This window comes from Roseibium marinum, from assembly GCF_002906165.1.
GTDB classification, from domain to species: Bacteria; Pseudomonadota; Alphaproteobacteria; order Rhizobiales; family Stappiaceae; genus Roseibium; species Roseibium marinum.
The window spans coordinates 1-230686 of record NZ_PPCN01000009.1; the positions used below are offsets into that span (position 1 = coordinate 1).

The 230686-nt window shown below is 59.2% G+C and carries 201 protein-coding genes, 5 tRNA genes, 1 pseudogene and 1 riboswitch; of the genes and pseudogenes, 120 read left to right on the forward strand and 87 right to left on the reverse strand.

Features of this window, described 5'->3' with window-relative positions; translation table 11 throughout:
* Both CLV41_RS18520 and fghA read left to right on the forward strand, forming a co-directional pair.
* A pseudogene (locus CLV41_RS18520) lies at positions 1–159 on the forward strand (S-(hydroxymethyl)glutathione dehydrogenase); the annotation flags it as partial.
* 159 nt (positions 160–318) lie between these two features.
* Complete coding sequence (gene fghA / locus CLV41_RS18525) at positions 319–1152, forward strand: S-formylglutathione hydrolase (protein WP_103223925.1); 834 nt, start codon at positions 319–321, stop codon at positions 1150–1152.
* Between the two features lie 10 nt (positions 1153–1162).
* On the opposite strand, the gene CLV41_RS18530 is transcribed toward fghA, so the two are convergent.
* From CLV41_RS18530 to CLV41_RS18550, 5 genes are all read right to left on the reverse strand, one after another.
* Positions 1163–2239 (reverse strand): lysophospholipid acyltransferase family protein, encoded by a 1077-nt coding sequence (locus CLV41_RS18530; RefSeq protein ID WP_103223926.1) that lies wholly within the window; start codon positions 2237–2239, stop codon positions 1163–1165.
* Positions 2236–3537 carry a cytochrome P450 gene (locus CLV41_RS18535; protein WP_208987594.1) on the reverse strand — a complete coding sequence of 434 codons (1302 nt, stop codon included), beginning with the start codon at positions 3535–3537 and terminating at the stop codon, positions 2236–2238. Before CLV41_RS18535 ends, CLV41_RS18530 begins: the two co-directional genes overlap by 4 nt.
* Positions 3538–3830: 293 nt before the next feature.
* Complete coding sequence (locus tag CLV41_RS18540; protein WP_103223928.1) at positions 3831–4241, reverse strand: DUF423 domain-containing protein; 411 nt, start codon at positions 4239–4241, stop codon at positions 3831–3833.
* A gap of 11 nt (positions 4242–4252) precedes the next feature.
* Positions 4253–6292, reverse strand: coding sequence for a M3 family metallopeptidase (locus CLV41_RS18545; RefSeq protein ID WP_103223929.1), 2040 nt, complete (start codon positions 6290–6292; stop codon positions 4253–4255).
* Between the two features lie 135 nt (positions 6293–6427).
* Entirely contained in the window at positions 6428–7036 is a 609-nt protein-coding gene (locus tag CLV41_RS18550; protein WP_103223930.1) for a pyridoxamine 5'-phosphate oxidase family protein, read from the reverse strand.
* A 477-nt stretch (positions 7037–7513) separates the two neighbouring features.
* Here CLV41_RS18550 and CLV41_RS18555 point away from each other — a divergent pair, with 477 nt between their 5' ends.
* The 7 genes from CLV41_RS18555 to lhpI all read left to right on the forward strand — a co-directional run bounded on the left by CLV41_RS18555 (position 7514) and on the right by lhpI (position 15274).
* Positions 7514–8857 (forward strand): substrate-binding protein, encoded by a 1344-nt coding sequence (locus tag CLV41_RS18555; RefSeq protein WP_208987595.1) that lies wholly within the window; start codon positions 7514–7516, stop codon positions 8855–8857.
* A 214-nt stretch (positions 8858–9071) separates the two neighbouring features.
* Positions 9072–10100: a branched-chain amino acid ABC transporter permease gene (locus tag CLV41_RS18560; RefSeq protein ID WP_103223931.1), complete on the forward strand. Its 1029-nt coding sequence runs from the start codon at positions 9072–9074 to the stop codon at positions 10098–10100.
* A gap of 4 nt (positions 10101–10104) precedes the next feature.
* The gene (locus tag CLV41_RS18565) at positions 10105–11241 is read left to right on the forward strand and encodes a branched-chain amino acid ABC transporter permease (protein WP_103223932.1); all 1137 of its coding nucleotides are present in this window, start codon (positions 10105–10107) and stop codon (positions 11239–11241) included.
* 11 nt (positions 11242–11252) lie between these two features.
* Positions 11253–12008, forward strand: coding sequence for an ABC transporter ATP-binding protein (locus tag CLV41_RS18570; RefSeq protein ID WP_103223933.1), 756 nt, complete (start codon positions 11253–11255; stop codon positions 12006–12008).
* Positions 12005–12784 carry an ABC transporter ATP-binding protein gene (locus CLV41_RS18575; RefSeq protein WP_103223934.1) on the forward strand — a complete coding sequence of 260 codons (780 nt, stop codon included), beginning with the start codon at positions 12005–12007 and terminating at the stop codon, positions 12782–12784. Before CLV41_RS18570 ends, CLV41_RS18575 begins: the two co-directional genes overlap by 4 nt.
* A gap of 265 nt (positions 12785–13049) precedes the next feature.
* Positions 13050–14165: a calcium:proton antiporter gene (locus tag CLV41_RS18580; RefSeq protein ID WP_235867181.1), complete on the forward strand. Its 1116-nt coding sequence runs from the start codon at positions 13050–13052 to the stop codon at positions 14163–14165.
* Between the two features lie 164 nt (positions 14166–14329).
* The gene (gene lhpI, locus CLV41_RS18585) at positions 14330–15274 is read left to right on the forward strand and encodes a bifunctional Delta(1)-pyrroline-2-carboxylate/Delta(1)-piperideine-2-carboxylate reductase (RefSeq protein WP_103223935.1); all 945 of its coding nucleotides are present in this window, start codon (positions 14330–14332) and stop codon (positions 15272–15274) included.
* 6 nt (positions 15275–15280) lie between these two features.
* On the opposite strand, the gene CLV41_RS18590 is transcribed toward lhpI, so the two are convergent.
* The gene (locus tag CLV41_RS18590) at positions 15281–16132 is read right to left on the reverse strand and encodes a GNAT family N-acetyltransferase (protein ID WP_103223936.1); all 852 of its coding nucleotides are present in this window, start codon (positions 16130–16132) and stop codon (positions 15281–15283) included.
* 340 nt (positions 16133–16472) lie between these two features.
* On the opposite strand from CLV41_RS18590, the gene CLV41_RS18595 reads away from it, so the two are divergent.
* The 5 genes from CLV41_RS18595 to CLV41_RS18615 all read left to right on the forward strand — a co-directional run bounded on the left by CLV41_RS18595 (position 16473) and on the right by CLV41_RS18615 (position 26141).
* Positions 16473–19187, forward strand: coding sequence for a caspase family protein (locus tag CLV41_RS18595; protein ID WP_103223937.1), 2715 nt, complete (start codon positions 16473–16475; stop codon positions 19185–19187).
* Positions 19188–19496: 309 nt separating this feature from the next.
* Positions 19497–21119 carry a caspase family protein gene (locus CLV41_RS18600; protein ID WP_103223938.1) on the forward strand — a complete coding sequence of 541 codons (1623 nt, stop codon included), beginning with the start codon at positions 19497–19499 and terminating at the stop codon, positions 21117–21119.
* 193 nt (positions 21120–21312) lie between these two features.
* Positions 21313–21999: a hypothetical protein gene (locus tag CLV41_RS18605; protein WP_208987596.1), complete on the forward strand. Its 687-nt coding sequence runs from the start codon at positions 21313–21315 to the stop codon at positions 21997–21999.
* Positions 21996–23930, forward strand: coding sequence for an adenylate/guanylate cyclase domain-containing protein (locus tag CLV41_RS18610; protein ID WP_103223939.1), 1935 nt, complete (start codon positions 21996–21998; stop codon positions 23928–23930). The genes CLV41_RS18605 and CLV41_RS18610 overlap by 4 nt, the downstream gene beginning before the upstream one ends.
* A 213-nt stretch (positions 23931–24143) precedes the next feature.
* Positions 24144–26141 carry a M23 family metallopeptidase gene (locus tag CLV41_RS18615; protein WP_103223940.1) on the forward strand — a complete coding sequence of 666 codons (1998 nt, stop codon included), beginning with the start codon at positions 24144–24146 and terminating at the stop codon, positions 26139–26141.
* Positions 26142–26231: 90 nt separating this feature from the next.
* Here CLV41_RS18615 and tssH read toward each other — a convergent pair whose 3' ends face one another.
* From tssH to CLV41_RS18660, 9 genes are all read right to left on the reverse strand, one after another.
* On the reverse strand, positions 26232–29048 hold the full coding sequence (gene tssH, locus CLV41_RS18620; protein WP_103223941.1) for a type VI secretion system ATPase TssH: 2817 nt from the start codon (positions 29046–29048) through the stop codon (positions 26232–26234).
* A gap of 25 nt (positions 29049–29073) precedes the next feature.
* Positions 29074–30639, reverse strand: a complete 1566-nt coding sequence (gene tssG / locus CLV41_RS18625) for a type VI secretion system baseplate subunit TssG (protein WP_170107253.1) — start codon at positions 30637–30639, stop codon at positions 29074–29076.
* A complete protein-coding gene (tssF, locus tag CLV41_RS18630; protein ID WP_103223943.1) occupies positions 30636–32633 on the reverse strand; it encodes a type VI secretion system baseplate subunit TssF in 1998 nt (665 codons plus the stop codon). The genes tssG and tssF overlap by 4 nt, the downstream gene beginning before the upstream one ends.
* Positions 32630–33181: a type VI secretion system baseplate subunit TssE gene (gene tssE, locus CLV41_RS18635; protein WP_103223944.1), complete on the reverse strand. Its 552-nt coding sequence runs from the start codon at positions 33179–33181 to the stop codon at positions 32630–32632. Before tssE ends, tssF begins: the two co-directional genes overlap by 4 nt.
* 160 nt (positions 33182–33341) lie before the next feature.
* Entirely contained in the window at positions 33342–33827 is a 486-nt protein-coding gene (locus CLV41_RS18640; RefSeq protein ID WP_103223945.1) for an Hcp family type VI secretion system effector, read from the reverse strand.
* A 206-nt stretch (positions 33828–34033) separates the two neighbouring features.
* A complete protein-coding gene (gene tssC, locus CLV41_RS18645) occupies positions 34034–35557 on the reverse strand; it encodes a type VI secretion system contractile sheath large subunit (protein WP_103223946.1) in 1524 nt (507 codons plus the stop codon).
* The gene (tssB, locus tag CLV41_RS18650) at positions 35558–36112 is read right to left on the reverse strand and encodes a type VI secretion system contractile sheath small subunit (RefSeq protein ID WP_103223947.1); all 555 of its coding nucleotides are present in this window, start codon (positions 36110–36112) and stop codon (positions 35558–35560) included.
* Positions 36113–36370: 258 nt separating this feature from the next.
* Entirely contained in the window at positions 36371–37654 is a 1284-nt protein-coding gene (locus CLV41_RS18655; RefSeq protein WP_103223948.1) for a type VI secretion system protein TssA, read from the reverse strand.
* Positions 37655–37725: 71 nt separating this feature from the next.
* Complete coding sequence (locus CLV41_RS18660; RefSeq protein ID WP_170107254.1) at positions 37726–38424, reverse strand: OmpA family protein; 699 nt, start codon at positions 38422–38424, stop codon at positions 37726–37728.
* A 390-nt stretch (positions 38425–38814) separates the two neighbouring features.
* On the opposite strand from CLV41_RS18660, the gene CLV41_RS18665 reads away from it, so the two are divergent.
* From CLV41_RS18665 to CLV41_RS18715, 11 genes are all read left to right on the forward strand, one after another.
* Positions 38815–40644, forward strand: a complete 1830-nt coding sequence (locus CLV41_RS18665) for a type VI secretion system Vgr family protein (protein ID WP_235867183.1) — start codon at positions 38815–38817, stop codon at positions 40642–40644.
* A 63-nt stretch (positions 40645–40707) separates the two neighbouring features.
* Entirely contained in the window at positions 40708–41304 is a 597-nt protein-coding gene (locus CLV41_RS18670; protein WP_103223951.1) for a DUF6931 family protein, read from the forward strand.
* Between the two features lie 22 nt (positions 41305–41326).
* Positions 41327–43105: a type VI secretion system-associated FHA domain protein TagH gene (gene tagH, locus CLV41_RS28300; protein ID WP_103223952.1), complete on the forward strand. Its 1779-nt coding sequence runs from the start codon at positions 41327–41329 to the stop codon at positions 43103–43105.
* A gap of 60 nt (positions 43106–43165) precedes the next feature.
* Complete coding sequence (gene tssK, locus CLV41_RS18680) at positions 43166–44500, forward strand: type VI secretion system baseplate subunit TssK (protein ID WP_103223953.1); 1335 nt, start codon at positions 43166–43168, stop codon at positions 44498–44500.
* Positions 44500–46089: a type IVB secretion system protein IcmH/DotU gene (gene icmH / locus CLV41_RS18685; RefSeq protein WP_103223954.1), complete on the forward strand. Its 1590-nt coding sequence runs from the start codon at positions 44500–44502 to the stop codon at positions 46087–46089. Before tssK ends, icmH begins: the two co-directional genes overlap by 1 nt.
* Before the next feature lie 38 nt (positions 46090–46127).
* Positions 46128–49781 (forward strand): type VI secretion system membrane subunit TssM, encoded by a 3654-nt coding sequence (tssM, locus tag CLV41_RS18690; RefSeq protein WP_103223955.1) that lies wholly within the window; start codon positions 46128–46130, stop codon positions 49779–49781.
* Between the two features lie 429 nt (positions 49782–50210).
* The gene (tagF, locus tag CLV41_RS18695) at positions 50211–50906 is read left to right on the forward strand and encodes a type VI secretion system-associated protein TagF (protein ID WP_103223956.1); all 696 of its coding nucleotides are present in this window, start codon (positions 50211–50213) and stop codon (positions 50904–50906) included.
* Complete coding sequence (locus tag CLV41_RS18700; RefSeq protein ID WP_103223957.1) at positions 50903–51670, forward strand: PP2C family protein-serine/threonine phosphatase; 768 nt, start codon at positions 50903–50905, stop codon at positions 51668–51670. The genes tagF and CLV41_RS18700 overlap by 4 nt, the downstream gene beginning before the upstream one ends.
* On the forward strand, positions 51667–53592 hold the full coding sequence (locus tag CLV41_RS18705; protein WP_103223958.1) for a serine/threonine protein kinase: 1926 nt from the start codon (positions 51667–51669) through the stop codon (positions 53590–53592). Before CLV41_RS18700 ends, CLV41_RS18705 begins: the two co-directional genes overlap by 4 nt.
* 33 nt (positions 53593–53625) lie before the next feature.
* The gene (locus CLV41_RS18710) at positions 53626–54048 is read left to right on the forward strand and encodes an ExbD/TolR family protein (protein WP_103223959.1); all 423 of its coding nucleotides are present in this window, start codon (positions 53626–53628) and stop codon (positions 54046–54048) included.
* The gene (locus tag CLV41_RS18715) at positions 54045–55673 is read left to right on the forward strand and encodes a hypothetical protein (protein ID WP_103223960.1); all 1629 of its coding nucleotides are present in this window, start codon (positions 54045–54047) and stop codon (positions 55671–55673) included. The genes CLV41_RS18710 and CLV41_RS18715 overlap by 4 nt, the downstream gene beginning before the upstream one ends.
* Before the next feature lie 11 nt (positions 55674–55684).
* Here the strand turns inward: CLV41_RS18715 and CLV41_RS18720 are convergent, their stop codons facing one another.
* The 3 genes from CLV41_RS18720 to CLV41_RS18730 all read right to left on the reverse strand — a co-directional run bounded on the left by CLV41_RS18720 (position 55685) and on the right by CLV41_RS18730 (position 57374).
* Positions 55685–56368 (reverse strand): MotA/TolQ/ExbB proton channel family protein, encoded by a 684-nt coding sequence (locus CLV41_RS18720; RefSeq protein ID WP_103223961.1) that lies wholly within the window; start codon positions 56366–56368, stop codon positions 55685–55687.
* 51 nt (positions 56369–56419) lie between these two features.
* Complete coding sequence (locus CLV41_RS18725; protein WP_103223962.1) at positions 56420–56851, reverse strand: hypothetical protein; 432 nt, start codon at positions 56849–56851, stop codon at positions 56420–56422.
* Positions 56852–56921: 70 nt separating this feature from the next.
* A complete protein-coding gene (locus tag CLV41_RS18730; protein ID WP_103223963.1) occupies positions 56922–57374 on the reverse strand; it encodes a DUF1036 domain-containing protein in 453 nt (150 codons plus the stop codon).
* Positions 57375–57562: 188 nt separating this feature from the next.
* Between CLV41_RS18730 and CLV41_RS18735 the strand changes: the two genes are divergently transcribed.
* Positions 57563–57985, forward strand: coding sequence for an ExbD/TolR family protein (locus tag CLV41_RS18735; protein ID WP_103224152.1), 423 nt, complete (start codon positions 57563–57565; stop codon positions 57983–57985).
* A gap of 270 nt (positions 57986–58255) precedes the next feature.
* Here CLV41_RS18735 and CLV41_RS18740 read toward each other — a convergent pair whose 3' ends face one another.
* Positions 58256–59794 carry a caspase family protein gene (locus CLV41_RS18740; RefSeq protein ID WP_103223964.1) on the reverse strand — a complete coding sequence of 513 codons (1539 nt, stop codon included), beginning with the start codon at positions 59792–59794 and terminating at the stop codon, positions 58256–58258.
* Between the two features lie 489 nt (positions 59795–60283).
* Here CLV41_RS18740 and CLV41_RS18745 point away from each other — a divergent pair, with 489 nt between their 5' ends.
* Positions 60284–61138, forward strand: a complete 855-nt coding sequence (locus CLV41_RS18745; protein ID WP_103223965.1) for a hypothetical protein — start codon at positions 60284–60286, stop codon at positions 61136–61138.
* 50 nt (positions 61139–61188) lie between these two features.
* Here the strand turns inward: CLV41_RS18745 and CLV41_RS18750 are convergent.
* Positions 61189–61264 (reverse strand) — tRNA-Glu (locus CLV41_RS18750).
* A 125-nt stretch (positions 61265–61389) separates the two neighbouring features.
* Complete coding sequence (locus CLV41_RS18755) at positions 61390–61830, reverse strand: VOC family protein (protein ID WP_103223966.1); 441 nt, start codon at positions 61828–61830, stop codon at positions 61390–61392.
* A gap of 53 nt (positions 61831–61883) precedes the next feature.
* Between CLV41_RS18755 and CLV41_RS18760 the strand changes: the two genes are divergently transcribed.
* The 4 genes from CLV41_RS18760 (at position 61884) to CLV41_RS18775 (ending at position 64378) form a co-directional block, all read left to right on the forward strand.
* Positions 61884–62678 carry an SIR2 family NAD-dependent protein deacylase gene (locus tag CLV41_RS18760; protein WP_103223967.1) on the forward strand — a complete coding sequence of 265 codons (795 nt, stop codon included), beginning with the start codon at positions 61884–61886 and terminating at the stop codon, positions 62676–62678.
* Positions 62679–62800: 122 nt separating this feature from the next.
* On the forward strand, positions 62801–63382 hold the full coding sequence (locus tag CLV41_RS18765) for a cold-shock protein (protein ID WP_103223968.1): 582 nt from the start codon (positions 62801–62803) through the stop codon (positions 63380–63382).
* A 288-nt stretch (positions 63383–63670) separates the two neighbouring features.
* Positions 63671–64156, forward strand: a complete 486-nt coding sequence (locus CLV41_RS18770) for a DUF192 domain-containing protein (protein ID WP_103224153.1) — start codon at positions 63671–63673, stop codon at positions 64154–64156.
* A gap of 145 nt (positions 64157–64301) precedes the next feature.
* Positions 64302–64378, forward strand: a tRNA-Pro gene (locus tag CLV41_RS18775).
* 656 nt (positions 64379–65034) lie between these two features.
* Here the strand turns inward: CLV41_RS18775 and CLV41_RS18780 are convergent.
* Positions 65035–65268, reverse strand: coding sequence for a hypothetical protein (locus CLV41_RS18780; protein WP_103223969.1), 234 nt, complete (start codon positions 65266–65268; stop codon positions 65035–65037).
* A 438-nt stretch (positions 65269–65706) separates the two neighbouring features.
* On the opposite strand from CLV41_RS18780, the gene CLV41_RS18785 reads away from it, so the two are divergent.
* Together CLV41_RS18785 and CLV41_RS18790 are read left to right on the forward strand one after the other, a co-directional pair.
* Entirely contained in the window at positions 65707–66012 is a 306-nt protein-coding gene (locus CLV41_RS18785) for an ETC complex I subunit (protein ID WP_103223970.1), read from the forward strand.
* 148 nt (positions 66013–66160) lie between these two features.
* Positions 66161–66237: transfer RNA gene (locus CLV41_RS18790), tRNA-Arg, on the forward strand.
* 177 nt (positions 66238–66414) lie between these two features.
* Here the strand turns inward: CLV41_RS18790 and CLV41_RS18795 are convergent.
* Entirely contained in the window at positions 66415–66735 is a 321-nt protein-coding gene (locus CLV41_RS18795) for a hypothetical protein (protein ID WP_208987597.1), read from the reverse strand.
* A 113-nt stretch (positions 66736–66848) separates the two neighbouring features.
* Here CLV41_RS18795 and CLV41_RS18800 point away from each other — a divergent pair, with 113 nt between their 5' ends.
* Positions 66849–68843, forward strand: coding sequence for a BTAD domain-containing putative transcriptional regulator (locus CLV41_RS18800; protein ID WP_103223972.1), 1995 nt, complete (start codon positions 66849–66851; stop codon positions 68841–68843).
* Here CLV41_RS18800 and CLV41_RS18805 read toward each other — a convergent pair.
* Together CLV41_RS18805 and CLV41_RS18810 are read right to left on the reverse strand one after the other, a co-directional pair.
* Complete coding sequence (locus CLV41_RS18805) at positions 68835–69122, reverse strand: hypothetical protein (protein WP_146048603.1); 288 nt, start codon at positions 69120–69122, stop codon at positions 68835–68837. The genes CLV41_RS18800 and CLV41_RS18805 overlap by 9 nt on opposite strands.
* Before the next feature lie 74 nt (positions 69123–69196).
* Entirely contained in the window at positions 69197–69487 is a 291-nt protein-coding gene (locus CLV41_RS18810; RefSeq protein ID WP_103223974.1) for a hypothetical protein, read from the reverse strand.
* 271 nt (positions 69488–69758) lie between these two features.
* Here CLV41_RS18810 and CLV41_RS18815 point away from each other — a divergent pair, with 271 nt between their 5' ends.
* A complete protein-coding gene (locus tag CLV41_RS18815) occupies positions 69759–71153 on the forward strand; it encodes a YcaO-like family protein (protein ID WP_103223975.1) in 1395 nt (464 codons plus the stop codon).
* A 449-nt stretch (positions 71154–71602) separates the two neighbouring features.
* Here the strand turns inward: CLV41_RS18815 and CLV41_RS18820 are convergent, their stop codons facing one another.
* Positions 71603–72151 carry a CAP domain-containing protein gene (locus CLV41_RS18820; RefSeq protein ID WP_103223976.1) on the reverse strand — a complete coding sequence of 183 codons (549 nt, stop codon included), beginning with the start codon at positions 72149–72151 and terminating at the stop codon, positions 71603–71605.
* Entirely contained in the window at positions 72151–72987 is an 837-nt protein-coding gene (locus CLV41_RS18825) for a phosphodiesterase (RefSeq protein WP_170107256.1), read from the reverse strand. Before CLV41_RS18825 ends, CLV41_RS18820 begins: the two co-directional genes overlap by 1 nt.
* Positions 72988–73165: 178 nt before the next feature.
* On the opposite strand from CLV41_RS18825, the gene CLV41_RS18830 reads away from it, so the two are divergent.
* The 4 genes from CLV41_RS18830 (at position 73166) to CLV41_RS18845 (ending at position 77071) form a co-directional block, all read left to right on the forward strand.
* Entirely contained in the window at positions 73166–75025 is a 1860-nt protein-coding gene (locus CLV41_RS18830; protein ID WP_208987598.1) for an ArnT family glycosyltransferase, read from the forward strand.
* A gap of 25 nt (positions 75026–75050) precedes the next feature.
* A complete protein-coding gene (locus CLV41_RS18835) occupies positions 75051–75920 on the forward strand; it encodes a phosphatase PAP2 family protein (RefSeq protein ID WP_208987599.1) in 870 nt (289 codons plus the stop codon).
* A complete protein-coding gene (locus CLV41_RS18840) occupies positions 75917–76678 on the forward strand; it encodes a glycosyltransferase family 2 protein (protein WP_103223978.1) in 762 nt (253 codons plus the stop codon). The genes CLV41_RS18835 and CLV41_RS18840 overlap by 4 nt, the downstream gene beginning before the upstream one ends.
* Before the next feature lie 78 nt (positions 76679–76756).
* Positions 76757–77071, forward strand: coding sequence for a lipid-A-disaccharide synthase N-terminal domain-containing protein (locus tag CLV41_RS18845; protein WP_103223979.1), 315 nt, complete (start codon positions 76757–76759; stop codon positions 77069–77071).
* Between the two features lie 21 nt (positions 77072–77092).
* Here CLV41_RS18845 and metC read toward each other — a convergent pair whose 3' ends face one another.
* Complete coding sequence (metC, locus tag CLV41_RS18850) at positions 77093–78292, reverse strand: cystathionine beta-lyase (protein ID WP_235867184.1); 1200 nt, start codon at positions 78290–78292, stop codon at positions 77093–77095.
* 561 nt (positions 78293–78853) lie between these two features.
* On the opposite strand from metC, the gene CLV41_RS18855 reads away from it, so the two are divergent.
* The 5 genes from CLV41_RS18855 (at position 78854) to CLV41_RS18875 (ending at position 85084) form a co-directional block, all read left to right on the forward strand.
* On the forward strand, positions 78854–79873 hold the full coding sequence (locus CLV41_RS18855; RefSeq protein ID WP_103223981.1) for an amino acid ABC transporter substrate-binding protein: 1020 nt from the start codon (positions 78854–78856) through the stop codon (positions 79871–79873).
* Between the two features lie 232 nt (positions 79874–80105).
* A complete protein-coding gene (locus tag CLV41_RS18860) occupies positions 80106–81311 on the forward strand; it encodes an amino acid ABC transporter permease (RefSeq protein ID WP_103223982.1) in 1206 nt (401 codons plus the stop codon).
* Positions 81312–81325: 14 nt separating this feature from the next.
* Positions 81326–82477, forward strand: a complete 1152-nt coding sequence (locus tag CLV41_RS18865) for an amino acid ABC transporter permease (RefSeq protein ID WP_103223983.1) — start codon at positions 81326–81328, stop codon at positions 82475–82477.
* 68 nt (positions 82478–82545) lie between these two features.
* Complete coding sequence (locus tag CLV41_RS18870) at positions 82546–83349, forward strand: amino acid ABC transporter ATP-binding protein (RefSeq protein WP_103223984.1); 804 nt, start codon at positions 82546–82548, stop codon at positions 83347–83349.
* 394 nt (positions 83350–83743) lie between these two features.
* Complete coding sequence (locus tag CLV41_RS18875) at positions 83744–85084, forward strand: globin-coupled sensor protein (RefSeq protein WP_103223985.1); 1341 nt, start codon at positions 83744–83746, stop codon at positions 85082–85084.
* A 10-nt stretch (positions 85085–85094) separates the two neighbouring features.
* On the opposite strand, the gene sseA is transcribed toward CLV41_RS18875, so the two are convergent.
* The 6 genes from sseA to CLV41_RS18905 all read right to left on the reverse strand — a co-directional run bounded on the left by sseA (position 85095) and on the right by CLV41_RS18905 (position 91319).
* Positions 85095–85940, reverse strand: a complete 846-nt coding sequence (gene sseA / locus CLV41_RS18880; RefSeq protein WP_103223986.1) for a 3-mercaptopyruvate sulfurtransferase — start codon at positions 85938–85940, stop codon at positions 85095–85097.
* Between the two features lie 9 nt (positions 85941–85949).
* Entirely contained in the window at positions 85950–86498 is a 549-nt protein-coding gene (locus CLV41_RS18885) for a GFA family protein (RefSeq protein WP_408014084.1), read from the reverse strand.
* A gap of 43 nt (positions 86499–86541) precedes the next feature.
* Entirely contained in the window at positions 86542–87258 is a 717-nt protein-coding gene (locus CLV41_RS18890; protein WP_103223988.1) for an alanyl-tRNA editing protein, read from the reverse strand.
* A 386-nt stretch (positions 87259–87644) separates the two neighbouring features.
* A complete protein-coding gene (locus CLV41_RS18895) occupies positions 87645–88541 on the reverse strand; it encodes an NAD(P)/FAD-dependent oxidoreductase (RefSeq protein WP_170107258.1) in 897 nt (298 codons plus the stop codon).
* Between the two features lie 207 nt (positions 88542–88748).
* The gene (cls, locus tag CLV41_RS18900; protein ID WP_103223990.1) at positions 88749–90263 is read right to left on the reverse strand and encodes a cardiolipin synthase; all 1515 of its coding nucleotides are present in this window, start codon (positions 90261–90263) and stop codon (positions 88749–88751) included.
* 21 nt (positions 90264–90284) lie between these two features.
* On the reverse strand, positions 90285–91319 hold the full coding sequence (locus CLV41_RS18905) for a cysteine synthase A (RefSeq protein ID WP_103223991.1): 1035 nt from the start codon (positions 91317–91319) through the stop codon (positions 90285–90287).
* A 313-nt stretch (positions 91320–91632) separates the two neighbouring features.
* On the opposite strand from CLV41_RS18905, the gene CLV41_RS18910 reads away from it, so the two are divergent.
* On the forward strand, positions 91633–92304 hold the full coding sequence (locus CLV41_RS18910; protein ID WP_103223992.1) for a ChrR family anti-sigma-E factor: 672 nt from the start codon (positions 91633–91635) through the stop codon (positions 92302–92304).
* A 119-nt stretch (positions 92305–92423) separates the two neighbouring features.
* Complete coding sequence (locus CLV41_RS18915; protein WP_103224156.1) at positions 92424–93233, forward strand: SDR family NAD(P)-dependent oxidoreductase; 810 nt, start codon at positions 92424–92426, stop codon at positions 93231–93233.
* Between the two features lie 90 nt (positions 93234–93323).
* Here the strand turns inward: CLV41_RS18915 and CLV41_RS18920 are convergent, their stop codons facing one another.
* The 9 genes from CLV41_RS18920 to CLV41_RS18960 form a co-directional block, all read right to left on the reverse strand.
* Positions 93324–94553, reverse strand: coding sequence for an SAM-dependent methyltransferase (locus tag CLV41_RS18920; RefSeq protein WP_103223993.1), 1230 nt, complete (start codon positions 94551–94553; stop codon positions 93324–93326).
* Between the two features lie 19 nt (positions 94554–94572).
* Positions 94573–95418 (reverse strand): DUF1365 domain-containing protein, encoded by an 846-nt coding sequence (locus CLV41_RS18925; RefSeq protein WP_103223994.1) that lies wholly within the window; start codon positions 95416–95418, stop codon positions 94573–94575.
* Positions 95415–96713: an NAD(P)/FAD-dependent oxidoreductase gene (locus CLV41_RS18930; protein WP_103224157.1), complete on the reverse strand. Its 1299-nt coding sequence runs from the start codon at positions 96711–96713 to the stop codon at positions 95415–95417. Before CLV41_RS18930 ends, CLV41_RS18925 begins: the two co-directional genes overlap by 4 nt.
* 260 nt (positions 96714–96973) lie before the next feature.
* Positions 96974–97573, reverse strand: coding sequence for a hypothetical protein (locus CLV41_RS18935; protein WP_170107259.1), 600 nt, complete (start codon positions 97571–97573; stop codon positions 96974–96976).
* A 469-nt stretch (positions 97574–98042) separates the two neighbouring features.
* Positions 98043–99479 carry a M81 family metallopeptidase gene (locus CLV41_RS18940; RefSeq protein WP_103223995.1) on the reverse strand — a complete coding sequence of 479 codons (1437 nt, stop codon included), beginning with the start codon at positions 99477–99479 and terminating at the stop codon, positions 98043–98045.
* Between the two features lie 19 nt (positions 99480–99498).
* Positions 99499–101409, reverse strand: a complete 1911-nt coding sequence (locus CLV41_RS18945; protein ID WP_103223996.1) for a beta-N-acetylhexosaminidase — start codon at positions 101407–101409, stop codon at positions 99499–99501.
* Positions 101410–101412: 3 nt separating this feature from the next.
* Positions 101413–102216 carry an SDR family oxidoreductase gene (locus CLV41_RS18950; protein WP_408014087.1) on the reverse strand — a complete coding sequence of 268 codons (804 nt, stop codon included), beginning with the start codon at positions 102214–102216 and terminating at the stop codon, positions 101413–101415.
* Entirely contained in the window at positions 102206–103072 is an 867-nt protein-coding gene (locus CLV41_RS18955; protein WP_103223998.1) for a MurR/RpiR family transcriptional regulator, read from the reverse strand. The genes CLV41_RS18950 and CLV41_RS18955 overlap by 11 nt, the downstream gene beginning before the upstream one ends.
* Positions 103073–103076: 4 nt before the next feature.
* The gene (locus tag CLV41_RS18960; RefSeq protein ID WP_103223999.1) at positions 103077–103463 is read right to left on the reverse strand and encodes a RidA family protein; all 387 of its coding nucleotides are present in this window, start codon (positions 103461–103463) and stop codon (positions 103077–103079) included.
* A gap of 105 nt (positions 103464–103568) precedes the next feature.
* Between CLV41_RS18960 and CLV41_RS18965 the strand changes: the two genes are divergently transcribed.
* The 3 genes from CLV41_RS18965 to CLV41_RS18975 are packed head-to-tail and all read left to right on the forward strand — an operon-like array spanning position 103569 to position 106636.
* Positions 103569–104072, forward strand: a complete 504-nt coding sequence (locus CLV41_RS18965) for a hypothetical protein (protein ID WP_103224000.1) — start codon at positions 103569–103571, stop codon at positions 104070–104072.
* 2 nt (positions 104073–104074) lie between these two features.
* Positions 104075–105565 carry a M81 family metallopeptidase gene (locus tag CLV41_RS18970; RefSeq protein ID WP_103224001.1) on the forward strand — a complete coding sequence of 497 codons (1491 nt, stop codon included), beginning with the start codon at positions 104075–104077 and terminating at the stop codon, positions 105563–105565.
* A gap of 3 nt (positions 105566–105568) precedes the next feature.
* On the forward strand, positions 105569–106636 hold the full coding sequence (locus CLV41_RS18975) for a D-TA family PLP-dependent enzyme (RefSeq protein ID WP_103224002.1): 1068 nt from the start codon (positions 105569–105571) through the stop codon (positions 106634–106636).
* Positions 106637–106692: 56 nt separating this feature from the next.
* Here CLV41_RS18975 and CLV41_RS18980 read toward each other — a convergent pair whose 3' ends face one another.
* The 9 genes from CLV41_RS18980 to CLV41_RS19025 all read right to left on the reverse strand — a co-directional run bounded on the left by CLV41_RS18980 (position 106693) and on the right by CLV41_RS19025 (position 116437).
* The gene (locus CLV41_RS18980; RefSeq protein WP_103224003.1) at positions 106693–107940 is read right to left on the reverse strand and encodes a GAF domain-containing sensor histidine kinase; all 1248 of its coding nucleotides are present in this window, start codon (positions 107938–107940) and stop codon (positions 106693–106695) included.
* Positions 107941–108305: 365 nt separating this feature from the next.
* Positions 108306–109433 carry an ABC transporter ATP-binding protein gene (locus CLV41_RS18990; protein ID WP_103224159.1) on the reverse strand — a complete coding sequence of 376 codons (1128 nt, stop codon included), beginning with the start codon at positions 109431–109433 and terminating at the stop codon, positions 108306–108308.
* A gap of 82 nt (positions 109434–109515) precedes the next feature.
* Positions 109516–110727 carry an ABC transporter substrate-binding protein gene (locus tag CLV41_RS18995; protein ID WP_103224005.1) on the reverse strand — a complete coding sequence of 404 codons (1212 nt, stop codon included), beginning with the start codon at positions 110725–110727 and terminating at the stop codon, positions 109516–109518.
* Positions 110728–110763: 36 nt separating this feature from the next.
* Complete coding sequence (locus CLV41_RS19000; protein ID WP_103224006.1) at positions 110764–111606, reverse strand: carbohydrate ABC transporter permease; 843 nt, start codon at positions 111604–111606, stop codon at positions 110764–110766.
* Positions 111596–112492, reverse strand: a complete 897-nt coding sequence (locus tag CLV41_RS19005; RefSeq protein WP_103224007.1) for a carbohydrate ABC transporter permease — start codon at positions 112490–112492, stop codon at positions 111596–111598. Before CLV41_RS19005 ends, CLV41_RS19000 begins: the two co-directional genes overlap by 11 nt.
* A gap of 8 nt (positions 112493–112500) precedes the next feature.
* A complete protein-coding gene (locus CLV41_RS19010) occupies positions 112501–113670 on the reverse strand; it encodes a Gfo/Idh/MocA family protein (RefSeq protein ID WP_103224008.1) in 1170 nt (389 codons plus the stop codon).
* Positions 113667–114413 (reverse strand): copper homeostasis protein CutC, encoded by a 747-nt coding sequence (locus CLV41_RS19015; RefSeq protein ID WP_103224009.1) that lies wholly within the window; start codon positions 114411–114413, stop codon positions 113667–113669. Before CLV41_RS19015 ends, CLV41_RS19010 begins: the two co-directional genes overlap by 4 nt.
* Positions 114410–115321: an ROK family protein gene (locus CLV41_RS19020; RefSeq protein ID WP_103224010.1), complete on the reverse strand. Its 912-nt coding sequence runs from the start codon at positions 115319–115321 to the stop codon at positions 114410–114412. The genes CLV41_RS19015 and CLV41_RS19020 overlap by 4 nt, the downstream gene beginning before the upstream one ends.
* 234 nt (positions 115322–115555) lie before the next feature.
* The gene (locus CLV41_RS19025; protein ID WP_103224011.1) at positions 115556–116437 is read right to left on the reverse strand and encodes an N-acetylmuramic acid 6-phosphate etherase; all 882 of its coding nucleotides are present in this window, start codon (positions 116435–116437) and stop codon (positions 115556–115558) included.
* Between the two features lie 201 nt (positions 116438–116638).
* On the opposite strand from CLV41_RS19025, the gene CLV41_RS19030 reads away from it, so the two are divergent.
* Genes CLV41_RS19030 through nagA form a run of 3 tightly spaced genes read left to right on the forward strand, consistent with a single transcriptional unit; the run spans position 116639 to position 119587 of the window.
* Complete coding sequence (locus CLV41_RS19030) at positions 116639–117400, forward strand: GntR family transcriptional regulator (protein ID WP_103224012.1); 762 nt, start codon at positions 116639–116641, stop codon at positions 117398–117400.
* Positions 117401–117404: 4 nt separating this feature from the next.
* On the forward strand, positions 117405–118445 hold the full coding sequence (locus CLV41_RS19035; protein ID WP_103224013.1) for an SIS domain-containing protein: 1041 nt from the start codon (positions 117405–117407) through the stop codon (positions 118443–118445).
* Positions 118442–119587, forward strand: a complete 1146-nt coding sequence (gene nagA, locus CLV41_RS19040; protein WP_103224014.1) for an N-acetylglucosamine-6-phosphate deacetylase — start codon at positions 118442–118444, stop codon at positions 119585–119587. The genes CLV41_RS19035 and nagA overlap by 4 nt, the downstream gene beginning before the upstream one ends.
* 59 nt (positions 119588–119646) lie before the next feature.
* Here nagA and galE read toward each other — a convergent pair whose 3' ends face one another.
* The gene (gene galE / locus CLV41_RS19045) at positions 119647–120678 is read right to left on the reverse strand and encodes a UDP-glucose 4-epimerase GalE (RefSeq protein ID WP_103224015.1); all 1032 of its coding nucleotides are present in this window, start codon (positions 120676–120678) and stop codon (positions 119647–119649) included.
* 181 nt (positions 120679–120859) lie between these two features.
* Entirely contained in the window at positions 120860–121768 is a 909-nt protein-coding gene (locus tag CLV41_RS19050; RefSeq protein WP_235867185.1) for an ABC transporter substrate-binding protein, read from the reverse strand.
* A gap of 97 nt (positions 121769–121865) precedes the next feature.
* Between CLV41_RS19050 and CLV41_RS19055 the strand changes: the two genes are divergently transcribed.
* Genes CLV41_RS19055 through CLV41_RS19065 form a run of 3 tightly spaced genes read left to right on the forward strand, consistent with a single transcriptional unit; the run spans position 121866 to position 124661 of the window.
* Positions 121866–122855 (forward strand): FecCD family ABC transporter permease, encoded by a 990-nt coding sequence (locus tag CLV41_RS19055; protein WP_103224016.1) that lies wholly within the window; start codon positions 121866–121868, stop codon positions 122853–122855.
* Positions 122852–123874, forward strand: a complete 1023-nt coding sequence (locus CLV41_RS19060; protein WP_103224017.1) for a FecCD family ABC transporter permease — start codon at positions 122852–122854, stop codon at positions 123872–123874. The genes CLV41_RS19055 and CLV41_RS19060 overlap by 4 nt, the downstream gene beginning before the upstream one ends.
* On the forward strand, positions 123867–124661 hold the full coding sequence (locus CLV41_RS19065; RefSeq protein WP_103224018.1) for an ABC transporter ATP-binding protein: 795 nt from the start codon (positions 123867–123869) through the stop codon (positions 124659–124661). Before CLV41_RS19060 ends, CLV41_RS19065 begins: the two co-directional genes overlap by 8 nt.
* Before the next feature lie 42 nt (positions 124662–124703).
* On the opposite strand, the gene CLV41_RS19070 is transcribed toward CLV41_RS19065, so the two are convergent.
* Together CLV41_RS19070 and CLV41_RS19075 are read right to left on the reverse strand one after the other, a co-directional pair.
* Entirely contained in the window at positions 124704–125051 is a 348-nt protein-coding gene (locus CLV41_RS19070; RefSeq protein WP_103224019.1) for an SMR family transporter, read from the reverse strand.
* A 184-nt stretch (positions 125052–125235) separates the two neighbouring features.
* Positions 125236–125311, reverse strand: a tRNA-Asn gene (locus CLV41_RS19075).
* Between the two features lie 267 nt (positions 125312–125578).
* Positions 125579–125790, forward strand: a riboswitch (cobalamin riboswitch).
* A gap of 33 nt (positions 125791–125823) precedes the next feature.
* On the opposite strand from CLV41_RS19075, the gene cobU reads away from it, so the two are divergent.
* The 7 genes from cobU to CLV41_RS19110 are packed head-to-tail and all read left to right on the forward strand — an operon-like array spanning position 125824 to position 134194.
* Entirely contained in the window at positions 125824–126375 is a 552-nt protein-coding gene (gene cobU, locus CLV41_RS19080; protein WP_103224020.1) for a bifunctional adenosylcobinamide kinase/adenosylcobinamide-phosphate guanylyltransferase, read from the forward strand.
* Positions 126372–127490 carry a cobalamin biosynthesis protein CobW gene (cobW, locus tag CLV41_RS19085; protein WP_103224021.1) on the forward strand — a complete coding sequence of 373 codons (1119 nt, stop codon included), beginning with the start codon at positions 126372–126374 and terminating at the stop codon, positions 127488–127490. The genes cobU and cobW overlap by 4 nt, the downstream gene beginning before the upstream one ends.
* Before the next feature lie 42 nt (positions 127491–127532).
* Entirely contained in the window at positions 127533–131291 is a 3759-nt protein-coding gene (gene cobN, locus CLV41_RS19090) for a cobaltochelatase subunit CobN (RefSeq protein WP_103224022.1), read from the forward strand.
* Entirely contained in the window at positions 131288–131926 is a 639-nt protein-coding gene (cobO, locus tag CLV41_RS19095) for a cob(I)yrinic acid a,c-diamide adenosyltransferase (protein WP_103224023.1), read from the forward strand. The genes cobN and cobO overlap by 4 nt, the downstream gene beginning before the upstream one ends.
* A gap of 18 nt (positions 131927–131944) precedes the next feature.
* Positions 131945–132412 (forward strand): GNAT family N-acetyltransferase, encoded by a 468-nt coding sequence (locus tag CLV41_RS19100; protein WP_103224024.1) that lies wholly within the window; start codon positions 131945–131947, stop codon positions 132410–132412.
* Between the two features lie 2 nt (positions 132413–132414).
* Entirely contained in the window at positions 132415–132732 is a 318-nt protein-coding gene (locus tag CLV41_RS19105; RefSeq protein WP_103224025.1) for a YrhK family protein, read from the forward strand.
* Positions 132725–134194 carry a cobyric acid synthase gene (locus CLV41_RS19110; RefSeq protein ID WP_103224026.1) on the forward strand — a complete coding sequence of 490 codons (1470 nt, stop codon included), beginning with the start codon at positions 132725–132727 and terminating at the stop codon, positions 134192–134194. Before CLV41_RS19105 ends, CLV41_RS19110 begins: the two co-directional genes overlap by 8 nt.
* A gap of 1 nt (position 134195) precedes the next feature.
* Here CLV41_RS19110 and cbiB read toward each other — a convergent pair whose 3' ends face one another.
* Positions 134196–135173, reverse strand: coding sequence for an adenosylcobinamide-phosphate synthase CbiB (gene cbiB / locus CLV41_RS19115; protein ID WP_103224027.1), 978 nt, complete (start codon positions 135171–135173; stop codon positions 134196–134198).
* Between the two features lie 9 nt (positions 135174–135182).
* A complete protein-coding gene (gene cobD, locus CLV41_RS19120; RefSeq protein ID WP_103224028.1) occupies positions 135183–136184 on the reverse strand; it encodes a threonine-phosphate decarboxylase CobD in 1002 nt (333 codons plus the stop codon).
* 190 nt (positions 136185–136374) lie between these two features.
* Here cobD and CLV41_RS19125 point away from each other — a divergent pair, with 190 nt between their 5' ends.
* Positions 136375–136614, forward strand: coding sequence for a hypothetical protein (locus CLV41_RS19125; protein WP_103224029.1), 240 nt, complete (start codon positions 136375–136377; stop codon positions 136612–136614).
* A gap of 31 nt (positions 136615–136645) precedes the next feature.
* Here CLV41_RS19125 and CLV41_RS19130 read toward each other — a convergent pair whose 3' ends face one another.
* Both CLV41_RS19130 and CLV41_RS19135 read right to left on the reverse strand, forming a co-directional pair.
* Positions 136646–137776, reverse strand: a complete 1131-nt coding sequence (locus CLV41_RS19130) for a carboxylate-amine ligase (protein WP_103224030.1) — start codon at positions 137774–137776, stop codon at positions 136646–136648.
* 195 nt (positions 137777–137971) lie between these two features.
* Positions 137972–138045, reverse strand: a tRNA-Cys gene (locus CLV41_RS19135).
* A gap of 249 nt (positions 138046–138294) precedes the next feature.
* Here CLV41_RS19135 and CLV41_RS19140 point away from each other — a divergent pair.
* The 3 genes from CLV41_RS19140 to CLV41_RS19150 all read left to right on the forward strand — a co-directional run bounded on the left by CLV41_RS19140 (position 138295) and on the right by CLV41_RS19150 (position 141710).
* Complete coding sequence (locus CLV41_RS19140) at positions 138295–138957, forward strand: protein-L-isoaspartate O-methyltransferase family protein (protein WP_103224161.1); 663 nt, start codon at positions 138295–138297, stop codon at positions 138955–138957.
* Positions 138958–139271: 314 nt separating this feature from the next.
* Entirely contained in the window at positions 139272–140663 is a 1392-nt protein-coding gene (locus CLV41_RS19145; RefSeq protein ID WP_235867187.1) for a TolC family outer membrane protein, read from the forward strand.
* Between the two features lie 285 nt (positions 140664–140948).
* On the forward strand, positions 140949–141710 hold the full coding sequence (locus CLV41_RS19150) for a PopZ family protein (protein WP_103224032.1): 762 nt from the start codon (positions 140949–140951) through the stop codon (positions 141708–141710).
* A gap of 111 nt (positions 141711–141821) precedes the next feature.
* Here CLV41_RS19150 and CLV41_RS19155 read toward each other — a convergent pair whose 3' ends face one another.
* Positions 141822–142247: a DUF1284 domain-containing protein gene (locus CLV41_RS19155; protein WP_103224033.1), complete on the reverse strand. Its 426-nt coding sequence runs from the start codon at positions 142245–142247 to the stop codon at positions 141822–141824.
* 259 nt (positions 142248–142506) lie between these two features.
* Between CLV41_RS19155 and CLV41_RS19160 the strand changes: the two genes are divergently transcribed.
* Both CLV41_RS19160 and CLV41_RS19165 read left to right on the forward strand, forming a co-directional pair.
* Complete coding sequence (locus tag CLV41_RS19160; protein WP_103224034.1) at positions 142507–145338, forward strand: valine--tRNA ligase; 2832 nt, start codon at positions 142507–142509, stop codon at positions 145336–145338.
* A gap of 104 nt (positions 145339–145442) precedes the next feature.
* Positions 145443–145991 (forward strand): DUF2155 domain-containing protein, encoded by a 549-nt coding sequence (locus CLV41_RS19165; RefSeq protein ID WP_408014097.1) that lies wholly within the window; start codon positions 145443–145445, stop codon positions 145989–145991.
* Positions 145992–146110: 119 nt separating this feature from the next.
* On the opposite strand, the gene CLV41_RS19170 is transcribed toward CLV41_RS19165, so the two are convergent.
* On the reverse strand, positions 146111–146779 hold the full coding sequence (locus tag CLV41_RS19170) for an alpha/beta hydrolase (RefSeq protein WP_103224036.1): 669 nt from the start codon (positions 146777–146779) through the stop codon (positions 146111–146113).
* 298 nt (positions 146780–147077) lie between these two features.
* Between CLV41_RS19170 and CLV41_RS19175 the strand changes: the two genes are divergently transcribed.
* From CLV41_RS19175 to tenA, 9 genes are all read left to right on the forward strand, one after another.
* On the forward strand, positions 147078–148247 hold the full coding sequence (locus CLV41_RS19175) for a cysteine desulfurase family protein (RefSeq protein ID WP_103224037.1): 1170 nt from the start codon (positions 147078–147080) through the stop codon (positions 148245–148247).
* Positions 148248–148358: 111 nt separating this feature from the next.
* Positions 148359–149831, forward strand: coding sequence for a Fe-S cluster assembly protein SufB (gene sufB, locus CLV41_RS19180; protein WP_103224038.1), 1473 nt, complete (start codon positions 148359–148361; stop codon positions 149829–149831).
* Entirely contained in the window at positions 149831–150307 is a 477-nt protein-coding gene (locus CLV41_RS19185) for a hypothetical protein (RefSeq protein WP_103224039.1), read from the forward strand. Before sufB ends, CLV41_RS19185 begins: the two co-directional genes overlap by 1 nt.
* Before the next feature lie 14 nt (positions 150308–150321).
* Positions 150322–151077, forward strand: a complete 756-nt coding sequence (sufC, locus tag CLV41_RS19190; RefSeq protein WP_103224040.1) for a Fe-S cluster assembly ATPase SufC — start codon at positions 150322–150324, stop codon at positions 151075–151077.
* Positions 151078–151091: 14 nt separating this feature from the next.
* Positions 151092–152411 carry a SufB/SufD family protein gene (locus CLV41_RS19195; RefSeq protein ID WP_103224041.1) on the forward strand — a complete coding sequence of 440 codons (1320 nt, stop codon included), beginning with the start codon at positions 151092–151094 and terminating at the stop codon, positions 152409–152411.
* Between the two features lie 150 nt (positions 152412–152561).
* The gene (locus CLV41_RS19200; protein ID WP_103224042.1) at positions 152562–153818 is read left to right on the forward strand and encodes a cysteine desulfurase; all 1257 of its coding nucleotides are present in this window, start codon (positions 152562–152564) and stop codon (positions 153816–153818) included.
* A 13-nt stretch (positions 153819–153831) separates the two neighbouring features.
* On the forward strand, positions 153832–154227 hold the full coding sequence (locus CLV41_RS19205; RefSeq protein WP_103224043.1) for an SUF system Fe-S cluster assembly protein: 396 nt from the start codon (positions 153832–153834) through the stop codon (positions 154225–154227).
* Positions 154228–154327: 100 nt separating this feature from the next.
* Positions 154328–154663, forward strand: a complete 336-nt coding sequence (gene sufA, locus CLV41_RS19210; RefSeq protein ID WP_235867188.1) for a Fe-S cluster assembly scaffold SufA — start codon at positions 154328–154330, stop codon at positions 154661–154663.
* A 47-nt stretch (positions 154664–154710) separates the two neighbouring features.
* Positions 154711–155376 carry a thiaminase II gene (gene tenA / locus CLV41_RS19215; protein WP_103224045.1) on the forward strand — a complete coding sequence of 222 codons (666 nt, stop codon included), beginning with the start codon at positions 154711–154713 and terminating at the stop codon, positions 155374–155376.
* 235 nt (positions 155377–155611) lie between these two features.
* On the opposite strand, the gene CLV41_RS19220 is transcribed toward tenA, so the two are convergent.
* From CLV41_RS19220 to parE, 4 genes are all read right to left on the reverse strand, one after another.
* Positions 155612–156673 (reverse strand): GGDEF domain-containing protein, encoded by a 1062-nt coding sequence (locus tag CLV41_RS19220; RefSeq protein WP_103224046.1) that lies wholly within the window; start codon positions 156671–156673, stop codon positions 155612–155614.
* Between the two features lie 123 nt (positions 156674–156796).
* A complete protein-coding gene (locus CLV41_RS19225) occupies positions 156797–158242 on the reverse strand; it encodes a DEAD/DEAH box helicase (protein ID WP_103224047.1) in 1446 nt (481 codons plus the stop codon).
* A gap of 344 nt (positions 158243–158586) precedes the next feature.
* Positions 158587–159318 (reverse strand): sulfotransferase family 2 domain-containing protein, encoded by a 732-nt coding sequence (locus CLV41_RS19230; protein ID WP_146048604.1) that lies wholly within the window; start codon positions 159316–159318, stop codon positions 158587–158589.
* A gap of 103 nt (positions 159319–159421) precedes the next feature.
* Positions 159422–161467 (reverse strand): DNA topoisomerase IV subunit B, encoded by a 2046-nt coding sequence (gene parE / locus CLV41_RS19235; RefSeq protein ID WP_103224049.1) that lies wholly within the window; start codon positions 161465–161467, stop codon positions 159422–159424.
* Positions 161468–162175: 708 nt separating this feature from the next.
* On the opposite strand from parE, the gene CLV41_RS19240 reads away from it, so the two are divergent.
* Positions 162176–163018, forward strand: coding sequence for a tetratricopeptide repeat protein (locus CLV41_RS19240; RefSeq protein WP_208987602.1), 843 nt, complete (start codon positions 162176–162178; stop codon positions 163016–163018).
* Between the two features lie 596 nt (positions 163019–163614).
* On the opposite strand, the gene xth is transcribed toward CLV41_RS19240, so the two are convergent.
* Positions 163615–164397 carry an exodeoxyribonuclease III gene (gene xth / locus CLV41_RS19250; protein ID WP_103224051.1) on the reverse strand — a complete coding sequence of 261 codons (783 nt, stop codon included), beginning with the start codon at positions 164395–164397 and terminating at the stop codon, positions 163615–163617.
* A gap of 65 nt (positions 164398–164462) precedes the next feature.
* Positions 164463–164804 carry an iron-sulfur cluster insertion protein ErpA gene (gene erpA, locus CLV41_RS19255; RefSeq protein ID WP_103224052.1) on the reverse strand — a complete coding sequence of 114 codons (342 nt, stop codon included), beginning with the start codon at positions 164802–164804 and terminating at the stop codon, positions 164463–164465.
* A 420-nt stretch (positions 164805–165224) separates the two neighbouring features.
* Between erpA and CLV41_RS19260 the strand changes: the two genes are divergently transcribed.
* The 3 genes from CLV41_RS19260 (at position 165225) to CLV41_RS19270 (ending at position 170807) form a co-directional block, all read left to right on the forward strand.
* Positions 165225–166442 (forward strand): deoxyguanosinetriphosphate triphosphohydrolase, encoded by a 1218-nt coding sequence (locus tag CLV41_RS19260; RefSeq protein ID WP_103224053.1) that lies wholly within the window; start codon positions 165225–165227, stop codon positions 166440–166442.
* A gap of 103 nt (positions 166443–166545) precedes the next feature.
* Positions 166546–168315, forward strand: a complete 1770-nt coding sequence (gene argS / locus CLV41_RS19265) for an arginine--tRNA ligase (protein ID WP_103224054.1) — start codon at positions 166546–166548, stop codon at positions 168313–168315.
* A gap of 110 nt (positions 168316–168425) precedes the next feature.
* Positions 168426–170807: an SPOR domain-containing protein gene (locus CLV41_RS19270; RefSeq protein WP_146048605.1), complete on the forward strand. Its 2382-nt coding sequence runs from the start codon at positions 168426–168428 to the stop codon at positions 170805–170807.
* Positions 170808–170981: 174 nt separating this feature from the next.
* Here CLV41_RS19270 and CLV41_RS19275 read toward each other — a convergent pair whose 3' ends face one another.
* Complete coding sequence (locus tag CLV41_RS19275; RefSeq protein ID WP_103224056.1) at positions 170982–171899, reverse strand: LysR family transcriptional regulator; 918 nt, start codon at positions 171897–171899, stop codon at positions 170982–170984.
* 200 nt (positions 171900–172099) lie between these two features.
* Between CLV41_RS19275 and CLV41_RS19280 the strand changes: the two genes are divergently transcribed.
* Positions 172100–173122 carry a DMT family transporter gene (locus CLV41_RS19280; RefSeq protein ID WP_170107260.1) on the forward strand — a complete coding sequence of 341 codons (1023 nt, stop codon included), beginning with the start codon at positions 172100–172102 and terminating at the stop codon, positions 173120–173122.
* Here CLV41_RS19280 and CLV41_RS19285 read toward each other — a convergent pair.
* Entirely contained in the window at positions 173046–174059 is a 1014-nt protein-coding gene (locus CLV41_RS19285) for an alpha/beta hydrolase (RefSeq protein ID WP_103224058.1), read from the reverse strand. The two genes, CLV41_RS19280 and CLV41_RS19285, sit on opposite strands and share 77 nt — an antisense overlap.
* A gap of 117 nt (positions 174060–174176) precedes the next feature.
* Here CLV41_RS19285 and nagZ point away from each other — a divergent pair, with 117 nt between their 5' ends.
* From nagZ to CLV41_RS19340, 11 genes are all read left to right on the forward strand, one after another.
* A complete protein-coding gene (nagZ, locus tag CLV41_RS19290) occupies positions 174177–175196 on the forward strand; it encodes a beta-N-acetylhexosaminidase (RefSeq protein ID WP_103224059.1) in 1020 nt (339 codons plus the stop codon).
* Positions 175197–175313: 117 nt separating this feature from the next.
* Positions 175314–176153 (forward strand): segregation and condensation protein A, encoded by an 840-nt coding sequence (locus tag CLV41_RS19295; RefSeq protein WP_103224164.1) that lies wholly within the window; start codon positions 175314–175316, stop codon positions 176151–176153.
* The gene (gene scpB / locus CLV41_RS19300; RefSeq protein WP_208987615.1) at positions 176146–176853 is read left to right on the forward strand and encodes an SMC-Scp complex subunit ScpB; all 708 of its coding nucleotides are present in this window, start codon (positions 176146–176148) and stop codon (positions 176851–176853) included. Before CLV41_RS19295 ends, scpB begins: the two co-directional genes overlap by 8 nt.
* Complete coding sequence (locus tag CLV41_RS19305) at positions 176853–177992, forward strand: ABC transporter ATP-binding protein (RefSeq protein ID WP_103224060.1); 1140 nt, start codon at positions 176853–176855, stop codon at positions 177990–177992. Before scpB ends, CLV41_RS19305 begins: the two co-directional genes overlap by 1 nt.
* Before the next feature lie 158 nt (positions 177993–178150).
* The gene (locus CLV41_RS19310; protein WP_103224061.1) at positions 178151–178378 is read left to right on the forward strand and encodes a twin-arginine translocase TatA/TatE family subunit; all 228 of its coding nucleotides are present in this window, start codon (positions 178151–178153) and stop codon (positions 178376–178378) included.
* Between the two features lie 41 nt (positions 178379–178419).
* The gene (tatB, locus tag CLV41_RS19315; RefSeq protein ID WP_103224062.1) at positions 178420–178887 is read left to right on the forward strand and encodes a Sec-independent protein translocase protein TatB; all 468 of its coding nucleotides are present in this window, start codon (positions 178420–178422) and stop codon (positions 178885–178887) included.
* Positions 178884–179699, forward strand: coding sequence for a twin-arginine translocase subunit TatC (gene tatC / locus CLV41_RS19320; protein WP_103224063.1), 816 nt, complete (start codon positions 178884–178886; stop codon positions 179697–179699). Before tatB ends, tatC begins: the two co-directional genes overlap by 4 nt.
* A gap of 177 nt (positions 179700–179876) precedes the next feature.
* Positions 179877–181157: a serine--tRNA ligase gene (gene serS / locus CLV41_RS19325; protein WP_103224064.1), complete on the forward strand. Its 1281-nt coding sequence runs from the start codon at positions 179877–179879 to the stop codon at positions 181155–181157.
* Positions 181158–181266: 109 nt separating this feature from the next.
* A complete protein-coding gene (gene surE / locus CLV41_RS19330) occupies positions 181267–182025 on the forward strand; it encodes a 5'/3'-nucleotidase SurE (RefSeq protein ID WP_103224065.1) in 759 nt (252 codons plus the stop codon).
* Positions 182026–182045: 20 nt separating this feature from the next.
* Positions 182046–182741, forward strand: coding sequence for a protein-L-isoaspartate(D-aspartate) O-methyltransferase (locus CLV41_RS19335; protein ID WP_103224066.1), 696 nt, complete (start codon positions 182046–182048; stop codon positions 182739–182741).
* A 239-nt stretch (positions 182742–182980) separates the two neighbouring features.
* Positions 182981–184390, forward strand: coding sequence for a peptidoglycan DD-metalloendopeptidase family protein (locus CLV41_RS19340; RefSeq protein WP_208987603.1), 1410 nt, complete (start codon positions 182981–182983; stop codon positions 184388–184390).
* Between the two features lie 118 nt (positions 184391–184508).
* On the opposite strand, the gene CLV41_RS19345 is transcribed toward CLV41_RS19340, so the two are convergent.
* Positions 184509–185381, reverse strand: coding sequence for an ATP-binding protein (locus tag CLV41_RS19345; RefSeq protein ID WP_103224067.1), 873 nt, complete (start codon positions 185379–185381; stop codon positions 184509–184511).
* A gap of 241 nt (positions 185382–185622) precedes the next feature.
* Between CLV41_RS19345 and yajC the strand changes: the two genes are divergently transcribed.
* The 5 genes from yajC (at position 185623) to CLV41_RS19370 (ending at position 189875) form a co-directional block, all read left to right on the forward strand.
* Positions 185623–185955 (forward strand): preprotein translocase subunit YajC, encoded by a 333-nt coding sequence (yajC, locus tag CLV41_RS19350; protein ID WP_103224068.1) that lies wholly within the window; start codon positions 185623–185625, stop codon positions 185953–185955.
* Between the two features lie 73 nt (positions 185956–186028).
* Positions 186029–187639, forward strand: a complete 1611-nt coding sequence (gene secD, locus CLV41_RS28165; RefSeq protein ID WP_103224069.1) for a protein translocase subunit SecD — start codon at positions 186029–186031, stop codon at positions 187637–187639.
* Positions 187640–187655: 16 nt separating this feature from the next.
* A complete protein-coding gene (gene secF, locus CLV41_RS28170) occupies positions 187656–188606 on the forward strand; it encodes a protein translocase subunit SecF (protein WP_103224070.1) in 951 nt (316 codons plus the stop codon).
* A 12-nt stretch (positions 188607–188618) separates the two neighbouring features.
* Positions 188619–188996, forward strand: coding sequence for an Mth938-like domain-containing protein (locus tag CLV41_RS19365; RefSeq protein ID WP_103224071.1), 378 nt, complete (start codon positions 188619–188621; stop codon positions 188994–188996).
* 27 nt (positions 188997–189023) lie between these two features.
* On the forward strand, positions 189024–189875 hold the full coding sequence (locus CLV41_RS19370) for a phytoene/squalene synthase family protein (protein WP_103224072.1): 852 nt from the start codon (positions 189024–189026) through the stop codon (positions 189873–189875).
* Between the two features lie 32 nt (positions 189876–189907).
* On the opposite strand, the gene trmFO is transcribed toward CLV41_RS19370, so the two are convergent.
* The 4 genes from trmFO to uvrA all read right to left on the reverse strand — a co-directional run bounded on the left by trmFO (position 189908) and on the right by uvrA (position 195552).
* Positions 189908–191326 (reverse strand): methylenetetrahydrofolate--tRNA-(uracil(54)-C(5))-methyltransferase (FADH(2)-oxidizing) TrmFO, encoded by a 1419-nt coding sequence (gene trmFO / locus CLV41_RS19375; protein WP_103224073.1) that lies wholly within the window; start codon positions 191324–191326, stop codon positions 189908–189910.
* Between the two features lie 367 nt (positions 191327–191693).
* Positions 191694–191843, reverse strand: a complete 150-nt coding sequence (locus CLV41_RS19380; protein WP_103224074.1) for a DUF1127 domain-containing protein — start codon at positions 191841–191843, stop codon at positions 191694–191696.
* Positions 191844–192275: 432 nt separating this feature from the next.
* The gene (locus CLV41_RS19385) at positions 192276–192428 is read right to left on the reverse strand and encodes a DUF1127 domain-containing protein (RefSeq protein WP_103224075.1); all 153 of its coding nucleotides are present in this window, start codon (positions 192426–192428) and stop codon (positions 192276–192278) included.
* A gap of 235 nt (positions 192429–192663) precedes the next feature.
* A complete protein-coding gene (gene uvrA / locus CLV41_RS19390; protein WP_103224076.1) occupies positions 192664–195552 on the reverse strand; it encodes an excinuclease ABC subunit UvrA in 2889 nt (962 codons plus the stop codon).
* A 361-nt stretch (positions 195553–195913) separates the two neighbouring features.
* On the opposite strand from uvrA, the gene CLV41_RS19395 reads away from it, so the two are divergent.
* From CLV41_RS19395 to CLV41_RS19405, 3 genes are all read left to right on the forward strand, one after another.
* Positions 195914–196711 (forward strand): phosphatase PAP2 family protein, encoded by a 798-nt coding sequence (locus CLV41_RS19395; RefSeq protein WP_103224077.1) that lies wholly within the window; start codon positions 195914–195916, stop codon positions 196709–196711.
* Positions 196708–197493: a DUF1206 domain-containing protein gene (locus CLV41_RS19400; protein WP_103224078.1), complete on the forward strand. Its 786-nt coding sequence runs from the start codon at positions 196708–196710 to the stop codon at positions 197491–197493. The genes CLV41_RS19395 and CLV41_RS19400 overlap by 4 nt, the downstream gene beginning before the upstream one ends.
* Positions 197494–197714: 221 nt before the next feature.
* Entirely contained in the window at positions 197715–198239 is a 525-nt protein-coding gene (locus CLV41_RS19405) for a single-stranded DNA-binding protein (RefSeq protein ID WP_103224079.1), read from the forward strand.
* 54 nt (positions 198240–198293) lie between these two features.
* Here the strand turns inward: CLV41_RS19405 and CLV41_RS19410 are convergent, their stop codons facing one another.
* On the reverse strand, positions 198294–198770 hold the full coding sequence (locus CLV41_RS19410; protein ID WP_103224080.1) for a hypothetical protein: 477 nt from the start codon (positions 198768–198770) through the stop codon (positions 198294–198296).
* Positions 198771–199268: 498 nt separating this feature from the next.
* On the opposite strand from CLV41_RS19410, the gene CLV41_RS19415 reads away from it, so the two are divergent.
* Entirely contained in the window at positions 199269–201266 is a 1998-nt protein-coding gene (locus tag CLV41_RS19415) for a L,D-transpeptidase family protein (protein ID WP_208987604.1), read from the forward strand.
* A 57-nt stretch (positions 201267–201323) separates the two neighbouring features.
* On the opposite strand, the gene CLV41_RS19420 is transcribed toward CLV41_RS19415, so the two are convergent.
* A complete protein-coding gene (locus tag CLV41_RS19420) occupies positions 201324–202397 on the reverse strand; it encodes a zinc ABC transporter substrate-binding protein (protein WP_103224082.1) in 1074 nt (357 codons plus the stop codon).
* Positions 202398–202557: 160 nt separating this feature from the next.
* On the opposite strand from CLV41_RS19420, the gene CLV41_RS19425 reads away from it, so the two are divergent.
* The 9 genes from CLV41_RS19425 (at position 202558) to CLV41_RS19465 (ending at position 210254) form a co-directional block, all read left to right on the forward strand.
* Positions 202558–203436: a PaaX family transcriptional regulator C-terminal domain-containing protein gene (locus tag CLV41_RS19425; RefSeq protein WP_103224083.1), complete on the forward strand. Its 879-nt coding sequence runs from the start codon at positions 202558–202560 to the stop codon at positions 203434–203436.
* 111 nt (positions 203437–203547) lie between these two features.
* A complete protein-coding gene (paaA, locus tag CLV41_RS19430) occupies positions 203548–204540 on the forward strand; it encodes a 1,2-phenylacetyl-CoA epoxidase subunit PaaA (RefSeq protein WP_103224084.1) in 993 nt (330 codons plus the stop codon).
* A 6-nt stretch (positions 204541–204546) separates the two neighbouring features.
* Complete coding sequence (locus tag CLV41_RS19435) at positions 204547–205026, forward strand: DUF3291 domain-containing protein (RefSeq protein WP_103224085.1); 480 nt, start codon at positions 204547–204549, stop codon at positions 205024–205026.
* 23 nt (positions 205027–205049) lie between these two features.
* Complete coding sequence (gene paaB, locus CLV41_RS19440) at positions 205050–205334, forward strand: 1,2-phenylacetyl-CoA epoxidase subunit PaaB (protein WP_103224086.1); 285 nt, start codon at positions 205050–205052, stop codon at positions 205332–205334.
* The gene (gene paaC, locus CLV41_RS19445) at positions 205334–206110 is read left to right on the forward strand and encodes a 1,2-phenylacetyl-CoA epoxidase subunit PaaC (protein WP_103224087.1); all 777 of its coding nucleotides are present in this window, start codon (positions 205334–205336) and stop codon (positions 206108–206110) included. Before paaB ends, paaC begins: the two co-directional genes overlap by 1 nt.
* 4 nt (positions 206111–206114) lie before the next feature.
* On the forward strand, positions 206115–206630 hold the full coding sequence (gene paaD / locus CLV41_RS19450; RefSeq protein WP_103224088.1) for a 1,2-phenylacetyl-CoA epoxidase subunit PaaD: 516 nt from the start codon (positions 206115–206117) through the stop codon (positions 206628–206630).
* Between the two features lie 34 nt (positions 206631–206664).
* Complete coding sequence (locus CLV41_RS19455) at positions 206665–207738, forward strand: ferredoxin--NADP reductase (RefSeq protein ID WP_103224089.1); 1074 nt, start codon at positions 206665–206667, stop codon at positions 207736–207738.
* A gap of 58 nt (positions 207739–207796) precedes the next feature.
* Positions 207797–209851 carry a phenylacetic acid degradation bifunctional protein PaaZ gene (gene paaZ, locus CLV41_RS19460; protein ID WP_103224090.1) on the forward strand — a complete coding sequence of 685 codons (2055 nt, stop codon included), beginning with the start codon at positions 207797–207799 and terminating at the stop codon, positions 209849–209851.
* A 79-nt stretch (positions 209852–209930) separates the two neighbouring features.
* The gene (locus CLV41_RS19465; RefSeq protein WP_103224091.1) at positions 209931–210254 is read left to right on the forward strand and encodes a hypothetical protein; all 324 of its coding nucleotides are present in this window, start codon (positions 209931–209933) and stop codon (positions 210252–210254) included.
* Here the strand turns inward: CLV41_RS19465 and paaK are convergent, their stop codons facing one another.
* The 7 genes from paaK to eutB form a co-directional block, all read right to left on the reverse strand.
* Complete coding sequence (gene paaK, locus CLV41_RS19470; protein WP_103224092.1) at positions 210255–211565, reverse strand: phenylacetate--CoA ligase PaaK; 1311 nt, start codon at positions 211563–211565, stop codon at positions 210255–210257.
* A gap of 39 nt (positions 211566–211604) precedes the next feature.
* The gene (paaI, locus tag CLV41_RS19475; RefSeq protein WP_103224093.1) at positions 211605–212030 is read right to left on the reverse strand and encodes a hydroxyphenylacetyl-CoA thioesterase PaaI; all 426 of its coding nucleotides are present in this window, start codon (positions 212028–212030) and stop codon (positions 211605–211607) included.
* A 20-nt stretch (positions 212031–212050) separates the two neighbouring features.
* Positions 212051–212845, reverse strand: a complete 795-nt coding sequence (gene paaG / locus CLV41_RS19480) for a 2-(1,2-epoxy-1,2-dihydrophenyl)acetyl-CoA isomerase PaaG (RefSeq protein ID WP_103224094.1) — start codon at positions 212843–212845, stop codon at positions 212051–212053.
* Between the two features lie 120 nt (positions 212846–212965).
* Positions 212966–213733 carry an SDR family oxidoreductase gene (locus tag CLV41_RS19485; protein ID WP_103224095.1) on the reverse strand — a complete coding sequence of 256 codons (768 nt, stop codon included), beginning with the start codon at positions 213731–213733 and terminating at the stop codon, positions 212966–212968.
* Positions 213734–213961: 228 nt separating this feature from the next.
* Positions 213962–215329, reverse strand: a complete 1368-nt coding sequence (locus CLV41_RS19490; RefSeq protein ID WP_103224096.1) for an aspartate aminotransferase family protein — start codon at positions 215327–215329, stop codon at positions 213962–213964.
* A gap of 41 nt (positions 215330–215370) precedes the next feature.
* Complete coding sequence (locus CLV41_RS19495; protein ID WP_103224097.1) at positions 215371–216366, reverse strand: cyclodeaminase; 996 nt, start codon at positions 216364–216366, stop codon at positions 215371–215373.
* A complete protein-coding gene (eutB, locus tag CLV41_RS19500) occupies positions 216356–217363 on the reverse strand; it encodes a hydroxyectoine utilization dehydratase EutB (protein WP_103224098.1) in 1008 nt (335 codons plus the stop codon). Before eutB ends, CLV41_RS19495 begins: the two co-directional genes overlap by 11 nt.
* Positions 217364–217538: 175 nt before the next feature.
* Between eutB and CLV41_RS19505 the strand changes: the two genes are divergently transcribed.
* The 3 genes from CLV41_RS19505 to CLV41_RS19515 are packed head-to-tail and all read left to right on the forward strand — an operon-like array spanning position 217539 to position 220625.
* Positions 217539–218723 carry a M24 family metallopeptidase gene (locus CLV41_RS19505; protein WP_103224099.1) on the forward strand — a complete coding sequence of 395 codons (1185 nt, stop codon included), beginning with the start codon at positions 217539–217541 and terminating at the stop codon, positions 218721–218723.
* 13 nt (positions 218724–218736) lie between these two features.
* Positions 218737–219906: an acetylornithine deacetylase gene (gene argE, locus CLV41_RS19510; protein ID WP_328590047.1), complete on the forward strand. Its 1170-nt coding sequence runs from the start codon at positions 218737–218739 to the stop codon at positions 219904–219906.
* Positions 219903–220625 carry a GntR family transcriptional regulator gene (locus CLV41_RS19515; protein WP_103224100.1) on the forward strand — a complete coding sequence of 241 codons (723 nt, stop codon included), beginning with the start codon at positions 219903–219905 and terminating at the stop codon, positions 220623–220625. The genes argE and CLV41_RS19515 overlap by 4 nt, the downstream gene beginning before the upstream one ends.
* Positions 220626–220663: 38 nt before the next feature.
* Here CLV41_RS19515 and CLV41_RS19520 read toward each other — a convergent pair whose 3' ends face one another.
* Both CLV41_RS19520 and CLV41_RS19525 read right to left on the reverse strand, forming a co-directional pair.
* Positions 220664–221485 (reverse strand): hypothetical protein, encoded by an 822-nt coding sequence (locus CLV41_RS19520; protein ID WP_103224101.1) that lies wholly within the window; start codon positions 221483–221485, stop codon positions 220664–220666.
* A gap of 95 nt (positions 221486–221580) precedes the next feature.
* Positions 221581–222666: an endonuclease/exonuclease/phosphatase family protein gene (locus CLV41_RS19525; RefSeq protein ID WP_103224102.1), complete on the reverse strand. Its 1086-nt coding sequence runs from the start codon at positions 222664–222666 to the stop codon at positions 221581–221583.
* A gap of 262 nt (positions 222667–222928) precedes the next feature.
* On the opposite strand from CLV41_RS19525, the gene CLV41_RS19530 reads away from it, so the two are divergent.
* The 4 genes from CLV41_RS19530 to CLV41_RS19545 all read left to right on the forward strand — a co-directional run bounded on the left by CLV41_RS19530 (position 222929) and on the right by CLV41_RS19545 (position 226880).
* The gene (locus CLV41_RS19530; RefSeq protein ID WP_103224103.1) at positions 222929–225037 is read left to right on the forward strand and encodes a catalase; all 2109 of its coding nucleotides are present in this window, start codon (positions 222929–222931) and stop codon (positions 225035–225037) included.
* 108 nt (positions 225038–225145) lie between these two features.
* Complete coding sequence (locus CLV41_RS19535; RefSeq protein WP_103224104.1) at positions 225146–225424, forward strand: hypothetical protein; 279 nt, start codon at positions 225146–225148, stop codon at positions 225422–225424.
* A 205-nt stretch (positions 225425–225629) separates the two neighbouring features.
* Positions 225630–226295, forward strand: coding sequence for a guanitoxin biosynthesis heme-dependent pre-guanitoxin N-hydroxylase GntA (gntA, locus tag CLV41_RS19540; RefSeq protein WP_103224167.1), 666 nt, complete (start codon positions 225630–225632; stop codon positions 226293–226295).
* Positions 226296–226880 carry a DUF1989 domain-containing protein gene (locus tag CLV41_RS19545; RefSeq protein ID WP_103224105.1) on the forward strand — a complete coding sequence of 195 codons (585 nt, stop codon included), beginning with the start codon at positions 226296–226298 and terminating at the stop codon, positions 226878–226880. It begins immediately after the preceding gene.
* A gap of 394 nt (positions 226881–227274) precedes the next feature.
* On the opposite strand, the gene CLV41_RS19550 is transcribed toward CLV41_RS19545, so the two are convergent.
* Positions 227275–227532 carry a hypothetical protein gene (locus CLV41_RS19550; RefSeq protein ID WP_146048606.1) on the reverse strand — a complete coding sequence of 86 codons (258 nt, stop codon included), beginning with the start codon at positions 227530–227532 and terminating at the stop codon, positions 227275–227277.
* Positions 227533–227710: 178 nt separating this feature from the next.
* Between CLV41_RS19550 and CLV41_RS19555 the strand changes: the two genes are divergently transcribed.
* The gene (locus tag CLV41_RS19555) at positions 227711–229033 is read left to right on the forward strand and encodes a hypothetical protein (protein WP_146048607.1); all 1323 of its coding nucleotides are present in this window, start codon (positions 227711–227713) and stop codon (positions 229031–229033) included.
* Positions 229034–230258: 1225 nt separating this feature from the next.
* Positions 230259–230585, forward strand: coding sequence for a hypothetical protein (locus tag CLV41_RS19560; RefSeq protein ID WP_208987605.1), 327 nt, complete (start codon positions 230259–230261; stop codon positions 230583–230585).
* The last annotated feature ends 101 nt before the right edge of the window (positions 230586–230686 follow it).

A 230686-nucleotide genomic window follows, 5' to 3' on the forward strand; every position in this document is an offset into this window, starting at 1 on the left:
CGGGGCCGCACCGACGTGCCCAGGATCGTCGACTGGTACATGGACGGCAAGATCGAGATCGATCCGATGATCACCCATACGATGCCCCTGGAGGACATCAACAAGGGCTTCGACCTGATGCATGCCGGCGAGTCAATTCGTTCGGTTGTGCTTTACTGACCATCCGGCCTTGGCGGCCTTGGTTACAGGTCAGGCCGGTCACGCGGCGGTTGAGGATCGGGGCCGGAATTCCGGCAAGGTCGAAACCTGGCTGAATTCCTTTCGTTCGAAGGGAAGGCCGTCTCCGTTAAATTGTTCGAAAGATGGAAATACAGGACCATGAAAACAATATCCGAAAACAAGGTCTACGGGGGCATTCAAGGCGTTTACAGCCACATGTCGGATGCCTGTAACTGTGAAATGACTTTTGCCGTCTACATGCCGCCACAGGCCAGCAATGGGCCGGTGCCGTGCCTGTGGTATCTCTCGGGCCTCACCTGTACCCACGACAACGCGATGACCAAGGCAGGCCTTCAGGCTCACGCCGCCGAATTCGGCATTGCCATTGTCTTTCCGGACACCAGCCCGCGCGGCGAGGGCGTGGCCGATGACGAAGCCTATGATCTGGGGCAGGGGGCCGGTTTCTACGTCAATGCCACTGAGTCCCCCTGGAAACCCCATTTCCAGATGGAAACCTACATCGCCAGCGAATTGCGCGATCTCGTGACCGAGAAATTCGAAGTCTCGGTCCATCACGGTATTACGGGGCATTCGATGGGCGGTCACGGAGCCCTGACCCTGGCGATGAAATATCCGGGTCACTACCAGTCTCTTTCCGCCTTCGCGCCGATAGCCAATCCAAGCGGGTCGGATTGGGGCCGCAAGCAGCTGGGAGCCTATCTTGGCGGCGACGAGAGCATCTGGGCTGCTCACGACGCCTCGATACTGTTGAAAGACAAGGGTTGGAGCGGCGACATCCTCATCGATCAGGGGGCGGACGACCAGTTCTATGATCTCCTGAAACCGGCTTCGCTCGTCACGGTGCTGGTGGACACAAAGACCACTCATGAATACCGGCTCCAGCAGGGCTACGACCATTCCTATTATTTTGTCTCGACCTTCGCGCGGGACCATGTCGCCTGGCATGCGGAGCGGCTGAAGAGCAGGTCTTGAGGTAGATACCTCAGCTTTGCAGCTTTTCGGCGTTCTTGCGCGCAAGCTGTTTCGCGTAGGGGGTTTTGTGAAAACTTTGCGGCAGCCGCAATTCGCCGAGCATGTACCATTCCTCGATATGATCGAGGACGACCGGCTCGAAGATCCGGTTGAGTTCCTTGATCGTGTCCGGAATTTCATAGGCTAATTGGGGGCCGGGCCGCTCGATGCCGGGAAGAATGACCAGTTTGAACCGGGCCGGGCCTGTCCGGGCAAGGTAGGTCGGAACGAGTGTGCCACCGCAGGTATTTGCAAGCTTGACGGCGACGACGGCATTGCCTTTGTCCGGTAGCTTTCTTCCAAAGAGCGGCAGGTGAACCTGCTTGTCGCGAACCTCGTCGATGAAGATGGTCATGGAATATTGTCCGGTCGCCATCAACCGGCGAAGAAGGTAGGCGCTGCGTTGACCGGGCGGGAAGAGATACTGATTTCTTTCCTTGCGGATTGCATGGACGATCCGGTTCTTGAAACGGTTCGGCTCTGGTTGAAAAGGTCCGATACTGGGACCGGCAAGGCCTTCATGAATGGCGACGAACAACGCTTCCCATGTACCCAGATGCATGGATGTGAAAATCAGCGGTCCACCGGCGTTCCGCGCGGCCTCGAGATTCTCGAGCCCTTCAATCTCTATGTGAGAGTTCTTCCATAACCTGTTGACAATGCTAAATTCAGAAATGCTCCGACCGACATTCTGCCACCAACTGTGAAGTCCGGCTTCTTCTTCCGTCTCGCTCCGCCAGCCACCCTGCGTCAATTCGGAAAAATTGCGTTTGATACGGTTCGGGAAGAGTTTGTTGCGGTAGGACCAGCGCACCAACGGCGTGATCGCCTTGCCGAAGCCGGAGACGAATTCCGCGGGACAGCGTTTCAGCCCCGAATGGAAGATCGTGTTGAGAACGCCATCCTTGCTATGCCGGAGCCAGTAGAGCCTGGCCCTGTCGCGCCGCTTCTGATCGTTTGACAGCAATTCGCGCAAAGGTGGCGCGTCAGGTTCCTCGGCGAGTGTTTGCCGAAAGGGAATGTCTTCCAGCCGGGCCGGTTTTTTCATGCCCGACGGGGATGCAGGGTCATGGGCAGACAGTCGCCGGGGCGCAATGTCAGCCGGGCGACCGGCTGGACATCCGTGCCTTCCTTCAGCTTCAGGTCAAAACTCTGCGCCAGTATGGCAAGACTGAGAATGGCTTCCGTCATGCCGAATTGCAGCCCGGCACAGATGCGCGGTCCGATGCTGAAAGGCACATACCCGTATTTGTTGGGCTTTTTGGCCTTGGGATCGAGAAACCTTTGCGGATCGAACACATCTGGTTTCGACCAGAGCTTCGGATTGCGATGCATCAGCCAGGGTACCACCATGACCAGGGAGCCCTTGGCGAACCGCTTGCCGCCGATTGTAGTGTCGGCCATGGCTTCGCGCGCAAGGATCGGCACCGGCGGATAAAGCCGCAGTGTCTCCTCCACAACGGCCTTTGTATAACGCAGGCTGGCCACATCCTTGAAGGTCGGCGTTCTCCCGGCGAGCACGGTGTCGAGTTCGTCTTGCAGTTTCTTGCGTGCCCGGCCGCACTGGGAGAGGAGGAACCAGGCCCAGGCAAGCGTGTTGGCAGTCGTTTCGTGCCCGGCCATGAAGATCACCGCGGCTTCACTGCGGATTGCATCCCGGCTTAGCGGATTGCCGTCGTCGTCGCGGGCCTCAAGAAGACCACCGATGACCGAGGCTTCACCCTTCTGTTTTTGCGCGTCATAGCTGTCGATGATTTCATCCAGCACCGTCATGATGCGCTTGACGGGCTTCTTGACGGATCTGCCGCGGATGCGCGGCAGCCATTCGGGCAGGCCGAAGAGGGAAAACAGGTCGATCTGGTCGATGTGGCGCTGATATTCGGAAAAGCCCTGAACCACCTCTGCGGCGTAGTCCTTGCCGAGCTGGCGCCCGAAAATCGTCCGGCTGATGATTTCCGCGGTCAGATGGGCCATTTCCGCAAGCGCATCGATCTGCGCGCCGTCTCCCAGTTTTGCCCAGTCGGCGCGTTTTTCGTCGATCGTGTCGATCATGATCGGCGCGAAGCCCTTGACGCGCGAGCCGTGAATGATCGGCGCGACGATCTTGCGGCGCTTCGCCCAGGTTTCCGTGTCGCTGATGAACAGGCCGTCACCCAGCAGCGGTGCCAGCGCATGCCGCATCTGCGGGCTTTTGCGCTGCAGGACTTCGTGATTTGTCTGGAACGCCTCGCGTACGACATCCGGCCGGTTACAGATCACCAGGTCGCGGGTAAAGATCTTCTTGTTCCTGAGACGGCTTTGAAAATCATCGAGGCCCCAGATCGACAGGAAGTTCCGTTTCGCCAAGCCGATAAGAGTCCACACCGGAGGCATCTGCTCATACCGGAACGGATAGGGGGGTACAAATTCACTGGCCGGGGAGGCCGCGGGTTTCCCGACCTTTTGAGCACCGTCAGGTTTGGGCACAATCACAGTCACAAATAAATTCCAGATTTACAGGTCATGGCCGGATCAAACTGCTTTCATGTGGACTTTCATGGAAGCGAAAAAGTCGACCGAACTTAAAGTGTATGAGCACCTGGTCTGCGTTCGTTCGAACCGTGAATGCTCCGCGAAATAATCCGTCCGCCCGCTTTTACTCACTTGGGTCTGACACGTAAAGCGCTGAGCGCGAGCACCAGCCAGCCCAGGATCACCAACATGCCGCCGATCGGTGCGGACATGGAGAACAGTCTCTGCTCCAGGATGATGCGTGAGAACATGTCTCCGCAAAAAAGGGTCAGCCCCGCAGTCATTAGAAGGACGACCAGGGGCAGAAACAGCACCTTGCGTATCTGGGCGAGAACACCGAGCCCGAGAAACACCGGCGCATGCAGCAAAAGCATCTGTGCCGCGGTTTCCAGGAGCGCCGATGCCGCCGCATGCGCCGACAGCGCCAGACTTGCTACGCCGAGCGCACCGGAAAGGCCGGACAGGACAAGGCCGAGCCGCAGGAGGACTACTGTCGGTCCCTCCGGATTGGACTGGCTTTCGTAACGCAACGCTTTCATCGGTGCTCCCCTCAGGCGGCAAAGCCGCGTTTTTCCAAAAGGGCGTCGATTTTCGGCGCGCGTCCCCGGAAGGCCACATAGGCTTCTTCGGGGTCCTGCCGCCCACCCGCCGAATAGATGTGGGTCAGAAGCTTTTCAGCCATCTGCGGATCGAACGCGTCCCCTTTTTCCCTGAAGGCCTCAAAGGCGTCGGCGTCCATCACCTCGGACCACATGTAGCTGTAATAGCCCGCGGAATATCCGTCGCCGGAAAACACATGCTGAAAGTGGGGGATACGGTGGCGCATCGTGATTGCCCTGGGCATGCCGATCGTGTCGAGTTCCCGGCGTTCGAATTCAGCGACATCGAGCCCTGACGGATCGTCCAGCAGGTGCATTTCAAGATCGACCAGCGCGGACGAGATATATTCGACCGTCTCGAAACCCTTGTTGAAATTGGAGGCGGCCAGCAGCTTGTCGAGCAGCGCCTTCGGCATCGGTTCTCCGGTCCTGTAGTGAACCGCGAATTTGGACAGGATTTCCGGTTCCGACAGCCAGTGTTCGTAAAGCTGCGAAGGAAGTTCGACGAAGTCGCGCGCGACGCTTGTCCCGGAAATGAACGGATAGGTCACGTTCGACAGCAGGCCGTGCAGACCGTGGCCGAACTCGTGGAACAACGTGCGCGCGTCATCGAAGGTCAGCAGGGTTGCTTCCCCCGGTGCGCCTTTGGAGAAATTCATCACATTGACGATGATGGGCGTAACGTCCCCGTCCAGCTTGTGCTGGGAGCGGAAAGCGCTCATCCAGGCTCCGGACCGCTTCGACGACCGCGCGAAATAATCGCCCAGGAAAAGCCCGACATGCTTTCCGTCTCTCTTCACCTCGAAGACGCGAACGTCGGGATGATAGACGGGGAGGCCTTCGATCTCCTCAAAGGTAAGGCCGAAGAGGCGGGTTGCGGTGTCGAAGGCTGCCTGAATGATATTGTCGAGTTGCAGGTACGGCTTTATTTCCGACTCGTCCAGATCGTGGTCGGCATTGCGAACCTTTTCGGAATAAAAGCGCCAGTCCCACGCTTCGATATTGTGGTTTTCGCCGTGGTTTTGAGCCATTTGGGAAAGTTTGGCCTCTTCCTCGCGCGCCTGGGAAACGGCGGGCGCCCAGACCCTGGTCAGCAAGTCCCGCACATTGGCGGGTTTTTTTGCCATTGTGTCGTCGAGTTTGTAGGCGGCGAAGTTTTCAAAGCCGAGGAGCCTTGCCTTCTCCGCCCTCAGCGAAAGCGTTTCGTTGATAATCTGCCTGTTGTCGGTTTCGCCGCCCTTTTCACCGCGCGCTGTCCACGCCTGGAAAGCCTCTTCGCGCAAGCTCCTGTTGGTGGAAAATTGCAGGAAGGGCTCTATGGACGACCGGGAGAGGGTGATGACATGCTTGCCTTCCAGGCCGCGTTCTTTCGCGGCCTCCGCAGCCGCGCCGAGCAGGAAATCGGGCAGTCCGGCCCGGTCCTGATCTGTTTCCAGGACGAGCTGATAGTCGGACTCATCCTTCAGGATGTTTTGTGAAAACTGCGTGCCCAGGGTCGCAAGGCGCTGGGAAATTTCCGCCATCCGGGTTTTGCCCGCCGCGTCAAGACCGGCTCCTGCCCTCTGAAACATCTTCAGGTAACGCTCCAGGACCCGCATCCCCTCATCATCCAGCTTCAGGGTTTCGCGCTTTTCCCAGAGTGCCATGACCCTGTTGTAGAGCTTTGCGTTCAGGAGCATGTCCGAGGAATGTCTGGCCAGCTTCGGCGAGATATCGCGTTCTATCTTCTGAAAGGCAGCGCTGGTATGGGCTCCGGTGAGATTGAAGAAGGTCCGCGCGACGCGAGAGAGCTGCTCGCCGGATTTTTCCAGGGCGGCGATCGTGTTTGCGAAGGTTGGCTCGGCTTCCTGATTGGCGATCTCCTCGATCTCCTTGCGGGCATCCGCCATCGAGACATCGAAGGCCTCTTCGAAATGGGCCGGTTCGATCTCACCGAACGGCGGCAGTTCGAATGGAGTGGTCCAGTCGGCAAGCATCGGATTTGCGGTCATGAAGGTCCTCTGGGAAGGGTTTAGGCTCGGTACTTCAGATATGGTGCGGGATGAGAAGTTTCACAGGCTGTCCGCGGAAAGACTCCGAAGTCATATTGGCGCCGGCGCAACGCGCCATTCGGATTGTCGCAGGTTTTACCACATGCTTTTTGCCGCGCGTCCGGGCCAGGCTTCATCATATGTCTTGCCGTCAAAACTGTCGCTGATTTCCTGCATTATCGACCCCGGGGTAGGCAAATCCCTTTTGGACACCTGAACGGCCGGATCCCACAGGCGCGCCCGCATGATCGCCCGGGCGCATTGAAAATAGGCCGTATCTATCGTGATGACGATCACCGACCGGGGCTGCTTGCCCTCCTTTTCAAAGGATGCCAGCAGTTCCTGACCGACGGAAACCACCGCCGTGCCGTTGATGCGCAATACATTGTTCCAGCCGGGGATCATGAACATCAGCGAGACGCGGGGATCGCGGACGATGTTGCGCAGGGAATCGATCCTGTTGTTTCCCCTCCGGTCCGGCATCAGCAGGGTCTTCTCGTCCTTGATGCGGACAACAGCTTCGTCGTCGCCTCTGGGTGAGCAATCCAGGCCCTCGGGACCGCACGTTGTCAGGGAGCAGAAGGGCGAGGCTTCGACGATTGTCCGGTAGGCGGCACTGAGATGGCCGATTTCCTTTATGATCGAAGCTTCAACAGGTTCACCGTAATGCGCGTGAAGCTCGTCGAGAGACGTCAGAATAGTCATGAGCGAGGCTGCCTCTTGCCGGGAAATCCTGTGGAAGGTGTGATGGAAGCGACCATATCTTTCAGCTGGTGCCAGCGTCAATTTCCCTGAGCGTAGCAAAATCGCCAGCGATGCCTAGGACTTTCGTCTAAGCCGGCGTGTGCCGCCGGAATTATCTCGGTCCGGGCAGGAGATTTCGCAGCGCCAAAAGTATTTCAACTAAGTGTATGTATAAAATAGAGAATATCAATGCTGCATTGCAATATAATTACGCGGTGATTAGCCGTATTTACTTCGAAAGTCTAATAAGCTTGTAGCGGATGCGCGCCGATAGTCGTATTGCTGAATTGCAGTTCATTTTTTTACAGTCCCCGCAGCTTGCAATTTTGGCACGGAGGAGCCGGGGTTCCGGACGGGGAACAGCCAGGATTGCTTGCGGCTGAACAGCCACAGCAGGCGTGTCCGAGGTGGACCGCCGTGCCTTTCTGGGAGGAAAGTATGAGCTTGATTCGTAAACCCCTAAACCGCCGTTCAATCCTGCGCGCCGGTGCGATGGGTGGTGCTGCCCTGGCAACACCGACCATTTTCACGAGCGGTGCCTGGTCCGCGGGCTATCTGAACGAGCCGACAGGGGCCGAAGTCGTCCTCGGCTTCAACGTTCCGCAGACCGGCGCCTATGCCGATGAGGGTGCCGACGAACTGCGCGCTTATCAGCTCGCCGTGAAGCACCTGAACGGTGAGGGAGACGGCGGTCTTTTGAACACGTTTTCGTCCAAGGAACTTAAGGGCGGTGTGAACGGCAAGAAGGTCGCTTATGTGACCGGTGACACGCAGACCAAATCCGATGCCGCCCGGGCATCCGCAAAGCGGATGATCGAGAAGGACGGCGCGGTCATGATCACGGGCGGTTCGTCCTCCGGTGTGGCTATTGCCGTGCAGTCGCTGTGCCAGGAAGCCGGCGTCATCTTCATGGCGGGCCTGACCCACTCCAACGACACCACGGGCAAGGACAAGCGCAAGAACGGTTTCCGTCACTTCTTCAACACGGAAATGTCCGGCGCGGCTCTCGCACCGGTGCTGAAGAACAACTACGGCACCGACCGCAAGGCCTATCACCTGACCGCCGACTATACCTGGGGCTGGTCGCAGGAAGAATCGATCAAGAAATACACCGAAGGCATGGGCTGGGAGACGGTTGCTGCCGTTCGCACTCCGCTCGGCGCTGGTGACTTCTCGCAGTACATCACTCCGGTTCTGAACTCCGGCGCCGATGTTCTGGTCCTGAACCACTACGGCAAGGACATGGTGAACTCCCTGACCCAGGCGGTCCAGTTCGGTCTGCGCGACAAGCAGGTCAACGGCAAGGACTTCGTCATCGTCGTTCCGCTTTACTCCCGCCTGATGGCGCAGGGTGCGGGCGAGAACGTCAAGGGCATCTTCGGGTCCACCAACTGGCACTGGTCGCTGCAGGATGAAGGTTCGAAAGCCTTCGTGAAATCCTTCGGCCAGGAATACGGCTTCCCGCCGAGCCAGGCGGCACACACCTGCTACGTTCAGACTCTGCTTTATGCCGATGCCGCACAGCGGGCCGGAACCTTCGACCCCTGCGCGATCGCGGCGGCTCTGGAAGGCTTCGAGTTCGACGGCATGGGCAACGGCCCGACCCTCTACCGTGCCGATGATCACCAGTGCTTCAAGGACGTTCTGGTCGTGAAGGGTAAGGAAAACCCGACCTCGCAGTTCGACATTCTTGAAGTTGTCGAAGTGACGCCGCGCTCGCAGGTTGAGTATCCTGCGGAAATGCTCGGTGGCGAACTGGGCACCTGCAACAACGGGGCCTGATACTTTAAAAATGGCAGCCGCCGGCGCCTTACAGCCGGCGGCTGCCGTTCTTTTTGGGGCATTCCGTTTGAGTTCTGTGAACGCAGGCTGCTCCAAATCAACCCGCTTTCGTGTAGAATCATATAAAAGCGGAACAGTTGATCGACTCCCAAAGTGTTGAAGCAACCTGCGTTCATCTGAACGCAGGTTGCTTCAGGCAAAAAGCGGCAAAACAATGGATGTGATTCTTCTACAATTGCTCAATGGGCTGGACAAGGGCGGCGCCTATGCGCTCATCGCTCTGGGTCTGACCCTTATCTTCGGAACCCTCGGAGTGGTGAACTTCGCCCATGGAGCGTTGTTCATGCTGGGCGCGTTCTGCGCGGTCACCTTCAACAAGTTGCTCAGTCTGGAGGTGGTGACCACGGATCCGACCAAAACCACTGCCTGGGGGTCTCCGCTGGAAATCCGCACACCCTATGTAGAGGCGTACCTTGGGGATTTCGGGAGCTGGATGCTCAATTACTCCGTGCCCATGTCCATACTTCTTGCCGTGCCGGTGATGCTGCTGATCGGCTTCGTCATGGAACGGGGCCTGATCAAGCATTTCTACAAACGGCCGCACGCGGATCAGATTCTGGTTACCTTCGGTCTGGCGATCGTGCTTCAGGAGATCATCAAGGCGATCTACGGCGCCAACCCGATCCCGCAGTCAGCACCTGAATTGGTGCGCGGCGCGGCTGATATCGGGTCTATCTTTGGTTTCGATCCCGGCGTTATCGTCTACCCCTACTGGCGAATGGTTTATTTGGGCTTTGCCGGTGTCGTGATTGCCGCGGTTTTCGCCTTTCTGCGATTCACCACCTTCGGAATGGTCGTACGCGCCGGAATGGCGGATCGCGATACGGTCGGTCTTCTCGGTATCAATATCGAGCGGCGCTTCACGGTTGTCTTTGCAATCGCAGCCGTCGTTGCGGGACTGGCCGGGGTCATGTACACGCCGATCCTGCCGCCGGACTATCACATGGGCATGGACTTCCTGGTTCTCAGCTTTGTTGTCGTTGTGGTCGGCGGAATGGGCTCGCTGCCGGGTGCCGTCGCGGCCGGCTTCCTGCTTGGCATCCTGCAATCCTTCGCTTCGATGAACGAAGTGAAGGCGATCCTGCCGGGCATCGATCAGATCATCATATATCTTGTTGCAGTGGTCATTCTTCTCGTGCGTCCGCGCGGGCTGTTTGGCCGCAAAGGCGTCATGGAGAACTAGAAACATGACAACCAAAACTTCTCCCATGCGCGACATGATCTTTTTCTTCGTCTTTGCCGTCGCTGTTCTCACCATGCCGGTCTGGCTGGCGCCGATCGGTGCCGGCTATCCGGACCTGCTGCAGAAATTCGCGATCTACGGTCTGTTCGCAACGGGCTTCAACCTGCTCTTCGGCCTGACAGGATACCTCTCCTTCGGACACGCCGCGTTCCTCGGGGTTGGCTCCTACTCGGCTGTCTGGGCTTTCAAGCTACTTGGCATGAACCCGCTACCCGCGGCGATCATGGCCGTGATCACGTCCGGGCTCTTCGCCCTGGCAATCGGCTATATTTCTCTGCGCCGGTCAGGGATCTACTTCTCGATCCTGACGCTCGCTTTCGCGCAGATGTCCTACAACCTGGCCTATTCCGTGCTGACGCCGATCACCAACGGGGAGACCGGCCTGCGGGTATTGCGGTCCGATCCGCGTCTGTTCGATTCCTCAAGCGCGGTGGATGGCCCGCTGATCGCCAACCTGTTCGGTATCGAGATGACCGGCTATGCGGGGTTCTATTTCTGCGCGGTCGTTCTGCTGATTGCCTTCTTCATCGCCCAGCGAATCTTCCGCTCGCCCTTCGGCATCATGCTGCGGGCGGTGAAGACCAACCAGAACCGTATGAACTACACCGGACTCAATCCGCGCCCCTATACCCTGGCAGCCTTTGTGATCTCCGGCATGTATGCCGGTCTGGCCGGTGCCCTTCTGTGCATCACCGATCCGCTGGCCGGCGCGGAGCGCATGCAGTGGACAGCTTCGGGCGAGGTGGTCCTGATGACCATTCTCGGTGGCGCCGGAACCTTGCTCGGCCCGATTTTCGGCGCGGCGCTGATCAAGTATTTCGAAAACATCTTCTCCGCTTTCAACGAACAGACCCTGCATGAGATTTTCGGGTTCCTGCCCGATTTTCTCGAGGGGCCGGTCGTCTCGGTGACCGGTCTGTTCGTCGGTGAAGGCTGGCACCTGACCCTTGGGGTCCTGTTCATGCTGATTGTGATCTTCCTGCCGGGCGGGCTGATGGAAGGCTTTTCCCGGATCGGGCGCCTGTTCAAGCGCTCTTCCGGAAAGTCGGGACCAGGCAGTGCCACCGCGCCAGCCGAGTAAGGAACTCATTGATGGAAATTCTCAAAGTCTCGGGCGTGAACAAGGCCTTCGGCGGCCTCAAGGCCCTCAACAACGTGAACCTGGCTGTCGAGGAGGGCACGGTTCACGCCATCATCGGGCCCAACGGCGCAGGAAAGTCGACACTGCTGAACTGTTTCGTCGGCCGTCTGATCCCCGATACCGGTACGGTCATGTTCGGCGATACTTCGCTGATCGGACTCAAGGCGCACAAGATCAATCAGGCAGGCGTCTCGCGGGTGTTTCAGACGCCCGAAATCTTCAGCGATCTTACGCTCCTGGAAAATGTCATGATTCCAACCATGGCGAAGCGGGACGGCGAGTTCGCCCTCCATGCCTTCAAACGCCTTGATCGGGATGCCGAGATTCACGACAAGGCCATGCACATGCTTGAGGATGTCGGCCTTGCCGAAAAGAAGGACATCGTCGCCGCTTCCCTGTCACGCGGCGACAAGCGCCGCCTGGAACTTGCCATGTGTCTGGTTCAGGATCCGAAGCTGCTTCTGCTGGACGAACCGACCGCGGGCATGTCGCGCGCCGACACCAACAACACGATCGACCTCCTGAAACGCATTGGCGATCGCGGGATCACCAAGGTGGTGATCGAACACGATATGCACGTGGTTTTCTCGCTTGCCGACAAGGTCAGTGTGTTGGCGCAAGGCACTGTGATCTGCGAAGGCAAGCCGCAGGAGATCAAGGGTGATCCGCGCGTTCAGGAAGCTTATCTGGGAGGAGCACACCTGTGACCATCACTGAAGACCAGTTCTCGGGCAAATCCGCGCCAGGCGTGCAGCCGCGCAGGGCGCAGGGAGCCGCGCCGGCGTTCTTTTCGGCCTGGAACGTTCACGCCTATTATGGTGAAAGCTATATCGTCCAGGGGGTGAATTTCGACGTTCGGGAAGGCGAGATTCTGGCCCTGCTCGGCCGCAACGGTGCGGGAAAGACGTCCACTCTGCGGACAATCGCCCGCATGGACAATCCCAATCTGACCCAAGGCGAAATCTGGCTTGATCACCAGCCGCTGCACGAAATGAAGAGTTACCAGGCGGCAAGGTTGGGCGTGGGACTTGTGCCGGAAGACCGTTGTATTATTTCCGGTCTGACTGTTGAGGAAAACCTCCAGCTGTCCCAGATCGCCGAACCGAAGGGCTGGTCGATCGAGCGGATCTACGACCATTTTCCACGCCTTGCGGAGCGCCGGGGGCAGGACGCCGTGACCATGTCCGGTGGCGAGCAGCAGATGCTGGCTGTCGCGCGCATCCTGGCACGCGACATCAAGCTGCTTCTTCTGGATGAGCCCTACGAAGGCCTGGCGCCTGTGATCGTGCAGGAGATCGAGCGTATCCTGGAAGGCGTCAAGGAACTGGGCATAACCACCATCATCGTCGAGCAAAACGCGATTGCGGCCCTTCATCTGGCCGACCGCGCGGTGATTCTGGACATGGGCGAGGTGGTTTTCGACGGTGCGGCACAGGAAGTGCTCGATAATGCCCAACTGCGGCAGGAGTATCTTGCCATCTAGGTCAAACGGCTTTTGCGTCACTTCTCGCGAAATGGGAAAAGACGAACCGAAACAATGCGTAACATGAGTTGTAGGCATCCGGAAACTGGATATCCCGAACCATAGTCGCACCTCGGACCAAAAGGCCGGCGCATTCCGCGCCGGTCTTTTTTTGTGGACAGTTTTGTCAATAGTGGGTGTGCTGTATCCGCCTGTTGCGAGGAAAAGCGGCGGCGGCCTATAGTCCGATCGCCGAATTTTGGAATTCACCAACCGGGGATGGCCCGTGACCGTCTTTAGAACCGAATTGCCCAGCCTGGTAGGCTTTCTTGTGTTCGCCGCCTTTACGCTGGCAGGTGACAGCCTGAAACCTGAAATGGTTGGCGTCGGCGTGTCGCTCGTCCTTTTGGGCGTGATTTTCGCGGCCGTCTTGTGGTGCGCCTTTTCGGTGGTCCGGCATGCGGGCTGCCTTGCTTCGATCTTCGGTGAACCGTTCGGCACCCTGATACTGACCCTGGCCGTGATCGGCATCGAGGTCGCCCTGATCGTTGCGATCATGTTGTCTGGCGACGCCACGCCGACGCTGGCCCGCGAAACAATGTTTTCCGTGGTGATGATCGTGCTGAACGGACTGGTCGGGTTGTGTCTTCTTCTGGGCGGTTTGCGTCACAAGAACCTGACCTACAATCTGCAGGGCGCGAACGCGTTCCTGTCGGTTCTGGTGCCGCTGGCGGTCTTCGCCCTTGTCCTGCCGAGATTGACGCAATCCGCTCCGGGAGGCGAACTTTCAAAACTTCAGACCGGCTTCGAATTGGTCATGTCAGTTCTGCTTTATGGTGTCTTCCTGGCCATGCAGACCGTTACCCACGCCAAATTCTTCCGTCAGCCGGATGTTACCGAGGGGAAAGTCGAAGAAGAAGACCATGGACATCACGGCGGCGAAGTCCGGTCCATACCTTTCCACATCGTGGGGCTTTTCGGCGCGCTGTTGCCGATCATTCTGCTTTCCAAGAAACTCGCGCTTTATGTGGATTTCGGCATGGATGGACTGGGTGCTCCCCTGGCGTTGAGCGGCTTCATTGTCGCCAGCCTCGTTCTCATGCCGGAAGGCCTGAGCGCCTTGCAGGCTGCGGTCGCAAACAGGCTTCAGCGGGCGGTCAATATCTGCCTCGGCTCCGCTGTGGCAACCATCAGCCTCACGGTTCCGGCAGTGTTGCTTGTTGCGTGGGTAATGGATCTTGAAGTTGAACTGGGGCTCGACACGCCGGAAATCATTCTCCTGCTCCTGACGCTTGTCGTGAGCATGCTGACCTTCGGCGCCCGGACAACCAATTATCTGCAGGGCGCGGTTCACCTGGCGCTGTTCGCGGCCTATGTGATGATGATTTTCGATCTGGCCTGACCCGGGTGTGCTGTCGTTTGAACGAACACACGATGCTCTAACTCTTTTGGATCGATCAACTTTTGGATGCTCAATCGATGCCGATGGAACATCCGTTGATCCAGACCTGGCGCGGCTGAATATGATTTTCAGCCGGCCATGTGACCGATACAGATTGGCCCTTGATGCTGCTCCTGTCTGAAGACCAAACCCGGGACGCCTTGCCTTTTCCGGATCTGATCGATGCGCTGGCGGAAATGTTCCGTACCGGCTGCGAAATGCCGACGCGCCATCATCACGATATGGAAGTTCCCGGAGAGCCGGACGGAACAATGCTTTTGATGCCCGCCTGGCTGCCGGGGGGCTTTGCCGGCGTAAAGGTCGTCAATGTCATGCCGGGCAACTCGAAGCGCGATCTGCCGGCCGTCGCCGCGCAATATCTTCTGTCCGATGCGCGGACCGGCGCCATGCTGGCCCTGGTTGACGGCGGCGAACTGACTGCCCGCCGCACCGCCGCAGCATCCGCCCTTGCTGCCCGTTATCTGGCGCGTTCCGACGCCCGGCATTTGCTGGTGGTGGGAACCGGCCGTCTGGCGGCCAATCTGGTGGCTGCCCATATGGCGGTCCGGCCGATTGAGGAAGTCACCATCTGGGGACGTTCCCTGGAAAAGGCCGAAGCGCTCGCACGGGACCTCAGGGTGCGGTTTCCGGTGGCAATCCAGGCTGCCGCGAGCCTGGAGGATGCGCTCGGCAATGCGGACATCGTCAGCGCGGCGACACTGTCAACCGAACCTCTTATCTGCGGCAAAGCCGTGAAACCGGGCACCCATGTGGATCTGGTCGGCGCGTTCAAGCCCACCATGCGCGAAAGCGACGATGACCTCATTCGGCGCGCGCGGATTTTTGTCGACACGCGTGAGGGGTGCCTCTCCGAGGGAGGCGACATTGTTCAACCGCTTAACTCCGGAGTTATTTCGAAGGCCGACGTAAAGGCGGATCTTTTCGAGCTTTGCAGGAAAGAACATCCCGGCCGTCAGTCCGGCGAGGAGATTACCCTGTTCAAATCTGTCGGCGCGGCCCTGGAAGACCTGGCCGGCGCGATCCTTGCCTACCGCAATGCGGAGCGGTGATCGCGTTCAGCCGAGCTCAAAGGTCGTGATGCCGAACATCTGATCTATCGGCAGGTCCGGAGCCGCGCCGCGATACATGCGAAAGGTCTCGAATTCCGGCGAGAGCTCGTATTTTTCCGCAAGCAGCAGCGCGGCCGCGTTGGGTTCCGGCGTATCCAGAACGATCGTCTGGCCCTTGACCTGCCCGGCGAGCGCGCGGAAGAGCGTATCGGCGATTTCAGGGGTGTCGGCGAAGAGCGGCCCGATCTTGAAACCTTCATCGCACTGGCGAATGACACCAAACCCTTTCACCACGCCATCTTCGGCGAAGGCGAAGCCGCGGCGGGTTTCAAGCATCGGCGCCGTCCAGAGTTTCAGGAACTCAACCCGTGGGCCTGGAAAGAACCGTTGGTCGTAATCCAGGATCGCCGGGAAAATTCCCTGGCCGAGTGGTGCTATTCGTGGATCCATCGGTGTGTCGCACAGGGAAATGCCGGCTTGGCGGATATTGCGGTAAACCGGCTTGAAGCCATGTTCGGCATAACTGGCGGTCTGTTCCTTGACCGCATCGAGGCCCAAAAGCCTGGGTCCGAGATAGTCCAGGGCTTGCTGCCAGATCCGATGGCCGTAGCCTTTCTGGCGGTGGCCGGGCCTGCAGATGTAAAAACCGATAAAGCCGAAATCGTCGCCGTACCGCACGGCGGAGATGACGGCGACGAGTTCGCCTGAAATCTCGCCGGCGAGAAAGCCGTTCGGATCGGCCGCATAAAATGCCGGGCCGTCCTCTAGTCCGGGATTCCAGCCTTCTTCCCGCGCCATCTCCAGGGCGATCTGCATTTCGTCCACCCGCAGGCGACGGATCTCAAGTGTGTCGGACATATGCTCTCCGGGCTTCCGGTTTTCTGCTTGGGCCGCGTCAGAGTAAAATGACTCGCATGGATTTGAAAACCGCCGGAAGCCTGCAAACCGCAGTCGGAAAAGATAAAAGCCGACTTTCAGAGGGAACCCGACTTGCGTCCAGCCAGCAAGTGTGCATCACTTTACCAAAGGTAATGCTCTCATCCATTTCAGCTAATTCAGAGAATTATCTCGGGCATCAATCAATTTCGGGGGCATCGGCGGCAATCGGGCCGGACCGGAACCGGTGTGCGGTTCGTCACAGACCGGGGATGGCTCGAGGGTCTAAAAGAGAAGTACGGATTTCAGCGCTGAGGACGTCATGACGAAACGGTACAATCTGTCTCTCGATACTCAATCACCCACCCACGTGGTTTCGAAGCCCGCCGCCCGCTTGCGGCGCGCCGTGCGGTTCGGACTGCTCAGTCTTCCGCTCGGACTGGCGCTGGCAGGGTCGTCTGCACTCGCGGCCACTCCACAGGAAGCAGGCCGCAGGGTCGCGCTCGTGATCGGCAATCAGGACTACGAGCATGTGGAACCCCTGGTAAATCCGCTGAACGACACCAAGGAAATTTCGCGGATCCTGCAGGAAGCCGATTTTGACGTCACTCTCGGGATGAATCTCGACAAGAAGGAAATGGAGGAGGTCGTTCGCAAGTTCCTTCGCGAACTCAATGATGGCGACACGGCGCTTTTTTACTATTCGGGCCATGCCCTTCAGGTCGGCGAAGCGAACTTCATTCTGCCTGTCGATGCGAAACTGGCGTCGCAATACGACCTTGAATTCGAAAGCCTCAAGGTCTCCCACCTGCTCGACTACATGAAAGCCGCCTCCAGCCTGCAGATCGTGATGCTGGATGCCTGCCGTGACAATCCCTTCGAGATCGCAAGCCTGTTCTGGGGGGAACAGGAATATGCGCTCGGGAAGACAAGAGGTCTTCGCCGGATCCCCAACAAGCTTGGAACCTTCATTTCCTATGCCACCCGTCCGGGCCAGGTCGCCTATGACGGGGATGGTCCGATGAGCCCGTTCACATCCTCCGTTGTCGGCAACGCCCTCGATCCGAAGCTCGAGATCAAGGACCTGATGACCAGGGTTCGGGACGAGGTTGTCCGCAAGACCGGGGGACAGCAGATCCCCTATGAAGACTCAACGCTCGTCACCAACTTCTATTTCGTCCCGCCCAAGCCGCAGCCGATCGTTACAGCGCATCACCGCGTCAGTGTTCCGGTTGGCGACACAGCGGTCGCGCTCAACATTCCGGAACCGGTTCAACCGGAAGGCGGAACGCTTGAAGCCAAGCTGACGTTGTCACCGGAAAAGGGAGAACTGCGGCTTCCGGACGGCAAATCCGTCGCCGAAGGCGATGTTCTCAAGGCTAAAGAACTTGCCGCTCTTCAATTTGTTCCAACCGGCGCCGATGCCGGCAATGTCGAACTGATCGGCTACGAAGTCACGGACCAGTGGGGCAGCAGTATCTCTGCCATTGCCTCGATCACGGTCGCACAGGCGTCCACTCCCGTGGTGGAAGACGATCTGCAGGAAGACCGGAAGGCACGTCTGGCGACGCTGCTGGCCTGGCTGACGGAAAGATCGGCCGCAGGAGCTGTCGAGGCGGAAATCGGTGTTGGACCGGTTGAGATCTTTCCCGAAGCGCCGGTGGAGGGACTTCCGGCAACGAGCGACTGGCTGAAAGTCGCCTCCGTCGATGCCGATCTGCAGCTTTCGTCCGAAGGCCGTCTGCTGCAGTCCGGCGACCGCTTTCCCGTCTCGGCGCTGGCGTCCCTTACGGTCCGCCCCCAGATTGGCAGCGAGCGGGAAGCGCGAAAATTCGCGCTTGACCTCCCCGACGAAGCCGACGGCACGTTCAAGACCGTCACCCAGATTGTTCAGCCGCGCGTGGACCGCTGCGATCAACTGGCAACGCAGCCGTTTGATCTTCAGGCCGTCACGGAAGGGCGTTTGGCGAACGACCTCGATCCCCAGGCGATCGATACGGCTTGCGCCGATGCAATGAAAGCCTATCCGGAAATCGGCCGCTTCGTGTTTCAGCGCGGGCGCGGCGCTTTCGCGGCCGGCGATCTCGATCAGGCGATAGCCTATTTCGAGCGTGCCTATCAGATGGGTCATGTGCGAGCCGGTCAGGTGCTCGGGCGTATGTATTTCCTCGGCGCCGGAATCGACCGGGATCGGGAAAAGGCCGTGGAACTGTACCGCAAGGCGGCCGAACGCGGCGACGCCTATGCGCTGCATTCGCTCGGACTGGCCGAGATCAGGGGAGACGGGACGGCCCAGAATGAAAAGGACGGACTGGAAAAACTGCTGCAATCCGTCGAGGCCGGGCACACGTTTTCCTACAACGCCATCGGCGGTTTCTATCTGAACGGCGAACACGTGGCCGAGAACCTCGACAGGGCCGTTTATTATTACAACAGATCCGCCGGGCGAAACGACATTTACGGCTTCTTGAACATGGGAACGCTTTTCCGCGATGGCAAAGGCGTGCCGCAGGATTATGAGGCCGCGCTCGGTTGGTTTAAAAAGGCCCACGAAGGCGGACATCCCGCTGCGGGCACCGCCATTGGACTGCTTTATTTCAACGGCCAGGGCGTGGAGAAGAATGTCGGTGAAGCGACCAGATGGTTCCGCGAAAGCGCCATGCGCGGCGACGCCTGGGGTGCCTTCAACACCGCGTTCATGCTCGCCCGGCAATCGGGAGAAGCGGCCGGTCGCGACCGGATCAGAATGCTGGCCATGACCGTTGCGGTGGATCCGTCCTCACAGGCGGCCGGGCAGGGCGAGGAGGCACTCGGCAAGGCGGACCGGACGCTCAAGGCCAAGGTGTTGCAGCAGGCTCTGACGGATCTCGGCTACGAACCCGGGCCGGTGGATGGCCGGCCGGGAGGGAAAACCCGGGATGCCCTCACAAGTTTCTTCAAGGCTTCCGGACGGCAGCCTGTTCAGGGCGACGAAGCATTGATCGCTTTGGTCAAGCATCAGTGGGAACTGAACCGTCCGCGCTACGATTTATTTTAAGGAGAAGTATAATGAAATTATCACTGCATTTGCTGCCCATGGCAGGACTATCCGTTTTGATGCTTGCCGGGTGTCAGACACAGCAAGGCGCGACACCGCAAGCGGTCAGCGCGCAGCCGGCGCGCGCTCAAGCTCAACGAGCACCAGCAAGGGTTCAGCCCGCGACCACCCCTGCTCGGGTTCAGCCCGCGACCACTCCTGTCTGCGACTCGTTCAGCAACTCGCCACTTTGCAGTGGCGGTGACAGCCCCGGCGGTGGCGGCGGCGGTTCCTGGGGCTGACCCGCACACTTATTGAAGAGACCATCCCATGGGTATTCCGTTTCATTTAAGAGCGGGGCAATTGCTGGTGCAATGTGGCCTCGGCCTCCTGTGCTTTCTGCCGCTCGCCGTCCCCTCAGTGGCGGGCGAATGGCGGGCTCTTGTCATTGGCGTCGATGCCTACGAGCACGTCTCGCCGCTGAAAGGCGCGGTCAACGATGCGCGCGATATTGCCGAGACGCTCGAATCGGCCGGTGTGCGTGACCTTACGGCGCTCTATGACGGCGAGGCGTCCCGTGCCGCGGTGCTGTCTTCCTGGCAGGCACTGATCTCCCGTGCCGGTCCGGACGATGTCCTTGTTTTGTCCTATGCGGGACATGGCGCCCAGGAGCCTGAATGGCTGGCGGGTTCGGAAGAGGACGGGTTCGACGAAGTCTTCCTTCTGGCCGGGTTCGATGTGAGCGCACCCGGGAACGGCGAGCGTTTGCGCGATGACGACGTGGCCGCCATGCTGCGTGCCGCCGGGGGACGCAGCGTTCTGGTTCTGGCCGACAGCTGTCATTCCGGGACCATGACGAGATCGATCGATCCGCGCATCAAGCGGCTCGGAACGCGGCTGGTCGGACTGCCGCCGTTTAAAGACGATGTATTGAGATCCACACCCTTGCCGCCGGACCTGGCGCGTGCGGGCACCCCCGGTGAAGATCTCGAAGACCTCGACAATGTTATTTATGTCGGCGCGACTGTCGATGGCCAGGTGATCCCGGAACTGCTCATTGGCGGCAAACCGCGCGGCGCGCTGAGCTGGGCCTTCGCACGCGGGGTGGAGGGAAGAGCGGATCTGGACCGCGACGGCGGCATCTCCATGGCTGAACTCAGCCGGTTCCTGAAGGAAACCGTGCGTGTGGCAACGGAGGGCCGTCAATCCCCGAGCCTCAGCATCGGCGGCGAAACCCGCGCGGCGGTGCTGCCCAGGGTAGATGGCGCTATTTTTGACCGGAACACAAACGGCCTGACGCTTGCCGCGAGCACAGAAACCGCCAATCCCCTGCTTGAAAGCCTGTCCTTGCAGTATGAGGGCCGCGTGAAGGTCATTGGCGAGGGAAGCGCGGATCTCTTCTGGGATGTGGAAGAAGGCGATGTGCTGACCAAATTCGGCGATGTGGTTCTGCAGGGTGGGGCCGGGAATGCCGACCGCTTTTCCGAGGTGGTGAACAAATGGGTCTTTCTCACCGATCTTTATGCCTTGTCCAGGGACCTGCAGCCGATTGAAGGCACGTTGCAGCCCGCCGTCGGCCATATCCCCGAAGGTTCGCCCTTCAAGGTTGGTCTGACGTCGGAGCAAAATGGATATATGGCCGTCTTCGCGCTTGAGGCGGACGGGACGCTGCGCCTGCTGGCCCCGGACAGCATCGCGGATCCTCTCGGCAGGGATACATCCGTTGAGGCGGACAAACCCTATGTCCTCAATCTGCGCGCGGCCCTTCCGTTCGGAGCCGATCATATCGTCATGGTGCGCTCGTCCAGTCCCATGCCCCGGCTCGTCGGCGTTCTGTCCGCGCTGGACGGACGGCCGCTCAATGCCGAACTGCTTCCCCAGATGCTGAAACTGATTGGCGAAACCGCCGATGGCATCGGCATTGCGGCTGTTTATACGGAGCCCGCCGGGTAGCGCGGAGATGGAAGCGATAGACGCGTATCCCGTTGTTGCCTAAAACCCTTTTATGTGACCGTAGCCACACTTGTACCGCCATTCCTCTGTTATAACGGAGCACATGAACAGCGCTGGACTCGACAGGAGCACAGGCTGCCATTTGACAAAAGACGTGGACCAGAGACTTGGACCAAAGACTTGGGAGACAGTCATGACGCATTCGCTAATACGCGCCCGTGTCCGGAAAAGCCTTTACGCCACCGGACTGGCGGCGGCTTTCACATTCGGGATTGCCGGCATGGTGGGTCCGGCACTTGCTGACCCCATCGCATTGATCCTCGATAAATCCGAAGCGGTTCAGGTTTCGGCCTTTACGGAACTGATGCCTGGAGATGTGGTCGAGCTGGGCGCCGACGGTTATATCGACCTTCTCGACTACGCCGCCTGTCAGGAAGTGCGCGTCAAATCGGGTAAAATCTCCGTTTCTTCTTCGGGATATGCCCTGGATGGCGGACAGCAGGAGGTTCTGCGCGCCGGCAATTGTCTCCAGGCCGATAGCGGCTCCGGGTCCGAAACCGCGGACAAGGGATTGACCGTCACGCTGCGCGGTCTGGCGCTTGAGAACAAGAAGGCGGCTTCGCTGATGCTGCGCTTCGACGACAGGCTGCGCGACCAGTACGACACGGTCTTCGTTTCCTTCGCAGGCGGACAGCCCAAGCGGTTCGATGTTCTGGACAACATCATGACCGAAATGCCGGACAGGGACGCCGAAAATGAAGCCGTTGATGTCGAGCTGTTCCTGCAAGGCAAGGCTCCGGACTATGGTGTGGTCATGCGTAAATTCACGATTGATCCGGCGCAGGTCGGGCGGAAAACCGCTGTTGTCATCGTGAAATGACATCGGGCGGCCGGATTGCGGACGCAACCCTTGGCCGGAAGACGCTTTTTGCCGTCATCGCCCTTGCAGCGGTATGTACGGGCATCGCCATCGGTTTAACCGCCAAAAGGGCAATCTGGGAAGGTTGGGTCACGGACCGGCTTTTCCAGATCCGCGCCATGCTGACGTCAGGGCAGGAAACCGCCCCCGCGCCCGTGGTGGTGGTCGGCCTGGACCAGATTGCGCTTAACTCCGAACGGCTCGCTCCGATCCCGCGTGTCCTGATGACCCCGGTCATGGCCGAGGCGGGGCAAGCGGTCCTCGACGCCGGAGCTCTCGCGCTGGGCTATGATTTCGTTTTCGCCTACAGCGCCGATGCCTTTACGGACCTTGAGACCGGCGAAGCGCGCCTGAAAGGGTTTGACCAGCCGTTCCAGAGATTTCTCTACCGGAACAGGGGCAGGGTCTTTATCGCGCATACCGAAATTGGCGTACCGCATCGTTCCTTTTCCGCTGCCGCCGGCGCGGGCGGCGTGCGCTCAGTGACCGTCTCGGCTGAAAATGACGGTGTCGTGCGCAGGCATTCTCCCAATCTCCCGTTATCGGAATCGTCCTCTCTCATTGACGCCTTGATAAGCGCGGCCGGTGTCGAGGTTCCGGAGGCCTACACTGCCATTCCGTCCGCGAAACTTGCAGCTTCCACGCCGTATCTGTCCATGCTCGATATCTTGACGATGCAGGAAACCGAAGCCGGCAGGGAGGATCTGAAGCGGTTCGTTGACGGCAGGATTGTCCTGTTCGGCGGTTTGCTGCCCTATGAGGACGAGCATCTTTATTCTGACCGCTTCCTGCCGCAAACACCGGCTGATCTTTCGCAAACCGGGGCAAGCGGACGTCCGCGGGTGCAGTCCTATACCGCCGGGGTTTTCATCCTGGCGGACCTGATCGGCGCGGCGTTGTCGGACCGCATGGCGGTCGCGCCTTCCGCCGGCACGCTTCCGGCCCTGGCTCTGGTTTTTTCTGTCGCCGGCGCCGCCACCGGTCTGCTCCTGCCGCTGGTTACTCTGCCATTCATGGCGCTCGGCGGTGTTCTTGCCGGTCTGGGGGTCAGTCTGGCGGGCCTGGAGATTGATGTGCTGCTGTCTCCGGGCGTGGCGCCCGTGGCCTGTGTCAGCGCGATGATCGTCGCCGGTATCGGCAAGGTCGGTATCCTGCAGCGCCGACAACGTTCGCTTGTGCGGCTTTTCGGTCATTACCTGGCGCCGGACGTCATCAAGCAGATGGCGCAGTCGGAACAGTTGCCGGAGCTCGGCGGCGATACGCGCAACGTGGTTGTCGCGTTCATCGACATTGTCGGCTTCACCAAGATGTCCGAGAAACTCGCCGACAGAGATGTGGTCCGGGTGGTCAATTCATGTTTCGACGCGATCGGCCAGGTGATCACCTCGCATCAGGGATATATCGACAAATATATCGGAGACGCGATCATGGCGGTATGGAACGCACCCAATATCGTTGAAAATCCGGAAAAGGCCGCGGTCGATGCCGCCCGTGACATTATCGGCAAGCTGGATCATATCCGGGAAATCACCGGGCAGCCGCCGCTGGATCTGCGTATCGCGCTCAATTCCGGACCTGTCCTGGTCGGCGACATCGGCGGCGAGCACCGCCGCTCCTTCACGGTCATGGGCACAACCGTCAACACCGCGAGCCGGATCGAAGCCGTCGCCAAGGACAAAAAGGTTCGCCTTGCCGTCAGCCAGTCAGTTGCCGAAAAGCTTCCCGGCTCTTATCCCGTGGCGGAAATCTGGTCGGGCCAGTTGCGCGGCCTCAGCAGTGACATATCGGTGTTCACACTGGATATACCCGAAATGTATATGGAAAAATCAGGCGATGGTTCTGTTGGCAAAGATGGGAAGAACCGCAGCAAGCTGCTGAATTTTCCCCGTTGATCGTTCTTTAAATGTTAGAGCATCGTGCGTTCGGATGAACGCACGATGCTCTAACAGTCCCTTGAATAGAGGATCTTCCGGTTTTGCATCCTGGTGTTTCCTCCGGCATGATTATTCGGACGCAAGCTGAGTTCTATGGAATATCCTGCGTTCGCGTGAGCGCCGACAAGATACTTCGGCACTTCAAGTTCATCTCAAGACGTTGGTCCCGGTATGGCTCAATGGCCTGACAATCAAAATCCCGGAGCGCATCGCCCCGAATTCGACCGGACGATCATCCGTCCGTCCGGCAAGGGCTTTGCGACGCCCGAGGCCGAACAGACCCGTCCGGAACAACCCGCCCGCCCGAACCAACCGGCCCGTCCAGCACCGAAGCGGTCTTCGAAACTGATGTATGCCGCCATGGCCATAGGGTTTCTGGTTGTGGGCGCGGGCGCGGGCGGTCTGGCACATCTTTTCACCTCCGGTGCGATTTCATTCTCGCCGCCTGAGGAAACAGCCGCCTCTGATAAACCGGTGAGTACCGCGGAACCGGCAGCGCCCGGTCCGCTCGTGGACGCTTCATCCTCCACGGCCGAAGCCGGACAGGGGGAAAGCGCCTCTCTGCAGGAAGAGAACCCACCGGAGCGCCTCAACGAAGAAGATCTGGATATTCCCGCCGATCCCTTTTTCGACATGGCCATGTCCGCCGTCATTCCGCTCGCCGGAGATCCGGTGCTGCTCAGCCGGGGCTCCGCCGCGCAGCGGATCGAATTGACGGAGCGCCCGGTCCCGGCAAGCGCGTCGCCGGATGACGCCGCTTTTGTGCCAGCGGCCAGCGCCTTTTTCCTGGACAGCCAGATGCTGGACGAGGACGGCAATCTGGTCATCAGTGCGCCGGGCAGTGAAACGGATTTCCAGTTCGGTAATTTCGGTGGTGGCGACGATTCCGAAGGGATCGTGGTTGAGGAAAGCGGCAGCCAGGCGAAGGATCAGTCAACGGATCTGCCGGTTTTTCTGAAACCGCCGACGGACACGTTGAACCTGTTTCTGTCGGAACGTCCGATCGGGCAGGGGCCGAGCCGCATCGAAATCCGTACCGAAATTCCCGAAGCGGTGGCGCTTGGCGATTTTCTGAAGGAAAACAGCTTTGACGAAGATATCAGCAAGCTTCTAGTGGAATTCGCCGCGAGCGAGTTTCAGAAGGGAGATTTGATCGCGGGCGATAGAATCGCGGTGCGCGGTGTCAGGATGCCCAACAAGCTCGGACGCATCGGCGACTATTACCGGCCGGTTCAGGTCTCCTTTTACGGTCAGGACGGTTATCTCGGTACGGCCGCTTTTTCATCCTCCCGGGACGGCGACGCCTATGTTCACGGTGCCGATCCCTGGTTCGGCAAACCGATCGTCGAGGAGAAGGCCGCTCCCGACAAAGTCGCGGGCGCTACAAAAAAACATCGTCTCATAGACGGGCTTTATGCGACGGCAGTGCGAAACGCCGTCCCGGCCTCCATCGTCGGCGAAGCAATTGCCTATCTGGCGCCGACGACGGATCTCAAACGCACGATTGAACCGGATGAACGCTTCACGCTGGTGTTCACCGATATGCCGAGGGACGAAAAACGCGGCGGTGGCCGTGTCCTATTCGCGGGCGTACGCCGGGGAGATGACTGGTCGGTGCGCTGCTATGTCCTCAAAGCTCCGGGAAATCGCGGCTTCGCTTGTGTCAACGAAGGAGGCAAAGTCAGTCTGTCCGGCGCCATGCTGGTACCGGTCAAGGGCGTTCTGACGTCGAAATTCGGATTACGCTTTCACCCGATCAAGAAAACGGAGCGCCTTCATGCCGGCGTCGACTGGGCGGCACCGACCGGGACGCCGATCCGGGCAGCCTTTTCCGGCAAGATCACCTATCGCGCTGTCCGCGGCGGCTACGGCAATTTCATCGAGCTGACCCACAAGGACGGCATCACCAGCCGATACGCGCATATGCACGAATTCGCGGATGGTATTGAATTGGGGTCGGTCGTTCAGGCCGGCGACCTGATCGGCTATGTCGGCACGACAGGATTGTCGACCGGGCCTCATCTGCATTTCGAAATCCGCCAACGCGGCGAGCCGGCCGATCCCCTGGCTTTTGAAATGGAAACCGGCGCCGATGCACCTCAATCGGTGGCGAGCAACGACCTCAAGAACTATCGCGTCGCGATAGGCGATATCCTGAGCGTCCAGTAGCGGATCGACCCGCTCTCACAGAGTGATCCGTGAAAGCGGTAAAGCCGGTTGACCTGAAGATGCCGGTAGGGCGCATGGGTGCTTCTGAGTTTACCCGGCAACCTCCGGATGAATTTCCAGACCCTCGTCACCAGCCTTGATCGCGACCTTTGAAATCGTCTCGCCATTCATCTGCGCCGTCAGGAAGGCGCGTGAGAGTTTGGGCAGCAGATCGTTGGTCAGGATGTTGTCGATCATCCGTCCGCCGCTGTCCGGGTCGCGGCAGAGCGAGACGATATGGGCAACCACATCCTCGCCATAGGCAAGTTCCGCCTCCCGGTTTTCCCGGACTCGCTTGACGATGCGGTTGAGCTGCAGGCGAACGATAAAGCCGAGCATGGACGGTGACAGCGGATAATAGGGGATGGTGACGATACGCCCGAGCAGGGCGGGCGGGAACACATCGAGCAGGGCCGGTCGCAAGGCTTCTGCCAGTTGTTCCACATCGGGAGCATTGGGATCGGTGGCCGCAAGTTCCGGATCGCTGGAAACCGGAGCGTCCAGCATGTGGCTGGCCGCGCGCATGATGATCTCCGTGCCGACATTCGAGGTCAGGAGGATCAGCGTGTTGCGGAAATCGATCTTCCGGCCCATGCCGTCTTCCATCCAGCCCTTGTCGAACACCTGGAAGAAGATCTCATGCACATCCGGATGGGCTTTTTCCACCTCGTCGAGAAGCACGACGGAGTAGGGTTTGCGCCGCACCGCTTCCGTCAGGCGTCCGCCCTCGCCATAGCCGACATAGCCGGGAGGCGCGCCCTTCAGACCTGAAACCGAATGGGCTTCCTGGAATTCGGACATGTTGATGGTGATCATGCTCTCTTCGCCGCCATAAAGCGTTTCGGCGAGCGCGAGGGCCGTTTCTGTCTTGCCGACACCGGAGGGGCCGCACAACATGAAGACACCGATCGGCTTGTCGGGATTGCCGAGCTGCGCGCGGCTGGTCTCGATCCGCTTGGCGATCATGCCAAGACCGTGCGCCTGGCCGATCACCCGCTTGGTGAGGCTTTCGGTGAGGTTGAGGATCGTCTGCATCTCATCCTGAACCATCCGGCCTACGGGGATGCCGGTCCAGTCGGATATGATGCTGGCAACGGCCTCGTCGTCCACATAGGCATAGACCATGCGGTCGTCTTCCGGGATTTTCGACAGTTCCGCCCGCTTGTCGTGGAGGGCGGTCCGGATGGCCCCCTCATCTTCCAGATCGACGTCAAGATCCAGTTCGATTTCGTCGATGCCAACCAGCGCGGGGCGTTCGTGTTCCGGATCCTCGATATCCGCGCTTTCCGGATGAGGAGCCGGTTTGCCGCCCTTCAATGCAATCAGCGCGGCGTTCAGACGCCGGATTTCAGCGACCAGTTTACGCTCGCGTTCCCATTCGCCGCGAAGGGTTTCAATAGCGGTTTCGGTATCCTCAATGGCGGTGCCGAGCGCATCGAGGCTCTCCTGGTGCTCCATGCCCAGCTCGGCATCGTTGGCCAGCGCCTGCCGTTCCGTTTCCAGAAAGCCCTTCTTTGCGACCAGGTCCGACAGTTTCGCCGGCTGTGCGGCCTGGGAGATATTCACCCGCGCCGAGGCCGTGTCGAGAACGCTGACCGCCTTGTCCGGCAGCTGGCGCGCCGGGATATAGCGGTGCGACAGAGACACGGCGGATTTCACCGCGCTGTCGAGAATGCGCACCTGGTGGTGGTCTTCCATCGGCCCCAGCAGGCCGCGCACCATGGCAAAGCATTTCTCTTCATCGGGCTCGTCCACTTGCACGGGCTGGAAGCGGCGGGTCAGGGCGGGATCTTTCTCGAAATGCTGGCGGTATTCGGACCAGGTGGTGGCCGCGACCGTGCGCAAGGTTCCGCGCGCGAGAGCCGGTTTCAAGAGGTTGGCCGCGTCGCCGGTCCCGGCCGCGCCGCCAGCGCCGACCAGCGTGTGGGCTTCGTCGATGAACAGGATCGTCGGAACAATGGAGCCATGGACCGCGTCAATGACGGCGCGCAGGCGTTTTTCAAATTCCCCTTTCATCGAGGCGCCGGCCTGAAGGAGGCCGAGATCAAGCGCGCAAAGGCGCGTGCCGAGCAGGGCCGGTGGAACGTCCCCGGAAACGATCTTCTGGGCGAAGCCTTCCACGATGGCGGTTTTGCCGACGCCCGCTTCACCTGTCAGGATCGGATTGTTCTGACGGCGGCGCATCAGCACGTCGATGACCTGGCGGATTTCTTCGTCGCGGCCGACTATCGGATCGAATTCGTTCGCCCGGGCCCGGGCGGTGAAGTCCACCGTAAACTGGGAAAGCGCATCCTCGCCTGCACCGCTGCCCGGGGCAGCCTGAGCACTGTCTGCGGCCGCGCCTGGCGCCGCGGCCCTCGGTCCGGAACCGTCCACCGGACGCGCACCGGTTTCACCGGAGGCCCCGGCTATCTTGTCCAGATCGCGCACAAGGATATCGCGGTTGAGCGTTTCCAGGGCGGATGAGTAGCCACGCAGTTCGTTCCAGGTGGTCCTGTCGCCCATCATGGCGATCAGTACATAGGCGGACCGGATCTTGTAGTCGCCGTATCTCAGGGTGCCTTCGAACCATGCCCGCTCGAGCGCTTCCTGAAAGGGGGCCGCCATGGAGGGCAGTTCGGTCTGGTTGATTTTCAGTTTCGCGATGGCCTGCTGCAAATCGCCATTCACCGTCCCGGCATCTATGCCGAAGTGGCGCAGGATGTGGACGAAATCCGTGGTCTCGTCGCGCGCGAGATAATAGAGCCAGTGCAGGACCTCCAGATGCCGGTGGCCGGAGCTTTTTGTCAGCCGCATGGCCTTTTCCAGGCATTCGTAGCTTACAGTGGTAAGTTTGTTGGCAATGGTTTCAACCAGAATGTCACTCATGGTACCGGCCTTTCAAATTGGAGACCTATTGATAAACGGTGGTGTGGCGGCGCACGGGCCTGAAACGGGTGTCGGTCAGCATGTCCTCGTCCTCTTCTTCGATGTCCGCTTCTTCCGCGGCCTTTGCGGCGGGCGGTTTCAGCCAGCCGATATGTCCAAGTGTCGCCGAGTTGCTCCGGTTCATGTGCACCGATGAGGCGCAGCGTCTGGGGAGGGCGAGTTCAATTTCGTATTCGATCTCGAGACCCAGGTAAAAATCGATGAGATCGAACAGTTTTTCGGTCCACGGATTGGGCTTTGTCCGTGTTGGCGGCAGAAACTTGCGGTATTCGTCGAGCGAGCGGGTGAAGATGCGAATGCGGATCTTGTCGCTGACGCTGTAGACCCTGGCGCCGACGATCGTGTCCGCCCCCAACCGGCCGCCGCCACCGGGACCCAGGCCGCCAAGGCTGAGCTGGTCGTCCCTGTCCAGATGCAGCCAGGTTCCGACACACTGGTCGATTTCCACCTTGACCCCGAAGACACCGGTGATCAGGCCTTTCAGGCGTGCCGCGCTTTTGGTCTTGGGGGACATCAGGCCCGTGTAGAGCAGCTTCAGCCGGTCGTCGATCCGGTCCAGATCGCGGTAGATGGGGGCGCCAAGTCCGATCGATGAGCCGATATAGGCCAGGAACCGGTCGTCATCCGGCCGGTCATGCTGAACGATCGGCCTTGCGTCCGCCCAGGCGCGATAAAACAACTGGATGAAACGGTTGTTGAAGATATCCAGAAACCGGGGAAATTCGTCATTTCCGCGCAGTCCCCACATGATGGCTTCATCGGTATAGGGGCCGGGCAGGGCGCCTTGCGGACCGAGCAGTCCCAGAAACCGTTCCAGCAATACCAGACCGCCCGACCCGTCACGGGTGGCGCGCTCGATGGTTGATGTCGCGAATTCGCTGGACGGATCCTGGCCGAAGCGGACGATGTCCTCCATGAGGCGGCGGCTCTTGCCGATCCGGGGCGGGGCGGGTTCTTCCATCTTCCTGGGGCCGTCCAGTCCCGGAGCTTTCGCTCCCGGAGCGGTCTGCCCCTCCAGCATGCGCAGGACAGCCAGAAGGTCGTGCCCACCGGGGTGTTCTTCGATCCGGGTGCTCAGGGCCGCCAGCAACGAGGCATATTGCTGCTGGACGGGAACCTCAATCCTCGGCTCGGCTGGAGGGGGCGTTTCATCGCTCGCCTCCGGGCTGTCCGCTAATGGACGATCAGGACCGGCCGCCGAATTTTCAGGCTGAGTTTGTGCGTCTTCTGATGCGGGCACCTGCGCTGGCACGGGGTCTTCAGAAGGGTTCTCGGGAAAGGCTTCTATCGTTTGCGACTGGATCGCGCCGCCGGTTTCCGGGGCGGGTTCGGTTTCCGGCGGGACATCGGCTTGTGTATCGGTTTGCGTTACTACCGGTTCCGCGCCAGAAGCCTCATTTGAATCCGCCTCTTCATCCGGTGAGACGGCAGGCGTCCCGCTGCCGAACCGCAGCACCGTCTTGTCCCGCGCCGAGGCCCTGTCCGGAAAATCAGGTTTCTGTTCCAGGTCCTTGTCGTCCGCTCCGCTCATAGGATCCCTTTTGCCCCGATCCTTGGCGGCCATTTCATGATCGTTCCCCGCTCCGTGGTGGCGATCACGCATTGGGTGAAGTGGTTGAGGGAGGCATATTCGGCGATGAACCGGTCCAGCACCGCGCCCATCAGGAAGGCGCTGGCGCCTTCAAAGGCCTTGTCGTCGAGCGTTATGGTGACCTCAAGGCCCCTGGCGACGCCTGTTCCCGATTTCTGCTGCAGCCTGCGGACCACCGGACGGGTCGAGACGGCGCGCACGGACTGAGCCTGCCGGTCCGCCGAATTGTCGGCAAGCGGAGCGAACACGCTTAAAATGTCACGGAAGGACCGGCCGTCCTCACCGGCGGCATCGTGAACCAGGCCGGTATGGTTGAGGGCGAGAATATTGATCAGCCGCCATGCGATAGCCCCTGTATGGCCATCCTCGCCAAGCCTTTCATTGTAGGACAGGAGCGGTGGTCTCGGCGCGGTGGGCCCGGCGACGCAGTCCACCTTGAGGCCGATATCTTCAAGAACGCGGAAATCGCCGATATCGGACTTGTCCGGATTGCTGCCGACCGGAAGGTCGGCCGCCAGGGCCCGGTTGGAGGCCATCACCTTCAAGGAGAGTTCCGCAAGCCGTTTGTCACCGCTCTGGAGCAGGGCGGCGGCCTGGGCGCCACTGGAGATCGAGACAAAGCTTTCCGTTCCGATATAGGAGCTAGGCTGCATGCGCCGCAGTTCCGAGGAGGATTGACGGCGCGGCATGCGGCGAATGGTAAAGAACCATTCATGCCCGGCTTTTTCCGTATCCGGTGCGACGCTGTAGAGCGGTTCGACGGCTCTTTTTTCACCGCCGGAAAAATGCGCGTTGACCTCTGTAACGGAATGAATTTCGTAATCGAGCGGACGGGTGCGGTCGGCGATCACCGCGAATTCGTGCTGCCCCTTCTTGATCGGCACCCTGTCGGTCTGGCGTTCGAACAGATTGACCGCCGGCGCCGAATGCAAGGCGAAAATCTTGTGCTCGACATGCGCCGGCAACCGGGTCTCGGTTTCGTCGAACACAAACACCAGGTCGAAAGATTTCGCCTTGACCCGGTCGAGGTAACGGCGGAGGCCCGTCAGGCGGAACCCCAGGAAGCTGCGGGGAAAATTGAAATAATCCCGCAGATAGTCAAAGCCGGTGAACATCCTGCGGTCGTTGCGAAGCAGGGCGTCTTCCTCGTCGAAACCGAGTTGCCTGATGGCATCGACAGCCATGCGCTGAAGGGAGACCTGCCCGTAGGCGTCCTCGGTCCTGAGATAAAGGGCGATTGTGTGACCGAAGATCTGTTCATAGACCTTGGCCGCCAGGTCGACAGGGCCGATCAGCCTGACGGGAAGTTCATCGATCCGGCAGCCGGCCACCTGGTATTCAGGCTTTTTGAGCGCGTCTTCCGCCGAGACCTCGTTTTCGGGATCTTCGGACATCCGGTGAGTGAGGGTAATCGATAACCCCGCTCTTGCCCGTCTGTCTTCGGCCATTTCCGCACCGAGCCCGGAGATCTGCGCCGCCGAGCTCAGATAGCGGGCGGCCGTCAGCTCCAGCGGCGTCAGGGTGATCGGTGCGGCAAGCGTGAAGCGGCAGCGCACTTCGCCGCGGCGTTCGCGAAAGACGGCTTCCATGGGCGCGTGACGGCTGATCTTGATGCCGTTGCGCAAATTCGCATCGCCGTATTTAGGCGTGATCCGGGCAAGCACCATGGACGGAATAGGCGCCAGGGCGGAGGGATAAAGCTGTTCGAAAAGATTGGACGTGAATTCGGAAAATTCATGTTTCATCTTCAGCTGGACCCGTGCCGCCAGGAAGGCCGCGCCTTCCAGCAGGCCGGACAGCATTGGGTCGGACCGGTCTTCCAGGAGGCCGCCAAGGCGCTCGGCCACAGCGGGATAGGACTCGGCAAACGCCGAACCCTGCTCACGTAGATAGGTAAGCTCCTGGTTGTAAAGATCCAGAAATTCCCGGTTCATCCTGTCGCCCCGATTATCTTGATGCGGCCGAGGGCGGGATCGACATCGGCAACGAATTCACTTCCGATCCTCACCGGATCGCAGCGGATCTCCGCCTTGATCAGAAAGCGTACCTTGAACGTTTCGCCGCTGCCTTCTTGGTCCCGTATGACCTGCAGCGTGCGCGGGTCCATGCGCGGCTCAAAGCGGATCAGGGCTTCGCGAATGTCGTCCGCAAGCCTGTCGATCCGGACCGTGTCGACGATATGCACGGACAGGTCGGGCAGCCCGTAGTTGAGAAAGGAAGTGGTAACTTCCGGAAACTCGGTCAGATCCTGGGTGGAATTGAGGTTCACGGTGTTCAAAAGCGACTGCAGGTCGCGCCGGACTTCAGAGACAAGAGTGTGTTCGGTGACCCCGTAAGACCGTGAGAGACGGCGGCCGGATCTGATTTTCTGTCCGTCCGCGGGACTTTTCTGGCGGGCCTGGGCGGCCTTGTAGTCCGGGTCGTCCATGGCCCGGAATGCCCACATCAGCGGGGCATGTATCTTCACACTTGATTTAGCCATTGGCCACGCCCACGCTGACTGCTGCCTTTTGATTGACTTGTAACAAGCTGACGGTTCCTGCCCGGCCCCGGCAACCCGCCATTTATCGCCTTACGCACTAAATTAAAAAAGGAATTGGCTGCCGCAACGTTGCGCGGCAGCCAATCCAGGCAAAAATGCCTTATTTCTTTTCGTTCGCCGCGATATCCCAGGCGAACTCCGGAGCAGCACCCTTCGAGCCGTCCGGCTTCTGTTCGGTGTAGATGTACTTGTACTCACCGAAGTTCAGCGTGACGCTTTCCGTGATGCGGTCGTCAGACCCGCTGCCACCGGTCGAAACGTTGGTGACGATAATGTCTTTCATCTCGATCTTGATGTATTCCAGCGGGGTGTCACCAGCGGCTTTGCGCACGAAGAGCGTGCCCTTGGTGATGTGCTTGCCGGTGGACACATGCTGGAGCAGCACCGGAGTCGATTTGTCGACAAATTTGGTGATGCTCAGGTCCTGGAAATGAGCCTTGCCGGAGCCGGAACCGCCGCCCATATGCGTGGTTCCGGACTGGGAAGCACCCCAGGACCAGGACAGGACGTCAATCTTGTCCTTGTGGGCTTTGTCCTGTGCTTCGCCTTTGATGCCTTCAAGTTCGAGAAAAAAATCGACAGCCATGATAATAGATCCTCTTGGGTGTTGACGGCCAGGAAATTCGCCTGGCGCAAAGTCTGTTATTTAGTGACAACTACCTCGGACCTTACGGTCCAAACCCCTAAGCCGTATGTGGCCCGTTTGCACCTCCACCCGGTGAAATGACCGGATTGCATCCGCGAGGGATGCTTGCCAGCGGGCGAGCTACCGCCCGCTGGCAATTTCTTGAATCAGCTTCCGTCCTGCGGAATACGGGAGGCCAGGCTCATGCCGATATCCATGCCTTCCAGCTGATAATGGGGACGCAGGAAGAACTGGGCTCTGTAGTAGCCGGGGTTCTCCTCGTCCGGGATGATGGTGACCTTGGCTTCCCGAAGCGGCTTGCGGGCCTTGGTTTCCTCGGTCGAATTGTCCGGGTCGCCATCGACGTAGTCCATGATCCAGTCGTTGAGCCACCGCTGAAGCTGCGCCGATTCCTTGGTGGAGCCGATCTTGTTACGCACCATCACCTTAAGGTAATGGGCGAAACGGGTGGTCGCGAACATGTAAGGCAGACGGGCGGACAGATTGTCGGACGCGGTCGCGTCCTTGCCGTCCGGACCGGAAAACTGCCTTGGTTTGAAGACCGACTGGGCACCCAGGAAGGCAGCTTGGTCGGTGTTCTTGCGATGGATCAGCGGGATCAGGCCCAGGCGGGAAATTTCATGCTCCCGCCGGTCGGAAACAGCGATTTCCGCAGGGCATTTCTGATCGACGCCACCATCGTCGGTTTCGAAGACGTGGGTCGGCAGTTCCTCGACCAGCCCGCCGCTTTCCACGCCGCGGATGCGGACCGTCCAGCCGAATTCCTTGTAGGCCTTGTTGATATTCGAGGCCATGGCATAGGCGGAATTCATCCAGGAGTAATTGCTGTGACTGTCCTCGCCGAATTCTTCTTCGAAAGCGAATTCCTCGACCGGATCGGACTTGGCGCCGTAAGGCTGGCGGGCGAGCACGCGCGGCATGGTCAGACCCAGATACCGGGCGTCTTCCGATTCCCTCAGGGTCCGCCACTGTGCGTGGAGTTCCGTATCGAAGATCTTTGACAGGTCACGCTTGGCCGGAAGTTCCGTCCAGCTGTCCATCTGCATGAGCTGCGGATCGGCGGCTGCAAGGAACGGGGCATGCGCCGCCGATGCGATCTTCGCCATTCCGCGCAGGATGGTGATGTCCTGTGCTTCGTGGGAGAATTCGTAGTCGCCGACAAGGCAACCGTAAGGCTGGCCGCCGAGCTGGCCGAATTCGGCCTCGTAGATCTGCTTGAACAGCGGGCTCTGGTCCCACTTCGCGCCGCGGTAGCTCTTGAGGACGCCGGCCAGCTCTTTCTTCGAGATATTGAGAAACCTGAGTTTCAAGGAGGCATCGGTTTCCGACTGGTGGACAAGATAGTCCAGCCCCCGCCAGGCGCTTTCCAGCTTCTGGAATTCCTCGGCGTGAATGATCTCGTTCACCTGGGAGGTGAGCTTCTCGTCAAGCTTGGCGATCATCTCGTCGATGGTGTCGTAGACATCGTCCTTGATGAGAGCCTGATCGGACAGGGCCTCCGCAAGGAACGTGGACATCGCGTTGTCGACGAGCGCGTTGGCCGTATCGTTTTCGCTCTTGATGCGGAAGTTCTGCTTCAAGATGGAGGCGAATTCCTCGGGGCTTTTTTCACCCGTGGCTTCGCCGGCGGCTGCACCGCTTGTCTGGGCACTGGTTTCCGTGTTGCTCATTTAAGCCTCCTCTGTCCCGCTGCCGTCTTTCGCTTTGCCATCGGGCTGCGCTTTTTCGGCATCGATCTGCTGAGCAAGAGCCGCCATCAGGGCCGGATCCCGGGTCAGTTCTTCAAGCTGGCTGATGGCTTGCACGCGCCCGTCCATCATGGTGCGCAAGGCTGCAAGACTGCGGCGCGCATCAAGGAGCTTTTTCAGGGCCGGAACCTGCTCGGCGACTTTACCTGGTGTGAAATCGTCCATGCTCTTGAACCGGAGCTGTACGCTCAGCTTGGAATTGTCCTCGCCGGAAAGCTTGTCCTTCACCGTGAAGGAGGTGCCGGGTTCGATGGCTTCCATCCGCTTGGTGAAATTGTCCATGTCGATATCGAGAAGCTTGCGATCATCGATATCCTGCTTTTCGACGCCGGGGTTGTCGCCGGAAAGATCGGCCATGACGCCCATGACGAAGGGCAGCTCGACTTTCTTCTCCGCGTCGAACGGATCCTCATAGAAAATGTGAACGCGAGGGGGTCTGTTGCGCTTGATAAAGCTTTGCCCGCTATTCGATGCCATTGTATTTGCCTTTCGTTTCGTTGACCCGTTTTAAGTGCGGTCAAATTTATTTAGAATCGGCGTTTTGTCTCGTTGGTCACTATGTAATTCGATTGTTGGTCGCGGGGGTGTGATGACAGTCACAGCATCGCCGCTTTAAAATTTTTTTTAAATTTAGTGGACCCGAATATTGAGGACCCGTTGGCTCTGTGTGTCAAGAAAGAAGCACTGAAACGCTAGGGAAGCGGGCCGTGGTCGTGTTTTCTCCTTTTCTCGTGCTCATTCTTCTTCCGGTCTGAGGAACAGGTTGAGCAGGCCCGTGAAGGAGCCGGAGCTCATGTTCTGCGCCTCGTCCAGAAGCAGCGGGATGGGGCTTGTGGGTTCGTTGGCGGAATAATAGCCCTTGACGGCGGCGATGCCCTTCATCGCGTCGGTCCGGTTTTCGATAACCATGACCGTAAAGCCGTCAATATCGCCAGGTTCCTGATCTTCGCCTTCATTGAGATCTATCAGCCTGCCGTTGGACAGCTGAAGGCCGCTTGTCCCAAGAACCAGTGCCACATCGTCAAACCTGCGCGGCATGAGAATCTTCAGCGCGTCAAGATAGGATTTTCCCACGAGCCCACGTGCTTCACGCACGAGAAAGAGTGCCGGATGAGACGGTTCGCGGGAGGCGAAATAGTCTTCGACCGCGTCCAGGATCAGTTTTGCCTGGGCCGCATTCCGGATCTCCGATTCCGGAGCCTCTTGCACAGCTGCATTACCTGCATCTTCCTGGCCGGCCTCATCGGCAGCCGCGTCTCCGGCGTCGGACGACACGCGACCGAGACGGGTGTTCAGTTCCCTGTTCATCTCCCGCAGAAGCGTGGCTATTTCTTCAAAGTCCGGCGGTGCGGCCTTGGCGCCGCTTTGCTGGAGTTTTTCCGAGCATATGTCGGTGATCGCCTGAAATTCGTTGGGGAGTTCGGCAAGATCCTTGAGAACCTCGTCGATTTCCTCCTGCTCGAGTTCGCCGGAGGTCAGGGCGGCTTCGATCGCACCGAGGGAGACCGTATGTTCGTCAGGTCTGGCGGTGGCGGTTCCGGCCGCGATCTGCATCGTGCGATAGCTGATCGGCCCGGCTCTTCGGGTTCTGATCAGCGGCGCTGAGTCGAGAGGCAGCATGACGGTCGGCCGGTTGTTGAGCGCTTCGAGCGCGCCCATCCGCTCCATATGACCGAAATCGGCGTCGGAGGGGTGAACATCCTCCCAATGATTTTCCAGCAGCCGGCGAATGATTCGCACCGCATTGGCAAACAGGTGGATCTGGCCATTGAGAAGAGCGAACTGGGCGAGGAGGACAAGCAGCCTCACGTCCCTGGATTGCTTTAAAAAGCCATCCATCTGTTTGAAAAGATCAGTGAATTCGATTTCGGAACGGTCAAATTCGCTGAACCGCTCCGGAAGCATTTCCTCGCATGAATCCAGGAGCGCGGCAAAAGCGGGCTCGGAGTCATAAAGATCCGGTCCGCAGCCTGCGCCGGGCGAAACTTCCGTTCCGTAGGTATCGGGATCAAAACTCATGCACCCTCCCGGCGCGAACCGAATTGCTCCAGCCAGCCCAAGGCTGGCTGGAGACAAACTGACAAATGGCCTTATTCAAGCACCAGCTTGCTTTCCACGCGGCGGTTGGACGGGTCATTGACGTCGGCCACCTTCGGCCGGGTCTTTCCGTAGCCAACGGTCTTGAGACGGTCCCGGCCGACGCCGAGCGATACGAGAAACTCCGTAACCGCCGAGGCCCGGTCTTCCGACAGGCGCTGGTTGTAGGGGGCGGATCCGATGCCGTCGGTGTGGCCTTCGATGACGAAGACGGCGCTTGAAAGGTCCGGATCGGCGATGCCTTTGGCAAATTCACGCAGGTTCACCCTTGCCGAGGGGCTGAGCCGCGCGGAAGCGTATTCAAAGGACACCAGCAGATTGAACCCTTCACCGATTGCCTTGGTTTCCGGATCCGCGACGAGCGCTTCCGCGTTCTGTTGCGTGTTGCCGTTTGCCGAGGTTTCCGGAGTTACGGCGACCTGGCCGCCTTCCGTCTTGGCGGCATCGGGATTGCACTCGTCCCGTGTCCCGATACACAGCGCCCGGGTCCCCCCGGTTGGCTTCAGGGAACGGGTTTTGAGCTGTTTGAAGTGACGCGTCACGTCATCGGCGGAATAGGTCGCGTCCTGCGCGGACGCGTAACCTGCTGCAAGGCCGGTGAGTGCGAATGAAAGCGCTGCCGCCAGCAGAATGCGGCCTGGCTTGAGGTGACGGGACGCGGTCCGGTCATGCGTAATCAGGGGTTTGGTCACGATATCAATCCTCCTTGTGGAGCGTTCGAATGCATTGTGGCAATGGGTTCAGAAATGCATCGTGCCAGATTTCAAAAAATAATGGTGTGGCGAAAGTCACTAAAGTACGGTTTGATAGCAGTATGTCCTATTGCGCACAATTAGCAAGTGGGGCCTTTTGTGTGACATTATCGAGGTGGTTAAATAACTTAAGGCGCGCCAGTCTGAATTTCATGGACAATTGCGTAGGGCGTATTACAACATTCAAACAGACAAGAGTTGGCGTTTAAATCATTTGCAACAATTGTGTTATTGAGCACATTATTTTTATCGGAAACGCCTTAGGAACTGACTGAAAGCGGCTGAAATGCCGGCAATGTCAGGAACCACAGTATTTCCGAGGAGAACTTCGTGGCCCAGGGACAACTCAAACAAGCAAACCGGATGGCCGAGCTGACTTCGGTCTACGGCAAGGATGAGCTCTCGGTAATCACCATCGAGTGCGACGAGGGCATGAGCGAGGATTTCGAAATCCGCCTGGAGGTTCTGAGCCAGCAGGAAGATCTGGATTTCGACAAGGCCATCGCCACCCACATGACGGTCAAGGTGGTCACCAACAACGGCGACACACGGTATTTCGACGGTCTTCTCACAGATGCCAAGTGGTTGGGGCACCGTGACGCCTACTATGTCTACAGGCTGACGTTGCGACCCTGGTTTTGGCTGCTGACCAAAAACGCTAACTGTCGGATCTTCAAGGATAAAACCGCCCCGGACATTATTTCGGAGGTTCTTGGGAGGCATGATTTCGCCGATTTCCAGGACAAGCTGACGGAAAGTTACGACACGATCCACTATTGCGTTCAGTATCGGGAGTCCGATTACGATTTCTGCTGCCGCCTGATGGAGGAATTCGGAATTTCCTATTTCTTCGAGCATCTGGACGGCAAGCACAAAATGATCCTTGCGGATGCCAAGTCATCCTTCAGTCCGATTGTCGGCGATTCCACCATTCCCTTTATCGCGCTTGGCGGTGACAGCCAGCGGGATGAGGAGCATATCTATCACTGGATTCCGAGCCGGAAATTCCGGACCGGAAAATTCGCTGTCAACGACTACGATTTTGAAAAGCCGAGTGCCTCGCTGGAAGCGGAACGCGAAGCCGGATCCAAGTACCGGGCCGGTTCGCTGGAGAGTTACGATTATCCGGGCCGTTACACCGAGAAGGACAAGGGTACGAAATACAGCAATATCCGCCTGGAAGCGGAGCAGGCTGCGGACAAGCGCATTCAGACGGCCGGTGAGGTTCCGCGTTTTTACGCCGGTGGCCTGTTTACGCTGAAGGATCATCCGCACGGACCGCAAAACCGGGAATACCTGGTGATCCGGGCGAGCCATCAGATCATTTCCGAACAGTACCGGAGCGGCGGCAGCGGCGGCGCCCAGGGGGAGGCCTATACCGGGACCTACGACGTCCTTGCTTCCGATACCCCCTTCAAGACCCCGGCAACGACCCGCAAGCCGCGCATTCCCGGCCCCCAGACGGCCAAGGTCGTCGGGCAGGGGGAAATCGATGTGGACGAGTATGGCCAGATCATGGTCGAATTCCACTGGGACCGCGACAAGACCCAGTCCCGCCGGGTGCGTGTAGCTCAGGTCTGGTCCGGCAAGAACTGGGGCGGCATTTACATCCCACGCGTCGGCCAGGAAGTAATCGTCCAGTTTCTGGAAGGCGATCCGGACAAGCCGATTGTCATCGGAACGGTCTACAACGCGGAAAACATGCCGCCTTACGACCTGCCTGGCGAAAAGAACAAGGCCGGTATCAAGTCCGACTCCACGCAGGGCGGCGGCGGCTACAATGAATTCGTTCTGGACGATTCCAAGGGGCAGGAGCTCATCGGAGTGCACGCCGAGAAGGACATGGAGACTGTCGTCGAACATGACGACAGCCTGCATGTCAAGAACTGCCGAGACACCAAGATCGGCGTAAACCGGACGGAAAATGTCGGCAACAACACGACGGAAAAGATCGGCAAGGACTGGAAGGTGACGGCCGGGACCAAGATCGAATTTATCTGCGGTGCCAGCAAGATCGTCATGACGCCGGCGTCGATTAAGATAGAGTCGCCCATGATCGATGTGAAAGCGTCTGGCAAGCTGACCGCAAAGGGCACGTTCACCGATGTGAATGCCAGCGCGATATTGACGCTGAAAGGCGGACTTGTTCTGATCAACTAGAAGCGGCCTTTGAAAATGCGGCATTCGGAACAAACGTCAACGGGAAGAAACGGAGTAGAGCAGATGGGATCACGTATCCGCTTTACCAAGGCGAAACAGGTTTTCGAAACCTATCCTGAACTGTCGGAGACGGTGAAAAAGCCGTCTTCCGACATCGCACCGCAAGACTATGCGCTGGAGCTTCAGGGTGGCGATGCACCGCTCACCGCGCTTGCCTATTTCGCGCATGTCCTGCCGAAACGGGAATCCGTGTGGTGGGGAATGAAATGCGTTTCCGGACTGGATGCATCCGGAACGGCGGATGACCGTCAGGTTCTGGTGCTGAGCGAAACCTGGGTGCGGGAGGGAGACGAGGAAGCCCGAGCGGCCGTCCATGCGGCGGCGGAAGCCGCCAGCACGGAAAGTGCCGCTGTGTGGATCGGTCTGGCGGCCGGCTGGTCGGGCGGATCCTTGTCTCCGAATCCGGAACACCGGGTCGAGATGCCCGATGATCTGACCGCGAAAGCGGTAAATACCGCCTTGCTGATCGCGCTCGGCACGGTGGAGCCCGCTCAACGCGACGAAGCGCTTAAATCTTGCCTTTCCGCGGGGTTGTCCTTCGCTGAAGGCGGTTCGATGCCGATGATCAGCCTCAAGGGGCAGGCTCCGGCCAATTCGTAAGCAATCCGAGGGATGTGCTGGAATGCGTATCACGCTGCAGATCGAGAATGTCGATCGGCTTGAAACCGGCGGTCAGGTGTCCTACAGCTGCGCCGACCGGGGGTTCGATATCGGTCGCCACGAGCATCTCGACTGGAGTCTGCCCGATCCGCACAGGGTGATTTCCGGCAAGCACTGCGAAGTACGCTTCGAGGGCGGACAGTTCGTCCTTCATGACATCTCCACAAACGGCACCTTCCTGAACGGCAGCCCCAATCGCATGGACAGGGCCCATGCGCTGCGGTCCGGCGACCGTCTGATGATCGGCGATTACGTAATCACCGTTGCGCTGGAAGAAGGCGAAAGCGTCGGGGGAGGGATGCCGGCCAGTTCACCCGCAATGCCACATGGTGAAGCACCACGCTGGTCCGCGCCGCAATCCGCCGCCCCGTCCGCCCCGGACCCCGCATGGCCGTCATCCCCTTCCGCGCCGGAGCAGGCTCCCTATCCGGTTCAGGACACCGGCGGTGGTCCGTGGGGTGGGCCATCTGCCGGCATGGAGGGGCGACATGCACCGCCATCTTCTGCGCCTGGTGTCGGCACGCCGGCTGACGACGTGTGGAGCCAGCAGGGACACGGATGGGGCAGCGCCGATCCCGCGCTCTACGATCCGCAGGCGCAATTTGCCGAGCGGGAAGCCGCAAGACCCGCTCAGGCGGATCCGTTGGATCACCTTGCGGCGCAGCCGGATCTCTCACCGGCTGAACCGGCACCGGCTCAAGTACAGCCCGCGGTGAGCTCCGCCTCGCCGTTTCCGCCGTTGTCCGGTGCGTCCGCCGAACCGGAACAACCTCTGTTCGGCATGCCGGATCTTGGTGCGTCCGGGGAACAGGAACAGAGTGTCCCACCGCCGCATCCGCAGACGGTTAGCCCTGAAACCGGCACAGCGTCGCCGTTCCCCGAAGCATCTTCATGGATAGATCCTGAAACGGCGGCACCCGCTCCGGCTGCCGAGCCGGGGATCCCGGCAGCGCCGACGAACAAGACAGAGGTTCCGCCAGCAGGAGCCGCACCGGTTCCGGCCCCGGCCCAACCACCGGTACCCGCCCCGGCACCAGTTCCGGCATCGGCCCAACCATTGGCAGTGGCACCCGCTGAAGCCGCGCCTGTACCTGACCGCGCAGACGTCTCCGCCGCGCCCCGGCCACCAGAGGCCGGCACGGACTTCATCAAGGCATTTGCGCAAGGCGCGGGCATTCCGGAAACTGTCCTTCAGGGGCGCGATCCGGAGGAATTCGCACGTGAAATCGGATCGATCCTGCAAGGCGTCACCGGCGATCTGATGGGCCTGCTGCAGGCCCGCAGCCAGGTCAAGGCGATGACGCGCAACGCGAACCGGACCCTGATCAGCCGCAGCGGCAACAACGCCCTGAAATTTTCGCCAACCCCGCAAATGGCCTTGCAGACCATGTTTTCCCAGGGAGCGGAAGACAATGGATATCTGCCGATGGACAAGGCGATGCACGCCGCTTTCAAGGATATTCAGAAACATCACGTCTGGACGTATTCGGCCATGCAGAAGGCGGCGGCGCGATTTGATGATACGCTGTCTCCCAAGGCGATAGAACGGGAGGGACAGGCCGCGAAAAGCCCGTTTGGCGGTCAGAAAGCCAAGCTCTGGGAACGGATGCAGGAGCGCTGGACATCCCTGTCCGGCGCTTATGACGATGGTCTTGTGGGTGTATTCACCCAGTATTTTACGGAAAGCTACGAAGAATTGACTAGCGAAGACCCGGAGCAGCAATCCGGGTTGATTGACTAATAATGTATTTCAAGTCCGAAGAGCGCTACGGCGTTCCGTATGTCAAGGAGCAGTGCCTGAATGTCGTGGTATAGCAAGGTCGCATGGACCGAAGGACTGTTTTTGAGGCCGCACCACCTCCAGCAGAGCGACCGCTATGCGGAGCATCTGCTCGACGAGCGGGTCAGGCTTGCTTCGTCCTATCCCTGGGGCTTCGCCGATTTCGAGATCGATCAGGATGTCGGCCAGCAATGCCGCTTTGCGCTGCGTCACGGCCGGGGCATCTTTCCGGACGGCACGGTTTTCAACTTCCCGGCGGACGGCACGCCGCCGCCTGCGATCGATGTTCCCGAGGACGCCGCCGGCCAGATCGTCTGGCTCGGCATACCCGAGACGACGGTCAACGCGGTGGAAGTGTCGAACGGGCGCGAGGACGCGGCAACCCGCTATATTCAGGGCCGCGAGACCATCATCGATTCCACCTCCGCAATCCGTCAGGAAGAGGAAATCGATGTCGCCCATCCGCGGCTTATGTATTCCATCCGCGCGACACCGCACCCCGGACAGGTCTGCCTGCCGGTTGCCCGGATTACCGAAATCAAGGACCGTATCATCATCACGGATGGCGCTTTCGCTCCGCCGGTCCTGGCGTGCCACGTGCATCCCGTTGTAACCGGCTGGGTCGATTCCGTGATTGGCTGGGTCGAACGCAAACTCAGCGAACTGGCCCGCTATGCGGCCGATACCTCCGCCGGCGGCGGCTTGCAGAACTTCGATTACCTGACGCTGCAATTGCTCAACCGGACCCATCCGCTGCTGATGCATCTGCGCAAGTCCGCCTATGTGCATCCCGAGCGCGTCTATTCGGAGTTTCTGCAGCTCGCCGGAGAACTGGCCACCTTCGCCACGGATGAACGCCGCGCGCGCAATTATCCGGTCTACGATCACGACAAGCTGCATGACATCTTCAAGCCGGTGCTGGCGGATATCCAGGCGTTCCTGTCCGCGGGATACGACCGCCGCGCGATCCGCCTGCCGCTGGAGCAACTGGCGCCGAACGCCTTCAAGTCGACGATCGTCGACCGCAATCTGTTCTCGCAGGCAGGTTTCGTGATCGAGGTGGCCGCCCGCCGTCCGCTGAGCGAAATTCAGACCGAATTCCCCCGGCTCTTCAAGGTCGGTCCTTTCGGGCAGATGCGCCAGATCGTCTATTCAAACCTGCCGGGCATTCCCCTGATCCATATGCCGGTGCCGCCGGCGCAGATCCGCGCCCTGACGGACAGGGTCTATTTCAGGCTCGACAAGACAACGCCGCTGTGGCGCGAATTCAGTCAGGATTCGGCGATCGGGCTTCAGTTCTCAGGCAACTGGCCGGAACTGCAGCTTGAATTCTACGCCATCCGGGAGGGACGCTGATGCCGGACAATGACGATCCCTTTGGCGTTTCCAAGCGCAAGGGCAAAACCATCGTCCGGCCAAACCCCGGCGGTCGGTGGAGTGAAACGCAGCCCGGCGCGACCCCGCCCCAGGCACCGGTGCCGCCACAGGGCGCGCCGGGACATCCGCCGCAGCCGCAGCGCCCGGCCAGCGCACCGGACCCGTGGCAGGGTGGCCCCGGAACCGGGGCGGATCCCTATGCGCCGACGCCTGCCGGCTACGAATACGGCCAGCAGCAGGCGCCCGACCTCAGGACGCCGCCGCCCGGTCCGCAATCACCGCCACCCCCGCACGGCGCCGGAGCGCCCGGGCCGTCCGCGCCGCAGGGGGCCGGGCAACTGGCCCAGACGCCGGACATCAATCAGATCCGCGTCGCCAACCGCAATCCGATTTCCCGTGCCGCGGCGCCGTTGCTTTTGCTGCTGGGGCGCTTGCACCTGACCATGACGGACGCGCAGTTCGATGCCCTGATGCGCGATGTCTACAGCTCCATCAAGACCTTCGAGAAGGACCTGCGCAGCGCCGGCATCACAGACGATCAGATCCGCTCGGCCGCCTACGCGCTTTGCGCCACGTCGGACGATATCGTTCAGAACATGCCTTCGGCCGGCCGGCATCAATGGACGCAATATTCCATGCTGACGCAGTTCTTCGGGCAGGCAACCGGCGGCGTCGAGTTCTTCCAGCTTCTGGAAAAGGCAAAGCAGGATCCGGGCCGGAACTTCGGCGTTCTGGAGGTGATGCATGCCTGTCTGTCGCTTGGGTTTTACGGCAAATACAGGGCCATTCAGGGCGGACAGCAAGGGCTCGAGCGCGAACGGCGGGACCTGCACGAAATTCTCAGGCGTGTCCGTCCCCGGCCGGGAGACGATCTGTCTCCCCATTGGCGCGGCCTGGAACTCCTGCAGAGGCGGACCGGTTTTTCCGTTCCGATCTGGTCGGTTGCGGCTGTCGCGGGCGCCTTGCTGCTCGGCGGTTACGTGACGTTGATGCTGCTGTTGTCCAGTGGCAGCGAAGTCCTGGCAAGCCGGGCCGCAGCCCTTTATCCGAACGGACCGGTCGAAATGGCGCGCGAAGGCTATCAGCCCAAGCCGCCACCGCCGCCGGCACCGCCCGAAGATGCCGCGATCGACACGGTTTCGCAAAGGCTCGCGGGTCTGGACGGGCTTGAAATCTCGCAGGCGGGTCCTGCTATCATGCTACGCATGCGGGCCCAGTTCGACGTTGCTGCGGCCACTTTGAGGCCGGAATTCCAGCTTCTTGTCGAACAGGTGGCGCAGACTCTCGGTGACGTGAACGGGGAAATTCTCGTCGTCGGTCATACCGACAGCGATCCGATCCGCAACAATCCGCGCTTTCCAAGTAACTGGCACCTGTCCGTCGAGCGGGCGAAGTCCGTGGCGGCCGTGATGGACGCCATCCTCCAGGCACCTGGCCGGGTACAGGTGGAAGGGCGCGGTGCGGATGAGCCGATCGCGGCCAATACCAGCCGGGAAGGCAAGGCGCTCAACCGCCGTGTCGAAGTCTTCCTGAAGCCGCCGACACAAGGGCTGGTGATCAACAACTAAAGGTCAACGCCGGTCAACCGCAGAACAAGGCACTATCGATGAAATTCTGGCTTGGAATATCGGCAATTCTGATTGGCATTCTCGCCCTCATTGCCTTGATCTGGTTCGGCGGACCGTTCCTGGCGATTGCCGGCGTGCGCCCGTTTGAGCCGCTTTGGGTGCGGCTGCTTCTGTCATTGTTCATTCTTCTGACGATCGGCGGCTGGGCCGGCTACCGAATCTACAGACGCATTGCCGCCAACCGGGCGCTCGAGCAGGAAATCCTGCAGCCGAAAGCCAGCGACGAGGATAAGGAGATCCTGTCCGAGCGCATGAAGGATGCGCTGAAGACCCTGAAAACCGCGAGCGGTGGCGGCCGGACCTATCTCTATGATCTTCCCTGGTATCTGATGATCGGACCGCCGGGGGCCGGAAAGACGACCGCCCTGGTCCATTCGGGGCTGAAATTCGCCAATTCTCGCGGCAAGGGCGAGGCGCAGAAACTGGAAGGGCTCGGCGGCACCCGCTATTGCGACTGGTGGTTCGCGGAAAATGCGGTTCTGATCGATACGGCGGGACGCTACACCACTCAGGATTCCGATGCAGAGCATGACCGGGAAGGCTGGCTGGGGTTCCTCAAGATGCTGCGCAAGGCGCGGCCGCGCCAGCCGGTGAACGGCGTCATGGTGTCGATCAGCCTTGAAGACCTCATGACCCTATCCGAAGAGGAACTGAAGCTTCATACGGACGCCATCAGGTCCCGGCTGATCGAACTCTACAAAACCCTGAAGATCGATTTTCCGGTCTATGTGATCTTCACCAAGGCGGACACGGTCGCCGGTTTCATGGAGTTTTTCGGCTCCTATCCGGAGAGCCGGCGCAATCTGGTGTGGGGCGCAACCTTCCAGACGCGGGAAAAGACCAAGAACATGGTCTCCGAAGTGCCCGCGGAATTCGATCTTCTCATCGAACGGCTGAATGAGGAGATGGCCGACAGGCTGCAGGAGGAGCCGGACCCGCGGGCGCGTTTGATGCTCTACGGCTTTCCCACGCAGGTAGCCGCGCTCAGGGACCGGATGACCGGTTTCCTGAACGCCATTTTCGAGCCAAGCCGCTACTACCCGAATGCGGTCCTGCGCGGATTTTATTTCACCTCCGGCACGCAGACAGGAACGGCGATCGACCGGGTCATCGGCTCCATGAGCCAGGCCTTCGGGACCGCCTATCAGGCGGCCGCCTTGTCCGGACAGGGAAAGAGCTATTTTCTCCGCGATCTGCTGACCAAGGTGATCATCGGGGAAGCGGGCTGGGTCACCCACAACCGCCAGGCGGTGCGAATGGCAACGGCCGCGCGGATCGGCGCTTATGCGGCGATCGCGCTTGTCACGCTTGGCCTGGGCACTCTGTGGACGGTCAGCTATCTCAACAACCGGGCCCTGATCGATGAAACCGCCAAGGCGGTGGCCGCCGTGCGCGCCGAAGGCGAGGGAGTTCTGGACCAGCGCGTGGTGCGTGACGACAACTTGCGTGACACCACTTATATCCTCTCGTTGCTGCGCGCGCTGCCTGCCGGGTATGACAGCCGCAACAATCCGACCCCATTCATGGAGCAATTCGGTCTCAGCCAGCGCGAACGCCTCGAGGCGGCGGGCGTGACGTCCTACCGCAGCGGACTGGAGCGTCTGCTGCGCCCGCGTCTGCTTCTCAGGATTGAAGAGCAGATGACCGACGTGCTCGACAACCGGACGGGGCCGGGCGGTCAGGACATCGACGATCTCTACAACCTGACCAAGCTCTACCGCATGGTCGCCGGCGATGCGCCGGAGATCGACAAGGTCCAGATCAAGAACTCCTTCCGGGCGGATTTCCTCCAGAGTTTCCCCGGGCCCCAGGGAGAAGTCCTGCGCAACGAGCTCAATTCCCATGTCGAGGCCATGCTGGACCTGGATTTCGGCGGCAACGTTCTGACAAGCCAGCTCGACGGAGTTCTGGTCGCCGAAGTGCAGCGCGAACTCGCCCGGGTCAGCGTTGCGGAGCGCGGTTACGCCCTGCTGAAATCCCGGGCCAAAGGCCTGGCGAGCGAGGACTGGATTGCCGAACAGCGCGGCGGTCCGGATATGGAAACCGTCTTCGAGACCGAAAACGGCGATACTCTGGATACGGTTGCCGTAGACAAATTCTATACCTATCCGGGCTTCCATCTGACTGTCCTGCCGAACCTCGCCGGTATCAGGGAAGAACTTCAACGCGACAACTGGGTTTTCGGCGATATCGGCGAAGCCGACGCCTTTGCCGATCAGTACCAGACATTGCCGGGGGAAATCCTGACCCTCTATACGAGGGACTTCAACGCAGCCTGGGAAGAGGCGCTCGGCAACCTCAAGTTCAAATCGATGCGGGATGACAAGCCGCTCTATACGGCGCTGCAGGCGGTTTCCGCTCCGACATCGCCTGTCGTCCAGATTCTGGAAAGCATCCGCCGGGAAACGCTGCTCACACAGGATCTGTCGAGTGACGGCATTGCCGGGATTGCCTCGGGAGGTAGCGCTCAGGACGCCGGTAGCGAAGCGGCTCAGAAGGTCTTCCAGCGCTATGTGCTCGATTCCTCCGGTGGACTGAAACGCATCGGCCTTGAGGCCGGGATCAAGGCGCTGGCGCCGAACGGTGTTTCCGGTGCACTCGGCGCGGTGTCGGGCGGCGGCGGACCGGAGATCATCCCAGGCAAGGCGATCGAGGATCATTTCCGCCCCTATCACGTGCTGGTGGAAGGTGAAAACAGCCGCAAGATCGACGCGCTGCTGGTCAACTTCAAGAACATCCTCGACAATCTCCTGGTGGTTGCCAACAACCCGCTGCAGAGCGAGACGGCAAACTCCAACGTCCAGATCCAGGCTTCCCTCCTCAGGAGCAACGCCACGCGGTTTCCCAATCCTTTCGACAAGCTGGTCCTGCAGGCGGCCAAGGAATTCGACGAGGAATTCAAGGAGACTTCGATCACGCAGCTCAATGAAAAGCTGAAGTCGCAGGTCGTGGGGCAATGCCAGGGCATCGTCGGCCGGAACTTTCCCTTCACCAACGGGCGGTCCGAAGTTCCGATGACGGAATTCGCCAAGCTGTTCTCGCCTGGCGGCATCATGCAGCGGTTCTTCGACGAAAACCTGAAACCCCTGGTCGATACCTCGGCGAAACCCTGGACGTGGAAGCCTGAAGTCTCGCAGTCGGACCGGCTGTCCAACGCCACCCTGCGCCAGTTCGAGCGCGCGGACCTGATCAAGCAGGCATTCTTTCCAACCGGAAACGCCTTTCCCTCCGTCGGTCTTCAGGTGGTCCCGCGCGCCTTGTCGCAACAGGCGGATGCCGCGAGCCTGGAAGTGAACGGCAACCTGGTTCTGGTCACGCGCGGACCCGGCTTCAACGCGGAGATCGAACCGCTTCCCGCGAGTTTCGACTGGCCGAGCAACACTGCGACGCCGAGGGTCGTTCTGGTGATTCAGCCGGAAGTTCCCGGATACAGGTCGCGGCAGGAAATCCACGGCGACTGGGCCTTCTACCGCTTCATCAAGTCAAATCGGGTGAGCTCCGATCCGAACAAATTCGTTGTCCGCGAAACGCTTGGCGGCCGGCAGGTTGCATTCACGATCACGCTGCGGTCGAAACCCAATCCGTTCTTCCTGTCGGCTGTCGGGGATTTCAGCTGTCCGACGAGTTTCTAGGGTCTGTGGACAATAAGGATTTGGTCGAGGTTTGGATGCAAAACGCCCAGTTCAAGAAGCAAGGTCGCAGGAAGGGTGTTCCCTTTCAAGACATTGGGACGCCGAAATGGGCGTTTTGCATCCAAATCTCTTCGAGATGCGGCGGATTTCGGTCCCGACTGCGTCGGAAAGTCCTTGTGGTGGGGGGCACCACTGCGGACTTTCCTCCTGTTCGGACACCGAAATCCGGCTCGCGCCGCGACCCAAACCTAATTGTCCACAGACCCTAGAGCGCTTTTGAGAAACACGGAGCATTTGATGGAGTTAACTCAGCTTATCACCAAGGCGCGGCGCGCAGTGCGATGCGGCGCATCGGACAAACGTCGCAACGACGGAGATGGGCTGATTTGGCCCACCGAAGGCGCTTGTTTCCTAAAAGTGCTCTAGGCCATGGCATGCGGATCGGGTGGCAGCGGTTATTTTGGCAAATTGCCGGCGCGGGCGGACTTTGTGACCGGCGCGTGCCCGACCGGATTTTTGAAGCTGTGGGAGCCGTTTCTGATCAAGGGGCTCGCGCAGTCGCGGCTGGACCTGAAGGATACCTGGGAGGAGGCCTACATGACCATGCCGGTATGGCAATTCTGGATGAAACCTGCAAACGGCGGCAAATTTGAGGGCGCGGTGGCAGGTGCGGTCATGCCGAGCGTGGACCGGGTCGGTCGAAAATTTCCCCTGACGGTGGTCGCTCCGGTCAGCTCCGCGGGGGGCAACGGAGTGCGCCCGGCCGGTGACTGGTACGAGACAGTTGAAGCGATCCTGCTGCAAACGCTGCGGGAAGATGCCGATCTGGGCGGTTTCCAGGAGGCGGTGGCCGATCTCGAGCTTCCTGTGCCCGCTCTGATGGACGGCACGCCCGACGGGACACCCGACCTTGCTGCGATGGAGGAAACCGGGGCCTGGGTCAGTTCCGGTTTCCGTTGCCGGGCGGGGGACCGCGAATATGCGTTCACCTGTTCCGGCCTTCCGCACGCAAATGCCTTCCGCTGGCTTATCCTGCCGGAAGCCTATGGCGGCGGGGCCGCTGAAGAACAGGAAGGGGCAGCGACATCTCGTGGGCTGTATCATCCGGAGGACAGTCGGACATGATCGGGAAAATACAGGAAGCCCTTCGCGGATATGCGGTCGGGATCACACACACCGGACGGGTGCGGGAAGAAAACCAGGACACCTATTTCGTTGATGAAAGCAAAGGCATTTTTGCGGTCATGGACGGGGCGGGGGGGCTCAGCGGTGGGGCAATTGCTTCCGGACTGGTCAAACAGGCGCTTTTCAACGTCACCCTGCCGCGCAGCGCCGAGGATCTGCTGGAACAATTCGAGAGCCGCGTGATCGTCGCAAAGGACCGGATAGAAAGTGCGGTCGCCAAGGCGGAAGGCGGTCAGATGGGGACGACTATAGCCGCACTTTTGACCTACGATTCCAATTTCGCCTGTATCTGGGCGGGTGACAGCCGGGTTTACCGGTTCCGCAACGGCCAACTGGAGCAGTTGACGACGGATCATACCGAAGCCCAGGAGCTGGTGGATCAGAACGTTCTGACCGAGGAGGAGGCGAAGACATTCGCGCGGCGTCATGTCATAACCCGGGCGATCGGTTCCGGTCTGGATCTGGAGCTGGAAATGGTGTCCGGCAATCTCCTGCCGGGTGACCGGTTTTTGTTATGTTCGGATGGATTGACCGGACATCTGGACGATACCGTGATCGGCACTTTCCTGATGAACGGCGCGCCGAACGCGGCAGCGCAATGCCTGATAAAAGGGGCGCTCGATGGCGGCGGTTCGGACAACGTGACCGTGGTGATCGTGGATATTGACCGCATTTCCGCGGCTGAAGGAGCTACCGACAGATGAGCCCTGCTCAAAATTTGCTGCCGAAAGGAACGAGGCTCAACAATCTCTACGAGATTGAAGAGCATATCGCCGACGGTGGCATTGGAACTGTGTACCGGGCAAGGGATGTGGAAAGCGGCGACCCTGTCGCCATCAAGGTGCTTTTGGGGAGTTTCGCCAGAGACCCCATGATCCTCGATCTTTTCAAGCGCGAAGCCAAGATCCTGCGGAAGCTGAAGCATGATGCGCTGACCCAGTATTTTGTCTTTGCCAAGGAGCCGACGCTCGGCATCTATTATCTGGCCATGGAATTCGTCGGCGGTCCGTCGCTGAGCAAACGGATCGAAGCCGGCCCCCTGGAACCGGAGGCCGTTTACCGTCTCCTCCACAGGGTCGCGTCCGCGCTTCAGGCCGTTCACGACCGGGAAGTCATCCACCGCGACCTTTCGCCGGACAATATTATTCTTCAGAACGGCGACGTCGGTCAGGCCAAGATCATCGATTTCGGTATTTCCAGGGCAAATACCGGCGGCCCGACGATCATCGGCGATGGTTTCGCCGGCAAGGTGAATTACGTTTCCCCCGAGCAGGTCGGTATCTTCGACGGCAAGGTCACGCCACGCAGCGATATCTATTCGCTCGGTCTCGTTCTCGCCGAGGCGCTGACAGGCAAACACATCGACATGGGCGGCACCCAGGTGCAGATCGTCGAAAAACGCCGGCAATTGCCCGCGCTGGACGGGATCGACACGCGTTTCCGGCCGCTGCTGGAGGCGATGCTGCAACCCGATCCCGCCAACCGGCCCGCATCCATGGCTGAAGTCGCCGAATGGACGCTGGGTGCGCCGATGACGCGGCGCGTTCAGGAAGCGACAATTATCCGGCCTTCCGGACCGCCGCCGGAACAATCCACACTCGACCAGACACCCCCGCCGGTCAGATGGGGGCGCCGCATCCTCGTTGCCGTATCTCTCCTGGGCTTTGCGGGGCTGGGCGCCGGGGGCGTCTATTTTCTAGCCGGCCAGTCGGTGCCGGACCTGGAAGACAGACCGGTTCTGGTGGCAGCCCCGCGCGAAAACGCTCCGGCAGCTCCGGTTCAGCCGGGCAGCCAGTCAGCCGCGGCGGACCAGGAGCAGACCGGTACGGAAAATACCGGCTTACCCGATATCCCCGCCAAACTGGTTTCCAAAGAACCGGCAACCGGAGATCCGTCAATTGGGCTTTCGGGATTAGCAGGCAACGAGCAGCCGCAGGAACCCGGCGAGCAGGTAACCAATATCGCGCCGCCGGCACCTCTTGCTAAGGAGGAACCGCTGGAGGTCGTGAAACCGGAAGATCGTATCCGGAACTTCGTCCGCGGCTATCAGGCCGGTGACTGCATGTATCTGCAGCCGGTGGAGATCGCCAGCCGGTCCGCGGAAATCGAGGGATTTGCCTCGCGTACGCCGCCGTTCATCAGTTTCGACAGCGATTTCACCCAAAGTCAGGGGTTCGAGGCGAAGATCCAGGTCAATCTGGTCAGCGATGCGCAATGTCCGGCGATCGCTTTCCTGAGAGCGACCCCTCAGGGGGGCGCGAAGACCAAACTTTACCTGGATATGCAGCGCACCGTCATTCCGAACGGCGAAAACATGGCCGGGCGGATCTCCGGATATGATCCGGCGACCGGCGATCTCGGTCTGCTCTATATTTCCAGCAATGGAGAAGTCGCCAATCTGTCTCCCTATATTCAGACCGACGATGGCGGCGCGGGTTTCGTGGTTCCGCTCAGCCTCACGGCCTCGTCGGAGGAAACCGGACTGGTCATTGCAATGGTGGGACCGGATATCGCTTCGATACTTCGAAACCGGAGCGAGAAACAGGCAAAGCCGTTCTTTGAAAGCCTGTCTCAGGATGTTCCTGTCTTGCGGGCGACGGCAACGACGATAAAAGTCGTGCCGTGAACAGGGGACGGGTGATCGTGATACGGTCGTGAAATGAAGCGGTATACGAAACCCATCCATTTGCCCCAGGCCATGGCGCACAGGTCAGCCGACAGCTCGCTGGCGCTGATCAATGTGGTTTTTCTGCTGCTGGTGTTTCTTCTGGTCGCCGGAACCTTGAAACCTACGCTGCCGGAGGACTTCGCCTGGGCGGAAACCTCGTCCGGCTCGGGAACCGGCAGCATTCAGGGCAGCCTCGTTCTGGCTCGGACCGGGGAGGTGTGGTTTGAGGGAGAGCGCCTGGACACCGCGCAACTTGAGACATTTTTGGCAGATGTCTCTGAAAAGACGGACAAATTGGCGGTCCAGGTCGACAAGCGCGCGAAAATGGAAGCGGTCGCGGCCCTCGCGGACACGCTCAGGGCGAACGGCATCACACATCTTACGCTGGTAACGGTCGAGGCGGATCGGCGGTGAGCGCGGCGCTTTACAATGAGGACGGTCAGTGGGGAATCCCGGGTTTCTTGTGGCCGGCGGTTCTCGGCATCTCGGTCGCCATCCATATTTCGGTCCTGATCTATGGTTTGCCCGATATGTCCTTCGGGCCGGACGAGCCGACGCCGCCACATGAGACCGAAGTCATCATCGAGAGCGGCGGACTGACGTTCGCGCCTGTGCAGGCGATCGAGAGCGCGCCTTCGCAATCGGCGGTTCCCTCCGTGGCGCCAGTCGTTTCTCCTTCAGAACCGCCGCAACCGGTTTCTTCGCAAACAGTTGTTACCGCCCGGCCGGTGCAGGGACAAACCTTGCGGCTGGCGAACGCAGAAGCGTCCAGGCCCGATATTCCACGACCTTCCACGGTTCAGGTTTCGCAGGCTGCCGATGCCGCGAAGACCCAGGAAATACCGGTGATCGCAGCGCCGGTCACGCCGGCAAAGCAGCCACAAAATCTTGCGGTTCGTCCGGTCGAACCGGTAACGGCTTCCGCTCAACAGGTGAAAAACCTGGAGCCGAGCCTCGTCGTGAGCGCTGTTCAGGCTCCATCCGGCGGTCTGATCGCTCAGCCAACCGTTTCGACGGTTACGCCTGCCGTGTCACTTATCACTCCGGTAGCGGGTCCGGAGTCCGGAGCGGTTGCCGTGACACAGATTACGAATGTGGTGGTATCACCACCCCAGACGGTCGCATCGTCGGCTGTCCCTGGAACAGATGAGACATCCGTCAGTAAAGCCGGTGCTCCTTCCGCCGTTGTTCAGGTTGAAAGCGGAACGGCTCAGGCCGTCAAACCTGTGGAACAGCAAATCGCGGCGCTCCGCCCGGCCGAGGAGGAGGTGACGGCCATAGCACCGTCCCGACCCGAAACGTCCACTGTGCCGGCAGCGTCGCAGGCATCGGATCCGGCCCAGGGTGTTGCGCCGGTCGAAGTCGCGAGCATCGATCCCCTGGCAAAGGTCTCCGGCTATGTCGCCAGCTACGACCCGGGTGAATGCTCCCATCTGACGGTCACGTCGGCCGGTGCGCACAGTGCGGCAGTGACCGCCTATGGCGCGGGTATTGCCCCGTTTGCCGTGTTCGATCAGCGTTTTGCCGCCGATCAGGGTTATGAGGCGAAAATCGAGGTTCGGCTGGTGACCCGCCAGCAATGCGCCCTCCTGGATGCGCTTGGTCTGTCGGAAGGGATTGAGGCGGCCGGGCTTGTGGAACTGGACAGGACCATCGTTCTCAGCGGAACGAATGTATCCGGGGTTGTTCAGAGGGACTTGCCGCTGGACCGGATCGCCGCGGCGCAAGCGGCAGGCGTTCCCTTGAGTGGGATTGGCTCGCCGGAACTCTACCTGATTGACGATGGCGGGCAGATCCACGACGGCCGGGGTTATATCCTGCCGGCATCCAATGCTGTGACGGCGGGCGGATGGCGTTTTTCGGTGCCTGTCACGCTTTTGTCCAAACAGGAAAGCGAGACCGCGCTGGTGCTCGCCATCTGGAACCGGCCGGAGGCCAGCCAGCCTGCCCGGTTCGCAAATCTTCCCGCGGGACGGATCGCCGAGGTCCTCGCGGCGCCGGGGGTCTATTCCCTGACGGCTTTCAAGGTATCGCGTTAAACAGAAATTCGTCAGGAAGCTGCGGGGTTCGGGTTTAGCGCGCTTCCTGATCCGGCGGTGAATACGCCTGTCAGCAGCACTTCGATCGCGGCCCGTTCCTTTTCCAGCCGGGTTTCGAACCAGGTCACGGCCACGGAAACCGGTATGGCGACGGCAAGACCGCAGGCGGTCGTGAGCAGCGCGACCCAGATGCCGCCCGCCAGAGTGGCGGGATTGGCCGCGGCGCCGGACTCCTGCAATGTCTGAAATGTCTCGATCATGCCCAGAACGGTACCGAAAAGGCCAAGCAACGGCGAGATCTGGGTGACCAGATCAAGGGCCTTCAACCAGCTCGCCAGACCGAACAGCCGGTCTGCCGCCCGCGCGGAAATTTCTTCTCTCAGACGTTCTTCGCGGATGTCCCTCTCCTGGGAAGACAAGGCCTGCTGGTCCAGCATTTGAATGGCGTCCATGGCGTTTCGCACCAGAGCGGCGGACAGCGAGCGGTCCTTGAGCAGGTTCTGGGAGGCTTTGCTCCTCTCGCCCGTACGCCACTGGGCGACGGCGCGCCGGACCTGGCCGTGACGCCCGACACGGGCGTTTGAAAACTGGAACACCTTGGCAAAGATCACCGCGAGCGCGGCCACGGATATTCCCAGAAGCACGAGGACAACCGGGCCTCCAAGTTCCAGCAAAGAAGAAGATGTCTCAACCATGCAACCGATGTTTCCTTATTCGCCCGGACGCGGGATGTTCAATTCCCGGGTTCAGTCCCCGAATTCAATCGGCGTTCGGTTCTTCAGATCGAGAAGATCGGGACAATAAACATCGGTTATGGCTGGCGGGACGCAATTCAGGACATCGTTGATGTGGAGACGGGAAAGGCTTTCACAGGATTTTCCGGCGAGATCGAACTGCAGAACCTTGGTTTTACCGGCGGAAATCCGTGAGAAATCAAGACGCAGGAACTGGTCCACCAGACCATCGGTATTGAAGGCGACCATTTCCAGGCCAAGTTGGTCGATCGGCCGTTGCAGACCGTTCGTGGCAATGATCGACAGGCGGCAACCGCCGTCCTGGGTCGCCTGGACGTGATTGAGCTCAAGCCCGATCTTGCCGGTTACTTCCTGGGCCTGGGCGGATGCCGCGAACGCGGCGGACAAAAATCCAACCAGAACAAATCGTATTGAAAAATGCATTTATTTCCCCCGAATATATGCTTTGAACAGAATAAATACCCCGGCGAAAGCCGGCTTCTGGCAATCTGTATCAGTCATATGACAGCAGCACCGTCCAGTCTTGCGCTCCTTCGGTCTCGATCTGGAAAAAATCCGCTTCGATCAGCCCCCGCTGCCAGCACTGGTCACCGTCATACAAAACGAATTTTTCTTCCCGAATGCAAAGGGTAATGTCTCCGCCAAGACGGCTTTCGCTAAATCCGTCAGCGACATGAAGATAGTAGCGCCTGCTTGTGAGCGCTTCCTGGAGAATCTGGCTGCAGGCATTGGAAGTGATGGTCCACCAGCCTTCGGTCCGCACGCCTTCATCTGTTTCGTAACCGATGGCGACATTCACCAGGTCAACGGACCCGTTGCAGACCCGCAGGCCGGCTTCAGCAACGCTCGGGAAGGCCAGAAAGGCGCATACGGCCAAAATCCCGGCTGTGGTGTTCCGCCGGGTTCGCTGATCCTTGTTGCGTTTTTTCAAAAGCGGTGCCCGCATTCTCAAGCTGACCTGATTTTCTTCCTGTGAAACACGCTAAGGAAATGAAATCCCCCGGTCAATTTCCCATTGCGGTATCCCGCCTTCATCAGGAAGCGGATAAGTTGACGTGGAGATTGCAGCAAGGGCAAACTGCGTGACAGTGGGGTGAAACGGCCTTGCGGACATGCATCTCAAAGGTCGAGCTGATGATTTCAATCCGGACACCGCTTGGAAAACGCAGACGCATTCCGCTGACGCCGCTGATCGACGTGATCTTCATTCTGGTGATGTTTTTTCTTCTCTCATCGAGTTTTGGCATATGGCGGCCATTGGAGGTTTCACTCGGCGGCGAGAGGGCGGGCGAAAGCGTCTCCCAGCCGCCTGAAGCCGCGCCATCGATCCTGATTCTTGCACGTCCGCATCAGGAATCGGGCGTACTGAGGCTTACCGTGAACGGTTTGGAGCTGGAACTGGATGAACTGGCCGATGAGCTGGACAGACTGGCCGGCCTTGGCGCGGTGGGAGCGATCCTTATACCGGCGGGCGGAACGGGCTTTCAGGAGGTCGTGCGCATTTTGGACGAAGCAAGGTCCTCGCGAATAAAAAGGGTAAGCCTGAAACTGGACTGACAGACGCCGGGCAGGCGCTGCTTAGAGTGTGTTGCGTTTAAGCGGATTAATGGATTCAGGAAGACGCCCGAGGCAGCGTTTGCTTTGCAAATGCGTTCGGGCGATTTCCTGAATTCAATTTAACGCAACATGCTTGTCTTATGATTTTTTCGGCTCGCAAGCGCAATGTGAGCCTGTGCCGGCCACTCTAATTTTTGAAAAAGCCTGCCTCGTGAAACTGAAAAAGCCCGGCGGTATGCCGGGCTTTTTAGTATTAGTTTCCGGTTCGCCTCAGCGTCCGATGGCACCACCGATAATGCCGCCGACGACACCGCCGAGAAAGGCGGCGCCGGCCGGGTTCATTGACCCGCCGTTGTTTTTCGCGCGGCTCTTGGTGGTTGAAGTCTTGCGCGTGCTCGCGGCGCTGCGGGAGGCCGCGGCTGCCTGTTGCTTGCGTTGCAGTTCAGCCGCATAGGCTGTGTACTGGACTGCGGTCTGGGTGGTCAGAAACGCATATTGCGCAGCCGTGAAATAGCCCGTTGGGACGATGCCGTTCTGGGTTTGCCAGGCGGCGACACCGGCACGGGTCTTCGGACCGAAGGCCCCGTCCGGATTCCCGACATTGTGACCCGAGAGGTTCAGCCGGGCCTGGACTTCCCGCCGAGCGGTCCGGTTCCAGCCAAGGCTGTCTTCGGTCGCCTGGGTGCCCGGAATCGCCTTTTGCGGATCCGGCAGGGTGGCAACTATTCCGGTCCCGGTCTGCGGAGCAGTCCCCGCCGGGTTCAAGGAAGCAACCTGCGACTGGGATTCAAGACGCTTGATCGAGTTACGTGCAAACCCGGCAAACGTGCCGTTCGGATAGGTTTCCAGATAGGACTTGTAATCGGCAACGTTGTTGCTGTCTTTCACCGTTTCCCAGACCAGCTTTTCCCGTTCCCAGGAGATAGTGTTCTGAGTGGCCGTATTGACCGCCGCCTGATTGACGGCGGGAGCCTGCGGGGTCGTGGTCGCAGTGTTCCCGAGAGAGGCGACTTCGGTCGTCGGCGCGGCGGCTACTGCCTGCTTGTTCAGAAAGACCTCGCCGATCAGGGACGCATTCACCCAGGGGCGCTGGCGTTTTTCCGTTTCGTCAAAGACGTCGCCGGTCACGCGGGTCATCACGGTCTGGATCGAGACGTTCGGTGTGTCGATATGCCGGATGAGGGCGGATGTGAACGGCGAATTGGCACCTTCGCCGTCAAGAGCGACGTCGCCGGGGCTTGTCGCGAAAGCAATAACGGAGCCTTCGCCGCCGGTTTCCTGCACCTTGATTTCAGCAAGGCCAGCTCCGACGTTGCCCGAACGGCTGGGTCCCATGCGGCGGGCCAGTGTCCGTGCCAGCGGATTGTCGCGGCAGGCATCCAGGAACACCATCTGCACTTTCACGTCCTTGGACATCTGGCGCAGGATGAAGTCGACGGAGATCGTTTCGAAATCGAGCGACGTTTCGTCTTCGATTTTGGCGTCGATCGGAACCAGCAGGTTCTGGCCGCCGATCTGCATGCCGTGTCCGGCATAAAACAGAAGGGCGATTTCGGCGCCGTAGGCTTTCTTGGCGAATTCCATGACGGTCCGGCGCATATCGCTGTAGGTCTGGTCCTGACCTGCAACGACATCAAATCCGAGGCCGCGCAACTTGGTCGCCATCAGTTCGGCGTCGTTGGCCGGATTGGGAAGTTGTACCGTATGCTCGTAGGCGCCGTTGCCGATAACCAGGGCAATGCGCTTGGCCAGTGCCGGGGCCGTTCCTGCAATCACGATTGCCAGCACGGCGATCATTCGTATGAACATGTCCTGTCCTCTCGTCGATCAATGTTGCCAGTCGGTTCGACCGATCTTCACTCGAGGCCTTTAGTCCTCTTGGGAAAAGGATATACCCCGGGCGGCGTAATGTTTCTGTAATACGCGTCACAGGAACCTGAATCTGCGAAACCTGCCCCAATGACCAAATAAAAACGGCCCGGTGCGAGCCAGTTGGTTGTTAAAATTCAAAGCTACGAGCACATTATATCCAATTGATCACGGGAATGCCACAATTGACGTCGCGTTTCAGGTTTCTTTTCGCCTTTGATTAAAGGGTGCCTGCGTAGTTTCACTGAATTCAGGGTGAATTTGCAGGTTCTGCGAAACTTTTACGATGTGGTGGCAGCAAGCCGGGGCGGGGCGTGTGATCGAAATCACATCCTGATACCGCAAGAACCTGCTAAATTCACGCCATTCACGCGAAGACATTTTAACGCGGATTTTAAATCAACCTGCTTTCAAACGAGGAGGCTTTCCATGGCTGGGAAAGCGGATATTCTCAAACATATGCGGTCGGGACACATTGGTGTGTTTCAGTCCGCGTCAAGACTTTACAATGTTGCAATTCTTGTCCGGCGCACGAACACCGCGTCCCTTCAGCATATCGGGGAAAGTCATGCGGTGCCCAAGAGGCTCGACTGCAAGGCCAAGACGGCGGATTTCGATGTCGTTCCCAGGGGAAGCAGGGTGCCGGCGGCCCGAAGGGGATGTCTCGCCGGTCTGGTGGTCGATCCGGGACTGGTTGGAGAGGGCGCCTATTCCGGTGGAAAATACGTCAAGGCACTGGAGGCCTGGCGTCTCTTTTCAAATCTCTTGCGGCCTGAAATGGCCTCTTGCGAAAAGCAGAAACAATTCACTTATGTTCCGGGCGGCGGACAGTATTTCGTCGAACGCGATCCGGAGGACCCCTATTACGGCTGCGTGAAATTCACCTCAAGTTCGCTGATCACCGCCGGAAAATGCATTCACGGCGATTTCGACCTTTATGGGATCGTCGATATGGACGCGCCGGACCGGATCGTTCGCGTCAGGGAGGAAAGGCTTGGCGAGACCCATGCGCGTTCGCCGAAGTTTCTCGATGTTCAGAATTTCGTCAACAGCCGGATAGGTGCCGCCATGGTTTTGCACGGATCCCAGGAGACTTACGCTTGCGGACATGAAGACGATGATCTGGATGTGTTCTTTCCGGACGGCCGGGTGGAATATGCCGGTCCGACAGCCGCGAAGATCGCCGCATTCTATCAGCGCGAATTTCCGGGCCGGACATTGTTCCGCAAGGACGATCCCGCACAAAAGATCATCGGCCGCTACGTTTCGCCAGCCACCGGCTGAATTCCGCAAAGACCGGCTTGAGTTTCGGATGGTTGATTTTTTCGGGGAATTGGTACGCCCAACGGGACTCGAACCCGTGTTTCCGCCGTGAAAGGGCAGCGTCCTAGACCGCTAGACGATGGGCGCGCGGCCGACGCGGTTGCGTCGTGGGGAGGCTTATAGGCGGGAAATTAGTTGCCCGCAAGAGCCAATGCGACAATTTTTTGCAAGCCCGGATATCCGGACTTGCCACTGTTGAAAACCGCCTGGTTTCACCACTCGCCGGTATTCGGCATGGATGCCCAGGGTTCTTTGATTTCAAGTGCTTCGCCTTTTTGAAGCAGCTCGAAGGAAATGTTGTCCGGCGAACGAACGAACGCCATGCGGCCTTCGCGCGGCGGGCGGTTGATCGTCACCCCCTGGTTCTGCAGTTTTTCGCAGAACTCATAGATATTATCGACTTCATAGGCGAGATGCCCGAAATTGCGGCCGCCGGAATATTCCTCCGGATCCCAGTTATAGGTCAGTTCAAGCAGGGGAGCCGAGTTGGCTTTGCCCGCGTCCACATCGTCGGAGCCGGCCAGGAAGATCAGGGTAAAGCGGCCCTTTTCGCTCTCGTGGCGGCGGATTTCCTGCATGCCCATCTTGTTGCAATAAAAATCCAGGGAATCTTCAATGTTGGTTACACGAACCATGGTGTGCAAATAACGCATGTCCTATCCTTTTCCTCGATCGAGGGAATTTGCGGAGCCTGCCTGACCTGACCATGACTTTCATCACCAGCCTGCCGGAAGCCCGGCACTTTGTGGCACAATTTCATGGAGGTGCCTACCGGCAGATTGTGGCTTTGACCGGAGCGGGCATTTCGACGGAATCCGGGATACCGGATTTCCGTTCGCCGGGTGGCATATGGTCCACACGACATCCGGTTCAATACCAGGACTTTTTGGCATTCGAGGAGAGCCGCCTGGAGGATTGGGAACGGCGGTTCGAGATGATGGATTTCTTCTCCAGGGCAGTCCCGAATGCAGCGCACATGGCGCTTGTCGTTCTGGCTCGTTCCGGCTTTCTGAAACGCCTCGTCACACAGAATGTCGACGGATTGCATCAGGCCTCGGGATTTCCGCAGGACTGTCTGACCGAGATACACGGTAATTCGACTTATGCCACATGCCTGTCCTGCGGCGGGAGGGCGGAGCTGGAGGCGCAAAGGCCGTGTGTGGAGGCCGGCCGCAGCCCGGTCTGCGACCGTTGCGGCGGCTATCTGAAGGCAGCCGTGATCAGTTTCGGCCAGGAGATGCCGGAAAGAGAACTGCGCGTGGCCGCCGTGGCAACGCAGGACTGCGACCTGTTTCTGGTGCTCGGCTCTTCCCTTGTCGTCCAACCTGCGGCCTGTCTGCCCGCTCTGGCCGTTCAGAACGGAGCTGAACTTGTGATTCTGAACGCTCAGGAAACGCCGCTCGATTCGCTGGCGTCAACTGTCATTCGCACGCCTCTGGCTCAAACGTTTGTGAATTTTGGCGAAGAATTGGCGCAAATGACGCAAATGGTCTGTGGTTAGTCCCACAATTTCTCTTCTCGCAATAATACGCAATGTTATCCTTTTGCCAGAAATAGGCTGAAGGGTGAGTCGTTAATTGCCTACCAGCCAGTTGATGCGGACCAAAGACGGGACAAATGGCTATGGGGGTTAAAACCGCAAGCGAACCCCGCGAACTCGATGCCTTGGCGGAAGATGTCGCCCTGGACGTATTCGAGATCGCCGGAACGATAAAATGGTTCGATGTCGGTAAGGGCTACGGCTTTATCGTACCGGACAGCGGTGAGAACGACATTCTTTTGCATGTGACATGCCTGAGGCGCGACGGCTTTCAGACCGCCTATGAAGGGGCGCGGGTCGTTTGCGAGGTGCTGGACCGGCCGCGTGGGCTGCAGGCGTTTCGCATCCTGTCGATGGACGAGACCTCGGCAACCCATCCCTCGCAACTGCCGCCGTCTCGAACCCATGTTCAGGTTGTCCCTGAGGGTGGTTTCGAAAAAGCGACGGTGAAATGGTTCAATCGGGTCAAGGGATTCGGTTTTCTCACCCAGGGCGAGGAAACGGAGGATATCTTCATCCATATGGAAACGCTGCGCCGCTTCGGTATCACGGAGCTGCGGCCCGGACAGGATGTCATGGTGCGATTTGGCCTGGGCCCGAAAGGCCGGATGGCCGCCGAAATCCGGCCGGTGGGAGCAGGGACCCATATTCCCGCGTCCCATTGATCGGGAAGCACGAATTTCACACGCTGCGTATCAGGCCGGACATGTTCCGGCCTTTTTGTTTTTCGAGCATGGGCTCGCTCCAGCGGGTTCATTCGTCTTCGGAGCATCAACAATTGCCTGATTGCTCACTCTGGCTGCCCGGATCGGTGTGGCTGTCAATCTGGAACATCGCAGGCTTCCAATGGGAAGCGATTTGAGGTCTCTTGATTGATTTTAAAGTGGTAGAGGAGGTTGTCCGCGCTCAACGAACGCACAATGCTCCTATTCCGACAGATCATGGATTTCACGATGATTTCACGCCTTCTCCGCTTGGCGGCTTTCGGTTTCACGCTAGGCGTGTCTTTTTTCACAGCGTCCCTTGCCACAAACGCCGGCGACGACCAGACGCAGCTGCGGACGGAAAGCCTGGTGGTTCGGTCCGGCGACCGTGAACACCGTTTTGAGGTGGAAGTCGCCGAAAACGACCGCGAAAGGGCAAGAGGCCTTATGTTCCGGCAGGAAATGGCTGCCGGCCACGGCATGCTGTTCATCTTCGAAGGGGAGGGCGATCGCTATTTCTGGATGAAGAACACGCCGCTGCCGCTCGATATCATCTATATCAGCGCCGCCGGCCGGATCGTCAGCATTGCCGCGGACACGACACCCTTCTCTGAGGCTGCGATACCTTCCGGAAAACCTGCCAGATACGTTCTGGAGCTCAATGCCGGGACGTCCGCCCGGCTTGAAATTAATACCGGAGACGTGGTGTCGAGCCCCTCGATGGCGGCCGAATAAGGGGGGGCCATGATACCGGTCCAGAGGTGGACCGGACCCGGAAACAGGTGGAGACACAATGCTTTCCACAGCAGCTGGATTGCATGGGCATCGCGCCCACTTGACGCAAGCACCGATCACGGATAAACCCCACAAATCAACGGATCGGGGCATAGCGCAGCCTGGTAGCGCATCTGGTTTGGGACCAGAGGGTCGCAAGTTCGAATCTTGCTGCCCCGACCAATTTTCCCCCAATTGTTCAGACCCTTCGGCAGGATGTTTTGATCGACCGAGGTTTATCCCCGCCGATTGCGGGGGAAGCAGGTAGAAACTCTGTCGGCACGGCTTGGCCGGGTTTTCAGTGCCTGCGAGGGAAAATATACAGGCGGGATAAATATTCGATCCAAAAGTGTTAGGCCGTCCTGACTGCATTTGAATGAATGCAGTCAGGACGGCCTAAGCTTGATCTAGAGCATTTTCCAATCATATTGAACCATTTGATGGTTTGAAACGGCTCACTCGGCGAGGCGCGTCGTGAAGCGCGATGCGGTGCATCGTGCAAGCGGCGCAACGCTGCCGATGGGCCGTTTCAAGCCACCCGACGCAAGCAGAAGTAGTTGAAAAATAGCTGTTTGGGTCGAACAAAATTGGTTCCTGGCATCGTTGGATTGTGCTTGAGGTGGGCAACACCGCTACGCACAATCCGCCTCGCCAGGAACCAATTTTGTCTCGATCAAATGATTCAATATGATCGGAAAATGCTCTAGAGCGTGTTGCGTTTAAGCGGATTCATGGTTTCAGGAAGACGCCTGAGGCAGCGTTTGCTTTGCAGATGCGTTCGGGCGATTTCCTGAATTCAATTTAACGCAACATGCTCTAAAATCGCCGGGTTGCGAAAATTACCGGTCGAACGCCTTCAAAAGCAGTGACATGACATTCAGAAATTCGTCGCGCTTGTCAGCCGTCAGGTCCGCAGGATCAGACGCCGCATAGTCCAGAGTCAGAATCATTTCCCACATTTCGGTGAGGTTGGCAGCATCGATTGCTGCTTTCAGGTCGTCCGGCTCCACAGCGGTTGGCTGAACGTGTTCCGGAACATAGGCGCCTAAGCCCTTTATGGATCCATAGTGCATGAGCGTGTCTTGTCTTTGTGGTTCCGGAAACCTTCGGGATTTAACATCAGATAAATCCGTCAGCCTTGTCGTTCTAGATCAACCGTATAGTGTTGACGCATCTTAATCGGCGTCCATTGAACACAGCTTAAGATACGTCAGTCATTCGCGCACGCAAAAGACCCATCCCCACTGGCCGGCGAGCCGCCACTGGACTGTCGGGTAAATAACGATCGCAAGCTAATAGCATAGGTTGCAATTCGGCGCTATATCGAAGGCGGGTCTTTAAACCAACACCGGCAAACACCGTTAACGCAAACTTTTTTTATTTGTTGCATGCCGAACAGACCCGCTGGGGATCGCACGGGCAAGAACGGTGTTGACTTCCGCTGAAAAGGCGGGAAAAAGCACTGGGATACGTTGTGAATCTCCGGGACCTTGAATGAAGGGCACAGAAATATGGTTGCGCGCATTTACCGTCCGGCAAAAACCGCCATGCAATCGGGCAAGGCACAGACCCACCGCTGGGTACTGGATTACGAGCCGGAGATGGCGAAATCCGTCGAACCTTTGATGGGCTATACCTCATCCGCCGACATGAAACAGCAGATCCGGCTGTTCTTCGAAACCCAGGAAGAAGCGGTCGCCTATGTACGCCGGCACGGCATCCCCTACAGGGTGGAAAAGGCTCAGGAGCGCAAGGTGCGTGGATCGGCCTATGCGGACAACTTCAAGTTCAACAGGGTAGCCCCCTGGACTCATTGAACAAAGACAATCGGATGCACACTGTTTGTTGGTTCCGGCGGTTGCCGGAATTGACTGTTGAAACCCTGATTCTCGGATCGACACGGACACTTTTCCTGGCGCATTAAATGATCGCGACGAGGAACGATTGTATCCACGATTGAAACGGGGCCCCGTAGCTCAGCTGGATAGAGCGCTCGCCTTCTAAGCGAATGGTCACAGGTTCGAATCCTGTCGGGGTCACCAATTTTCATTTCCAGACATTATTTTGCCAGAGAGGCTGCTGGACTTCCAACGGCTCCTGAAACCATGAATCCGCTTAAACGCGACACGCTTTAGCTTAGTCAAGCAAAAGCCGGCCCTTCGGAACTGAAGGGCCGGCTGGTTTGAAAGATGAAATTTGCAGAGAATCAAACGACGTTGTCAGGCGGAATCCGACTTCGAGGATATGTTCTGCTGGCCGACCATGAGCGGAGTGATTTTGGTCTTCAGGATCATGTCAAGATCCTCTGTTCCGTCTTCCAGGGACTGAAGCGCCATGTCGAGGAAGTAGGAACAGAAAGTACGGCCGTCCTTGTCCGATTCTTTCCTTGTATAGCGAATCATCCGCTTGATAGCTTCGATTGCCGGTTCTTGCAGAGATTCCGCAGAGTTCGGTTTGTCAACTGTCTTAGACATAATACTACCCACCAGTAATAGTTTACCGATTGCAGCAACGCTGCTGTGACCATCCGCAAAAATCATGCTATTGCGGCGTGAAAGGAGCGTGATAAGGTGCTGTTGTGTTTTCGGTTTCGTAATATTCGCGGTTGCGATATCACGTTAGCGAAAATGTGCAATTCAATTGCGGGGAATTGATGGCAAACGTGTTCTGCTTCGCTTGCCTGGGGCGGCCTTTGCTTTTGGGCAAAAGCCGGGAACCCGTCGCGGTAAAAACCCGTAAGGCACTTGCTATATTAGGCTATTTGAGCCGAATGGGGGCAATGTCCGCACAAAGGGAAGCCCTTGCCGACCTGTTGTGGAGCGGTGCCGACCGCCACAAGGCCATGCAGTCCCTGCGCCAGGCGTTGCGTCAGCTGAAAACGGCGGAAGAAGAAGCCGGAATCGACATTGTCATTTCGTCGCCTGGTCATATTCAACTCGATACGACGCAGTTTTTCTCGGATCTGATCAGGTTGAAGGAACTGCTGGACCGTGGCAACGCGTCCGATTTCCAGGAGGCGAAGGAGCTGTGGCGCGGCGATTTCCTCAGCGGGTTCGAGGACATCGATCCGGATTTCTCCGACTGGCTGACAGTGGAACGTGAACGTGTCCGCTCGGAAGTGATCAGCGCCGCCTTCCGGCATCTCAACCAGATTTCGGTTGAGGATGGCGGGCAACAGGTGGAGGCCGGCGGTCGCTTCCTTCTGAAGATCGATCCGGCTTTCGAATCGGCACACCGTGTGCTTATCCGGCTTTATCTGAAACTGGGTCAGCGAGACCGGGCCGAGCAGCAACTGCGAGCCTGTGAACGCGAAATGCGGTTGCACCTGGATGCCGAGCCGGAGGAAGAGACCAGAGCACTTCTAACAGAAGAGAATGTTAATGATTTTTCGCCTGCTGTATTCATGCGTGTTGGAGATGTCGGTTCGGCACGTGGAGGACTTTCGAATAACGACGAAGTTGTCAGCCTTCCCGAAATCTCTATAGTTTCCTCGTCACTTGGAAAAAAAGGCCCGAATGACGCTGTTCATTTGAGAGAAGAAATCGTTTCGGGTCTTTCTTCCTTTCGGTCTTTTGATCTCTACGAGTCAGAATATTTCGGCGGTGAAAACTTCCCGAAAGCAACACTCGTCAATGGCAATGAACTTGGCAGTTACCTTCTTCGTTTCCGTCACGATGAACGGTCTAATAAAATCGTTGTCCAATTTGAAGATCGCAGCAACGGCCAGATTGTTTTCAATGAGATTGTTGATCTCAATATGTGGAATGGGATCTCTCCCATTGCCAGCCAAATTGTTAGCCGTATTAACATGCATTCTATCGGCAAACTCCGTAATCCCGCAAATACCGCAGTCTTTGCGCGCTGGTGCCAGGCAGATGCTTTGCTTTGGGATTTTACCCCTAAATCAGATGAAAAAGCCTTGCGGATACTTGATGAAATTGAACGCCAGAATAGTTCATTCTCAATGATTTATTCTGGCAGAGCATCCATTATAATGAAGCGAGCGCTTCATTTTCCACTTCTTGAGGGGCAGCTGTCAGAAGGCATGAATAATCTTCTCAGCTTGGCTGAAAGATCTATCATGCTGGATCCTTGGCAGGCCGTGAACCAGCGCATTTACGGATGGACGCTCATTTTATCTAACATGCCCGATGAGGCTAAACGAGCATTCCAGAATGCTGGCCGCTTGAGTTCGGCAGATCCGGCCAACTTGATGTCTGTAGCAGAAGGGCTAGCTTTTTCTGGCGATGTGAAAGAGGCGATCGCGACTGCTGAAAGGGCCTTTTCGCTCGCCGCGTTTGTTCCCCGAGTTTTTTATGAGTATCTGGCGAACATCTTTTTTGCGGCTGAGGATTATGAAAGCGCGATTACTCATATCGAAAGAGGTTCCGGTGTCGGGGTGAGCGGTCTCACAACCCGGGTAGCCGCGTTGCTGTGTGCAGGCCGAAAAGATGAAGCTCTTCAAACACTGCATAGATACAGCGAACATCGTCATTCATTGCTGAAGAGCTCACCAGATATCACCTCCGATCCGGAGAGCTGGAGAAAAAAAATAAACTTCTTCCAGACCAGCAAGGCGCGGCAAGACTTCGATAAAGGAGCCGCTTTGGTGCAACGGTTTTTGTTTGAAGGTTCCGGATCAGTTTAAACTGAACATTTTCGATATTTCGAAAAGATACGCTTCGTTCGCGGAATTGATTTTATTTTGGTTCAGACGAAACGGCAGTGCAACTGCGTTCGGGTTTTCCTTGCCGTCTACAACCTTGAACTCGATGAGTTCCGTTGTCTGCTGAGGGAGGCCAACTCCGGCCAATTCCATTGACGGATTTTCTTGAAGAGCCTTGCGAAAATTTTCGTCCAGGGCTGCTCTTGCAATGAGCTTACCTAGCTCTTTCACGTTTTTTTTGTAATAGGGAAATCGGGCCATTCTCAACACCTTCATGTCGATTGCCCGAGTCTTCGGCACGAAGACTCGGGCAATTGGTCGTGTACTAACGCTTGTTATTCGGGAACATCTTCATAGTAGCAGTTGCCGAGAGCGGCTTTGCCGAGCTCTTCAAAATAGGCTTCGTCGCCCGCAGCGATACGATCCGCGTCGACTTTGGCCGGCACAACCAGATGAACCATGTCCGCCGTATCGGCGAAGATCGCAATGTCGGCAGAAACACCGACATCGGCCAGGACTTCAGTCGGATTCTCGATCAGTTGCGTACGGCTGCCGGAATCCTGGATGATTGCTCCAAGTTTCGCGCCGATTTCCAGGTCTCTGTCGAAAGTCTTTTGAACGTGCATTTTAAGCCTCCAGAAGTTAAAGTTGCACCGTGACTTAGCTGGTGGTGGGATGGTCACCTAACTAAACAGAAATGAGCCAAACTTTAGTAAAGTTTATACACATTTGATGTAATTACTATTGTTTGACAGCTTTCACACCTAATGTAAGGTCGATCGACGAACTTTCTCAATAGTAGCTCGCTGAATCTATAGGGGATGCAATTGCAGGGTGAACGTGAGTATTTTATGGTTACTTTCTTAAGGTTGCCGTGTGGCGCGTGAGGGGCAGTCGTTGCCGAAGGGGAACGAAAAAAGCAAAGTCAATCTACCCGGCCATGTCGTAGCGGAGCTGTTCGGGGCCGGACTGCTGGTCGCCGAAAAAGGAACGGATCAGCTGCGTATGGCCGACCCGAGCCTGTCCGTCTTTTTGCCTCTGCTGACTTCTTTTGATGTGAAAATTGTTCCAGTTTCGATCGACGCCTGTCCGGTTCGTTTTTGTTCCGGAATTTTAAAAACACCCTCCGGTTTTCCGCAGTCCGAAGGCGGATTGATGACAACAATTCCGGCGGGAGGGCAGGGAAAAACATCCGAAGATGCTACCATAAGTTGTTTGGGTGAGCTCGCGGAGCGCATAAGCCTTTACTCCCAAGGAAAAAGAGACACTCGAGTTTTTGCCAGTAAGGCACATCAACCAGAAGTTGGGTTGGCTCGAATGCTCGGGTTGAGCAGTGCCCAGGAACGGCAGTTGGCTCGCGGGGGTGTCACTGAAGGGAAGTCGGCGCACGAGAGCGCCCCGGATTGGCTGGAAATGTCGGATCGCAGGGTTGAGATCAGCCGCCTGGGCGGCCCAGTGTGTGACCCCGCCAGCGCCCAGTTTCCCAGTATTGGAGTTTTGTTCGATGAATTGGAATGGGCCGCCGGCGGGCGAATGTCGCTTGCCTCCAGTTCAGGATGCGCGGTCTGGAGTGACCTGAAGGGTGCGCGTGAAAGGGCGCTGCTTGAATTGGTCGAGCGCGATGCGGTCGCCCAGGCGTGGTACAACCGCCTGGGGATAACTGTGTTCGATGATGGGTGCTTGAGTGAAATACTCCCTGGATCCTTGTCCGCTTTTTTGTCAGGGCGTCACCGTCACTGGAGCCTCTGCGCCGTGGACACGGATCTGGATGCCTTCGTGGTGATGGCCGTCTCCCATGATGTTGACGGCCGCCGCGCGGCTTTCGGGTCCTCAGCCGGCTGGGATCTTGCCTCGGCCTGCGAAAGCGCGATCCAGGAAATGCTTCAGTCGGAATATTCGTTGGAGCTCATGGAAAAGGCGTATGCCGCTGCCGCTGAGCCCAACAGAGTTTCCGCCACCTTGCCGCGGCAGCTGGTATTTGCCAGAGAGAAGTCAATCTTCGAGGAAATACCTTTGAAAGATGCGTGCGCGACCGCTCCGGAGGGCCTCGGAAAGTCTTTTACCTATGAAGGTCTGCTTCAAGGCTGCCTGGAAAAAGGGTTTGAGATCTGGGAGTTCGACGCAACGCGTTCGGATTTGAATATTCCCTGCATCAAACTCCTGTCACCGGATTTGTGCAGTTGGGAACCGCGTTTCGGCAAGCGCAGGCTGTTTGAAGGTGTTGTGAAGCGCGGTCTTCGCGCAATACCTGCGACAGAAGCGGAATTCGCGGCCCGCCCGTTTCCATTCTGAAACTCTTCAAACCCATTTCCGCATCGCCCGATGTTGAACATGTTCTGCATGCCCTGCCGCCGCGCTTCTTTAAATGGGCGAATTTCCCCGTGGTGTGCTGCCAACCGCTAATTTGTCGCGACAGCCATGCAGGTCATGAGGGCGACTGGCTTTCAAACCACGTCCTTAAATCCTGCGACAGGATTCTTGCGCGATGTAACCAGCCTTGGAACGGCCTCGACGATCGGCCTTGGTCAATCATCTCCATCTGATTGCGAAAACAGGCACATGGGCTTTGAGCAATGCTCATTTGTATTCGGCGTTTGACGGGGAAGCAGACGGACGTTAGGAAAACTTGATATTTGTACTCATGTATTCGAGTGCCGGGCGTCCGGATGATGCCGGGTCATCCGATCTCCGGAAATGACTTTCGGGCGGGGGAAACCCCGCTCTTTTTGTGGTCTCATTCTTCACCGCAGCGTGGGACGACCGTCCGCGTAGGGACGGGCAAGTGTCATTACCCAGAAATTCCGCCATTTTCCGGTATTGCGGTTGGTTCGCGCGATGCCGACCCGGGTCACGTAGGGGTTGAGCAGATTCTTGTTGTGGCCTTCCGATCCCTGCCAGCCGCGAAAGGCGGCAGGGAGGTCGGCGTAGCCCGCACCGAGATTTTCCGCCCCCGCGTAGTTGGCGTATCCGGACTTGTCGAGACGCTGTGACAGGCCGAAGACACTGTGGGCCCATGTGTCCATGCTGTCGCGTTCGGCAATGTGGCGCGCCATCTTCTGAGACACAGTGTCCAGTTCCGGATCGTGCCGGAGAACCGGGAGACCGTGTTTCTGCCGGTAGGAATTGATCATCGACAGCATCTGCGCCTTGTCGACCGGCTGATCTGTCAGAATTGTCTTGTCTTCCAACTCCCCGCCGCCCGGCAAGGCGCCGCATGCGGCAAGTATCAGGGCGAGCAGTCCGAAAAGCAGCGCCGCCGGGAAGAATTTCGGCAAGGCGGGCACCGGCATCAGGGTTCATCTCCAGGCCAGACAACGCCTTGGTCGGCAAAAAAATCATGGGGTCCGGGAAAATTCTCCACATAGGACATGTGGGAAACAACACCTGTGTTTTGGGAATGATAGTGGAGAAAATAGGCGGCCGGTTCAAAGTTGAACTGGGCGGGGCTGTTCTCCGTCAGATCCAGAACCACCTGATGACCGGTGCTTGGAGAAAGGGTCATGATCTTGCCTGCGAATCCGGCAATGATCGGCCGGTGCAAATGGCCGCAGAGCAGCCTCTCCACGTGATTGAAGGGCGCGATGACCTCAGCAAGGGCGGCGGCATCGATCAGCCCGATCCTGTCCATATGGGCAATGCCGGAAAGCGCCGGCGGGTGGTGAAGGGCGACAAGCGCCGGTTTTGCGCAATCGCGCAAGGTCGCATCCAGCCAGGAGAGCTGTTCCGGGCCAAGTTCGCCTTCAGGTTTTCCGGGTAGATGGGTATCGAGAGCGATCAGCTGAACGTCGCCTATATCCACCTTGTAGAAGATCTTGCCGTCGCGGCTTTCCGAAATCCCCGGATAATCGTGCAGTTCCCTGCGCATGTCCGCACTGCCGTCATGATTGCCCGGGATCACATAGACCGGCATGTCCACCCGGGACAGCATCTCGCGCGCGACCGCGTATTCGCGCGGATCGCTCCGGTCTGTCAGGTCGCCGGTGATGACCAGCGCATCTGGGCGGGAACTCAGGGCTTTGAGCGAGCGGATCGCGCGTTCCGCGAACATGTTGGTATCGGAAACCCGGTAGCACGCGAGGCCTCTGGGGCGCAGGTGCAGATCCGTCATATGGGCAATCAAAGTCATTGGCAAAGTCATTGGAAAATCTCAGGTGTCATCGGGTGGTTCAAGTCTGCGGACGATAGCCGAGCGGGCCGGCATGGCAAGCGGTTGTTTCCCTTTTTGCAAAGCTCATGTAGGAGATGTCCTGGAATGCCGGGACTGGCGGGGACAGGCTCAGGGCAGGTATCGGAAACTGAAATTGATGGCTGACAAAAGCGACGATCACAAGATGAGCGCACAGGACGAGGCGGCCGGGACCGCGAATTCCGGTTCGGCCGCTGGCTCTGCCGGAACAGGACAAACAACAGGGCAGCCGGCCCGGGGTGCCGGGTCTGCGAAGGCGCTTCGCAAGCCGGTCTGGCTCCGCATATTCGGTCATGACGTCACCGCTCCCTTTCTGCTGCTTTTGCTGTCCCTCTTTCTGTTCGTTCCAGGACAGTGGACCGTGCCACCGCTGGATCGGGATGAACCCCGTTTCACCCAGGCGACCAAACAGATGCTGGAAACGGGCGATTACATCGATATCCGCTTCCAGGAAGAGGCGCGTCACAAGAAACCGGTCGGTATATACTGGCTGCAGGCCGCCGCGGCGAAACTGACCGGGCAGGGCGCGAAGGCTCCGCTGTGGGTATACCGGCTACCGTCGGCGATCGGTGCCGCGGTCAGTGTGCTGGCAGCTTTCTGGATGGCGCGCGCCTTCATGGGGCCGGCCGGCGCCCTGTTGGTTGGCGGGTTCGTAGCCATGGCGATTATCGTTGGTGTCGAGGCCCGCCTGGCAAAGACCGACGCGGTGCTGCTCGCGACAATCATCATAGCGCAGGGCGCATTGGCGCGGATATGGCTGAAAGACCCCGGCAGGCGGTTATGGGGACTGAGCTTTCTCTTCTGGACGGCTCTTGCCGCAAGCGTGCTCGTCAAGGGCCCGGTCGGTCCGATGGTCGTCGGCCTGACCGTTATGGGGCTGATGATTGCGCGCCGAAACGTCAGGTGGTTCAAGGCTGCCTCTCCGTTTGCCGGAATTGTCTGGATGCTGCTCCTGGTCTCGCCCTGGTTCGTGGCCATATGGATCGCGACCGACGGCAGCTTTTTTACCGAAGCGATCGGCAAGGACCTGCTCGGAAAGGTCGGGCAGGGGCAGGAAGGGCACGGCGCGCCGCCGCTGACGCATTTCGGGGCGATGTTCGGCGTCTTCTGGCCCCTGCCGGCGTTCCTTCTGATGGCTCTGCCGCTGATCTGGCGTGAGCGGACAAGCCCCCTGGTGATATTCTCCGTTGCCTGGTTCGTTCCAGGCTGGATTGTATTCGAACTGGTTTCGACCAAGCTGCCGCACTACACCATGCCGCTGCTGCCGGCTCTCGCGCTTCCCGTGGCCGCGGCAATGCTCGACGGGGCGGGCACATATACCAAAACCTGGGTCCGCTGGATCGCGGCAGTGCTGCTGGCGCTTCCCGTGGTGGGGCTCGCCGCCGCCGCCTTCGCCGGGCCTTTCGCGCTTGGCATTTGGCCGTCGCCGCCCGGGGCCGTTCTCGTGGCAATCGGCGCGGTGTTCATCGTTGCCGCGGCCACGCGCCTCTTGCGCGGTCCGGCGCTATATGCGCTTCCGGCGGTATCGATGGCGGCGATATGCGTTGCTGTCGGGATCTGGGGTTTCGTGGGACCGGCGCTGTCACCGGTATGGGTCAGTCCGCGCCTTGTTGAGGCTCTTGACGGGATACCGGGCTGCGTCCTGCGGGAAAACCGGCAGGTGGTCACTTCCGGCTTCCATGAACCGAGCTTCATCTTTCTGGAAGGAACGGGCACCCGCATCGTCTCTCCGAAAGGCGCGGCGGAATTTCTGGCGCGATCGGGAGACGATGCGCAAGGCGTTTGCCGCGTTGCGGCGATAGAAAGCCGGGAGGAACCGGCCTTTTTGGCGGCTGCCAAAGAGATTGGTCTTGTGCCGGAGGTTCGAAAAAGGGTAGACGGCCTCAACATCAACGGCGGCGATAAAGTCGATATCGCGCTTTATCAGAACGCCGGTTCGGTCACGGGTACACAGGACGGCAATGACGAGCAGCGGTAAATTTGTCTGGCGGATACACGCGCGTATGCGCGGGAATGTAAGGCGGGCCGCAATTCTGTTTGCCGGGCGCAAGGAACGCTCTCGCCACAACAGGGATCCGCTGCCTCCCGGCCAAAGGCCGCAGGACATTCTCGCAGTCCTGCTGCTGACCGTCGGCATTGCGGTTGTCGCGTTCGACGTTCCGACCTTTCCCTGGCTGCAGTCTTTGCCTGGCGAATACCGCTCCGCCTTCCGGATTTTCACCGACCTCGGCAAATCGGACTGGATCCTCGGGACGACCGGTATCGTCTGCCTTGCCTTGCTGGCGATCGACGCCGGCCGCTATGCGTTTCGGCTGCGCATGGCTATCGGCGCTGTCTTCACCTATGCGGCCTTTATCTTCTACACGGTCGCCGCGACGGGGTTGCTGGCGATTGTCTTCAAATGGTCGCTTGGCCGCGCCCGGCCGAAACTCTACGAGGAAGTCGGCCCGGTCCATTTTGACTTCCTGGCTTTCGACGGCAGCTACACGAGCTTTCCCTCAGGCCATTCGACGACCGTCGCGGCCCTTGCCACCGCACTTGCCTTTATCTTTCCCGCCTACCGCTGGCTGATCGTTGTCGCCGCCTTCTGGCTGGCCTTCAGCCGGGTCATGGTCGGCGCGCATTATCCAAGCGACGTCATCGCCGGTACCTTGCTGGGCATGACCTTCACCTTCTTTTCAGTCCGGGCAATGGCACGCCGGCGGATCGGTTTTCACTTATCCGCTTCGGGAAAGATCGAGCCCAATATGAATCTGCTGTCCGCAGCGGCGTGCCTGCGCGCTGTCTGGCAGGTCATCCGCGGGCAGCGCGGCGCGGACCGGGTTTTACCGGAAGTACAAATGGCGGAAGAAGCAGAACGGACAAGCTCATGACCCAAAGCTATCTGGAAGGGCTGGCGGCAAGCAAGGGATCGCTCGCCGTTACCGTAATCGTGCCCGCCAAGGATGAAGCGGAAAACCTGCCGATCCTTCTCGACGAGATCGAAACGGCCCTGGACGGCCGGCGTTTCGAAGTCATCGTCGTCGATGACGGGTCGTCCGACGGAACGGACATCGTCCTGCAGGATTACGCGGCAAGCCATGACTGGCTGCGTCCGATCCGGCATGAAAGTTCTTGCGGCCAGAGCTGCGCGGTGCGCACCGGCCTGCAGCATGCCCGTGGCGATGTGGTCGCTACGATAGACGGCGACGGGGAAAACAATCCGGCCTATATTCCCGACCTGCTCGATGCGCTGGAAGCCGCGGGACCCGCGGTCGCGCTCGCCGCCGGACAAAGGCTCGGCCGCAAGGCCAGTCTTGCCAAACGATATGCTTCGAAATTCGCCAACAAGATCCGGGGAGCAATCCTGCGGGACAACACCCGCGACAGCGGCTGCGGTCTCAAAGCCCTGCGCCGGGAAATATTTCTGCAGTTGCCCTATTTCGACAGCTGGCACCGCTTCCTGCCGGCGCTTGTCATCCGTGAGGGTTACGGCGTAACCCATATAGACGTGCAGGACCGTCAGCGGCGGCACGGCACCTCGAAATACGGCATCTTCGACCGGGCACTTGTCGGAATACTCGATCTTGCCGGTGTCTGGTGGCTGCGCCGGCGCCGCAAGAAAATTCCCGAAGTCCGGCCGCTGACCTGATTTATCGCCTTGCGCTCTTGAAGCCCCGATCCCGTAAGAAAAACCGCCGAAAGACCGAAACCACCGACTGGACCTGACATGAACGCACTTTTTGACTGGCTACACGCGGTATTCGTAGAGCAATTCGATCTCTGGATTATCCTCGGCTTCATCGCCCAGGGGATGTTCATGATGCGGTTCGTCATTCAGTGGATCGCATCGGAGCGGGTCGGCCGCTCCATCGTTCCGGTCGCCTTCTGGTTCTTTTCCATTGCCGGCGGTTTTCTTTTGCTGGTCTATTCCATACAGCGTCAGGATCCGGTGTTCATCGCGGGGCAGGGGCTGGGCCTGTTGATCTATTTCCGGAACCTGTGGCTGATCTTCAAGGAAAAGCGGCACGATCCGGCGATGTGATCGTGCCACCGGAAACTGCGGTCACCCGAAGGTCTGCTTCAACGCCTGGTCGAGATCGTTGATCAGATCCTCCGGATCTTCCAGCCCGATATGCAGGCGGACGGACTGCAGGTCCTCGTCAAGCAGGGTTGCGGTGCGCATCCCCTTCAGCCGGACCGGGATTGCCAGGCTCTCAAAGCCGCCCCAGGAAAATCCAAGCCCGAACAGTGCGAGAGCGTTCAGGAAGGAATATGCCTCTTCCCTGGCGGTGCCTGCCTGGAAGTCGAACGCGCACAGACCTGAGCTGCCGGTAAAGTCCCGTTTCCAGATCTCATGACCCGGATCGGACTCAAGAGCCGGATACCGTATTCTGCCGATCCCGGGCTGGTCCTTCAGCCAGTCGAGCACCGCCAGTGTGTTCCGCTGATGTCTTTCAAGACGCACGGACAAGGTCCGCAGGCCGCGGAGCCCGAGGTAAACGTCGTCGGGAGCCACGTGGCAGCCCATGGCGCCGTAGAGTGTGTCCAGTTTCTCCCAGGCCCGTTCACTCGCGGCTAAAGTTCCAAGCATGACATCGGAATGGCCGACGATATATTTCGTGCCCGCCTGGATGGAAAGATCGACCCCGAGAGAGAGCGGCTGGCAGTAAAGCGGGCTGGCCCAGGTGTTGTCCATCAGGACCGTTGCGCCGATTTCATGCGCGGCCGCGGCAATTGCAGGAACGTCCTGCATTTCGAACGTGAGAGACCCCGGTGCTTCCGTGAAGACGGCGGCGGTTTCCGGTCGGAACAGCGATCTGATGCCGTCTCCGATGCGCGGATCGTAGTATTCCACCTCGACACCGTTGCCGGGGAGCACCGTGTCGGCGAAATGCCGGGTCGGTCCATAGGCCGTATCGGCAATCAGCAGATGATCGCCTGATTTCACGCAGGACAATATGGCGAGCGCAATCGCGTTCAGACCGGAATTCGCCAGCTTGGCTCCGGCCGCGCCTTCCATCTCCGTCAGCGCCTCCTCAAGGGAATCCGTGGTCGGATTTCCGCGCCGTCCGTAGGAATAGGTCTGCTTCCCGGTGACCATTGTCTCGACGTCTGGATAAAGAACGGTCGAGGCATGAACGACGGGCGGATTCACGAAGCCGTGAAATTTTCGCGGGTGCCGGCCGGCGTGTGTGACAACCGTGTCGATCTTGTTTTGCGCGTCAGTGGAGTTGTTGTTCATGGTGTCCTGCTTGGATGGCATTGCCTTGCTGCTTAAGAGCGAAATATCAAGGTGTTAGTCAACATTAGTCAAACGGGCGATATCTTCAACCCGGGTTGGCAATTCGCCGTGTGGCGAATGGTGGAGTGGCGCTTTCCCGCGGCAGGGTCGACCGCGCAACCGCGTCCCGGTTGTCAGGTTTGCCGGCCGGAATTTAACGTGGACGGGAAACTGCCTGGCTGGCATTCCGTGCTTGTGTTCCGGCCCCGGTTCTGGCGACCGGGCGCGGGGTGTGGCTTCAGGTCGGCACCGCATGCTGATTGCATCTTGGGCAGCCAATGCGGAGAAAGTGATCATGTTCGCGTTTTGTGCATCCGCGGGGAGCAAATTGGTTGTTCGGTCAAGAAATTTAACGAGAATGCGACACCAAGTACTTGACCCGAACGGCCAAATGCAATCGTATGGAAGTGTTGGGTGGGACGTAAGACGTCTGGAGGAAGTGGCCGGAAAGGCCGCAATCGTCCTCAACGAATGACGATGAGGATGTCTTTCTGTCTGGCCCGATAGTATAAAGTATGGGTAACAAATAAAGGCTGCATATCCATGTCGAAAAAAATCCTTCCGCTCGTACTCGGCGCTGCTATGGGAGTCGCCGCAACGACGGCTGCCGGTGCAACGACGCTGGAAGACGTCAAGGCTAAAGGTTTCATTCAGTGTGGCGTGAGCCAGGGCCTGCCGGGTTTTTCCAATCCGGACGCACAAGGCAACTGGACCGGACTGGACGTTGACCTCTGCCGCGCGATGGCTGCCGCAGTATTCGGCGATGCCTCCGCTGTGAAATTCACTCCGCTGTCTGCAAAGGAGCGTTTCACCGCTCTGCAGTCCGGCGAAGTTGACGTACTGTCACGCAACACCACCTGGACCATGTCCCGCGACACCCAGTTGGGCCTTAACTTTGCTGGTGTGAACTACTATGACGGTCAGGGCTTCATGGTCCGCAAGGATCTTGGTGTCACGTCCGCACTGGAACTTTCCGGCGCATCCGTCTGCACCAACACCGGTACCACCACCGAGCTGAACGTTGCCGATTTCTTCCGGGCAAACAATATGCCGTACGAAATCGTTGCTTTCGAAAAAGCCGACGAAGTTGTTGGTGCATATGATGCAGGTCGCTGCGACGTCTACACCACGGATGCTTCCGGCCTGTATGCTCAGCGTCTGAAGCTCACCAACCCGGGCGATCACATCGTTCTGTCGGAAATCATTTCCAAAGAGCCGCTGGGTCCGGTCGTGCGTCAGGGTGACGACGAGTGGTTCAACGTCGCCAAGTGGACTTTGAACGCAATGATCAACGCTGAAGAACTCGGCGTGACCTCTGCGAATGTCGATGAAATGAAGTCTTCCGACAATCCGTCCGTCAAGCGCCTGCTGGGCACAGAGGGCGCATTCGGCGAAGCTATCGGCCTGTCCAACGACTGGGCTTACAACATCGTCAAGAACGTCGGCAACTACGAAGAATCCTTCAATGCCAACGTCGGTCCCGATACTCCGCTCGGCATCTCGCGCGGTGTGAACGCGTTGTGGAACAAAGGCGGCTTCATGTACGCCCCGCCGGTCCGCTGATCCTCATATAATCTGAGGGTTGTTGGGGTTCCGGCGGCGCATACCTGCCGGAACCCCTAATAAATTCCACGCAGCAGAAGTCGGAACATACCGGCAAAGGCGTGGGGGGACAGACTGTCTCGACCGACAGGGGAAAGCGCGAATGCGCTCTGCAGAGACAGGTTAGACGTGAAAGAGGAGAGGCTTGGAGCCGGGCTCTTTCCGTAAACTTGGGCGAGGTTTTATGTCAGTAATGGAGCAGGACTCGGCGGGGGCGCCGGCGCGTGCTTCGCTGATGAACGATCCCAAAGCCCGCGGCATCTTTTACCAGTTGGTATTGGTCGTCGCGGTGGTCGCCTTGGGATATTTCATCGTTTCGAACACGATCACCAACCTTGAACGGCAAAATATTGCCTCCGGTTGGAGCTTTCTCGAAAACACGGCAGGCTTCGGAACCAACCAGTCGTTGGTCCCATACTCTGAAACATCGAGTTATGGCAGGGCTCTTTACGTCGGGTTTTTGAATACCCTGCTGGTCGCGGCGATCGGCGTCTTTTTTGCCACGCTGATCGGCTTCATTGTTGGTATTGCCCGATTGTCCAATAACTGGGTGATCAACCGTCTGGCCTATTGTTATGTTGAGCTGGTCCGGAATATCCCGCTGCTGCTGCAGATTTTCTTCTGGTATTTCGCTGTGCTGCGATCCATTCCGGGAAAGCGGGAGAAATGGTCGATTTTTGATACATTTCACCTGAATATCGGCGGATTGCGGCTTCCCAAACCGGTCTGGGAAATCGGGTCCGAGTGGATGGGCTATGCCCTGATCCTCGGGATTATCGCATCGTTCTTCGTCACTCGATGGGCGCGCAAACGCCAGGAAGACACGGGACAGCAGTTTCCGGTTTTCTGGTCTGGCGTGGGGCTCATTGTCGGCGTTCCGGTCATCACCTATTTCGTTACCGGAATGCCCATGACGCTGGAGCATCCGAATTTCGTCGAATCCGGTCCCATCCTTCGCCAGGGGTTTGAACTGAACGTCGGGATTAATGTGATCCCTGAGTTTCTGGCTCTGACGGCGGCCCTGTCGATCTATACCGCTTCGTTCATTGCCGAGATTGTTCGTGCCGGGATCCAGGCGGTCAGCCATGGTCAGACCGAGGCGGCGCATGCGCTCGGCCTGCGTAACGGGCCGACGTTGCGTCTGGTGATCATACCGCAGGCGATGCGCGTGATCATTCCACCGCTGACCAGCCAGTATCTGAACCTTACGAAGAATTCGTCCCTGGCGGTCGCCATCGCCTATCCGGATCTTGTGTCCATGGGTGGCACCGTTTTGAACCAGACCGGCCAGGCGATTGAAATCATCGGAATCTGGATGGCGGTCTATCTGTCGCTCAGTCTGATCACGTCGGCATTCATGAACTGGTACAACCAGCGCATGGCGCTCGTGGAACGGTAAGGAGCGCATAGATTATGGCAACCACTGATTTGTTCCACATCAGAACCGAGGAGGCGCCGCATATGCCGGCGCCGATCTCGACCACCGGCGTCATCGGCTGGATGCGGCAGAACCTGTTCTCGTCCATCAGCAATACGGTGCTGACGATCATCGGCATCCTGATCGCCTATTCGCTTATTGAGCCGCTTATCCAGTTTGCGTTGATCGATGCGGTCTGGACCGGCCAGAACCGGGAGGCCTGCCTGCCACAGGACGGCGGCCACAGCGGAGCTTGCTGGGCGTATGTGAAAGCTTACTTCCCGCAGTTCATCTACGGACGATATCCGAGCGAGGAGGTCTGGCGGGTCGATATCGTCTATGCGCTGTTCCTGCTGCTTCTGGTGCCGCTGGCAATCCCGAACGTCCCGTTCAAGCGTCTGAATGCGATCCTGTTCCTGATCGTCTTTCCGGTCATTGCCTACTTCCTGCTGACCGGTCTGGTCATCGGCGACCTGGTTGTCCTTCCGATTGTGGAGACGGCTGTTTGGGGGGGACTGCTCGTAACGCTGGTGATCGCCGTGACGGGGATCGTCGCGTCTCTGCCGCTCGGTATCGCCCTGGCGCTCGGACGCCGGTCGAAAATGCCGATCATCAGGACCGTGTCGATCGTCTTCATCGAGTTCTGGCGCGGTGTGCCGCTGATCACCGTGCTGTTCATGTCCTCGGTCATGCTGCCGCTGTTCCTGCCGGAAGGGGTCACGTTCGACAAGCTGCTGCGCGTTCTTATCGGCGTGACGCTGTTCTCCGCGGCCTATATGGCGGAGGTGGTTCGCGGCGGTCTTCAGGCAATCCCGAAGGGACAGTATGAAGGCGCGATGGCTCTGGGTCTGCGTTTCTGGCCGATGATGTATCTCATCGTCCTGCCACAGGCGCTGAAACTGGTGATCCCGGGCATCGTCAACACCTTCATCGGTCTGTTCAAGGATACGACCCTGGTTCTGATCGTCGGCATGTTCGACCTGCTCGGCCAGATTCAGTCGTCGTTCACCGATCCGACCTGGTCGACACCAAGCACGGGCCATACAGGTTATCTCTTCGCAGCGATGGTGTTCTGGTGCTTCTGCTTCGGCATGTCGCGCTATTCCATCTTCATGGAGAACAAGCTGCACACGGGACACAAACGCTAGGAATTCGCATCCGGGGCGCGCGGACAAGCGCTGCGCCCCGGACCCGATACACTCTTGGAGTAGACATCATGACAGCGAACGCAATACGCGACGAGGAACTCGCAGCCGACCGCACGAAAATGACGATTTCGGATACGGATGTGGCGATCGAAATCAAGAACATGAACAAGTGGTACGGCGATTTTCACGTTCTGCGCGATATCAACCTGAAGGTGATGCGCGGCGAACGGATCGTCATCTGCGGCCCTTCCGGCTCGGGCAAGTCCACCATGATCCGTTGTATCAACCGGCTTGAGGAGCATCAGGCCGGCCAGATCCTGGTCGATGGCATCGAACTGACCGACGATCTCAAAAAGATCGACGAAATCCGCCGTGAAGTCGGCATGTGCTTCCAGCACTTCAACCTGTTCCCGCATCTGACAATCCTGGAAAACTGCACGCTGGCGCCAATCTGGGTGCGCAAGATGCCGAAGCGGGAAGCCGAGGAAGTCGCGATGCACTATCTGGAACGTGTGAAGATTCCGGAGCAGGCATCCAAGTATCCCGGCCAGCTTTCCGGCGGACAGCAGCAGCGCGTGGCCATTGCCCGTTCGCTCTGCATGAGTCCGAAGATCATGTTGTTCGATGAGCCGACCTCGGCGCTCGACCCGGAAATGATCAAGGAAGTTCTGGACGTTATGGTAGGTCTCGCCGAAGAAGGCATGACCATGCTGTGCGTGACCCACGAAATGGGTTTTGCCCGCAAGGTCGCGAACCGGGTCATTTTCATGGATGCGGGCCAAATTGTCGAACAGAACGAACCGGAAGAGTTCTTTACCAATCCGCAGCACGAGCGGACAAAACTGTTCCTCAGCCAGATTCTACATCACTGACGATGGTTCGAAATAGCGGCCGTCCGAACAGGTCGTATCCGTTTTCAACCATGATTTAAAGAAGGCCCTGGAGCAAATGTTCCAGGGCCTTCTTTGTGGCTCGTCGACATCTGGGGTTGCAACACGTGCGGCACCTCGCGCCACCTGCTCGCGGGCACCAGGTCCCTGGCACGATACTTTCGGGGTTTCAGTCGAATGTTTTTTGAGGCGATTGGCGTGTCATTCTGTCTCAGGGAAAATCCTGACCGGCGCCGGTCTCATTGGTAGAAACGTCAGATCAATTAGTCCGGAGGGCGAAAAAACATCCGTAGAAACAGATAGTTTGACTGCGGCCGTTAAAGATTTGTTGAATGTTGGGAGGCGACTTAGAGGCACTTTCCAACGGTAGGTCTCCATGCACGACAGCAATTCTGATTTCCAGTCCCGAATGAAATTCATCCAGATCGATCAGCAAGCCATTGCCTCGCTCAGAGAGCTTTGGCCGGTCGTCCAACCGGCATTGGACGGCCTGCTCGAAGGGTTCTATGCGCATGTCATGACGCAGCCCGAACTGGCGTCACTGGTGGGTGGTAAGACATCACGGCTTGTCTCGGCGCAAAAAGCTCATTGGGAAAAACTGTTCACCGGCGGCTTTGATCAAGATTATCTGGAAAGCATAACCAGGATCGGCCAAGTTCACAGCCGGATAGGTCTCGAACCGCGTTGGTATATTGCCGGCTACAGTTACGTGCTCACCCGGCTCCAGAATCTTCTCGTTCGCAAATACAGGATGTCGTTCAAGGATCTGGGGCAGATGCTCGAGCATGTCACCTCTGCCGTCATGCTGGATATGGATCTGGCGATCTCAACCTACCAGGAAAAGCTCCTGCAGGAGCGCGCCGAGCAGACGGAGCGCCTCAACCGGATGATTGAGCGGTTCGAGAAGCAGGTTGAACAGCCTCTCTTGAATATCGATGGAGATGCACGCGATATGGCCGGTGAAGCAGGTCAGTTGATGATTGTCTCGAAATCCGCGCAGGAACAGGTTTGCGTGGCGGAAACTGTTTCCAGGGACTCCAGCGAAAGTGTCCAGACGGTAGCATCCGCGGCGGAGGAACTGTCTATTTCCATCCAGGAAATCTCAAAACAGATCTCAAATGCCTCCAGGACCGCGAGCGAAGCGGCTGACAACACACAGCGCTCCGGCGACCAGGTCTCAAGTCTGGCCGGAGCGGCGCAAAAAATCGGAGATGTCGTCGGCTTGATTCAGGCAATCGCCGAACAGACGAACCTGCTTGCTCTCAACGCGACCATCGAAGCCGCCCGCGCCGGAGACGCGGGCAAGGGCTTTGCCGTCGTTGCCAGCGAGGTCAAGACCCTTGCGGAACAAACGGCCAGAGCGACTGAGGATATCAGTCAGCAGGTCAACGAGATCCAGCAGTCGACTGACAATGCGGTTACATCCATTCAATCTATTTCCGAAGTGGTCAATCTGCTTGATGAGATGACGGCAACCATTGCGGCCGCGGTGGAAGAGCAGGGCGCGGCAACACAGGAAATCTCAAAGAACGTCCAGACCGTTGCGACTGGCGCCGATACGCTGGACGAGAATATTGGCAACGTAGGAAAGGCAATCGAATCGACCGGCCGGGCCGCGGATAACTTCCTTTCGGCCGCAAACCGGATGACAGCCAGTTCCAACGCGATTTCAGGTGAAATCCGTGACTTTTTCGATGCGTTGAAGACCGGAACGTGATGTCACCCGGTCACGCAGGACCCGTGATCACGTCCGTATCCTCCCGGCCGCCCCATTCCGCCCACGAACCGTCATAAAGTGAAAGATCGCGCGCTCCGAGGATGGTCAGCGCCAGGGTCAGGATCGCGGCGGTGACGCCGGAGCCGCAGGAGGTCGTGACCGGCTTTTCAGGATCGATTCCGGCTTTTGCGAATGCCTCCTTGAGACCTTCCGCGGACCGGACTGTTCCGTCTTCCTCAAGAAGCTCGGTGAAGGGCAGGTTGAGAGCGCCCGGCATGTGTCCGCCGCGCAACCCGGCCCTCGGCTCAGGGGCGGTGCCCGCAAAGCGTGCGGATGGCCTTGCATCGAGGATCTGTCTGGAGCCGTTGGCAATGACAGTACGGATATGCGCGATATCCGCGACCGCGCCGTGGTCGAGCCGGGAGGTGAAATGGCTCGGCACCCGCAGTGGTTCCGTGTCTTCGACCGGCCGGTCTTCCGACCGCCATTTGGGAAAGCCGCCATCCAGAACATGGACGCGCTCCACTCCCAGGCTGCGGAACGTCCACCAGACCCGTGCAGCGGAATAAAGGCCGAAATCGTCATAGACCACGAGTGTCTGTCCGTCGCCGATACCGAGTTTGCGCATGGCGGAGGAGAACACATGCGGGGCAGGGAGCATATGGGGCAGGTCCGACCCCTTGTCGCAGATCTCGTTGATGTCGAAAAACACCGCACCGGGAATATGTGCCTCGGGATAGACAGGAGGCGCGTCGGGCGTGGTCACCGGCGGCATCCACGCATTGATCACCGCAAGGTCGGGAGAGGAAAGATGATCGGCCAGCCATTGGGTGGTTACGAGCGGGTGGTCGGTCATTCGATCTCCTTACGTTTCAAAAAGTCCTCTGGACTTGTGCCAGTCTTCGATGGACAGGTCCGGATAGCGCTGAAAGTGAACATGTCCCGGGCCCTCTGGAACTTCGACCCAGCCCGGCTTGAATTCAAGCATGATATGGACGGTCTCCGGCGGCGTTGGCAAGGGGGAATCGATTGCTCCTGCATGGGGATGGATCAAGTCCGGCCAGCGCGGATCCCAGAGCCAGAGGTGACTGCCACAGGTAGCGCAGAAATGCCGCTCTGCCGCACTGGGCTTGCCCGCTATTACGGCGTGATAGAAAGCCTTGGACGCTTCGCCTTCAACTTTGAGGCTGTCCGCGGCTGCCAGGAGATTGATGGCATATCCCGCGCTGCCTGCGACCTTCCTGCAGATTGAGCAATAACAGCGCATGTAGGGGTAGGGGGTGCGGCTTTCCATTTCGAATGCCACGGCCCCGCATTGGCAACTGCCTGAAAGCTTCATGTTCTGCCTTCCACTCAATCGTTTTGCATCGCGACGAATACTGACAGCATTGTCCGGTACTTCAAGACCGGTCACCGTTTCCGCCTTGAGGCAATGTGGGTTGATCCTCGCCAACCGCTCAGTCGGTCAGACGAATGCGGACGCGCCTGTTCTGTTTGCCCTTCTTTTCGATCTTGCCGAGGGCAAGCTGGCCGATTTCGGACGTCCTGGAAACATGGGTGCCGCCACAGGGCTGCAGGTCGACCTCACCACCGATCCGGACCAGCCGGACACGTCCGGAACCGCGCGGCGGCTTGACGGACATGGTCTTGACGAGGCCTGGATTGGCGTCAAGTTCCTCGTCGGTGATCCATTCCGTGGTGACTTCATGATCGCCGCCGGCAAGTTCATTGATCTTTTCCAGAAGAACCTCCTTGTCGATGGTCTCTTCTCCCATGTCGAAGTCGAGCCGTCCTTCCGGGTCGCCGATCTGGCCCCCGGTGACCGGAAAGGGCAATGCCACGGACAACAGATGCAGCGCCGTGTGCATGCGCATCAGCCGGTAGCGGCGGGCCCAGTCGATATGGGCGGTCAGTTTCGTGCCCGGTGAAGGCAGGGCCTGGCTTTCTGAAGGCACATGGACGACGGATCGCTTGTCCTCATCGTAAACCGCCGTGGCGATTGCGATCCGGCTGCCGTCTTCCAGTTCCAGATAACCGCTGTCGCCGGGCTGCCCTCCGCCAGTGGCGTAAAAGACGGTTCTGTCCAGCAAAACACCGCCACGCTCATTGACGTCCACCACTTCCGCTTCACAGGACCGAAGATAAGCATCGTCGCGAAACAAGGGGGTTGTCATGAGGTTCTCCTACGAAAAATTCTAGAGCACTTTAAAAGAATACGGAGCCGCTTGACCCGTTTTTCGGGTCTGCCGGGAAGGCGCGGTCAGAGCCGTGGCCTTTCTGGCCACAAGCTGACCGCAACGCTGTCCGGCGGGCGTGAAAAACGAGCCTTCGGTGGGTTTTATCAGCCCATCTCCGGCGTTGAGGATCTTGCCCGATGCCCCGCATCGCGCTGCGATCCGCGTCTTGGATATAGGCTGATAAAATCCCATCAAGCGACTCCGTATTCTTTTAAAGTGCTCTAGCGGGAAATGAACAGGGCGAACCGGATCTGGCAACGGTTCCGTGGTGGAGCAGAAAGACGCACCGGATGCGGATACACCTTATGATATCGGGTGTCAGGTCACTTTCGGAAGCAGTAATCCATGACCATTGTCGCAGCGGCCATGTTGCCCATGTACAGAGCGGTCGGGGTATTCTGATGACCTTCGTAAATCAGGTCGCCGGCAGCATAGATGCCGGGGACCGATGTACGATATCCCTCGTCGACTTCCACAGATCCGCCTGCACCCAGCGCCACTTGAGCGTCCGCAATCAGATTTACCTGTTTCTGATAAGGATAGACAAGGAGGCAATCCAGCCTCACGGCCCGTCCGTCGGGTAATTCGACGTGGGTCATATTCCCGTTCGCGCCATGAATTTCGACAGGAAGAGCCTCCTCCAACTTGATTCCCATCGATACAAGCAACGCGCGCCGATCGCTTTGAAGCTCCATCTCACGGTCTATGAAATAGGTGAGGTGGGGCGTCCAATTCCGATAAATTTCCGCGGCGGCCAGCACTTCGGGTCGTTGGGCATATATACCCCATGTCCTGTCCCTCCATTCAATTCCGTGACAGAACGGGCAGTTGATGATGGACCTGCCCCAATAGTGCTCGAACCCCTTCAGAGGCGGTCGTAGATCGACCATGCCGGTTGCCAGCAGAAGCGTTTCAGCGGTCAGGTTCCCGACGTTCTCCAGAGAAAGTTCGAAACCGTTGTCTATTCGCCGGATTCCGCTCACGCCAGCGTCTTCAAACCGCGCAAACGGATAGGAAAGGATTTCCTTTCGAACCGTCGAACGCAGTTCCGCGGGCGTTGTCTTGTCCATCCCCGGAAGGGCGGCGACAAATGGCGAGGATGCGTTTCTGAAAGGCTTCCCTTCGTCGAAAACCACTGAACCGATCATGGATCGCGACAAGGTAAGCGCGGCGGCAAGTCCCGCTGGGCCCGATCCGATGATGGCAACCTGGGTATCCATTTCGCCGACCCTATCCATTCGCTCTGGACAACAATGGCATCAGGGCAAAACCTCTCATGATTTTCGCGATCCCGACCCGGGGGTTCTCGTAGCCTACGGGAGATTCCTTGAGCAGTTTTGCAGAAGCGCTGGCGTCGATCAATATCAAGACGCAGGTCCGAAGGTCCGCAACCCGAAGTGTTTCATGCTCATTTACGGGTCCGTACCCTAGAGAATGGGCGAGAGAAGCCGCGCGCCCTGGGCCAGGACGCGGAAGACATAGCTGCGGGACTGGAAGGCGTCCGGCCAGGTGAGCTTCGCGCTCTTGAAATCGGTTTCCAGCATCTCCTCCACCTTGCCGATCATGCGTTCATGGGTGAACCACAAAGTAAGTTCGAAATTGATCTGGAAGGACCGGTTGTCGAAATTCACCGTGCCGATCGAGACGAGGTCGTCATCAAGAAGCGTCACTTTCTGGTGCAGGAAACCGTCCGTATAACGGTAAACTTTCACCCCCCGCTGTACCAGAGTGTCCTCGTAGGCATGACTGGCGAGCCAGACCGTCCAGTGGTCCCGTTTCTCCGGCAGCAGAATGCGTACATCGACACCGCGCATGGCAGCCGCACAAAGGGCAGTCTGCACGTCCAGGGAAGGCACAAGATAAGGCGTCGTGATCCAAAACCGTCTTTTGGCCCGGGCGGCCGCCTCGACAAAGGCGATCGCGCATTCTTCCAGCTTGTCGGCTGGCCCGGTGGGCATTACCAGCACGGATTCGTCGCCCGGCATCGGCAGATCGGCGACCGGCGGCAATTCGATCCGCTCCCCGCTTGCCCAGAGCCAGTCTTCCGTAAAGGACAGAGCGCATCCGACGGCTGCCGGTCCTTCCACCTTGACGTGGGTATCGCGCCACCGGCCGAACCATTTGTTGCGCCCGACATACTGGTCGGCGACGTTGTGGCCGCCCACGAAGGCCGTGCGCAAATCGGTGACGACCAGCTTGCGATGATTGCGGTAGTTGAGCCGCATAGGCCCCAGCAGGCGCAGGAACCTGTGATTTTCATTGAAGCCGCAGACCTTGATTCCCGCTTCTTTCAGGCGGTTGAGATAGGCTCTGGAAAGGGAGTGACTGCCCACGTCGTCATAAAGGAAATAGACGCTGACACCGTCTTTGGCCCTTGCAATCAGCGCATCGGCCATTTCCCGGCCGAGCGCATCTTCATGCACGGCGAAAAACTGGAAGAAGATCACCTTGCGCGCGTCTGCGATGGCTTTCTTGATGGCGGAGAAAGTGGCATCGCCGTCGATCAGCAGATCCGCCTTGTTGCCTGCCAGAAACGGAACCCCGGCGACGCGCGACAGAACCGGCCAGTCGCGGGTTTCCTCATGGTCGGTAAGTCCGAGTTCATCGGCCCGGCGCGCCCGTTCCGCGCGGCCCAGCGTGGCCTGTATCGTGGCGTAGTCGGAAAACGACCGCCAGCCGAAGACGAAATACAGCGGCACGGTGATATAGGGCAGGAAGAACAGCGACAGAAGCCAGGCGACAGAACCCTGAGATGTCCGCGAGTTCATGACCTCCCGGACCGCGCAGATGCCGGCGGTGATATACATGAGCGCGACAAAGGCCGCGACCAGGCCGAGATTGTGCGCCATGACGTCGAGGAGACCGACATCTTGCACCGTTTCCCTGATCACAGCCTCGGCAGCCGTTCCATCCTGTGTGAGATCGTGGTCCGTGGGGCCCATGTGTCTTCAGCCTGGCAAGCGTCAGGCCAGAGGCGGCTGGATGGTGACCCGCCGCTCCAGCCACGCCGGAACAGGCAGATTCTTGGACCGCAGGAACTCCGGATTGTAGAGCTTGGACTGCGAACGGGTGCCATGGTCGCACAAGATGGTGACGATGGTTTTTCCGGGGCCGATTTCCCTGGCAAGCCGGCGCGCGCCGGCAAGATTGATTGCGGTCGATCCGCCCAGCAGAAGGCCTTCATTTTCTGCGAGATCGAAGACCAGCGGCAGCGCCTCCTCATCGGAGATCGTATAGGCATGATCGACCTTCACATCGCGGACGATCGGGGTGCTGCGGCCAAGGCCGATGCCTTCCGCGATGGAACCGCCTTCAGATGCGACGGCTTCACCGGTGGTGAACAATGATTGCATGGCCGCGCCTTGCGGGTCGGCGCAGCCGATAATGACACCGGGTTTGTTTTCCTGAAGAAATCTGGAAACGCCGGCAAGGGTTCCGCCGGAGCCGACGGCACAGATGAAGCCATCCACCTTGCCGCCGGTCTGCTCCAGGATCTCGGGTCCGGTCGTCAGGTAATGGGCCTTGCGGTTGTCGAGATTGTTCCACTGGTCGGCGAAGATAACGCCGTTGGGTTCGGTTTTGGCCATGTCTTCCGCGAGGCGCCGGGCAACATGCTGGTAGTTGTTCGGGTCCTTGAACGGCTTTGCCGGAACTTCGACCAGTTCCGCGCCGCATAGGCGCAACATGTCTTTCTTTTCCTGGCTCTGGGTATCCGGAATAACGATGACGGTTCTGTATCCGCGGGCGCTGGCAACCAGAGCAAGGCCGATACCGGTGTTCCCCGCGGTCCCCTCGACGATCACGCCGCCCGGCTTGAGATCGCCACGGGCTTCAGCCTCGAGAATCATTTGACGGGCAGGGCGGTCCTTGACCGACTGACCCGGGTTCATGAATTCGGCCTTGCCCAGGATTTCGCATCCTGTTTCTTCGGAAAGGGCTCTGAGACGGATAAGGGGCGTGTTGCCGATGGCGTCGACAACGGAAGCAGACACAGACATTTGTACAATCCCGGATGATCTGGCCGAAACCGGTAGCGGCCAGATGGAATCTGATGAGACCGGACGCTAATTGTCCCGACCAAGTGGATCAAGCCCGCAATGTAAGGCTTCAGGTCCGGAATGCCAGCATTGTGACGGAAATTACGGTTGTTTTCCCGCCGTTTGATGAAAAGGCCATGCGGAGATTTCGGCTTTCAGGCCGGAGTGGAAATTCAAAATTCAAAAATTTTGGTGTAAGGGTTGATCCGAAATTCGTTGCCCGGCGTATCGGCCATGTAGCAACCTGAGTGTTCGAAGCCCAATGAGAGCGATAATGGAAACAAACGTGACCGGACTGGATGAATTGCTGGCCGGATATGCGGCCGGGACATTGTCCTATCCGGCACAGGCACTCGTTGGAGCGCATCTGGAATTGAGCGACCGCAACAGGGGCTATGTTTCGTCTCTTGAAACTCTGGCCGGTCTGGATCTGGATGGGACCGAGCCGGTCCCGCTGACCGACCGCGATACGGCTCTCGGTGCGATATTCAGCTCCGAAATGCCATTGCCCAGCGACTTTGCACCCGCCACCCAGGAGCCCGCCACCCGGGAGATGACTTCGGATGTCCTTGCGGTGCCGCGCTCCCTGCAGGCCATCATTGGGTCGTCAATGAAGGGTGTTGCCTGGAAGACCCTCCTGCCGGGTGTGCGGGAATGCAGGTTCGGTGAGATTGACGGCTGCAACACCAGCCTGCTGTGGGTGCGCGGTGGACGGGCATTGCCGTCCCATACTCATCATGGCGCCGAACTGACGCTGGTCCTGCAGGGGGGATTCAGCGACGATGACGGGCACTTCGTCACCGGAGACATCGCCTTTGCCGACGGCGATGTGGATCACAAGCCCATTGCCGACAAGGGCGAGGATTGCATCTGTTTCGCGGTTACGGCCGGCCGCCTTGAATTGACGGGCCCCATCGGACGCTGGTTCGCCCCTTTTATCAGCTAGAGTTCATTGCGTTTGATTCGCGTCATTTGTCCGGGTCGATTTTGGCCCCCGCCGTCGTTGCCTTGAAAGCGATCCGGTCATCAGCCGCTTGCGTAAAACACGAAAGCGAGGTGATTGAGGTGTACGCAAAATCATATGTCGCGTCTCCCGAGGACGGATGCGCCTGGGTGACCGGTGCCAGCTCAGGTATCGGACGGGCCCTGGCGCTGGATCTGGCGCGCGATGGCTGGCGTGTCGCCGCGACGGCACGTTCCGGAGACGCGCTTGAGGAACTCGGCAGCCTGTCCGGTGAATTGCCGGGAGAAATTCATGCCTTTCCGGCAGACATCACCGATACCCGGCAAATGGTCGATATTTGCGGGTCGATAGTCAGAAAATTCGGAAACCTGGCGCTTGTGATCGCCAACGCAGGCATTTACCTGCCGCAGGACGGGTTGAACGGCAAAGCCGAAGATTACCGCAGCAGTTTTGACGTCAATCTCATGGGAACGGTCAACACACTGCTTCCGGCCATCGATGCGATGAAGTCACAAGGCCGGGGGCAGATCGCGGTCGTTTCTTCCGCCGCCGGATACAGGGGACTGCCCACGGCCGCCGCTTACGGCGCCACCAAGGCCGGTCTGAGCAATCTTGCCGAGGCGCTGAAATTCGATCTGGACGGCGCCGGTATCCGCATACAACTCGTCAGCCCGGGCTTCGTCGATACGCCGGCCACCAGGTCCAATCCGTTCCCGATGCCTTATCTCGTTTCCGTGGAAGACGCCGTGGAGCAGATTCGCAAGGGACTTGTCCATCCGCGGAAGTTCGAAATCGCGTTTCCCAAGGCGTTTGTCCGCCAACTCAAATTGCTGCGCATTCTGCCTTACGGATGGTATTTTCCACTCGTCGCGAGAGCGACCGGGTGGAACAGGAAACGCGCGGGTAACTGACCGGATCCGACTTCTTTCATTCGGATCCGCATGAAAGTGGAGACGTCGGGCGCAAAACCCGGCTCTCGCGTGCCGACCAATACGCCGGTCTCAAGACGCTTTTTCGTAGACCATCTGCCGAACGTCGATGTTGCCTGAGCGGAAACCCGCTTCGCAGTAGTGCAAATAGAATTCCCAGAGCCGCTTGAACTTGTCGTCGAAGCCCAGGGGCCGGATCCGCGGCCACGCCTGACGGAAACTCTGCCGCCATTCGGCAAGCGTTCGGGCATAGTCCTGGCCGAATATTGTCTGGTCCGTAAGGTTCAGGCCCAGCGACTTGCTGATTTCTGTAAGCTTGCCGGGCGGTGGCAGCATACCGCCTGGAAAGATATAGCGCTGAATGAAATCGGTTCCCCGCCGGTAGTCATCGAACATCTTGTCCTGAATGGTGATGATCTGAAGGCCGGCCTTGCCGCCGGGTTTCAGGCATCTGGACACCTGGCTGAAATAGGTCGGCCAGTATTTTTCGCCCACCGCCTCGAACATTTCGATTGACGCGATCCGGTCGAATATACCCTGTTCGTCCCGGTAGTCCTGAAAGACGACTTCCACCTTTTCGCTCAATCCCGCCTTGAAGATCCGCTCTCTTGCATAGTCGAACTGTTCCCTGGAAATGGTCAGCGCGCGTACATGGGCGCCGACGGTCTTGGCTACATGTTCGGCAAAACCGCCCCAGCCACAGCCGATTTCCAGAACCTTGTGCCCAGGTTCAATGCCGGTATGGCGGATCAGGGAACTGTATTTTTCCGCCTGGGCCTGTTCCAGATTGTTGGTCCCGTTGCTGTAGATCGCGGAGGAATAGGTCATCGACGGGTCGAGCCACTCCTTGTAGAAGGCGTTCCCGAGATCGTAGTGGGCGGAAATGTTCCGTTTGGACCCGCGCTTCGTGTTGGTATTCAGCCAGTGGCGAACCGACAGCAGGATGCGCGTAAATGGACGGCCTTGCAGAACCTCCATCATCGAGCCCTGGTTGATGCAGAAGACTTCCAGGAAGGTTGTCACATCCGGCGAGGACCAGTATCCGGCCATGAAGGCTTCGCCGACACCGACATCTCCCGCCCGCACCACCATACGGAAAAAGCGCCAGTTGTGGATTGTCAGGACACCGCGCGGACCGTCTTCAGTACCCTTGATGAGGAATGTCCTGCCGTCCGGAAAGGCGACTTCAAGGGCCCCATAGCGAAGCTTGAGCGCCAGACCGGCGGCTATTCGCACAAGCCGGGATGTCCCTTTCAATGTATTGCGGAAATTGTCTGGTGTCAGGACAATCGGCTCATTCATGGCAGAACCTCTTGAAATATCAGCTCTTTGAAGCCAGCGACGCATGGCGGGAATGTTCGTTGGTCCCATGCTTTTTCTTGGGGCCGGAATGAAATGGTACACGCTTGCGCCAGATTTTAAAGGCTTCCCAGTGAATGGCGCAAACTACCTTTAAGGTCAGAAACGGTACGCGCAGGCACTCACGGAGAATGTTCCGGCTCGTGAATGGTTCCTTTGCTCCGGAAAAAGTCGCGGACAGCAGCGGGCCATCAACGTCTTTTTCAAGAATACGCACCCTGACCGCGTCGCCCGGAGGCAACATGCGGAAGTGATACCGCTGATCCATGCCGATAAAGGGCGAGACGTGGAATTCCTTCCGTTGCTCCTGACGCACGCCGGCATCGCTCAACTGGCCGGGTTCGAGCGGTGCCACATAGGTATGCATTCCCCCGAACGTGTTGCGGACTTCGTAGACAAGCGCGATCAGTTGCCCCTCGGCACCGTAGGCGTAATAGACGCTGAGCGGATTGAAGTCGTATCCGAGCATCCTCGGATAGGCGAGGAGAAGGATGCGGGCAGGTGCCGTGAGGCCCTGATCGCCCAGAAGACCTTCGATATGCTTCCTGAGATCGGAACCGTCCCTCGGACCGTGATCCTTTTCGTGAAAGGAAAGAAGATTGAAGCGGTTGCGTGAAAACAACCGGCTTGAACTTTCCGCCTCATCAAGACGGTCCAGGTCGATGAGGAGCGTAAAAACCGAATAGGCGAACCGATGCTCCTTCGGTTTCATGCGGGCATGCATGACCGAACCGCTGTAAAGAGCGGCCGCGCCTGCCGGAACGGGTCCGTTGTCGCTCAGCCGGTTTGAACGCGGGTTCTTCTTCATTCGGCAGCGTCCTGATAGCGAATTGGCGGTTCCGGCGCCTCCCAGGGCACCCGGGCGCCCAACGCCCTGGCGACAGCCAGGCCTGATTTGAGACCGTCTTCATGAAATCCGTTGCCGCTCCAGGCACCGCAGAACCAGGTGTTGCCGATCCCCTGAATGTCGGTCAGGCGCTTTTGGGCCGCCAGCGCGGACGCATCGAATTGCGGGTGATCGTATACATATTTGGCGAATGTCCGGTCCTCGCGCGGCGCTTCGAACGGGTTGAGGGTGACGAAAAGCGGCTTTTCAGGATGAATGTTCTGCAGCCGGTTCATCCAGTAGCTGACCGTGACGTCCCGTGTTTCACCGCCATCCCTGTCGGACAGGTAATTCCACGATGCCCAGACCCTTTTGTTTCTCGGCATGAGATTTTCATCCCTGTGCAGGTAGACTTCATTCGGCCGGTAGCGGATGGAACCGAGGATCTCGCGTTCCAGCTGGCTTGGATCCGCCAGCATGGCCAGGTTCTGGTCCGTGTGCCCGGCGAGCACGACGTGGTCGAAAACATCCCTGTGGCCGGATGTGTCGCAGACGATCACTCTGCCGTCCTCCCTAAGGATTTCAACAACCGTCGTGCCGAGCCGCATCCTGCCTTTGAGCGGGGCCAGAAGCCGGTTCACATAGTTCCTGCTGCCCCCGGATACGGTCCGCCAGCGCGGCCTGTCGAAGGAAAGCAGGCGGTGGTTTTCGAAGAAGGCGACAAAACTTTCAGCCGGGTAGGCGTGCATTTCAGCGACCGGAGTGGACCAGATGGCAGCTCCCATAGCCAGAAGGTAGTCGTTGATGAAACCGCGCGAATAGCCTTCCTTTTCCAGATACCCGCCAAGCGACTGGCCGCGAAGCGCTCCTGCCCTCAGGTCCTCCACGGCACGTTTGTTGAAGCGGAAAATGTCGCGCAGCATGCGCAGGAACGCCGGTGAAACGAGGTTCCTCCGTTGCGCGAACAACCCGTTCAAGCTGTGACCGGACCATTCGAGTGCCCCGTTGTCGGCCGAAAGCGCGAAACTCATGTCGCTCGACTCGCTCGCGACGCCAAGATGGTCGAGGAGAGCGGTAAAATTCGGATAGTTGAGTTCGTTATAGACAATGAAGCCTGTGTCGACACTCAGTCTGGTTCCGTCGTAGTCGATGTCGGCCGTCGCGCTATGCCCGCCTGGCCGCATCCGTTTTTCGTACAAGACGACATCGTGAGTGTAGCTGAGTGCCCAAGCTGCGCTGTTTCCGGAAATTCCGGAGCCGATGACGGCAATCCGCATGTCTGATCCTTTGGTGTCCCCCGGCTGGTCCATGGGACGTCCGGCGGTGAACTTGTTCCAGTTTGTTTTCCGGAGTGCTTACGGGGTGGGGAACAAGGCGGATCACGCAATTGAATGAAATTAAAACAAATTTTCTGTCGGCGCCGGGCCTGGGTTTATCAACGCGAACACTCTCGCGCAGACAATACAGTCCGCGCGAGCTTACAGCCGTTGGCATTCATGGGCTTGTATCGCCAGCATTCGAAGGGACCGCGTCCCTATCAGGCCTTCGGCGTGCCGACGATCCAGTTCCAGGCGACCTGGACGCTCGACCTGGCTGTGTCGAAGAACGAAACGATCTTGTCCCAAACCACCTGGCCGAAATCGGCCACTTGCAACATCGGGCCACGTTTGACGATTGCGTCCTGCGTTTCTATCAACTCGACAGTCGTCGCGTCTGCTCCGTCATTGACCACGCGCCGGGTGACCATCAGGGTGGCTTCCGTTGCCAGCCGCGACTCGTCCTTGCCGGCGACAACCATGTCCTGATCCATCGAGCTGACGACAACGGCACGGCCGTCGGGCAACAGATGGGTTTCGTTGGTGTTCACTTCGGAATCGTAAATGACTTCGCCATAGGAATCGATCAATTCGACCCAGACGGTCTTTCTGCCTTCCAGTTCGATCTCGCCGACCCAGATAGTGAGTTCACTTTCAAGCGGATCGGTCTGCTCCTGCGTAGCTGATGCGACAGTGACCGCAAGCCGATCCTCCGGGAGCGTGATCGTTTCCTGAGGAAGTGGGGCCGCGACTGCGCTGCCCGCCGCAAGGGCGAGAATGAGACCGAGCACAAGTGTTCCTGTTCTTTTATTCCGTTGCATGTACGCCTCCCAAGGCTAACACAACTTTTTTCACCGAATTCGAGGTTTATTATTGGTCCTTTTGGACTCTTCTGCAGTTTGAACGGCATCGTGTCGTGACCTTGTGAAAATGCACCTCGTTGCACTGTCACGATTTGGACATTATCGCACCACAATCTGCCTATCGGGTGTAATTGAGGTCACAATTCCGGACAATTTTAGTTACTATTTGTTAATAACTGTGGTGCCGGCTGCGGGTTTCAAGATTATTCACCGCAAAGTGAGAATTATACCCTGTCAGGACTGTCAATAAAATCTGTTGTCGATCATTGACTGTGGCTTGTTATGTAAACGTTCGATCGCGAAAAAAGTTTCAAAATATTCAAAAAAGATCCCGTTGGCAGATGTTGGTCCGATAGCGAAAAGCAGATGGAAACCAAGCGTGCCCAGGAAACCTTACTCTACAGGAAGTGAGCCGTTTTTCAACCCGTCACCGGAATACGCGCGACGAAAGCCTGACGACAGGATGCCAGTCAAACCCGGTTTGGAACGGATAACTGGGTGAGGTGCGGTGCTTGTTGATCAGCGCGCAAATGTCCTGGTTGACCGCACCATCGGTGAGCGCCATCCGGGCGGGATTGGCAAGAGGCGCCAGCTCCGGAGACAGGTAGCCGGACTTGACGATGAGAACCGGTGCCTCCTTCGGTTCGATGCCGAACCTGCGGAAATCCTCCAGATTGTGGAAGGGGCGCCGCTTTTCAGTCAGGATAAGGCTGTTTCCGCAAATGTACACGAGCACCTCCCGGTCGCTGTTTTCCTCCGATCCGATTTTCCGGCCGACCGTTACTTGCGCAGCGACTTCGGGACAATCACTTCCAAAGGCTCCGCCAATGGAAAGCTCCACAGACGTGCCTTCATCGCATGACCAGACTTTCGTCACGGAGCGCGGATCGGCAATTCCGGCGAAAACGCCTCCCTGTAAACCGCGTTCAAGCCAGAGGGCGAGAACATCGCTGCGGTCGCCGACACCGCCTCCTGTCGGATTGTCACCACTGTCGGCGAGGATGAAGGGACCGCCGGAGGTGACAGCGGCCTCCTCAAGACAGTCCGGCAGGGGTTTGGCCGGGACGCCGAAGTCAAAACCTGCCCGGTTCGCCCAATAGGCGGCGGCGATCTCTTTGGCAGCTTCTGCGGCTGCGTCCGGATCGGTTCCCGTAACCACGGCCGCGGCTGTCGCCCGGGCCGTATCCGCCCAGACATATCCGATCATCAGATTTGCATCGCTCACGCCCGAACGCCGGTCGAAAGCGGAAAGAGCTGTGTAGAGCGAAGCGGCCGGTTCGTCCTCGGTGCTGGTGCGTTCGCCGGGATGAAGCACCGGGACAGGAGCCCAGGCAACCATCCGGCGGGGACCGCCTCGAAGCTGGTCGACGAGATTTCCGGCAGCACGCAGATGCGTCTCACAAACGTCGATATGCGGTGCCGTCCGATAGGCGCAGAAGATGTCAATCTGATCGACGATTCTTTGGGTGACGTTGCCATGCAGATCGTAGCTGACGGCAATCGGAATATCCGGTCCGACGGTTTCGCGGACGGCAGAAATCCAGTCGCCTTCCACGTCGTCGAGACCCGGCACATGCATCGCGCCATGCATGATCAGGAGGACGCCCTCCAGCGGCAACGCTGCTTTCAGCTCTTGCAGAAACCGCGACTTGAATGTCAGGTAACAGGTCGGTTCGACAGGACCGCCCGGAATGGAGCGCGCCTGGAACAGCGGCAGGAAGTCGGCATCCGGAAACCGGTTGTCTCCAAGGCCGGTGACTTGCAGAAGCTCCACCCCCCGCAGGATGCGGAAATCATCCATGGTCTGGAGCAGGGGTGAGTAGGTGCTGCATTCGGTGTGGATACCGCCGACGGCGATCTTCATGGTCCGGACCCTCCTTTCCTTACAGCGCCGGAAAGTGCGGCGCGAGAGCTGCGAAGCGTTGCCAGTCCTTTTGAACCGGAGCCGTCCAGCCTGCTTCGGCGACGGCATAGAGCCGTGGAAATACCATGTGATTGAACAGGCCGTTGCCGGTCAGGTGTTCGCACCAGATACAGGCCTGAACACCCTTGAGCGATCCCAGACTATCGTCGCTCAGTCCTTCTGACGGCTCGTAAAGGTAACAGGCCTCTGGCGTCGAGACGCCAGCCCAGCCGGCACCCGGTTCATACCATCCCGATGCCTGTGCCATATCCATGTAATAGTGCTGTCCGGGTGTGCAGACCACCTCATAGCCCTGAGAGATCAGCTCCCTGGTGACCTCCTGCTTTTGCCATGCCATGAGCAGAACGCCGTCAGGATCGATCCCGCCGCCATGGGAGACTTCATCCCACCCGGCGAGTTTCTTGCCGAGTCTTTTCAGGATGTCGCGCACACGGCCCATGAAATAGGCCTGAACTTCCATCGTGTCCGCAAGTTCGCGGTCTTCCATCAGCCTCTGCGTTTTCGGTGAGGCGAGCCAGGAATGCGTGTCGACTTCATCCCCGCCGATATGGATATAGTCGCAGGGGAAGAGATCGGCGACTTCAGCGAAAACCTTCTCCAGGAATGTATAGGTCTCTTCGATTGCCGGATTGAGCGCGTTGTTCGGATATCCCTGGATGGAATGGTAACTTTCCGGGGTTTCGGCCTGATCGGCAAGATGCGGATAGGTTTTAAGGACGGCCGTTGAATGGCCGGGCACGTCGATTTCCGGCATGATCTCGACATTGAGGCTCGCCGCATGGGCGACGATCTGCCGGACCTCGTCCTGTGAATAGGACCCTTCATAGACTTCGGAGGCAAACCCGAGCTGGGAAACCTGCTGGCATCCCGGGCCGCGTTTTGCGCCGCCGATCGTCAGTTCCGGATAGGCCTTTATCTCGAGACGCCAGCCTTCGTCGTCCGTCAAATGCCACTGGAAGACATTCATGCGGCCCCAGGCGAGAATGTCGACAAGACGCAGGATGTCCTCCGGTCCCCTGAAATGCCGGGAGACATCGAGATGGGTGCCGCGCCAGGAGAAGCGTGGGGCATCCTTGATAATTCCATCGGACGGCACCCGGTAGGTTGCCGGATCGCTGTAGGCGCCATAGGCAATTTGCGCGAGCGCCGTCAGCGCATAATCCAGCCCCACCGGAGCACTGTAGGAAAGCAGGACGGTCGCGCCGGAAAACTTAAGCTCATACCCGTCCCGCGGCAGCGCGCCGTTTTCCTTGAAGACGACGCCCGTCTGGTCCCTGGGCTGTGAGAACCGGAAAGGTGAGGGAACGGCGGGAAAAAGCCGGCTGGACAGCGCGTTGATCTTTACAGCCGCCGCTTTTTCCTCAGGGGAGCCGTCTACAATGCAGAAAGAGGGGCCACTGCTTCGATAGGTTGAAATCTCGACCGATTGCGGCCAGGGAATGACGTAAATCGGCTCCGCGGTCTTGCCGGCAGGGACGGACTTTCGCTCACCGCTGTCCAGGTCTTGCGGAGCCTCCAGATCGGTGCACAGCACGTCGAACACACTGCCGCCTTTGGTCACATAGGCGGATTTCGGCCCGTCCAGCCGGTGCCTGGCGACGTTGGCAAGGCCTTGTATGGCGAACTTCCAACTGCCGCCCGGTGCAATTTCCTGACCCGGTTTCGGGGTGATCTCGTGAAAATTGGCCGTACGGCTGAAATGCTCGGCATTCTCCAGTTGAGCGCCGGCAGCGGCCCGGCAAAGAGCGGTGTAAGCGAGGGTAAAGGAAGAGAGCGTTCTTGAACCCGTATTGGTCAGAACGAATTCGAGCCGTGACTCCGTCGGGCTTTCCCCCGGACGAAAAAAGCAGTCGAGAACTAGATCGGGCATGACTTACAATCCGTCAAAGTCTGGAGATTGAGTGAAGGTCCGGGGCAGTCCCGGGGAACCCGCGGAAAGGCCGCTGTCAACCGGCAGGCAGACGCCGGTTATGCAGCGGGCGGCCGGACTGAGGAGAAACGCGGCGGCCGCCGCGATATCCTCCGGTTCCGGCAGGGTCTTGAACGGATACCAGGCGAGTGCCTCGTCGAAGACGCCCGGATTGGCTTCCTCGCGCGCTTTCCAGGCCTGGGTCTTGACGGTTCCCGGGGCAATGGCATTGGCCCTCAGTCCGTATTTTCCGTATTCGACGGCAATTGCCTTCGTGGCATGGATCAGCCCGGCTTTCGCGGCGCTATAGGCCGGATGGCCGAAGGTGCCGAGCCCGTTCACCGAAGCGATGTTGACGACCGTTCCCGATCCGCCTTCGATAAGCGCGCGCTCCAACGCCTTGAAGCAGTTGAGCGCCGCTTCCAGGTTGAGGGACAGGTCCCGCGCCAGTGTCCGGGCCGTCATGGAATGCAGCGTAAGAGCCTCCGCACCGCCGGCATTGTTGATCAGCGCGGTGACCGGACCCAACCGTTTTGCGGCATCGGCCATGCGCGCAAGGTCGTCCGTCTTCGTGAGGTCGCAGGTTATGGCGGTCGCGTGTGCGCCGCCGGCCCTGAGCCGCGAGACGGTGGCGCTCAACGCGGCCTCATCGATGTCGACAGCGGCAATGCTGTGGCTGGCGGCCAGTTCGGCCGCGATTGCGGCGCCGATATCACCTGCCGCGCCGGTAACGACAGCAACGGGTTTTGAAGTCTGATCAGTCACCAAGGGCTTCCTTGTCGTCCGAATCGCGGGAATTGCTGAGCTGGTACTTGACGCGCCTGAGGCTTTCGCGCGCCTCGTCGCCGCGCTTCATGGCCACCAGCGTTGCCAGAAGGTCGGTGACGAACAAAAAGCCATGGCGGCTGAGGCTCGGTCTGAGAATGTTATTGCCTTCCGCGAGGTCGATACCGATCGTGATATCCGCCTGATCCGCGACGGGCCGGCCGGGTCGGGTCAGCGCAATGACCGACGCGCCGTAGGTTTTTGCCGCCTCAAGCGCCCGCACCATCTGCAGGTTTCTGCCCGAAACCGACGAGGCGACAATAACATCGCCATGTTTCATGGTTGCTGCCTGCATGAGCTGCATGGCGTGGTCGGTGACGCTGACCGTCCTCAGACCCAGGCGGAAGAAACGGTTCTGCATTTCATCGGCGATCATCGAGGAGGTTCCACCGGAACCGAAGGTCGCCACCAGTCGGGCCGTGGCGATCAGGTCGACGGCACGAAGGACCGCCGCCATATCGAGGTTTTCGCGCGTTCCGGCAGAGGCTTCCTGAATCTGCGCTAGCAGGCTGTCGGCAACATCCGTCGGCGCTGCGGACGTTGCATTGGCCGTCAGGTATCTGGTTCCCGCGAAAGCGACCTGTGCCACCTGGACCTTGAAGGCGGTGAAACTGTCGCAGCCAAGGCGCCGGCAGAACCGGGTCACGGTCGGTGGTGAGACACCCGCCCGTTGAGCGACATCCGTGATCCCGGCATCGAGAATGAATTCCGGCGCGCTGCGTAAAAGCGACGCCAGGACGCGCTCGGACTTGGAGAGCTCCGGTTCGATTTTCTGTAGAACGGACAGGATGTCCCGCATCCGGTCAGTCCGGTTTTTTATAGGCGACGCAGTCGATCTCGACCTTGCAGTCGACCATCATGGAGGCCTGAACACAGGCGCGCGCGGGCGGGTGCTCGCCGAAATAGCTTTTGTAAACGCCGTTGAAGGTCCAGAAATCGCGCGGGTCGTCGAGCCAGACGCCAGCGCGCACGACATGCTCAAGCCCGTATCCGGCTTCCTCTAGGATGGCGAGGACGTTCTTGATCGTCAGATGGGTCTGTTCGACGATACCGCCGGCAACGATCTCGCCGTCCTTCATCGCAACCTGGCCCGAGACGTAAAGCCAGCCGTCGGCTTCGACGGCGCGCGCGAAAGGCAGGTTCTGGCCGCCGGCTCCGGATTTTTCAGCGCCGTAGCGAGTGATCGACATTCAAGCCTCCAGAATGAAAATGATTTACATAGTGGTTTGACATTGGTTTTATTTCACTCTTATATTTTCCAAAAATCAACCATCAAATTGAAAATGGTTTCCGTAATGCAGGATCCTACCGACAGTCAGAAAAATCCGTTCGCGGACCGCGACAAGGACCGCGCCGAAATCTGGGAGATGCTGGTCAGGCGCGACATCGACGCCTTCGTTGCCGCCGACTGGGCGCGGGTTGCCGGTGATTTTGACGAAACCGCATTCTTCGGGATCGACGCGCAAAAAAAGCCGGATCCCGATGACTGGAAACTCGGGTTTCCGGACCTGGAAACCTACAGGAGCGAGTGGTTGCGGCAGGCAGCGGACTTTGCCGGGACCGAATTTGCCGAAGACGCGCGCGGGGCAATCTTCAATGCCACAAGGCTCACGGATATCGAGATCGAGGGCGCGCGCGCCATTGCCCGCAAGAAATTCGATGGCCGGATCATGAAGGCCGATGGCAGCGAGGACCGGCTGCTCTGGCAAACGCTTTATCATTGCATCCACAAGGATGGACGCTGGAAAATATGCGGATTTACCGGCTATCTGCCCAACCAGCCCGGTACAGCGTCGTGACCATGAAAACACCCAGGGCCTTCACGGCGGTGCTCGCGACGGAGACGAACACATTTTCTCCCATCAGGGTCGATATCCACGCCTTCAAGGCCTCGCTTCTGGCGCGTCCCGGGGAACATCCCGAAACGCCGACTTTATGTTCCGCCGTCATCACGGTTGGCCGCAGGTTCGCGAAAGACAACGGATGGGATCTTGTCGAAGGCACCGCTGCCTGGGCCGATCCTGCCGGACTGGTCTCCAGACAGACATATGAGGGTCTGCGAGACGAAATCCTGGATCAGATCGAGACCGGCGGGCCGTTCGACGCAATCGTGCTCGGGCTTCACGGCGCAATGGTGGCGGAAGGATACGACGACCCGGAGGGTGATTTTCTGGAACGGGTTCGTGACGTCGTTGGGGCGGAGGTCCCCATCGTTGCGACCCTGGATCCGCACAGCCACTTGACCCAAAGACGGGTTTCCATGGCCAACGCCCTGATCGCCTTCAAGGAGTTTCCGCATACCGATTTCGTCGACCGGGCGGAAGACGCCTGGCGGATCGCGCGCGAGACCGTGGCGGGAGATGTCAAACCGGTGATCAGCGTCTTTGATCCGAAAATGATCGATGTCTTTCCGACGTCCACTCAGCCGATGCGCGGCTTCGTCGATGACATGATCCGACGTGAAGCGGAAACGCCCGGAATTCTGTCTCTTTCGGTGATTCACGGCTTTCTGGCAGGCGACGTGCCCGAAATGGGAACCAAGGTCATTGCCGTGACCGACAACGATCCTGCCCTTGGCGCATCGGTTGCCAGGGATTTGGGAACCGCCCTGTTCGAGCTGCGCGGCAAGGTCAGGAGCAAGGAACATTCTCCCGCCGAAGCGCTTGACCGGGCGCTGGAATTTGAAGGCGCTCCGGTTACCATAGCCGATATGTGGGACAATCCCGGTGGCGGTACGGCCGGCGATGCCACGGTTTTGCTGCGCGAGGCGATCGACCGGAAGCTGGACAGCATCGCCTTCGGGTCGATCTGGGATCCGGTTGCCGTTCAGCTTTGCCACGCGGCAGGCGAGGGCGCGACCATGCAGTTGCGCTTCGGCGCCAAGTCGGCGCCCAACACCGGCAGCCCCATCGATGCCGAAGTGCAGGTGATCCGCAATATCCGCAATGCCGAGCAGCGCTTCGGCGACAGCATCGTGCCTGTCGGAGACGCATCTCTTGTGAAACTGGGCGGCATTGAAGTAATCCTCAATTCGACCCGGGCCCAGTGCTTCGACACGACGCTGTTTACCGGTTTCGGGATCGACCCGGGACAGCGAAAAATTCTGGTGGTGAAATCAACCAACCATTTTTACCGCTCATTTGCGCTGGTGAGCCCCTTGATCCTGTATTGTTCGGCGGGACTCGCCTATCCGACGGACCCACGGATAACACCCTATAAAAAGGCGCCACGGGACATCTGGCCGATTTTGGACCGCGCGTCTCCTGAACAAGCAGCTTCTGCGGGGGAGTGATCAATGAGCGTCGGACTTTCCATCCATGATCTCATGACGCCGGTGGCGGTGATCGACGAAACGATCATGGAAAACAACATCAAGGTCGCGCAGGATTATTTCGACCGGATCGGCCGGAATTTCCGGCCGCATGTCAAGACACACAAGATACCGGCCCTGGCTGCGCTCCAGACGGCGGCAGGCGCGAAAGGCATCAATTGCCAGAAGATCAGCGAGGCGGAAGTGTTCGCCGATGCCGGTTTCACCGACATTCTGATCACCTTCAACATGCTGGGTGCGGCGCGGCTGGAACGCCTGAAGGCGCTGAATGCCAGAGTGGACCTTCAGGTCGTGGCCGACAACTCTGTCGTGGTGGATGCGCTTGCCGGGCGGTTTGACGCGGACCGGCCCTTGAAGGTGCTGGTCGAATGCGACACCGGCGGTGGACGCAACGGCGTTCAGACACCTTCCGACGCGATGCAACTCGCCGAAAGGATTGACGCCTGCGCCGGTCTGGTGTTTCACGGCCTGCTGACTTATCCCAAAGCCGCCTCGGAAGCCGCGGTGGAGGCCTTCCTTGCCGAAACCGTCGGGCTTTTGAAACAGGCCGGCCTGGAGTGCCCGGTCGTCTCCCACGGCGGTTCGCCGAGCCTGTTCGATTCCGATCTTGTGTCGAGCGCGACGGAACACCGCGCCGGAACCTACATCTTCAATGACCGGGCCATGATGCGCGCCGGCATGTGCGATCTCGACGATTGCGCCATGCAGGTCCTCGCGACCGTCGTCTCCCGCCCGACGGAAACCCGCGCGGTCCTGGATGCCGGATCCAAGGCGCTGACCTCCGATCTGCTCGGCTTCACGGATCACGGGCTCCTGGTTGACTATCCGGACGCCTCAATCGTCTCCTTGAACGAGGAACACGCCATCGTGGACCTGAGCGGATCTGCTCGAAAGCCGCAGATCGGCGACCAGGTGCGCATCGTCCCGAACCACACCTGCGTGGTCTCCAACCTGTTTGAAAAACTCGTCTTTCACCGCGATGGGGTGGTGACACGGATAGAGACAGTCGCAGCCCGAGGGAAGGTGGTTTAGTTTGTTCCGCTATAGGGAGCGCGGGGCTGCATGGTGCGCGCCCTGGATCCCGTGACTTACCCGCCAGCCACGATTCCAGAGGACGGCAGCTTGAGGGCAAATGTGGTGCAACCGCCGTCGCAGATGAGTTCCACCCGGCCGCCATGCGCGGTGGCAATGGACGAGGCTATGTAGAGGCCCAGCCCCAGGCCGTCGCTCTCTGCACTCTCACCGCGCTGGAAAGGTTGGAAAAGCCGGCGCTGCACGTCTTCTGGAATGGCTTCGCCGCGATTGACGACCGCCAGAACAAGTTCGACGCCGCTGAAGTAGCCGCGCACTTCGATCGGGCTGTCTTGCGCACCATGCTTGACTGCATTGCTGATCAGGTTCGAAAGAGCCTGCGCCAGCCGGGGTGCGTCGCACCGGACCGGGTGAGGGAATGCAAGATCCAGGGTGATGTCGCGACCTTGTTCGGCAGCCCGCACTTCTTCCACGGCATGCGCGATGGCTTCGGCGAGCGGGGCATCGGTTTTCGGAGCGATCTTGATGCCCCCGCCAAGGCGCGACTTGGCGTGAAGCATCATGTTTTCGATCAGATCATCCATACGCAGAAGGGTGGGCCGCATCAGCTCGAGAACCTGCAGACCCCGTTCGCTCAGGTGTTCCCGGCCGAGCTGCCGGATGCCGGCAGTCAGGGCTGCGACCGGATTGCGCAGGTCGTGTCCGAGGATCGCAACGAATTCATCCCGTGCTTCTGCCAGCTTCCGTTCGTGCCGGACGAGTTCTTCCTGAGCCTTGAGCTGTTCCTCGGTCTCCAGCATTCGGCCGATAAGCTTTGCGAACATTTCAAACATCGCGATCGCACGAGCATGGGTGACTTTCCGCGGCACGGTATCCAGGGCGCACAGCGTGCCGAAGAAACTGCCGTTCGTGCGAAAGATCGGGATCGAGGCATAGCTGACAATGCCGTATTGGGCCGCTACCGGATGATTGCGGTAAATCTCATCTTCCGTTGAATCGTTGAACATGATTTTCTTGGCCGTGTCGCGCACGGTCTGGCAGAAGGTCGACCGGACATCGATTTCGTCGCCTTCTATCAGCCCGAATTCGATCTCGTCGAGCGAGCGGCAGGTAACCCAGCGGTCCTGTGTCACCCGGGCCACGGCCACGAAGCGCATGCCGGTGGCCAGCATCACGGTTTCGAGGATCGGTCCGACGGTCTCACTTGCGGCGATTGTTTCGATATCTGCCTGAAAGTCATGGCGACCGGTTTTATAGACCGCATTGTTCTGAAGACGTGCTGTCACTTGCGCGGAAGTGTCCATCCGATGTCCTTTGGCGTCTGGTGCGTCTCGTCGGTGTTCAGATGAACGCGGGTATAATTCCACATGAATGTAAGCTGATCCAGTTCGCCAGCATCGGAAATTCGTGGGGGATGGTCGCAATGTATGGCGGATCGCCGCAAGCAGGCGGTGTCCACAATGCACATCAATATGCTTCCGGAGTTTCGCTATCTAGAGTCTTTGGGCCGTGAATCCAAGTCCAAATCGCTTTCAAACGCAAATGCCGCGAATGCAGAAAGCTTTGTGGTTCCACGCCATCAGGGGAGTTCGCACAGCGGTTGTCTGAACAAGAGAAGTTTTCCGTCCCTGTTGTCACAGCGTTTTGGCGAACGCGCATGCTCCGGGTGTCAAACCAGCATGGCCGCCGGATCAAGTTTTTCGACAGACAGTTGTCTTTCGAAAGCAATGCCGGCCTCGTCGAACAAGTGGCAATCCGTACCGTTCAGACCCATTGCGACCGGCACGCCGACCCTGGCAGCCGCGGAGCCCGGCAACAGGCTGCAGAAGGTCGATTTCGCGCCCTCCACGGCGCTGTAGGTCACTGTGTGAATGCCGAGATGTTCCACCACATTCGGGACGACCTCGATCGAGGCATCCGCACGCTCAATCGTCAGATCCTCCGGCCGGATGCCAAGCGTCAGTGTTTTGCCGGCGACTGCGCCATGCGCCGAAACCTTTACGGTCAGTTCCTGGCCGGAGGGCAGGGTAACGATGACCCCGTCTCCGGTCGCTTGCTTTCCGGTCACCTCGATGAAGTTCATCTTCGGATTGCCGATGAAGCCCGCGACGAACAGGTTCCGGGGCTTGTGATACAGATCCAGAGGCGTGCCGACCTGGGAGATCACACCGAGATCCAGCACAACGATCCTGTCGGCCATGGTCATGGCTTCCACCTGGTCGTGGGTCACGTAGATCATCGTGGCGTCCAGGGTGTTATGCAGTTTTGCAAGTTCCACCCGCATTTCCGCGCGGAGCGCGGCGTCGAGGTTTGACAGCGGTTCGTCGAACAGGAAGACGGACGGCGCGCGAACGATGGCGCGCCCGATGGCAACGCGCTGGCGCTGGCCGCCTGAAAGCTCGCCCGGTTTGTGCAGCAGGCGGTCGGTCAGCTGCAGAATGCCGGCGGCGGCCTGGACCTTCTCTTCCACCTTGTCGTTCGCCAGGCGTTCGACCCGCAGGGGAAAGGCGATATTTTCGTAGACGGTCATATGCGGATAAAGCGCATAGGACTGAAACACCATGGCAATGCCACGTTTGACCGGCGGGAGATTGTTCACGACCTTGCTGTCGATCGTGATATCGCCGCCCGTGATTTCCTCAAGCCCCGCAATCATGCGCAGCAAGGTCGACTTTCCGCATCCGGACGGTCCGACAAAAACGATGAATTCGCCGTGGTTCACATCAAGATTGACGCCCTTGATGACTTCCATCTGGCCATAGTTCTTGCGTACGTCGCGCAGCTGCAACTCGCCCATGGTCATTCCTTTTCCGTAGCCATGACCGGGCCCCTGATCCGTAAGATTTGGGAGGAGAGGGGCCCGGCCGGTGCTTAAGGTGTTACTTGAATTCCTCAAGCTGTTCGGCGGCGATCTCGATCGCCTCGTCCGGCTCGACTTCGCCGAGAACGACGCCCTGAACGGCTTCGTTGATGGAGTCCTGCAGGCCGACATAATCGGTCACGAACGGCTCCGGACCACCGGTCGGGATCGCATCCAGGAAGGCTTTCCAGGTGGGATCGGCCTTGAGGATGTCCTGCACCTCGGGCATGTCGCGCAGCGGCGTGTAGCCCTCGGCGATCTCGAACGCCATCTGGTTTTCCGGGTTGGTCAGCAGCTTGGCGAGGGACAGCGCCTGTTCCTCGACACCGGAGCCCTTGAACACGGCCAGGGAGTCGGTGATCAGCAGAGTGCCCGGACCGCCGCTCGGTCCGACCGGGATCGGAGCCACGCCCCAGTTCACGTCTTTCACGCGCACCCGTTCCCACGGGCCGGAAATGAACATGCCGATCTTGCCTTCGGAGAACAGCGGGCGAAGTTTCGCGCGGTCATAGGCGACAGGGCCAGGCTGGGAGACTTCGGCCATCTTGCCGTAGAAAGCGAGCGCTTCGACATTGTTCGGCGAATTGAAAACGATTTCGCCCTCGTCGTTGATGACTGCACCGCCATTCGTATACACGTAGTTCATGAACTGGTGCATGGTGTTGTCGAAGGACGCCGCGGCAAGTCCGAAACCGTCTGAATCGGTCTTGTCCTTGATCGCCTTGGCGGCCTCATACATTTCGTCCCAGGTCTTCGGCGGCGTTTCCGGATCGAGACCGGCTTCCTTGAACAGGTCCTTGTTCCAGTAAAGGGCCTTGGTCGAGAAGGCGCGCGGCAGGCCCCACTGCTTGCCGTTGGCGGTGATGGTGCCAAGGATCGGCGCGGCGTAGGTGGCCTTTTCTTCCTCGGTCATGTCGACGGGAATGATCAGGTCGTTGGCCGCGAGCTGCTTCAGGGTGCGAGAACCCATATAGGCGACCGCGGGCGGATTGCCGGCGCTGGCGAGCGTCGTGGATTTTTCCTGGCACTGGCCCCAGGGGACGAACTCGACTTCCACCTTGAAGCCCGGGTTGTCTGCCTCCCAGCCCTTGATCAGTTCGTCCTGGATCGGGATACCGGCACCGGTATTGTCGCCGCAGTTGATCATGTGGATGGTTTTGTCTTCCGCCTGGGCGGCGGCGACGAGGGTGAACGCGAAAGCTCCCCCCATTAGCACTGATTTGAGTGTCATCTGAATTTCCCTTTCTGGTTGGTTTTTTTATTATTTTTATTCTTTCACGGCGCCGGCCGTCAGGCCGGCGACGATGTAGCGTTGAAGGAACACATAGACGAACAGCACGGGCAGGATGCCCACGAGGCTGGCGGCCATGAGTTCGTTCCAGACAACCGTTTGGCGTCCGAAGAACTGGAAGAGCCCAACCGGCAGGGGGTTCAGCTCGTTCACGGAGTTGAAGGTCAGCGCGAAGATGAACTGCTGCGCGTAGGCGGTGATGAATGCGGTAATCGTGACGACGACGATGCCGGGCAGGGCGACGGGAATAATCACCCGCCACAGGGTGTAGAGTTTTCCCGCACCGTCCACCCAGGCCGCTTCTTCCAGTTCCCTGGGAATGCGGATCAGATAGGACCGCAACAACCAGATGCCGGTCGGGATCACGAAGGCGGTGCCAGGTGCGATCATCGCAAAATAGGTGTTCAACAGGCCGTATTGCTGCATCAGCTTGAACAGCGGGATGATCAGAACCGCGCCGGAGAACATGTTCACCGCGATGAACAGGCCAAGCAGCGTGTTGCGGGCGGGAAATTCAAACCGGGCAAAGGCATACGCGGCGGGAATGATGCAGATGAGCCCCAGCACGGTCACCACTGTCGCGATGAAGAACGAGTTGAACATGTACAACCACAAGAGCGGCACGTTTTCCCACATGGTGAAATAGGCGTCGAAGCTCATTTCGTCGGTGATGAACCGGTAGGGAATTGAGAACAGGCCGCTGAGCGGGCGGAGCGAGACCACGAAGGCTTCCACGAACGGCGCCAGGACGAAGGTCAGGAAGAGCGCAAGGCCGCTATAGATCAGCACATATTCGTACCAGCGATACTTATGCAGCATTGTTGGGGCTCCTTCTGGCGAGGCGCGACAGCAGCATGAAATAAACGAGCATGAAGGATCCCAGGAACAGCACGATCATCACCGTGCGGGCCGCGCCTTCGCCGTATTTAAAACGGCTGATCGCGGTCTTGTAGGTGTCGATGATCATCGTTGTGGTCGCCCCGCGAGGGCCACCCTCCGTCAGGATCCAGATGATATCGAAGGAATTGAATGTGGCGATGGCCGAGAGCAGCGCCATGGTGGCGATGGAAGGAACGATCAGCGGCAGCGTGATCCGGCGGAACCGGTAAAAGCGGGACGCCCCGTCGACCCAGGCGGCCTCGAAAAGATCCCTGGAGATCGACTGCATCGAGGCCAGCAGATAGATCGTCACCATCGGAACGCCGATCCACACATCGGTCACGATGGTCGACATGAAGGCGGAATTCTTGTAGGCGAGGAATTCGAACGGTCCGCTGAGAATGCCGATGCGCTGCGCCACGCCGGAAATCATTCCGAACTGGCCGTTGTACATCCAGCCCCAGATGAACACGCCGATAGCGATCGGTATCACCCAGGGCGGCATGACCAGAATACGGAACAGCGTCCGGCCCGGAACCATGGCGTTCAGCAGCACGGCTCCCAGCATTCCGATCAGCATCTTGAGACCGACCGACAGGCCCATCCAGTAGAAGGTCCGCGCGATGACTTCCGGGAAGCGGCGGGACATGATCTTCTCGTAATTTTCGAGCCCGACATATTCGAAATTCGGGCTCATGCTGGTGTTGGTGAACGACAGGCGGAATGTCTCGAACAGCGGATAGGCCACGACCGCCACCATCACGAGAGTTGCCGGCACCAGCAGCAGAAACGGGAAATAGTCTTTTTGTTTTGCTGTGTGCGCCATGCGATCCCCTATGCCAGCCCGTAGCTGTCGAATTGCTGCCAGGTGTCGGCGAGATCGAGAACGCTGCGCGTCCGGCGCGCCTCATCGAGTTTGATCGCGGTCAGTCCCGCTTCAAGTGCGTCCAGAACGCCGACGGGCAGGTCTCCACCATTCCTGAAATAGCGAACCAGGTCCCCGGCCATGGCGTCGTCGGCGCCGTAATGGCCGCCCCTGCCAGCATCGACAAGCTGCGGTCTGTCCACCAGGCAGGCGGAGGTCAGGGCGTCATGGACCTTGTAGTAGTTGCGGATGAAATCGCCTTCCGCCATGCCCTTGGTGCCCATCACGGCAAAGCGGCGGAACTCGTCGGGCACATACAAGTTGGTGTGGAAACACAGATTGGCGCCGTCTTCATATTCGATCAGCGCTGTCTGGTAGTCGATGATGTCGCCGTCGGAATCGAAATCGGCGTTGCCGCCGCCCCAGCGCGGCGTGAACGGATCGGCCCGGCCGTGGAATTCCGGTGCCGGAAAGCTGTGATCTTGATCCGGCCGGTTTTCCGGCACGAAACTCTTGCGCCCGCCGAAACTGGAGACAAACCGCGGGCGGCAGCCGGTCACACCCTGATAGAGATCGAGATCGTGGCAGCATTTTTCCAGCATGAAACCGCCGGAATTCTTCGCGTAGCGCCGCCAGTCGCGCATGAAGAAGGAGCCGTGATACGGGCCGATATGCTCGGACGCCTCAATCGACACGACCTTGCCGATCTGGCCTGTCCTGAGGCTCTTCTGCAGCTCCTTGTAGAGCGGCGAATAGCGCAGAACCAAGCCGACCAGGACCCGCTTCGACCCGCCGTGCTGCTTCATCAGGTCGAGCAACTCGAAGGTTTCCGCTTCGCTGATGACGACCGGCTTTTCGCAGAAAATATAGCGGACATCCGATTTCAGCGCGGTCCTGAGGTGGTCCATATGCATGAAATTGGGCGACCCGATCATCAACAGGTCGAGTTTTTCCCTGTCAAGCATGCCTTGCAGGTCCGAATAGGATGTCAGCGTGTTGCCGATCTTCGCCTCGACATATTTCAGACCGGCCGGCGTCGGATCGACATAGGCGCAGGGATCCAGGTCCTCCGAAACGGAGAACAGGCAATTGCTGACATTCGCGATACGTGCGCCAAGTCCGACATACCCGGTCTTCATGCCGCGGCCTCCGTGAATTGGTCCATCGCGCCGCGAAGCTCGCGGACGAGGGCTGAGTTGGTTTTTCTGATGCCGGAAGGCGGGACCAGGCCAAGCCGGGTCTCCGGCGTATCCGCGTTGTCGGCCTCCGCGGGTGAGGAACAGGACGCGTGCAACTCGTTGACGGAAGTGTGCCGCAAGATGTGCGCGGCGTTCGCACTGGAAACACCGGACCCGGCCATCACCGGAATACGTCCGGAAGCATGGCGGACGGTTGACGCGAGGACTTCAAGACCCTGGTCCGCCCTGCCAGCCTGACCCGATGTGAGTATGCGTTCGAAACCGAGTTCCAGCGCCTGCGAAACACCCTTGGCGATATCGCGCAGGGTGTCGAATGCGCGGTGCAGGGTCGCCGGCAGACATGTGCCGGAAAGCGCGGTTGCCAGAAAAGCCCGGTCCAGTTCGTATTCCCCGGTGAGCGCGCCGATCACAATTCCCGCGAGACCGGCCTGTTCAGCGGCTTGAATATCGCGCAGCATCAGTGTCTTGTCGGCATCGGAATAGGAAAATCCACCGGCATGCGGCCGGATCATCGCATAGACGGGAATTGGCAAACCGGAAGCAGCTGCCATCAGGCCGGACGAAGGCGTGAGGCCGCCTTCGGACAGGGCCGCGCACAGTTCTATGCGGTCGGCGCCGTTTTCCGCCGCCGTCCAGGCGCCTTCGATCGTGTCCACGCAAACCTCCAGCGGGATACGCCTCATGCGCTCACCTCCGTGAAAGTCCGGCGCGCGGCGATGCCCGCACCCTGCAGGCCGCCGTTTTCGGCGAACCGTCCCTTGATCACCAGCGGATCGGGATACTGCGCCAGTACGAGCGCCCTGGTTTTGCGGTCGATCAGGTCAAGCAACGCACCGTCACCGGAAAGGCCGCCGCTGACCGGGATGACATCCGGGCCAAGTGTGTTCACCAGAACCGACAGCGCTCTTGAAAGCAGGATTGCATAGGCTTCGACGGTCGCGGATCCGGCGGGATCTTTCGCGTGCCAGGCGTGTGTGATCTCCTTGCTGGAAAGAGCGGTGCCATGCAGCGAGGTGTGAATGCGTTCCATGCCGCGCGCGGAGCAGACGGCATCGATGCAGCCGGTCTGGCCGCAGCCGCAGGGATAATGCTCCAGTCCCCGCAATTGCCCGCCTGCGGTCGGATCCACGACGGGACCATGTCCCCATTCGCCGGCAACGCCGCCGAAACCCTTGATCAGGTCTCCGTTGACCACCAGTCCGCCGCCGACGCCTGACCCGAGAATGATACCAAAGACGACAGCCTTGCCCCGGCCGGTTCCGGCCACAGCTTCGGCCAGCGCGAAGGCATTGGCGTCATTGATGATCAGCACGCGGCGGCCAAGCGCTGTTTGCAGATCCTGCAGGACAGGCCGTTTATGCAGGCAGGGGATATTGGCGACATCGGCGATGCCGCTCCGGTCGTCGAATGCTCCGGCGAGGGAAATCGAGATCGGGGAGTGGTTGTCCGCGGCGCAGGCCGCGATTGCCGCGACAAACGCATCCCAGTCGTCTCCAGGCGTGGCGACCCGGCCGGTTTCGGCGACGGTTCCATCCTCCTGAAGGGCGCCATGACGGATGAAGGAGCCCCCGATATCGAAACAGGTAATCATTGCCTGCTTAAACGCCTCTGGATTTTATTCGTTAACATCCATTTACAATACCAATATGCAACCAATTGACAGGTGAGTAAACCAAAAAAAATAATTGGCATGGCTTTTTTAACGAGTATGGCAGCACCAGTCGCGCCCGCCGCACCGCTTGAACGGGTTGGGGAGGCGGAAGAATTTCGGACATATTTGAAGTAGGGCGGTTGGAAGGTGCCTATAGCGGCAAAGGTTCGCTCCCTAGAGAAAGGCGCGCAGGTTTCCGTTGTGCAGGATGAGGGCGTTTTCAGCCGCCGTAACGTCCAGCCCCTCGCGCAGCATCAGCACGGCGATCTTGACACGGCCATCGGCTTTCTCAAGCGTTGTGGCGGCGATTTCCGGGGAGCAATCGGTCAGATCCCGAAGGATACGCTGCGCGCGTTGGCGCAGTTTTTCATTGTCCGCCACCAGGTTGACCATATGCCCGCGGACCGCATGGCCGAGCCTGAGGGCGACCAGGGTCGAGATCATGTTGAGGGCGGCTTTCTGTGCGCTGGCCGCGCCAAGGCGTGTAGAGCCTGCCACGATCTCGGCAGGCGTTTCCAGAAAGATCGGGTGATCCGCCTCCTTCAGGAGAGGGGTGCCGGGATTGTTGGCGATCGCGATCGTTTCGGTTTTGGAAGCCTTCGCCGCCCTGAAGGTTCCCAAGGTGTAAGGTGTTGAACCACTTGCGGAAACGCCGATTAATATATCGCCTTCGCCAAGCCCGGACATCTGGAAATCACTGGCCCCGGCTTCGTCGCTGTCTTCATAGGAGCCGGTCATGTGCAGCAGATTCTCCGCGCCGCCGGCAAACAGGATGCGCATCCGCTCGGGTGGAAAGCCGAAGGTTCCCGGCAGCTCGAGGCAATCCGCCAGAGCCGTCAGCCCCGCGCTTCCCGCGCCGGCGTATCCGATCTTCCTGTTATCCTGAGCAGCCCTCAGCAAGGCCAGTGCGGCCCGCGATATCTGCGGAATGGCCCGCGCGGCCGCGTTAAGCGCCTCGACCTGACGGCCCAGCAGAAGAGACAGAACTTCCTCGTCCGATTTCTTCGACAATCCGATGGATTGCGGGTCGCGGTCTTCTGTCGTCGGCAGGCTCATGATGTACGGACTCAGATACGCTCAAATTATCTTATTGCGAATACCGGACGGGCAAACAAGAGTTCCCCTGCACAGACTTTCAGTTTGTACTGTTTCAAGAATGAGCAGATGCGGATTCTTTTAGCACTTGATTTTCGGTTTCGATAGAGTTTAAATTGGTATCTGAAAGGTATTATTTTAACCGCCAAGGCACTCCGTTATATGACAGACTTCATCTCCATGCTGGAAACCCGGGATTGGCTGGCAAATTCCAGCGGGCCGCGGTACTTGCAGCTTCGGCGGTGCATTCAGCGGGCCATTGACGACGGTGTGCTCAAGGAAAACGAGCCGCTGCCCTCAGAGCGCGAGATCGCGGCGATCACCGACCTGTCGCGGGTCACTGTCCGCAAGGCGGTCTCCGGGCTGGTCGATGACCAGATCGTCGTGCAGAAACGCGGCAGCGGTTCCTTTGTCGCTCCCAGCGTCCGCAAGGTCGAACAGCGGCTGTCCAATCTGACATCCTTCAGTGAGGATATGGCGCGCCGCGGACTGTCCGCGAGCAGCGAATGGCTCCGTCGAGGGCTCTATTCGGCGTCACCGCAGGAGATTTTCACGCTCGGCCTGACATCCGGTCAAAAGGTCGCCCGCGTGGACCGTTTGCGCAAGGCTGACGGCACACCGATGGCGATCGAGCGCGCGTCGCTCTCGGAAAGCATTCTCCCCAATCCGGAACGTGTTTCCACGTCGCTTTATGCGGTCCTGCGGGCCTCGGGAATGCAGCCCGTCCGTGCCATTCAGCGGATTTCCGCGCGCAATCTCAAAGCGGTCGATGCCGAAATACTGGGTGTGCCGGCCGGTGACGCGGGTCTGAAAATCGAGCGGGTATCCTATCTCGCCTCCGGTCAGGTGGTCGAATTCACCCGATCCGTTTATCGCGGCGATGCCTATGATTTCATTGCCGAACTCCAAATTTCGGAAGACTGATTTAATGAGTGACATCACAACTGCGGACGCCGGGACGCATATGCGCCGGGAAATCGAGGAAATTCCGGACGCCGCGCGCCGCCTGCTGTCTGACGGACATCCGCACATCAGGGAGATCGCCGCAAAAGCAGGCGCGCCGGTCTTCCTGGCAAGTGTCGCGCGCGGGTCTTCAGACCACGCCGCAACCTTTCTGAAATATGCCTCCGAGATCTATCTCGGTCTCGCGATGGCTTCGCTCGGGCCGTCCGTCTCGTCGGTCTATGGAGGCCGGGTGCGGTTGAGCCAGGCTTTGGTGATCGCGATTTCACAATCCGGAGCCAGCCCCGACATCCTGTCCGTGGTTGAAAGCGCGTCGCACCAGGGCGCCTTTACCGTTGGCCTGACAAACACCCCGGAAAGCCCGCTTGCCCGATTGTCCGGGGCCACCGTCGATATCTGCGCGGGTCCGGAACGCAGCGTCGCCGCCACCAAAACTTTCGTGAATTCCATTCTTGCAGGGCTGTTGCTGCTGGCGGAAATCGGCGGCGACCAAACCCTCCTGAAAGCGCTTTCCAGGCTTCCGGACCATTTCGAGCGTGCAATTGCCATGGACTGGCGGACGCTTGCCGGGTCGATTGAAAAGCGCGGCTCCCTTTATGTGGTCGGCCGTGGCCCGGGACTAGCGATCGCCCATGAAGCTGCCTTGAAATTCAAGGAAACCTGCCAGATCCATGCGGAGGCCTATTCGTCGGCGGAGGTCATGCACGGTCCGGTGTCCATCGTGGAGAACGGTTATCCGATCCTGGCTCTGGGCGTGCGTGATGCGGCCGAGGAAGGACTTGCCGAGGCGGCCGACCGCATGGCCGGTCAGGGAGGTGAGGTGTTTGCCACGACGGCCAAGGTGCGGCAAGCAACCAGGATTCCCTTCGAGGCGACGGATCATCCGCTGACCGATGCATTGGTCCAGATTGTCTCCTTCTATGCCTTCATCGAATGGTTCGCCCGCCACCGCGGATTTAACCCGGATATTCCCAAACACCTGAAAAAGGTCACCCAGACCGTATGACCGGAGCGACCGCCTACCGCTGCCAGGGGATCTTCGACGGCGAGAAAATCCACCGCGATGGCGCTCTTCTGGTGGAGGAAGGGCTCATTTCAGGCCTTTGCCCTGGCGATGAAATTCCCGGCGGCCATGCCGAAATCGATCTGGGTGACGGCGTTCTGTCCCCGGGGCTGGTCGATCTGCAGGTCAATGGCGGTGGGGGACTGATGCTGGGTGAAGCCCAAAGCGTCGAGGACATCGCCGAAATTTGCGCCGCTCATGTTCACCTCGGCACGACGGCGCTGACGCCGACCCTGATCACCGATACGCCGGAAACGACCGCCCGGGTGGTCGATCTGGCCGTCAAGGCCTGGACCAGCGGCGTCCCCGGTTTCCACGGGCTCCATCTGGAAGGTCCGCATCTGTTTGCCGGCCGCAAGGGAGCTCACGACGCCAGCCTGATCCGTCCCATGACGGACGACGATATCGGGCTTTATCTCACCGCGGCGAAACACCTGCCCAGTCTGATGATAACGGTTGCTCCCGAGACGGTCGGCGGCGAGCAGATTGCCAGGCTGGCGGATGCGGGCATTCACGTCAGCCTCGGCCACAGCGACGCGTCCTATGCTCAGTGCCGGCAGGCGGCGGAGGCGGGGGCGTCCTGCGTCACCCATCTCTTCAACGCGATGAGCCCCTTGCGCCACCGCGAACCGGGTCTGGTCGGCGCCGCCCTGGATCTCGGCGCCTTCAGCGTCGGACTTATCGTCGATGGCATTCATGTCGATCCGGTGGCGATGAAGATCGCTCTGAAAGCCAAAACCGGCCCGGGCCGCATCTTCCTGGTCACCGACGCCATGTCGCAGACCGGAACGGATGTCACATCCTTCATGCTCGGCGGGCGCGAAATCTTCCGCCGGGACGGTATGTTGACACTGCAAGACGGCACACTTGCCGGAGCCGATATCGATCTTCCGTCTTCGCTGAGATACCTGACGGAAAATCTGGATCTCGGTCTGGATACGGCGCTGGCGATGGCGACGAGCGGCCCGGCGGATGTTCTCGGACGGCCCCTGGGCAGGTTGAAGCAAGGCCACGCGGCCGATTTCGTGCACCTGAGCCCTGCAATGGCGGTTGAAGGCGTCTGGCTGTCAGGCAAGCCCGTTTAAAAATCGTTGTATGGAATTCCCGGCTTCTCCGGCCTTTTGAAAACCAGGCGGACGTTCCGCTATTCGGCGTCGCTTTCATATCCGCGCGGGTTCTTGCAGACCCAGTTCCAGGTATCCCTGCACATGTTGTCCAGATCGCGCCCGGCCTTCCAGTCGAGCAGTTTTCCGGCAAGTCCGGTATCTGCATAACATTCGGCGACATCGCCTTCGCGGCGCGGCGCGAATTGGTAGCGGACCTCCTTGTTGGAGGCGCGCTCGAACGCGCGCACCATCTCCAGCACGCTGTAGCCGGTTCCGGTTCCCAGATTGACGGCAAAGCAGTTGGACGGCGCGGAACCGGAGGCCAGAACCTCATGGGCGCGCAGGTGTCCTTCGACGAGATCGACAACGTGGATATAGTCGCGCACACCCGTGCCGTCCCTGGTGTCGTAGTCGTTGCCGTAAACCGAAAGCCGCTCGCGGCGGCCGTCGGCCACCTGGGTGATGAACGGCATCAGATTATTGGGAATCCCGAGCGGGTTTTCGCCGATCAGGCCGCTGTCATGCGCGCCGACCGGATTGAAATACCGCAGGATGCCGAAGCGCCAGGACGGATCGCTGGCGGCAACGTCACGCAGCATGTCCTCGATGACGAGCTTGGTGCGCCCGTACGGATTGACCGCACCTGTCGGATGATCCTCCGTCAGGGGCAGGAACTGGGGTTCGCCGTAAACGGTTGCCGAGGACGAAAAGATCATCTGCTTCACGCCGCACCTGGCCATGGCCGAGAGAAGACGGTGTGTGCCGACCACATTGTTGTCGTAGTAGGCGAGGGGGATCCTGGTGGATTCGCCGACCGCCTTCAGACCGGCGAAATGCACCACGGCCGTGCAGCGATACTGTTTCAGGACTTCTTCCAGCCGCGCCTGATCGCGGATGTCGGCCTGTTCGTAAGCGACCTTCCGGCCGGTGATCTTGGCGACACGATCGAGGCTGGCGCTGTTGGAATTGGAAAGATTGTCCAGGACGACAATGTCATGCCCGGCCTGCAGGAAAGCCACGCAGCAGTGGGAGCCGATATATCCGGCGCCGCCGGTAATGAGTACAGTCATGCATCCGCCAATTCATCGTGCGTCTTCAAAAAGACTTATGCGAAAACAGGCGTTCTTAACAGGCTTATTGTCTGTAAACGGCAGAAATATCCGATTTAATCAGGTTTCATCGCGTCCGCTGTTGGCGGGGTATCCCGCGTTCTCTTGACCGCGGCATACCCCGAAAACATTGGCCTGCCTCTTATTTCACGCCGTAAATCCCGGCAAGATCCTCGATCATCAGTTTCGCCGCCAGAATACCACCGGCGGTATTCCAGATGGCGTCGCTGACACGGTGAACCTTGCCGGCCTCGACGGCGGACAGGGACTGCCACAGGGGATCGGCCAGGATATCCTCTTCGGCTGCCATGCCCTTGCCGTCACCCTGGTCCCAGGTGAAAAAGAAGATCCGGTCGCCATCCATGTCCGGAATGCTTTCCTTGCCGGTGCGGATGGCGAAATCCTCGACATTCTGGTTGGCGGGCCGGTCGAAACCGATGTCCTTCAACAGCACGCCCGAAAAACTGTCGAGCTGGTAAATGCGGATCTGGCCGGCCAGAAACCGGATGACGGAAACCTTCTCCTTCAGGGCATCGCCGAGTTCCTCCCGAAGAGCGGCAACCGCGGCATCATAGTCCGCGATGGCCGCCTCGCCTTCGGCGGTCTTGCCGAGGGCTTCGGCATAAAGGCGGAAGTTGACCTTCCAGTTGCCGCGCAGCCTTTGAGACACCACCGTCGGCGCAATGGCCGCCAATTGCGGATAGATCTCCTCGTGCCGCTGTTTGTTGGCGAGGATCAGATCCGGTTCGAGGGCCGCGATCAATTCCAGATTGACGGCGCTTTCCTTGCCGACAGGCTCAGCGCCGTCCATTGCATCTGAAATGTGGTCCCACCACGGGTCGCCGTTCCAGGAATTCGCGGCGCCGACCGGTGTGACCCCGAGGGCCAGCAAGGCCTCCGTGCCTTCATTTGTCAAAACGACAACGCGCTTCGGCGCATCGGGAACCGTGACCGTGCCCATGGCATCGGTGATGTCGCGGGCAAGGGCCGGACCAGTGACCAGTGCCGCGCAAAGCGGAAGGATGGGCAGAAATTTGCGGAGGATATTCACCAGATGGACTCCAAAAATATGAGTATTTGCCTCAACTATCAGAAATGTGTATGTGACGAAGCCATTGGTTTGTCAATCGGAGAGGAGACCGGCACGCATGACCCGGCTTGTGAGCGGATTGTGCCTGATGCTGTTTCTGGCCTGCGTCTTGAGCCTGCATGCCGGACTGACTGTCTTTGACCCGGTAACGGTCGTCTCCGCGCTTGCCGGGGGCGAAGGGACGGATGCCCTGATCGTCACCACCTTGCGCCTGCCGAGAACCTTGATCGGACTTTGCACCGGCGCGGCGCTGGGTCTCTCCGGCCTTTTGATGCAGTCGGTCACCCGCAATCCTCTCGCTGAACCCGGTCTTCTGGGCGTGAACGCGGGTGCGGCCCTTTTCGTGACGCTCGGCGCGACGGTTCTGGGGTTCTCGGGTCTTGCCGGGATAGGGACGGCGGCCATGCTGGGAGCCTTGTTCACGACAGCGCTGGTCTTTCTTCTGTCTGTCTCCGCGGGAGGTGCGGACAATCCGGCCACGACGCTGCTTGCCGGGGTAACCGTGGCGGCGCTGTTCGCATCTTTCACGCAAACGCTTCTGCTGATTGACGAAACGGCGCTGGAAACGCTGCTCTTCTGGTTGTCGGGAAGTTTTGCCGACCGGCCGCTGAACCTGCTTGTTCTCGGCCTGCCACTGCTCGTTGCCGGATGCGCGGGAAGCTTCTTTTTCGCTTCGTCCCTGGATGCGTTGCGGCTCGACGATGCCAGCGCCCGCACGGTCGGTGTGAATGTGATGCTTGTGCGCATCGCCGCGCTCGCCTTCGCGGCGTTGCTGGCTGCCGGGGCCGTGGCCATGGCGGGGCCTGTGCTGTTTCTGGGGCTGGCCGCGCCGCATCTGGCGCGCCGCCTGATGGGCGACACACTTCCCTCCACACGGGCGCTGATTGTCCTGTCGATGCTGACGGGAGCGCTGATCGCGGTCATCGCCGACATCCTCGCCCGGATCATCGTTGCCCCGGGCGAAGCCCCGATAAGCGCGGTTCTGGCTCTGGTCGGCGTGCCGCTGCTGGTGCATCTGCTTCGGCGCAGGAAGGCGGTCTCCGTATGACGCCGGCCGTACCGTCGGCTGTCAGACTGGCGCCCGTGCTGGGACTGCTCGTTCTGGCGACCATAGCCGCGATAGGCATCGGCTCCAGTTTCATGCCGCCGGAGCGGGTGGTGAGTGCTCTCATGGGGCAGGGCGTACGGATGGACGAGGTCATCGTCTGGAAGCTGAGGCTGCCGCGCGTCATCCTGGCGGTTCTGGCCGGCGCGGCGCTGGCACTGGCTGGGGCCCTGTTGCAACGTGTCGTCCGCAACCCGATGGCGTCGCCCTCGGTTCTGGGAATCTCCGACGGTGCCGCGGTCGGCATCCTGCTGTTCCTGTGGCTGTTTTCCGATGAGGGAAACAATCTGACCGTCTCCGTCCACTGGCAGCCGCTTGCCGCCATCCTGGGGGCGAGCATATTCGGCGGGCTGGTCATGCTCCTTGCCCTGGCTGACCGGGGCGGCAACAGGTCGCTGAAAATCATTCTCTACGGCATAGCGCTCGCCGCGCTCGCAAAAGCGGTCGTGACGCTGCTGATCATTCTTGGCCCGGTCTACAGGGCCAGCCAGGCGTTGACATGGCTGACGGGGTCCGTCGGCGCCGCCCATTGGGACGATGTCCTGACGATGGCTCTGGGTCTGGCCATCGCCGCGCCCTTCCTGGCTTCGCAAAGGCTGGTTCTGCGGCAATTGGTGCTGGATCCGGAAAGCGCCGCGACCACCGGAGTTCCGCTTGAACGTGCGCAATTCATTCTGCTTGCGACGGCGGTTGCGCTCACCGCACTCGCCACGGCGCATGTCGGGGCCATCGGTTTTGTCGGACTGGTCGCGCCCCATATCGCCCGCGTCGTGCACGGCCAGTTCCGCAGCTTCTATCTCTTGTCCACCGCCCTCACGGGCAGCCTCATCGTGTTGAGCGCCGATCTGCTGGCCCGCACCATCGCGCCGCCGCTGGAACTGCCCACCGGCGCTTTGACAGCGCTCGTCGGCGCTCCGCTATTCCTCTACCTGCTGATCAAAGGACGGCGATATCATGCCTGAATTCATGGCGAGCCTGAGCGGCGTGACGGCGGCCTATGATGGCACGCCGGCGCTCGGCGGTATTTCCCTGGACCTGCCCGACAACAGGATCGTCGCTTTCTGCGGCCCCAACGGCAGCGGCAAGTCGACGGCGCTGCGTGTCATGCGCGGTCTGCACAAGGTTGAAAGCGGCGAGATCGCCGTCGCGGGCAGGGCCTTGGCCGACTGGTCTCCGAAGGAACTCGCGCGGCAGGTGGCGATGCTCTCCCAGTCGCCCCAGGCGCCCTCCGACCTGACGGTGGAGGACCTCGTCATGATGGGACGCTTTGCCCATCGCGGCCGCTTTTCCGGCCCGTCGGCGGAAGATGTCGCGGCCTGCGGCACGGCGCTGCGGATCACCGAAATGACCGAGTTGAAGCACCGCTCCATCGCGCAGCTCTCGGGCGGTCAGTTGCAGCGGGCCTGGGTGGCCATGACACTGGCGCAGAACGCGCCGCGCATTTTTCTCGACGAACCGACCAATCACCTCGATGTCGCCCATGCCTTCGAACTGCTGGACCTGATCAGGCATTTGAACCGGGCGGAAAACCGCAGCTTCGTCATCGTGCTGCACGACCTCAACATGGCCATGCGCTATGCCGACCATGTCGTCCTGTTCAAGCAAGGCGAGGTAGCCGCAAGTGGCCCGACGCAAGACGTGCTGACCGAAGACGCGGTCTCCAGTGTCTTCGGTATTTCCTGCCGGATCCTGCCCCTGGAAGGCCTGGAACGCCCGGTCATCGTGTCATGGGGAAAGAATAAAGCCTGACCACATAGCAGTAGTCGGCAAGGTCGCCTGCGTCCGCCGGGATCAGTGCCCGACCGATTTCGAAAAGACATTGATGACGACGACACCGGCAACGATCAATCCCAGCCCGAGGATCGCAGGCAGGTCGAGTTTCTGGTGAAAGACCAGCCAGGCAACCAGCGTAATCAGCACGACACCCGCGCCGGACCAGATCGCATAGACAATCCCGGTCGGTAGGACACGGATCGGATAGGACAGCAGCCAGAACGACACCGCGTAGCCGACAACGGTGATCACCGACGGCACCAGCCGCGTGAAGTTCTCGGTCCGTGCCAGCGCCGATGTCGCGATCACCTCCGCGACGATGGCACCGCACAGCAGCAGGTAGGTCGCGACGGGAACAGATGGCATGGGGGATCTTTACACTGAATCGATGGGGAGACGACGAGACCGGAATCCGGATCTTGTTCGTGCGGACGGTAATTTCAATTTTCGAAGAGTGCAACGACTCGGATGCCGCCGCTGCTCATCTTGAAATATGACAGCGGTCATGGCGAATTGAAGTCAGCATTTTTTGGAAAATCTAAGGTGGTGATGGCTCCCCAGGCCGGACTCGAACCAGCGACCCAGCGATTAACAGTCGCTTGCTCTACCAACTGAGCTACTGGGGAACACCACGTACAGGACAGGCTGAAAGCCGTCCCGTCGATGGAGATGCGTATATCAAAGGCGTGATCCGTTTGCCAAGCCCCCGGCGCTGTTTTTTTCATCAAGCCCTCACTTTTTTATCCGGCATGTGGAAACCGGTATATTTTTCAGAAAGCTAACCGGACCAAGCTGGCTGGAAAACCGGCGGCTCGGGAATGCCGGAAGGCCTTTCTAGGCGTCGGGAAAAGCGCCCGCCGGGCGGAACCCTGCTTGTTTCCGCTGCAATATGTGGATAGGAAGGCATTGACGGTTCCGGAAAGGGCTTTGCCCGATCCGGATGAAACGGGAATCCGGTGCGGTCCATGCGGCCTTAAACCGGAGCTGCCCCCGCAACTGTGAGCGGTGAGCGTCTGCACGATGACCACTGGCCGGAATGGCCGGGAAGGGGTGCGGGACGCGGTGAGCCGCAAGCCAGGAGACCGGCCGTCGCAAAAGCAACCCAGTGGCGCTGTCGGGCGGACGGCGGGGAGACTGTATGACGCAAGCAGACGGCCCAGGCGCCACGCTCGTTCTTGGCGGTGCCCGCTCCGGAAAAAGCCGGTTCGCGGAAGACCTGGCGGAAAATTCCGGCCTTGAGAAAATCTATGTCGCGACCGCCGCCGCCTTCGATTCGGAGATGGCGGAGCGGATCGGCGACCACCGCACCCGGCGCGGGTCCACCTGGGCCACTTTCGAAGAACAGCTTGATCTGAAAAATGTCCTCCAGCGGGAATGCCGGCAGGGCAGGGTCGTCCTGGTGGACTGCCTGACCCTGTGGCTGTCCAATCTGACCTTCGCCGAAAAAGACATCGCCGCCGAAACCTCCGAACTCTGCAAGACCGTTTCAGCCTTAGAGGGGCCATGCGTCTTCGTGTCGAATGAAGTCGGCATGGGCATCGTGCCGGAGAACCGTCTTTCAAGGTCGTTTCGCGATGCGCAGGGACGGCTCAACCAGAATATGGCGCAGGTTTGCCGGCAGGTGGTGTTTGTCGCCGCCGGCCTGCCGACCCTTTTGAAACCCAACCTTCAACCGGAAATTCGATTATGACCACTTCGTCCATGCAGCCGGGCCGCAAGATCCCGGCAACCATCGTCACCGGGTTCCTGGGAGCGGGCAAGACAACGCTGATCCGCAACCTGCTGCGGAACGCCGACGGCCGACGGATCGCGCTGATCGTCAATGAATTCGGCGACATGGGTTTCGACGGTTCGTTGATGAACGGCTGCGCCGATCCGGATTGCGCGGCGGAGGAAGTGGTGGAACTCACCAACGGCTGTATCTGCTGCACGGTTGCCGACGATTTTCTGCCGACAATGGAAATGCTGCTGTCCCGCGACACGCCGCCCGAACATATCGTCATCGAAACCTCCGGCCTTGCCCTTCCGCAGCCGCTGGTCAGGGCTTTTTCCTGGCCGAGCGTCAAATCGAAGGTGACCGTCGATGGTGTGGTGACCGTCCTGGATGCGGCTGCTCTTGCCGAAGGCCGGATCGTGCTCGACCAGGCGGCCCTGGATGCCCAGCGCGCCGCAGACGATGCACTGGATCACGAAAGCCCGGTGGAGGAGCTTTTCCAGGACCAGTTGCGCTGCGCGGATCTGGTCGTTCTCAACAAGGCCGACCTGGTGTCGGCCGAGGCGCTGAAAGACGTTCAGGAAAAGATCGCCGCCGACGTGCGTCCGGCGGTGCATATTGTTGCTTCGGAAAAAGGCACCTTGCCGATCGAAGTGCTGCTCGGCCGCGGCTCCGCCGCCGAGGACGATATGGCCTCGCGCCACGAGCATCACCATCACCACGATGACGATCATGATCACGATCACGACGACGACCATGACCATGATGACCATCACCACGATCATCACGACCACCACCATCACGACGATTTCGAAAGCCATGTTCTGGAAGTCGCCGCTTTCGACAGCCTGAGGACGGCGGAAGCCAGGGTGCTGGAGGCAATGGCGCTGAAGGGCGTGCTGCGCATCAAGGGGGCGGTTCTGATCGACGGCAAGGCGGCTCCGGCCATGGTGCAGGCGGTCGGCCCGCGTGTGGAAACCTGGTTCGCCGCAGGCGCGGAAAGTGCCGGCAAACTTGTCGTGATCGGCCTCAAGGGCCTGGACCTGGAAGCCGTGCGCGGCCTGCTGGGCGGTGTGAAAGCGGCGGCCTGAGCAATGAAACCTGCCGCACCCATGGACCGCGTGACGCCCTAGATGCATATTCTCGCCAGCCAGACGCGCCGCATCGATGACGGCGGCGACGCGGTCGATCTCGGCCAGTCACCGGCCGACATCGTGTTTCTGTCCGCGGCCGATACGGAACTCGGAAGCTTCGCCGCCGCCCATGCAGGTCTGGATGAGGACAGGGCCGGACTGCGCCTTGCCAACCTGATGGCCCTGTCGCATCCCTATTCGGTCGATCTTTACGCTGAACAGACCGTGCGCGGCTCGAAACTGGTGATCCTTCGCATTCTGGGCGGCGTGGAATACTGGCGCTATGGTCTGGAGCGCTTCGAGGAGGAGGTCCGCGCCAGCGGCATCGACCTGATTGTCATCCCCGGTGACGACAAATGGGACGAGGACCTGACCGGCCGCTCGACGCGCCCGGCTGAGGAAGTGCACCGGTTCTGGCGCTATTGTGTCGAGGGCGGCGCGGAAAACTATGCCAATGCGCTGCGGTTCGCGGCGTTCCTGCTGGGCAAGACGGACGAGCCCGCCCATCCCGTGCCTTTGCCACGTGCCGGCATCCATCTGCCCGGCCATGCGGCTCCGGATCTGGCGGCGCTGAAGGCCACCTGGCGCGATCCGGCGCGGCCCGTGGCGGCAATCACCTTTTACCGCGCCCTCGTGCAGGGTGCGCAGACGGCGCCCATCGACGCGCTCCTCGAGGAACTGGACCGGGCCGGCGTCAATGCGCTTCCGGTCTTCGTCTCCAGCCTCAAGGAAGCCGAATCCATCGCTGTACTGGAAAACCTGTTTGAAGGCGCGCCGCCGGATGTGGTTCTGAACGGCACCGCCTTCGCTGTCTCCAAGGCGGGGGTAGCCCATCAGCCGACGCCGCTGGACCGGCCCGGCAAACCTGTGCTGCAAGTGGTGTTTTCCTCATCCTCCCGCGAAGGCTGGGAGGACAGCGAGCAGGGCCTCTCGATTCGCGACCTTGCCATGCATGTGGTCCTGCCGGAAATCGACGGGCGTATCCTGACGCGGGCGGTCTCCTTCAAGGAAGAAGGAGTCTTTGACGCCGAGACCCAGTCCACACCGGTGAAGTTCACGCCGGTTCCGGATCGTATTCGTTTCGTCGCGGACCTCGCCGCAGGCTGGGCGAAGCTGGGGCATCTGGGTGCCGGGGACAAGAAAACGGCGCTGATCCTGGCGAACTACCCCAACCGGGACGGGCGTCTTGCCAACGGCGTCGGACTGGACACACCCGCTTCCTGCGTGTCGCTTCTGGCGGCAATGGGGGCCGCCGGCTACGACGTCGGCAACGCGCCCAATTCCTCCGCCGCGCTCATGGACATCCTGACGTCCGGCGTGACCAACGCGATGGAGGGGCGCGAAACGAGAGACGGCTTTCAGGCTCTGTCGCTGGACGACTACCGGCAAGCGTTCGCGAGACTGCCGGAGAAAGTGAAATCCGCGGTTCGGGAGCGCTGGGGCAGGCCTGAGGACGATCCTCATGTGACGGGCGGGGAATTCCGCCTGGCGCTGCATCGCTTCGGCGCGCAGATGGTCGGCATTCAGCCGGCGCGCGGCTACAATATCGATCCGAAGGAAACCTATCACGACCCGGCTCTGGTGCCGCCGCATCACTATTTCGCCTTTTATATCTGGCTGCGGGATCAATTCGGCGTCCATGCGGTTGTTCATCTGGGCAAGCATGGCAATCTGGAATGGTTGCCGGGCAAGGCTCTGGCGCTGTCCGAAGCCTGTTTCCCCGAAGCGGTACTCGGGCCGGTTCCCAACATCTATCCGTTCATCGTCAACGATCCGGGCGAGGGCGCTCAGGCGAAACGCCGGACCTCCGCCGTCATCGTCGACCACCTGACCCCACCGCTCACGCGCGCCGAAAGCCACGGCGCGGCGGAGGAGCTGGAGATCCTGCTGGACGAATATTATCTGGCGAGCGGCGTCGATCCGCGCCGCCTGAAGGCCTTGACGCGGGAAATTCTCGATGCCGCCGTCCGCCACGGGCTCGACAAGGATATCGGCCTCGACGAGGCGATGGACGAGGACACCCGTCTGGCGCGGCTGGACGCCCATCTGTGCGACCTGAAGGAACTGCAGATCCGCGACGGGTTGCATATTCTCGGCGCGAGCCCGGAAGGCGGCCTGCTGACGGATCTTCTGGCTGCGCTGGTGCGCGTTCCAAGAGGCAAAGAGCTTGCGCAGGAAAGTCTCCAGCGGGCACTGGCAGGAGACCTTGGGTTGGGAGCTTTCGATCCCCTCGATTGCGATTTTTCGGAAGGCTGGAACGGACCGAAGCCGGATGTATTGCAGGCAATGTCCGACGCACCCTGGCGCTCCGGCGGAGATACCGTGGAACGCATTGAATTGCTGGCGCGGGATCTGATCGCGGGCGACAGGATCGCGTCCGCCGAGTGGGAGCGGGTCCGGGCCGTCCTGACGGAGATCGATACTTGCCTGCGCTGCGCGGTAACGTCTTCGGGACCTGCGGAGACCGCCGCTGTTCTGACTGCGCTCGATGGCGGATTCGTCGAACCGGGTCCATCCGGGGCTCCCTCGCGCGGACGGCCCGACGTGTTGCCGACCGGCAGGAACTTCTATTCCGTCGATGTCCGCGCGGTTCCCACCGAGACCGCCTGGCGGCTGGGGCAGCAATCGGCGAACCTTGTGGCCGAGCGTTATTTCCAGGAAGAAGGCGAATGGCCGTCATCGCTGGTGCTGACTTGCTGGGGGACGGCGAACATGCGCACGGGCGGCGACGATATCGCCCAGGCCCTGGCGCTCATCGGCGCGCGCCCGGTCTGGGAACAGGGGTCGGGCCGGGTTACCGGGTTCGAGATTCTGAAGCTCTCCGAACTCGGACGTCCGCGCATTGACGTTACCCTGCGCGTTTCCGGTTTCTTCCGAGACGCCTTTCCGCACCAGATGGATCTCTTTGACAGCGCCGCCCGTGCCGTCGGAGCGCTGGAAGAGCCCGAAACGGCCAATCCGATTGCTGCGCGTATGAAAACGGACGCGAGGGAACTGGAAAAAAGCGGTGCGAACGCGCAGGACGCGATGCAGAGGGCCGGATACCGGGTCTTCGGCTCCAGGCCGGGCGCTTACGGCGCCGGGCTGCAGGCGCTGATCGACGAAGGCATCTGGGCGGAACGGGGCGACTTCGCCGAAGCCTTCCTCACCTGGGGCGGCTATGCCTATGGCGGCGGTGGGGACGGCGCCCCGGCAAGAGCCGCGCTGGAGACCCGGCTGACATCGGTCGACGCGGTGCTGCACAATCAGGACAACCGCGAACATGACCTGCTCGACAGCGATGATTATTACCAGTTCGAAGGCGGACTGGCGGCAACGGTGGAAACGCTGAAAGGCGCGGCCCCAAAGGTCTATCACAACGATCATTCACGCCCGGAACGCCCGGTGGTACGCTCCTTGTCGGAGGAAATCGGCCGTGTCGTCCGCGGCCGGGCGGCCAATCCGAAATGGATCGCCGGCGTCATGCGCCACGGCTACAAGGGCGCATTCGAGATGGTCGCCACACTGGACTATCTCTTTGCCTTCGCCGCCACCACCCGCGCTGTCGGCGACCATCATTTCGACCAGCTCTATGAAGCCTATCTGGACGATGAAACCGTGCGCGATTTTCTCAGGGAGGCCAATCCGGCCGGCCTGAAGGAAATGCTCGCGAGATTTCAAGAAGCAATCGAGCGTGGCCTCTGGACGCCGAGGCGCAATTCCACCCATGCTGCGCTCAACGATCTGAAAACTGAACTGGAAGGGACCGAAACGCCGTGACCGCAGATAACGACAAACCGGAACTGTCCGACGAGGAACTGAACGCCCGTCATGCGGAAAAGATGCGCAAGAAGAAAGCCGCGCGCGACAAGATCATGGCCACCAAGACCATCGAGAAAGGCCTGCTCATCGTCCATACCGGCAAGGGCAAGGGCAAATCGACCGCAGGCTTTGGCATGGTGTTCCGCTCGCTCGGTCACGGCCACAAGGTGGGCGTGGTCCAGTTCGTCAAGGGCCGTATCGAGACCGGCGAACGCATGGCGCTGGAGCGGTTCTCCGATCTCGTGACCGTCAAGCGCATGGGCGAGGGGTTTACCTGGGAAACCCAGGACAGACAGCGCGATATCGACGCGGCACGGCAGGCCTGGGACGCGGCCAAGGAGATGATCACATCCGGCGACTACCGGCTGGTTCTGTGCGATGAACTCAATATCGTCCTGCGCTACGATTATCTCGATATCGCCGAAGTCGTCGAATTTCTGGAAAATGAAAAGCCGGAGGACGTGCATGTCGTCATCACCGGCCGCAACGCCAAGGACGAACTGATCGAAATCGCCGATCTTGTCACCGACATGACGCAGATCAAGCACCCCTTCCGTTCCGGAGTGAAACCGCAGGAAGGTATCGAGTTTTAACCGCGGAACCGAGGACATATGCCTTTCACGATCATCGCCGCCAACAGTGCGGATTCTCATGAAATCGCGACGTTGCTCCACCGCTCGATCCTGGAACTCTGCACGGCCGATCACGGCAACGACCCGGAAAAATACGAGCCCTGGCTCAAGAACAAGACAGCGGCCAATATTGAAAGCTGGATAAATGGACAGGGCGGTGTTTTCACCGCCATCGACCCGCACCGCAAGGTGCTGGGCGTGGCGATGGGATCGCCGGATGGGGAAGTGCTCTTGAATTATGTTCTGCCCGATGTCCGCTGCATGGGTGTCAGCAAGATGCTCATGCGGACTTTGGAGGACTATTTCCGCGACCGGGGGCTGGACACGGCCCGGCTGAAAAGCACGGAAACGGCCAGCAGGTTCTACCATTTGATCGGATTTACCGAGACGGGCGAGATTGAGACCCGAAGGGGAATGACCTTCCGGGAATTCGAAAAGGTATTGTAGCAATGAGCAGACTGTTTGATACCGGCAACCGCACGGCAACCGCCGATCATGCGGAAGTCGTTCGCAAGTACGAACTATATAGAACGCTGGTCGAGTTTCTGGCGGCGTTCGCCTTTGTCGTCGGCAGCGTCTTTTTCTTTTACGAAAGCCTACTTTACGCGGGGACCTGGCTGTTTCTGGTTGGGTCTATCCTTTTTGCCGTCCGCCCAAGCATCCGCCTGTTGCTCGAACTTCGTCTGGCCAACCTGCCGGTGCCGGATGAATTCCGCCCCTATGGAGCCGGCCCGGAGAAGGTGAAAAGTCCTCGTGCTGATGGGTGAGAAGACGAAAACCCCGGCGATCATGATTCAGGGCACGGGCTCCAATGTGGGCAAGAGCCTGATCGTGGCCGGTCTCTGCCGTCTGTTCGCCGATAGTGGCCTTGCCGTGCGTCCCTTCAAGCCGCAGAACATGTCCAACAACGCTGCGGTGACCGCGGATGGCGGAGAGATCGGCCGGGCGCAGGCACTGCAGGCGATGGCCTGCCGCGTGCAGCCGTCCGTTCACATGAATCCCGTCCTGCTGAAACCGGAGACGGACACAGGCGCCCAGGTGATCGTACAGGGAAAGCGTTTCGGCACCCTGCGGGCGCGGGAATACGGAAAGCAGAAAGCAGAACTTATTCCAAAGGTTATGGAGAGTTTCTCAATCACATCCTCAGAAGCGGATCTGGTGATTGTGGAAGGTGCCGGCAGTCCCGCGGAGATCAATCTTCGCGCTGGTGACATCGCCAATATGGGTTTTGCCGAAGCCGCCGGTCTTCCGGTTCTGCTCTGCGCAGATATCGACCGCGGCGGCGTGATTGCATCCGTTGTCGGAACTCATGCGGTTCTGGAGCCGCAGGAGCGGCAGCGCATCCGGGGATTTTTCATCAACCGGTTCCGCGGTGACCCGGGCCTTTTCGAGGAGGGCATGCGGGAAATCGAGGTCCGGACCGGCTGGCCGGGACTGGGTATCGTTCCCTGGTTCGCCGACGCGGCCAGACTTCCGGCCGAAGATGCGCTCGGTCTGGCGGATGGTTTCGGCGGGGACGGGGTGAAGATTGCCGTGCCGGTGATTTCCAGGATCGCCAATTTCGACGATCTGGATCCCTTGCGCCTGGAACCGGGTGTTGTGCTCGAGTTGATCCGGCCCGGCGAGCCGTTGCCGGGCGATGCGGATATCGTGTTGCTGCCCGGCTCCAAGTCGACCGTCGGCGATCTGGCGTTTTTCCGCGCCCAGGGGTGGCATATCGATCTGAATGCGCATCACCGGCGCGGCGGGCATATTCTCGGCATCTGCGGCGGTTACCAGATGCTCGGCAGGACGATTTCCGATCCCGATGGCATCGAAGGCACGCCCGGCACGGTCGAGGGACTGGGATTTCTCAACGTGGAGACCCTATTGACGCCGCAAAAGTCGACCGTCGCGGCAACGGGCGCGCATGTCGCCAGCGGTACGCCGGTCTCGGGTTACGAGATCCATATCGGCCGCACGACCGGCCTGGACTGCGGCAGGCCGATGATGAAGCTGACGGGAAACCGTCCGGACGGCGCTGTCTCCGCCGATGGCCTCGTGTCGGGAACCTATGTCCACGGCCTCTTCACCGATGACGCCTTCCGCACTGCCTATCTGGCGGCCTTCGGGGCAAGCTCGGGTGTCGCCTATGACCGGAGCATCGACCGGATCCTGGACGATCTGGCGGCTCATCTGGAAAAGGCGCTGGATGTGGAGAAGGTGCTGGAGATCGCGCGGGAAGGCTAGGTTAAAGCGCGAATAGGATCGCAAGGACTGCCACGAAGATTGCCTGCAAGGCGAATGCTCCGAGCATGACCGTCAGCGCTCTGGAAATATCGGCCGCGGACGCGTCTCTGCGTCCGGATGCATTCAAAAAGCGGTCGTTGACCGTATAGCCCGGATAGATCCTCGGGCCCGCGAGTGACAGGTTCAGCGCCCCGGCCATTGCCGCTTCCGGCCAGCCGGCATTGGGGGAGCGATGTTTTCCGGCGTCATCGAGGACACACCTGATGCTTTTCTGGATCGATCCTCTTGCACGCGGCGCCGCGAGCGCGATGAAAAGGGCGGAAAGCCGCGAGGCGGGCAGATTGATCAGGTCGTCGAAACGCGCCGCCGCCCAGCCGAAATCCCTGTAGACCTCGTTCTTGTGGCCGATCATGCTGTCGGCGGTGTTGACCGCCTTGTAGGCGATCAGGCCCGGCAGGCCGAGCACGGCGAACCAGAAAACCGGCGCTACCACGCCGTCGGCGAAATTCTCCGCGCAGGATTCAATGGCCGCCCGCGAGACGCCTGCTTCGTCGAGCTGTTTCGGATCCCGTCCGACGATCATCGAAACGGCTTCACGTCCACCTTCAAGGCCACCGGTTTGGAGCCCGTCGCGCACGGCCGCAACATGCCGGTAGAGACTGTTGAGCGCTATGAAAACGGCGGCGATCACGACGGTCACGAATTCCCCGAGCGGCAGGCTTGCGACAAGGGCATGGATACCGCCACCGATCAGGAGACCGCCCGTCACCAGAAAAAGCAGGGTCAGAACACCGCCGAGTTTGCGCAGGAAGGGATCATGGGCCGTCTTGTTGAAATGCCTGTCGAAGACGGCAATCACCTTGCCGATCCATACCACCGGATGTGGCAGGCGCTTCCACAGCCAGCCTGGATCGCCAATCACCGCATCGAGCAACAGCGCTGCCAGCAACACCCAGAGCGCGTTTTCATAAATCAACATGATTGCTGGTTAGAGGTCTTTTTGCGCATCGGCAAGGGCCTGCGAAAGACGCGCGAGGTTGACGGGGCCGCCCGGCAGGCCGAAGCGGATCCATGTCGGCGCATAATCAAAGACCCGTGTCCAGATGTGGCGGCGGGCAAGAGCCTCGTGCAGGACTTTCGCATCCCTGAGACCGGCGAGCGCATAAAGCGTCGTTCCGCCGAAGACGCTCAGGCCGCGTTCGGAGAGCGCCAGGGTGAGGTCGGCCATATCCTCGGCAAGCCGGCGGGTCATACGCTCCCGAAAGGCGTCGTCCCGCAGCGCCGCGGCGCCGATTTCCAGCGCCGGTCCGCTGAGGCACCAGCTTTCCAGCATGCGGGTCACTTTGCCGGTAATCGTTTTGTTGCCGGCCAGAAAGCCGATCCGCAGACCCGCAAGGCCGTAGAATTTGCCGAAGGACCTGAGCACCACAATGTTCTCGTCGCCAAGATGCGGCAGAATGCTGGCACCGGGAACAACGTCGGCGAACGCCTCGTCGACGATCAGATAGCCGCCGCGCGCGGTCAGGGCGCGGCTGATGTCAAGCAGGCTTCCGACATCGACCAGACGTCCGTCCGGATTGTTCGGATTGACCAGGACAACGATCTTCGCGTCCGCCGGGACGGCGTGGATGCTGGAGATCTCAACCGGCGGACGGTTTTCACGCGTCCACACCACCCTGTGGCTGGAATAGGTCGGGGAGACGAGGGCGACGGGACCGTCCGGCAGCGCCAGGGGCAGCAGAGAAAGCAGGATCTGTGTGCCCGGCGCGGCGGCAAGGCCCAAATGCTCCGGCACGCGGTAGGCATGGCGGGCAGCGGAAATCAGCCGCTCCTCCGCGGCCTTCGCCGGAAGATCCGTCCAGGCGCCGGCGGAAATTTCCTGTGGCAGGCGATAGCTGTACGGATTGATGCCGGTCGAAAGGTCCAGCCAGTCCTCCCGCATGCCGCCAAAGCGCTCGATCGCCAGGGTCAGATCCCCGCCATGCTCCATGGAAATGTCCTTTCGTGGCCTTCACTGGCCTACGCAGTGATCTTTTTCGAGAGGCTTATCCGATTTGGCAGGCAAGGTCACCGGCGGAAACGACATGGTCTTGTCAGATCTGCCGATTGACAGAACGGGGGCGGAATAAGAAAAGAACAAAACAGGAACAATGGGCCTCGATCCGTGCTGGGAGTTTAATATGTCCGCTGGCAGCAGCAGCCAATCGCCAAACGATTTTGACCGGGCCACGGTGCTGGCGGCACTGGGAGAAGCAAGGCTTTCGCTTATCGCGGCGAAGCGGCGCATGCGGCCCAAATCCGGTCTGTCGCGATCCGCCGATGCGCTGATTTGCGAAATCGACGAATTCGCGCTCATCCTGACCGGCGCGCAGGATTACTTTCACCTGAAGGCGCATGGAACGCCTGCACGGCAGTCCTGATGTATCGGGATTTCATATGAGCGCTGTTTTATCACAGTCCTGACTGGGTTTCGCGCACCAGATGATCGACAATCCTGTCGAGCCTGTTCTGGGGAACGGCGGTGTCTTCCTCGACGTCTTCGGCCAGAGCCAGTTGTCTGTCGGCGGATGTGCCTCTCGCGGCGATGGTGCGGATATATTCCAGATCCTGCTCGCAGCCGAAATGGACCGCGTCCGGTGTCACCAGCTCGATAAGCTCGCCGACGAGGTCCTCGAACGGCGAGGTCTCGTTGCGGCCGAAATCGATCAGCTTTGCCGCTGTGCCGTGTCTTTGGGCTTGCCAGCGGTTTTCCGCCAGCAGGAAACGGGAATAGCGCCGCCAGCCCAGATTGGCCCGGCGCAGCCGGTAGAGCATGCGGCACAGGCACCGGTAGAGGGCGGCGATCGCCACCGCGTCGTCCAGCAGCGGGCAGACATCCGTGATCCGCATTTCCAGAGTGGGGAAACGGTCCGAAGGCCGCAGATCCCACCAGATCTTGGTCGCATCCTCAAGAACTCCGGCATGGGTGAGGATATCGACCGTGTGCCGGTAGTCGTAATTGCTTTCGAACGCGGGAGGCAGACCGGTCCGGGGCATCTCGTTGAAAACCGACAGCCGGTAGGATTTCAGGCCCGTTTTCCGGCCGCGCCAGAACGGAGACGATGTGCTCAGCGCGAGCAGATGGGGCAGGAAATAGGCAAGCTGGTTGAACAGCTCGATCCGCAATTCCTCGTCTTCTATCCCCACATGCACATGCATGCCGCAGATCACCATTCTCTTGGCGACGACCTGCAGGCTTTTGGCGATTTCGTTGTAGCGCTCCTTGTCGGTATGCGCCTGGTCGGTCCATTCGGCAAAGGGATGCGTGGAGGCGGCAATGGGAGCCAGTCCGAATACGGCCGCTTCCCGTGCGATGGTCCTGCGGAATTTTGCAAGCTCGGTGCGAACGTCGGCAAGCGTCTCGCAGACGGGCGTTCCAACCTCGATCTGGCAACGCAGAAATTCGGGACTGACCTGACCCTTCAGAGCCGCTTCACAGGCCTTGAACAGGTCCGTTGGCGGAGAAGGCGCCAATTTGCGCGTGGTTTTGTCGACAAGAAGATATTCTTCCTCGACACCGATGCTGAAACTGGGCTCCTTCATGAAAGGAGCATCCGGGTTTCAAGCGCGCCGCGTCAAGGCAGGAAAAATGCGGATGGGTTCAAAACCACATTTCCGGAGATTCCCCACTGTCTGGTCAACAATGGAGACGCAATCATAACGTTGCGGAAACGGAAAGAATGCCTGACAGTGCAGTGAGTGATCCCGTTGTTGGGAAAACGCGGGAAGGCAGGAAAATGGAGGCCCCGACCGGAATCGAACCGGTGTGCATGGATTTGCAATCCACTGCGTAACCACTCCGCCACAGGGCCCCAAAGTGGTGTGTCGCGCCTTATCAAACAGTTGCACGATTTGGTCAAGTCCTGAATTCGGGGCATTGCGGATTTCCTCCACTGCAATGAGCGATTGCCGAAATGCAGTCTGCCGGTAACGAAAACCCGGCAGAAACCGGGGACTCCGGGTGAAGCGGTGCAGGAGATGCTTGTCAGGCAGCCATTGCCTCGTTAATGAACGTTTCTCAAGAGGCGCCGGATGCCCGGCAAGTCAAAGTGAGGGCCGATATGACGGACTTTAACCAGTCCCGCCGCAAGATGGTGGACAACCAGCTGCGCACCAACGATGTGACCGATCACCGGATCCTTGATGCCATGGAACTTATCCCCCGGGAACGCTTTGTGCCTGCCTCGAAAAAGGTCGTGGCCTATATTGACGAGGATCTCCCGGTTGGCAGCGCCGAAACGGGCAGGATGCTGATGAAACCGCATATTTTCGGCAAGCTCGTGCAACTTGCCGAGATCCGCGAAGACGATGTCGTGCTGGTGGTCGGGGCAGGCACCGGTTACAGCGCCGCGGTTGTATCGAAACTCGCGGCGTCCGTCGTCGCGCTGGAGGAAAATGCCGATCTGGCCAAAACCGCGACTGACGTGCTTGTCGATCTTGGGATCGAAAACGCTGTTGTTGTGGAAGGACCGCTAGTGAAAGGTTACGCCAGCGAAGGCCCCTACGACGTGATCCTGGTGGACGGCGCTGTCGAGGTCCTGCCTGCCGACCTGACGGACCAGTTGAAGCCGGACGGACGCCTGACGGTTATTGAAGGCCGTGGCGGCGCCGGGGCCGCAAAGCTTTATCAGAAATCCGCAAATGCTGTCAGCGGCCGATTCGGCTTCAACGCCTCCGTCAGTCTTCTTCCAGGCTTCGGGAAAGCCGATGATTTCGTATTCTGAGGTGCCAAGAGGTCTAGGGATGTGATTCAGACACATCCCACACTTGAGCGAGTGCGGATGATATACTTGAACGCATTGAAACTAAATATCTTTTCCGCCTTTCTGCGGTCTCAGCAGAAAGCGGATTGTTCGTGGGGGTATGGGGCCCGGCGATTTGATTCGAATACATCGGGGCCCCGATGCCGGGCGGCAACTTGTTGCCTAGAAGCCGCACTCGCGGATTTTCCGAATTTATCCGGCTCGAATGGTTGAAGAAAAACACTCATCAGTTTACTCAATTTGTTCAAGATGGTTTGTTCCATGAGGAGTATGGAGTGTCTGGTCGTTCAACTTTGAAAGTAGTGGCCATCGCGTTGGGCCTGTTTGGTGGCGTTTCCGCCAGCGCATTGACCGGGGCGGCCTATTCGACTGCGCATGCTGAAACCATTGCCCAAGCACTTGCGCTGGCCTATACCAACAATCCGACCCTGAACGCCGCTCGCGCGCAATTGCGCAGCGTCGATGAAGGCGTTCCGCAGGCGTTGTCCGGCTGGCGCCCGACGATCACGGCCTCCGGCTCGGCCGGGCGGATCGGCAGCGACGTTGACGGGTTCAAGTCCTACTACAACAACTCGTCAATCTCGCTTTCGATCAGCCAGATAGTTTTCAATGGGTTCCGTACCGTCAACTCAACCCGTCAGGCGGAAGCGCTTGTCCGCGCCCAGCGTGAAAGCCTGATGGCGACCGAGCAGGACACGCTCCTCGATGCGGCCAGTGCCTATGTCGATGTGATCCGCGACGCCGCGCTTGTTTCCCTTCAGCGCAGCGACCTTAAATTCCTTCAGGAACAGGTCCGCGCCGCCAGGGACCGGTTTGACGTGGGTGAGGGCACCCGCACGGATGTCAGCCAGGCGGAAGCTCGGGCCGCGGAAGCCCGCGCAAGCCTGAATACCGCGCTTGCCAATCTGAACACCAGCCGCGCCGTCTACCGGCAGGTCGTCGGTATCGAAGTCAACAGCCTTTCCGCCGACACGACGATCAGCCGCTACGTGCCGAAGTCGCTGGAAGAAGCGCTTCAGCTCAGTGAAACCCGGCAACCGCTGATCCGGCAGGCTCAGCATCAGGTCGATGCGGCGATATTCAATATCAAGGCGATCGAAGGCGAATTGATGCCCCAGGTTACCCTGGACGGCAGCTTCACCCGCACCTGGAACCCGTCCGCGAACACGGATATCAGCGACAACGCGCAGATTTTCGGCAACGTCACCATTCCCCTGTATCAGGGCGGCAGCGTGTCGTCGCAGATCCGGCAGGCCAAGGAAGATCTGGGCCAGACCCGTTTGCAGCTGGATGTCGCTCGCGACCAGATCCGCGCGAATGTCATCTCCGCCTGGGGGAACTACCAGGCGGCGGAAGCTTCGATCGTTGCGGCACAGGCCGCCGTCGAGGCGCAGCAACTGGCCCTGGAAGGTGTGATCGAGGAGCAGCGCGTCGGCCAGCGGACGACCCTGGACGTTCTTGACGCCCAGCAGGAGCTGGTGAGCCAGCAGTCCAATCTTGTGACCGCGCAACGAAACCGTATCATCGGTGGATTCCAGCTTGTGGCCGCAATCGGCGGACTTGATGCCGATTCCCTTTCGCTGAATGTCGCACGCTACGATCCCACAAAGCACTACAGGGCGGTCCGCGACCAGTGGTATGGCTGGCGCACACCCGACGGCCGGTAAGATCACGGTAACTTATGTGCTTCACCATGGCAGCTGCAGATCGATAATCCGCGGCTGCTTTTTTGTTTTGCCGGTAAAAATATCGGTAAATTGGCCCATGTTGACGTGAAACGTCGAACAGGGTTCCACTGCGGACGGATATTTTCCGACTAAAAAGGGGAAAAGACGTTTGTTGGCAGTGCGCTCGCTTTGCGCGTTTCTGGTTGACCCGCATAATTCCGGTTAACGAATCATTCAGATTAAACTGGGTGTTCCGTCGCGTAGCCGAAAAGTACGGGGGAAGTCATGGCACAGGCGAAAAAGGCTGAAGAGCCGTCGATGGAGGAGATCCTCGCATCGATCCGCCGGATCATATCCGACGAGGACTCCCAAGGTGCTGATGCAGGCGAAGCCGATGTCAGCGTAGAAATTGAAACACCGGTTGCAGAAGAGGCGGCTAACGATATGGGCGATGCCTCCGAAATGTCCCAGGACGATCTCGACAAACTGTTCGACATGGACAGCGATGTCGAAGAGATTGCCGAAGACGAGGATCTGGACGACATGGCCGCGGCCATGGAAGCCGATGCTGACGCTGATTCAGACGAAATTACCGATACCGAGGCTGTTCCCGACGAAATTGAAGAAGACGTCCTGGAACTGACGGAAGAGCTTGCTGTTCCCGATGAAGAACCGCTGGACATGGTGGATGGTCTTGCGGAGGATTTCGACAGTCCGGAAAGCGACGTGTCGTTTGCCGAACCCGAAGAACTGGAACCCGAGCCCGAACCTGAACCTGCTCCGGCGATTGCGGCAATGCCGATACCGGACGACCTGCCGTCCATTGCAGGCGAGGCTCCACTGACATCGGACAACACCGGGGAAGCAGTTCACGCGGCTTTTGACAATCTGACCAACATGTTTGTCGGCTCGCAGGCGCAGACCGTGGAGGAGCTCGTCAAGGACATGCTGCGCCCGATGCTGAAAGCCTGGCTGGATCAGAACCTGCCGCCGATGGTGGAGCAGATGGTTCAAAAGGAAATCCAGAGGGTCACGCGCCGCCGCTGAGTTTTGACAGGAAACCAGAGAAACGGCACTTTGCGTTCAGGGGAATGCAAAGTGCTTTAGTATTTGAGATCACTCATTTTTCTGCTTTCATCCCACTGCGGGATGCCCCGATCACGGGGCTGTCAGCCGGCAATCCTTGAAGCCGTCTCGGGCAATGACGCTGCAAAGCCGGCGCCATTCGCAACCCGCGCAGGCGGAGCGGATCGATCCGGCCTGAAAGGCTGTCCTGAGATCGCGAACCCGGCCACCGCTCAGCGACAGGTTTCCCCCGGTTTCAATTTCACTTCCCAGAACATCGGAGATTTCGGCGGCCGCAAGCCGGTCTCTTTCCACGACGCTGCTCCCGCGGCAGTGACAGGTCTCTTCCTTGAGCATCGGCTGGCAGATGTCGTCCGGTCCGCTGACGAGCCGCAGTGGCTCCCCGGCGTTCAGCCTCTCGACAATCCGGTCGTAATTGCGCACGAAATCCACCGTGTAACCTTTGCCGAGATAAGTCAGCAGGCAGAGAAGGTGATGCGGACGCAGCGAGACGGTCATGGGGACCTTATTGCAGGAAACCGGTGGCTACCCAAGCCGGGATTTGCGGTGGCAGGAATTCACATGCTCTGAACGTTCCCGGAACCATGTCCGAAACCTGCCCGGAGATGCAAACCGATACGCAAAGAAGCGATTTCGTGGCTTACAGTGAGGGTTCACCGATGGTTTCACGGGTTTACCCGGTTGACTTGCGCCGACGCATCCGATTTACACGATGGCTCACGAATACCGAGATTCATCCTCCCATTGAGTGACCCTGATGCTGGATAAGACATACGACGCGGCCAGCGTTGAGCCGCGGATTTACGAAACCTGGGAACAGGCTGGTGCCTTCAAGGCCGGAGCCGGCGCCAAGGAAGGCGCGCCTGCCTATTCCATCGTAATTCCGCCGCCCAATGTGACAGGCTCGCTGCATATGGGCCACGCGCTGAACAACACCCTTCAGGATATCCTCGCCCGGTTCGAACGCATGCGCGGCAAGGATGTTCTCTGGCAGCCGGGCATGGACCATGCCGGCATCGCCACCCAGATGGTTGTCGAGCGCCAGCTTATGGAACGCCAGGAGCCCGGACGCAGGGACATCGGCCGCGAAGCTTTTGTCGAGAAGGTCTGGTCCTGGAAGGACGAATCCGGCGGCCTCATCTTCAACCAGCTCAAGCGTCTCGGCGCGTCCTGTGACTGGAGCCGCGAGCGCTTCACCATGGACGAAGGTCTCTCCACAGCTGTTCTGAAGGTCTTCATTCAGCTCTACCGGGAAGACCTAATCTACAAGGACAAGCGCCTCGTCAACTGGGACCCGGCGCTGCTGACCGCGATTTCCGATCTTGAAGTCGAACAGCGGGAACTGAATGGCCACCTCTGGCACTTCCGCTATCCCCTGGAAGGCGGCGCCAGCTATGAAGCTCCGATTGAGTGGGACGACGAGGGAAAACCGACCGCGTTCGAAACGCGGGACTATATCGTTGTCGCGACGACGCGCCCCGAAACCATGCTCGGCGATACCGCCGTCGCGGTGAATCCGGAGGACGACAAATACAAAGATCTCTTCGGCAAGCATGTTGTTCTGCCGCTTGTCGGCCGCCGGATTCCGATTGTTGCCGACGATTACGCCGATCCGGAAGCCGGTTCGGGCGCCGTGAAGATCACGCCGGCCCATGACTTCAACGACTTCGAGGTCGGCAAGCGCCATGAACTGCCCATGATCAGCGTCCTCGACCGCGAGGCCAACCTCACCCTGAAGGAAAACCCGGAATTCCTCGAAGGCCTGACGCCGGACGAGGCGCAGCTTGGTTTCTGGGAACAGCTGGAAGGCCAGGACCGCTTCGCGGCGCGCAAACGGATCGTTGAATTCTTTGAGGAAGCCGGGTTGCTCGACAGGATCGAGGACCACAAGCACATGGTGCCGCATGGGGACCGCGGCGGCGTTCCGATCGAGCCGCTTCTGACCGACCAGTGGTATGTGGACGCCAAGACGCTCGCCAAGCCGGCCATCGCTTCGGTCCGCGAGGGCCGCACCAAATTCGTTCCGGCGAACTGGGACAAGACCTATTACGAGTGGATGGAAAACATCCAGCCCTGGTGTGTGTCCCGCCAGCTTTGGTGGGGTCATCAGATCCCCGCATGGTACGGACCGGACGGCGGCTTGTTCGTTGAAGAAAACGAAGACGCGGCCGTTGCCGCCGCCAGGGCCCACTACGGCAAGGACATCGAGGTTGCCGACATCGAGACAGCGCTCGCCTCATGGGAAGGCAATTCCGGTGGCAAGGTTCTGATTTACCGTGACGAGGACGTGCTCGACACGTGGTTTTCCTCCGCTCTCTGGCCGTTCTCCACCATGGGCTGGCCCGAGGAAACGCCGGAGCTGAAAAAATACTTCCCGACCTCTGTGCTGATCACCGGGTTCGACATCATCTTCTTCTGGGTCGCCCGCATGATGATGATGTCCATGCACTTCATGAAAGAAGAGCCGTTCGCGGACATCTATATTCATGCCCTCGTCCGGGACGAGAAGGGGCAGAAGATGTCCAAGTCCAAGGGCAATGTCATCGACCCGCTCGCCCTGATCGAAGAGTTCGGCGCGGATCCGCTGCGTTTCACACTGGCGGCCATGGCCGCGCAGGGCCGGGACATCAAGCTGGCGACCGGCCGGGTGGCCGGCTACCGCAACTTCGCCACCAAACTGTGGAATGCCGCCCGGTTTGCCGAAATGAACGGCTGCGTCCGCGTGGAGGGTTTCGATCCCGCCTCCGCGAACCATATGCTGAACCGCTGGATCGCCACCGAAACGGGCCGCTGCATCGCCGATGTCACGTCGGCGATCGAAAGCTACCGCTTCAACGACGCGGCGGGCGCGGCCTACCGGTTTATCTGGAACACGTTCTGCGACTGGTACCTGGAACTTGCCAAACCGATCTTCAATGGCGACGACGAGGCCGCGAAAACAGAGACACGCGCCACCGCGGCCTGGGCACTCGACGAGATCCTCAAGGTGCTGCATCCGTTCATGCCGTTCCTGACGGAAGAGCTCTGGGAGCGGCTTGGAGACAACGGAGTGAAGGCCGGTACCCTGCTCATGCAGACGGCCTGGCCCGAAGCAACGGTTGCCGATGACGCCGCGGCCGGGGAAATCAACTGGTTGGTGACGCTGATTTCCGAAATCCGGTCTGTCCGGGCGGAGATGAACGTGCCGGCGGGAGCGAAAGTGGCTGTCGTGGTTGCCGGTGCAAACGAGTTGACCCGCCGCCGCCTCAAAACCCACGAAGCCGCGATTTTGCGCCTGGCGCGCGCCGAGACGATTGAACTCGCCGACGCGGCGCCATCGGGAGCCGCGCAGATTATCGTTGGCGAAGCGACGGTGTGTCTGCCGCTGGCCGGAGTTATCGACCTCAGTGCGGAAAAAGCGCGGCTTCAGAAGGAAGCCGGCAAGCTCGAGGACGAAATCACCAAGATCGAGAAGAAGCTCTCCAATCCGAAATTTGTCGAGAAGGCACCTGATGAGGTGGTCGAGGGAGAACGGGAAAAGGTGGCCGTTGCCAGCGAGAAGCTGGAAAAGGTCGGGACCGCCCTGAAGCGTCTGGCGGAAATCGGCTGACCTGAACCTGCCGGCCCGGAGAAGATTTTGTCTTTTCCGGGCCGCAATTCGGTGTTAGCGGGAACTTCGATGTCCTCTGGCGGCATGGAATCTGTATGAGGTTGATGGCTGACTTGTGTGAGACAATGAAAGCGGCAATTCGCACCCTGAAGAGACTGAGCGTCGCGGCGGCTGCCGTCACGGTGGTGACCGCGACCGCATATGCGGAAAAAATAGAAAACCCCGTTGCCGTCTTTTCCGGCCTCGACAAGATCACCGGCCGCATCATTTCCTTCGATGTCTATATCGGCGAGACGGTCCAGTTCGGTGCCCTGCAGGTGACCCCGCGCGTTTGTCACACGCGTCCTCAAACCGAATCTCCGCTGACCACCGGCTTTGTCCAGGTGGACGAAATCACGCTCAACAACGAAGTCCGCCGGATCTTTTCCGGCTGGATGTATGCCGCGAGCCCGGGGCTTCATGCGGTGGAGCATCCCGTCTACGACATCTGGCTGACCAACTGCAAACTCGCGTCAAACGTACCGCCCCCGGAAGACTACAGCGGCCCGCCGATCAAGGGCATCGTGGCGGAAGGCGAGGACCCGTTGGCCGGTCCGGACGACGGGATCGACAGCGGACCGGGGATACCCAGGCCCAAGCCCTTTCAGGGCTAGATCGACAGATCTGGATGGTTTTCTGCTTCGGTAGGGCGGACGGAAAACTCAGGCCCAGCCACCACTCCTTCGACCAGGAAAAAGCCCGCTGAAACAGCGGGCTTAACAGTTTTGGGAAATCAATCGACGTTCAGGTAATCCGCCGGGGTCAATCCCAGCCGTCCGTCGACATATGTGCCGCAGCGTTCGATCAGCTCATCCAGGTCATTTTCAAAGAAATGGTTGGCGCCGGGAATGGTCTCGTGATCGATCACGATGCCCTTCTGGGTCTTCAGTTTGTCGACCAGTGTCTGGACATCCTTTTGCGGCACGACCTTGTCGTTGTCGCCGTGGATGATCAGACCGGAGGACGGGCAGGGGGCAAGGAAGGAGAAGTCGTGCAGGTTCGCGGGCGGGGCAACGGAAATGAAGCCTTCCACTTCCGGACGGCGCATGAGCAACTGCATGCCGATCCAGGCACCGAAGGAAAAGCCGGCGATCCAGCAGGCGCGCGCGTCCGTATGGACGGTCTGCACCCAGTCGAGAGCCGCCGCCGCGTCGGACAACTCGCCCTGGCCGTGATCGAAAGTTCCCTGAGAACGGCCGACACCGCGGAAATTGAAGCGCAACACGGCAAAACCGCGCCGGGCGAACATGTAGTACATCTGATAAACAATCTGGTTGTTCATCGTGCCGCCGAACTGCGGATGCAGATGCAGAACCAGGGCGATGGGTGCGTTCCGTTTTCTTGCGGGATGGAACCGGCCCTCGAGCCGGCCGGCGGGACCGTTGAAGATCACTTCGGGCATGAAGCGTTATGTCCTTGTCAAATTGTCGCGCCGGTTTTCAGGCGCTGGTTTTTCAGAGTCTTGTTACGTGATTTCCCGTAAGACTAAACTTGACTCTTTGGCTCCGAGTTTCTAGAACCTTGTTTAGAATTATTCGAAAGTTCGCACCGCCCACCCAGTTGCAGACGACACTCGGTTCGACCGGTTGGGGGCTGTTATCGTCATCACAGCGGGAAATTTCAAGTTTTTCGAACATGTGTCTGATGTATAAGCGAATTTTCAACCCTAACCAAGCGCAGTTTCAGGCTTAAAAGGTGTCATGCAGCGCCGTTTCGATCCGATCTACCTCGACTACAACGCGGGCGCACCCCTGCGAACCGACGTGCGCGAGGCGATGATCGAAGCGCTTGAAGACCCGGGTAATGCCTCTTCCGTCCATGGCCACGGCCGCAAGGCCCGCGGCAGGATCGAAGCCGCGAGAGAGAAGGTCGCCCGTCTTTGCGGTGCCGGCAGCAGGGCAGTTACCTTCGTTTCCGGTGGCACCGAAGCCAACATGACCGCATTGTCGCCCGTTTGGCAGGACAAGGGCGCGCCTGTCTATCTCGACAAGCTTTTCCTGAGTGCCGTCGAACACCCCTCGGTCGCGACCGGAGGACGGTTCCCGGTAGCAGACCGCTTCGTGGTTCCCGTCGATCCGGACGGCCGCCTTCGGCTTGCCGCACTGGAAGACGCCGTGAAGGATGCCAATCCGGGACTGATCTCGGTCATGGCCGCCAACAACGAGACCGGCGTTATCCAGCCGCTTGCGGAAATAGGCGCGCTTGCCGAGAAATACGGCCATTTCTTTCATGTGGATGCGGTTCAGGCCGCGGGCCGGATGAAGATCGACATGGACGCCTGGAAGGCGGACGCCGTCTCCTTGTCGGCCCATAAATTCGGCGGGCCGCAAGGCACCGGAGCTGTTGTCGTCAGGTCGAGCGCGCGGGTACCGTCTCCCTTGATGGTCGGCGGCGGACAGGAAAACTGGCGGCGGGGCGGCACGGAAAATGTTGCGGCGATCACCGGATTTGGCGTTGCGGCGGAAACCGCTCTTGAAGAATTGTCCCAAACACGCCATCTCGCAGAGATGAGGGTCAGGCTCGAGACCGGCTTGCGAAGCGTGTGTCCGGCAACGGTCATCTTCGGAGAAGCCGCGGATCGCCTGGAAAATACGAGCTGTTTCGCCGTCGCCGGTGTTCCGGCGGAAACCGCGCTGATCTCGTTCGATCTCGATAACGTATCCCTTTCGTCCGGGTCCGCATGCTCTTCGGGAAAAGTGTCGGTGTCGCATGTTCTGACGGCAATGGGTGTCGAGGAAGACCTCGCACGCTGTGCGCTTCGGATAAGCATGGGCTGGAACACTTCAGAGGCCGAGATCGACAGGGTTCTGGAGCTCTGGCCGCGCATTGTCGAACGGCTCAACCCGCAGGCACGCCACAGGGCGGCCTGACAATGGAATTCGGCGGTTTCCCCGCCGGTGGAAAACAGCAGATGAATGTCACAGTCCATCTGCGTGAATATTTGAGTTGCGGGCATGACGCCCGCTGAATGGAGGCAAGGTATGCCAGCTGTACAGGAAACCATCGACAGGGTGAAAGCCATCGATGTCGACCAGTATAAATACGGCTTCGTGACGGACATCGATTCCGAAAGAGGCGCCAAGGGGCTCTCCGAAGAGACAGTCCGGTTTCTGTCAGCCAAGAAGAACGAACCGGAATGGATGACCGAGTGGCGTCTGGATGCGCTGCGCCGTTTCATGCAGATGGAAGAGCCGGACTGGGCGCGCGTTTCCTATCCGAAGATTGATTTTGACGAGCTTTACTACTGGGCGTCGCCGAAGTCCGTCGAAGGCCCGAAAAGCCTCGACGAGGTCGATCCGGAGCTGCTGGCCACCTATGAAAAACTCGGCATTCCGCTTCGCGAACAGGAAGTTCTGGCAGGTGTGGAACCGAAGAACCGCGTCGCGGTCGATGCGGTGTTCGATTCCGTTTCCGTGGTGACCACCTTCAAGGCGGAGCTCAAGAAGGCGGGCGTCATTTTCTGTTCCATCTCCGAGGCCTTGCGCGAATATCCGGATCTGGTGAAGAAATATCTCGGCTCGGTCGTTCCGGTCACCGACAACTATTATGCGACGCTGAACTCGGCTGTCTTCTCCGACGGCTCGTTCGTCTATGTTCCCGAAGGCGTACGCTGCCCGATGGAACTGTCGACCTATTTCCGCATCAACGAACAGAATACCGGCCAGTTCGAACGCACGCTGATCATCGCCGAAAAGGGCGCATACGTGTCCTATCTGGAAGGCTGCACGGCGCCACAGCGCGATGAAAACCAGCTCCACGCTGCCGTTGTCGAACTCGTGGCGCTGGACGACGCGGAAATCAAGTACTCCACGGTCCAGAACTGGTTCCCGGGAGACAAGAACGGCAAGGGCGGCATCTACAACTTCGTTACCAAGCGGGGCGATTGCCGCGGCAAGAATTCCAAGATCTCCTGGACCCAGGTGGAAACCGGTTCGGCGATCACCTGGAAATATCCGTCCTGTATCCTGCGCGGCGAGAACTCCCGCGGCGAATTCTATTCGATCGCGGTGGCCAACGGCTATCAGCAGATCGACAGCGGCACGAAGATGATCCACCTGGGCAAGAACTCCTCCAGCCGGATCATTTCCAAGGGCATTTCCGCCGGCAAGTCGCAGAACACCTATCGCGGTCTGGTTTCGGCACACCGCAAGGCGTCGAGCGCGCGCAACTTCACCCAGTGCGATTCGCTGCTGATCGGGCAGGACTGCGGCGCCCATACGGTGCCCTACATCGAGAGCAAGAACGCATCAGCCCAGTTCGAGCACGAGGCGACCACCTCGAAGATCTCGGACGACCAGATGTTCTATTGCCTGCAGCGTGGACTGACCGAAGAGGAAGCCGTGGCGCTGATTGTCAACGGCTTCGTCAAGGACGTCATCCAGCAGCTGCCGATGGAATTCGCCGTCGAGGCTCAGAAGCTGATCTCGATCAGCCTGGAAGGCTCCGTTGGCTGATGGGGTTGGGTTCTTGGCTATCGAAAAAGGCAACTGAAGCTCAGAGACGTGAAGCAGACAATTTTCTGGTTTCACTCAAGGGGGCTGATCAGTTGGCATTGGACGTAGTTAGCGCAGCTACCATGTCTTACGCCGCTTATTTTGAAGCTAAGGGCAGAGACGTGTATCGAATGGCCCTCTGGATAGAGGATAAGGAACAAATGATGTTCCCACTTGAAATTGGGCAGATGATAAAAGCTCAGCAGAAACAAAAAACAACGAGCTCCACTCCGGGGTTAATGGTTTGGTTGTTTTCAGCTAGAGCACTTTTAGAGCCACAACTAAGACTTTCTGGCAGAGACATCTGGTCTCAACTCTCAAAATCAAGTGAGGAAAGTGAAGTTTTGGCGAGCGAAATGTGTGTGGCAATGAACTTGTCACATAGTCCTTTCGATAGACACTTGGTTCCGATTGGACTCGAACAGTTGCAACGTTGAAGAAGAAGACCACAATGCTTGAGATCAAGAACCTGCACGCCCGCATCGCGGAAGACGAAACGGAAATCCTGCGCGGCGTCAATCTGACCGTCAAGGCGGGCGAAGTGCATGCCATCATGGGACCGAACGGTTCCGGCAAGTCGACCCTGTCCTATGTTCTCGCCGGCAAGGACGATTACGAGGTCACCGAGGGCGAAGTGCTTTTCGACGGCCAGAACATGCTGGACATGTCGCCGGACGAGCGCGCAGCCGCGGGCATGTTCCTGGCGTTTCAGTACCCGATCGAAATCCCGGGTGTCGCCACCATGGAATTCCTGAAAACGGCGATGAACGCGCAGCGCAAGGCGCGTGGCGAAGCCCAGCTTTCCATTCCCGACTTCATGAAGCGGGTCAAGGAAGCTGCGGGTCATCTCAACGTGTCCATGGACATGCTGAAGCGCCCGCTCAATGTCGGTTTTTCCGGCGGCGAGAAGAAGCGCGCCGAAATCCTGCAGATGTCTCTGCTGGAGCCGAAACTCTGCGTGCTGGACGAAACAGACTCCGGTCTCGACATCGATGCGCTGCGTATCGTCTCTGACGGTGTCAACAAGCTGCGCGGTCCGGACCGGGCCATGGTGGTGATCACCCACTACCAGCGTCTGCTGGATCACATCGTGCCAGATGTCGTGCATGTCCTGTCGAAAGGCCGGATCGTCAAGACCGGCGACAAGGATCTGGCGCTTGAGCTGGAAAAGAACGGTTACGCCGACTACGTCGACGCCGCGGCTTGAGGGAGCATCGCAATATGAATGCAAGTGTCCCCATCAAACACACGCAGGCTGAAAGCGATCTGATCGGCCGCTTCGAGGCCGCCAAGGGCGTCCTGACCGGTTCCGTGGCCGTCACGGCCCTCAGGGAAGCCGCTGTCAGCCAGATCCGCGACAAGGGTCTGCCGCACCGGCGCGTCGAGGAATACAAATACACCGATCTGCGCGCCTTCATGAAGTCGGCCGCTCCATTGGCCGCCGCCGCCGATGAAAGCGCCGTCAAAGCCATTCTGGGTGGCCAGGACGCCTTTGGCGGCCTGGAGCGCTACCGGATCGTCGTCGCCAATGGCGCCTTTCTTCCCGGGCTTTCCGATGTCGAGGCGCTCGCGAGCGAAGGCGTGAGCGTTACCAGCCTGACCGGCGAACTTGCCGGTGAGCACGGCGCACAGCTGCTCGCCTCGCCGAAATCCGCGGCGAATGACGGCGTCCTGGCCCTGAACACGGCATTCGTTCAGGGCGGCGTGGTCGTGAAGGTGAAAGAGGGCGCTGAAGTCTCCCGGCCTGTCGAACTGGTTCACGTGGCGGCTTCGGCCGGCGCCCAGGTCAGCCGGAACAAGATCTATGTCGCAAAGGGTGCGAAACTGCGCCTTCTGGAGACCTTTGCGGGCGAAACAGGCGCCGGTGAACTCAACATTGTGTTCGACTATGATGTTGCCGACACAGCGTCGCTTGTGGCGACACGGCTGATCGTCGGGCAGTCGGATACCGCCCGGCTGATCACCTCGATCGCAACGATCGGCGCGCAAACCGAGTTCAAATCCCTCGGATTTATCGCCGGCCCGCGTTTCATACGGAACCAGCAGTTCATCAATTTCGCGGGCGAAAATTCCAATGCCGGGATTTACGGTGTCACCATGGCGCGCGATGAGGATCTGGCGGATCAGACACTGATCGTCGATCACGCGGTTCCTCACTGCAACAGCCGCGAGTTCTTCAAGACGGTTCTCGACGGCCGGGCGAAGGGCGTCTACCAGGGGCGCATCAATGTTGCCCCGCATGCCCAGAAAACCGACGGCGAAATGATGACCCAGGCGCTGCTTCTCTCCGAGGACGCGGAAATGGCCAACAAGCCGGAGCTGGAAATCTTCGCGGACGACGTTATTTGCGCACATGGTGCAACCAGCGGCCAGATTGACGAGGATCTGCTGTTCTACCTCCGCGCCCGCGGCATCCCGGAAGACGAGGCCAGAACGCTTCTCGTGCTTGCCTTCCTTGCCGAGGCAATCGAGGAATATGGCGAAGACGATGTGACCGAGGGTCTGGAAGCGCGGGTGCGCGACTGGCTCGCCGGCCACTAAAGGTATCGGTCCCGGGTCGGGGCAGGGGAACCGGGAGGTTTATCCGGATTTCCTGCCCATGGCCTGGGGACCGAAAATCATCGGAATGGATGCCGTGGCCTGGCCACGGTGTTGCGAACAGGGTGATCTGGAAACAAGGAGCAGCGGCTAATGTCGGTTGCAACCGCTCACGAGACCTCCCGGGCATCGGGTTACGATGTCGAAACCATCCGCAAGGATTTCCCGATCCTGGCGCGAGAAGTCTATGGCAAACCGCTGGTCTACCTCGACAACGGCGCGTCGGCTCAAAAGCCGCAGGCCGTTATCGATGCGGTCACGAAGGCGTATTCGCATGAATACGCCAATGTGCACCGGGGCCTGCACTACCTGTCCAACACAGCGACGGACAATTACGAAGCCGCGCGCGAGAAGGTACGCCGCTTCCTGAATGCCGCATCCGCCGACGAGGTCGTCTTCACCAAGTCGACGACGGAGGCGATCAATCTTGTCTCCTATGGCCTTGGACCGGATTATTTCGCCGATGGTGGAGAAATCGTTCTGTCCATCATGGAGCACCATTCGAACATCGTGCCCTGGCATTTCCACCGCGAGCGCCATGGTGCAAAACTGAAATGGGTCTATGTCCGCGAAGACGGATCGTTCGATCTGGATGCCTTCGCTGATGCGCTCAGCGACAGGACCAGGCTGGTGGCGATCACGCATATGTCCAACGTATTGGGCACGGTGGTTCCGGTTAAGGAAGTTTGCCGGATCGCGCATGAGCGCGGCATTCCGGTCCTGGTTGACGGCAGCCAGGCGGCGGTGCATCTGCCGGTCGATGTGCAGGATATCGACTGCGACTACTACGTCTTCACCGGCCACAAGGTTTACGGGCCAACCGGGATTGGCGTGCTTTGGGGCAAGCCCGACAGGTTGAAGGCATTGCGGCCGTTCAACGGTGGCGGCGAAATGATCCTGGATGTCACGGAAGACGCGATCACCTATAATGATCCGCCGCACCGCTTCGAAGCGGGGACCCCGCCGATCGTCCAGGCGATCGGACTTGGAGCGGCCCTGGACTACATGGACGCGCTCGGCCGGGAGAATATTGCCCGTCATGAAGCGGATTTGAAAGAATATGCACACCGGAAACTGAAGGAAATCAATTCTCTCAGGATCTTCGGCGAAGCGCCCGGAAAGGGAGCTATCGTCTCCTTCGAGATTGAGGGCGCTCATGCCCACGATGTGGCGACGATCATCGACAGGGCAGGGGTGGCGGTTCGCGCCGGCACCCATTGCGCCCAACCGCTCTTGGCAAGATACGGCGTGACCTCTACATGTCGGGCAAGCTTCGGGCTTTATAACACTCGTGCCGAAGTCGACGCGCTTTATGAGGCGTTGCTGAAGGCGCAGAGCTTTTTCGGGTAAGGACGGACCCAGGATGGAAAACGCTACCACGATTGATACTGACGCGAATGGCGAAGAGCTGCAGACTGAAGTCTCGGCCAAAAGCGCCATTCCCGCCGATGAACTCGACAGGCTGACGAGCGATATCGTTGGTGCCCTTAAATCGGTCTACGATCCGGAAATCCCGTGCGATATCTATGAGCTCGGCCTGATCTACAAGGTCGATATCGAGGATGACCGGTCGATCAATATCGATATGACGCTGACAGCTCCGGGATGTCCGGTCGCCGGTGAAATGCCGGGCTGGGTGGAAAATGCCGTTTCCGCGGTCGCCGGTGTCGGCCCAGTCAACGTCGATATGGTCTTCGATCCGCCCTGGACGCCGGAGCGGATGTCCGACGAAGCCAAGGTCGCCCTCAACTGGTATTGAGTTGGCAACCCTTTATCCGATAAGCTGAAACCCTATATCAGGTTTTGGTATCCCGAAACTGAATGAGGACAACATGGCTTCCGCCGGAAAATTCCAGGTTATGACTCTGACCGACACCGCCGCTGAGCGGGTAACGGAACTCGTCGAGAATTCCGGCGGGAAGGCGATCGGCCTGCGTGTCGGGATCAAGACCGGTGGCTGTGCGGGCATGGAATACACGATGGATCTGGTGGAGGAAGCAAAAGCCGGGGACGATGTGATCGAGGACAAGGGCGCGAAGCTGTTTGTCGATCCTTCGGCGGTTCTCTTCCTGCTCGGAACCGAGATGGACTTTGAGGTCACCAAGTTTCGGTCCGGATTTGTATTCAGGAACCCGAATGAGGTTTCCGCCTGCGGCTGCGGCGAATCCGTATCGCTTCAGGCCGCCGTCCGCTGACCGCGGTTGGACATTGATCCAGCCATATCTATCTCGATGGACCCTTCATGACACTGTTTGAACGGCTCAAGGCCGATGCGGCACCGCAATGGGCCAGCTATACGAACCATGACTTCGTAAGGCAGCTCGGTGACGCCTCCCTGCCGCAGGAATGCTTCCGGCACTACCTCGTGCAGGATTATCTGTTTCTGATCCAGTTCGCCCGTGCTTATGCCCTCGGCGTTTACAAGAGCCCCACGATTGACGACATGCGCCAGTCGCTGGAAGGCGTGAAGGCGATTCTGGATGCCGAACTTGATCTGCATGTCGGTCTGTGCGGCGATTGGGGAATGTCCAGAAGCGACATCGAAAACGCTCCCGAAGAGACTCCGACGATGGCCTACACCAGGTTTGTCCTGGACGCGGGCATGTCCGGCGATCTTCTGGATCTACAGGCCGCCCTTGCACCCTGCATCATCGGTTATGCGGAGATCGGCGCGCGCCTTCAGGACGGGGGGGCGGATCATGCGGGAAACCCGTACCGGCTCTGGATCGGGGAATATGCGGGAGATGACTACCAGAAAGTCGCCGGAGGATTTTCCTGCTGGCTGGATCGGACCGCGGCACAGGTGTTGACGGAAAACCGCTATCCTCGCGTTCTGTCGATATTTGAAAAAGCCTGCCGGCTGGAAAGCGATTTCTGGCAGATGGGTCTCGATGCCGGAAGCCGATAGCTGCCAAGGGTGCCCTCGTGTGCCTGATCGTCGGGATTTCACGAGTAAGGAAGCATGCCGATGCGGCGGCTTTTGAAAAATTCGTTTGATCAATGAAAACAGTTTTTAAAGCGCTTTAGAGCGTGTCACGTTTAAGTGGATTAGTGGAGGACGCCCGAGGCAGCGTTTGCATTGCAAATGCGTTCGGGCGATTTCCTGAATTCAATTTAACGCGACACGCTTTAGACGACGTCATCTAGGCAACGTCCACCTGATCCGCTGCAACCGCGAGGTCCTTTTCGCTCCTCACGAGATTGCGGCCGGCGTTTTTGGCGGCATAAAGCGCTTCGTCCGCCCGCGAGACGATAGAGTGGGCATTGTCCGTATTCCGGTAAGTGGCAATACCGACGGAAATGGAGACCCGGCCAAGATTTTCGCCGGTGGAACGTTTTACGAGTTCCTTCGACATCACCGCCACGCGAATGCGCTCACTGATATCAGTGGCGGCATCCAGGGTTTCGTGCGGAAGGATGATGGCGAATTCCTCACCGCCGTAACGGCAGGCGATATCCTGGGCCTTGATATTCTGTTTGACGGCAAGGGCAACGAGACGCAGAACCTGGTCACCTGTCTGGTGACCGTAGGTATCGTTGAATTTCTTGAAGTGATCGATATCCGTCATCAGCAACGCAAAGCCGTGCCCGCCCGTCTCGGCTTGCTCGATGGCCCGTTCGATCGAATTTTCGAAATGCTTGCGATTGCTCAGGGTCGTCAGTTCGTCCGTCAGCGATTCATATCGGATCGCTTCAAGGGAAGACTGTAGGTTTTCGATGTGTTTCTTCGACTCCAGCAATTGGCTCTCAAGCTTGCGGTTGGAAGCGACAGCGCTTTGGGTCGATTTCACCAGATGTGTAACGTAATTCTGGAGTTTTTTTGGATCGGCGACGGATTTGATTTTTTCGCTGGCCTGTTCCAGCGCGGCGCCATAATCGGAGGTCGCATCTGCGCTCAGCTTGAGTGAATCCACCAGCTCTTCGACTTCTCGGGAAACCTTGGTGCCAACTTCATCGAGCCGGTCGCCCAGGCGGATGGGCGACAGAAATCGGCCGTACAGCGTCAGCATTTCGTCCGTGCTGACGTGGCCGTTGGCCTTGATGGATTCATTGATGGCCCGGTTCAAACCCTGATTGTACCCGGCGGAATAGGTGTACCACAGCTCATAACTGCGCGGATAAGCCGGCAGCATATTTTTTTTGATATAATTGAGTGCGGAGGCACCATATCCAATGGTCCGCTGGTGGTCGTCTGAATCCGACATCAAGCTACTCTCGCCTAAGTCCTGCGAATCCGCCCCACACGGCCGCAAGAACTAGGCTTTAGACTCTGATGGAAGGTTTAAGGAGCCGTTAAGTCCAGACAGAATCCTTTACGGAACTCTCAGTTATGAAGCTTTTTTGGGCCGGGGTTCGCGCAAAAGGAAAGCGGGAATATGAACACCCGGGCTGAAGGCCGGTTCCTGCTTCTCGTTTCTGGATTTTCTGCTTCCCGAAGAGTCCGAAATATTGGGAACCGGTATCGGTTCCAGAATTTCCTGTTTTTCTTCGATGCTGCTCACGGCCGCCTGTCGGGGCTTTGACTGCGAGCGCCGGCGTCCGGTTGTCGGGGCCTTTTCGGCCTCGTTATCGTTGCTCGACTTGACATCTTTCGCGGGTTTTCCGCCTCTCCGCCGGGCCTTGCGTTCCTTGGCCGCGGTTTCAAAGTCGATAGGCTCACCCACCCATTCGGGTGCTTTTTCGATAAGCGTTTCGATTGCGGCCAGGTATTTATGGTCTTCTTCGGTCACCAGCGTGAAGGCGGTGCCCTTCCGGCCTGCCCGGGCAGTACGGCCGATCCTGTGAACATAGTCCTCGGCATTGATCGGGACGTCATAATTGAAGACATGGCTGACCTCGGGAATGTCCAGACCCCGAGCGGCGACATCGCTTGCAACGAGAATCTTGATATTTCCCTTTCGGAAATTGTCGAGCGTGGCCATGCGCGTGCGCTGGTCCATGTCACCGTGAAGGGTGCCAACGTTGTACTCATGACGCTCCAGTGAGCGGAACAGCGTTGTTACATCCCGTTTGCGGTTACAGAAGATGATGGCGTTCTGCAGGTCTTCCGCGCCTTCGAGCAGTTCGCGCAGCGCCGCGCGCTTGTCGAAGTCCTTGGATCCGGAAGCTTTAAGCAACTGGGTCACATTGTCGGAAGTCGACGACGTCCGCGCGACTTCAATCCGCGCGGGATTCTGCAGGAAAGCTTCTGTAAGCCGCTGAATCTCGGGCGGCATGGTCGCCGAGAAGAACAATGTCTGGCGCGTGAAGGGGATCAACTTGCAGATGCGCTCAATGTCGGGAATGAACCCCATGTCCAGCATGCGGTCAGCTTCGTCGATAACCAGAATTTCAACACCCTGCAGCAGCAGTTTACCGCGTTCGACATGGTCGAGCAGACGTCCCGGCGTCGCGATGAGCACATCCGTGCCACGGTCCAGCTTTTTGTCCTGTTCGGAAAACGAGACGCCGCCTATGAGCAGGGCGACATTGAGCTTGTGATTGGTGCCGTATTTCTCGAAGTTTTCCTCGACCTGCGCAGCGAGTTCGCGCGTCGGTTCGAGGATGAGTGTGCGCGGCATGCGCGCACGTGCCCTTCCTTTTTCAAGAAGGGTCAGCATCGGCAGCGTGAAGCTCGCGGTCTTGCCGGTGCCCGTCTGTGCGATGCCGAGCACGTCCCGTCGTTCCAGAACCAGCGGGATTGCGCCCGCCTGGATTGCCGTGGGTTCTTTATAACCTGCTGCTTCAACTGCAGCGAGGACCTTCTCGCTAAGACCGAGAGTATCAAATGCCATGGAGCGCTTTGCCCGGATGTTATTTCGGATGTCGTGATTAAATTCGGCCGCGCCGTGGGAACCACTGCAGCCAACGTGCGCACCCTACATCCATGCGCACGGGTGTCAATGCGTCGAAGAGGTAAAATGTAAAGAAAAGCGAGTATTTCCGCGCAACTTTTGCCATCTCAGTTAATACAGCGACGTGAAGCTCATGAAATGGGCAGCGAAGTTCCATGCGCGTTACATAAATTCCGACCGGGAACAACCGGTCCAAATGCGGGGAAAAGGAATATGTGCCGGCAGCTGGAATACACGAACTGGTTGAAATCTGGAGACTATATCGGATTTGCGAGCGAGCCGGATTACGCTAGGACAGCAGCTTGCGCGTAGAATAATTCATAGTCGGCTTTGTATCGACGCCTGAGTTTATGGAACAAGCCTTCGTCCTCGAAGGAACGCAGCGTGCCGGGGGAGACATAATCCAGCGCCCGATAGGTGAACGAGGGAGAAGGCCGGAATTTCAGCGATCCGGCTGCAAGGAACGTATCCAGAGATTGCTCGAAATGCTCCAGAAGCAGGATGATATCCGCCGTGAGTGCGCCCTTGTAAGTCAGAGCCGCGGTCTGGCTGCGAAAAAGGTTATCCGCCTCAAGATCCGAGATCGATGCCACATGTGAGACGAAATCCTCTGGCGACATGGATTTGTCGAAATAGCTTTCCTGATAATACGAAGGAAGCGGAAGTTCATTCATGATGATCTTTTCGTAGCAATAGGCGAGCCGGTGCAGCGGATCCTGTACCCAGGCTACGATCTTCATGTCGGGGTGGCGCCGCTTCAATTCACGCGCCGTGAGCAGTTCCACGTTTCCGTGGAACAGGGACCGGTCCGAAATCTCCGTGGCTTTGGCGGACCGGTCAGTGAACGTTCCGCAGAATTCGGTGCCGGCCAAATGGTGGAGAACCGGAGCAAGAGTATGAAATGCCGCTTCCGCGATCCGGGCAAAGGCGATGTCATGTTCGGGAAACGCAAGATACACGTGATTACGCAGCGGCCGGCGGCGTTTGTCGAAAATTGTGTACACCCGGTCTAACATAATACTGGTCCGGTAGATATTCCTGGGAGCGGAGCCGAGGATCAAACGCTCCAAATTGCGCTCCAGAGACTAAAACCAAGAAACAAGTTACCCGTTCTTGCGGTTAAATATCAAGGTCGTCCGCGAATTCCGCATTCTCCTGAATGAACTGGAAACGGGCTTCAGGTTTGTTGCCCATGAGACGTTCGACCGTGTCTTCGGTTTCCGCTATTGCCAGTGCGTCGACGCCGACTTTCAGCAGTGACCTTTTCGACGGGTCCATGGTGGTTTCCTTCAACTGGGCGGGAAGCATCTCGCCAAGCCCCTTGAAACGGCCGATTTCGACCTTCGCCTTGCCCTTGAACACTGTTGCCAGCAACTCGTCTTTATGGGCATCGTCGCGCGCATAAAGCGTCTTGCCACCCTGGCTGAGCCGGTAAAGAGGTGGAACCGCGAGATAGAGATGGCCGCCGTGAATGAGTTCCGGAATCTCGCGGTAAAAAAACGTAATCAGAAGTGATGCGATATGAGCGCCATCGACATCCGCGTCGGTCATGATGACGATCTTCTCATAGCGAAGGTCCGGCTCCCTGTATTGCGTGCGTGTACCGCATCCCAGGGCCTGAACGAGATCGGCCAGTTGCTGGTTGGCAACAAGTTTGTCGCGGCCGGCATTGGCGACATTGAGTATCTTGCCGCGCAGGGGAAGGATAGCCTGATTGGCGCGGTTGCGGGCCTGCTTCGCTGAACCGCCCGCCGAATCCCCTTCGACGATGAAGAGTTCCGTTCCTTCTGCCTGGTTGGCGGAGCAATCGGCGAGCTTTCCGGGCAGGCGCAGCTTGCGGACCGCGGTCTTGCGCGCCACGTCCTTTTCCTGCCTGCGCCGAAGCCTTTCCTCGGCACGGTCGAGCACCCATTCCAGTATCTTGTTGGCCTGGTTCGGAGACGCGGTAAGCCAGTGGTCGAACGCATCGCGAACCGCCGTTTCGGCAATCCTGGTGGCTTCGTTCGTTGCGAGCCTGTCCTTGGTTTGGCCGACGAATTCCGGTTCCCGGATAAAGACGGACAGCATGCCCCCGGCAGAGGTCATCACGTCGTCACCGGTGATGATGGCCGCCTTCTTGTTGTTGGTCAGTTCGCCATAGGCCTTCAGGCCGCGCAGCAGAGCATAGCGGAAACCGGCTTCATGGGTGCCGCCTTCCGGTGTCGGCACCGTGTTGCAATAGGAATTGACGAACCCATCGCCGGCGAACCAGCTGACCGCCCATTCGACCGACCCGTGTTTACCCGTCTTGTCGGTGCGCCCGGCAAAGATCTCGTCGACGACACGACGCTCCTTGGTCAGCCTTTCCGCCAGAAAATCCTTCAACCCGCCGGGGAAATGGAACACGGCCTCCGCGGGTGTTTCGTCTTTTTCCGACAGGAGTTCAGGCGCGCAATGCCAGCGGATTTCTACACCGCCGAACAGATAGGCCTTGGAACGGGCCATCTTCAAAAGCCGGGCCGGCTGGAACCTTGCACCCTTGCCGAATATCTGTTCATCCGGCCTGAACCGCACTAGCGTACCGCGGCGGTTCTGGGTTTCGCCGGCAAACTCCAGCGGACCCTGCGCGTGACCGCGGCGGAACGTCTGGCGGTAAAGCTTGCGGCTCCGGGCGACCTCGACGACGAGTTCCTCCGACAGGGCGTTCACCACGGAAATACCAACCCCGTGCAGGCCGCCGGATGTTTCATAGACCTTGCTGTCGAACTTACCGCCCGCATGCAGCGTGGTCATGATGACTTCAAGCGCCGATTTGTCCTTGAACTTCGGGTGGGGGTCTACCGGAATACCGCGCCCGTTATCGGTGACGGTCAGAAATCCGTCGGCGGATAATGTCACGTCAATCCAGGTTGCATGGCCGGCAACCGCTTCGTCCATGCAGTTGTCGATGACTTCCGCGAAGAGGTGATGCAGCGATTTTTCGTCAGTGCCGCCGATATACATGCCGGGGCGGCGGCGCACTGGTTCCAGTCCCTCCAGAACCTCGATATCGGCTGCGGAGTACTCATCGGGTACGGGGACGGCTGCGACCGGACGTGGTTTTTGCGGCGCAGGGGCGGGATTGTCTGCGGTCAGAGGTGCCGAAACCGCCGCGTTGCCTGCAAATAGATCGTCTTTTGCGCTCATTCCGTTTCCCTGATGGGTCCTTGACCATGAATTTCCGGCTTCAGCGCCGGTACCTACACCGAATCGGTCTCCAGTTTGAAGGACAAAGATAGAACGGCAAAGGATTTTGGCCTGAAACCCCCGTTTTCAACAGCGGCACCGGAAAAATTCGTTCCGGAAACACATCGTCAACCCGGCGGTGATCTAATACCCGGTGCCCGGGAGGGGACGCAAGGCCGGAAAATGTGCCTATTCCGCAACACTTGCCGACAGAGTTATTCGGAAGGACCTGGAATGATCGGGCTGCCAATGTTCGGCCATGTTTGGCCGCCACCCGTTGAGATATTGTCAGACCCGGCGCCGGTTGCAACCTTCCGGTTCAATCTCCCGGGTGAGGCGCAAGGTTTCAATAAATGGTCTTATTTGGGCGCGTTACGGCCCAACTAAGGCCGAAATGATTGGCCACTGTTGATCAACCGGCTTTCCTGTGAACTGGCGGGAAAGCAGAGTTGATCGGCCTGAAGTGCCGCAGCATCCAGCGCTCAGCTGAACCGGGATGCTGCGGGACAAACCGAAACAGGAAACCCGCAGGAGCCGGGCTCGGCGGGTTGATAGTGACTTGAGATGCGCTTGGCGCGGACAAAAAACGAGATCGGAAAGATCGTCCGTCGGAGTTATATGACTTGGCCGGCGGGTAATAGTGTGACCGGGATGCGAAACAACAGCTCAATGCGTCAACGTCTTGGCAAGGCCGGACTTGCGCTCGGCCTATTGGCGATGATGACAGCGGCGGGACCGGCTCTGGCATTCGACGGCCAGCCGGCATCGGCCAGGGCGATAGGACCGGATGATCTGTCGCCGATGGAAGCGCTCCGCGCGGGCGCTCGTCAGTATTATTCCGGCGACAAGGCCGCCGCTCTAGGCTCTCTGCGATATGCCGCGGAAAACGGGCAGCCCATGGCCGCCTGGAAACTCGGCGAGATGTATGCCAAGGGCGACGGCGTTCAGGAAGACGATCTGAAAGCGTTTCAGTATTACAGCCAGATCGTGCGCGAACACGGAGAGGACCGGCCTGACGCGCCCGATGCTCCCTTCGTCTCCAGCGCTTTCGTGGCGCTTGGATCCTATTATCTGAACGGCATAGACGGCGCGGTCCCGAAAAACGAGCCTCGTGCCAGGCAGATTTTCACCCATGCAGCCTCCTATTTCGGCGATGCGGATGCGCAATACGAGCTTGGCCGGATGTACCAGAGTTCCAACAGCCGCATGGCTGTCCGCTGGTACAACCTGGCTGCTTTGAAAGGGCATGTCGGCGCGCAGGCAAGGCTCGGCGAAACGCTTTATTCTCTCGGCTCGTCCGACAAGAAGAAGGCCCGCGGCCTCATGTGGTTGACAGTCGCGCGGGAACAGGCTGCCGGTGCTGATACTGGCTGGGTCAACTCCCTGCACGAACAGTATTTCGCCGTGTCCCCCGAGCCGGTCAGGCAGATGGCCCGTTCACTTGCCGATGGCTGGCTTCAGCAGAACCGTCCCGACATGCTGACCGCGCAGCAGGTTCCCCTGCCGCAATAAGGCGCCGGCACCCGTCGTCTGCTACCCGGTTCGCCAAACAGCCGCAGCCGGTCGATTGTGGTGACCTTTTATCAGGAAACGGTTTTCTTCAGGAGGCCCGGCCCGGAACCGCGGGGACGGGTTTTAAGCCTGCCGGTTTGCTATCCGGCTGGAGCCGGGACAAGGGGCAGGGGGCGTTGCTGAATTGCCAGGACGTGTTGTTCAGAACCATGCCGCAGGTCGCCATGCGCGAACCGTCCGATCCGTTGAGGCAGATCGATTCCCCCAGGCTGTAGTCATGACCTTTGAACCTGCATGTGCAGGAGACGTCCTGGGCATTGGCAAAAGTGCTGCCGCAGGCACTGAACACAACCGCCAGAACCGAAAAAACCGCCAGTTTCGAGGCAGAACGATTCTTCCCGGCACGTTTGCACGAGGCCGGTAAAGCGTGTCCGCGGGCTGCCTGTGCGGACGGATTGCGGCGTAGCGTTATCCCATAATCCGTAAAGCTTACCATGGAAGCCGGGGACTGCAAGCCCAAGAATAGCGCATTCTGCGACGCAGCTTGGCGAGCGCCGCTCCCGGAGGAAAAAAGCCGGGTTGTTATCTGGAAACCGTCACGCGGCGAGCTTCACCCAGACAGGGACATGGTCGGAGGGTTTTTCCCAGCCCCGCACATGCTTGTCGATCCCGCAACCTGTCATCCGGTCGGTGGCCTGGGCCGACATGAGAATATGGTCGATGCGAATACCGTTGTTTTTTTGCCAGGCACCGGCCTGATAGTCCCAGAAAGTGTAGATATCGGCTTCTTCGCTGCAGGAGCGCACAGCTTCGGTCAGACCGAGATGCGTGAGGGCTCTGAACCTGCGGCGGCTCTCTGGCTGAAAGAGCGCGTCGCCGATCCAGTTTTCGGGGTTCTTCGCGTCGACGGGATCCGGAATGACATTGTAATCGCCAAGCAGCAGGAAAGGCGTTTCTTCCGCCAGCCGCCTTTCCGCATGCGCGATCAGACGGTCCATCCACTCCAGTTTGTAGGGGAACTTTTCCGTTCCGAGCGGATTGCCGTTGGGAAGATAGAGGCAGCCGAACCGGATGGCGCCGCCCGCCGTGGAAATGCCGGCCTCGATATAGCGGGCCTGCTCGTCGGCATCATTGCCGGGAAGTCCGCGCTGCACGTCTTCAAGCGGGGATTTCGCCAGAAGCGCCACCCCGTTAAATCCTTTTTGGCCATGAGTTTCGACGTTGTACCCGAGGTCCTCGAAGGGCTGACGCGGAAAGTTCTCGTCGACCGACTTGATTTCCTGCAGGCAGGCTACGTCCGGAGATGTCTCCTTGAGCCACGCGAGGACCGTATCGATCCGGGCCTTGACGCCATTGATGTTCCAGGTCGCGATTTTCATGGGCCGGTTGCCTCGATTTCCGAAAAGCCGGGGCAGCCGGCCTGATGAATTCTACATGGGCACGGTCAGACCGCGAAGCTGGTCCCGCAGCCGCAGCCGGCGGTCGCGTTCGGGTTGTTGATCTGGAAGGACTGACCGATCAGATCGTCGACAAAATCGATCTCCGACCCGCCCATATACTGCAGCGAAATGGAATCGATCAGCACCGTGGCGCCCTGCTTTTCAAGTATCAGGTCGTCTTCCTCGCTGCTGTCCACCACGTCGTATTTATATTGCAGTCCGGAACAGCCACCGCCCTCCACGCTGACGCGAAGCATGCTGCCGTCCGGTTCTTTCGACAAAATTGCCGCGATCCGCTTGGCAGCGCGGTCGCTGACTGTTACTCGACTTTCAAGTGTTTGGGTCATGGTCCGCCGACTCGCTTTGCTCCTGCCGTGTGGCAGGGCTTTTAACCTGATTTCTATAGTTTAAGTATGGTTTGATGTCGCTCCCGTCAATGAGCGGCATGGGATGGATCCAAGTTAGGGTGTGGACTCATAAATGAAGACCAAATGGCATCGGAAATCGCGAAACCCCGTTAGGAAGAGTGTGCGGAGCGGGCTTCCTGCCCGGTCAAGCGCGCTGACGACACGGGGTGAAGCCATTTCCATGTCCTTGGGATTTGTCCGAATTGGTCCTTCTCTGCGTCGCGAAAGGCTTGAAAATGAACCACATTTCCTGCGCTTTCGCTCCTTGATGAAGACCAAATCGACTCAAACCATTTTATCTTCCTTTATGAGGCCACACCCCAGGCACGGGGACACACCGTGAGCAAAGGCTGGAAACAGATGACGGCGGAAATAGGCTTTGGGGCTCAGTCCCGCGCTGTATACGCGGAAAATCCCGCGAACAGCCGGGGCCGGCTGTTTCCGGAACCGGAAAGCCCGACACGGACACCCTTCCAGCGGGACCGCGACCGTATCATTCATTCCTCCGCCTTCCGGCGGCTGAAACACAAGACCCAGGTGTTTGTCTATCACGAAGGCGATCATTTCCGGACCCGGCTGACCCATACGATCGAAGTGTCGCAGATTGCCCGGTCCCTGGCGCGGGCGTTGCGCCTGGATGAGGATCTCGCCGAAAGCCTGGCCCTTGCCCATGATCTTGGACACACTCCCTTCGGTCATGAAGGGGAAGACGTGCTGCATGATGCCATGGCCCCTTTCGGCGGGTTCGACCACAATGCCCAGTCTCTGCGGGTCGTCACCCATCTGGAACAGCGCTATGCGGAATTCGACGGACTGAACCTTGCCTGGGAAACCCTTGAGGGCCTCGTGAAGCACAATGGCCCGCTTGTTGGACCCGACGGAGCGCCGCTCGGAAAATTCAAAGGCGGCGAATTGCCGTTCGCCATCCGGGAATATGCCGGTCAGCAGGATCTGCTGCTGGACACGTGGCCGGGAGGGGAGGCGCAGGCCGCGGCGATCGCCGACGACATTGCCTATGACGCCCACGATCTGGATGACGGCCTGCGAGCCGGGCTGTTTGCGATCGATGACATGCGCGCCGTGCCGTTTCTGGCGGACATCCTTGCCGAGGTGGATGGCAAATATCCCGGTCTGGAGGAAAGCCGGCGCATTCATGAAATCGTGCGCCGGTCCATCACCCGCATGGTGGAGGACGTGATCCACGAGGCCGTCCGCAACATTTCGCAGGTCGATCCCAGAAGCCCCGAGGACATTCGCATGGCGGGCCGCTGTCTGGTCGGCTTTTCCGAGCGAATGGCTGTTTCCGAAAAGGATGTGAAAAGATTTCTCTTCGCCCGGGTATACCGTCACCACGATGTCCTGGCAGTCCGCAGGCTCGTCGCCCGTGTCGTCAAGGACCTGTTCGGCGGCTTCCTGGCGGACCCGGACCTGATGCCGTCGCCCTGGAACGAGGGGCTGCAATCGCTGAGCGAAAACGACATTGCCAGACGGGTCTGCGATTATATTGCCGGAATGACGGACCGCTACGCGATAGAAGAACATAGCAGATTGTTTGACGACACCCCCGATTTGGGGTAGGCGCAGGAACGAATTTACGGCCAGCCCTGTGACGCCGAAGCCTTTGGTCTTCGCAGCGCGCGCGGGGCTTTGTGTTTCAAAGACAAAAACCGATCGGTGTTCAATGAATATCTTCGCGGACTTCACGCAACGTGTCAAAGAAGCGCTCCAGGCAATTGATCTCAAAGATTCTAATGGAGCTTCTCCGGATCTGTCACGTGTCGTTGTCGAAGCACCGCGCGATCGCGCGCACGGCGACCTTGCCACCAATGCAGCAATGGTGCTCGCCAAACCTTTGGGCATGAAACCGCGCGATCTGGCTGAAAAACTCGTGGGACAACTGAGCCGGGACCCTGAAATTACCGAGACGGCGATCGCCGGCCCGGGTTTCATAAACATGCGGGTCGCACCGGTTGTCTGGCATCGCATCCTGGGCAGTATCCTGCAGGACGGCATGGCCTTCGGCTCGATCGGGCAGTCTCCGGCTCCGAAGGTGAATGTCGAATATGTTTCCGCCAACCCGACCGGGCCGATGCATGTCGGTCACATCCGTGGCGCCGTTGTCGGCGATGCCCTTGCCAATCTGTTGCAATTCGCTGGCAATGAAGTGGTCAAGGAATACTATATCAACGATGCCGGATCGCAGATCGAGACACTCGCCCGCAGCGCCTTCCTGCGCTACCGGGAAGCGCTCGGTGACAATATAGGCGCAATTCCCGCAGGGCTTTATCCGGGGGACTATCTCAAACCGGTCGGAGAGCGGCTCAAAAAGGAATTCGGCGCTTCCCTGGGGGACAAGGACGAGAGCGAGTGGCTGCCGCTCGTAAAAGAGAGGGCCATGGCCGCGATGCTCGATCTGATCCGGGAGGATCTGGCGGCGCTCGGCGTTGAGCATGAAGTTTTCTTTTCGGAGAAGTCACTTCATGAACGCAAGGAAAGCAACGGTTCGAAGATCGATCACATGCTGGACGGTCTGCGCGACAAAGGCCTTGTCTATCAGGGGACTTTGCCGCCGCCGAAGGGGCAGTTGCCGGACGACTGGGAAGACCGGGAACAGACCCTGTTCCGTGCCAGCAATTTTGGTGACGATACCGACAGGGCGCTTAAGAAATCCGATGGCTCCTACACTTATTTCGCCGCGGATGTCGCCTACTTTCAGGACAAGTTCGAACGCGGCTTTCAGGAAGTGATCTATGTGCTGGGCGCGGATCACAGCGGTTACGCGAAAAGGCTCCAGGCCGTGGGAAAGGCCGTATCGGACGGAAAAACCGAAGTCATCGTCCGGTTCTGCCAACTGGTGAAACTGATGCGCGACGGCGAACCCGTGAAGATGTCCAAGCGTTCTGGCGATTTCATCACCCTGCGCGAGGTCGTGGACGAGGTCGGCTCCGACCCGGTCCGGTTCATGATGCTTTTCCGCAAGAATGACGCGCCGCTGGATTTCGACTTCAAGAAGGTCACCGAACAATCAAAAGACAATCCGGTCTTTTATGTTCAATATGGCCACGCGCGCTGCTGCTCTGTCCTGCGTCAGGCGGGCGAAGAGTTTGCCGACCTGACGATAAATGAGGCCGAGCTCGTCAGCGCCGATTTCGCCTTGCTCGATGACAGCGGCGAACTGGAGCTGATCGCCAGAATGGCGGAATGGCCGAAAGTGGTAGAGGCGGCGGCCGAAACACATGAGCCGCATAGAATCGCTTTTTATCTGCATGAGCTGGCAAGTTCTCTGCACAGCCACTGGAATAGAGGCAAGGAATTGCCGCATTTACGCTTTATTGACGGCAGTAACGCCAAATTAACCCTGGCACGTCTTGCTTTGGTTCGTGCAATGTCTTTGGTGCTCGCTTCGGGTCTGGCGATTCTTGGCGTCAATGCTCCTGAGGAAATGCGCTAGTTTAAACATATTGCCGGGGCTGACGAAACGTCAGGTCAAGGCGATGAAAAGGACCGGTTTTCGTAAGGCTCATGTCAGAAGATTACGAAACAAAACGAACGGATTCGCATGTGCCCGGTGATACTCGCGGCAATGAGCGCCCGGCTGTGGAAGACCCGCTGGTAGAACTGGCGCGGATTGTCCACAGGAACAAGCAATCGGGGGCACATGTGAGCGGCCGGGTTGAAAATACCGATTATTTTGCCGCATTGAACGAGGTCGCGGGAGAACAGCCCGCAGCTTCGGACACTGCGCAGGGGCGTATTGAGCCGACCTTTGCCGCAACAGGGACGGCGCAAGAACCGACCGATACGGCTGCCGAAGAAGGCATTTTCGAAGGAACTTCGGCTGCGGTCTCGTCGGAACCGGCGAAAATTCACGGGATGAACACCCCGGCTTCCGCAGAAATTTCACCGGACAGGCAAGCCGATGTCTCTGCGCTGTGGCCGCAGCAGCCGGACATCGCGGTTTCCGGAGGGGCAACGCATCCCGTCGCGGGCAAGCCCGCGGAGCCGCTTCCGCCCAATCCCGCCGATCCGTATCAGGACTATCGACAATTTTCAGCACCGGCGGAAATTCCGGGAGCCGAGGACAGAACCGGCCTGGCTCCATCGGTTTCGCTGGACCTTGAGCAGAACCTGACCGCGGAACTTGAAGATGAGCTGATCGGCGCCTTGCGCCAGTCCGTCGACGAGACGGCAAATATAGCTGCCACGGAAGATCTTCCTCAGGACGTCGACCAAAGTCCCGAAGAACACGCGGCCTATGCGGTCCATTCTGAAACCGGTTACAGACAGCCGGAATTCGAAGCGGCCGTGGAAGTCGAGCAAAGCGATGAAACCGGCCGGACGGAACAGTGGGAGGCTGCGCCATCCCTCGCGCCTGTGGTCAGCTCCGACGTGACTGCTCCTGCTGTCGAAACGGACAGCGAACCTCGGCCTCAGCGTCCCGCGATCGACGAAAACGACTTCTTCGCTGCGTTGACCGCAACGCACACCGAAGCCGGAGCACAAGAGACTGCCCGGGTTGGACGAAACGATGACAATCCCGCCGGAATAGATTCCCTTTTTGCCGATCTCGACTTCCCCGACCCGGAAAACCGGAAACGCACCCCTCAGGCACCAACTTCGCAGGCTGCCGAAGCACGCGTATCCGCAGCGGAAATCGATGACATGACCTGGCCGGCTGCCGCCGATTCCGTGCCGCAAGTTGACGAAGAGGAAACGCCGCCGCCGCCCGAAGGCTACGATCTCGATGCTGTTGCACGTGCGATGCAGGAAAGCGATCCGAGCCTGAGCGGGGCGGGGGTCCTGCCGCCGCATACGAGCGCGGAAAAGGCCGCCATGCCGCATGCCAGGGAAAAATCCCGCAGGGGCCTGTTTGTCGCGGCCGGAATACTCGGTATCGCTGTCATCGGGGCTGCTGGTTTTTTCATGACCGACGGCGACGCGGTTCAGGTTCCGAGCGGTCCGCCGCCGGTGATCAGCGGGCTGCAGGAACCCTTGAAGATCTATCCGGACAAAGTGGCCGCGGCAGACGGTAACCAGTCCGGCAAACTGATATATGACCGTGTTGACGGACCGGGCACGTCCGGACCGGACCGGCTTGTCCTGCCGGAGACCCCGGTACCCGCAGAGCTGCCGCCGGCTCCGGTCGGTGTTAATGGCGATGCGGATCTTGTGCCCGGTTCGCCGAAACGGGTGAGGACCCTTGTCGTGCGGCCGGATGGAACGATTATTTCCGAAGGCGATCCGGCGGCGGCCGCTGAGACGCCGGCGATACCCGCGCCGTCCGCACCGTCTTCCTCCGGAGAAACGGATACGCCGAGGGTCGTTGCGACCACACCTGTGATCTCCGGGGCGGATCAACCGATCGCCGCAACGGGCCCGGTTGTGTCCCTGGATAATTCTGCCGCCGTGCCGCTGCCTGCGACGCCCGCGATTGTAGCCGTCAACGAAACCGCCACCGAAGCTGAAGCAAGCGTACCGGTGGCAACGATCCCGACCGTATTGCCGAGGAAGAAGCCGGACGCTCCGGTTCAGGTGGCGCGAGCGCCGGAGGCGAGCGCTGCGCCGGCTCCAGCGGCACCGCAAGACGGACCGCTCAACCTGGGCCAGCAGGCGAGCACACCTGCGCCGGCAGCACCGGCACAGACAGCGCCGGCACCTGCAAGCACGCCAAGCGCTTCAGGCAGCATTCCGCCTGGAACCTATATCGTTCAGGTGACGTCGCAGCGCACGTCGGCGGCGGCCAGCGAAGCCTATTCCAGTCTTCAGCGCCGGTTTCCGGCAATTCTGGGAAATCGCGAGGCGGTGGTCGTATCGGCGGACCTCGGCGACCGGGGCGTGTTCTACCGCGCAAGGATTCCGACCGGCTCACGTGACGACGCAAACTCGCTTTGCGAGAGCCTGCAATCGGCCGGTGGCGACTGTTTCGTCCGCAGGCAGCCGTGAGAACAGCAAACAGCTGAAACATTTTCGAGAATGGAAATGGCCGGAAATTCCGGCCATTTTTGTTTGATGACGCGTGCTGTCACGATCAAGTGTAGCCAGGGCCGGGATCCGTTCCCTTGCAACGCCTGATTTCCGGGGGTGCAGTTGAAAAATAAGCGGGCTGTTCAGGATGGGTTATTCTGCGGCGATGGCCGCGCTGGAAGCTGGCTCTCCGCTCAGGATTGGTGCCATGTCCTTGTAAAGCCGGGCAATCGCATCGATCGCCTTGCGGACGGCGGGTTCCCGGAGAACGTCCCGGTGAACGATGATGTTGTCCTGGCAGGCAAGTTCAGGCACAGGTCCTGCGACACTGACAAGGCCGGGATGCGTAGAGGCCATGAAGGTTGGAAGCAGGGCCAGGCCCGCACCGGAGGCGGTCATGTTCATCAACGTTGTCATCGTGTTGGTGCGCATCCCCGGCCGCCCGATACCTCTTTCCTCCATCCATCGGACATGGGTGGGGTACCACAGTTCGTCGGGAGCAAAGCCCAGCCAGTCACACGCCTGGTATCCGTCAGCCGACAAGGCTTCGGGATGGTTATCGACATATGTCCTGGCGGCATAAACACCGTAGGTGAGGACACCGACCTTCCGGGCGATCAGCGTATCCGTCTCCGGCAGGCAGGTTCTGATCTGAAGTTCGATTCCGCGTTGCTGGTGATTCACGTTTTGATGACTTGAAATGATTTCAAGTTCGACACCTTCGAGCATCGACATCAGGTCCATGAACCGGTCGGTGAGCACCCGGGCACGCACTTCGTCGACGGCGACACGCACGACCTTCAAGGATGTGCCGGGCAGATCGGGCAGGACCCGGCTTGCGGCATCCGCCTTCTGGCGCATCTCGGCCGCAAGCGGAATAAGTCTGAGACCCGCTTCGGTCGGTTTCAAACCGGTTGGCGTCCGGTCGAAGAGCCTGGCTCCTACCCGATCCTCGAAATACTTCAGGCGCCGGCTCAGTTGCGGCTGGCTGATGTCCAACGCTTTCGCCGCGCCGGACAGGGACCGGTGCCGTGCCGCTGCGTCGATGAGTTTGAAATCATCCCAATTCATGCAACGGTTATACTCCTGCGTAATGCCTCAGGCAATGGTATGCGAATATGCATACCTGTTATGGGAAATTGAAGCCTGACCCGAGCAGCCCGCCGCTGCTAGACAGGACTGCCTTTCCGAAGCCGCGGAAACAAGGAACTGAACGGCTCATGGTGCGCACTGCTTTCGAACACATCGCAGATTCGACGGAGATCATCTCAATGCCACCCCAGAGCGAGTACATGCGTCCGCAAAACACGCTCCTGGCTCTTGGCCTGGCCCTGGCGGGCATGACAGCGTTCACACCGATTTTTGCAGCCGGAAAAATTGCCGACGGCCTGCTTCCTGTCGCCGTGCTGGTATGGCTCAGGTTCCTCGGCGGCGCGGTGACGATCGTGTCGGTCGCGGCTGTAAGGCGCGTTCCGGTCCACAGCCGTGTCAGTTCTCTTTGGAAATTGCATCTCTTGCGTTCCTTCTGCGGCGTCGGCGGACTGGGATGCTCGATCTATGCGGCAAGCGTCCTGCCTCTGGCGGATGCGACGGCTATCGGCCTGACAAAGGGTATCATCGCCATTGTTCTCGCCGGCCTGATCCTCAAGGAAGTGATCAGCAGGCGTCATTGGTTCGCAGGGGGCCTGTGCGCCATCGGCGCCTTTCTCGTGGTGCGCGCGGCCGAGACAGGTGGAGACTACGGCGCATACGTCGCCAGCGGCGTCATCGCAGCGCTTCTGGCTGCCTTGTTCATGGCTTTCGAGGCGCTGATAATGCGTTATATCGCCCAGCGCGAAGGCACGGTAACCATCCTGGCCTATGTGAACGTCTTCGCCTCGCTCCTGCTGACAGGGCCGGTCCTTTGGCTGATCGTCACCGAGGGCATTTCCTGGCAGCAGTTGCTGGCTTTTTCCTGGATGGGACCGCTCGCCATCATCGGCCAGTCACTCAACATCTCGGCATACAGGAGGGCCGGAGCCGCGACGCTGGCGCCGATCTATTACGGCACCGTCGTTCTTTCCGCGCTGTTCGGCTACGCGTTTTGGGGAGAAGTCCCCGCACCGGTCGCGGCCATAGGCGCTCTGTTTATCATCGCGGGAGGCGCGGTTCTGACATTCCCCATTTCGATGGGAGGCGTGCGCGGAGCATCGGGAGCGGGATCATTTGCCTCGCGGGTCAGCTCAAAAGCCGGTTCACCAGAAAGGGCAGGCTTTCGTCCATCCGGTAGTCGATCGAAGAGTGATTGTCGTTGAATTCCTGATAGACGTGATCGACCCCGGCCGCTTCCAGCTTTTTGTGCAGGCGGCGCGCGCCGTAAACCAGATTGTACTGATCCACATCGCCGCATTCGATCCACAATCCTTTCAGGGATTTCAGCGCGTCGACATGTCTGTCCGCGATCACGACCGGATCCCATTCAAGCCAGGCGTTCCAGCGCTCCTCGATGATTTCGCAGGTCTCTGGATCCACCGGCAGCCGGATGCCGCAAAAGACCTCCGGATCGGGATCGGGATCATAGGTGGCGGCCATGGCGAAGGTCATCAGGTCATGAAGGGCGTTGCCCGGGTATTTCGGACCTTTTTCGAAATCCGTGACGAAGGCTTCGACTGACCCGGCCTTGGCGATCGCCCTGAGCGCGTTCGCCATTTCAGGCAGATAACAGAGCTCGAACGCCATGTCTCCGGAATGGCAGGCGGCGGCGGACCAGACGTCGGAATATTTCATGGCGTGAATGAGCGACCCATAACCGCCGGAGGATTTTCCGAAAATTCCCCTTTTGCCGTTGCCTCCACAGCCGAACCTGCCTTCAACCTCCTCCAGCATCTCCGTGGTCAGCCACGTTGCCCACGGACCCATGGCATCGCTGTCGATATACTGATTGCCGCCAAGGCGCGTGAAACAGTCCGGGAAGGCGACGACAACCGGCGGCAGCGTGCCCTCGTGAATGAGGCGGTCCAGGCGTTCTGGAACGTTCTCGCCGAAATTCTTCCAGTTGACATGGGCGGGTCCACCGGCGGTGAAGCCGACAATATCCACCAGAAGCGGCAGTCCGTTGCCGTCGTGGCCATGGGGTGTATAGACGACGATGTCGCGCTTTGCCGTATCGCCGAGCCGGTTGCGTCCAAGGATTTCAGACCTGTGGGAAATCCGGTGCAGGGTACCGGCCGGAATATCGAGACGCGCGCGCATGGTGGCTCCGATCGTGGCAGTGGGGTCAGCAGCCTAGATTGCAAGTTCGCGGGGATGGCGCAAGTGGCAGCTCTTGCGTTTCTTGACGGGTCCTGCCTCTGCGGCTAAGCCGGAAGCATGACCAAGGCCTTTGTTTCCGGATGCGCCGGCCCGGTGCTTACCGCCGAAGAAATCAGCTTTTTCCGGGAGGAAGATCCCTGGGGGCTGATCCTGTTCGCCCGCAACATCGAGACACCCGATCAGGTGAGGGGGCTCACGCAAGCTTTCCGCGTTGCCGTGGGCAAGGAAGATGCGCCGGTGCTTGTCGACCAGGAGGGGGGGCGCGTCCAGCGGCTCAAGCCGCCTCACTGGCCGAAATATCCGGCTCCGAAACTCTATGGCGAGCTTTACGAAAGCCAGCCGGATCAGGCCTTGCGGGCCGCCTGGCTCGGTGCGCGCCTGATCGCCGCCGATCTCCATGAGGTCGGCATCACCATCGATTGCCTGCCGTGTCTCGATGTCGGCTTTCCCGAGACAGTGGACGCGATCGGAGACCGGGCATTTTCATCGGATCCTGATGTTGTTGCAAAGCTTGGTCAGGCAATGGTGGATGGTGCGATTGCGGGCGGCGTGCTGCCGGTGATCAAGCACATACCGGGCCACGGCCGGGCGCGAGTCGACAGCCATTTGGAGCTTCCCAGGGTCGATGCGGCCAAATCATCTTTGGAAAGCGTTGATTTCCGGCCTTTCAAGGCGCTTTCCCACGTGTCATTGGGCATGACAGCCCATATTGTCTACGAGACGATTGACGGAGCCAATCCCGGAACACAGAGCAAGAAGGTCATTCAGGATATTATCAGGACGGAGATCGGTTTTAAGGGCTGCCTGATGAGCGACGACATGTCGATGAAGGCCCTCGGTGGCGATTTTGACGAACGGGCCCGAAAAATCCTTCAGGCCGGATGTGACATAGTTTTGCACTGCAATGGCGATATGAACGAGATGCGCGATGTCGCAAGAGCGGTTCCGGCGCTTGAGGGGGATGCACAGCGCCGCTGCGATCTCGCCCTGACCGGATTGCAGCCACCCCGGCCCGGTTTCCAAAGGCAGGACGCCTGGAATGAGCTTCAGTCCCTGACCGGTTGGCAGGGCGTCTAGGTCGCGGACCAACTTGCCTTGAGGTAAATCCGGTAGAGATCGGCAAAGTTGATCGAACTTGAAATGTTAGGGCATTCCGTGTTCACCAGAACGCGGGATGTTCCAGGCGGAGCGGATATGGCGGAGTTGGACGAAAACACCCGGACCTCGGACGATGGATCTTTCGATCTTCTGAGCACTGTCGGCGCGGGTGAGGAACGGGCGGTTTCCGATCCGCAGTTGGTTGTGGACGTCGAGGGTTTCGAAGGCCCGCTGGATCTGCTGCTGGGCCTGGCGCGCACGCAAAAGGTGGACCTGGCCCGGATTTCCATCCTTGAACTGGTCGAACAATATCTCCAATTCGTCGCCGCCGCTCGCAAGATGCGTCTGGAACTCGCGGCGGACTACCTGGTCATGGCTGCCTGGCTGGCCTTCCTGAAGTCCAAACTGCTGTTGCCGGAACAGAAGGACGAGGACGAGCCGACCGGTGAAGAGCTGGCCGCCGCGCTTGCCTTCCGTCTCCGCCGTCTGGAAGCGATGCGCGACGTTTCGGAAAAACTGATGAACAGGAGCCGCGCGGGCAGGGAAGTGTTTCACCGCGGCGCGCCCGAAACCATGTCGGTCCGGCACCACAGTATCTGGGACGCGTCGGTCTACGATCTTCTATCCGCCTATGCGACGCAGCGCCAGCGTCAGTCGGTCACCTCCGTGCGCGTCCTGCGCCGGACCGTCTGGTCCCTGCAGGAGGCGCGTGAGCTTCTCACAAAACTTGTCGGCCGGGTCAGCGAATGGGCGCCTCTGAATTCGTATCTGCGCGACTATCTTTACGACGACAAGGACTGGGCGACGATCGTCGCCAGCACTTTTACAGCCAGTCTTGAGATGGTCCGCGAGGGCCGGGTCGAGATCCGGCAGGGCGAGCCCTTTTCCCCGGTCTATATCCGCTCGACCCTGAAGGAGGCGGATCATGATGTCTGAAACAGACCTTCTCGACCTGCCGGACGTGGAGCGGGACGGTGAGCATGTGGCGGCTGCGCTCGACCTTGCCGGTCAGCGCATGATTGAAGCGCTGCTTTTTGCGTCTTCGGAGCCCCTGTCTCTGGAAGAGCTGACCTTGCGGGTGCCGGAAGGCACGGATGTGCTGGGGGTCCTGGAGGAATTGCAGAAGATCTATGCCGCGCGCGGGGTCAATCTGGTCAAGGTAGCGGGCAAATGGTGCTTCAGGACCGCAGAGGACCTGGCCTTTCTGATGCACCGCAACGTCGAGGAACAGCGCAAACTCTCCAGGGCGGCGCTTGAAACGCTGGCGATCATTGCCTACCACCAGCCGGTTACCCGGGCGGAAATAGAGGAGATACGGGGTGTCTCCACTTCAAAGGGAACGCTGGACGTCCTTCTGGAAACCACATGGATCCGCATGCGCGGCCGGCGGCGGACACCCGGACGCCCTGTGACATATGGCACGACGGAGCAGTTTCTGATCCATTTCGGCATGGAAAGTGTTAAGGATCTCCCCGGGCTGGAAGAGCTCAAGGGGGCAGGGCTTCTGGACAGTGCCGTGCCGGCGTCCTTCCTGGTGCCGACGCCCAATGACGATATTCTGCTGACCGAGGATGAAGACCCTTTGGAAGACGGTTCCCTGTTTGAAGAAGACGCGGACGAGATCGCCGAAGACTGATGTCCAGACACCACAAGATCACCGGCTCCAGCGGGAACGGCCGTCCGCCGAATTGGGGCGCGCCGGGAACAGCCGGAGCAACAATTGCCGCCGGCCTGGTTTTTGAAGGCGTATCGCACGATTACGACGGCGTCTTGTCGGTTCGCGATATGAGCCTGGCCATAGCACCGGGGGAAATCCTGTGCCTGCTCGGCCATTCCGGCTGCGGCAAGACCACCTTGATGCGCATTGCCGCCGGGGTCGAACGCCAGAGCCGCGGCCGGGTGCTCATCAACGGGCGCGAAATCTCGGGGGATGCCGTTTTTCTGCCACCCGAAAAACGCGGCGTCGGCCTGATGTTCCAGGATTATGCCCTGTTTCCGCACATGAGCATTCTCGCCAACGTCATGTTCGGCCTCACCAACATGCCGAAGAAGGAAGCCCGGACCGCGGCTCTGGCGGCGCTCGGTCGCGTCGGTCTTTCCGACTATGCCGCCGACTATCCACATTCGCTGTCCGGCGGTGAGCAGCAGCGGGTCGCTCTGGCAAGGGCTCTCGTTCCCCGGCCCGGTATCTTGCTGATGGATGAACCGTTTTCCGGCCTCGACAAACGGCTGCGGGACAGTGTTCGCGACGAAACCATGGCCGTCATCCGCGAAACGCGCGCGACCTGCATCATCGTGACCCACGATCCCGAAGAGGCGATGCGCATGGGTGACAGGATCGCGCTGATGCGGCGCGGGCGTCTGGTGCAGCACGGAACTGCCGCGGAACTCTACAAGGATCCGGTCGACCTTTTCTCGGCCCGTTTCTTTTCGGAATTGAACCAGTTCGAGGGTATCGTGACGTCCTCGGGCATAGAGACACCTTTAGGTGTTCTCGGCGGTGAAGGACTGAACCGGGGGGAAAAGGTCGATGTTTGCGTGCGTCCACAGGGGATACTTCTGCACCGGGACGGTCTGTGCGGCGTTTCCGGACGGATCCGTTCCAAAAGATTTGTCGGCGAGGTCGATCTGCTGTCGATCGTTGTGGAAGGCATGGATCACCCGCTGCAGGCGCGTGTCCGCGCAGGCAGTCCGTGGGAGAGGGGAATGGACGTGGCCGTAAGCACCGATCCGAAGGACGTGCTTGTTTTTCCACGGGACGCATCCCAAATCTAAACCCAGGGCGGAACCCAGGGTGGAACATGGAATATTCACGCAGGGCTAATCATTCTGTCTAAGAGCGGCGATTGTTCCCGCGGCGCTGTTGCAGGGGCGGAATCCTTTTTGTACAAGAGCCGTAGGGCTTTTAAAGCCGATTATCAGGAGTTTGGCGTATGGGCATTAGTATTTGGCAGATCTTGATCATCGCGGTGGTGGTGGTTCTGCTCTTCGGGCGGGGCAAGATTTCCGATCTCATGGGCGATGTCGCCAAGGGAATCAAAAGCTTCAAAAAGGGCATGGCCGAAGACGACACTGCCGACGAAACCCCGAAGACAATCGATCATCAGAACAGCGAAGCGGCACCGACCGCAAAAGCTGAAGATCAGACCAAAGCGAGCTGATCTCAATCTGCATCGCGTCTCCTTAAGGGGCGGAACTTCAAATGTTCGATATCGGGTGGACCGAACTCTTGGTGATCGCCTGCGTGGCGATCATTGTCGTGGGGCCGAAGGATCTGCCGCGCATGCTGCGCACGCTTGGGCAGACGATGGGAAAGATGCGGCGGATGTCGCGGGAATTCCAGTCGACGTTCAACGACGCACTGCGCGAAGCTGAAAGCCAAGCCGATATCGCCGATATGAAGAAACAGGTTGAGAAAGCCGCCAACTTCAATCCTCTCGGCGATATCAAGAAATCCATCGAAGAGGACGCGGCCAAACGGCCGGATAAGCCCAAGGCGGCAGCGGCAAAACCTGTTTCCGAAGATCAGCCACTCCCGGCATCCGGCGAACCGGCCGGTGAAAAACCGTCGTCGGAACCAGCGGCCGTGACCAAGGCGAAACCGGTTAAAAAAGCCGTAACCAAGGCAAAACCGGTTAAAAAACCGGTGACGGAAGATGTGAAGGCATGAGCCAGGACGAAATCGACGCCTCCGAAATCGACGCTTCCAAGGCGCCCCTGATCGAGCATCTGATCGAATTGCGCCAGCGGCTGATGTGGTCGCTCGCGGCGATCCTGGTGATGTTCTTGATCTGCTTTTATTTCGCCATCGACATCTACAATATTCTGACCGTTCCGTATCTGCGCGCCGCCGGCGATGCCCACCCGGTGGAGATGATCTACACCGCGCCGCAGGAATGGTTCTTCACCCAGCTCAAACTTGCCCTGTTCGGCGCGCTCTTCCTGGCCTTTCCGGTGATTGCCAGCCAGATCTACATGTTCGTTGCTCCTGGCCTTTATAAGAACGAGCGCGGCGCCTTCCTGCCGTTTCTGATCGCGACACCGGTCCTGTTTCTGATCGGTGCGTGTCTCGTCTATTTTCTCGTCATGCCCATGGCGATGGGCTTTTTCCTGTCACAGGAACAGATGGCGAGCACCGGCAAGGTCGCGATCCAGCATCTGGCCAAGGTGAGCGAGTATCTGGGCCTGATCATGGTGCTGATCTTCGCGTTCGGTCTTGTCTTCCAGTTGCCCGTCGTGCTCACGCTTCTCGGTCGCGCCGGTCTGGTGAGCTCCGAAACCCTCAGGCACAAGCGCAAATATGCGATTGTGGGCGCCTTCGCCGCTGCTGCAATTTTGACACCTCCCGATCCGATTTCACAGATCGGTCTTGCGCTGCCCACGCTGCTTCTCTACGAAGTCTCCATTCTGTCCGTCAGACTGATAGAGCGGAAACGGGCCGAACGGGAAGCTGCGAGCGAAGCGGAAGACGCTGCGGTTTAGCGCCGGCCTCCCAGGCTGGTATTTCGTTTGCCGGACGGAACTCATGGATTAGAGCATCGGGTGTTTAAGAAACGCCCAAAAAGATGCTCTAACATTCAGGAATCGATCAGCTTTTGGGCGACAAGCCGTTTCCGGCTTATCGCCCGCTGATCTAAGACCGCCGTTCGGGAAATGAAGATGTTTGATATTAAGTGGATACGGGAAAACGCAGCCGCCTTCGACCAGGCCTTGGCAAAGCGGGGCTATGAAGCTTCCGCCGCCAGACTGATCTCGCTGGACGAATCCCGCCGCTCCCATATCGGCAAGCTTCAGGAAGCCCAGGAACGGCGCAATGCCGCCTCCAAGGAAATCGGCAAGGCCAAGGGTTCCGGCGATGACGCGCGCGCTCAGGAGCTGATCGAGGAAGTCGCGCAGATCAAGGCCTTCATCCAGTCGGGCGAGGAAGAGGAGCGCAAGCTCACTGCCGATCTGGAAGCCGCGATGGCCGTCATTCCGAACCTGCCGCATGACGATGTGCCGGTCGGCGCGGATGAAGCTGAAAACGTGCTGCTGAAAACCCACGGTGAAAAGCCGGTTTTCCGCTTCAATGAAGCGCCCAAGGAACATTTCGATCTTGGGGAAGCTCTGAACGGCATGGACTTTTCGACCGCCGCGAAGCTGTCCGGGTCCCGCTTTGTCGTTCTGAAGGGGCAGATCGCACGGCTTGAACGGGCGCTCGGCCAGTTCATGATCGATCTTCACACGCGTGAACACGGCTATACGGAAGTTTCGCCGCCGCTGCTGGTGCATGGCGATCCGCTTTACGGAACGGGTCAGCTGCCTAAATTCGAAGAAGACCTTTTCAGGACCGCGACCGATCACTACCTGATCCCGACCGCCGAGGTGCCGCTCACAAATCTGGTCGCCGGCGAGATCATTGCCGAGGACCAGTTGCCGCTGCGCGTCTCCGCCCTGACCTATTGTTTCCGGTCCGAAGCCGGGTCCGCCGGCCGCGACACCCGCGGCATGCTGCGCCAGCACCAGTTCCAGAAATGCGAATTGGTGTCGGTCACCAGACCGGAAGACTCGCTCAACGAGCTGGAACGCATGCTGGGCTGCGCCGAGAAGGTACTGCAGGAACTCGGCCTGCATTACCGCGTGATGACCCTTTGCACCGGCGACATGGGCTTCGGCGCCCGCAAGACCTATGACATCGAGGTCTGGCTGCCGGGGCAGGACGCCTACAGGGAAATCTCTTCGTGTTCCGTCTGCGGGGATTTCCAGGCAAGACGCATGAACGCGCGCTTCCGGCCGGCCGGATCGAAACAGCTCTTGCATGTGCACACGCTGAACGGCTCCGGCATTGCCGTGGGCCGCGCACTGATTGCCGTCCTGGAGAATTATCAGAACGGCGACGGTACGATCGCCGTGCCCGACGTGCTGCGGCCCTATATGGGCGGACTGGAACAGATCGGTTAGAACAATTTAAAAACCGGTCAACCTGCTGTCACACGTTTGAAAGCAGGTTGAGCCGGTCAGTCGCGGCCAAGCAAACGACGCTGTCTCAAACTCGGGGAAACGCTTTCATATGCGCATTCTGATCACCAACGATGACGGCATTCACTCTCCGGGGCTCGCTGTACTGGAACGCATCGCCCGGACACTGTCTGACGATGTCTGGGTGATCGCTCCCGAGACTGACCAGAGCGGTGTCGCCCATTCGCTGACCCTGAGCGATCCTTTGCGGCTTCGAGCGATCGACGAGCGGCATTTTGCCCTCAAGGGTACACCGACCGATTGCGTCATCATGGGAGTGCACAGGGTACTGCCGGCTGTGCCGGATCTTGTCCTGTCCGGCATCAACCGGGGGCAGAACCTGGCGGAGGACGTGACCTATTCCGGCACCGTTGCCGGTGCGATAGAAGGCGCGATTCTCGGTATCCGGTCCATTGCCGTTTCCCAGGCATATGACTGGGACGTGTCCTCGGAGCCGGATTTCAGCAATGCGGAGACACACGCGCCTGAGTTGTTCCGCAAACTGATCGATTTCAATCTGCCGCGCTATTCGCTGCTGAACGTGAATTTCCCACCCTGTCCGGCAAATGCCGTGAAGGGCGTGAAAGTCACTGTACAGGGTCATCACGCGCAGAGCGGACTGTCCATTGACGAGCGCAAGGACGGCCGTGGTTATCCTTATTTCTGGTTGCGTTTTCAGGACCGGGGTAAATCCGTACTCGAAAATTCCGATCTTCAGGCAATTGCCGATGGATATGTTTCCGTTTCACCGCTACGCATAGATTTGACAGCTCATGATCTGGTGAGTCACCTGGCAGGAGCGCTCCAATAATCCCGGAAGGGGAGCGGTAAATGGCCGGCAACAAGCCCGGCACGGACCAGAAGCCGACGTACCCATTTCCACTGCCCGATGAGGCGGAGGCCCGGGCCGCGCTTGTCCTCGGCCTGAGGCGGCGTGGAGTGGGCGCGCGCGAGGTTCTTGCGGCGATTGAGCGGGTGCCGAGGCGCTTGTTCCTGTCGGCCCGACATCACGGTCTGGCCTATGAAGACGCCGCATTGCCAATCGAATGCGGACAGACGGTGTCCGCACCGTCCCTGGTCGCCTTTACCGTCCAGGCGCTCGGCCTCGCTCCGAACCACTCGGTTCTGGAAATAGGAACGGGATCGGGTTACCAGGCCGCGATCATGGCCCACCTTGCGGCCAGGGTCGAAACCCTTGACCGGTTTGCAACCTTGGTCGATCTGGCAACCAGCAGGTTCGCCGCGCTGCGGCTTGAAAACGTCAAGGCCAGGCACATGGATGGATTGGAAGGCCTGAAGCTGAAGGGGCCCTATGATCGGATCGTCGTGACCGCGGCGGTCGAATCGGTGCCGGACACCTGGGTACAGCTGCTCAAGCCCGGCGGCGTGCTGATCGCCGCGATTGGCAAGGCAAAACAAGCCCAGTCCCTGATCCGTTTTCACAAAAGCGAAAATGTCATGACAGCTGAGCATCTGATGAGCGTGCGGACCGTGATGTTACAGCCTGGCCTTGCCAAGAAGCTGTAAGGTGCCGGAAACGTCCCGGTCTTGGGATCTCTGCAGGGGTCGAATCGGGAATCGTCAGCCTTCTGGAAATTTACTATAAACAATCCGCAGGACATTTCTTTTGTCGGACGGAATACTGAGAATTCCGGGATTTTCCCAAAAGTCTGATCCGGTCTTTAGCCTTTATAAACCTTACTGGCGTCTACTCTTAACCATAACAGCCATAGTTAGCGGTCAGAGTTAAGGCGATGATGAAGCGGATGCGTACCCTCCGCAGGGACCTTTTGGGAAAAGCGGCAACTGTCTCACTGATTGCGGTGTCAATCGCGGGATGTTCAAGCGCGACTGAACGGTTCGGAGAGTCTCCCTACTACACGGCAAATACCCAGAATCAGCGCGACATACTAAACGGTGGCCAGAGCCAGCCGACCTATCAGGATATTGTCGATGGCCCGGGAGGGTCGGTTGCGGGCCTGCCGCAATCGTCTTCGCAGCCTTTGACGACCGCCTCAATTTCCAAAAAACCTTCCAGTATCCAGTCCGCACCGCTGCCGGCGCCTGGTCAGACGCGTGCCAGTGGCAAGCCGTCTCATCTGACAACGGCACCCGTCGCCACCTTGCCTGCGCCTGAAGTGGCGCGGCCGGTGCAGACCGCCGCGACCAGTCAGGCGAAAAGCTGGAAAGGCTGGACATCCGCCGGTGGTACCAGGGTGCAGGTCCGCCAGGGAGACGATCTGAATTCGATGGCCCGGCGCTATGGTGTGCCGATACAGGCGCTGGTCGCTGTAAACGGCATTGAAGATCCGAAAAATGTCCGTCCGGGTCAGAGCATCATCGTTCCGACCTATGTCTATGCGGAAGGAAACGCCTCAACCAGCGTCACCGAGGGCGAAACCAGCCGGGTGAAGCTGCCGGCCAGCCGCGATGACGTTGCGGTCACCAGCGCCGTACCAACCTCCGCCGGCTCCATGCCGCGCCCGGCCAAACAACCCGGTTTCGCCGAGATCAGCCGCGATGAAACCGGCAATGGCGGCGTGCAACGCGTCAGTACCTTGCCGAAACGCAAACCGGGTGGGAGCGACCGGGTGCTGACCACCGCTTCGATTTCTTCTCAGGTGCCCGCGCCGCCGCGTCAGCCTGACGTCGGGAGAGATGTTGCCACCGCGCCCTCCGGATCGGTTGGAAGTTCGTCCCTGCCGCAACCGGCGTTGACACGCGAGCAGGCGCCGAGCGAACCGATAAAGACACCCGCAGTCGTTGCAAGCGTTCAGGAAGACGTTGACGCTTCAACCGAAACTTTTCGCTGGCCGGTACGCGGACGCATCATTTCCGACTTCGGTGCAAAACCCGGTGGCGGCAAGAACGAGGGCGTGAACCTGGCGGTTCCCGAAGGCACTCCAGTGAAGGCCGCGGATGACGGAACGGTCATCTATTCGGGCAACGAACTGAAGGGCTACGGCAACCTGATCCTGGTCCGTCACAGTGAAGGCTGGGTGACCGCCTATGCCCATAACAGCGAGCTTAAGGTCAAGCGCGGAGACAAGATCCGCCGCGGCGACGTTGTTGCCCTCGCGGGTGCAACCGGCTCCGTCAATCAGCCGCAGGTTCATTTTGAGCTGCGCCAGGGCAACAAGCCGGTCGATCCTCTGAAACACCTGCCGCAACGCTGATCGAAACAGCCGAACAAATACCTCAGGAAAATGTGAAACCCGGCCATGCGCCGGGTTTTTCCATTTATCGTCCTATAGCGTGTTGCGTTTAAGCGAATTCAATTTAACGCGACACGCTTCAGGAAAGCACCTTTCCCAAACGCCCGGCCAGATCCTGGATGAACTGGTAGGCAACACGGCCGGAGCGGCTTCCGCGGGTTGTCGCCCATTCAAGCGCCTGCGCCCGCAGGTCATTCGCCGGGAATTCCAGACCGAAATGATCCGCATAACCGCGCACCATGTCGAGATAATCGTCCTGACTGCATTTGTGGAAACCGAGCCACAATCCGAATCGATCGGACAGCGAAACCTTTTCCTCAACAGCCTCCGCGGGGTTGATGGCGGTGGAGCGTTCGTTCTCGATCATGTCTCTTGGCAGAAGGTGGCGGCGGTTCGACGTCGCATAAAAGATCACGTTCTCCGGACGGCCTTCAATCCCGCCCTCCAGAACCGCTTTCAGAGACTTGTAGGACGTATCGTCATTGTCGAAGCTCAGATCGTCGCAAAAGACGATGAAGCGGAAGGGCGCCGAACGGATTTCAGCCATGAGTCCGGGCAGGGATTCAATGTCCTCCCTGTGAATTTCGATCAGTTTCAAGGCGGTAGAAGCGCTTTCCTGATTGATCGCCGCGTGTGCTGCCTTGACCAGAGACGATTTCCCCATGCCGCGGGCACCCCAAAGGAGTGCGTTGTTGGCAGGAAGGCCGTTTGCGAATCGTCTGGTGTTGTCGAGGAGAAGGTCTCTCACCCGCGACACTGCGCACAGCAAGGTGATATCGACCCGGTTCACCTTCTTCACCGCGTGAAGTTCCCCCGGTTCGGGGACCCACACGAAGGCGTCCGCAGCGGCCCAGTCGGGTCTTTGCGGCGGCGCCGGAACGGCACGGCCGATCAGCTCAAGCAGGGAATCGAGTTTTGTATTCAATGCGGAAAGGTTGTCCGGCGCACTCATTATTCTTGCAAGCCCCGTCAAAAAGGCCCATGTGAGGCCCTGAAGAAAGTCGCTGGAGGATTAACACGGCCAGGGAAATGCGAAAACGTCTGTTATTCCCATACTGGTACGCCGGAATCAGCTTGCAAAGCTTGAAATGAGGCGCGCCGCCGTTATAGTCCCGCCACCAGAATTAGAGCGTTTAGGCCTCAGGTCCCGGAAATGGACCCTAACCGGCAAGGACGCCACTTAGGAGAGTTGAATGTTTATCACCCCAGCCTATGCACAGACCGGCGGAATTGCGGGTCCGGAATTCCTTATGTCGCTGCTGCCGTTCGTGGCCATCTTTGCGATCATGTATTTTCTGATCATCAGGCCGCAGCGCCAGCGCGTGAAGCAGCATCAGGAAATGGTCTCCAATGTCCGCCGTGGCGACACCATCGTCACGACGGGCGGTCTGATCGGCAAGGTTGCCAAGGTTGTTGACGACGGTGAACTCCAGGTGGAGATCGGCGAAGGCGTCAAGGTGCGCGTCGTTCGCTCCATGGTTCAGGAAGTCCGTTCCAAGACCGAGCCTGCAAAAGACAACGCGTAACGTTTCAAAACGCGGATTTGATGAATTCGCCAGGCCGGTTCCCGATCGGCCTGGCAGTTTTTAAGGCTTGACCATGCTCTATTTCGCTCGCTGGAAAATCGCGCTGATCGTGCTTGTGGTTGCCGCTGGCATCCTCGCGACCCTGCCGAATTTCTTCTCCGCCAGACAGCTTGAAAGCTGGCCGGATTTTCTGCCGAAAAGCCAGATGGTCCTCGGTCTCGATCTTCAGGGCGGTGCCTATCTGCTCTACGAAGTGGACCAGGAGGACTATATCCAGAAGCGCATGAAAGCGCTGGTCAGCGACATCCGGGCGACGCTGCGCGAGGAACCGCGTATCGGTTATACCGGTCTCGGGGTCCAGGGAGACACCGCTCAGGTTCGTATCCGGGATCTGACGCGGCTTGACGATGCCGAAGAGCGCCTGCAGCCGTTGGTCAACCCGCTCGTTTCCAATCTCTTCGGCGGACAGCCGGTCAACGAATTCGAGATGACCGCCACCGATGACGGTCTCGTCCGGTTCGCATATACCGAACAGGGTCTTCAGGACCGGATGGCGGCCATCGTGCAGCAATCCATCGAAGTCATCCGCCGTCGTGTCGATGAAATCGGCACGACAGAACCGAACATCCAACGCCAGGGCACCGACAGGATCCTCGTTGAGGCTCCGGGGGAAAGCGATCCCGAGCGTCTGAAGGATCTCGTCGGCCAGACCGCCCAGCTCACCTTCCACATGGTCGATACCTCCATGTCCGGCGAACAGGCGATGCAGAACCGCCCGCCGGTCGGCACCGTGGTCATGATGTCGGTGGACGATCCACCGTTCCCCTATCTTCTTGAGGAATCGCCGCTGCTTTCCGGCGAGGATCTTGTCGATGCGCAGGTCAGTTTCGACCCGCGCTCCAACGAACCGGTGGTGAATTTCCGATTCAATCAGTCCGGCGCGCGGAAATTCGCGCTGGTGACGCAGCAGAATGTGAACCGGCCCTTTGCGATCGTGCTTGATGACGAGGTGATCTCCGCGCCGGTTATCCGCGAACCGATTACCGGTGGCTCCGGCCAGATTTCCGGCAGTTTCACGGTTGAGGGCGCCAATGATCTGGCTGTTCTGCTCAGGGCAGGTGCGCTGCCGGCCAAGCTTACCGTGATTGAGGAACGCTCCATCGGCCCGGGCCTTGGTGCCGATTCGATCGAGGCTGGCAAGCTCGCCTCGATCATCGGCGGTGCACTGGTCATCGCGTTCATGATTCTTGCGTATGGCCGCTTCGGCATCATCGCCGATCTCGCTCTCATGGCGAATATCTTCATGATATTCGGTGCCTTGACCTTTCTCCAGGCGACACTGACCTTGCCCGGCATTGCCGGCATCGTGCTGACCATCGGTATGGCTGTCGATGCCAACGTGCTGATCTTCGAGCGTATCCGCGAAGAGGCGAGGGCGGGGAGATCGGCTGTTTCGGCGATCGATGCCGGTTACAGCAGGGCGCTGGGGACCATTTTGGACGCCAACATCACCACCTTGATTGCGGCCGTCATCCTGTTCCAGCTCGGCTCCGGTCCGGTTCGCGGCTTTGCCGTGACCCTGGCCATCGGGATTTTCACCACCGTTTTCTCAGCTTTCACGTTCAGCCGGTTGCTTGTGGCCCTTTGGGTCCGCCGCCGCCGTCCGTCCAAGTTGCCGATCTGATCCGGGAGATTAACCAATGTTGCTGAGACTCGTTCCGGACAATACCAAAATCAAGTTCATGTGGCTGCGGAAGGTAAGCTTTCCGGTATCCATCCTGCTGATCATTGTCTCGCTTGCCGGTTTTTTTCTGGTCGGGCTGAACTACGGTATCGACTTCAAGGGCGGTACGATCATCGAGATCAAGACCGACGGGCCGGCCGATATCGGCGCCATTCGCTCGCGATTGTCTTCGCTTAACCTCGGTGACGTTCAGGTGCAGGAATTCGGCGGGTCGGACGACATCCTGATCCGTGTGGAGGAGCAACCCGGCGGCGAGCTCGCGCAGCAATCGGTCGTCTCCCGCGTCCGGACGATCTTCGAAGACGACAATGTCGATTTCCGCCGCGTGGAAGTGGTCGGACCGCGCGTCTCCAGCGAACTGGCCCGGGCCGGGGCCATCGCGGTGGCCGCGTCCCTGCTGGCGATCCTTTTCTACATCTGGTTCCGCTTCGAATGGCAATTCGCCGTCGGGGCCATCCTGACGACGGCGAACGACGTGGTGATCACGGTCGGCCTGTTCGTTCTGCTGCAGCTTGATTTTTCGCTTTCCAGCATTGCCGCGATCCTGACGATTATCGGTTATTCGCTCAACGATACCGTGGTCGTCTATGACCGGATCCGGGAAAATCTGCGCAAATACAAGAAGCGCCCGCTCACCGAACTGCTCGACATGTCGATCAACGAGACGTTGTCGCGCACGACAATGACGTCGGTAACCACGCTTCTGGCTCTGATCGCGCTCTATGCCTTCGGCGGCGAGGTGATCCGGTCCTTCACGCTGGCGATGATCTTCGGCATCGTGATCGGCACCTATTCGTCGATCTTCCTTGCGGCCCCGTTCCTGATTCTGTTCAACCTTCGCCCGGACGCCATGACGCCGAAGGGCGACGACGCTGAAAAGGGATCCGGCGAAGAGGCAACCGTCTGAGGATTGCCGGCGATGGAAATCCGGGATGCACATTTTCCGGGCCGGGCACCGCTTGATGCCTACGGCAACGGCGGTTTCCGGTTTGCAAAGATGTCCCACCAGGGCGCGCTGCTATGCGTTCCAAGCGGCATATACGGCTGGGATCTGACCGATCCGTCTGAATTTTCCCGGCAGGCTTTCTCGAAAGTTTTTGAGGAGATGGCCGATATCGAGGTGCTTCTCGTCGGAACAGGGATGGACCTTGTACCGCTTGCGGCGGACTTGAAGGACAAATTCCGCGAGGTCGGAATTCTGGCCGACCCGATGTCTACCGGGGCTGCCGTGCGTACCTACAATGTGCTTCTTTCCGAAGACCGGGCGGTGGCCGCTGCGCTTCTGGCGGTGGACTAAACCTTGAGCGAAGGCCATATGGGCCCTATGACCACCGATTTCGATCATGCCGCCGAAGTGGTGCGCCGTTTCGACCGGGACCGCTATCTGAGCGCTCTTCTGGCACCCGAAGCGTATCGCCCGGCCCTGATGGCGCTTTATGCCTTCAACGCCGAAATCGCTCGCATCCGGGAAGTGGTCTCCGAGCCGCTTCCGGGCGAGGTCCGTCTTCAATGGTGGCGTGACTTGCTTGAAGGCACGGAACATGGTGCCGCCGCCGCCAACCCGGTCGCCAATGCCCTTTTGAGAACCATTGAAAGATACAATCTCCCCAGGCAGGCCCTCGTCGCGATGACGGAGGCGAGGATCTTTGACCTCTATAACGACCCGATGCCCAGTCTGAACGACCTGGAAGGCTATGTGGGGGAAACGGTTTCTGGGCTCTTTCAGCTTGGCTGCCTTGTCCTGAACGACGGCAAGGATCCGGGAACCGCGACAGTCGCCGGCCATGCCGGTGTCGCTTATGGCTTGTGCGGCCTGATGCGCGCCTTGCCCTGGCATGCGGCACGCCGGCAGATGTATCTGCCGGGCGATGTTCTTTCACGCCACAATCTCGATCCTGAAACAGTATTCCGGGGCAAAACGACCCCTGAACTCCTGGCGGTGCTGACGGAAATGCGCGGGCATGCCCGCCATCACCTGGGCCGCGTCAGGGAGGCGGCTTCGGGCGTACCGCTGACCTGCCGGGCCGCTTTTCTTCCGCTGGTGCTGGTAGAACCGTTCCTGAAAAAGCTGGAAGTAACCGGATTCGACCCGCTGCAGCAGGCCGCCGAAATCTCCCAACTGCGTCGTCAATGGATCCTGTGGCGGGCGTCCGGCAACGTGTTCGGCAGGCTCTGAGTAATTTGATACAGGTTTGCCGGTCGCGCGGTTTATTCCGCGGCAGCTATCTCGATTGCCAGATTTGACCGCCAGGTTTCGAAATCGGCCTTGGCCCTGTCGGTCAGCGCCAGCTTCTTCGCCCTGGTCTTGTCCTTGCCCTTCAGCCGCTTGCCGTTTTCATCCTTCGTGGGGGCTTCGACCGGCGGAAACAGGCCGAAATTGACATTCATAGGCTGGAATGAGCCGGGTTTTCCCGCGCCGTCTTCCCGGGAGATGTGTCCACCGGTGATGTGGCCCAGCAGGGCGCCCATGGCGGTGGTACCGGGCGGGGGGAGAATATCCTGGCCGCGGGCTTCCATAACGGCAAAGAGACCGGCCATGCAGCCGACGCTGCACGATTCCACATAACCCTCGCAGCCGGTGATCTGACCGGCGAAGCGCAGGCGCGGGTCTGCCTTGAGGCGCAACGCGCCGTCGAGAACTTTCGGGGAATTCAGGAAAGTATTTCTATGCAGACCGCCGAGCCGGGCGAAGCGCGCGGATTCCAGCCCGGGTATCATTTTGAAAATCTCGGCCTGGGCGCCGTATTTCAGTTTCGTCTGGAAACCGACGATATTGTAGAGCGTGCCGAGAGCATTGTCCTGCCGGAGCTGCACCACGGCGTAGGCTTTGACCGTCGGATTGTGCTCATTGGTCAGTCCCATCGGCTTCATTGGCCCATGGCGCAGGGTTTCCCGCCCGCGTGCCGCCATCACCTCGATCGGCAGGCAACCGTCGAAATACGGCGTGTCGGCTTCCCATTCCTTGAAATCCGCCGTGTCTCCGGCAATAAGCGCGTCGATGAAAGCGTCGTACTGGTCCTTGTCCAACGGACAATTGAGGTAGTCCTTGCCGGTGCCGCCCGGGCCCACCTTGTCATATCGCGACTGGAACCAGGCTTTGGAAAGGTCGACCGAATCGAAATGCACGATCGGTGCGATCGCATCGAAAAAGGCGAGGGCGTCCTCGCCGCTTTTATCCAGGATGGCTTTCGAGAGCGCAGGCGAGGTGAGAGGACCGGTTGCTATAATCACACTGGTCCAGTCTTCCGGCGGCAATCCGGCGACTTCCTCGCGTTCGATCGTGATTCTGGGATGAGATTCGAGCGATTGAGTGACCGCGGCGGAAAATCCCTCGCGGTCCACCGCAAGGGCGCTGCCCGCCGGTACCTGATGAGCATCGGCGCAGGACATGATCAGAGAACCGAGCTGGCGCAATTCATGATGGATGAGCCCGACGGCGTTTTGTTGAGAATCGTCGGAACGGAAGGAGTTGGAACAGACGAGTTCCGCAAGTCCATCGGTCTGATGAGCATCGGTTTTCCGCACGGGGCGCATCTCATGCAGCACAACGTCCAGTCCGGCTTGAGCGATCTGCCAGGCAGCCTCGGAACCGGCGAGACCACCGCCAACTACGTGAATAGGGGGCATTGATTGTCCTTGGAAATTTTTCCGGCTGTCCGCATCGACCTGGCGCCGTGATATCCGCGGGTTACTTGTCCTTGCGGATCTGATTACAGGCAATGCCAGACTGCTGCAACGCTTTCTCAGAATCGCGTGGATAAATCCAAAGACTGGAGATTGGCTGAAGTTGGGCTCGCCAAACCCGGCGACAGTCCTGAGAACCAAGGAGCGGGAAAGCTCGCACGGAATCACCCTTGCGGTGTGTATCAGCCATAAAAAAACACCTGCCGGAGGGAGGAGGTTCCGGCAGGTGTTTTTTGAAACTCCGCGCGCGATGCGCGGAGACATGGAGCCTGAAGGTTGGGAGGAGGAACCCTCCAGACTGCCAAGCTGGTTATTTTGCGGACATGCGCGCGTAGCGGGCGATGTCGGTGCGGGCAATGCCCAGATCGTCCAGTTCACGGTTGGACAGGTTGGACAGCTCGTCATAGGTCTGACGGAAGCGTTTCCAGTTATTGAATTTGCGAACAACAGTATCGATCATTGGTGAGGCCTTTCGCTATCTCATGGCCAAGGCACCGCGGATCGGCGTCTGGCCCGTTCATCTCTTATGATTTGAAGATAGTGGTTTTGTGCACTGCGAGGTAGAGGGTAAATCGCGAAGCAGGTATGCACAAAACGCAGATTAACAAGAGGTTAATTACCTCAAAAGGAGGTGATAAGCATGCACTCAGCGCATGACTGCGTCATATTACTCTTCGCAAGTGCGAGATGGCATCCCGTCATTTAACGCGAGGTTGCGGAGAGATGGACTGAGTAATGAAAAAAATGGGGGCCGAACAAACGAACGCCCGCCAGCGGGAGGAGGTGCTGACGGGCGTCGTTTCGACGTGACAGGGCTGGGAGGAGGATGCCCTGCGTGTCACACGTCCGTTGGCTGGGAGGAGGATGCCTCGGGACGCGATCTCTGAATCTGTTAGCCGTTGCTGGAACGGCGTGCGACAAACTTGATGTCGCTGCGGCTGATGCCAAGATCAGCCAGTTCACGGGTGGACAACCGGGACAGTTCGTCGACCGCACGGCGGTAGCTCACCCAAGTGCTGTACTTCTGGCGTACAGTATCAAACATTTTCTTGTTCCTTATCAGGCAAGGCACCGATGCGCCTCACGCCGTTTGTTGATCCAAGATATAATTCAGAGGGTGAAATAAAAGAAGTGCCATCTCTGCATGCCTGACATGCGTTTGGTGCAATGCAGCAAAAAATTGGCGTAATTACACCGGAAAAATCGAAAAAACCTAGGAAATCATCACACTAGAATTCAGTGTGCAACGCACACTGAATTCAGATTTCGGTCCTGAATGTCTATTCGGCGGCGTCAATAGCGCGCTGCGGGCGGCGCTGCAGCAGTTCCTGGAGAAAGTGGCCCGTGTAGCTTTCCTTGACCTCTGCAACGTCTTCCGGACGGCCGGTCGCAACAACAGTACCGCCACCGTCTCCGCCCTCAGGTCCCAGATCGATGATCCAGTCAGCGGTCTTGATGACTTCAAGATTGTGTTCGATCACCAGAACCGTATTGCCCTGGTCGACGAGTTCATGGAGCACGTCCAGCAATTTCGCGACGTCATGAAAATGCAGCCCGGTGGTCGGTTCGTCGAGGATATAGAGCGTGCGGCCTGTGGAGCGTTTGGAAAGCTCCTTGGCAAGTTTCACGCGCTGAGCCTCCCCTCCGGAAAGCGTCGTCGCCTGCTGGCCGACCTTGATATAACCGAGACCTACCCGCGCAAGTGTCTCCATCTTATCCCGGACCGCCGGAACCGCCGAAAAGAAGGAAGCGCCTTCCTCGACGGTCATGTCGAGAACATCGGCGATAGACTTGCCCTTGAATTCAACTTCCAGCGTTTCACGGTTGTAGCGTCTGCCCTTGCAGACGTCGCAGGTGACATAGACATCGGGCAGGAAGTGCATCTCGATCTTGATGACGCCATCGCCCTGGCAGGCTTCGCAGCGTCCGCCCTTGACGTTGAAGGAAAACCGCCCAGGCTGATATCCCCGCGCCTTGGCTTCGGGCATGCCTGCGAACCATTCCCGGATCGGAGTGAACGCGCCGGTATAGGTGGCGGGATTGGAGCGCGGTGTCCGGCCGATCGGGGACTGATCGATGTCGATTACCTTGTCCAGCACCTCCAGCCCCTCGATACGGTCATGCGGCGCCGGGTTCTCCCGCGCGCCATTCAAGCGGCGCGCAGCCGCCTTGTAGAGCGTATCGATCAGGAAGGTCGATTTGCCGCCGCCCGAAACGCCGGTGACACAGGTGAACGTGCCGAGCGGCACATCCACATCGATGTCCTTCAGGTTGTTCCCGCGCGCGCCGCGAACGGAAATCTGCCGTTTCTTGTTGATCTTGCGCCGTTCCTCCGGACGGGAGATCATCTTTGTGCCGGAAAGATACGCACCCGTCAGCGAATTGGGGTTCGCCATGATCTCCGCCGGGGTTCCCTTGGCGATCACCTGTCCGCCGTGAATGCCGGCACCCGGCCCGACATCGACCACATAGTCCGCCGTCAGAACCGCGTCCTCGTCATGCTCGACAACGATGACGGTATTGCCGAGATCGCGCAGGTGTTTCAGCGTTTCAAGCAGCCGGGCATTGTCGCGCTGGTGAAGACCGATGGACGGTTCGTCCAAAACATAAAGAACCCCGGTCAGGCCTGAGCCGATTTGCGACGCCAGGCGGATGCGCTGGCTTTCCCCGCCTGACAAGGTGCCGGATGCCCGGGACAACGTCAGATATTCAAGCCCAACGTCGTTGAGAAATCTCAGCCGTTCGCGGATTTCCTTCAGGATGCGTCCGGCGATTTCGGTCTGCTTGGTGTTGAGCTTTGCAGGAAGCTGTTCAAACCAGTTGCTCGCCTCTCGGATGGAATATTGCGTGACATGGCCGATATGCTTGTCGGCGATCTTCACGGCGAGGGCCTCGGGCTTCAGACGATAGCCGTCGCAGGCCGGGCAGGCATGGTCGGACTGGTAGCGGGAAAGCTCTTCGCGCACCCATGTGGATTCGGTCTCCCGCCAGCGCCGCTCGATATTGCCGATCACGCCCTCGAACGTCTTTTCGGTGCGGTAACTGCGCACGCCGTCATCGTAGACGAACTCGATCTTGGTCTTTCCCGTTCCGTGAAGAATTGCTTCGTGTACTTCCGCCGGCAAGTCTTTCCACGGGGTGGCCATCGTTACCTTGTAGTGATGGCAGATCGCTTCAAGGGTCTGAGTGTAATAAGGAGAGGTGGATCCGGTCTTGGCCCAGGGCAGCACAGCCCCCTCGCGCAGTGAAAGCGAGTGGTCGGGCACCACCAGGTCTTCTTCGAACGCAAGAGTGGTGCCGAGCCCGTCGCAGGTAGGGCAGGCGCCGAAGGGATTGTTGAAGGAAAACAGCCGCGGCTCGATTTCCGCAATGGTGAAGCCGGAAACCGGGCAGGCGAATTTTTCGGAAAAGATCAGCCGTTCGGCATCGCCTTTTTCGCCGGTCTTGTCGGCAAATTCGGCAACCGCGATGCCATCGGCCAGCCTCAGGGCCGTTTCCAGGGAATCCGCCAGCCTGCCGGCGATATCATCGCGCACGACAATCCGGTCCACGACCACATCGATGTCGTGTTTGAATTTCTTGTCCAGGGCAGGCGCTTCGGAAATCTCGTGGAACGTGCCGTCGATCTTGACGCGCTGGAACCCCTTTTTCATGAGTTCGGCCAGCTCCTTGCGATATTCGCCTTTGCGGCCGCGGACCATCGGCGCCAGCAGATAAAGACGAGATCCTTCCTCCAGTTCCAGGATCCGGTCGACCATCTGGCTGATCGTCTGGCTTTCGATCGGCAGGCCCGTGGCGGGCGAATAGGGAATGCCGACCCGCGCGAACAAAAGCCGCATGTAGTCGTAAATCTCGGTGACCGTGCCGACCGTGGAGCGCGGATTGCGGGAGGTGGTCTTCTGCTCGATGGAGATAGCCGGCGAAAGGCCATCGATCTGGTCCACATCCGGCTTCTGCATCATTTCCAGGAACTGGCGTGCATAGGCCGACAGGCTTTCCACGTACCGGCGCTGGCCTTCCGCATAAATGGTGTCGAACGCAAGCGAGGACTTTCCAGAGCCCGACAGGCCGGTCATCACGATCAGCTTGTCTCTCGGCAGGTCGATGTCGATGCCTTTGAGGTTGTGCTCCCGCGCGCCGCGGATTGAGATTTGTTTCTGATCAGTCATGTCGTCCGGCTTCAAGGCAGGTGAACTATCCACTTGCGTTCCTGGTAGGAGCGCCGGTCTCTTTGCCGGCACGATCTTCAATATAGGCAGAAGTTATCCAAATTCGAGGCTTCCCGCGATCGAATAGGTTTGTGTCCGCATTCGCCCGGTTTCATGTACCGCGCTTTCCTTTGACTGTCCTGTTCCTGTCTGGTTGCTATATAGGAACAAAGAAGGAACATTTGCTTCTCTACTCCAAAAAATTCGGTTCGACAACCTCGCTTCTCCGTCCGCCATTTCATCCACATTGGAACCGCGAGGCATTTAGCCGGTTCTCTTTCCATGGATAGCAGAGGGATTAAGAGTGGGGCAGGCAATTTCATTGTCTTCACGGCAAGAAGACAAAAGCGAAACCGGCGCTTCGCCGGACGATGGAACAACACAAACAGCGGAACCGGTCACCGGTCGGTCCGATCGTGACGAAGAACGGGTCTTGATCGTCACGGGGTTTTGCGTGGTCGTCTTTACGCTAACAGCCATGGCGGTCGGTTCGGGCGTCAGTGTGAATGTCGATCGCGAAGTTCTGCTGTGGTTCCGCAGTGCCGAAGACACGGCGAACGCGTGGGGCCCGGCGTGGTTCGAGGAAGCGGCGGCCGAGGTGACGACACTTGGTGGCTATACGATCCTTTCCATTGTGGTTTTCCTGACCGCCGTGAGCCTTTTTCTGCTGCGGCGGAAAACCGCGGCTGTTTTCCTTTTATCCGCCGTGGTGAGCGGCAGCCTTCTTTCCAGCCTCGCCAAGTTGTTTTTCTCCCGGCCGCGCCCGGATCTGGTGGTGCATATGGACTTGACCTTCACGTCCAGCTTCCCGAGCGCCCATGCGATGGTGAGCACCTTCACATGGTTGACGCTGGCGGCGATCGCAACGCGGTTCGTGCCCCGGCGCGCAATGCGCGTCTTTGTCGTTGCTTCGGCCGTCACGATCGCCGTGCTTGTCGGTTTGAGCCGGGTTTATCTCGGCGTTCACTGGCCGAGCGACGTTCTGGCCGGTTGGGCATTCGGCGGGGCTTGGGCGGGTATCTGCTGGTTGTTGGCCAACTGGCTGGGCAGAAGGCTGCCGCGGCATGAGGAATTCGGGAACGCCGATGCGCGAACCGACACGACGGAGACAGCAAGATGAAACTGCCTGGAAACGTTATCCGCAAGCTCGCGCGCGCCGGCTACACCTCCCGAGGAGTGGTCTACCTCATCATCGGTGCCCTGGCGTGCTTCGCAGCAGTCGGGGCAGCCGAGACCACCAACACCAAGGGAGCGCTGCAACATCTTTTAAGCCAGCCCTTCGGCCATGCTCTCCTCGGGGCTCTTGTCGCCGGCCTATTCGGCTATGTCGTCTGGAGGCTTGTGCAGGCGATCTTCGACGCGGACGATCACGGGCACTCCCTTAAGGCTCTGACCATTCGCGCCGGTCTGCTTGTAAGCGCCTTCACCTATGCGACGCTCGCGGTTTACGCACTCTCCAGAATGGGAGTGTTTTCAAGCGGTTCGTCCGGCGGCGGCGTCGCGCAAACGCTCAGCGGATTCCTCGGCTCTGGAACAGTCGCGATCGGCCTTGCCGGCATCTTCGTTGGAGTTGGCGGCGCGCACTGCTGGAAAGCGATCAGAATGAAGTTCGAAGACCATCTTCAGGCGAGAGAAGAGACGATGAGGATCCTGCGTCCGATTGCGGTGCTGGGCCTGCTGGCGCGCGGTATCGTTTTCTTCATTCTTGCATTCCTCCTGTTCTATCGTGGTCTGAGCGCTGGAGATGGAGGCGGCGGCCCCCCGGATATCGAAGACGCGCTGCGGTTCACGCAGGAGCTTCCCATGGGATGGCTGATCCTTGCGGTCATGGGCGGCGGTATTGTGCTCTTTGCAGTCTATTCCTTCTGTGAGGCCTACTGGCGGCGTGTGAGTGTTGTCTGAGCGGGGAGCCTCATTGCTGAAGCTTTCGGTGCGCAATCTCGGGTCTTCGCTATCAAGGCTCGTGGTTGCCCTTGACAGGGTGATTGCGGAGGTGGAACATTTGCGGAACAAAAATCCCTTGTGGATTATGGGGGCATCTGTGCGCCTCAAGAGACCGATCCTGTAAGGTGTCGGCCAATTTTGAGGCGCGAGAACGCGCTGAACAGTCTTAGGAGTCAGGCATGGCGGGCAGCGTCAACAAAGTTATTTTAGTCGGCAATCTGGGAGCCGACCCCGAAATCCGCCGGACGCAGGACGGCCGTCCTATCGCCAACCTGCGGATCGCAACTTCCGAAAGCTGGAAGGACCGCAACACGGGCGAACGCCGCGAGCGGACTGAATGGCACAGGGTGGTGATTTTCAACGAGGGGCTTTGCAAGGTTGCGGAAAACTATCTCCGCAAGGGTGCGAAAGTTTACATCGAGGGCCAGCTCCAGACCAGAAAGTGGCAGGATCAGTCCGGTCAGGACAAATATTCCACGGAAATCGTGCTTCAGGGCTTCAACTCGACTCTGACCATGCTTGATGGTCGCGGCGAGGGAGGAGGCCAGTCGGGTGGCCTGCCTGACTACGGCAGCGAACCACAGGGTGGCGGTGGATCCGGCGGATCTGGCGGATATGGCGGCGGCTCGAGTGGCGGTGGCTTCGGTGGTCCGTCAAGCGGCGGCGGTGGCGCCGGACCGATGGACGATGAAATTCCGTTCTAGGATTTACTCGGCGAACGCAGGGCCGCTCTGAAAGTGCAGCGCGGTCCTGTCAAATCAGCCTCCCACACTCGGATCATATGGCGTGCTCGGGTCGTCCACGCCTTCGTAATACTCCTTGGAGTTGCCGAGACCGCAGTGATAGACGGCCTCTTCCGCGCGCGTGTCGCCACCGGTGATCGGCGCGCCATTGCGGTGCGCGAATTCGTGAACAATGGTGGCCAGCACCATCCAGCGCCCCATGTTGAAGGCCCGATCGCCGACGGCGATTTCGCCGCTTGGAACGTGGATTTCGCCATAAAGCGGTGAAAGGGTCGGTCCGTAATTTACCCAGATGCTGCTGTCGCCGATCATGTCGGACAGACTGCGCCCCCTGGGCAGGGTGCGGAAATAGGCATTGCAGCCCGGCAGGTTCTTCACCATCTTGAACAGTTTGTTGCGTGCCCATTTCAGCTTGTTGTACTGAGCCGAGTCGAATCTGGTGTAATTCCAGATCGGTGAGGAATGATCTCCGACATTGAACTGAAACGGCATCTGGCCACTCCCTGAGAGGTTTCACGTTTTCGTGAGCCAGATATAGGCGACGCAGTTATCCTGCGGCGTGACAGCCATCACGAAACGGAGCAATCGGGAGGAAAAGGGAACGGCCACCTTGAAGTAGCCCTTCAAAATTCCCTGATTTTATCGCTTTGCGGCGGAGTATTGGTCGAGGGCCGCCGCGCATTGAACGGCCATGGCGTCCGGCGGAATATTGCCGCACGGCATAATCGTCACACAATCCTGATTTCAAAACCTGTGTATCGCGGCGAGCCTTAACCAACACAAGAAGCCTGTTATAGTAAAAATCGATTTGATGATCGGGATTGGAATCGGTTTTAGGCACCTATGCCATCAAAAAGACACGGCGCCTGACACAAGTCCCGGCAGTCTTTGAAGCCGGGGTGTCCTCTTCCGGGCGGAAAAATGAACAGCTCCGCATGACCGGGCGTGGTCTCCGGCGCGGACATATTTTTAAATTGCGGGTTTGAGACAATGCGAGCGAATGAAATGGGACTGGCTAAGAAAACCGGCAAGGATCGCGCCGGCGGTTTGACGAGGCGGTCCCGGACCGTGCTGGGAAATTCCCTCAAGGCGGGCCTGATGGCGACGGTGATCGCCTCCGGGTTCGGTCTTGCCACCGTGCAACCCGCCTCCGCCCAGGGCCTGTTCCAGCGCCTGTTCAACCCCGAGGCGCACCGCCGGCAGCGTGAGCGCGAACGGCAGGGCGATCTGCGCGAAAAGGCGGCAACGGTAAAGGTATCCGCTCCGCGTTACCTCAACTATTCCGCGGATGCCTGGAAGAAGATTTCCCTTTCCGCGCTTTCAGAAAAGAAAACGGCTGAAGTTCAGCCTGAAGCGCAAACGGCTGAGACCGGTGAGGCTACTGCCGTCAGCACGGACACCTCTCCGGCGGCGCCGGTGGTGCTGACCGCCTTCGACAAGGCCCGGCCGGCGCTGGAAGACATGACGCTGACCGTTCTGCCGGAAGTGGGCGAGGCGGTGATTGCGTTTTACCGGGAGCATCCCGATTTTGTCTGGGTGGAAGACGGCAGGGTGACCGCCACGGCCGCTGCCGTGCGCAGGGGCTTGAGCGAAGCCGGTACATACGCCCTGAACCCGGACGATTATTTTGTCGCGCTGCCGTCGGTTGCCGGCCTGGAAGGGGCGGAACGCGATGCGGCCATGATGCGCTTTGAAATGGACCTGAGCGCGGCGGTGCTCACCTACGTGCTGGACGCAAAGCGCGGCCGGGTCGACCCGAACCGGATTTCGCAATACCACGACCTGCCGCGGCACAAGGTGGATCTGGTCGCCGCAATGGAAAGTTTCGCGTCCGCCGAGGACCCCAGGCTGGTTCTGGCCACCGCCCAGCCGCAAAACGATCATTTCAGGAAACTGACCGCCGAACTGGCGTTCCTGAAAGCTGAGGACGAGGAGACCGACCAGATCGTCATCGCCCCCGGTACCTTTCTCAAGGCCGGAAAATCCAGCCCCGAGATGAAGAACATCGTCGCGGCGATCGAGAAGAACGCCTCGCGGGAGTTCAAGACCGCCCATGCCGAAACGCTGGAGGCCTATGACGGTTCGGAGCTTTACACCCCGGAACTGGTGGATCTGGTCAAGGCTTTCCAGAAGGCACTCAAGCTGACCCCGGACGGCATTGTCGGCAAGAACACCATCAAGGCGATGGTGGGCGAAACCAACGCGGCCAAGATCGCCAAGGTCGAATTGGCGATGGAACGCAGTCGCTGGATTCCCGAGGAGCTCGGGGAGCGCAAGGTCTTCATAAACCAGGCTTCCTTCACGGCGACTTATACAGCGCCAGGAGAGCTTCCGTTGTCGATGCGCGTCGTGGTGGGCAAGAAATCCAACCAGACCAACTTCTTCTACGACAAGATCGAGATCGTGGAATACAACCCGTATTGGGGCGTTCCCTATTCGATCATCGTCAACGAGATGCTGCCGAAACTGGCGAACGACCCGAGCTATCTCGACCGCGCCGGTTATGAGGTCTCAACACCGGGCGGCCGCAAGATTTCCTCGGCTGCCGTGGACTGGTATGCGGTCGCGTCGAAACAGCAATCCGTCAATGTTCGCCAGTATCCCGGAAGATCCAACGCGCTCGGCGAGGTGAAGATCCTCTTCCCCAACAAGCACCATATCTACATGCATGATACGCCGTCCAAGAACCTGTTCAACAAGGACGCGCGCGCCTTCAGTCACGGCTGTATCCGCCTGCACGATCCCAAGGCCATGGCGGCGGCGGTTCTCGGCAAGTCGAAAGACTACGTCACATCGCGGATTTCGGCGGGTCAGAACGAGCAGGAACAGGTTACCGGAGATATTCCGGTATATGTCTCCTACTTCACCGCCTGGCCCGAACTTGACGGCGGCATCGCCTATTACACCGACGTCTATGACCGTGACCGCTACCTGCTCCAGGCTATCGGGAAAACCGAAGCAGCCCGTGCCAAGGCCAGGACGTCCTGATTTTTTCCTGAGTTGAAACCAGCCGCCGGACCGGGCCAGGTCCGGCGGTTTTTCGTTTCAGGACTCGCCCTTGAGGCAGTCGGCAAGGGAATCCGAAAGGTCCTCGAGCAATTTCGGGTAGAGGTCCGGACCGTTGGTCAGGCTGGTTCCGAGCGGATCGAGTGTCGCCTTGCGCGCCGTGCTGCCTTCCAGAACCACATCGACAAGTTTCGCGTCGAATTGCGGTTCCTGGAACACGCAGGTCACGCCCAGATCCCTGATCTCGTCGCGCACTTCGGCGATCCGGTCGGCGCTTGAAAGGGCGTCCGGCGACAAGGTGATCGCTCCGCTTGCTTCGATGTCGAAGTGATGTTCGAAATGGTGGTAGGCGTCGTGAAACACGACGAATTTCCTGCCCGAAAGCGGTGCAAGCTGCGTTGCGATCTTCCCATCCAGCGTCTCCATGCGAGCCGTGAATATGGCGGCATTTTCCCGGTAGGTTGCCGCGTTTTGCGGATCGAGGCCGGCCAGGGTCTCCGCCATGACAGCGGCAATCGCGACGCCGTTTTCCGGGTTCAACCAGATATGCGGATCATATGCCTCGCCGTGTCCGGCGTGATGCTCCTCATGTCCTTCTTCGTGATCCGCGTGACCCTCATGATCTTCGTTGTCGTCATGATCCTCATGGCTTTCGTGATGGTCCTCGTCATCCTCGTGACCGTCTTCATGTCCGTGATCGTGAGCGTCGAAATTAGCACCTTCGCGCACCTTCAAATGCTCTATGCCTTCCGCGTCCATGAGTTCCACAACCTGCGCCTTTTCAGCCATGGAGGAAATCGGTTTGGCCAGAGACGGAGCAAGTTCCGGTCCGACCCAGAACACCACATCCGCACCCTGCAGCAAAAAGGCCTGGGAGGGTTTCAGGGCGAAGCCGTGGGGGGACGCGGCACCGTCGATAAGGATGTGCGGCGTTCCGACTCCGGCCATAACGGCGGAAGCAATGGAATGCAGAGGTTTGATGGTCGTGACAACGGCAGGCGCGTCCGCACTGGCGGATGTCGCGGTCGCGGCAAGGCACAATGCTGCGGCCGGCAGGAAAAAACCAGGCCGGGTCTTGCGAAGCGGCGTTTTGGGGCAAGGAAAGATTTTCATTGGCGGGTTCCGATGGAATGTTACTATATAACATGTAACTGTATAACGTTTCTTGTTTTGCGGCGCAAGCCGTATCCTCGAATTGTTCCTGAACCACGACGCTTGGTTTGTTGAGCAGGCAGGGATAAGGTAACAAAAACCCTGACGGATCAGATGCTTCATGCCTGCCTGCGCAGACCTCAACACGGAAAACTACCTCAAGCCGTTTCCACCCAAAGCCGCCCGGCTGATCGTCACCATTTACGGCGACATCGTCGAACCGCGCGGTGGTGTGCTCTGGATGGGTGATCTCATCAATCTGTGTGCCGGGTTCGGCGTGAATGAATCCCTCGTCCGCACAGCGGTTTCCCGCCTGGTCTCCACGGGCCAGCTGAAGGGTGAAAGGGAAGGGCGGCGCAGCTATTATGCGCTGACGGCACAGGCGCGCGACGAATACCATCTGGCGGCCGAGTTGTTTTTCGGGCCCGCCGATGGCGAGTGCGGCTGGATCGTTACCCATTGTTCGGACGAATCCCGGCAATCCGGCCTGATCAGCCACGGGTTCGTGCCGGTGGGAGGTGATTTTTATATCGCCGCGGAACGGCCCGGCCGGCCGGTATACGGTGCAGCCTTTCGTTCCACGGCTCTGCAGCCGGAGGCGAAAGAAATGAGGGCGCTGCTCACTTCCGCTTTCGATCTTGGAACACTGTCGCGGGCCTATTCAGGTTTCGTGAGCCAATTCCGGCCGATGACACATGTTCTGAAGGAAAATTTCGACGGACATTCGGCCCTCCTTCTCAGGCTGGCCCTGGTCCATGCCTATCGGGAAATTCGGCTGAACGACCCCCGTCTGCCGCCATCCGTTTTGCCGCGAGACTGGCCGGGCTTCGACGCCCACCGCCTTTTTGCCGAGCTTTATATAGGACTTTCAACGCCTGCCGACGATTACATCGGACGGCATCTTTTCAATCGCAACGGCCCGCTGCCGCAAAAACCGGATGACGTGAAGGCGCGGCTGATATCGCTCGCCGCCAGGATCGACCGGCCACTCTCGTTATGAGCAAAATGCAGAGGCACTTGAAAGCGTCACAAAAGTTTTAAGAAATAAACTTTTTATGTGATGCTTTGTGCGGTATCCTTCCTCATCTTCAACATGACGGGAGGAGGCGTCATGTATGCACAGATGGTGAATACCGATGCGAACCGGGTGCGCGACATTTCGGAAATGTCCGAGGAAGAGCGTGCGTTCCAGGAGCGCATCGATCGCGGCGAGAAGATCGAACCGACCGACTGGATGCCGGAAGGCTATCGCAAGACGCTGATCCGCCAGATCGGCCAGCATGCGCATTCCGAAATCGTCGGTCAGCTTCCCGAAGGCAACTGGATCACCCGCGCCCCGACCCTGGAACGCAAGGTTATCCTTCTGGCCAAGGTTCAGGACGAGGCAGGGCACGGGCTCTATCTTTATTGCGCGGCGGAGACGCTTGGTGTCAGCAGGGACGAGCTGATCGAGTTGCTGCACGCCGGCAAGATGAAATATTCCTCCATTTTCAACTACCCGACGCTCACCTGGGCGGATATCGGCGCTGTCGGCTGGCTGGTGGACGGCGCCGCGATCATGAACCAGGTGCCGCTGCAGCGAACCTCCTTCGGTCCTTATTCCCGGGCGATGGTGCGGATCTGCAAGGAGGAGAGTTTTCACCAGCGCCAAGGCTTCGACATCATGATGAAGATGGCGGGTGGCACGCCGGAGCAGCACCGCATGGCCCAGGATGCGCTCAACCGGTTCTGGTATCCCTCGTTGATGATGTTCGGCCCGTCCGACAAGGAGTCCGTGCACTCCGCCCAGTCCATGTCATGGAAGATCAAGATCAACACCAATGACGAACTGCGCCAGAAATTTGTCGATCAGACCGTGCCGCAGGCTGAATATCTTGGCCTTACCGTTCCAGACGATCAATTGAAATGGAATCAGGAAAAGAACGGATACGATTTCTCCGAACCTGACTGGAGCGAGTTCTTCGAGGTTCTGAAGGGCAACGGTCCCTGCAACAAGGAGAGACTGGATGCCCGGATCAAGGCCTGGGAGGACGGTGCCTGGGTGCGGGACGGCCTCATGGCTCATGCGGACAAAAGTACAGTGGCGCGGACGGCGGCGGAGTAGGACAAGATGACCGGAAATCATATCGCCCAGTTCAACGTCGCCCGGCTCAAATATGACATCGAGGATCCGCGGATCGCCGATTTCGTCAACAATCTCAATCGTGTGAATGCGGCCGCCGAGCGCAGCCCGGGATTTGTCTGGCGTCTGAGGGAGGAGGCTGGAGATTATACGGCCGTGGTCGATGACGATCCGATGGTCATCCCCAATCTCTCCGTCTGGGAAAACGTCGAAAGCCTTGAAAATTTTGTCTTCAAGACCGTCCACAAGCGCATCTATGAGCGGCGCACGGAATGGTTCGGGGTCATGGAGAAGATGCACCTTGTCATGTGGCCCGTGGAAAGCGGACATGAGCCCACCGTGAAGGAAGCTTGGGAAAGATTGGGTCATCTCAACGAGCACGGATCGTCCGGCCATGCCTTTGGCTGGGACCACATTCCCTCCGCCAATCTGTGGCGCTCCACCCGCTGTGAAACTTCGGCGGCGTAACCGGCCTTCTGGGAGAAAATACAATGAAAAAGGAATGGCCGCTGTGGGAAGTGTTTATTCGCGGGCAGCATGGTCTCAATCACCGGCATGTCGGATCGCTTCATGCTCCGGACGCCGAAATGGCGATCAGGAATGCCCGCGATGTCTATACGCGCAGAAAGGAGGGAGTTTCCATCTGGGTGGTTCCTTCCGCGCAGATAACCGCATCCGATCCCGGCGCCAGGGACGCGCTGTTCGAACCCGCGACGGACAAAATTTACCGGCACCCGAGTTTTTATGACATTCCCGATAAAGTCGGGAAAATGTGATGATCCAGGAGAGCGATCTTATCGCGAGCGATATTCTTTATGAATGGTTGCTGCGCAGAGGCGATACCGCGCTCATTCTCGGCCACCGGGTCTCCGAATGGTGCGGCCATGCGCCGGTCCTGGAGGAAGATATCGCGCTCGCGAATATCGCGCTCGATCTGATCGGGCAGGCGCGTCTTTGGCTCGGCTATGCCGGCGAGGTGGAAGACAAGGGGCGCGGCGAGAACGAACTCGCCTTTCTGCGCGACGCCTGGGACTTCCGCAATGTCCTGCTTGCCGAACAGCCGAACGGTGATTTCGGCAAAACCTTGATGCGGCAATTCCTGATCGATGCCTGGCAGGACGCTCTCTTGAGCGCGCTCAAGACTTCCGCGAATGAGCGGATCGCCGAAATCGCGGTAAAAGCCGGCAAGGAAGTGACCTATCATCTCGACCGGTCCTCGGACCTGGTGATCAGGCTTGGAGACGGTACACAGGAAAGCCATCGGCGCATGCAGGCCGCTCTGGATGCGCTCTGGCCCTATGCCGGCGAGATGTTCTCAGCCGATGCCGTCGATGAGGCGATGGCGGCGGCCGGATTGGCGCCCAACCCGCAAACGCTGAGGCCGGGCTGGGATGAAACCGTCGGAGAGGTTTTCAAGCAGGCGACCTTGACGCAGCCGCAATCGGATTTTGCCCATAAAGGCGGCCTGACCGGCCGGCATTCGGAACATCTCGGCCATCTTCTGTCCGAGATGCAATTCCTGCAAAGGGCCTATCCGGGTGCTGCGTGGTGACGTGATGCGGGTTTCCACGGACACGGTCTGGCAATGGCTTTCGGAAGTCCCGGATCCGGAGATCCCGGTGCTGTCCCTGACGGATCTCGGGGTCATCCGCGATGTCCGCTGGGACGAGGGAACCCTGGTGGTCACGGTGACGCCGACCTATACGGGTTGCCCGGCAACGGCGGTGATCAATCTCGACATCGAAACCAAATTGCGCTCCTGCGGCATCGCCGATCTGCGTCTTGAGCAGAAGCTGAGCCCTGCCTGGACCACAAACTGGCTAAGCGTCGAGGGCCGCGAAAAACTGCGTGAATACGGCATCGCGCCGCCAGCGGAAACACGGGGTCAGGAGGACGGGGAAACACAGGCAAGAGTCGCGAGGCTGGCCGGTCTCAAAAACCTCGTGGTCGCCTGTCCGCGCTGCGGGTCGCGGAACACGGAAAAGATCAGCCAGTTCGGTTCAACGCCCTGCAAGGCCGCATATCGTTGCCGGGCCTGTCTGGAGCCCTTCGACTATTTCAAATGCCATTAACCGCAAGTCCACTGCTGTTTCCGGGAGGAACGCCATGTCACGCTTTCATGCACTGACCGTCACGGAGGTGGTGCCGGATACGCGCGACAGCGTCATCGTGACCCTGCGGCCGCGACCGGAAGACGAGGATATCTTCCGTTTCACCCAGGGCCAGTATCTCACCTTCCGCCGCGATTTCGATGGCCATGAGGTCCGCCGCTGCTATTCGATCTGTGCCGGAACCGGAGAAGGCGCCTTGAAGGTGGGGATCAAGCGGGTCGATGGCGGGGCGTTTTCCTGCTGGGCCAATGAAAACCTCAAGCCGGGCGACACGGTCGAGGCCATGCCGCCGCTCGGAAGTTTCTTCGCGCCGCTCGAACCGGATAGGGCGAAGTTCTATCTTGGATTTGCCGGCGGTTCCGGTGTCACGCCCGTTCTGTCGATCCTGAAAACGGTGCTGGCCTGCGAGCCGGGCTCCCAGTTCACGCTGATTTACGCCAATCGCCAGGTTTCCTCGATCATGTTCCGCGAGGAACTGGAAGGTCTCAAGAACAGATATCTGGGCCGCCTGCAGATCATTCACATCCTGAAGAGCGACGCGCAGGACACCGACCTGTTTTCCGGTCGGGTCGACGAGCGCAAGCTCGACGAACTGCTCGAAACCCTGATCGACCCCGAGGATATCGATCTGGCGTTCCTGTGCGGGCCGCACGGCATGATGGAAACGGTGCGTCAGGGGCTTGAAAGACACGGCGTTGCCACGGACCGGATCAAGCAGGAACTTTTCAAGTCCGACCAACCTGGCCGTCTTCCAGTCAATCAGGCCGCAATTGCCTCCGAAGAAAAATCCAGGGAAGCCGACCTGAAGCTGACCCTCGATGGCACCACGCGGGACATTCACATGGAGCCCGGTGAGAGCATTCTTCAGGCCGCTCACAGGAACAATATCGATGCGCCATATTCCTGCTGCGCCGGTGTCTGTTCGACCTGCCGTGGCAGACTGCTGGAGGGGGAAGTCGAAATGGCGGCCAATCACGCGCTTGAGGACGATGAAATCCGCGACGGTTACATCCTGACCTGTCAGTCCCGCCCACTCACCAAACGCCTTGTTCTCACCTACGACGCCTGAACACAGGGGGACGGTTTCCGTACCCTGAGGTCTTCAATCTTCAGACTGGATTTGCTTCATGACTTTGGTCACACAAAACGTGCGCGTTCTGGAAAGCTGGCTGGCCGGACGCTGGCAAACCGGGAAAGGCGAGGGCAAGGCGCTTCTCGACGCCTCGACTGGCAAACCTGTCGCCAGCATCGATGCCTCCGGTCTCGATTTGGGCGAAGCGCTTGCCTATGGCCGGGAGGTCGGCGGCAAGGCTCTTCGAAAGATGACCTATCATGAGCGCGCGCTGATGCTGAAGACGCTGGCGCAATCGCTGATGGAGAACAAGGAGCTTTTCTATGAGGAGAGCTTTGCAACCGGCGCAACCCGCAAGGACAGCTGGATCGACATTGAGGGCGGCATAGGGACGCTCTTCGCCTTCTCATCCAAGGCCCGCCGGGAGATGCCGAACACGAGGGTATTCGTGGAAGGCGCGGTTGAACCGCTCTCCCGGGACGACACGTTTTCAGGACAGCATATCCTGTCGGCCTTGCGCGGAACTGCCGTCCATATCAATGCGTTCAACTTTCCTTGCTGGGGCATGCTGGAAAAGGTCGCCCCCGCTTTAATCGCGGGCGTTCCCTGTCTGGTGAAGCCAGCCAGCCAGACCGCCTATGTGACGGAACGCATGGTGCGGCATATACAGGAAAGCGGAATCCTGCCGGACGGAGCGCTGCAGCTGCTTTGCGGATCGGCCGGAGATCTCATCGATCATGTCAGCGATCAGGACGTGGTGACCTTCACCGGGTCCGCCTCGACCGGCCAGATGCTGCGTGGTCATCCGGCGATCATCCGCAATTCGGTCCGCTTCACCATGGAAGCCGACAGTCTGAATGCAGCCGTCCTGGGCCCGGATGCAAAACCGGGCGAACCGGAATTCGATCTGTTCGTCAAGGAAGTCGTTAGGGAAATGACGGCCAAGGCCGGCCAAAAATGCACCGCGATCCGGCGCATCTTCGTTCCAAGGGCATCTGTTTCCGCCGTCGCGGAGGCTCTCAACCAGCGATTTGCCCGTCAAGTGATCGGCGATCCCCGGCAGGAAACCGTGACCATGGGGCCCTTGGCGTCACTCGGCCAACGGCAGGAGGTTCTGGAACGTGTCGCGGACCTCAAGACCGAAGCCGAGGTGATTTCTCCAGACACGGGGGCTTTTCCGGAAGAGGGCGCTTTCGCATCACCCATTCTGCTTCATTGCGATAAGCCGCTTTCCTCGGACGCCGTGCACTCGGTTGAAGCTTTCGGACCGGTGGCGACACTCATGCCTTATGACGATCTGGAGGAAGCTGTCGATCTGACCCGCAAGGGCAAGGGTTCGCTTGTCGCCTCGGTCTTCACCAATGATCCCTCCGTGGCGGAGGAAATGGTCCTCGGCATGGCACCGTTCCACGGGCGCGTGATGATCGGCAACCGTCAGAGCGCCAAATCTTCCACCGGGCATGGGTCTCCCTTGCCGATGCTGGTTCATGGCGGGCCCGGCCGGGCCGGGGGCGGGGAGGAACTTGGCGGTATCAGGGCCATCAAACACTATATGCAGCGCACCGCCATTCAGGGAGCGCCCGAGTTTTTGGGTGCAGTAACGGGCAGATGGGTCGCCGGTGCTCCAGGGCACGCTGACAGCCGCCATCCGTTCCGCAAATCTCTGTCGGAACTCAGGACCGGCGACCGGCTGACAACGAAGTCCCGGACCGTGACGCTGGAGGATATCGAACATTTCGCCGAATTCACCGGCGATACGTTCTATGCCCATATGGATGAAGACGCGGCAAGGCGGAACCCGTTCTTCGAAGGCCGCGTTGCGCACGGTTATCTCATCGTCTCCTTCGCCGCGGGGCTTTTTGTCGATCCGGATGAGGGTCCGGTCCTTGCCAATTACGGCGTCGACAATCTGCGATTTCTCACGCCTGTGAATGCCGGAGACGACCTGAAGGTTCAGCTCACGGCCAAGGAAATCTCACCGCGCATTTCAGCCGACTACGGCGAAGTCCGATGGGATTGCCAGGTCAGCAACCAGAAGGACGAGCCGGTCGCGCTCTATGACGTTCTGACCCTGGTTGCGAAGGAATGGCCGGAGAACAGGACGTCGTAAGGAAGTTGCGAGCGGACCTTGACCGGATTTCGAACGGATGTTCCCGGGAACTTTTTCCTCTCTGGCGGGTTGAGCCTGCATGAATACAAGGATCTACAAGCTCACCCCCGTGGCCGCCGAATGGGATCCGAATTGGGATCTTGCGGAAAATCAGGGCGAAGTGATCGTCCGGGCGCAATCGCCGGCGGACGCCCGCGTTGTGGCCAGCGAGGCCGAACCGGACTTTCTGGACAGCGGCGGCAAGCCTGCGGAGGGCTCCTCGACAAGGGATGCCAGCGCCTTCCGCGATGAAAAGCTATATGCCGTGGCGGAGATCGACAGCAGCGGATTTCCTGCCGAAGGCCCGCGTGAATTGCTTGCAGGATCGATCGCCAATCCGCTCAAAACCGGGCAGTCGACCTGATCAGTTCTTCGGCCGGTTGTCCACCACGCGCTTGGCCTTGCCCGCGGAGCGTTCGACCGCGCCGGGTTCGGTAATGTCGATCATGGCGGACACGCCGACGACGCTCTTGATGTGATGGGCAAGTTCCTTTTCGGAGGCCTTGCGCTGTTCGCCGGAGGCGGCTGTAGGCAGGGCCTCCACATGCACAGTCATGACATCCAGCCGGTTGGCCTTGTCGAGTTCGATCTGGAAATGCGGTGAGAGCCCCGCGCATTTGAGGATCTGCTCCTCGATCTGGGTCGGAAAGACGTTCACACCTCTCAGGATGATCATGTCGTCGGACCGGCCGGTGACCTTCTCCATCCGCCGCATGGACCGGGCCGTACCCGGCAAGAGCCGGGTCAGGTCGCGCGTGCGGTATCGGATCATCGGCAGGCCCTCCTTGGTGAGGGTGGTGAACACCAGTTCGCCGATTTCCCCGTCGGGCAGCACCTCGCCCGTCTCCGGGTCGATGATTTCCGGATAAAAATGGTCTTCCCAGATATGCAGTCCGTCCTTGGTCTCCACACATTCGTTGGCAACGCCGGGACCGAGAATTTCCGACAGTCCGTAAATATCGACGGCATGCATGTCGAAGGCCTGCTCGATTTCCCGGCGCATGGAATTTGTCCAGGGCTCCGCCCCGAAAATACCTGCGGCGAGCGAACTTTCCCTCGGATCGATCCCCTGGTGGCGGAACTCGTCCAGAATGGATAGCAGATAGGACGGCGTCACCATGATGATGCGGGGTTTGAAATCCTGGATCAGGGTCACCTGGCGCTCCGTCATGCCACCCGAAACGGGAATGACGGTGCAACCAAGCTTTTCCGCGCCGTAATGCGCGCCGAGCCCACCGGTGAAAAGGCCGTAGCCATAGGCGACATGGATGATGTCGCCGGCGCGGCCCCCGGCGGCGCGGATGGAGCGGGCCACGAGGTTGGCCCACATTTCGATATCGTTTGCCGTATACCCAACCACGGTCGGTTTGCCGGTGGTTCCAGAAGACGCGTGAATACGCACGATCTTGTCGCGCGGAACCGCGAACAACCCGAAAGGATAGTGATCCCTGAGGTCGGCCTTTGTCGTGAAGGGAAACCTGGAGAGATCGCTCAAGGTCCTCAGGTCGGAGGGGTGAACGCCTATTTCGTCAAATTTTTCCCTGTAAAAGGGAACGTTTTCATAGGCATGGGTGAGGGACCATTTCAGCCGCTCCAGTTGCAGCGCGCAGAGTTCGTCCCTGGATGCCGTTTCTACAGGTTCCAGATCACCGGGCCGCGGAGCCAGATCTTCCATGATGTCCTCCCAAAAGCCGGACGCATTGGTCCGTCTCTCCTAGTCAGGCAATATCGTGCCTTTTGTTGTTCTTGAATTGCCGCGGAACTCGGCAATCGTATCTCCGTCCTGATTTTCGATCGTCACATCGTAAAGCCCGGACCGGCCCTTCCGGGACCGCTCGCGCGCGGTGGCCGTAAGCCGGTCGCCCAGATGCGCGGGCGCAAGAAAGCTGATCGCGCACTGCTGCGCGACCGTAATCTGATTGTAGGTATTGCAGGCGAATGCAAAGGCGCTGTCGGCGAGAGTGAAGATATAGCCGCCGTGACAGATGCCGTGTCCGTTGGTCATGCTTTTGGAAACGGTAACCGACATCACCGAATGGCCAGGAGCGACATGGTCGAGGCTGAGGCCAAGGTCCCGCGAGGCGGTGTCCTGCGACCACATGCGCTCCGCACAGGCCGTGGCAAGTTCTTCATGCGTCATTCAAGTCTCCGAAGGATATCTCAGGAACCGGAGAACCGGGCATGGCGCTTTTCGAGAAAGGCAGCGACACCTTCCCGGTAATCGGCTGTTTTTCCCGCCACCCGCTGGGCATCGCGTTCCGCATCCAGATGCCGGTCGAGCGGCTGGACAGACGCATCCTGAATGAGCTGTTTTGTCAGCGCCAGGCCCTTGGTCGCGCCGCCGGCAAGTTGCGCGGTGAACGTTTTGGCTTCCTTGAGGAGTTCCATGTCGGGAACCGCCTTCCAGATGAGACCCCAGCTTACCGCTGTTTCGGCATTGAGCGGTTCGCCCGTCATCGCCAGCGCCTTGGCGCGCGCTTCTCCGATCAGCCGCGGCAGGAACCATGTGCCACCGGAATCGGGCACCAGTCCGATTTTGGAAAATGCCTGGATAAATCTTGCCGAATGAGCCGCAAGGACGATGTCGCAGGCCAGCGCGATATTCGCACCGGCCCCGGCGGCGACCCCGTTGACGGCGCAGACGACGGGTTTCGGCAGCGCCCGGATCTGGCGCACCAGCGGATTATAGAGGGTTTCAAGCGTATGCCCCAGATCGGGCGCTTCGTTCCCGCCCCGCATGTCCCGGTCCGAAAGATCCTGGCCGGCGCAAAAGGCCCGTCCGGCGCCCGTCAACAGAACGGCGCGAATGTCGTCATGCGACTGCGCCTCGCTCAGACACTGGCGCAATTCATGATGCATGGTTTCGTTGAAGGCGTTCAGCCGGTCCGGGCGGTTGAGCGTAATGAGGAGAAATCCGTCCTGCCGCTCCGCCAGCACCGTTTGTGTGTCAGCCATTCGCTCCTCCCAAAGCGTCACAAGTTTTTATGAAAGTACCTGATTTATGTGACATTAATGCACGGCGGACGTCTCCGGTCAAAGACGGAATGCATCTTTTTTCGTCCCAGCTGTGCCGGACTACAAAACGGCGGTCATGCCGCCATCGGCATAGATAATCTGGCCCGAGACATAGTTGGATGCGTCCGAGGCGAGATAGATCGCCGTCCCGGCAAGTTCTTCCGGCAGGCCCCAGCGGCGCATCGGTGTCCGGCCCTTCACCCAGGCGTCGAACTCGGGATTGCTCAACAATGCCTCGTTCATGTCGGTGACCATGTAGCCGGGGCCGATGGCGTTGACCTGAATTCCGCTTTCCCCCCATTCTGCCGCCATGGCCTGTGTCAGCATCTTTATGCCGCCCTTGGAAACCGTGTAGGGAGCAATGGTGACGCGGGCAAGCTCGGACAGGACGGAGCCGATATTGATGATCTTGCCACTGCCGCGCGCCACCATGCGTCTGGCGGCTTCCCGGCCGACCACGAACGCGGACGTCAGATTGACGTCGAGCACCCGCTGCCAGTCGGCGGTCTCAAGCTCCAGCATGGGTTTGCGGAACTGAATGCCGGCATTGTTGAGAAGTATATCGACGGCAATGCCTTCAGCATCAAAGCGGTGAAAAGCTGCCTTGACCGCGGTCTCGTCGGTCACATCGAATGCGGCGGTCAGAACGTCGAGGCCTTCCGCCTTGAGTTTCTGCGCGGTCTCAAACAGCCTGTCTTCATTGACCCCGTTCAGAATAATTCTGGCGCCCGCTCGTGCCAGCCCTTCTGCGAATGCTCGCCCCAGCCCGCGGGATGACCCGGTGACAAGGGCTGTTTTCCCGGTCAGGTCGAATAATTTGACACTCATGGTTTCCCCCGACGATGGTTTTCCTCGCCGTCAGTCAGCACGGCTCATGTGGAAGCGCAGCTTACATGGAAAGGACACGGCGGACAGTGTCCCGACTGAAGAAACGCCGCAACGTTCCGGAAGGACCGTGAAAATCCAATCTGCATCGCCGTCCCGGCCACACGGAGTGCCAGCCGGGACGGTGAGACGTTCGATTAGCTGCTGGAGCGCGACATGGCCGGTTCCAATTTACAGAACCGAGCGGACAGCCTTGCCGGTGGCCGCAACGACCCTGTCGATCTCAGCTTCCGTGATACAGAGCGGCGGAGCGAAACCGAGGATATCGCCCTGGGGCATGGCCCGTCCGATAACGCCTTCCGTCAGGAGCGCGGCCGCCACTTGCGGTCCGATCTTTTTGGCCGGATCGAAGAAGGTTCTTCCGTCCCTGTCTTCGACAAATTCGACCGCGCAGAGCATCCCGTCACCGCGGATATCACCGACATTGGCGTGGCCGCCGAGTTCTGACTGCAGCGCGTTCTTCAAATAGGCTCCTGCGGATTTCGCATTTTGAACCAGGCCGAGCTTGTCGATCAGCTCCAGATTGGCGACACCGGCGGCAGCCCCGATGGGATGCGCGGAATAGGTCCAGCCATGGCCGATCGGTCCGAATTCATCTGTGCCGTCTTCCAGGACCTTCCAGACCCTGTCGGAGACGATTGATCCCGAAAGCGGCGCGTAGGCCGACGTCAGCCCCTTGGCGATGGTGATGAAATCCGGCTCGATCCCGTAGTGATCCGACCCGAACATGCTTCCCAGTCGCCCGAAGCCGGAGACGACCTCATCGGCAATCAGCAGGATGTCGTGTTTCTTGAGAACCTTCTGAATTGCCTCCCAGTATCCGGCGGGCGGCGGCACGATGCCGCCGGTGCCGAGCGCCGGTTCGCCGATGAATGCGGCGATGGTATCGGCGCCTTCTCGTTCGATCATGGCCTCCAGTTCCGACGCGCAATGGGCAACGAACTCCGCCTCGGACATCGACAGGTCTTCGCGGCGAAAATAGTCCGGGGCGAGCGTATGCAGAACCGTGTCGAACGGCAGGTCGAATTTCTTGTGAAAGAGTTCAAGTCCGGTGAGAGAGCCGGTCATCAGGCCGGAGCCGTGGTAGCCGCGCCAGCGCGAAATGATCTTCTTCTTTTCCGGGCGGCCGAGAATGTTGTTGTAGTACCAGACCAGCTTGATGTTGGTCTCGTTCGCGTCCGAGCCGCCAAGGCCGAAATAGACTTTGGACATATGTGCGGGAGCCCGCTCCATCACCATTTTGGCAAGGGTGATGGAAGCCTCCGTCCCGTGGCCGACATAGGCGTGGTAATAGGCAAGCTCTTTGGCCTGCGCGGCGATGGCCTCGGCAATCTCCGTCCGGCCGTATCCGACATTGACGCAATAAAGACCGGCAAATGCGTCCAGCAGACGTGTACCGTCCCGGTCCTCGATAAAGACGCCGTTGCCGCCTGTGACGATGCGGCTCGGGCTTTCGCCGCGTGCGTGCTGCGCCAGATGGGTGGACGGGTGGAAAAAATTCTCCCGGTCCCAGGCGTCCAGTTGATCGTTCTTGAGCATGTCTTGGTCCTTTTTTCTGGTCCTGGAACTAGCGCTTCAGGTCAGACGGTGAGTGTTGTTCCGGCGTGGGCTTTTGTTATCCTGCCAAGGGTCAGTGTCGCGATTGCCGTGTCCTGAACGCCGGTACCGGTCAGGTCGCAAACGGTGATCTGATCGTCGCGCGTTCTGCCTGCAGCGACCCCCGCGATCACCTCGCCAAGCTCGACGGCCTTTCCGGTTCGGGTCATCAGGCCGTTTTCGATGGCGGTCCGCAGTTCGCCAAGCCTGGCGCACTGGCTTATGCGGTCGCAGACGACAACATCCGCTTGCGCCAGGATCCGCGGTGAAAGTTCGTTCTTGTCTTCCTGGTCGGATCCCATCGCCGTGATGTGCAGACCCGGATGCAGGCAACCGGCGTCCAGAATGGCGTCCCTGGCAGGTGTGGTGGTCACGACAAGCTGACACGCCGCCACGAGCTCATGTCTGTCGGCAACCGCCTGAACGTCGATACCGAGCGTCGTGCGCAAATCCGTGGTGAGCTGTTCCGCCTTTTCGGCGCCGCGCCCCCAGACAAGAACCTTCTTGACCGGCATGACCTTCGCCGCGGCAATGATCTGCAAACGGGCTTGAACGCCTGTTCCAAGAACGCCCATGGTCGTGACGGTTCCGGGCGCGAGATGGCGGGCGGCGACGGCGCCGGCCGCGGCCGTGCGGATGTCCGTCAGGTAGCCGTTGTCGAGAAACACGGCCTGAACCAGGCCCGTATGGGCCGAAAGCAGCACCATCAGGCCGTTGAGGCTTGGCAAGCCGCGCGCAGGATTGTCGAAAAAGCCGGGAGAAACCTTGATGGCAAATCCGTCAAGACCGGGGACATAGGCGGTCTTGACGTCAACTTCGGCATTCACGTGCGGAAGCGCCATGGAAAGCACCGGGGGCATGATGACCTGTTGCGTGGCAAGCGCGGCGAAAGCGCTCTCTATGCAATCGATGATCTCCAGATCAAGATGGATGACCCGGCGCAATTCCGCGTCGGTCACAAGCCTGATGTCATGGGGCATAGGGTGCTCCCTTCAGAAGTTTGTCGCCAAGCACGATATCTCTGCCGCCGATGACTTCAGTGAACTGGATCATGTCGACAGTCCGGCCTGTAATGATCGTGGCCACCGGTCCCGTCAGGTCGGCAAGCTTTCCGGAAAGGCACGCTGCGATGCCGACGACGGCGGCGCCTTCGGCAACCAGGCGCTCCTCGAAATAAAGCACCTGCATCGCCCGGTAGATGTCTTCCTCGGTGACCAGAACAATCGCGTCGAGCAGGTCACGGCACATGCTGAAGGAGAGTTTGTTGTCCAGCCCGATACCGCCACCAAGCGAATCCGCGAGGCTGGCAACCTCCGTGACTTCCACGGGATGGCCGGCCTTGATCGATGCATCCATCGCCGCACCGCGATCCATCGTCACTCCGATGACCTTTATGGACGGATTGATGGACTTCGCCGCGAGAGCAACGCCCGCGGCCAGTCCGCCGCCTGAAAGCGGCACAAGCAACGTTGCGACATCCGGCAGGTCCTCCAGGATTTCAAGGCCGACGGTTCCCTGGCCTGCGATGACATGCGGACCATCGAAAGGCGAAATTTCCCGGATGCCGGGTCCAAGGCTCAACTGCCGGCACTCTTCCAGGGCATCGTCCTGACTGTTGCCGGTGATCCTCACCTGCGCGCCCAGGGCCCTGATAGCGTCGATCTTTGTCTGCGGCACCAGTGAAGACATGCAGACCACCGCCTTGAGACCCAGTTGCCGTGCCGCATGGGCGACGCCCCGGCCGTGATTGCCGGTGGAACAGCAGGTGAGGGTGGTCGTTTCGAACGGCACATTCCGTGCGGCATTGGTTGCGCCGCGCAGCTTGAACGCACCTGTCGGCTGCAGGCTTTCCATCTTCATGTGGAAGGGGACACCGGTCTTTTCCGTCAGAAAGCCGGACGGCAGCAGCGGTGTCCGAACGACCTTGCCGTCAATCGCTTTCCGCGCGGCGAGAATGTCTGCAAGTGTCATCTGCATGGTAGCCTAGGAAAAGCCGGTGTTCGTGTGGTCTGGAGACGGCTGAGCCGCTCCCCCGCCATTTGTGTACAAATAATCAGATACCGCAAGTACTCACACTTGGTACTGCGATTTTTCTTGCTCGCAAAACATTGTTTGTGATTATTTGTATACAAATATTTTTCGAGGACACACGATGCCCGGTCAGGACCTTCCCTTCAGCCAGTCGGAATACCAGCGGCGCCTTCAGCTTGTCCGCAGCGATATGAGCGCGCGCGGTATCGACGTCCTCTTTGTCGAGGATCCGTCGAACATGTCCTGGATCACCGGCTATGACGGCTGGTCCTTCTATGTTCACCAGGGCGTCCTGGTTTTCCTTGACCAGGATCCCATCTGGTGGGGCCGCGGTCAGGATGCCAACGGTGCCCGGCGCACGGTCTGGATGGACGACCAACGGGTAGCCTCCTATGCGGACAACTACATCCAGTCTCCCGATCGCCATCCGATGCAGAACCTTGGGGGTCTCTTGAAATCCAACGGTTACGCGGCAAAGCGCGTCGGCGTTGAACTCGAGAATTACTATTTTTCGGCAAAGGCTTATCTGACCCTGCGCGAGGAACTGCCGGAGGCCGAATTCCCGGACGCGACCGGCATGGTGAACTGGCTCCGCGGGGTAAAGTCGGACGAGGAACTGGTCTTCATGCGCAAGGCGGCGCGTATATCGGAAAAGATCATGGATGGCGTCTTCGAGAGGGTCCGGCCGGGCATGCGCAAGGCGGATCTTGTCGCCGAAATCTATGCCGACGCGATCCGGGGTCTGGACGACGCCTGGGGAGACTATCCGGCAATCGTACCGTTGCTGCCGAGTGGAGCGGACGCCTCCGCACCGCACCTGACATGGGACGGCCGGTTCATGCAGGAGGGGGAGGCCACTTTCTTCGAGCTTTCCGGCTGTTTCCGCCGCTATCATGCCCCCCTGTGCCGGACCGTGTTTCTCGGCCAGCCGCCGCAATACATGCTCGACGCGGAAAAGGCGCTCGTCGAGGGCCTTGAAGCTGGACTTGAAACAGCGCGCGCCGGAAACACGGCCGGCGACATCGCCCGGGCACTGGCAAAACCGCTGGAAGCAGCCGGCATCGAACGCGGCGCCCGTGCCGGATACCCGATCGGCATTTCCTATCCTCCCGACTGGGGGGAGCGCACCGTCTCCATCCGCGAAGAAGACACCACGGTTCTGAAACCCGGCATGACCTTCCATTTCATGCCCGGCCTGTGGATGGACGGTTGGGGACTGGAGATCACCGAGAGCATCCTGATCCGCGAAGACGGACCGGCGGAGTGCCTGTGCAACCGGCCGCGCAGCCTCTTCGTCAAGACCTGAGGTGGCAATAGCTTTGGACCACATTTCCCGAACTGTTGAAATTCTCGACCGGCTGGTCGCTTTTCCAACCGTTTCGGCGGACAGCAACCTGGCTTTGATCGATTATGCAGCCGGTCTGCTGGAGGACAGCGGTGCGCATGTGAAAATTTCACATGACGAAACAGGCCGGAAAGCCAATCTTTTCGCGACGCTCGGGCCGCGCACCTCCGGCGGGCTGGTCCTTTCCGGACATACCGATGTGGTTCCGGCAGGCGACGCGCAATGGATGAGCGACCCTTTCGCGCTGCGCGAGGAGGACGGGCGCCTTTATGGCCGGGGCACGTGCGACATGAAGGGCTTCATCGCCGCGGTTCTCGCCAGGATGCCGGACTACGCGGCGCTGGATATCAAGCGCCCGTTGCATGTCGCCCTGACCTATGACGAGGAGGTCGGCTGCTTCGGCGCGCGCCATCTGGTGGAAGAACTGAGGGAAACCGATATCAGGCCGTCGGTCGCCATTATCGGCGAACCGACGGACATGCGCGTCATCGAGGGTCACAAGGGCTGTTATGAATATACGACCTCCTTTCACGGCACCGACGGCCACGGCTCCGAGCCGGACAAGGGCGTCAACGCCATTCATGTCGCCGCGGCCTTTATCGGCAGGATGATGGACCTTGCCGACGATCTGAAACGCAAGGCCGGACCCGACAGCGCCCGGTTCAATTCCCCCTGGACGACACTTCAGACAGGAAGGATCGAGGGCGGATCGGCGCGCAACGTGATTGCCCGCCACTGCAGCGTCGAGTGGGAAATGCGGCCGGTTCGTGAAAACGACGCTCGGGAGGTGAAATCGGCTCTCGAAACCTACTGCCGCGACATTTTGCTGCCGCGAATGCGGGACATTTACCCCGAAGCCGGCATTGTCACTGAAGTCATCGGCGAGGTCGCGGGCCTTGCCGTTACAAGCGAGAACGAGGCCCGGGACATCGTTGCGGCGCTGACAGGCGAAAACCTGTGTGACGTCGTTGCCTTCGGGACTGAAGCAGGCCTGTTTCAGGCTCTTGGAATGTCGGTTGTTGTCTGCGGACCGGGCTCGATTGCCCAGGCCCACCAGCCGGACGAATTCGTATCGCTCGAACAGCTTGATAAGTGCTTGTCCATGCTTTCGGGCCTGGAAAGAACGCTGATGCGTCCGGCATGAACGAAACCTGGATACAGGATCCGGATATAGCCGGGCAGCTAGAGGCGGCGGCGACTGCGCAGGAACGCTTCCAGATCATGTACACGGTCCTGCGCGACCGGATCTCGATGCTTGTCTATCCGCCGGGAATGCAGCTCAGTGAAGAAGTACTGGCGGGCGAATTCGGCGTCAGCCGGTCCCCCTTGCGCAAGGCCCTGCAGATTCTGGAGGCGGACGGGCTCGTGCTGTCGCAGCAAGGCGTCGGCACACTTGTGACCGACGTCGACCTGGACGAGCTTGCTCAGGTTTACCAGTTGCGCATGGAATTGAACGAGCTGACCGGCAGACTATCCCCGAGCCGGGCCGACGATAACCTGAAAGCGCTGTTCGGCACCATGCGGCTGAGAGCTGAAAGCTTGCGCGCCGCGCCGGACCGTCAGGCGTTTGCCCGGCTGAATATCGACTTTTTTCATTCTTTCCAGCTGCTGACCGACAACCAGCCGCTACGGGACATTTCCGAGAAGCTCTTCTACCGGACCTGCCGCATCTGGCTGACCCTGATCCCCGACAGGGATCTTTCAACGGAGGTCGTGATTTTCAGCGATGAGATACTGGCTATCGCCGACGCTGTCGCCGTGGGTGACATGGGGGCGGCAGCGCATATCCGGCGGGCGCATTTGTCCATGGGGCTGAAGCGCCTGACTGAGATGCGAAAAGCCGAATGCCCGCAGGCCGGATAATCTGGGCGTGGGCAATGTTTGAGTGAACTCCGGCGCGGCTAATTTTCCGCCGGCCATTCATGTAGGCTGAACTGCCTGGCCCATTCCTGCATGGCCTCCAGAAACCCCTCAGGGTCGTCATCTGCATCCACCGCCAGAAAGGGAAGTTCCTGGAGGGCATAGCGATAGTGCCGGAACCGGTCCGGGGACCGCGCGACGCGGCGGGCCAGCCAGTTCAGGCTTTCCGGCAGACCGCGTTCCCAACGTGAGGACGAGTAATACAGAGCGAGCGGGGACGCATTCAGGCGAATGCAGAGGTCGGCCAGCGCAGGCAGCAGGATGTCGTCGTGCCTGTCGTTCAACGGATCGCGGATGCGCATGAGGACGGTGAAACCACGCCCTTGCGCCACAGTCTGGGTGATGTTCAGGACGAAAGTGACCGACAGCGTCAGCACAACCATTCCGCTGACCGCAGCCACCGTGGAAAGATTGTCCCAAAGCGCCGAAGACGGCTGAACATTCGACGCGCCGACCGTCGACAGGGCGCTGCCGATAAAGGCAAAGGTAGATGCCCAATCAGCCGGTTCCCCGGTTGATTTCATCACCAGCGACCCTGGGTCGCTGCGAAATATGAGCAGCCAGCCGATACAGGTAAGAGCGAGCCAGACAAATGCGACACCACTCATGACAACCGGTCCGGCAAGGCGCAGAGCCGCGCTTTCGCCCGGCAGGCGGGCGAGGAGACGGAACACTTTCCAGTAGATCGCCGCGGCCCCGCGGGTGAGCGGTCCGGTCCTGTTGGCGCTGATGGTGGTAAAGGCGAAATCGCCGGCCGTCAGGGCAAGGAGCAGAATTCCGGCTATGAGCAATGGCACGTTCATCGAAAGCCTTTGTCTTCAGGTGGTCTGCGTCCGGGAAAGTCCAGAGAAGGACAAGATATGCACCTCAAAAATAGGAGCCTGGCCGGAGCGCCGGTCTATTCCCAATCGGTGCCGACGGGCGGCCTGTTGCGTTGCTTTTCCGTTGCGACGACGTCGTCCGCTTCCTTGCTGTCCGCGCTGGTTTCAGGCGGAGGAGGTTGATTGTTGTCGGCCTCTGTCAGAGCGAACCTGTAAAACATCGGAAAGTGGTCCGAGCCGACGAAAGGCAGCCGCTCCATGTCGACGAGTTCAAACCGGAGCGAATGAAAGATGTGATCGAGCGGCCAGCGCATGTACCAGCGTCTTGCGTCGAATGAATTGAAGAAACCGCGGCCCTGGCGCGGGTCGAGCAGACGGGAAAGGCGCAGGAAACGCCGGGTCGTTCTTGACCAGGCGACATCGTTGAGATCGCCGGTCACGATTGTCGGAAGGGTTTCCTCACTCGCTATTTTACCCACCAGCAGGATTTCCGCATCCCGGCCCAAAGTGTCTCGCGTCGGCAGCGGAGGTTCAGGATGAATAGCAACGATCCGAACGTCCTGACCGCCGGGCAGGGTGACGATGCAGGAAATGCTCGGCACCTCTTCGTTCAGGAGGAATTGTACGTCGTAGGTGCGCAGTGGAAGCCGGCTGGCAAGGATCATGCCGTAAGTGTTGGACTGCGGGCAGGCGGCTATGTGCCGAAACCTGGAGAGGGTAGGGCGCAACGCCTCGAACCAGGCCTGATCGGTTTCCATGAATATAGCGATATCCGGGGTCCGTTCCGCGATCAGGTCGGTCACCCGTGAGTAGTCGCGATTGCCCTGCTTCACGTTCGACACCAGAAGCGAAATAACCGCGGCCTTGTCGGGATCTCCGGCGTATCGAGCAGTTTGGGTAAACCAGACGGGTGTGAACGGGATGACGTAGACCAGCTGGATCGCCAGCGCCGTCAAGGCCATGACACTCACCGTAATCATCGCCGTGTGAGGGAGCTGACCGAGCACAGCCGCGGCGAAGACGAGAATTGAGATCCCGATCACCTGAAGGCGCGCGAAATCGAACGAGCGCACCAGTCCGTGGGCGACAGGTATGAGCGGCAGAAGACTTGCGGCAAGGCAGACTGCCGACAAGATAACGAGTATCGCAGTAAGCAGGGTCATTCCGTACCTTTTCCCGACTGCGAAACCCGGTGTTCGCCAAAGCTTTGTGTCATTGCAGCAACGTGCGGGCGTAAAATTCGTTCCCTCCGTCCCTTGTGGTTTTTCAACCCGGACTGATGTGGAGATACCGTCTCCGTCTTCCTCTCGCCGTTCGGCACAAAAGCAGCCGGGTTCGGAACCAATCCAAATTTCTCACGTTTCGAATGAAGTCGCGTGCGGCACGGGATCGCGGCGTGCTTAACATTCAGCTTACGAGGACGACATGGCCAAAGGCACTGATCAATCGAGGAAAACAGTCAAGATCGGCGACCAGACAGCGGCGCGCGGGCAGGGCGGTGAAATACACCAGGTTGCCGGGAATGGCGTGCCGACATTGACCACGGCGCTCGGTACGCCCGTGGCGGACGACCAGAATTCCCTGCGCGCGGGCCTTCGTGGTCCCACCCTGATGGAAGACCAGCATTTTCGCGAAAAGATCTTTCATTTCGACCATGAACGCATTCCCGAACGCGTCGTTCATGCCCGCGGTTTCGGAGCGCATGGCTATTTCGAAGCGACCGACGATATTTCAGACCTGACCCGCGCTGCCGTCTTCGAGAAAGGCGAGAAGACAGATGTGTTCGTGCGGTTCTCGACCGTGGCTGGCAACAAGGGTTCGCCCGATGTGGCGCGTGATGTGCGCGGCTTCGCTGTCAAATTTTATACACGCGAAGGCAATTGGGACCTTGTCGGCAACAACATTCCGGTTTTCTTCATTCAGGACGCCATCAAGTTTCCCGATCTCATCCATTCCGCCAAGCAGGAGCCGGATCGTGGTTTCCCTCAGGCACAGACGGCGCATGACAACTTCTGGGATTTCATTTCGCTGACGCCGGAATCGATCAACATGGCCCTTTGGATCATGTCGGACCGGACCATTCCGCGCTCGCTCCGCTTCATGGAGGGCTTTGGTGTCCACACCTTCCGGCTGGTGAATGAGAATGGCGAGTCGAAATTCGTCAAGTTTCACTGGAAGCCGAAAATGGGCATGCAATCCGTTGTCTGGAACGAGGCGTTGAAACTCAACGGCGCCGACCCGGACTTCCATCGCCGCGACATGTGGAACGCGATCCAGAAGGGCGATTATCCGGAATGGGAGCTCGGGCTGCAGGTATTCGACGAGAAATTCGCCGAGGAATTCGAGTTCGATGTCCTCGACGCGACGAAGATCATTCCCGAAGAACAGGTTCCTGTCCGGATTGTCGGGCGCATGGTGCTCAATCGCTGCGTCGATAATTTCTTCGCCGAAACGGAACAGGTCGCCTTCCAGACTGGGAGTGTGGTCCCAGGGATCGATTTTTCCAACGATCCGCTGCTGCAGGGGCGCAATTTCTCCTATCTCGACACGCAGTTGTCGCGCCTTGGCTCGACCAACTTCACCCATCTGCCGATCAACGCGCCGCGCTGCCCTTTCCATCATTTTCAGCAGGATGGTCATATGGCGTTTCGCAACCCCAAGGGACGGGCGAACTACGAGCCCAACTCCTGGGGCAGCGAAGGCGGGCCGCGGGAAGATCCGCAAAAGGGATTCCGCTCCTATCCGGAGGAGATCGACGGGCAGAAGGGGCGTTATCGTTCTGAAACCTTCGCCGATCACTACAGCCAGGCGCGCCAGTTCTATCACTCGCAGACAGAGGTCGAGCAGGCGCACATCGCCGACGCCTTCGTGTTCGAACTTTCGAAAGTGGAAACGGTTGCCATTCGCGAACGCATTGTATCGCATCTTCTGAATGTCGATGAGGCGCTGGCGGACAAGGTGATGGAAGGGCTGAGGTTGAAGGGAAGACCAAAGCCGGCCGACGCCGCAATGAAGCCGCGTGACGATCTCAAGGTCTCGCCGAAGCTGTCGATTGTCCTCAATGGCCCGGAGAGCTTTGCCGGCCGCAAGTTGGGCGTCCTTTTGACAGACGGTGTCGATATGGATGTCATCGACGGCCTGAAGAAAGCTCTCGAAAAGGAAGGCGCTGAGATAGAATTCATCGCGCCGATGATCGGCGGTGCGGAAGCCAGCGACGGCACATGGATCGAGGCCCAGCAGAAGATCGACGGCGGTCCTTCCGTTCTCTACGACGCTGTCGCGATCCTGACCTCAAAGGACGGGGTAAAGGATCTGATCAACATGCCCGAAGCACGCGATTTCGCGGCGGATGCCTTCGCGCACTGCAAATACATCGCCTATTCGGCCGAGGCCAGGCCGCTGCTGGAGAAGGCCGGAATCTGGTCAGATCTCGATGACGGCTGCCGGGAGCTTTCGAAAAGGGGTGACGGCCAGGAATTCATCAAGTCCTGCCGCGCGCTCCGCTTCTGGGAGCGGGCAGCGAAACTGGGGTGACACATAGCAATTCAGGCAAGGCCGGCGGTTCAGCGAGCCGTCGGCCGGGCCTTGACCCAAGATTCGAGCTGTTAAAGCCCCACAAGAACCACGAGCAGGGACACTGATATGACTGCCACGGCGTACCTGATCGTGTTGCCTGCGCAAGCAGACAACGATGATCCTTCAGACAGGGTGAAACTGAATGGAGCGAGCATCGAGGGCTTTTGCTGGCTTTCGCAGCAAATGGTGATCGTCGTTACGGATCTCAGTCGCTCGAAGCTCTACCACGCCGTCAAGCGCCAGCTTGGCGATGACCGGCCGCTTCTTGTCGCGCCCTTGTCACAGGCGCCGAAGTTCAAGGGCCTTGCGTCAGGATCCACGAAGTGGGTCCGCCAGCACATGTAGCCTCGCAAGCCGATTGAGCGAGCAGGGACCTGAAGCCGAGACAAATCCGGCTTTGGGAATGCGTCAGCATGTCTCCTCAAGTTCCTGCTGGAAATTCCCTCCGGTCTTCGCCCGGTCCCTTCGGATACTTCTGTCGACAGGGAACCAATCGTCCTCTTTCCCGTTGAAATGACACACCGGAAAAATGGGAACGGAGTATCCCGAAATGTCGAACAGAGATGCGTGTCAGGCTTTTCGTGCTTTTATCCAAAGCGCGGAGTTTCCCTGTGTAGGTGCTAAATCCGCGCTCGCACGAGACGCGTTGACGATCATTACCGCGGGCAACATTCAGCGTGCCACGGATGATGTCGAGCTGCATCGCGCGTTGGCTGAATACAACAGGAGCCTGGATCTCGACAGTCCGGTTGTGCAGTCCTTCGTCGCGATTTTCGACGGACCTGCCGATCTTGATGAAGAAGCTTTCGAAACCGCGCTTTGGGATCGTCTGCAATGCCTGCACAATCTGGATGTGGCGGCCGGAACGGAGTGGAACGAAAGTGTCGATCCGGATCCGGGCTCACCGCATTTCTCCTTGAGCATCGGCAGCGAACCTTATTTCGTCATCGGGCTTCATCCGAATGCCTCCCGTCCTGCACGGAGATTTGAAAGGCCGGCGCTTGTCTTCAACTCGCATGAGCAGTTCGAGAAGCTTCGGGAGGACGGCCGGTTTCAGAAGATGAAATCCATCATTCGTCAGCGGGACGAGCAGCTCGCCGGCGGGATCAATCCGATGCTGGCCGACCATGGCGAGGCCTCGGAAGCCCGCCAGTACAGTGGACGCGCCGTTGGCGACAACTGGAAATGTCCGTTCCAAGCAAAGGAAGTCGCATAGATGCGTAACCGTATATCACCCCGCAGCGGAACGGCCTTTGAAATCCGGAAAGGACAGCTCCTAACGGTCATCGATCCGGAAGGCGAGCAGGTGTCCGATCTGGTCGCCTTCAATGCCGCGGATCGATCGGAGCGTATTTCCTCCGGTCGCTCCATCGATTATGCAAGCCGGCTGTTCCTGACCACTGACGATATTCTTTATTCAAATCGCTCGAACCCGATGTTCACCATCGTGGAGGATGAGGTTGGCCGGCACGACTTTACCCTGACGCCGTGCTCTTCCGACACCTTCAGAAAGATTTACGGAGACACCGATCCCCATCACGGCTGTCAGGGCAATCTGGAAAGGGCACTGGAGCCCTACGGTATCGGGGGCGATGACATTCCCGTCGCCTTCAACGTTTTCATGCATGTTTCGGTAGACGGCGACACTGGCGAGATCGCGGTGCTTCCACCCAAAAGCAGGCCTGGCGAGAAAACAGTTTTTCGGGCGGAAATGGATCTGGTCGTCGGCATGACCGCCTGTTCGGCGGGCCAGTCGAACAATTTCAGGTTCAAACCGATCGAATTTGCCGTCAGCGACTGACATGAGTTCGTTTGCGGAGAAGAACGGCTTGGCTGAATAGCCCCTGAATTTGCGGAAAATCTTCTTCTTTGAAAATAAGGCAGGGAGAGCATCGCGGTGCCTCCGATCGACAATCGGGGCTGTCGAGATCGGTATCCGGTGCCAAACAAAAAAATCCCTGCCGCCGGGAGGAGGGGCGGCAGGGACCTGTGGTCGAGTCCCTCTTGATGAGGAGGCGATGGGGCCTGTACTTCGACCGGTCGGGAACCGTGGCCTTCCTGAGCGTGACCGCTTTCTTTCTGAAGGTTTCCGGTCCCCACCTTCGGCCGGCCGTTTTCGGCCTGCCTAGGAGAGAATTCAATTTTCAAGTACCGTCTGCTTCTGCTTGCCAGGCTTCAGCAGTTTGAGATTTCCGTTATCGTCTTCGACTGCCACTTGCATACTTCGTGCCGGCGTTCCGGGACATCTTTGAACGACTTGCCTTGGAGGTAACCGGGAGGTAACCGGCCAACTCATGTTCCAGCGCCGCGACCGTTTCCTCCAGATCCTTGGTGCCTGTTTCGCGGTCGCTTCGTGCCAGTTCGTCGAGCATCACTTCATAGTCACGCCAGATTTCATCGAACACTCTGTTTTTGTGCCGAAGCTCTGCAACCTCTGAGCTCTCGAACACCAACTTGATCTCCTGGCCTTCCATGCGGAGCCTTTGTCTGCGTTACCGGTTGATCTGGTTGCAGGATCTCCTAGTATTGCTACGAAGGTATAGTGTAACACCGTGACTACACAGTGTTACACGTGTTTAACTAATTGAATAAATTGAGAATTAGCGGATTATACCCGGAATGGGCGCACGCATGGAATCAACCAAAGCACCGTTGCCGGACAAGGAAATTCTTTTGGGATTCCTTGAAAAGGTTTGCAATGGTCAGGAGATTTCGGGGTCACCGCGACTTCAGGACTTTCTGACCTATGTCGTCACGGAAACTCTTGAGGGGCGCGGCGGACAGATCTTCGGCAAGACGATCGCCGAGGACGTCTACAAACGCCCGCCCTCTTCAGGCATCGACAGTTCCAACCTGGTGCGTGTGGATGCAGGGCGCCTGAGACGCGCCCTGGAATCCTATTACAACGGCGACGGAGCGAAGGATGCGGTCCGGTTTCATATCGATTCCGGGCAATACGCGGTTCGGTTCGAGACCCAATTCGACACGCCGCCTGCACGAACCGGACCGCGACGCAATCTGTTGATCGCGGCGACGGCCTTTCTGGTCCTTCTGGTGGCGGGCGGGCTTGTCTATGTCTTTCTCCAGACTTTCTATCCACAGTCTGGGCGGATTGTCGGTCCAGCGAAAGGTCTGAACAAAACACAGCGCGAAGTTTTGTTGAATCGATCACCGGCAACCCTTGAAGCCGTGGATCTGGCGACCCAGGCACGCAGTCTCATCTTTCCTGCGAGCAACCCCGCGCGACTAACTGCTACACGTGGCATGTTCGAGCGTGCTGTCGAACTCAGCCCGAATTATTATGGCGGACACGCAGGACTGGCCCAGATCGTCGGACTGCAAACGTTCCTCCTGCCTCCCGGTGAAGAACGCGACGCGTTGATCGAGCTGGGATATTGGCATGCGAAGGTGGCGCTGGACCTGAGCCCCGCCTCGCCGTGGACGCAGTCCGCCCTCGGATGGATGGAATTCGTGCGCGGCAACATCGACGAGGCCAGGTCGATCTCGGGGCACGCGATCGAAATCGATCCGGACGACCTCAGCGTCCTTAATTTCGATTCCCTGATCGGCATCTTCAGCGGCGATTTCAATCATGTTGTCCAGACGGCCAATCCTGCGAATTTCGAAGGGCAGGATCTCCGGCGGCACGTGTTCACCGTCTCGTATGCCGTCGCAAAATTCCACCTGGGCGAATATGACGCTGCGCTCGCGGCCCTCAACGAGGCCGCATCCCTCGGTGGCCCGACCAGCCCGATCAGCTACGCCTACCTTATTGCCGCGCACCAGCGGTCCGGTGAGGAGAGCACGGCACGCAAGCTGCTTGGCGACTTTGTGACCTCCTGGCCGAACAGCCGGCTGGAAACTCTCCTGCGCCGCCTTTACGTCCATCCCGAAGACGCCGATACATTGTTCGATGCGCTGAAGGCCGCCGGCTGGAAATCCTCCGATCAGTGAACAGGCTCCATAGCATGACCGTGAACAATGCCCAGCCTGTTCATGCGGGCAGTTGAGGGTTGCGTTATGGGCAGCATCTGCAAAGCCCTGACACTTGTAACGCGCAAGAACACTTGGCACATATGGTGCTTTCGGGATTAAGCGGTATTTGGCTGGCTTATGAAAGTTCCAAGGGAAAGCAGGCGCGCAACTTCACTTGGCAGAAAACTGGATAACTTGCGACTGCGCGATTTGTGCCATTTGAAAAAACAATGAAATCATGCATCTAGCAATTCAAGATGGAAACTAAAGCACGTTTTTCAAAACTGGTTCTCACCTTGGTGAGAAGCGCAGTATTCTGCTGCTTTTCAGATATTTGGCTTTTTGAGTCGCTTGCGAAGGCAGGAAATTCCAACGTCGCAGAATCTACCCCTCACTTGTATGAGCGTGCCCCCGTAAATTGACCTAACGAAGGGGGTTAGCTCACTCACATGTCAAGACCTTCCACTACCTCGCCGGTGTCTTGTGCACGGTCGCTCTATGTAAAGCCGAAGCTATGATGCCCTTCAGAGCCCAGAACCTTCAATAGCAAACGCGTGCCAAAAGTCCCACCTCAACCAGGGTGAAACAGATGCATTGGTGTCACTTGGCCGAAAATCAATGAGCAACAAACACATCGCTCATGAATAAAAACTGGCTGGTGCAGAGAAATTTCCTGCATTCAATCAAAAATTACCATGCCACCCGGCACATCAATCGCAGTGGACTGGCAGAGATCAGCCTTGAGCTAATAATGCATGCGTAATCAAATTTTACGTAGAATTCTACCGTTGGTCGACTCGTTCTTAAATTGTAGTTTATTTCCACTTTACAATCATTTTAAATCAATTTTTCTACCGGTAGTTTTTATTTTCACATATCCGAGATAGTTTTGCTCCTTCAGGCTCAAAATAACTCTTCACCGACAGCCCCAGATATCAATGAGATAGTCGTACACCAAAAAGGTATAAAATTTTATCCAACTTAAATCCTAAGCTGTGAAATCTACTGTCGTTGTCGTAGTGAACGCCATCAGGCAACCCGAACAAAACCAAATAAACAACAAGTAGATATAGGTGCATAGGAAATTATGAGTAATATCCATGAGGTACATATGAATTATTTTGAGAGGTTCAAGGCGCTGCGTTGTGTGTTGCTGTTGTCGTTATTGTTGTTTTTCCAGGATATCAGTGCGTATGGAGCCCCGATGGATACAGAAATTTTAGATAAAATTGAGCGTAGAGATAAAAAGCTAAACCCGTTTGTTGCCGATGTTTCCGAGGTAATCTTAGAACACATTGATATTCAAAAGCCGATTGAACCGCAACTCGAGGAGATTGGTTTAAAGCGCATAATGTTGAATTCCAAAGACCCTGTAATACTAAAAAAATATAATGCAACAGATTACCAATACTATGAAGGTAGGAAATATAGAAACTTTTTTGTAAGTTATTGGGAATTGACCGTCCTTGTACTGAATATACAATCAAACAAAATATCGATTGTAGCTTTAGTTAGACAAAGAGGACTGTAGCAATGGAAACAATTAATGCCAACTATCGTCAGATTCATCTTCCGTGAGGTGCATTAAATATAAATATGTTGTCTACACTGATGCAAACGGAAATCGCCACG

Coding starts and splice junctions, on each gene's coding strand:
- icmH (WP_103223954.1), top strand. CDS start 44,500: ATGCCGGACAATGACGATCCCTTTGGCGTTTCCAAGCGCAAGGGCAAA.
- nagZ (WP_103224059.1), top strand. CDS start 174,177: ATGACCAAGGCCTTTGTTTCCGGATGCGCCGGCCCGGTGCTTACCGCC.
- CLV41_RS19530 (WP_103224103.1), top strand. CDS start 222,929: ATGGCCAAAGGCACTGATCAATCGAGGAAAACAGTCAAGATCGGCGAC.
- CLV41_RS19370 (WP_103224072.1), top strand. CDS start 189,024: ATGACCACCGATTTCGATCATGCCGCCGAAGTGGTGCGCCGTTTCGAC.
- CLV41_RS18820 (WP_103223976.1), bottom strand. CDS start 72,151: ATGCCGGTGCCCGCCTTGCCGAAATTCTTCCCGGCGGCGCTGCTTTTC.
- CLV41_RS18990 (WP_103224159.1), bottom strand. CDS start 109,433: ATGGGCGAGTTGCAGCTGCGCGACGTACGCAAGAACTATGGCCAGATG.
- CLV41_RS19495 (WP_103224097.1), bottom strand. CDS start 216,366: ATGCCCCATGACATCAGGCTTGTGACCGACGCGGAATTGCGCCGGGTC.
- CLV41_RS18610 (WP_103223939.1), top strand. CDS start 21,996: ATGACATCGGGCGGCCGGATTGCGGACGCAACCCTTGGCCGGAAGACG.
- CLV41_RS19005 (WP_103224007.1), bottom strand. CDS start 112,492: ATGGCGCACACAGCAAAACAAAAAGACTATTTCCCGTTTCTGCTGCTG.
- CLV41_RS19340 (WP_208987603.1), top strand. CDS start 182,981: ATGCGTACCCTCCGCAGGGACCTTTTGGGAAAAGCGGCAACTGTCTCA.
- CLV41_RS19140 (WP_103224161.1), top strand. CDS start 138,295: ATGACGGACTTTAACCAGTCCCGCCGCAAGATGGTGGACAACCAGCTG.
- trmFO (WP_103224073.1), bottom strand. CDS start 191,326: ATGCCCCCTATTCACGTAGTTGGCGGTGGTCTCGCCGGTTCCGAGGCT.
- CLV41_RS18855 (WP_103223981.1), top strand. CDS start 78,854: ATGTCGAAAAAAATCCTTCCGCTCGTACTCGGCGCTGCTATGGGAGTC.
- secD (WP_103224069.1), top strand. CDS start 186,029: ATGCTCTATTTCGCTCGCTGGAAAATCGCGCTGATCGTGCTTGTGGTT.
- CLV41_RS19220 (WP_103224046.1), bottom strand. CDS start 156,673: ATGTCGGATTCAGACGACCACCAGCGGACCATTGGATATGGTGCCTCC.
- tssK (WP_103223953.1), top strand. CDS start 43,166: ATGTCGTGGTATAGCAAGGTCGCATGGACCGAAGGACTGTTTTTGAGG.
- sufA (WP_235867188.1), top strand. CDS start 154,328: ATGACTCTGACCGACACCGCCGCTGAGCGGGTAACGGAACTCGTCGAG.
- CLV41_RS18810 (WP_103223974.1), bottom strand. CDS start 69,487: ATGCACGTTCAAAAGACTTTCGACAGAGACCTGGAAATCGGCGCGAAA.
- CLV41_RS19105 (WP_103224025.1), top strand. CDS start 132,415: ATGAGCAGACTGTTTGATACCGGCAACCGCACGGCAACCGCCGATCAT.
- CLV41_RS19175 (WP_103224037.1), top strand. CDS start 147,078: ATGCAGCGCCGTTTCGATCCGATCTACCTCGACTACAACGCGGGCGCA.
- cobU (WP_103224020.1), top strand. CDS start 125,824: ATGACGCAAGCAGACGGCCCAGGCGCCACGCTCGTTCTTGGCGGTGCC.
- surE (WP_103224065.1), top strand. CDS start 181,267: ATGCGCATTCTGATCACCAACGATGACGGCATTCACTCTCCGGGGCTC.
- CLV41_RS19160 (WP_103224034.1), top strand. CDS start 142,507: ATGCTGGATAAGACATACGACGCGGCCAGCGTTGAGCCGCGGATTTAC.
- CLV41_RS18605 (WP_208987596.1), top strand. CDS start 21,313: ATGACGCATTCGCTAATACGCGCCCGTGTCCGGAAAAGCCTTTACGCC.
- CLV41_RS18600 (WP_103223938.1), top strand. CDS start 19,497: ATGGGTATTCCGTTTCATTTAAGAGCGGGGCAATTGCTGGTGCAATGT.
- CLV41_RS18725 (WP_103223962.1), bottom strand. CDS start 56,851: ATGCATTTTTCAATACGATTTGTTCTGGTTGGATTTTTGTCCGCCGCG.
- CLV41_RS19060 (WP_103224017.1), top strand. CDS start 122,852: ATGACGCCGGCCGTACCGTCGGCTGTCAGACTGGCGCCCGTGCTGGGA.
- tenA (WP_103224045.1), top strand. CDS start 154,711: ATGACACTGTTTGAACGGCTCAAGGCCGATGCGGCACCGCAATGGGCC.
- CLV41_RS19555 (WP_146048607.1), top strand. CDS start 227,711: ATGGAATCAACCAAAGCACCGTTGCCGGACAAGGAAATTCTTTTGGGA.
- uvrA (WP_103224076.1), bottom strand. CDS start 195,552: ATGACTGATCAGAAACAAATCTCAATCCGCGGCGCGCGGGAGCACAAC.
- CLV41_RS19165 (WP_408014097.1), top strand. CDS start 145,443: ATGGCTGACTTGTGTGAGACAATGAAAGCGGCAATTCGCACCCTGAAG.
- CLV41_RS18670 (WP_103223951.1), top strand. CDS start 40,708: ATGGGATCACGTATCCGCTTTACCAAGGCGAAACAGGTTTTCGAAACC.
- CLV41_RS18870 (WP_103223984.1), top strand. CDS start 82,546: ATGACAGCGAACGCAATACGCGACGAGGAACTCGCAGCCGACCGCACG.
- xth (WP_103224051.1), bottom strand. CDS start 164,397: ATGAAAATCGCGACCTGGAACATCAATGGCGTCAAGGCCCGGATCGAT.
- CLV41_RS18930 (WP_103224157.1), bottom strand. CDS start 96,713: ATGCGGATTGCCGTCATCGGCTCCGGAATTTCCGGAAACAGCGCAGCT.
- CLV41_RS18865 (WP_103223983.1), top strand. CDS start 81,326: ATGGCAACCACTGATTTGTTCCACATCAGAACCGAGGAGGCGCCGCAT.
- CLV41_RS19345 (WP_103224067.1), bottom strand. CDS start 185,381: ATGAGTGCGCCGGACAACCTTTCCGCATTGAATACAAAACTCGATTCC.
- CLV41_RS19030 (WP_103224012.1), top strand. CDS start 116,639: ATGACAGACTTCATCTCCATGCTGGAAACCCGGGATTGGCTGGCAAAT.
- CLV41_RS18795 (WP_208987597.1), bottom strand. CDS start 66,735: ATGATTTTTGCGGATGGTCACAGCAGCGTTGCTGCAATCGGTAAACTA.
- cobW (WP_103224021.1), top strand. CDS start 126,372: ATGACCACTTCGTCCATGCAGCCGGGCCGCAAGATCCCGGCAACCATC.
- CLV41_RS18615 (WP_103223940.1), top strand. CDS start 24,144: ATGGCTCAATGGCCTGACAATCAAAATCCCGGAGCGCATCGCCCCGAA.
- CLV41_RS19275 (WP_103224056.1), bottom strand. CDS start 171,899: ATGAATTGGGATGATTTCAAACTCATCGACGCAGCGGCACGGCACCGG.
- CLV41_RS19525 (WP_103224102.1), bottom strand. CDS start 222,666: ATGACCCTGCTTACTGCGATACTCGTTATCTTGTCGGCAGTCTGCCTT.
- CLV41_RS19195 (WP_103224041.1), top strand. CDS start 151,092: ATGAATGCAAGTGTCCCCATCAAACACACGCAGGCTGAAAGCGATCTG.
- sseA (WP_103223986.1), bottom strand. CDS start 85,940: ATGACCGACCACCCGCTCGTAACCACCCAATGGCTGGCCGATCATCTT.
- CLV41_RS19420 (WP_103224082.1), bottom strand. CDS start 202,397: ATGAAAATCTTTCCTTGCCCCAAAACGCCGCTTCGCAAGACCCGGCCT.
- tssF (WP_103223943.1), bottom strand. CDS start 32,633: ATGAACCGGGAATTTCTGGATCTTTACAACCAGGAGCTTACCTATCTA.
- tssC (WP_103223946.1), bottom strand. CDS start 35,557: ATGAGCAACACGGAAACCAGTGCCCAGACAAGCGGTGCAGCCGCCGGC.
- CLV41_RS19515 (WP_103224100.1), top strand. CDS start 219,903: ATGAACGAAACCTGGATACAGGATCCGGATATAGCCGGGCAGCTAGAG.
- cbiB (WP_103224027.1), bottom strand. CDS start 135,173: ATGTTGATTTATGAAAACGCGCTCTGGGTGTTGCTGGCAGCGCTGTTG.
- CLV41_RS18895 (WP_170107258.1), bottom strand. CDS start 88,541: ATGGATACCCAGGTTGCCATCATCGGATCGGGCCCAGCGGGACTTGCC.
- CLV41_RS19415 (WP_208987604.1), top strand. CDS start 199,269: ATGCGAGCGAATGAAATGGGACTGGCTAAGAAAACCGGCAAGGATCGC.
- CLV41_RS18705 (WP_103223958.1), top strand. CDS start 51,667: ATGAGCCCTGCTCAAAATTTGCTGCCGAAAGGAACGAGGCTCAACAAT.
- CLV41_RS19065 (WP_103224018.1), top strand. CDS start 123,867: ATGCCTGAATTCATGGCGAGCCTGAGCGGCGTGACGGCGGCCTATGAT.
- CLV41_RS18640 (WP_103223945.1), bottom strand. CDS start 33,827: ATGGCTGTCGATTTTTTTCTCGAACTTGAAGGCATCAAAGGCGAAGCA.
- paaB (WP_103224086.1), top strand. CDS start 205,050: ATGAAAAAGGAATGGCCGCTGTGGGAAGTGTTTATTCGCGGGCAGCAT.
- CLV41_RS19130 (WP_103224030.1), bottom strand. CDS start 137,776: ATGAAGGAGCCCAGTTTCAGCATCGGTGTCGAGGAAGAATATCTTCTT.
- CLV41_RS18760 (WP_103223967.1), top strand. CDS start 61,884: ATGACTTTCATCACCAGCCTGCCGGAAGCCCGGCACTTTGTGGCACAA.
- paaI (WP_103224093.1), bottom strand. CDS start 212,030: ATGACGCATGAAGAACTTGCCACGGCCTGTGCGGAGCGCATGTGGTCG.
- CLV41_RS19020 (WP_103224010.1), bottom strand. CDS start 115,321: ATGATTACCTGTTTCGATATCGGGGGCTCCTTCATCCGTCATGGCGCC.
- CLV41_RS18540 (WP_103223928.1), bottom strand. CDS start 4,241: ATGAAAGCGTTGCGTTACGAAAGCCAGTCCAATCCGGAGGGACCGACA.
- CLV41_RS19490 (WP_103224096.1), bottom strand. CDS start 215,329: ATGCTCAAGAACGATCAACTGGACGCCTGGGACCGGGAGAATTTTTTC.
- CLV41_RS19200 (WP_103224042.1), top strand. CDS start 152,562: ATGTCGGTTGCAACCGCTCACGAGACCTCCCGGGCATCGGGTTACGAT.
- CLV41_RS18785 (WP_103223970.1), top strand. CDS start 65,707: ATGGTTGCGCGCATTTACCGTCCGGCAAAAACCGCCATGCAATCGGGC.
- paaK (WP_103224092.1), bottom strand. CDS start 211,565: ATGGAAGATCTGGCTCCGCGGCCCGGTGATCTGGAACCTGTAGAAACG.
- eutB (WP_103224098.1), bottom strand. CDS start 217,363: ATGCAGATGACACTTGCAGACATTCTCGCCGCGCGGAAAGCGATTGAC.
- tssM (WP_103223955.1), top strand. CDS start 46,128: ATGAAATTCTGGCTTGGAATATCGGCAATTCTGATTGGCATTCTCGCC.
- CLV41_RS18840 (WP_103223978.1), top strand. CDS start 75,917: ATGACCCAAAGCTATCTGGAAGGGCTGGCGGCAAGCAAGGGATCGCTC.
- erpA (WP_103224052.1), bottom strand. CDS start 164,804: ATGACCCAAACACTTGAAAGTCGAGTAACAGTCAGCGACCGCGCTGCC.
- CLV41_RS19520 (WP_103224101.1), bottom strand. CDS start 221,485: ATGAACGTGCCATTGCTCATAGCCGGAATTCTGCTCCTTGCCCTGACG.
- CLV41_RS18765 (WP_103223968.1), top strand. CDS start 62,801: ATGGGGGTTAAAACCGCAAGCGAACCCCGCGAACTCGATGCCTTGGCG.
- tatB (WP_103224062.1), top strand. CDS start 178,420: ATGTTCGATATCGGGTGGACCGAACTCTTGGTGATCGCCTGCGTGGCG.
- CLV41_RS18720 (WP_103223961.1), bottom strand. CDS start 56,368: ATGGTTGAGACATCTTCTTCTTTGCTGGAACTTGGAGGCCCGGTTGTC.
- tagF (WP_103223956.1), top strand. CDS start 50,211: ATGGCATGCGGATCGGGTGGCAGCGGTTATTTTGGCAAATTGCCGGCG.
- CLV41_RS18700 (WP_103223957.1), top strand. CDS start 50,903: ATGATCGGGAAAATACAGGAAGCCCTTCGCGGATATGCGGTCGGGATC.
- CLV41_RS18955 (WP_103223998.1), bottom strand. CDS start 103,072: ATGCGGGACATCCTGTCCGTTCTACAGAAAATCGAACCGGAGCTCTCC.
- CLV41_RS18965 (WP_103224000.1), top strand. CDS start 103,569: ATGCAGGATCCTACCGACAGTCAGAAAAATCCGTTCGCGGACCGCGAC.
- CLV41_RS18805 (WP_146048603.1), bottom strand. CDS start 69,122: ATGGCCCGATTTCCCTATTACAAAAAAAACGTGAAAGAGCTAGGTAAG.
- CLV41_RS19400 (WP_103224078.1), top strand. CDS start 196,708: ATGAAACTGCCTGGAAACGTTATCCGCAAGCTCGCGCGCGCCGGCTAC.
- CLV41_RS19010 (WP_103224008.1), bottom strand. CDS start 113,670: ATGAAGACCGGGTATGTCGGACTTGGCGCACGTATCGCGAATGTCAGC.
- CLV41_RS19100 (WP_103224024.1), top strand. CDS start 131,945: ATGCCTTTCACGATCATCGCCGCCAACAGTGCGGATTCTCATGAAATC.
- CLV41_RS18935 (WP_170107259.1), bottom strand. CDS start 97,573: ATGCAACGGAATAAAAGAACAGGAACACTTGTGCTCGGTCTCATTCTC.
- CLV41_RS18530 (WP_103223926.1), bottom strand. CDS start 2,239: ATGAAAAAACCGGCCCGGCTGGAAGACATTCCCTTTCGGCAAACACTC.
- CLV41_RS18590 (WP_103223936.1), bottom strand. CDS start 16,132: ATGTCCGACACACTTGAGATCCGTCGCCTGCGGGTGGACGAAATGCAG.
- CLV41_RS19560 (WP_208987605.1), top strand. CDS start 230,259: ATGGATACAGAAATTTTAGATAAAATTGAGCGTAGAGATAAAAAGCTA.
- CLV41_RS19205 (WP_103224043.1), top strand. CDS start 153,832: ATGGAAAACGCTACCACGATTGATACTGACGCGAATGGCGAAGAGCTG.
- CLV41_RS19455 (WP_103224089.1), top strand. CDS start 206,665: ATGTCACGCTTTCATGCACTGACCGTCACGGAGGTGGTGCCGGATACG.
- CLV41_RS19305 (WP_103224060.1), top strand. CDS start 176,853: ATGTCCAGACACCACAAGATCACCGGCTCCAGCGGGAACGGCCGTCCG.
- cobD (WP_103224028.1), bottom strand. CDS start 136,184: ATGGAGCATGGCGGGGATCTGACCCTGGCGATCGAGCGCTTTGGCGGC.
- tssG (WP_170107253.1), bottom strand. CDS start 30,639: ATGAGCGGAGCGGACGACAAGGACCTGGAACAGAAACCTGATTTTCCG.
- CLV41_RS18710 (WP_103223959.1), top strand. CDS start 53,626: ATGAAGCGGTATACGAAACCCATCCATTTGCCCCAGGCCATGGCGCAC.
- CLV41_RS19015 (WP_103224009.1), bottom strand. CDS start 114,413: ATGAGGCGTATCCCGCTGGAGGTTTGCGTGGACACGATCGAAGGCGCC.
- CLV41_RS18570 (WP_103223933.1), top strand. CDS start 11,253: ATGGAAATTCTCAAAGTCTCGGGCGTGAACAAGGCCTTCGGCGGCCTC.
- CLV41_RS19435 (WP_103224085.1), top strand. CDS start 204,547: ATGACCGGAAATCATATCGCCCAGTTCAACGTCGCCCGGCTCAAATAT.
- CLV41_RS19000 (WP_103224006.1), bottom strand. CDS start 111,606: ATGCTGCATAAGTATCGCTGGTACGAATATGTGCTGATCTATAGCGGC.
- CLV41_RS18975 (WP_103224002.1), top strand. CDS start 105,569: ATGAGCGTCGGACTTTCCATCCATGATCTCATGACGCCGGTGGCGGTG.
- CLV41_RS19310 (WP_103224061.1), top strand. CDS start 178,151: ATGGGCATTAGTATTTGGCAGATCTTGATCATCGCGGTGGTGGTGGTT.
- sufB (WP_103224038.1), top strand. CDS start 148,359: ATGCCAGCTGTACAGGAAACCATCGACAGGGTGAAAGCCATCGATGTC.
- CLV41_RS19070 (WP_103224019.1), bottom strand. CDS start 125,051: ATGCCATCTGTTCCCGTCGCGACCTACCTGCTGCTGTGCGGTGCCATC.
- CLV41_RS18920 (WP_103223993.1), bottom strand. CDS start 94,553: ATGAATGAGCCGATTGTCCTGACACCAGACAATTTCCGCAATACATTG.
- CLV41_RS18860 (WP_103223982.1), top strand. CDS start 80,106: ATGGAGCAGGACTCGGCGGGGGCGCCGGCGCGTGCTTCGCTGATGAAC.
- CLV41_RS18800 (WP_103223972.1), top strand. CDS start 66,849: ATGGCAAACGTGTTCTGCTTCGCTTGCCTGGGGCGGCCTTTGCTTTTG.
- CLV41_RS19055 (WP_103224016.1), top strand. CDS start 121,866: ATGACCCGGCTTGTGAGCGGATTGTGCCTGATGCTGTTTCTGGCCTGC.
- cls (WP_103223990.1), bottom strand. CDS start 90,263: ATGGGCCCCACGGACCACGATCTCACACAGGATGGAACGGCTGCCGAG.
- paaD (WP_103224088.1), top strand. CDS start 206,115: ATGCGGGTTTCCACGGACACGGTCTGGCAATGGCTTTCGGAAGTCCCG.
- CLV41_RS19260 (WP_103224053.1), top strand. CDS start 165,225: ATGACGGCGGAAATAGGCTTTGGGGCTCAGTCCCGCGCTGTATACGCG.
- CLV41_RS18980 (WP_103224003.1), bottom strand. CDS start 107,940: ATGGACACTTCCGCGCAAGTGACAGCACGTCTTCAGAACAATGCGGTC.
- CLV41_RS18960 (WP_103223999.1), bottom strand. CDS start 103,463: ATGTCGATCACTCGCTACGGCGCTGAAAAATCCGGAGCCGGCGGCCAG.
- CLV41_RS19295 (WP_103224164.1), top strand. CDS start 175,314: ATGGCGGAGTTGGACGAAAACACCCGGACCTCGGACGATGGATCTTTC.
- CLV41_RS19385 (WP_103224075.1), bottom strand. CDS start 192,428: ATGTTTGATACTGTACGCCAGAAGTACAGCACTTGGGTGAGCTACCGC.
- CLV41_RS18910 (WP_103223992.1), top strand. CDS start 91,633: ATGGAAACAAACGTGACCGGACTGGATGAATTGCTGGCCGGATATGCG.
- CLV41_RS19425 (WP_103224083.1), top strand. CDS start 202,558: ATGCCTGCCTGCGCAGACCTCAACACGGAAAACTACCTCAAGCCGTTT.
- CLV41_RS18925 (WP_103223994.1), bottom strand. CDS start 95,418: ATGAAGAAGAACCCGCGTTCAAACCGGCTGAGCGACAACGGACCCGTT.
- CLV41_RS18835 (WP_208987599.1), top strand. CDS start 75,051: ATGCGCGGGAATGTAAGGCGGGCCGCAATTCTGTTTGCCGGGCGCAAG.
- tssH (WP_103223941.1), bottom strand. CDS start 29,048: ATGAGTGACATTCTGGTTGAAACCATTGCCAACAAACTTACCACTGTA.
- CLV41_RS18545 (WP_103223929.1), bottom strand. CDS start 6,292: ATGACCGCAAATCCGATGCTTGCCGACTGGACCACTCCATTCGAACTG.
- CLV41_RS19230 (WP_146048604.1), bottom strand. CDS start 159,318: ATGTTAGACCGGGTGTACACAATTTTCGACAAACGCCGCCGGCCGCTG.
- tatC (WP_103224063.1), top strand. CDS start 178,884: ATGAGCCAGGACGAAATCGACGCCTCCGAAATCGACGCTTCCAAGGCG.
- CLV41_RS19505 (WP_103224099.1), top strand. CDS start 217,539: ATGCCCGGTCAGGACCTTCCCTTCAGCCAGTCGGAATACCAGCGGCGC.
- CLV41_RS18565 (WP_103223932.1), top strand. CDS start 10,105: ATGACAACCAAAACTTCTCCCATGCGCGACATGATCTTTTTCTTCGTC.
- nagA (WP_103224014.1), top strand. CDS start 118,442: ATGACCGGAGCGACCGCCTACCGCTGCCAGGGGATCTTCGACGGCGAG.
- CLV41_RS19025 (WP_103224011.1), bottom strand. CDS start 116,437: ATGAGCCTGCCGACGACAGAAGACCGCGACCCGCAATCCATCGGATTG.
- yajC (WP_103224068.1), top strand. CDS start 185,623: ATGTTTATCACCCCAGCCTATGCACAGACCGGCGGAATTGCGGGTCCG.
- CLV41_RS19185 (WP_103224039.1), top strand. CDS start 149,831: ATGGGGTTGGGTTCTTGGCTATCGAAAAAGGCAACTGAAGCTCAGAGA.
- CLV41_RS18825 (WP_170107256.1), bottom strand. CDS start 72,987: ATGACTTTGATTGCCCATATGACGGATCTGCACCTGCGCCCCAGAGGC.
- CLV41_RS19485 (WP_103224095.1), bottom strand. CDS start 213,733: ATGAGTGTCAAATTATTCGACCTGACCGGGAAAACAGCCCTTGTCACC.
- cobN (WP_103224022.1), top strand. CDS start 127,533: ATGCATATTCTCGCCAGCCAGACGCGCCGCATCGATGACGGCGGCGAC.
- CLV41_RS18830 (WP_208987598.1), top strand. CDS start 73,166: ATGGCTGACAAAAGCGACGATCACAAGATGAGCGCACAGGACGAGGCG.
- CLV41_RS18780 (WP_103223969.1), bottom strand. CDS start 65,268: ATGCACTATGGATCCATAAAGGGCTTAGGCGCCTATGTTCCGGAACAC.
- CLV41_RS18945 (WP_103223996.1), bottom strand. CDS start 101,409: ATGCCCGATCTAGTTCTCGACTGCTTTTTTCGTCCGGGGGAAAGCCCG.
- CLV41_RS18755 (WP_103223966.1), bottom strand. CDS start 61,830: ATGCGTTATTTGCACACCATGGTTCGTGTAACCAACATTGAAGATTCC.
- CLV41_RS18735 (WP_103224152.1), top strand. CDS start 57,563: ATGATTTCAATCCGGACACCGCTTGGAAAACGCAGACGCATTCCGCTG.
- tssE (WP_103223944.1), bottom strand. CDS start 33,181: ATGGCTAAATCAAGTGTGAAGATACATGCCCCGCTGATGTGGGCATTC.
- scpB (WP_208987615.1), top strand. CDS start 176,146: ATGTCTGAAACAGACCTTCTCGACCTGCCGGACGTGGAGCGGGACGGT.
- CLV41_RS19110 (WP_103224026.1), top strand. CDS start 132,725: ATGGGTGAGAAGACGAAAACCCCGGCGATCATGATTCAGGGCACGGGC.
- CLV41_RS18560 (WP_103223931.1), top strand. CDS start 9,072: ATGGATGTGATTCTTCTACAATTGCTCAATGGGCTGGACAAGGGCGGC.
- parE (WP_103224049.1), bottom strand. CDS start 161,467: ATGAGCGCAAAAGACGATCTATTTGCAGGCAACGCGGCGGTTTCGGCA.
- CLV41_RS19035 (WP_103224013.1), top strand. CDS start 117,405: ATGAGTGACATCACAACTGCGGACGCCGGGACGCATATGCGCCGGGAA.
- CLV41_RS19150 (WP_103224032.1), top strand. CDS start 140,949: ATGGCACAGGCGAAAAAGGCTGAAGAGCCGTCGATGGAGGAGATCCTC.
- paaA (WP_103224084.1), top strand. CDS start 203,548: ATGTATGCACAGATGGTGAATACCGATGCGAACCGGGTGCGCGACATT.
- CLV41_RS18890 (WP_103223988.1), bottom strand. CDS start 87,258: ATGACAACCCCCTTGTTTCGCGACGATGCTTATCTTCGGTCCTGTGAA.
- CLV41_RS18995 (WP_103224005.1), bottom strand. CDS start 110,727: ATGACACTCAAATCAGTGCTAATGGGGGGAGCTTTCGCGTTCACCCTC.
- CLV41_RS19170 (WP_103224036.1), bottom strand. CDS start 146,779: ATGCCCGAAGTGATCTTCAACGGTCCCGCCGGCCGGCTCGAGGGCCGG.
- CLV41_RS19545 (WP_103224105.1), top strand. CDS start 226,296: ATGCGTAACCGTATATCACCCCGCAGCGGAACGGCCTTTGAAATCCGG.
- CLV41_RS19410 (WP_103224080.1), bottom strand. CDS start 198,770: ATGCCGTTTCAGTTCAATGTCGGAGATCATTCCTCACCGATCTGGAAT.
- CLV41_RS18595 (WP_103223937.1), top strand. CDS start 16,473: ATGACGAAACGGTACAATCTGTCTCTCGATACTCAATCACCCACCCAC.
- CLV41_RS18875 (WP_103223985.1), top strand. CDS start 83,744: ATGCACGACAGCAATTCTGATTTCCAGTCCCGAATGAAATTCATCCAG.
- tagH (WP_103223952.1), top strand. CDS start 41,327: ATGCGTATCACGCTGCAGATCGAGAATGTCGATCGGCTTGAAACCGGC.
- secF (WP_103224070.1), top strand. CDS start 187,656: ATGTTGCTGAGACTCGTTCCGGACAATACCAAAATCAAGTTCATGTGG.
- CLV41_RS18770 (WP_103224153.1), top strand. CDS start 63,671: ATGATTTCACGCCTTCTCCGCTTGGCGGCTTTCGGTTTCACGCTAGGC.
- CLV41_RS18845 (WP_103223979.1), top strand. CDS start 76,757: ATGAACGCACTTTTTGACTGGCTACACGCGGTATTCGTAGAGCAATTC.
- argS (WP_103224054.1), top strand. CDS start 166,546: ATGAATATCTTCGCGGACTTCACGCAACGTGTCAAAGAAGCGCTCCAG.
- CLV41_RS18555 (WP_208987595.1), top strand. CDS start 7,514: ATGAGCTTGATTCGTAAACCCCTAAACCGCCGTTCAATCCTGCGCGCC.
- CLV41_RS19155 (WP_103224033.1), bottom strand. CDS start 142,247: ATGACCGTCTCGCTGCGTCCGCATCACCTTCTCTGCCTGCTGACTTAT.
- CLV41_RS19535 (WP_103224104.1), top strand. CDS start 225,146: ATGACTGCCACGGCGTACCTGATCGTGTTGCCTGCGCAAGCAGACAAC.
- CLV41_RS18745 (WP_103223965.1), top strand. CDS start 60,284: ATGGCTGGGAAAGCGGATATTCTCAAACATATGCGGTCGGGACACATT.
- CLV41_RS18970 (WP_103224001.1), top strand. CDS start 104,075: ATGAAAACACCCAGGGCCTTCACGGCGGTGCTCGCGACGGAGACGAAC.
- CLV41_RS19465 (WP_103224091.1), top strand. CDS start 209,931: ATGAATACAAGGATCTACAAGCTCACCCCCGTGGCCGCCGAATGGGAT.
- CLV41_RS19335 (WP_103224066.1), top strand. CDS start 182,046: ATGGCCGGCAACAAGCCCGGCACGGACCAGAAGCCGACGTACCCATTT.
- CLV41_RS19240 (WP_208987602.1), top strand. CDS start 162,176: ATGCGTCAACGTCTTGGCAAGGCCGGACTTGCGCTCGGCCTATTGGCG.
- CLV41_RS18655 (WP_103223948.1), bottom strand. CDS start 37,654: ATGAGTTTTGATCCCGATACCTACGGAACGGAAGTTTCGCCCGGCGCA.
- gntA (WP_103224167.1), top strand. CDS start 225,630: ATGTCGAACAGAGATGCGTGTCAGGCTTTTCGTGCTTTTATCCAAAGC.
- fghA (WP_103223925.1), top strand. CDS start 319: ATGAAAACAATATCCGAAAACAAGGTCTACGGGGGCATTCAAGGCGTT.
- CLV41_RS18730 (WP_103223963.1), bottom strand. CDS start 57,374: ATGCGGGCACCGCTTTTGAAAAAACGCAACAAGGATCAGCGAACCCGG.
- CLV41_RS19365 (WP_103224071.1), top strand. CDS start 188,619: ATGGAAATCCGGGATGCACATTTTCCGGGCCGGGCACCGCTTGATGCC.
- CLV41_RS18905 (WP_103223991.1), bottom strand. CDS start 91,319: ATGTCTGTGTCTGCTTCCGTTGTCGACGCCATCGGCAACACGCCCCTT.
- CLV41_RS19125 (WP_103224029.1), top strand. CDS start 136,375: ATGTCCGCTGGCAGCAGCAGCCAATCGCCAAACGATTTTGACCGGGCC.
- lhpI (WP_103223935.1), top strand. CDS start 14,330: ATGCTGCTCCTGTCTGAAGACCAAACCCGGGACGCCTTGCCTTTTCCG.
- CLV41_RS18550 (WP_103223930.1), bottom strand. CDS start 7,036: ATGACTATTCTGACGTCTCTCGACGAGCTTCACGCGCATTACGGTGAA.
- CLV41_RS18940 (WP_103223995.1), bottom strand. CDS start 99,479: ATGAAGATCGCCGTCGGCGGTATCCACACCGAATGCAGCACCTACTCA.
- CLV41_RS18740 (WP_103223964.1), bottom strand. CDS start 59,794: ATGTTCATACGAATGATCGCCGTGCTGGCAATCGTGATTGCAGGAACG.
- CLV41_RS19380 (WP_103224074.1), bottom strand. CDS start 191,843: ATGATCGATACTGTTGTTCGCAAATTCAATAACTGGAAACGCTTCCGT.
- CLV41_RS19405 (WP_103224079.1), top strand. CDS start 197,715: ATGGCGGGCAGCGTCAACAAAGTTATTTTAGTCGGCAATCTGGGAGCC.
- sufC (WP_103224040.1), top strand. CDS start 150,322: ATGCTTGAGATCAAGAACCTGCACGCCCGCATCGCGGAAGACGAAACG.
- tssB (WP_103223947.1), bottom strand. CDS start 36,112: ATGGCATCGAATAGCGGGCAAAGCTTTATCAAGCGCAACAGACCCCCT.
- galE (WP_103224015.1), bottom strand. CDS start 120,678: ATGACTGTACTCATTACCGGCGGCGCCGGATATATCGGCTCCCACTGC.
- CLV41_RS19280 (WP_170107260.1), top strand. CDS start 172,100: ATGCCACCCCAGAGCGAGTACATGCGTCCGCAAAACACGCTCCTGGCT.
- CLV41_RS19225 (WP_103224047.1), bottom strand. CDS start 158,242: ATGGCATTTGATACTCTCGGTCTTAGCGAGAAGGTCCTCGCTGCAGTT.
- paaZ (WP_103224090.1), top strand. CDS start 207,797: ATGACTTTGGTCACACAAAACGTGCGCGTTCTGGAAAGCTGGCTGGCC.
- paaG (WP_103224094.1), bottom strand. CDS start 212,845: ATGGCTGACACACAAACGGTGCTGGCGGAGCGGCAGGACGGATTTCTC.
- metC (WP_235867184.1), bottom strand. CDS start 78,292: ATGCCATCCAAGCAGGACACCATGAACAACAACTCCACTGACGCGCAA.
- paaC (WP_103224087.1), top strand. CDS start 205,334: ATGATCCAGGAGAGCGATCTTATCGCGAGCGATATTCTTTATGAATGG.
- serS (WP_103224064.1), top strand. CDS start 179,877: ATGTTTGATATTAAGTGGATACGGGAAAACGCAGCCGCCTTCGACCAG.
- CLV41_RS19285 (WP_103224058.1), bottom strand. CDS start 174,059: ATGCGCGCGCGTCTCGATATTCCGGCCGGTACCCTGCACCGGATTTCC.